Annotated in this window: 206 protein-coding genes, 1 tRNA gene, 4 pseudogenes and 1 riboswitch (2 of these 212 cut by a window edge); of the genes and pseudogenes, 125 read left to right on the forward strand and 86 right to left on the reverse strand. The window is 72.3% G+C overall.

Features of this window, described 5'->3' with window-relative positions:
- Both OG730_RS30510 and OG730_RS30515 read left to right on the forward strand, forming a co-directional pair.
- Nucleotides 1-372, forward strand: partial view of an alpha/beta hydrolase gene (locus OG730_RS30510; protein WP_327307239.1) — the 3' end only. It extends 531 nt beyond the left edge of the window; 372 of the gene's 903 nt are visible here — the last part of the coding sequence; the start codon falls outside the window, past its left edge; its stop codon occupies nt 370-372.
- 43 nt (nt 373-415) lie between these two features.
- Nucleotides 416-739: a hypothetical protein gene (locus OG730_RS30515; RefSeq protein WP_327307240.1), complete on the forward strand. Its 324-nt coding sequence runs from the start codon at nt 416-418 to the stop codon at nt 737-739.
- Nucleotides 740-929: 190 nt separating this feature from the next.
- On the opposite strand, the gene OG730_RS30520 is transcribed toward OG730_RS30515, so the two are convergent.
- The 4 genes from OG730_RS30520 to OG730_RS30535 are packed head-to-tail and all read right to left on the reverse strand — an operon-like array spanning nt 930 to nt 4,703.
- Nucleotides 930-2,087: an acetyl-CoA C-acetyltransferase gene (locus OG730_RS30520; protein WP_327307241.1), complete on the reverse strand. Its 1,158-nt coding sequence runs from the start codon at nt 2,085-2,087 to the stop codon at nt 930-932.
- A 15-nt stretch (nt 2,088-2,102) separates the two neighbouring features.
- The gene (locus tag OG730_RS30525; protein ID WP_327307242.1) at nt 2,103-2,738 is read right to left on the reverse strand and encodes a TetR/AcrR family transcriptional regulator; all 636 of its coding nucleotides are present in this window, start codon (nt 2,736-2,738) and stop codon (nt 2,103-2,105) included.
- Nucleotides 2,739-2,763: 25 nt separating this feature from the next.
- Nucleotides 2,764-3,549: an SDR family oxidoreductase gene (locus OG730_RS30530; RefSeq protein WP_327309488.1), complete on the reverse strand. Its 786-nt coding sequence runs from the start codon at nt 3,547-3,549 to the stop codon at nt 2,764-2,766.
- A gap of 5 nt (nt 3,550-3,554) precedes the next feature.
- A complete protein-coding gene (locus tag OG730_RS30535) occupies nt 3,555-4,703 on the reverse strand; it encodes an acyl-CoA dehydrogenase family protein (protein WP_327307243.1) in 1,149 nt (382 codons plus the stop codon).
- Between the two features lie 46 nt (nt 4,704-4,749).
- Here OG730_RS30535 and OG730_RS30540 point away from each other — a divergent pair, with 46 nt between their 5' ends.
- Genes OG730_RS30540 through OG730_RS30550 form a run of 3 tightly spaced genes read left to right on the forward strand, consistent with a single transcriptional unit; the run spans nt 4,750 to nt 7,756 of the window.
- Nucleotides 4,750-5,628 carry an enoyl-CoA hydratase gene (locus OG730_RS30540; protein ID WP_327307244.1) on the forward strand — a complete coding sequence of 293 codons (879 nt, stop codon included), beginning with the start codon at nt 4,750-4,752 and terminating at the stop codon, nt 5,626-5,628.
- Nucleotides 5,628-6,773, forward strand: a complete 1,146-nt coding sequence (locus OG730_RS30545; protein ID WP_327307245.1) for an acyl-CoA dehydrogenase family protein — start codon at nt 5,628-5,630, stop codon at nt 6,771-6,773. Before OG730_RS30540 ends, OG730_RS30545 begins: the two co-directional genes overlap by 1 nt.
- Entirely contained in the window at nt 6,773-7,756 is a 984-nt protein-coding gene (locus OG730_RS30550) for an acyl-CoA dehydrogenase family protein (RefSeq protein ID WP_327307246.1), read from the forward strand. The genes OG730_RS30545 and OG730_RS30550 overlap by 1 nt, the downstream gene beginning before the upstream one ends.
- Here OG730_RS30550 and OG730_RS30555 read toward each other — a convergent pair.
- Genes OG730_RS30555 through OG730_RS30565 form a run of 3 tightly spaced genes read right to left on the reverse strand, consistent with a single transcriptional unit; the run spans nt 7,738 to nt 9,677 of the window.
- Nucleotides 7,738-8,112, reverse strand: coding sequence for a YrdB family protein (locus OG730_RS30555; RefSeq protein ID WP_327307247.1), 375 nt, complete (start codon nt 8,110-8,112; stop codon nt 7,738-7,740). The genes OG730_RS30550 and OG730_RS30555 overlap by 19 nt on opposite strands.
- Before the next feature lie 54 nt (nt 8,113-8,166).
- Nucleotides 8,167-8,970 carry a class I SAM-dependent methyltransferase gene (locus OG730_RS30560; protein WP_327307248.1) on the reverse strand — a complete coding sequence of 268 codons (804 nt, stop codon included), beginning with the start codon at nt 8,968-8,970 and terminating at the stop codon, nt 8,167-8,169.
- 53 nt (nt 8,971-9,023) lie between these two features.
- A complete protein-coding gene (locus OG730_RS30565) occupies nt 9,024-9,677 on the reverse strand; it encodes a response regulator transcription factor (RefSeq protein ID WP_327307249.1) in 654 nt (217 codons plus the stop codon).
- A 228-nt stretch (nt 9,678-9,905) separates the two neighbouring features.
- Between OG730_RS30565 and OG730_RS30570 the strand changes: the two genes are divergently transcribed.
- The 4 genes from OG730_RS30570 (at nt 9,906) to OG730_RS30585 (ending at nt 14,561) form a co-directional block, all read left to right on the forward strand.
- Nucleotides 9,906-11,066 carry a peptidoglycan DD-metalloendopeptidase family protein gene (locus OG730_RS30570; RefSeq protein WP_327307250.1) on the forward strand — a complete coding sequence of 387 codons (1,161 nt, stop codon included), beginning with the start codon at nt 9,906-9,908 and terminating at the stop codon, nt 11,064-11,066.
- A gap of 146 nt (nt 11,067-11,212) precedes the next feature.
- Entirely contained in the window at nt 11,213-12,418 is a 1,206-nt protein-coding gene (locus tag OG730_RS30575) for a sensor histidine kinase (RefSeq protein WP_327307251.1), read from the forward strand.
- A 127-nt stretch (nt 12,419-12,545) separates the two neighbouring features.
- Nucleotides 12,546-12,749 carry a cold-shock protein gene (locus tag OG730_RS30580; RefSeq protein WP_112447913.1) on the forward strand — a complete coding sequence of 68 codons (204 nt, stop codon included), beginning with the start codon at nt 12,546-12,548 and terminating at the stop codon, nt 12,747-12,749.
- Nucleotides 12,750-12,869: 120 nt separating this feature from the next.
- The gene (locus tag OG730_RS30585) at nt 12,870-14,561 is read left to right on the forward strand and encodes a DEAD/DEAH box helicase (protein ID WP_327307252.1); all 1,692 of its coding nucleotides are present in this window, start codon (nt 12,870-12,872) and stop codon (nt 14,559-14,561) included.
- A gap of 85 nt (nt 14,562-14,646) precedes the next feature.
- Here the strand turns inward: OG730_RS30585 and OG730_RS30590 are convergent, their stop codons facing one another.
- From OG730_RS30590 to OG730_RS30610, 5 genes are read right to left on the reverse strand one after another with little or no spacing between them, the layout of a single operon-like run.
- Nucleotides 14,647-15,579, reverse strand: a complete 933-nt coding sequence (locus OG730_RS30590) for a tyrosine-protein phosphatase (RefSeq protein WP_327307253.1) — start codon at nt 15,577-15,579, stop codon at nt 14,647-14,649.
- A gap of 31 nt (nt 15,580-15,610) precedes the next feature.
- Nucleotides 15,611-16,717: an NAD(P)H-dependent flavin oxidoreductase gene (locus OG730_RS30595; protein WP_327307254.1), complete on the reverse strand. Its 1,107-nt coding sequence runs from the start codon at nt 16,715-16,717 to the stop codon at nt 15,611-15,613.
- A gap of 2 nt (nt 16,718-16,719) precedes the next feature.
- Nucleotides 16,720-17,457, reverse strand: a complete 738-nt coding sequence (locus OG730_RS30600; RefSeq protein WP_327307255.1) for a CoA-transferase subunit beta — start codon at nt 17,455-17,457, stop codon at nt 16,720-16,722.
- A complete protein-coding gene (locus OG730_RS30605; protein ID WP_327307256.1) occupies nt 17,454-18,305 on the reverse strand; it encodes a CoA transferase subunit A in 852 nt (283 codons plus the stop codon). The genes OG730_RS30600 and OG730_RS30605 overlap by 4 nt, the downstream gene beginning before the upstream one ends.
- Nucleotides 18,302-19,090: an enoyl-CoA hydratase family protein gene (locus OG730_RS30610; RefSeq protein ID WP_327307257.1), complete on the reverse strand. Its 789-nt coding sequence runs from the start codon at nt 19,088-19,090 to the stop codon at nt 18,302-18,304. The genes OG730_RS30605 and OG730_RS30610 overlap by 4 nt, the downstream gene beginning before the upstream one ends.
- A 56-nt stretch (nt 19,091-19,146) precedes the next feature.
- Here OG730_RS30610 and OG730_RS30615 point away from each other — a divergent pair, with 56 nt between their 5' ends.
- The 8 genes from OG730_RS30615 to OG730_RS30650 all read left to right on the forward strand — a co-directional run bounded on the left by OG730_RS30615 (nt 19,147) and on the right by OG730_RS30650 (nt 26,565).
- The gene (locus tag OG730_RS30615) at nt 19,147-19,932 is read left to right on the forward strand and encodes an SDR family oxidoreductase (protein WP_327307258.1); all 786 of its coding nucleotides are present in this window, start codon (nt 19,147-19,149) and stop codon (nt 19,930-19,932) included.
- A 32-nt stretch (nt 19,933-19,964) separates the two neighbouring features.
- Entirely contained in the window at nt 19,965-20,873 is a 909-nt protein-coding gene (locus OG730_RS30620) for an SDR family oxidoreductase (RefSeq protein WP_327307259.1), read from the forward strand.
- A gap of 325 nt (nt 20,874-21,198) precedes the next feature.
- Nucleotides 21,199-21,981 (forward strand): 2-keto-4-pentenoate hydratase, encoded by a 783-nt coding sequence (locus OG730_RS30625; protein ID WP_327307260.1) that lies wholly within the window; start codon nt 21,199-21,201, stop codon nt 21,979-21,981.
- Between the two features lie 6 nt (nt 21,982-21,987).
- The gene (locus OG730_RS30630) at nt 21,988-22,899 is read left to right on the forward strand and encodes an acetaldehyde dehydrogenase (acetylating) (RefSeq protein WP_327307261.1); all 912 of its coding nucleotides are present in this window, start codon (nt 21,988-21,990) and stop codon (nt 22,897-22,899) included.
- Nucleotides 22,896-23,933, forward strand: coding sequence for a 4-hydroxy-2-oxovalerate aldolase (gene dmpG / locus OG730_RS30635; protein WP_327307262.1), 1,038 nt, complete (start codon nt 22,896-22,898; stop codon nt 23,931-23,933). Before OG730_RS30630 ends, dmpG begins: the two co-directional genes overlap by 4 nt.
- 115 nt (nt 23,934-24,048) lie before the next feature.
- Entirely contained in the window at nt 24,049-25,188 is a 1,140-nt protein-coding gene (locus OG730_RS30640; RefSeq protein ID WP_327307263.1) for a 3-ketosteroid-9-alpha-monooxygenase, oxygenase component, read from the forward strand.
- Complete coding sequence (locus OG730_RS30645) at nt 25,188-25,418, forward strand: ferredoxin (protein ID WP_327307264.1); 231 nt, start codon at nt 25,188-25,190, stop codon at nt 25,416-25,418. The genes OG730_RS30640 and OG730_RS30645 overlap by 1 nt, the downstream gene beginning before the upstream one ends.
- A complete protein-coding gene (locus OG730_RS30650; protein ID WP_327307265.1) occupies nt 25,411-26,565 on the forward strand; it encodes a 2Fe-2S iron-sulfur cluster-binding protein in 1,155 nt (384 codons plus the stop codon). Before OG730_RS30645 ends, OG730_RS30650 begins: the two co-directional genes overlap by 8 nt.
- A gap of 115 nt (nt 26,566-26,680) precedes the next feature.
- Here the strand turns inward: OG730_RS30650 and OG730_RS30655 are convergent, their stop codons facing one another.
- Entirely contained in the window at nt 26,681-27,562 is an 882-nt protein-coding gene (locus OG730_RS30655) for an IclR family transcriptional regulator (RefSeq protein ID WP_327307266.1), read from the reverse strand.
- 223 nt (nt 27,563-27,785) lie between these two features.
- On the opposite strand from OG730_RS30655, the gene hsaA reads away from it, so the two are divergent.
- The 5 genes from hsaA to OG730_RS30680 all read left to right on the forward strand — a co-directional run bounded on the left by hsaA (nt 27,786) and on the right by OG730_RS30680 (nt 32,980).
- Nucleotides 27,786-28,955 carry a 3-hydroxy-9,10-secoandrosta-1,3,5(10)-triene-9,17-dione monooxygenase oxygenase subunit gene (gene hsaA / locus OG730_RS30660; protein WP_327307267.1) on the forward strand — a complete coding sequence of 390 codons (1,170 nt, stop codon included), beginning with the start codon at nt 27,786-27,788 and terminating at the stop codon, nt 28,953-28,955.
- Nucleotides 28,952-29,812 carry a 4,5:9,10-diseco-3-hydroxy-5,9,17-trioxoandrosta-1(10),2-diene-4-oate hydrolase gene (gene hsaD / locus OG730_RS30665; protein WP_327307268.1) on the forward strand — a complete coding sequence of 287 codons (861 nt, stop codon included), beginning with the start codon at nt 28,952-28,954 and terminating at the stop codon, nt 29,810-29,812. The genes hsaA and hsaD overlap by 4 nt, the downstream gene beginning before the upstream one ends.
- 74 nt (nt 29,813-29,886) lie before the next feature.
- Nucleotides 29,887-30,792, forward strand: coding sequence for a VOC family protein (locus OG730_RS30670; RefSeq protein ID WP_327307269.1), 906 nt, complete (start codon nt 29,887-29,889; stop codon nt 30,790-30,792).
- Nucleotides 30,780-31,316, forward strand: coding sequence for a flavin reductase family protein (locus tag OG730_RS30675; protein WP_327307270.1), 537 nt, complete (start codon nt 30,780-30,782; stop codon nt 31,314-31,316). Before OG730_RS30670 ends, OG730_RS30675 begins: the two co-directional genes overlap by 13 nt.
- Complete coding sequence (locus OG730_RS30680; RefSeq protein ID WP_327307271.1) at nt 31,313-32,980, forward strand: FAD-dependent oxidoreductase; 1,668 nt, start codon at nt 31,313-31,315, stop codon at nt 32,978-32,980. Before OG730_RS30675 ends, OG730_RS30680 begins: the two co-directional genes overlap by 4 nt.
- Nucleotides 32,981-33,020: 40 nt before the next feature.
- Here the strand turns inward: OG730_RS30680 and OG730_RS30685 are convergent, their stop codons facing one another.
- Together OG730_RS30685 and OG730_RS30690 are read right to left on the reverse strand one after the other, a co-directional pair.
- Nucleotides 33,021-33,701: an HAD family acid phosphatase gene (locus OG730_RS30685; protein WP_327307272.1), complete on the reverse strand. Its 681-nt coding sequence runs from the start codon at nt 33,699-33,701 to the stop codon at nt 33,021-33,023.
- Between the two features lie 169 nt (nt 33,702-33,870).
- On the reverse strand, nt 33,871-34,764 hold the full coding sequence (locus OG730_RS30690; protein ID WP_327307273.1) for a hypothetical protein: 894 nt from the start codon (nt 34,762-34,764) through the stop codon (nt 33,871-33,873).
- 143 nt (nt 34,765-34,907) lie between these two features.
- Between OG730_RS30690 and OG730_RS30695 the strand changes: the two genes are divergently transcribed.
- The 9 genes from OG730_RS30695 to OG730_RS30735 all read left to right on the forward strand — a co-directional run bounded on the left by OG730_RS30695 (nt 34,908) and on the right by OG730_RS30735 (nt 46,378).
- On the forward strand, nt 34,908-35,690 hold the full coding sequence (locus OG730_RS30695; protein ID WP_442815057.1) for a serine protease: 783 nt from the start codon (nt 34,908-34,910) through the stop codon (nt 35,688-35,690).
- Nucleotides 35,691-35,988: 298 nt separating this feature from the next.
- Nucleotides 35,989-36,648: a response regulator gene (locus tag OG730_RS30700; RefSeq protein ID WP_327307274.1), complete on the forward strand. Its 660-nt coding sequence runs from the start codon at nt 35,989-35,991 to the stop codon at nt 36,646-36,648.
- A 706-nt stretch (nt 36,649-37,354) separates the two neighbouring features.
- A complete protein-coding gene (locus tag OG730_RS30705; RefSeq protein WP_327307275.1) occupies nt 37,355-38,545 on the forward strand; it encodes a sensor histidine kinase in 1,191 nt (396 codons plus the stop codon).
- 97 nt (nt 38,546-38,642) lie between these two features.
- The gene (locus OG730_RS30710) at nt 38,643-39,227 is read left to right on the forward strand and encodes a DUF2975 domain-containing protein (RefSeq protein ID WP_327307276.1); all 585 of its coding nucleotides are present in this window, start codon (nt 38,643-38,645) and stop codon (nt 39,225-39,227) included.
- A gap of 11 nt (nt 39,228-39,238) precedes the next feature.
- Complete coding sequence (locus OG730_RS30715) at nt 39,239-39,469, forward strand: helix-turn-helix domain-containing protein (protein ID WP_327309490.1); 231 nt, start codon at nt 39,239-39,241, stop codon at nt 39,467-39,469.
- A 67-nt stretch (nt 39,470-39,536) separates the two neighbouring features.
- Nucleotides 39,537-39,896: a chorismate mutase gene (locus OG730_RS30720; protein WP_327307277.1), complete on the forward strand. Its 360-nt coding sequence runs from the start codon at nt 39,537-39,539 to the stop codon at nt 39,894-39,896.
- A 40-nt stretch (nt 39,897-39,936) separates the two neighbouring features.
- On the forward strand, nt 39,937-42,492 hold the full coding sequence (pepN, locus tag OG730_RS30725; RefSeq protein ID WP_327307278.1) for an aminopeptidase N: 2,556 nt from the start codon (nt 39,937-39,939) through the stop codon (nt 42,490-42,492).
- Between the two features lie 1,079 nt (nt 42,493-43,571).
- Nucleotides 43,572-44,972: a pyridoxal phosphate-dependent decarboxylase family protein gene (locus OG730_RS30730; protein WP_327307279.1), complete on the forward strand. Its 1,401-nt coding sequence runs from the start codon at nt 43,572-43,574 to the stop codon at nt 44,970-44,972.
- Nucleotides 44,969-46,378 carry a lysine N(6)-hydroxylase/L-ornithine N(5)-oxygenase family protein gene (locus OG730_RS30735; protein ID WP_327307280.1) on the forward strand — a complete coding sequence of 470 codons (1,410 nt, stop codon included), beginning with the start codon at nt 44,969-44,971 and terminating at the stop codon, nt 46,376-46,378. The genes OG730_RS30730 and OG730_RS30735 overlap by 4 nt, the downstream gene beginning before the upstream one ends.
- Nucleotides 46,379-46,403: 25 nt before the next feature.
- Here OG730_RS30735 and OG730_RS30740 read toward each other — a convergent pair whose 3' ends face one another.
- On the reverse strand, nt 46,404-48,215 hold the full coding sequence (locus OG730_RS30740; RefSeq protein WP_327307281.1) for a bifunctional metallophosphatase/5'-nucleotidase: 1,812 nt from the start codon (nt 48,213-48,215) through the stop codon (nt 46,404-46,406).
- Between the two features lie 140 nt (nt 48,216-48,355).
- Between OG730_RS30740 and OG730_RS30745 the strand changes: the two genes are divergently transcribed.
- Together OG730_RS30745 and pyk are read left to right on the forward strand one after the other, a co-directional pair.
- A complete protein-coding gene (locus OG730_RS30745; protein ID WP_327307282.1) occupies nt 48,356-49,057 on the forward strand; it encodes an SIMPL domain-containing protein in 702 nt (233 codons plus the stop codon).
- 146 nt (nt 49,058-49,203) lie between these two features.
- Nucleotides 49,204-50,631, forward strand: a complete 1,428-nt coding sequence (gene pyk / locus OG730_RS30750) for a pyruvate kinase (RefSeq protein ID WP_327307283.1) — start codon at nt 49,204-49,206, stop codon at nt 50,629-50,631.
- A gap of 25 nt (nt 50,632-50,656) precedes the next feature.
- Here pyk and OG730_RS30755 read toward each other — a convergent pair whose 3' ends face one another.
- On the reverse strand, nt 50,657-51,229 hold the full coding sequence (locus OG730_RS30755; RefSeq protein ID WP_327307284.1) for an RBBP9/YdeN family alpha/beta hydrolase: 573 nt from the start codon (nt 51,227-51,229) through the stop codon (nt 50,657-50,659).
- Between the two features lie 85 nt (nt 51,230-51,314).
- Here OG730_RS30755 and OG730_RS30760 point away from each other — a divergent pair, with 85 nt between their 5' ends.
- On the forward strand, nt 51,315-51,941 hold the full coding sequence (locus tag OG730_RS30760; RefSeq protein WP_327307285.1) for a TetR/AcrR family transcriptional regulator: 627 nt from the start codon (nt 51,315-51,317) through the stop codon (nt 51,939-51,941).
- 187 nt (nt 51,942-52,128) lie between these two features.
- Complete coding sequence (locus tag OG730_RS30765; RefSeq protein ID WP_327307286.1) at nt 52,129-52,437, forward strand: hypothetical protein; 309 nt, start codon at nt 52,129-52,131, stop codon at nt 52,435-52,437.
- Here OG730_RS30765 and OG730_RS30770 read toward each other — a convergent pair.
- Together OG730_RS30770 and OG730_RS30780 are read right to left on the reverse strand one after the other, a co-directional pair.
- A pseudogene (locus OG730_RS30770) lies at nt 52,434-52,997 on the reverse strand (transcriptional regulator). The gene OG730_RS30765 and the pseudogene OG730_RS30770 sit on opposite strands and share 4 nt — an antisense overlap.
- 111 nt (nt 52,998-53,108) lie before the next feature.
- A tRNA-Leu gene (locus OG730_RS30780) sits at nt 53,109-53,183 on the reverse strand.
- A 76-nt stretch (nt 53,184-53,259) separates the two neighbouring features.
- Between OG730_RS30780 and OG730_RS30785 the strand changes: the two genes are divergently transcribed.
- Nucleotides 53,260-53,943: an ANTAR domain-containing response regulator gene (locus OG730_RS30785; RefSeq protein ID WP_327307288.1), complete on the forward strand. Its 684-nt coding sequence runs from the start codon at nt 53,260-53,262 to the stop codon at nt 53,941-53,943.
- Nucleotides 53,944-54,025: 82 nt separating this feature from the next.
- Here OG730_RS30785 and OG730_RS30790 read toward each other — a convergent pair whose 3' ends face one another.
- The 9 genes from OG730_RS30790 to OG730_RS30830 form a co-directional block, all read right to left on the reverse strand.
- A complete protein-coding gene (locus tag OG730_RS30790; protein ID WP_327252185.1) occupies nt 54,026-54,742 on the reverse strand; it encodes an ABC transporter ATP-binding protein in 717 nt (238 codons plus the stop codon).
- Nucleotides 54,739-55,674 carry an ABC transporter ATP-binding protein gene (locus tag OG730_RS30795; RefSeq protein ID WP_327307289.1) on the reverse strand — a complete coding sequence of 312 codons (936 nt, stop codon included), beginning with the start codon at nt 55,672-55,674 and terminating at the stop codon, nt 54,739-54,741. The genes OG730_RS30790 and OG730_RS30795 overlap by 4 nt, the downstream gene beginning before the upstream one ends.
- Nucleotides 55,675-55,677: 3 nt before the next feature.
- The gene (locus tag OG730_RS30800) at nt 55,678-57,501 is read right to left on the reverse strand and encodes a branched-chain amino acid ABC transporter permease (RefSeq protein ID WP_442815058.1); all 1,824 of its coding nucleotides are present in this window, start codon (nt 57,499-57,501) and stop codon (nt 55,678-55,680) included.
- A gap of 5 nt (nt 57,502-57,506) precedes the next feature.
- Nucleotides 57,507-58,436, reverse strand: coding sequence for a branched-chain amino acid ABC transporter permease (locus OG730_RS30805; RefSeq protein WP_327307290.1), 930 nt, complete (start codon nt 58,434-58,436; stop codon nt 57,507-57,509).
- A 144-nt stretch (nt 58,437-58,580) separates the two neighbouring features.
- Nucleotides 58,581-59,810: a branched-chain amino acid ABC transporter substrate-binding protein gene (locus tag OG730_RS30810; protein ID WP_327307291.1), complete on the reverse strand. Its 1,230-nt coding sequence runs from the start codon at nt 59,808-59,810 to the stop codon at nt 58,581-58,583.
- A gap of 300 nt (nt 59,811-60,110) precedes the next feature.
- Nucleotides 60,111-60,875 carry a Tat pathway signal sequence domain protein gene (locus OG730_RS30815; protein WP_327307292.1) on the reverse strand — a complete coding sequence of 255 codons (765 nt, stop codon included), beginning with the start codon at nt 60,873-60,875 and terminating at the stop codon, nt 60,111-60,113.
- Nucleotides 60,872-61,273 carry a hypothetical protein gene (locus OG730_RS30820; protein ID WP_327307293.1) on the reverse strand — a complete coding sequence of 134 codons (402 nt, stop codon included), beginning with the start codon at nt 61,271-61,273 and terminating at the stop codon, nt 60,872-60,874. Before OG730_RS30820 ends, OG730_RS30815 begins: the two co-directional genes overlap by 4 nt.
- A 39-nt stretch (nt 61,274-61,312) precedes the next feature.
- Complete coding sequence (locus tag OG730_RS30825; protein ID WP_327307294.1) at nt 61,313-61,792, reverse strand: PaaI family thioesterase; 480 nt, start codon at nt 61,790-61,792, stop codon at nt 61,313-61,315.
- 54 nt (nt 61,793-61,846) lie between these two features.
- On the reverse strand, nt 61,847-64,150 hold the full coding sequence (locus OG730_RS30830) for an FdhF/YdeP family oxidoreductase (RefSeq protein ID WP_327307295.1): 2,304 nt from the start codon (nt 64,148-64,150) through the stop codon (nt 61,847-61,849).
- 424 nt (nt 64,151-64,574) lie between these two features.
- Here OG730_RS30830 and polA point away from each other — a divergent pair, with 424 nt between their 5' ends.
- Nucleotides 64,575-67,298, forward strand: a complete 2,724-nt coding sequence (gene polA / locus OG730_RS30835) for a DNA polymerase I (protein ID WP_327307296.1) — start codon at nt 64,575-64,577, stop codon at nt 67,296-67,298.
- Between the two features lie 57 nt (nt 67,299-67,355).
- Here polA and OG730_RS30840 read toward each other — a convergent pair whose 3' ends face one another.
- Entirely contained in the window at nt 67,356-68,231 is an 876-nt protein-coding gene (locus OG730_RS30840) for a DUF4184 family protein (RefSeq protein ID WP_327307297.1), read from the reverse strand.
- 198 nt (nt 68,232-68,429) lie between these two features.
- Between OG730_RS30840 and OG730_RS30845 the strand changes: the two genes are divergently transcribed.
- The 3 genes from OG730_RS30845 (at nt 68,430) to OG730_RS30855 (ending at nt 71,100) form a co-directional block, all read left to right on the forward strand.
- Complete coding sequence (locus tag OG730_RS30845) at nt 68,430-69,788, forward strand: lytic transglycosylase domain-containing protein (protein ID WP_327307298.1); 1,359 nt, start codon at nt 68,430-68,432, stop codon at nt 69,786-69,788.
- A 179-nt stretch (nt 69,789-69,967) separates the two neighbouring features.
- Nucleotides 69,968-70,108 (forward strand): SPW_0924 family protein, encoded by a 141-nt coding sequence (locus OG730_RS30850; protein WP_327307299.1) that lies wholly within the window; start codon nt 69,968-69,970, stop codon nt 70,106-70,108.
- Nucleotides 70,109-70,122: 14 nt separating this feature from the next.
- Nucleotides 70,123-71,100, forward strand: a complete 978-nt coding sequence (locus OG730_RS30855; protein ID WP_327307300.1) for a cell envelope lipid trafficking protein PgfA — start codon at nt 70,123-70,125, stop codon at nt 71,098-71,100.
- Here OG730_RS30855 and hrpB read toward each other — a convergent pair.
- Together hrpB and OG730_RS30865 are read right to left on the reverse strand one after the other, a co-directional pair.
- Entirely contained in the window at nt 71,090-73,624 is a 2,535-nt protein-coding gene (hrpB, locus tag OG730_RS30860; protein WP_327307301.1) for an ATP-dependent helicase HrpB, read from the reverse strand. The two genes, OG730_RS30855 and hrpB, sit on opposite strands and share 11 nt — an antisense overlap.
- A 4-nt stretch (nt 73,625-73,628) precedes the next feature.
- Nucleotides 73,629-74,477: a class I SAM-dependent methyltransferase gene (locus tag OG730_RS30865; RefSeq protein WP_327307302.1), complete on the reverse strand. Its 849-nt coding sequence runs from the start codon at nt 74,475-74,477 to the stop codon at nt 73,629-73,631.
- Nucleotides 74,478-74,835: 358 nt separating this feature from the next.
- Here OG730_RS30865 and rpsA point away from each other — a divergent pair, with 358 nt between their 5' ends.
- The 6 genes and pseudogenes from rpsA to OG730_RS30895 all read left to right on the forward strand — a co-directional run bounded on the left by rpsA (nt 74,836) and on the right by OG730_RS30895 (nt 80,990).
- Entirely contained in the window at nt 74,836-76,356 is a 1,521-nt protein-coding gene (gene rpsA, locus OG730_RS30870; RefSeq protein WP_327307303.1) for a 30S ribosomal protein S1, read from the forward strand.
- A 217-nt stretch (nt 76,357-76,573) separates the two neighbouring features.
- Nucleotides 76,574-77,512 carry a PAC2 family protein gene (locus tag OG730_RS30875; protein WP_327307304.1) on the forward strand — a complete coding sequence of 313 codons (939 nt, stop codon included), beginning with the start codon at nt 76,574-76,576 and terminating at the stop codon, nt 77,510-77,512.
- Nucleotides 77,513-77,579: 67 nt separating this feature from the next.
- A complete protein-coding gene (gene coaE / locus OG730_RS30880; protein WP_327307305.1) occupies nt 77,580-78,188 on the forward strand; it encodes a dephospho-CoA kinase in 609 nt (202 codons plus the stop codon).
- A 354-nt stretch (nt 78,189-78,542) separates the two neighbouring features.
- Nucleotides 78,543-79,280, forward strand: a pseudogene (locus OG730_RS30885) (alpha/beta hydrolase); the annotation flags it as partial.
- Between the two features lie 156 nt (nt 79,281-79,436).
- Entirely contained in the window at nt 79,437-79,832 is a 396-nt protein-coding gene (locus tag OG730_RS30890; protein ID WP_327309492.1) for a tetratricopeptide repeat protein, read from the forward strand.
- 66 nt (nt 79,833-79,898) lie between these two features.
- A complete protein-coding gene (locus OG730_RS30895) occupies nt 79,899-80,990 on the forward strand; it encodes an IS630 family transposase (RefSeq protein ID WP_327307306.1) in 1,092 nt (363 codons plus the stop codon).
- 109 nt (nt 80,991-81,099) lie between these two features.
- Here the strand turns inward: OG730_RS30895 and OG730_RS30900 are convergent, their stop codons facing one another.
- Together OG730_RS30900 and OG730_RS30905 are read right to left on the reverse strand one after the other, a co-directional pair.
- Nucleotides 81,100-81,357, reverse strand: coding sequence for a DUF6343 family protein (locus OG730_RS30900; protein ID WP_327309493.1), 258 nt, complete (start codon nt 81,355-81,357; stop codon nt 81,100-81,102).
- A gap of 71 nt (nt 81,358-81,428) precedes the next feature.
- On the reverse strand, nt 81,429-82,058 hold the full coding sequence (locus OG730_RS30905; protein ID WP_327307307.1) for a hypothetical protein: 630 nt from the start codon (nt 82,056-82,058) through the stop codon (nt 81,429-81,431).
- A gap of 141 nt (nt 82,059-82,199) precedes the next feature.
- On the opposite strand from OG730_RS30905, the gene OG730_RS30910 reads away from it, so the two are divergent.
- The 3 genes from OG730_RS30910 (at nt 82,200) to OG730_RS30920 (ending at nt 88,038) form a co-directional block, all read left to right on the forward strand.
- Nucleotides 82,200-83,543: a helix-turn-helix domain-containing protein gene (locus OG730_RS30910; RefSeq protein WP_327307308.1), complete on the forward strand. Its 1,344-nt coding sequence runs from the start codon at nt 82,200-82,202 to the stop codon at nt 83,541-83,543.
- Nucleotides 83,544-83,956: 413 nt separating this feature from the next.
- Nucleotides 83,957-86,833 carry an SCO1167/SCO6262 family helicase gene (locus OG730_RS30915; protein ID WP_327307309.1) on the forward strand — a complete coding sequence of 959 codons (2,877 nt, stop codon included), beginning with the start codon at nt 83,957-83,959 and terminating at the stop codon, nt 86,831-86,833.
- The gene (locus OG730_RS30920; protein WP_327307310.1) at nt 86,830-88,038 is read left to right on the forward strand and encodes an SWIM zinc finger family protein; all 1,209 of its coding nucleotides are present in this window, start codon (nt 86,830-86,832) and stop codon (nt 88,036-88,038) included. Before OG730_RS30915 ends, OG730_RS30920 begins: the two co-directional genes overlap by 4 nt.
- On the opposite strand, the gene OG730_RS30925 is transcribed toward OG730_RS30920, so the two are convergent.
- Nucleotides 88,019-88,564 (reverse strand): hypothetical protein, encoded by a 546-nt coding sequence (locus OG730_RS30925; protein ID WP_327307311.1) that lies wholly within the window; start codon nt 88,562-88,564, stop codon nt 88,019-88,021. The genes OG730_RS30920 and OG730_RS30925 overlap by 20 nt on opposite strands.
- Nucleotides 88,565-88,691: 127 nt before the next feature.
- Between OG730_RS30925 and OG730_RS30930 the strand changes: the two genes are divergently transcribed.
- A complete protein-coding gene (locus OG730_RS30930) occupies nt 88,692-89,441 on the forward strand; it encodes a chaplin family protein (protein ID WP_327307312.1) in 750 nt (249 codons plus the stop codon).
- Here OG730_RS30930 and OG730_RS30935 read toward each other — a convergent pair.
- On the reverse strand, nt 89,434-90,117 hold the full coding sequence (locus OG730_RS30935) for a DUF2293 domain-containing protein (protein WP_327307313.1): 684 nt from the start codon (nt 90,115-90,117) through the stop codon (nt 89,434-89,436). The genes OG730_RS30930 and OG730_RS30935 overlap by 8 nt on opposite strands.
- A gap of 142 nt (nt 90,118-90,259) precedes the next feature.
- Here OG730_RS30935 and OG730_RS30940 point away from each other — a divergent pair, with 142 nt between their 5' ends.
- The gene (locus tag OG730_RS30940) at nt 90,260-90,649 is read left to right on the forward strand and encodes a cupin domain-containing protein (protein ID WP_327307314.1); all 390 of its coding nucleotides are present in this window, start codon (nt 90,260-90,262) and stop codon (nt 90,647-90,649) included.
- Nucleotides 90,650-90,660: 11 nt separating this feature from the next.
- Here the strand turns inward: OG730_RS30940 and OG730_RS30945 are convergent, their stop codons facing one another.
- On the reverse strand, nt 90,661-92,106 hold the full coding sequence (locus OG730_RS30945; RefSeq protein ID WP_327307315.1) for a WGR domain-containing protein: 1,446 nt from the start codon (nt 92,104-92,106) through the stop codon (nt 90,661-90,663).
- 92 nt (nt 92,107-92,198) lie between these two features.
- Here OG730_RS30945 and OG730_RS30950 point away from each other — a divergent pair, with 92 nt between their 5' ends.
- Together OG730_RS30950 and OG730_RS30955 are read left to right on the forward strand one after the other, a co-directional pair.
- On the forward strand, nt 92,199-92,888 hold the full coding sequence (locus OG730_RS30950) for a nucleoside/nucleotide kinase family protein (RefSeq protein ID WP_327307316.1): 690 nt from the start codon (nt 92,199-92,201) through the stop codon (nt 92,886-92,888).
- A 236-nt stretch (nt 92,889-93,124) separates the two neighbouring features.
- Nucleotides 93,125-93,736: a hypothetical protein gene (locus tag OG730_RS30955; RefSeq protein ID WP_327307317.1), complete on the forward strand. Its 612-nt coding sequence runs from the start codon at nt 93,125-93,127 to the stop codon at nt 93,734-93,736.
- 36 nt (nt 93,737-93,772) lie between these two features.
- Here the strand turns inward: OG730_RS30955 and OG730_RS30960 are convergent, their stop codons facing one another.
- Together OG730_RS30960 and OG730_RS30965 are read right to left on the reverse strand one after the other, a co-directional pair.
- A complete protein-coding gene (locus OG730_RS30960; RefSeq protein ID WP_327307318.1) occupies nt 93,773-94,705 on the reverse strand; it encodes a carbohydrate kinase family protein in 933 nt (310 codons plus the stop codon).
- Nucleotides 94,702-95,664 (reverse strand): pseudouridine-5'-phosphate glycosidase, encoded by a 963-nt coding sequence (locus OG730_RS30965; RefSeq protein ID WP_327307319.1) that lies wholly within the window; start codon nt 95,662-95,664, stop codon nt 94,702-94,704. The genes OG730_RS30960 and OG730_RS30965 overlap by 4 nt, the downstream gene beginning before the upstream one ends.
- A 924-nt stretch (nt 95,665-96,588) precedes the next feature.
- Between OG730_RS30965 and OG730_RS30970 the strand changes: the two genes are divergently transcribed.
- Nucleotides 96,589-96,966: a cupin domain-containing protein gene (locus OG730_RS30970; protein WP_327307320.1), complete on the forward strand. Its 378-nt coding sequence runs from the start codon at nt 96,589-96,591 to the stop codon at nt 96,964-96,966.
- Here OG730_RS30970 and OG730_RS30975 read toward each other — a convergent pair.
- From OG730_RS30975 to OG730_RS30985, 3 genes are all read right to left on the reverse strand, one after another.
- On the reverse strand, nt 96,960-98,246 hold the full coding sequence (locus tag OG730_RS30975) for an MFS transporter (protein WP_442815224.1): 1,287 nt from the start codon (nt 98,244-98,246) through the stop codon (nt 96,960-96,962). The two genes, OG730_RS30970 and OG730_RS30975, sit on opposite strands and share 7 nt — an antisense overlap.
- 163 nt (nt 98,247-98,409) lie before the next feature.
- On the reverse strand, nt 98,410-98,979 hold the full coding sequence (locus OG730_RS30980) for a methylated-DNA--[protein]-cysteine S-methyltransferase (RefSeq protein WP_327307322.1): 570 nt from the start codon (nt 98,977-98,979) through the stop codon (nt 98,410-98,412).
- Between the two features lie 65 nt (nt 98,980-99,044).
- Entirely contained in the window at nt 99,045-99,929 is an 885-nt protein-coding gene (locus tag OG730_RS30985) for a glycerophosphodiester phosphodiesterase (protein ID WP_327307323.1), read from the reverse strand.
- Nucleotides 99,930-100,179: 250 nt separating this feature from the next.
- On the opposite strand from OG730_RS30985, the gene uvrB reads away from it, so the two are divergent.
- The 5 genes from uvrB (at nt 100,180) to OG730_RS31010 (ending at nt 107,678) form a co-directional block, all read left to right on the forward strand.
- Nucleotides 100,180-102,339: an excinuclease ABC subunit UvrB gene (gene uvrB, locus OG730_RS30990; RefSeq protein ID WP_327307324.1), complete on the forward strand. Its 2,160-nt coding sequence runs from the start codon at nt 100,180-100,182 to the stop codon at nt 102,337-102,339.
- Between the two features lie 86 nt (nt 102,340-102,425).
- The gene (locus OG730_RS30995) at nt 102,426-103,004 is read left to right on the forward strand and encodes a TerD family protein (RefSeq protein ID WP_254383773.1); all 579 of its coding nucleotides are present in this window, start codon (nt 102,426-102,428) and stop codon (nt 103,002-103,004) included.
- A 142-nt stretch (nt 103,005-103,146) separates the two neighbouring features.
- On the forward strand, nt 103,147-105,102 hold the full coding sequence (locus OG730_RS31000; RefSeq protein ID WP_327307325.1) for a TerD family protein: 1,956 nt from the start codon (nt 103,147-103,149) through the stop codon (nt 105,100-105,102).
- A 267-nt stretch (nt 105,103-105,369) separates the two neighbouring features.
- Nucleotides 105,370-106,365 carry a TerC family protein gene (locus tag OG730_RS31005; protein WP_327307326.1) on the forward strand — a complete coding sequence of 332 codons (996 nt, stop codon included), beginning with the start codon at nt 105,370-105,372 and terminating at the stop codon, nt 106,363-106,365.
- A gap of 95 nt (nt 106,366-106,460) precedes the next feature.
- Nucleotides 106,461-107,678 carry a serine hydrolase domain-containing protein gene (locus OG730_RS31010; protein ID WP_327307327.1) on the forward strand — a complete coding sequence of 406 codons (1,218 nt, stop codon included), beginning with the start codon at nt 106,461-106,463 and terminating at the stop codon, nt 107,676-107,678.
- Nucleotides 107,679-107,875: 197 nt separating this feature from the next.
- Here the strand turns inward: OG730_RS31010 and OG730_RS31015 are convergent, their stop codons facing one another.
- The 3 genes from OG730_RS31015 to OG730_RS31025 form a co-directional block, all read right to left on the reverse strand.
- Nucleotides 107,876-109,186: an MFS transporter gene (locus OG730_RS31015; RefSeq protein WP_327309494.1), complete on the reverse strand. Its 1,311-nt coding sequence runs from the start codon at nt 109,184-109,186 to the stop codon at nt 107,876-107,878.
- 179 nt (nt 109,187-109,365) lie between these two features.
- Nucleotides 109,366-110,022: an MBL fold metallo-hydrolase gene (locus OG730_RS31020; protein ID WP_327307328.1), complete on the reverse strand. Its 657-nt coding sequence runs from the start codon at nt 110,020-110,022 to the stop codon at nt 109,366-109,368.
- A 10-nt stretch (nt 110,023-110,032) separates the two neighbouring features.
- Entirely contained in the window at nt 110,033-110,722 is a 690-nt protein-coding gene (locus OG730_RS31025) for a maleylpyruvate isomerase family mycothiol-dependent enzyme (RefSeq protein ID WP_327307329.1), read from the reverse strand.
- Nucleotides 110,723-110,909: 187 nt separating this feature from the next.
- On the opposite strand from OG730_RS31025, the gene uvrA reads away from it, so the two are divergent.
- Nucleotides 110,910-113,915 (forward strand): excinuclease ABC subunit UvrA, encoded by a 3,006-nt coding sequence (gene uvrA / locus OG730_RS31030; protein ID WP_327307330.1) that lies wholly within the window; start codon nt 110,910-110,912, stop codon nt 113,913-113,915.
- A gap of 54 nt (nt 113,916-113,969) precedes the next feature.
- Here the strand turns inward: uvrA and OG730_RS31035 are convergent, their stop codons facing one another.
- Nucleotides 113,970-114,710, reverse strand: a complete 741-nt coding sequence (locus OG730_RS31035; RefSeq protein ID WP_327307331.1) for a hypothetical protein — start codon at nt 114,708-114,710, stop codon at nt 113,970-113,972.
- A 92-nt stretch (nt 114,711-114,802) separates the two neighbouring features.
- The gene (locus OG730_RS31040) at nt 114,803-115,453 is read right to left on the reverse strand and encodes an NAD(P)-dependent oxidoreductase (RefSeq protein ID WP_327307332.1); all 651 of its coding nucleotides are present in this window, start codon (nt 115,451-115,453) and stop codon (nt 114,803-114,805) included.
- Between the two features lie 112 nt (nt 115,454-115,565).
- Between OG730_RS31040 and OG730_RS31045 the strand changes: the two genes are divergently transcribed.
- Nucleotides 115,566-116,171 carry a TetR/AcrR family transcriptional regulator gene (locus tag OG730_RS31045; RefSeq protein WP_327307333.1) on the forward strand — a complete coding sequence of 202 codons (606 nt, stop codon included), beginning with the start codon at nt 115,566-115,568 and terminating at the stop codon, nt 116,169-116,171.
- On the opposite strand, the gene OG730_RS31050 is transcribed toward OG730_RS31045, so the two are convergent.
- Nucleotides 116,146-117,063, reverse strand: coding sequence for a carbohydrate kinase family protein (locus OG730_RS31050; RefSeq protein ID WP_327307334.1), 918 nt, complete (start codon nt 117,061-117,063; stop codon nt 116,146-116,148). The genes OG730_RS31045 and OG730_RS31050 overlap by 26 nt on opposite strands.
- Nucleotides 117,064-117,176: 113 nt before the next feature.
- Here OG730_RS31050 and OG730_RS31055 point away from each other — a divergent pair, with 113 nt between their 5' ends.
- Nucleotides 117,177-117,608 carry a Rieske (2Fe-2S) protein gene (locus OG730_RS31055; protein ID WP_327307335.1) on the forward strand — a complete coding sequence of 144 codons (432 nt, stop codon included), beginning with the start codon at nt 117,177-117,179 and terminating at the stop codon, nt 117,606-117,608.
- An 80-nt stretch (nt 117,609-117,688) separates the two neighbouring features.
- On the opposite strand, the gene OG730_RS31060 is transcribed toward OG730_RS31055, so the two are convergent.
- On the reverse strand, nt 117,689-118,687 hold the full coding sequence (locus OG730_RS31060) for a hypothetical protein (protein WP_327307336.1): 999 nt from the start codon (nt 118,685-118,687) through the stop codon (nt 117,689-117,691).
- A gap of 239 nt (nt 118,688-118,926) precedes the next feature.
- On the opposite strand from OG730_RS31060, the gene OG730_RS31065 reads away from it, so the two are divergent.
- The 13 genes from OG730_RS31065 to pgi all read left to right on the forward strand — a co-directional run bounded on the left by OG730_RS31065 (nt 118,927) and on the right by pgi (nt 134,850).
- Nucleotides 118,927-119,577, forward strand: coding sequence for a papain-like cysteine protease family protein (locus OG730_RS31065; RefSeq protein ID WP_327307337.1), 651 nt, complete (start codon nt 118,927-118,929; stop codon nt 119,575-119,577).
- A 4-nt stretch (nt 119,578-119,581) separates the two neighbouring features.
- The gene (locus OG730_RS31070) at nt 119,582-120,418 is read left to right on the forward strand and encodes a hypothetical protein (RefSeq protein WP_327307338.1); all 837 of its coding nucleotides are present in this window, start codon (nt 119,582-119,584) and stop codon (nt 120,416-120,418) included.
- A gap of 128 nt (nt 120,419-120,546) precedes the next feature.
- Complete coding sequence (gene uvrC / locus OG730_RS31075) at nt 120,547-122,607, forward strand: excinuclease ABC subunit UvrC (protein ID WP_327307339.1); 2,061 nt, start codon at nt 120,547-120,549, stop codon at nt 122,605-122,607.
- A complete protein-coding gene (gene rapZ / locus OG730_RS31080; RefSeq protein WP_327307340.1) occupies nt 122,604-123,608 on the forward strand; it encodes an RNase adapter RapZ in 1,005 nt (334 codons plus the stop codon). The genes uvrC and rapZ overlap by 4 nt, the downstream gene beginning before the upstream one ends.
- Nucleotides 123,605-124,678 (forward strand): gluconeogenesis factor YvcK family protein, encoded by a 1,074-nt coding sequence (locus tag OG730_RS31085; protein ID WP_327307341.1) that lies wholly within the window; start codon nt 123,605-123,607, stop codon nt 124,676-124,678. Before rapZ ends, OG730_RS31085 begins: the two co-directional genes overlap by 4 nt.
- Nucleotides 124,669-125,670 (forward strand): DNA-binding protein WhiA, encoded by a 1,002-nt coding sequence (whiA, locus tag OG730_RS31090; protein ID WP_112449750.1) that lies wholly within the window; start codon nt 124,669-124,671, stop codon nt 125,668-125,670. Before OG730_RS31085 ends, whiA begins: the two co-directional genes overlap by 10 nt.
- Nucleotides 125,671-125,828: 158 nt before the next feature.
- Nucleotides 125,829-128,786 carry a M14 family metallopeptidase gene (locus OG730_RS31095; protein WP_327307342.1) on the forward strand — a complete coding sequence of 986 codons (2,958 nt, stop codon included), beginning with the start codon at nt 125,829-125,831 and terminating at the stop codon, nt 128,784-128,786.
- Nucleotides 128,787-128,994: 208 nt separating this feature from the next.
- On the forward strand, nt 128,995-129,999 hold the full coding sequence (gene gap, locus OG730_RS31100) for a type I glyceraldehyde-3-phosphate dehydrogenase (RefSeq protein WP_243338363.1): 1,005 nt from the start codon (nt 128,995-128,997) through the stop codon (nt 129,997-129,999).
- 140 nt (nt 130,000-130,139) lie between these two features.
- A complete protein-coding gene (locus OG730_RS31105) occupies nt 130,140-131,351 on the forward strand; it encodes a phosphoglycerate kinase (protein ID WP_327307343.1) in 1,212 nt (403 codons plus the stop codon).
- A 6-nt stretch (nt 131,352-131,357) separates the two neighbouring features.
- Nucleotides 131,358-132,146 carry a triose-phosphate isomerase gene (gene tpiA / locus OG730_RS31110; protein WP_327307344.1) on the forward strand — a complete coding sequence of 263 codons (789 nt, stop codon included), beginning with the start codon at nt 131,358-131,360 and terminating at the stop codon, nt 132,144-132,146.
- 150 nt (nt 132,147-132,296) lie between these two features.
- Nucleotides 132,297-132,527, forward strand: a complete 231-nt coding sequence (secG, locus tag OG730_RS31115) for a preprotein translocase subunit SecG (protein ID WP_327309495.1) — start codon at nt 132,297-132,299, stop codon at nt 132,525-132,527.
- A gap of 178 nt (nt 132,528-132,705) precedes the next feature.
- Nucleotides 132,706-133,041 (forward strand): RNA polymerase-binding protein RbpA, encoded by a 336-nt coding sequence (locus tag OG730_RS31120; RefSeq protein WP_007263454.1) that lies wholly within the window; start codon nt 132,706-132,708, stop codon nt 133,039-133,041.
- Between the two features lie 156 nt (nt 133,042-133,197).
- Nucleotides 133,198-134,850 (forward strand): glucose-6-phosphate isomerase, encoded by a 1,653-nt coding sequence (gene pgi, locus OG730_RS31125; protein ID WP_327309496.1) that lies wholly within the window; start codon nt 133,198-133,200, stop codon nt 134,848-134,850.
- Between the two features lie 69 nt (nt 134,851-134,919).
- Here pgi and pgl read toward each other — a convergent pair whose 3' ends face one another.
- The 5 genes from pgl to tkt form a co-directional block, all read right to left on the reverse strand.
- Entirely contained in the window at nt 134,920-135,702 is a 783-nt protein-coding gene (pgl, locus tag OG730_RS31130) for a 6-phosphogluconolactonase (RefSeq protein ID WP_327307345.1), read from the reverse strand.
- Between the two features lie 114 nt (nt 135,703-135,816).
- Nucleotides 135,817-136,866: a glucose-6-phosphate dehydrogenase assembly protein OpcA gene (gene opcA / locus OG730_RS31135; RefSeq protein ID WP_327307346.1), complete on the reverse strand. Its 1,050-nt coding sequence runs from the start codon at nt 136,864-136,866 to the stop codon at nt 135,817-135,819.
- Complete coding sequence (gene zwf / locus OG730_RS31140; RefSeq protein WP_250742320.1) at nt 136,863-138,392, reverse strand: glucose-6-phosphate dehydrogenase; 1,530 nt, start codon at nt 138,390-138,392, stop codon at nt 136,863-136,865. The genes opcA and zwf overlap by 4 nt, the downstream gene beginning before the upstream one ends.
- 5 nt (nt 138,393-138,397) lie before the next feature.
- Complete coding sequence (tal, locus tag OG730_RS31145; RefSeq protein ID WP_327307347.1) at nt 138,398-139,516, reverse strand: transaldolase; 1,119 nt, start codon at nt 139,514-139,516, stop codon at nt 138,398-138,400.
- Nucleotides 139,517-139,551: 35 nt separating this feature from the next.
- The gene (tkt, locus tag OG730_RS31150) at nt 139,552-141,639 is read right to left on the reverse strand and encodes a transketolase (protein ID WP_327307348.1); all 2,088 of its coding nucleotides are present in this window, start codon (nt 141,637-141,639) and stop codon (nt 139,552-139,554) included.
- A gap of 279 nt (nt 141,640-141,918) precedes the next feature.
- Here tkt and OG730_RS31155 point away from each other — a divergent pair, with 279 nt between their 5' ends.
- From OG730_RS31155 to OG730_RS31165, 3 genes are all read left to right on the forward strand, one after another.
- On the forward strand, nt 141,919-142,866 hold the full coding sequence (locus tag OG730_RS31155) for a heme o synthase (RefSeq protein WP_327309497.1): 948 nt from the start codon (nt 141,919-141,921) through the stop codon (nt 142,864-142,866).
- Nucleotides 142,867-142,966: 100 nt separating this feature from the next.
- Nucleotides 142,967-143,317, forward strand: a complete 351-nt coding sequence (locus OG730_RS31160) for a hypothetical protein (protein WP_327307349.1) — start codon at nt 142,967-142,969, stop codon at nt 143,315-143,317.
- A 141-nt stretch (nt 143,318-143,458) separates the two neighbouring features.
- Complete coding sequence (locus OG730_RS31165) at nt 143,459-144,568, forward strand: amidohydrolase family protein (protein ID WP_327307350.1); 1,110 nt, start codon at nt 143,459-143,461, stop codon at nt 144,566-144,568.
- Between the two features lie 76 nt (nt 144,569-144,644).
- Here OG730_RS31165 and OG730_RS31170 read toward each other — a convergent pair whose 3' ends face one another.
- The 4 genes from OG730_RS31170 to OG730_RS31185 form a co-directional block, all read right to left on the reverse strand.
- On the reverse strand, nt 144,645-145,637 hold the full coding sequence (locus OG730_RS31170; RefSeq protein WP_327307351.1) for a COX15/CtaA family protein: 993 nt from the start codon (nt 145,635-145,637) through the stop codon (nt 144,645-144,647).
- Nucleotides 145,638-145,641: 4 nt separating this feature from the next.
- Nucleotides 145,642-146,778: a hypothetical protein gene (locus tag OG730_RS31175; protein ID WP_327307352.1), complete on the reverse strand. Its 1,137-nt coding sequence runs from the start codon at nt 146,776-146,778 to the stop codon at nt 145,642-145,644.
- Between the two features lie 225 nt (nt 146,779-147,003).
- A complete protein-coding gene (locus tag OG730_RS31180; protein WP_327307353.1) occupies nt 147,004-147,771 on the reverse strand; it encodes an ABC transporter permease in 768 nt (255 codons plus the stop codon).
- A complete protein-coding gene (locus tag OG730_RS31185) occupies nt 147,768-148,694 on the reverse strand; it encodes an ABC transporter ATP-binding protein (protein WP_327307354.1) in 927 nt (308 codons plus the stop codon). The genes OG730_RS31180 and OG730_RS31185 overlap by 4 nt, the downstream gene beginning before the upstream one ends.
- A gap of 133 nt (nt 148,695-148,827) precedes the next feature.
- Between OG730_RS31185 and OG730_RS31190 the strand changes: the two genes are divergently transcribed.
- The 11 genes from OG730_RS31190 (at nt 148,828) to OG730_RS31240 (ending at nt 159,333) form a co-directional block, all read left to right on the forward strand.
- Complete coding sequence (locus tag OG730_RS31190) at nt 148,828-149,619, forward strand: formate/nitrite transporter family protein (protein WP_327307355.1); 792 nt, start codon at nt 148,828-148,830, stop codon at nt 149,617-149,619.
- 101 nt (nt 149,620-149,720) lie between these two features.
- Complete coding sequence (locus OG730_RS31195) at nt 149,721-150,500, forward strand: helix-turn-helix transcriptional regulator (RefSeq protein WP_442815059.1); 780 nt, start codon at nt 149,721-149,723, stop codon at nt 150,498-150,500.
- Nucleotides 150,497-151,912: a Fe-S cluster assembly protein SufB gene (sufB, locus tag OG730_RS31200; RefSeq protein ID WP_327307357.1), complete on the forward strand. Its 1,416-nt coding sequence runs from the start codon at nt 150,497-150,499 to the stop codon at nt 151,910-151,912. The genes OG730_RS31195 and sufB overlap by 4 nt, the downstream gene beginning before the upstream one ends.
- Before the next feature lie 59 nt (nt 151,913-151,971).
- Nucleotides 151,972-153,150, forward strand: coding sequence for a Fe-S cluster assembly protein SufD (gene sufD, locus OG730_RS31205; protein ID WP_266909692.1), 1,179 nt, complete (start codon nt 151,972-151,974; stop codon nt 153,148-153,150).
- Nucleotides 153,150-153,467: a bifunctional 3-phenylpropionate/cinnamic acid dioxygenase ferredoxin subunit gene (locus tag OG730_RS31210; protein WP_327307358.1), complete on the forward strand. Its 318-nt coding sequence runs from the start codon at nt 153,150-153,152 to the stop codon at nt 153,465-153,467. The genes sufD and OG730_RS31210 overlap by 1 nt, the downstream gene beginning before the upstream one ends.
- Before the next feature lie 7 nt (nt 153,468-153,474).
- The gene (gene sufC / locus OG730_RS31215) at nt 153,475-154,242 is read left to right on the forward strand and encodes a Fe-S cluster assembly ATPase SufC (RefSeq protein ID WP_327307359.1); all 768 of its coding nucleotides are present in this window, start codon (nt 153,475-153,477) and stop codon (nt 154,240-154,242) included.
- Nucleotides 154,239-155,495 (forward strand): cysteine desulfurase, encoded by a 1,257-nt coding sequence (locus OG730_RS31220; RefSeq protein ID WP_266909694.1) that lies wholly within the window; start codon nt 154,239-154,241, stop codon nt 155,493-155,495. The genes sufC and OG730_RS31220 overlap by 4 nt, the downstream gene beginning before the upstream one ends.
- A 29-nt stretch (nt 155,496-155,524) precedes the next feature.
- Nucleotides 155,525-155,986, forward strand: coding sequence for a Fe-S cluster assembly sulfur transfer protein SufU (sufU, locus tag OG730_RS31225; RefSeq protein WP_327307360.1), 462 nt, complete (start codon nt 155,525-155,527; stop codon nt 155,984-155,986).
- Nucleotides 155,983-156,327: a metal-sulfur cluster assembly factor gene (locus OG730_RS31230; RefSeq protein ID WP_073913993.1), complete on the forward strand. Its 345-nt coding sequence runs from the start codon at nt 155,983-155,985 to the stop codon at nt 156,325-156,327. Before sufU ends, OG730_RS31230 begins: the two co-directional genes overlap by 4 nt.
- A 193-nt stretch (nt 156,328-156,520) precedes the next feature.
- Complete coding sequence (locus tag OG730_RS31235) at nt 156,521-157,945, forward strand: DUF3616 domain-containing protein (protein ID WP_442815060.1); 1,425 nt, start codon at nt 156,521-156,523, stop codon at nt 157,943-157,945.
- Complete coding sequence (locus OG730_RS31240; RefSeq protein ID WP_442815061.1) at nt 157,942-159,333, forward strand: DUF3616 domain-containing protein; 1,392 nt, start codon at nt 157,942-157,944, stop codon at nt 159,331-159,333. The genes OG730_RS31235 and OG730_RS31240 overlap by 4 nt, the downstream gene beginning before the upstream one ends.
- Here OG730_RS31240 and OG730_RS31245 read toward each other — a convergent pair.
- Nucleotides 159,320-160,234, reverse strand: coding sequence for a hypothetical protein (locus OG730_RS31245; protein ID WP_327307361.1), 915 nt, complete (start codon nt 160,232-160,234; stop codon nt 159,320-159,322). The two genes, OG730_RS31240 and OG730_RS31245, sit on opposite strands and share 14 nt — an antisense overlap.
- 130 nt (nt 160,235-160,364) lie before the next feature.
- Between OG730_RS31245 and OG730_RS31250 the strand changes: the two genes are divergently transcribed.
- Nucleotides 160,365-160,688, forward strand: a complete 324-nt coding sequence (locus tag OG730_RS31250; RefSeq protein ID WP_267821749.1) for a DMT family transporter — start codon at nt 160,365-160,367, stop codon at nt 160,686-160,688.
- Between the two features lie 174 nt (nt 160,689-160,862).
- Entirely contained in the window at nt 160,863-161,411 is a 549-nt protein-coding gene (locus OG730_RS31255) for a TetR/AcrR family transcriptional regulator (RefSeq protein WP_327307362.1), read from the forward strand.
- A gap of 133 nt (nt 161,412-161,544) precedes the next feature.
- Here OG730_RS31255 and OG730_RS31260 read toward each other — a convergent pair whose 3' ends face one another.
- On the reverse strand, nt 161,545-162,417 hold the full coding sequence (locus OG730_RS31260; protein ID WP_327307363.1) for a winged helix-turn-helix transcriptional regulator: 873 nt from the start codon (nt 162,415-162,417) through the stop codon (nt 161,545-161,547).
- 101 nt (nt 162,418-162,518) lie between these two features.
- Here OG730_RS31260 and OG730_RS31265 point away from each other — a divergent pair, with 101 nt between their 5' ends.
- Together OG730_RS31265 and dapD are read left to right on the forward strand one after the other, a co-directional pair.
- Nucleotides 162,519-163,814, forward strand: a complete 1,296-nt coding sequence (locus tag OG730_RS31265) for an MFS transporter (protein ID WP_442815062.1) — start codon at nt 162,519-162,521, stop codon at nt 163,812-163,814.
- Between the two features lie 9 nt (nt 163,815-163,823).
- Nucleotides 163,824-164,804, forward strand: a complete 981-nt coding sequence (gene dapD, locus OG730_RS31270; protein WP_327307364.1) for a 2,3,4,5-tetrahydropyridine-2,6-dicarboxylate N-succinyltransferase — start codon at nt 163,824-163,826, stop codon at nt 164,802-164,804.
- Nucleotides 164,805-164,950: 146 nt separating this feature from the next.
- On the opposite strand, the gene OG730_RS31275 is transcribed toward dapD, so the two are convergent.
- The 3 genes from OG730_RS31275 to OG730_RS31285 form a co-directional block, all read right to left on the reverse strand.
- Complete coding sequence (locus OG730_RS31275; RefSeq protein ID WP_327307365.1) at nt 164,951-165,205, reverse strand: hypothetical protein; 255 nt, start codon at nt 165,203-165,205, stop codon at nt 164,951-164,953.
- Between the two features lie 178 nt (nt 165,206-165,383).
- Nucleotides 165,384-165,857, reverse strand: coding sequence for a GNAT family N-acetyltransferase (locus tag OG730_RS31280; RefSeq protein WP_327307366.1), 474 nt, complete (start codon nt 165,855-165,857; stop codon nt 165,384-165,386).
- Between the two features lie 59 nt (nt 165,858-165,916).
- Entirely contained in the window at nt 165,917-167,758 is a 1,842-nt protein-coding gene (locus OG730_RS31285) for a DUF8508 domain-containing protein (RefSeq protein WP_327307367.1), read from the reverse strand.
- Between the two features lie 264 nt (nt 167,759-168,022).
- Between OG730_RS31285 and OG730_RS31290 the strand changes: the two genes are divergently transcribed.
- Nucleotides 168,023-169,561 carry a hypothetical protein gene (locus OG730_RS31290; RefSeq protein WP_327307368.1) on the forward strand — a complete coding sequence of 513 codons (1,539 nt, stop codon included), beginning with the start codon at nt 168,023-168,025 and terminating at the stop codon, nt 169,559-169,561.
- A 166-nt stretch (nt 169,562-169,727) separates the two neighbouring features.
- Nucleotides 169,728-171,194: an alkaline phosphatase PhoX gene (locus OG730_RS31295; RefSeq protein WP_327307369.1), complete on the forward strand. Its 1,467-nt coding sequence runs from the start codon at nt 169,728-169,730 to the stop codon at nt 171,192-171,194.
- Nucleotides 171,195-171,285: 91 nt separating this feature from the next.
- Here the strand turns inward: OG730_RS31295 and OG730_RS31300 are convergent, their stop codons facing one another.
- From OG730_RS31300 to OG730_RS31310, 3 genes are all read right to left on the reverse strand, one after another.
- Nucleotides 171,286-171,453: a hypothetical protein gene (locus OG730_RS31300; RefSeq protein ID WP_243338429.1), complete on the reverse strand. Its 168-nt coding sequence runs from the start codon at nt 171,451-171,453 to the stop codon at nt 171,286-171,288.
- A gap of 102 nt (nt 171,454-171,555) precedes the next feature.
- Nucleotides 171,556-172,827, reverse strand: a complete 1,272-nt coding sequence (locus OG730_RS31305) for a TerD family protein (protein ID WP_327307370.1) — start codon at nt 172,825-172,827, stop codon at nt 171,556-171,558.
- A 147-nt stretch (nt 172,828-172,974) separates the two neighbouring features.
- Nucleotides 172,975-173,202, reverse strand: coding sequence for a hypothetical protein (locus OG730_RS31310; RefSeq protein WP_327307371.1), 228 nt, complete (start codon nt 173,200-173,202; stop codon nt 172,975-172,977).
- A 157-nt stretch (nt 173,203-173,359) separates the two neighbouring features.
- Between OG730_RS31310 and OG730_RS31315 the strand changes: the two genes are divergently transcribed.
- Nucleotides 173,360-173,806, forward strand: coding sequence for a DUF6325 family protein (locus tag OG730_RS31315; protein ID WP_327307372.1), 447 nt, complete (start codon nt 173,360-173,362; stop codon nt 173,804-173,806).
- Between the two features lie 10 nt (nt 173,807-173,816).
- The gene (locus tag OG730_RS31320; protein ID WP_327307373.1) at nt 173,817-174,182 is read left to right on the forward strand and encodes an SHOCT domain-containing protein; all 366 of its coding nucleotides are present in this window, start codon (nt 173,817-173,819) and stop codon (nt 174,180-174,182) included.
- A 147-nt stretch (nt 174,183-174,329) separates the two neighbouring features.
- Here OG730_RS31320 and OG730_RS31325 read toward each other — a convergent pair whose 3' ends face one another.
- Nucleotides 174,330-175,853 (reverse strand): aldehyde dehydrogenase (NADP(+)), encoded by a 1,524-nt coding sequence (locus tag OG730_RS31325; RefSeq protein WP_327307374.1) that lies wholly within the window; start codon nt 175,851-175,853, stop codon nt 174,330-174,332.
- A 157-nt stretch (nt 175,854-176,010) separates the two neighbouring features.
- On the opposite strand from OG730_RS31325, the gene OG730_RS31330 reads away from it, so the two are divergent.
- From OG730_RS31330 to OG730_RS31365, 8 genes and pseudogenes are all read left to right on the forward strand, one after another.
- Complete coding sequence (locus OG730_RS31330; RefSeq protein WP_327307375.1) at nt 176,011-176,796, forward strand: IclR family transcriptional regulator; 786 nt, start codon at nt 176,011-176,013, stop codon at nt 176,794-176,796.
- A gap of 200 nt (nt 176,797-176,996) precedes the next feature.
- Entirely contained in the window at nt 176,997-178,004 is a 1,008-nt protein-coding gene (locus OG730_RS31335; RefSeq protein WP_327307376.1) for a hypothetical protein, read from the forward strand.
- A 40-nt stretch (nt 178,005-178,044) separates the two neighbouring features.
- Nucleotides 178,045-179,432 (forward strand): annotated as a pseudogene (locus OG730_RS31340) (histidine kinase).
- Between the two features lie 350 nt (nt 179,433-179,782).
- Nucleotides 179,783-180,436, forward strand: coding sequence for a response regulator transcription factor (locus OG730_RS31345; RefSeq protein ID WP_327309501.1), 654 nt, complete (start codon nt 179,783-179,785; stop codon nt 180,434-180,436).
- Between the two features lie 62 nt (nt 180,437-180,498).
- Entirely contained in the window at nt 180,499-181,953 is a 1,455-nt protein-coding gene (locus OG730_RS31350; protein ID WP_327307377.1) for a peptidoglycan D,D-transpeptidase FtsI family protein, read from the forward strand.
- 51 nt (nt 181,954-182,004) lie between these two features.
- On the forward strand, nt 182,005-182,571 hold the full coding sequence (locus tag OG730_RS31355; protein ID WP_327307378.1) for a GNAT family N-acetyltransferase: 567 nt from the start codon (nt 182,005-182,007) through the stop codon (nt 182,569-182,571).
- Nucleotides 182,572-182,629: 58 nt separating this feature from the next.
- Nucleotides 182,630-183,340, forward strand: coding sequence for a DsbA family oxidoreductase (locus OG730_RS31360; protein ID WP_327307379.1), 711 nt, complete (start codon nt 182,630-182,632; stop codon nt 183,338-183,340).
- Between the two features lie 83 nt (nt 183,341-183,423).
- Entirely contained in the window at nt 183,424-184,482 is a 1,059-nt protein-coding gene (locus OG730_RS31365) for an aminotransferase class V-fold PLP-dependent enzyme (RefSeq protein WP_327307380.1), read from the forward strand.
- A gap of 141 nt (nt 184,483-184,623) precedes the next feature.
- Here the strand turns inward: OG730_RS31365 and OG730_RS31370 are convergent, their stop codons facing one another.
- The gene (locus OG730_RS31370) at nt 184,624-185,712 is read right to left on the reverse strand and encodes a pyridoxal-phosphate-dependent aminotransferase family protein (protein WP_327307381.1); all 1,089 of its coding nucleotides are present in this window, start codon (nt 185,710-185,712) and stop codon (nt 184,624-184,626) included.
- A gap of 150 nt (nt 185,713-185,862) precedes the next feature.
- Here OG730_RS31370 and OG730_RS31375 point away from each other — a divergent pair, with 150 nt between their 5' ends.
- Both OG730_RS31375 and OG730_RS31380 read left to right on the forward strand, forming a co-directional pair.
- Nucleotides 185,863-186,978, forward strand: coding sequence for an amidohydrolase family protein (locus tag OG730_RS31375; RefSeq protein WP_327307382.1), 1,116 nt, complete (start codon nt 185,863-185,865; stop codon nt 186,976-186,978).
- 305 nt (nt 186,979-187,283) lie between these two features.
- Nucleotides 187,284-188,207 carry an SCO1860 family LAETG-anchored protein gene (locus OG730_RS31380; RefSeq protein WP_327307383.1) on the forward strand — a complete coding sequence of 308 codons (924 nt, stop codon included), beginning with the start codon at nt 187,284-187,286 and terminating at the stop codon, nt 188,205-188,207.
- 3 nt (nt 188,208-188,210) lie between these two features.
- Here the strand turns inward: OG730_RS31380 and OG730_RS31385 are convergent, their stop codons facing one another.
- From OG730_RS31385 to OG730_RS31395, 3 genes are all read right to left on the reverse strand, one after another.
- A complete protein-coding gene (locus OG730_RS31385; protein ID WP_327307384.1) occupies nt 188,211-189,431 on the reverse strand; it encodes a CapA family protein in 1,221 nt (406 codons plus the stop codon).
- A 149-nt stretch (nt 189,432-189,580) separates the two neighbouring features.
- The gene (gene cobC / locus OG730_RS31390; RefSeq protein WP_327307385.1) at nt 189,581-191,005 is read right to left on the reverse strand and encodes an Rv2231c family histidinol phosphate aminotransferase CobC; all 1,425 of its coding nucleotides are present in this window, start codon (nt 191,003-191,005) and stop codon (nt 189,581-189,583) included.
- On the reverse strand, nt 191,002-191,169 hold the full coding sequence (locus OG730_RS31395; RefSeq protein WP_327307386.1) for a hypothetical protein: 168 nt from the start codon (nt 191,167-191,169) through the stop codon (nt 191,002-191,004). Before OG730_RS31395 ends, cobC begins: the two co-directional genes overlap by 4 nt.
- On the opposite strand from OG730_RS31395, the gene OG730_RS31400 reads away from it, so the two are divergent.
- A complete protein-coding gene (locus OG730_RS31400) occupies nt 191,170-191,916 on the forward strand; it encodes a ZIP family metal transporter (RefSeq protein WP_327307387.1) in 747 nt (248 codons plus the stop codon).
- Nucleotides 191,917-191,945: 29 nt separating this feature from the next.
- On the opposite strand, the gene OG730_RS31405 is transcribed toward OG730_RS31400, so the two are convergent.
- The 7 genes and pseudogenes from OG730_RS31405 to OG730_RS31435 all read right to left on the reverse strand — a co-directional run bounded on the left by OG730_RS31405 (nt 191,946) and on the right by OG730_RS31435 (nt 200,804).
- Nucleotides 191,946-193,463: a cobyrinic acid a,c-diamide synthase CobB gene (locus OG730_RS31405; RefSeq protein WP_327307388.1), complete on the reverse strand. Its 1,518-nt coding sequence runs from the start codon at nt 193,461-193,463 to the stop codon at nt 191,946-191,948.
- Nucleotides 193,457-194,056, reverse strand: a complete 600-nt coding sequence (gene cobO / locus OG730_RS31410; RefSeq protein ID WP_327307389.1) for a cob(I)yrinic acid a,c-diamide adenosyltransferase — start codon at nt 194,054-194,056, stop codon at nt 193,457-193,459. The genes OG730_RS31405 and cobO overlap by 7 nt, the downstream gene beginning before the upstream one ends.
- Complete coding sequence (locus OG730_RS31415; RefSeq protein ID WP_327307390.1) at nt 194,056-196,176, reverse strand: putative cobaltochelatase; 2,121 nt, start codon at nt 196,174-196,176, stop codon at nt 194,056-194,058. Before OG730_RS31415 ends, cobO begins: the two co-directional genes overlap by 1 nt.
- 185 nt (nt 196,177-196,361) lie before the next feature.
- Nucleotides 196,362-197,980 (reverse strand): annotated as a pseudogene (locus tag OG730_RS31420) (cobyric acid synthase); the annotation flags it as partial.
- On the reverse strand, nt 197,977-198,969 hold the full coding sequence (locus tag OG730_RS31425; protein WP_327307392.1) for a cobalamin biosynthesis protein: 993 nt from the start codon (nt 198,967-198,969) through the stop codon (nt 197,977-197,979). The pseudogene OG730_RS31420 and the gene OG730_RS31425, both read right to left, overlap by 4 nt.
- A gap of 58 nt (nt 198,970-199,027) precedes the next feature.
- A riboswitch (cobalamin riboswitch) is annotated at nt 199,028-199,112 on the reverse strand.
- A gap of 161 nt (nt 199,113-199,273) precedes the next feature.
- Nucleotides 199,274-199,495, reverse strand: a complete 222-nt coding sequence (locus tag OG730_RS31430; RefSeq protein ID WP_243338472.1) for a hypothetical protein — start codon at nt 199,493-199,495, stop codon at nt 199,274-199,276.
- Between the two features lie 37 nt (nt 199,496-199,532).
- The gene (locus tag OG730_RS31435) at nt 199,533-200,804 is read right to left on the reverse strand and encodes an inorganic phosphate transporter (protein WP_327307393.1); all 1,272 of its coding nucleotides are present in this window, start codon (nt 200,802-200,804) and stop codon (nt 199,533-199,535) included.
- A 321-nt stretch (nt 200,805-201,125) separates the two neighbouring features.
- On the opposite strand from OG730_RS31435, the gene OG730_RS31440 reads away from it, so the two are divergent.
- Nucleotides 201,126-202,277, forward strand: coding sequence for an alpha/beta hydrolase family protein (locus OG730_RS31440; RefSeq protein ID WP_327307394.1), 1,152 nt, complete (start codon nt 201,126-201,128; stop codon nt 202,275-202,277).
- A 210-nt stretch (nt 202,278-202,487) separates the two neighbouring features.
- Nucleotides 202,488-203,972, forward strand: a complete 1,485-nt coding sequence (locus OG730_RS31445) for a hypothetical protein (protein WP_442815063.1) — start codon at nt 202,488-202,490, stop codon at nt 203,970-203,972.
- Between the two features lie 35 nt (nt 203,973-204,007).
- Here OG730_RS31445 and OG730_RS31450 read toward each other — a convergent pair whose 3' ends face one another.
- Both OG730_RS31450 and ypfJ read right to left on the reverse strand, forming a co-directional pair.
- Nucleotides 204,008-204,403 (reverse strand): VOC family protein, encoded by a 396-nt coding sequence (locus OG730_RS31450; RefSeq protein ID WP_327307395.1) that lies wholly within the window; start codon nt 204,401-204,403, stop codon nt 204,008-204,010.
- Between the two features lie 85 nt (nt 204,404-204,488).
- On the reverse strand, nt 204,489-205,379 hold the full coding sequence (gene ypfJ / locus OG730_RS31455) for a KPN_02809 family neutral zinc metallopeptidase (RefSeq protein WP_327307396.1): 891 nt from the start codon (nt 205,377-205,379) through the stop codon (nt 204,489-204,491).
- Nucleotides 205,380-205,664: 285 nt separating this feature from the next.
- On the opposite strand from ypfJ, the gene OG730_RS31460 reads away from it, so the two are divergent.
- From OG730_RS31460 to OG730_RS31495, 8 genes are all read left to right on the forward strand, one after another.
- Nucleotides 205,665-207,263 (forward strand): ABC-F family ATP-binding cassette domain-containing protein, encoded by a 1,599-nt coding sequence (locus tag OG730_RS31460; RefSeq protein ID WP_327307397.1) that lies wholly within the window; start codon nt 205,665-205,667, stop codon nt 207,261-207,263.
- A gap of 350 nt (nt 207,264-207,613) precedes the next feature.
- Nucleotides 207,614-207,835 carry a helix-turn-helix domain-containing protein gene (locus tag OG730_RS31465; protein WP_327307398.1) on the forward strand — a complete coding sequence of 74 codons (222 nt, stop codon included), beginning with the start codon at nt 207,614-207,616 and terminating at the stop codon, nt 207,833-207,835.
- Between the two features lie 171 nt (nt 207,836-208,006).
- A complete protein-coding gene (locus OG730_RS31470; RefSeq protein WP_327307399.1) occupies nt 208,007-208,786 on the forward strand; it encodes an enoyl-CoA hydratase/isomerase family protein in 780 nt (259 codons plus the stop codon).
- Between the two features lie 274 nt (nt 208,787-209,060).
- A complete protein-coding gene (locus tag OG730_RS31475) occupies nt 209,061-209,495 on the forward strand; it encodes an Asp23/Gls24 family envelope stress response protein (RefSeq protein WP_327307400.1) in 435 nt (144 codons plus the stop codon).
- A 10-nt stretch (nt 209,496-209,505) separates the two neighbouring features.
- Entirely contained in the window at nt 209,506-209,718 is a 213-nt protein-coding gene (locus tag OG730_RS31480; RefSeq protein ID WP_327307401.1) for a hypothetical protein, read from the forward strand.
- Nucleotides 209,715-210,083, forward strand: a complete 369-nt coding sequence (locus OG730_RS31485) for an Asp23/Gls24 family envelope stress response protein (protein WP_327307402.1) — start codon at nt 209,715-209,717, stop codon at nt 210,081-210,083. The genes OG730_RS31480 and OG730_RS31485 overlap by 4 nt, the downstream gene beginning before the upstream one ends.
- Entirely contained in the window at nt 210,080-210,610 is a 531-nt protein-coding gene (locus tag OG730_RS31490) for a DUF6286 domain-containing protein (protein ID WP_327307403.1), read from the forward strand. The genes OG730_RS31485 and OG730_RS31490 overlap by 4 nt, the downstream gene beginning before the upstream one ends.
- On the forward strand, nt 210,607-211,155 hold the full coding sequence (locus tag OG730_RS31495) for an alkaline shock response membrane anchor protein AmaP (protein ID WP_327307404.1): 549 nt from the start codon (nt 210,607-210,609) through the stop codon (nt 211,153-211,155). Before OG730_RS31490 ends, OG730_RS31495 begins: the two co-directional genes overlap by 4 nt.
- Before the next feature lie 24 nt (nt 211,156-211,179).
- Here the strand turns inward: OG730_RS31495 and OG730_RS31500 are convergent, their stop codons facing one another.
- The 6 genes from OG730_RS31500 to OG730_RS31525 all read right to left on the reverse strand — a co-directional run bounded on the left by OG730_RS31500 (nt 211,180) and on the right by OG730_RS31525 (nt 217,644).
- On the reverse strand, nt 211,180-211,935 hold the full coding sequence (locus OG730_RS31500; protein WP_327307405.1) for an SDR family oxidoreductase: 756 nt from the start codon (nt 211,933-211,935) through the stop codon (nt 211,180-211,182).
- A gap of 9 nt (nt 211,936-211,944) precedes the next feature.
- Nucleotides 211,945-212,754: an SURF1 family cytochrome oxidase biogenesis protein gene (locus OG730_RS31505; protein ID WP_327307406.1), complete on the reverse strand. Its 810-nt coding sequence runs from the start codon at nt 212,752-212,754 to the stop codon at nt 211,945-211,947.
- A gap of 101 nt (nt 212,755-212,855) precedes the next feature.
- The gene (locus OG730_RS31510) at nt 212,856-213,089 is read right to left on the reverse strand and encodes a metallothionein (RefSeq protein ID WP_112453882.1); all 234 of its coding nucleotides are present in this window, start codon (nt 213,087-213,089) and stop codon (nt 212,856-212,858) included.
- A 119-nt stretch (nt 213,090-213,208) separates the two neighbouring features.
- A complete protein-coding gene (locus OG730_RS31515; protein ID WP_327307407.1) occupies nt 213,209-214,183 on the reverse strand; it encodes a DEDDh family exonuclease in 975 nt (324 codons plus the stop codon).
- A gap of 49 nt (nt 214,184-214,232) precedes the next feature.
- Nucleotides 214,233-216,875, reverse strand: coding sequence for an MXAN_6230/SCO0854 family RING domain-containing protein (locus OG730_RS31520; protein ID WP_327307408.1), 2,643 nt, complete (start codon nt 216,873-216,875; stop codon nt 214,233-214,235).
- 142 nt (nt 216,876-217,017) lie between these two features.
- A complete protein-coding gene (locus tag OG730_RS31525; RefSeq protein ID WP_327307409.1) occupies nt 217,018-217,644 on the reverse strand; it encodes a TetR/AcrR family transcriptional regulator in 627 nt (208 codons plus the stop codon).
- Nucleotides 217,645-217,799: 155 nt separating this feature from the next.
- Here OG730_RS31525 and OG730_RS31530 point away from each other — a divergent pair, with 155 nt between their 5' ends.
- The 4 genes from OG730_RS31530 to OG730_RS31545 are packed head-to-tail and all read left to right on the forward strand — an operon-like array spanning nt 217,800 to nt 222,020.
- A complete protein-coding gene (locus OG730_RS31530) occupies nt 217,800-218,597 on the forward strand; it encodes an acetoacetate decarboxylase family protein (protein WP_327307410.1) in 798 nt (265 codons plus the stop codon).
- 1 nt (nt 218,598) lies between these two features.
- On the forward strand, nt 218,599-219,483 hold the full coding sequence (locus OG730_RS31535) for an SDR family NAD(P)-dependent oxidoreductase (protein WP_327307411.1): 885 nt from the start codon (nt 218,599-218,601) through the stop codon (nt 219,481-219,483).
- A gap of 12 nt (nt 219,484-219,495) precedes the next feature.
- Nucleotides 219,496-220,782, forward strand: coding sequence for an amidohydrolase family protein (locus OG730_RS31540; protein WP_327307412.1), 1,287 nt, complete (start codon nt 219,496-219,498; stop codon nt 220,780-220,782).
- The gene (locus tag OG730_RS31545) at nt 220,779-222,020 is read left to right on the forward strand and encodes an amidohydrolase family protein (protein WP_327307413.1); all 1,242 of its coding nucleotides are present in this window, start codon (nt 220,779-220,781) and stop codon (nt 222,018-222,020) included. Before OG730_RS31540 ends, OG730_RS31545 begins: the two co-directional genes overlap by 4 nt.
- 60 nt (nt 222,021-222,080) lie before the next feature.
- Here OG730_RS31545 and OG730_RS31550 read toward each other — a convergent pair whose 3' ends face one another.
- Complete coding sequence (locus tag OG730_RS31550) at nt 222,081-225,245, reverse strand: NACHT domain-containing protein (protein WP_327307414.1); 3,165 nt, start codon at nt 225,243-225,245, stop codon at nt 222,081-222,083.
- Nucleotides 225,246-225,374: 129 nt separating this feature from the next.
- On the opposite strand from OG730_RS31550, the gene OG730_RS31555 reads away from it, so the two are divergent.
- The 3 genes from OG730_RS31555 to OG730_RS31565 form a co-directional block, all read left to right on the forward strand.
- Nucleotides 225,375-226,280, forward strand: coding sequence for a sterol desaturase family protein (locus OG730_RS31555; protein ID WP_327307415.1), 906 nt, complete (start codon nt 225,375-225,377; stop codon nt 226,278-226,280).
- A gap of 62 nt (nt 226,281-226,342) precedes the next feature.
- Complete coding sequence (locus OG730_RS31560; protein ID WP_327309503.1) at nt 226,343-227,002, forward strand: lysoplasmalogenase; 660 nt, start codon at nt 226,343-226,345, stop codon at nt 227,000-227,002.
- 18 nt (nt 227,003-227,020) lie between these two features.
- On the forward strand, nt 227,021-227,442 hold the 5' end (the start) of the coding sequence (locus tag OG730_RS31565; protein ID WP_327307416.1) for a zinc-dependent alcohol dehydrogenase family protein. 622 nt of this gene lie beyond the right edge of the window; 422 of the gene's 1,044 nt are visible here — the first part of the coding sequence; it begins with the start codon at nt 227,021-227,023; the stop codon falls past the right edge of the window.

The following is a 227,442-nucleotide window of genomic DNA, read 5'->3' on the forward strand; positions in this document are numbered from 1 at the left end:
TTCTACCCGGCGCTGGACGCCTCGATGGAGCACCCGTCGGTGGCCGAGTTCGCGGAGGGGTACTTCCACACGGCCGCGCACATGGCCTGGTACTGGGACCAGTACGGCGGCGACCCGGACCACCCCCACGTCTCCCCGCTGCGCGCCCCCGACCTCTCGGGGCTGCCGCGCACGCTGCTGGTGCTGGCCGACTGCGACGTCCTGCGCGACGAGGGCCTGGCCTACGGGCGCCGGCTGGGCGAAGCCGGAGTGGACTGCGGGATCCAGCTGGTCCCCGGCGTCTTCCACGGCTTCCTCGGCCTGCCGCTGCCGGCGGCGGCCTCGGCGATCGGGGCGGCGGGGGCGTGGGTGGCGGCGACGGCCGCGCCGTAGGAAGGGGGGGTGCGCACGCGGGTATCCCCGGCATGATGTGCGCATGTCGATATCGGTCCCGGGGGCTCTGGCGCGCAACTCCCTCGCCCTCGCAGCGGAGTTCGCCGCGGTGCTGTTGATGCGGGGGTCCCAGCCGCACTGGTTGCCGGTCATGCTCGGGCTGGTCGCCCTCGTGTCCGGGCTGCCGCACGGCACCGACGCCGGTTTCGTCCACCGGACCGTGCTGGCGCTGGGCGCGGTGGCGATCGTTCTGTCCGGGGCCCGGGCCCTGGGCGAAGCCGACCCGCTGCACCTCTGGCAGGCCCTGACCGGAGTCCTGGTCCTGACCCAGACGGTCTCCCTGACCCGCCTCTCGCGGCGCGGGTAGCCGCCGCGCGGGGGGAAGTCCCCGCTGCCACCCGTTGCCGCTGCGCGGGCGAAGTCCCCTACCCGCCCTTCGCCCGTTCCCCGGGGCGGTGCCCCGGACCCCCTGGGGCTCCGCCCCAGACCCCGCGCCTCAAACGCCGGAGGGGCTGAAATGGCGCTCCGCGCCATCCAGCCCCGCCCCCCGCCGGAGGCTAGAGCCGCTCGATGATCGTGACGTTGGCCTGGCCGCCGCCCTCGCACATGGTTTGGAGGCCGAAGCGGCCGCCCGTGCGTTCCAGTTCGTGCAGGAGGGTGGTCATCAGCTTGACGCCCGTCGCGCCCAGGGGGTGTCCCAGGGCGATCGCGCCGCCGTTGACGTTGACCCGCTCCGGGTCCGCGCCCGTCTCCTTCAGCCAGGCCAGGGCCACCGGGGCGAAGGCCTCGTTGATCTCGACCAGGTCGATGTCGGAGAGGGACATGCCCGTCTTCTTCAGGGCGTACGCCGTCGCCGGGATCGGCGCCGACAGCATGCGGATCGGGTCCTCGCCGCGCACCGACAGGTGGTGGATGCGGGCCCGCGGGCGCAGCCCGTGTTCCCGTACCGCCCGCTCCGAGGCCAGCAGCATCGCCGCCGCGCCGTCCGAGACCTGGGAGGAGACCGCCGCGGTGATCGTGCCGCCCTCCATGACCGGCTTCAGCCCCGCCATCTTCTCGAGGGTGGTGTCGCGGCGCGGGCCCTCGTCCACCGACACCTCCCCGTACGGCACGATCTCCCGCTCGAAGCGGCCCTCGTCGATCGCGCGCAGCGCCCGCTGGTGGGAGCGCAGGGCGAACTCCTCCATGTCGAGGCGGGAGATGCCCCACTTCTCGGCGATCAGCTGGGCCCCGTAGAACTGGTTGACGGGGGAGTCCCCGTACCGGGCCCGCCACCCCGCCGAGCCCAGGTAGGGGCCCTCGGTGAAGCCGAGGGGCTCCGCCGCCTGCCGCGAGGCGAAGGCGATCGGGATCATCGACATGTTCTGGGTGCCGCCCGCGACCACCAGGTCCTGCGTCCCGGACATGACGCCCTGCGCCGCGAAGTGCACGGCCTGCTGCGAGGATCCGCACTGCCGGTCGATGGTGACGCCCGGGACCTCCTCGGGGAGTCCCGCCGCCAGCCAGGCCGTCCGGGCGATGTCGCCGGCCTGCGGCCCCACCGTGTCGAGGCAGCCGAAGACCACGTCCTCCACGGCCGACGGGTCGATCCCGGACCGTTCGACGAGCGCCTTGAGGACGTGCGCCCCCAGGTCGGCCGGGTGGACCTCGGACAGGCCCCCCTTGCGCCGCCCCACGGGGGTGCGTACCGCTTCGACTATGTAGGCCTCGGGCATCAGAACTCCTCAGGGTTACGTGCGTGTGGCGATGCCGTCCAGGACCATCGAGAGGTACTGGCGGGCGATCTCCTCGGGGCTGTGCTGGCCGCCCGGCCGGTACCAGGACGCCGCCACCCACACCGTGTCGCGCACGAAGCGGTAGGTGAGGCGGATGTCCAGGTCGGCGCGGAAGACCCCGTCCGCGACCCCGCGCTCCAGCGTCCCCAGCCACGCCTTCTCGAACTTGACCTGCGAGTCGGAGAGGTAGTGGAAGCGGGGCTGGACCGACAGGGTCCGGGCTTCCTTCTGGTAGATGGCGACCGCGGCGCGGTGCCGGTCGATCTCCCGGAACGATTCGGTGACGAGGGCCTCGATGGTCTGCCTGGGTCCGAGACCGGCGGCGAGGACGGTGTCGTACCCCTCCCACAGCTCGGTCAGGAAGGCGGAGAGGATCTCGTCGAGCATCGATTCCTTGGAATCGAAGTGGTAGTAGAGGCTGCCGGCGAGCATGCCGGCGGCGTCGGCGATCTTGCGGACGGTGGTGGCGTTGTAGCCCTGCGCGGCGAAGACCTCGGCGGCGGTGTCGAGGAGTTCGCGGCGGCGTTCCGGTGACGCCGTCACCTGGGGCTTCTTCTTGGCCGTCGATGCGATCGGCTTGTTCGTTGGCACCCGGCCATTCTCGTCATAGGTCGCCCTACGCGTGCTGACTGCTGACCGACACGGTCTCGCCCGTCATGTACGACGAGTAGCCGCTGGCCAGGAACACGATGACGTTGGCCACCTCCCAGGGCTCGGCGTAGCGGCCGAAGGCCTCGCGGGCGGTGAGCTGGGTGAGCAGCTCCTCGCTGGTCACCTTCACCAGGTGCGGGTGCATGGCCAGGCTCGGTGCGACCGCGTTGATCCGTACGCCGAACTCCGCCGCCTCCAGCGCCGCGCAGCGGGTCAGCGCCATCACCCCCGCCTTGGCGGCGGCGTAGTGGGCCTGCCCGGTCTGGGCGCGCCAGCCGATGACGGAGGCGTTGTTGACGATCACCCCGCCCGTTCCGGAGGCCCGCATCGAGCGCATCGCGGCGCGGGTGCAGCGGAAGGTGCCGTTCAGCGTGACGTCGAGGACGCGGGACCACTGGTCGTCGGTCATGTCCACGAGGTTCGCCGTGCCGCCGAGCCCGGCGTTGTTGACGACGAGGTCGAGGCGGCCGTGGAGCCGCTCGGCGAGCGCGAAGAAGGCGCCCACCTGCTCCTCGTCGGTGACGTCGCAGGGCAGCGAGGCGACCCGGTCCGCGCCGAACTCGGCGGCCAGCGCCTCCTCGCTCTCCTTGAGCCGGCGGGCGTGCGCGTCGCCGATGAGGACCCGGGCCCCCTCCTCCAGGAACCGGCGTGCTGTGGCCCCGCCGATGCCGGCCCCGGCGGCCGCGGTGATCACGGCGCTGCGGCCGGTGAGCAGTCCGTGCCCGGCCACGTACTCGGGTGCGTTGCCGATCGCGTTCACGCCCGTACCTCCTTGGGAAGGCCGAGGATGCGCTCGGCGACGATGGTGCGCTGGATCTCGTCGGAGCCCGCGTAGATGGTGTCGGAGCGGGAGAAGAGGAAGAGCCGCTGCCAGTCGTCGAGGTCGTACGGGTCCCCGTGCGCCCCCGCCGCCAGGAGCGAGTCGGCTCCGCGGACGTCCATGGCGAGCTCGCCGAGGTCCCGGTGCCAGCGGGCCCAGTACAGCTTGGCCGTGGACGGTGCGACCCCGGGCCGCAGCGCGGAGGCGCGCATGGTCTCCAGGCCGATCCAGGCCCGGACGAGCCGGTCGCGGATCAGCGGATCGGCCATCGCCCCGTTGTGCTTCGCCAGCGCGGCCAGGTCCTCCAGCTCGCGGCGGAAGCCGACCTGTTGGCCGAGGGTGGAGACGCCGCGTTCGAAGCCGAGGGTGGCCATGGCCACGGCCCAGCCCTCGCCGGGCGCGCCGACGACGTGGGCGGCGTCGGTCCGGGCCCCGTCGAAGAAGACCTCGTTGAACTCGGAGGTCCCGGTCAGCTGCACGATGGGCCGGACCTCCACCCCGGGCTGGTCCATCGGGACCAGGAGGTAGGAGAGCCCCGCGTGCCGGCGGGAGCCCGGCTCGGTGCGGGCGACGACGAAGCACCACTGCGAGGCGTGGGCCAGGGAGGTCCAGATCTTCTGGCCGTCCACCACCCACGCGCCGTCCACGAGGGAGGCCCGGGTGCGGATGTTCGCCAGGTCCGAGCCGGCGTCGGGCTCGCTGTAGCCCTGGCACCACAGCTCCTCCACGGCCCGGATGGGCGGCAGGAAGCGCCGCCGCTGCTCCTCGGTGCCGTGCGCGATGAGGGTGGGGCCGAGGAGCTGCTCCCCTATGTGGTTCACGCGCGCGGGCGCGTCGGCCAGCGCGTACTCCTCGTGGAAGGCGATCTGCTGCTCCGTGCTCGCGCCGCGGCCGCCGTACTCGACGGGCCAGCCCACGCAGGTCCAGCCGTGCGCCGCCATGTGCCGCTCCCAGGCGAGGCGTTCGGCGAAGGCCTCGTGCTCCCGGCCCGGTCCGCCGCGGCCCTTGAGGGCGGCGAACCCACCGGTGAGGTGGGTCCGTAGCCAACTCCGAACCTCGGTGCGGAACTCCTCGACGCTGCTCATGGCCGTACGTTAACCTACCAAACACTTGTTAGGGAAGGATCCTGGGATGCCGATGCCCGATGACACCCCCGTGCTCTATGAGCGCCGCGGACCGGTCGCGTACGTGACCATGAACCGCCCCCGGTACCGCAACGCCCAGAACAGCGCGATGACCTACGCCCTCGACGACGCCTTCTACCGGGCCGCGGACGATCCCGCCGTCAAGGTCCTCGTCCTGGCCGGGGCCGGCGAGCACTTCTCCGCCGGCCACGACATCGGCACCCCCGAGCGTGACGCGCACCTGCCCTTCGAACGCCGGGCCGGCCTGTGGTGGGACCACTCCCAGCGCTCCGGCGCCGAGTCCCGCTTCGCCCGCGAATCCGAGGTCTACCTCGGCATGTGCCGGCGCTGGCGCGAACTGCCCAAGCCCGTCATCGCCTCCGTCCACGGCGCCTGCGTGGCCGGCGGGCTGATGCTCGCCTGGGTCTGCGACCTGATCGTGGCCAGCGAGGACGCCTTCTTCGCCGACCCCGTCGTCCGCATGGGCATCCCGGGCGTGGAGTACTTCGCCCACCCGTGGGTCATGCCCCCGCGCATCGCCAAGGAGTTCCTCTACACCGGCGACCGGATGCCCGCCCGCCGGGCCCACGAGATCGGCATGGTCAACCGGGTCGTCGAGCGGGCCGAACTGGCGGAAGCCACCGACCGGCTCGCCCTGCGGATCGCCGAGATGCCCTCCTTCGGCCTCGCCCTCACCAAGCGGGCCGTCAACCAGGCCGAGGACCTCCAGGGCCTGCACACCGGCATGGACTCCGTCTTCGGCCTGCACCACCTCGCGCACGCCCACAACGCCGAAACGGCGGCGGACTCGCTCGGCGGCATGAATCTGTCCGCGATGAAGGACGCAGCGATGAAGGATGCCGAGACGAAGGAGGCGAACGGCTGATGGACCTGAACCACTCGGCGGACGTGGAGGCCTTCCGGGCCGAGGCGCGCGACTGGCTCGCCGCCCACGTGCCCGCCACCCCCCTGCCCTCCCTGGAGACCCGCGAGGGCTTCGCCGCCCACCGGGAATGGGAGGCGCTCCTGCACTCCGCCCGCTGGGCGGTGGTGTCCTGGCCCGAGGAGTACGGCGGCCGCGGCGTCGACATCGAGCACTGGCTGGTCTTCGAGGAGGAGTACTGGGCCGCCGGCGCGCCCGGCAGGGTCTCGCAGAACGGCATCAACCTGCTCGCCCCCACCCTCTTCGACCACGCCACCGGCGAACAGCGAGCCCGGGTCCTGCCCTCCATGGCCAGCGGGCGGACCATCTGGGCCCAGGCCTGGTCCGAGCCCGAATCCGGCTCCGACCTCGCCTCCCTCACCTCCCGGGCGGTGCGCACCGAGGGCGGCTGGCTGCTGTCCGGACAGAAGACCTGGTCCTCGCGGGCCGCCTTCGCCGACCGCGCCTTCGGCATCTTCCGCACCGACCCCGACGCCCCCAAACCCCACCAGGGCCTCACCTATCTGATGTTCGACCTCCGCGCCCCCGGGGTCACCGTGCGGCCCATCGGCCGCCTCGACGGCAAGCCCGCCTTCGCGGAACTCTTCCTCGACGAGGTCTTCGTCCCCGACGCGGACGTCATCGGCGAGCCCGGACAGGGCTGGCGGATCGCCATGTCCACCACCGGCAACGAACGCGGACTCACCCTGCGCGCCCCCGGCCGCTTCCTCGCCGCGGCCGACCGCCTCGTGGACCTCTGGCACAACCTCGGGAACCCCGCCGACACCGCCCTGCGCGACCGGGTCGCCGACGCGGTCGTCGGAGCCCGCGCCTACCAGCTGTTCACCTGGGCCAACGCCTCCCGCTTCGCCGCCGGAGAGACGATCGGCGCCGAGTCCAGCCTGAACAAGGTGTTCTGGTCCCGGTACGACATCGCCCTGCACGAGAGCGCCCTCGACCTGCTCGGCCCCGACGCCGAACTCGCCGACGGGGAATGGGCCGAGCCGTGGATCTTCTCCCTCGCCGGTCCCATCTACGCGGGAACCAACGAGATCCAGCGCGACATCATCGCCGAGCGGCTGCTCGGCCTCCCGAAGGGCCGCCGCTGATGCGCTTCCTGCCGTCCGAGGAACAGTCGGACTTCGCCCGCACCCTGCGCGGTCTGCTCGCCGCCTCGGACGTCCCGGCGGCGGTACGGGCCTGGGGCGCGGGCGACCACGCTCCCGGCAAGGAGCTGTGGGCGAGGTTCGCCGCCACCGGACTGTTCGCCCTCGCGGCCGACGAGGCCCACGAGGGCATGGGCCTGATGCCGCTGGAGCTGGCAGGAGGGTTCGTGGAACTGGGCCGCGCCGGGGTCCCCGGCCCGGTCGTGGAGACGGCCGCCGCCGCCGTACTCCTGACCCGGCTCGGCGACGAGGCACTGGCCAAGCGGTTCCTCCCCGGGCTGGCGGCGGGGGAGACACCGGCCACCCTCACCCTGCCCGGCGGGGGCCCCTACGCCCTGGACGCCGACGCGGCCACCCACCTCTTCACGGTGTCCCCGGCCGGGGAGCTCCGCCTGGCGCCGGGCGCCGGACCGCCGCGCACCTCCATCGACCCCGCCCGCCGCCTCGCCCTCCCGGACGGCGGCGGCGAACTCCTCGCCGCCGGCCCGGCCGTCACCGCGGCGGCCCGGGACGCCGCCGACTGGGCCCGGCTGCTCACCGCCGCCCAGTGCCTCGGCACCGGCGAGGCCCTCCTCGCGCGCACGGTGGAGTACGCGAAGCAGCGCACACAGTTCGGCACGGCGATCGGCGCCTTCCAGGCGGTCAAGCACCGGCTCGCCGACACCCTGATCGGCCTGGAGTTCGCCCGGCCGCTGCTCTGGGCGGCCGCGCTCTCCCTGGACCCCGGGGAGGTCGCGGCGGCGAAGCTGACCGCGGGCGAAGCGGCGTACGCGGCCGCCATGACCGCGCTCCAGCTGCACGGGGCCGTCGGCTACACCGAGGAGCTCGACCTCTCCCTGTGGCTGCGCAAGGCCCGCCCGCTGCGCGATGCCTGGGGGAGCCCCTCGCAGTGCCGGGCGGCGGTGCTTCAGGAGCGGCTGCGGTAGTACGTGGCGAGGGCGGTGTTCAGCACCACGACCACCGTGAACCAGAGGGACGGCAGCCGCTGCCCGAGCGCGAGCAGCGCCAGGGCGGCGGCGCCGAACACCACCGCCTTCACCCCGAGCCGAGCGGCGAGCGGAACGGCGTACCGGGCCTTCGGCGCGGCGAACATCCCCCAGAGCGCGGCGGCGGCCAGCGGCGCGGCCACCGCCAGGGCGACGGAGCCCGCCGGCCCGATGTCACGGCTCCAGCCCCACCAGGCCAGCAGACCCAGGGCCAGCAGCTCCAGCAGGAAGGCGAGGCCCTCGTTGGCGAGGAAGAACACCTTGACGGCGGGGGGCAAGGGAGAAGAGGAAGCCATGCCCGCCAGCCTCGTACCGCCGGGGCGGAGGGCGCTACTCCGCACCGGGCCGTCTCAGAGGACGGCCACGCTGACGCTCACCACGTAGGGCTCTTCCACCGTCCCGTCCGGAAAGAGCGGGTCCAGCCGCTCCCGCTCGGAGCCCAGGAACTCCCGCGTCCCCGCCTCGCCCAGCAGCAGGAACGCCGAATGGCTGGCCAGGTTCGCCAGGTGCGCCTCCAGCGGGATCCGCCGGGACCACGGGACGGTCCGCGTGGCGAAACCGGAGTCGAGGCCGCGCGGAAGCGTCCGGAACCCCAGGGCCTGGGCGCTCCCCCCGACCGCGCCGGCCCCGCCCGCGACCGCGCCGACCGGGCCGTCGGCCCCGAAGAAGGCATGGATCCGCTCGCCCTGCGCCGCGACCCAGCCGGCCGACTCGTCCAGGTCGTTCCACCAGATCGCGAGCGCCCCGCCGGGCTTCAGCACCCGGCGGGCCTCCGGCACGGACCGCGCCGGATCCGTCCAGTGCCAGGCCTGGGCGTACGTCAGGAAGTCGAAGGCGGCCCCGGCCAGCGGCAGCCGGTCCCCGTCCCCGCGCACGAGGGGGATCCCCGGCCGGCCGCGCCGGAACTCCGCCGCCATCCCGTCCCCGGGCTCCACCGCCACCACCTCGGCCCCCCGGGCGCGCATCGGCGCCGTCCCGATCCCGGTCCCCGCACCCACGTCGGCGACCCGGGCCCCGGCGAACCGGCGCCCGGCCAGCTCCTCGACGGTGTCGTACACGGCCTCGGGATAGCCGGGCCGGTGCTGCCCGTAGAGGGCGGCGGCGCTGTCGAAGGACCGGGCCCGGGAGCGGGCAGTCGTCCGAGCTGTCGTCATGGTTGCCATTGTTTTCGACCGGGCCCGCTCCGGCCAGCCCTTCCGGGCCGGGCTCACGCGGCGCGGACCAGCCCCGCCTCGTAGGCGAGGATCGCGGCCTGGGTCCGGTTCGAGAGGTCGAGCTGCGTCAGGATCCGCGAGACGTACGTCTTCACGCTCGCCGGGGACAGGTGCAGGGCCTCGGCTATCTGCAGGTTCGTCCGGCCCTCGCCGACCAGCGCGAGGACGTCGCGCTCGCCGGGGGACAGGGTGGAGAGCTGCTCCGCGTGGTCGGGGGCCTCGGTGCGGGTGTCCGCCCGTTCCAGCAGCACCCGCATCACCCCGGGCGCCAGGGCGCTGCCGCCCGCCGCGACCGTGCGGATCCCGGCGAAGAGCTCCTCGGGGCGCAGGTCCTTCAGCAGGAACCCGGCCGCTCCGGCCCGCAGCGCGTCCAGGACCAGATCGTCCGCCGTGTAGCCGGTGAGGACGAGCACGCGCGGCGGATCCGGCAGCCGCAGCAGCTGCAAGGTGGCCTCCATGCCGTCGACCTTCGGCATGACCAGGTCCATCAGCACGACGTCCGGCCGGTACGTGCGGGCCAGCGGTACGGCCTCGGCCCCGTCGGCGGCTTCCGCGACCACCTCGATGTCCGGGGCGTTCGCGAGCAGGGTCACCAGCCCCGACCGTATGAGGCTCTGGTCGTCGACCACCATCACGCGGATCGTCATGTGACCCACCTCCCCTGAATCCCCGTCTCATTGCGGACATTACCGCCATATAGGGACTTAAGTCCGCCCAACCCTCCCTCCCCAGTCCCCTTTTGCTGTCCCGCTTGTCCTCTTTCGGCGACTTCGGGCACCCCCCGTCTTCCCAGACGGTGGTTACCGAGGCAGAACGCACCGCCGCTTCACCCGGTGCACCGGCCTCCGCAATGTCCCCGAAGTCAGGAACTCCGCATGTCTTTCCCGTCTGCTCGTACCCTCGCCGGTCTCGTTGTCGCCGGTATCGCCGCACCCGCCGCCGTGGGTCTCGTGGCTCAGCCCGCGTCCGCCGCGTCGGTCGGCACGTGGGACAAGGTCGCCCAGTGCGAGTCCACCAACGACTGGAGCATCGACACCGGCAACGGCTACTACGGCGGCCTGCAGTTCTCCTCCAGCACGTGGGCGGAGTTCGGCGGCCGGCAGTACGCCCCCCAGGCCGACCAGGCCACCAAGGCACAGCAGATAGCCGTCGCCGAGAAGGTCCTGGCGGCCCAGGGCCCCGGCGCCTGGCCCGCCTGCGGCAAGCTCGCCGGCCTGCAGCGCGGCGGTCCGGCCCCCGAGGCGCCCGAAGCGCCCGCCCAGGGCGCCGGCACCTCGACCGCGGACGAGAGCGCCGAGGCCCCGGCCGCCCCGAAGGCCCAGGGCGCGAACAACTACACCGTGGTCAGCGGCGACACCCTCGGCACCATCGGTTCCGAACTCGGCGTCAGCTGGGAGTCCCTCTACTCCGAGAACCGCTCGGTGATCGGGTCCGACCCGGACATGATCTTCCCGGGCCAGCGCCTCGCGTACGGCTCCTCGGACTCCAGTGACAGCGCCCCGGCCGCCCCGAAGTCCTCCAGCTCGTCGAACTCGTCGGACTCCTCGGACTCCTCGGACTCCTCGGACTCCTCCGACTCCGCGGGCTCGTCCGATTCCTCGGACTCCTCCGACAGCGGCTCCAGCAGCAGCGCCGAGGGTGTTCTGCCCGTCTCGGGCGGCAGCATCTCCGCGCGTTACCACCAGGCGGGCGGCTGGGCCGCCGGCTACCACACCGGCATTGACTTCGCGGTGTCCACCGGCACCCCGGTCCGGGCGGCCGCCGCGGGTACCGTCGTCTCCTCCGGCTGGCAGGGCGCGTACGGCAACGCCGTCGTCATCAAGCACGACGACGGCCGCTACACCCTCTCCGCCCACCTCTCCTCGGCGACCGCCTCCGAAGGCGAGCGCGTCTCCGCCGGCGAGCGGATCGGCAGCTCCGGCAACACCGGCAACTCCACCGGCCCGCACCTCCACTTCGAGGTCCGCTCCAGCAACAGCTACGGCGCCGACGTCAACCCGGTCACCTGGCTGAACGGCCTCGGCGTCTCCGTGTAAGCAGCGCGAGCGATACCCCGGGCCATCAGGCGCCGGTCCCAGAACACGTCCCCCCGGGATGCCCCTTCGGCGGAAGAAGGGCAACCTGGGGGGACGTTTTGGCATGTTCTGCGCACATCTGTGCGCCGACGGGGGGTGGTGGAGTCATGCAGGCCGTGCCCGGTCGCGCCGGACAGCTGCTGGAACGGGGTCTGCGGACCCTGACCGGGGAGAGCGCCGGGGCGCCGGACCCGGTGCGCGCCCGCCGCACCGACATCTGGCTCGCCCTGGTCTGCGGGCTGCTCACCACCCTCAACCTCCACGACGTCCACCGCTTCGGCTTCGTCACGGACTACCCCACGAGCCTCGCCGTCGGCTGGCTCGCGGCGCTCGCCCTGCTCTGGCGCCGCTCCCACCCCTGGATACCGGCCCTCGCGGCCACCGCCGCCACCCTCGTCTCCGACGACCGCGGCCCCCTCGTCTTCGGCGCCTACGCCCTGGCCGCGTACGGCCGCGCCCACCGCTGGGGCGGGATCCTGCTGATGGCCGTCGTCTACGCCGCCACCCGCGACGTGATCCTGCCCCTCGGGTACGCGGGGCGCGACCCCGCCTCCTTCGTCCTCGGCTCCATCCTCGTGCCCGCCCTGTACGGGGAGACCGTGCGCCGCAACCGGCACGTCATGGCCGCGCTGCGCGAGCGGGCCCGCCAGGCCCACGCCGCCGTGGACCAGGCGGCCGACCTCGCGGTCGTCCAGGAACGCACCCGTTTGGCCCAGCGCACCCACGACGGGCTCGGCCACCGCCTCACCGCCCTCACGATGCAGGCCGCCGCCCTGCGCCTGGACGCCGGGGCCGACCCCCGGGTCCGGGAGGCCGCCGGAGCCGTGGAGGAATCGGCGCGGGCCGCGATGGCCGAGGTCAGGGAGGTGCTGGACATGCTGACCGACCCCGCGGGCAGCCGCGCGTACACCTCCCCCGTGGACGTGGGCCGCTTCCTCGGCTCCCTGGCCCGGAACATGCGGGCCACCGGCATGGAGATCACCCACCACACCCAGACCGGGCTGGGGTCCTTCCCGGCGGCCGACGGGCGCCTCCTGCTGCGGATCGCCCGCGAGGGGCTCACCAACGCGGCGAAGTACGCCCCCGGCTCCGCCGTTCGGATGAATCTCTACGCCGAGGACGGGGAGGTTCGCCTCGATGTGATCAACACCGCACCGGAGGGGGAACGGATCGTCCTCGACTCCGGTGGGATGGGCATTCCGGGGCTCCGGCACGCCCTCGCGGAGGTGGGCGGGAAGCTGCGGGCCGGACCCACTCAGGACGGAGGTCACATGCTCGCGGCGACACTCCCCGACCGACGTGTGCTAGCTTAGAGCTCGTTGCAGTTGTGGTACCCATGAACTTTATGTGCGCCTGACGGGAATGCTCCGACAGGCGCTTTTATTGTTTTGCCGGAATCTCCGGATGGGGCCCTTTGCCGCCTATTCAGGAGATTCAAAAATGGCACTTGGCACCGTGAAGTGGTTCAACTCGGAAAAGGGCTTCGGCTTCATCGAGCAGGACGGTGGCGGCCCGGACGTCTTCGCCCACTACTCGAACATCGCCACCCAGGGCTTCCGTGAGCTCAACGAGGGCCAGCGCGTGTCCTTCGACGTCACCCAGGGCCAGAAGGGCCCCCAGGCGGAGAACATCCTCCCCGCCTAAGGCAGTCAGCACGCCGGGGTCCGCACCGAGTAGGTGCGGGCCCCGGCTTGTCTGCTGTTTCGCACCATTTGTTTGCAGTGCTTTGTGCAGTACCTGCCGGTTTCAGGAGGGCTTTCTCGCATGACCAGCTCCAGCTCCGCACGACCCAGCCGCCGCCCCACCCGGGGTCGAGGTGCGGCTCAGGGACGTCCGAAGGCTGGCGCGGGACGGCAGAAGTCCGCCCCCGTGGCCAGGCCCCAAGAATTCACCATGCCCGAACCGCTGACCCCGGCCCTGCCGCCGGTGGACGCGTTCGAGGACATGGACATGCCCGAGGCGCTGCTGAAGACCCTCGCCGCCCAGGGCGTCACCCAGCCGTTCCCGATCCAGGCCGCGACCATCCCGAACTCGCTGGTCGGCCGTGACCTGCTCGGCCGCGGCCGCACCGGCTCCGGCAAGACGCTGGCCTTCGGCCTGGCCCTGCTGGCCCGCACCGCCGGCCGCCGCGCCCAGCCCAAGCAGCCGCTCGCGCTGGTCCTCGTACCGACCCGTGAGCTCGCGCAGCAGGTGACCGACGCCATGGCCCCGTACGCCACGGCCGTCAACCTGCGGATCACGACCGTCGTCGGCGGCATGTCGATCAACCGGCAGTCCGGCGCCCTGCGCCGCGGCGCCGAGGTGCTCGTCGCCACCCCCGGCCGTCTGAAGGACCTCATCGACCGCGGTGACGCCGACCTCTCCCAGGTCGCCATCACCGTCCTCGACGAGGCCGACCAGATGACCGACATGGGCTTCATGCCGCAGGTCACCTCGCTGCTCAAGCAGGTCCAGTCCGGCGGCCAGACCATGCTGTTCTCGGCGACCCTCGACAAGAACATCGACAAGCTCGTCAAGATGTTCCTCACCGACCCGGTCGCCTTCTCCGTCGACCCGTCCGCCGGTGCGGTCAGCACGATGGAGCACCACGTCCTGTACGTCATGGACGAGACCGACAAGAAGGCCGTGGCCACGCGCATAGCCGCTCGCGACGGCCGGGTGATCATGTTCGTCGACACCAAGCGCGGGGTCGACCGCATGGTCAAGAAGCTCCTCGCCGACGGCGTCCGCGCCTCCGGCCTGCACGGCGGCCGCTCGCAGCCGCAGCGCAACCGGACCCTCGACTGGTTCAAGACGGGCGAGGTCACCGCGCTGGTCGCCACCAACGTGGCCGCGCGAGGCATCCACATCGACGACCTCGACCTCGTCGTCAACGTGGACCCGCCGACCGACCACAAGGACTACCTGCACCGCGGCGGCCGTACCGCCCGTGCCGGCGAGTCCGGCAGCGTCGTCACCCTGGTCCTGCCCGACCAGAAGCGCGACATGACCCGTCTGATGTCGGACGCCGGGATCTCCCCGCACACCGCGCAGATCAAGTCCTCCGACGAGGAGCTCGCGCGCATCACCGGCGCCAAGGAGCCCTCGGGCATCCCGGTCGTCATGGAGGTGCCGCAGGCCACCCCGCCGCGTCAGCGTTCCGCCGGCCAGGCCGGCGGGGGCTCGGGCTCCGGCGCGCGCCGCCGCTCGGGCGGACCGCGTACGGGCGCCGGCACCGGCGCGGCTCCGGCCGCCGGGGGCGGCCGCGGCCGTCGCACCGGTGGCGGCGCCGCCGGTCAGGCTCCGGCCGCGGGCGGCGGCCAGGCCCGCCGCGGCCAGGGCGGACAGGGCGGCTCCACGGCCGGCTCCGGCGAGCGCGGCCGGCGTACCGGCGGTGCCCCCGCCGGCGGCGCGGCCGCGGCTTCGGCCCGCAGCCGGGTGGGTGGCGCCGGCCAGGGCCGCCGCCGCTCCGCCTGATCCAGCACTTCGTACGCACCCCTGCGCCGGGCGGCAGTCGCCGCCCGGCGCAGGGGTGTTTTCGGCTGCCCAGCGGACCAGCCGCCTAGCGGACCAGCTTCGTCTGGAGCTTCGCCAGGGTCCGCAGGTCCAGGCCGAGGCCGTCGGTGAGGTAGCCGTAGAGGCTGCCGTAGTCGGCCTCCATCTGCGCGGTCGCCGCGTCCAGGTAGCCCTGGCGGACCTCCTGGAGCGGGATCAGCAGATCGGGGTTCTGCATCCGGCCGGACGCCTTGAGGCCCGCCCGCACCTGGGCGTCGTACGCCGCGCGGAAGGTGTTCGAGGCCAGGTAGTCGCGCTCGGCCGCGTCCTTCGGGACGGCCAGCGCGCTCAGCAGGATGTAGCTCATCCAGCCCGTCCGGTCCTTGCCCGAGGTGCAGTGGTACAGCAGCGGGCCCTGGTTCCCGTCGGCGATCTCGCGGAGGGTGGTCGCGAACTGCGCCCGGTTCTCGGGGCTGGTCACGAAGGCGCGGTAGACGTCGCGCATGTACGCCTCGCCGCGTCCCGCGCCGAGCATCTGCTCCTGCTTCACGGGATCACCGCTGCCTATCGCGGACAGCAGCAGCCCGTACAGGCCGTTGTCGTTGACCGGGCGGGCGGTGGAGGCCAGACCGGCGGGCAGCTTGTCGGCGCCGTCGTACTGGACCTCCATGGGAATGCGGAAATCGAGGACCTTCGTGAGGCCCAGACCGCCGACGGCTGTGATGTCCGACGGGGTCAGCTTGCCGAGCGCATCGGCGCGGTAGACCAGTCCCTGACGAACCTGGCCTCCCGTCCAGGTGCGGTAGCCGCCGAGGTCGCGGACGTTGACCGCGCCCTGGAGGGGGATCTGGCGGATCGTTTCCGCCGCCTGTGTGTGCCAGTGGTGACGCGAGGCGGTGGAACCGCCCGCCGGCGCGGCGTACGCGGCGGCGGGCAGGGTCCCGATGGCGAGGGCGGAAGCGAGCACCGCGGTCGCCAGGCGGATTCGGGCACGGCTCATCTGGGGCAACTCCTGTAACGGAGAAGGGGAATCACCCTGGTGGTGGCAGGGTGCCGAGCGGATGCGGGGGGAGGGGGAGATGCTGTGGGGGAGCGAGGCCGTTCAGCCGTTCCAGCACGGCGTACGCCTCGGCCATGACGCGGGTGACGAGCTCCGCACAGGACGGCAGATCCTCGATCACGCCCGCGACCTGGCCCGATGCCATGACACCGAGGTCCGTACGGCCCTCGACCATGGACGCCTTGAGGAGCATGGGGGTGTTCGCGGCGAGCAGCACCTGGCTCCAGGACAGGTCCTTGCCGTGTTTCATCGCGAGGCCGTCCCGGACCATCTCCGCCCAGGACAGGCCCGACAGCTTCTTGAATCCGGCCGCGTGCCGCACCGCCTTGGCCAGCGCCTTCGCCCGCCCGGCCCGCTCCAGGGAAGCGACCAGCTCGCTGCGCAGCATCCGGTGCGGGAGCCCGTCCACGGCCGTGGTGACGGTGACGTCCTTCACGGTCGCCTTCAGGTACTCGGCCTTCACCGCGTCCGGGACCGTCGAGTCGGAGGTCAGCAGGAACCGGGTGCCCATCGCGATGCCCGCGGCCCCGTAGCCCAGCGCCGCCACCAGACCGCGGCCGTCGCTGAAACCGCCCGCCGCGATCACCGGTATGTCCACCGCGTCGACCACCTGCGGCAGCAGCACGGTCGTGGCCACGTCACCGGTGTGTCCGCCGCCCTCGCCGCCCTGCACGATCACCGCGTCGGCGCCCCACGCCGCGACCTTCTCGGCGTGCCGGCGGGCCCCGATGGAGGGGATCACGACCACGCCCGCGTCCTTGAGCCGCGCGATCAGCTCCCTGGACGGGGCGAGCGCGAAGGAGGCCACCCGGACGCCCTCGTCGATGATCAGCTGCGCCCGCTCGGCCGCGTCCCCGGCGTCCGCGCGCAGATTGACTCCGAACGGGGCGTCCGTACGGGACTTGACCTCGTGGACCGCGGCCCGCAGCTGCTCCATCGTCATGGTCGCCGAGGCCAGGATGCCGAGCGCGCCCGCGTTGGCCGCCCCCGACACCAGGCGCGGACCGGCCACCCAGCCCATGCCGGTCTGCACGATCGGATGCTCGACCCCGACCAGCTTGGTGAATGCCGTCTCCATCGTCAGAGCCGCACTTCGCGGTCGCGCAGGCCCTTGGGGTCGATGACCTCGCGGATCAGCCGCAGCTCCTCCGCCGTCGGCTCCCGCGTGTACGGGACCTCCCCGGGCAGGTCCAGCTCGAAGCCGGTCGCCGCCCGGACCTGCTCCACCGTGACCCCGGGATGCAGGGAGACCAGCCGCATGGCGTGGTCCGGGCCGCCGAAGTCGAAGACGCCGAGATCGCTGACCACCCGGGGGAGCCGGTGGAACCGGGCCACCCCGGCCGCCTCCGCGCGGTCGTAGCCCACGCCGCTCACCATGTCGACGCGCTCGACGAACACCCGGGTGGAGTGCTTGGGGATCCAGTAGCTCACCGGATTGTTCAGCGTGTTCACCGGGGCGCCGCGCACCCCGAGGAGCTGGCGGGCGGGCTGCTCCCAGTCCCCGATGCAGGAGATGTTCTGGTTGCCGAACCGGTCGATCTGGCTGGCGCCCATCATCACGTGCCGGCGCCCGCCGGTGACCATCGTCAGGTGACGGCGGTACGGGAGCCAGCCCTCGGCCGAGCCGTCCAGCCCGACCAGCATGGCCTCGCCGTCGGTCAGCAGCAGGTCGGGGGAGAAGGTCCGCTTCGCCAGCCGGGCCCCGAAGGAGGGCACCAGGCCCATCGGGCTGGCCAGCACCTCGCCGTTGTCCCGCCAGGCCTCGGCGCAGGCGATCACGCAGTACTCGGCGCGGGACACCGTGGTCGTCGTGCTCACTTCTGCTCCTCGTGCCAGGCCTGGACGGCGGACTGGTAGGCGTGCTCGCTGCCGCCGGAGAGGAAGCGCTCGGCGAACTCGGGCCAGGGGGTGGTCGCGTACAGCTTCTGGAAGGCCTCGTCGCGGTCGTAGTCGGGGGCGCAGGAGGTGAAGTGCGCGCCGTTCGGGGTCTCCACGACCCCGGTGACCGAGTGGCGGCTGACCAGGAGCGACTGCGGGGGGCCGGACTTGGCGAGCTCCGCGGTCTCGACGAGCTGCTCGCAGGAGACGTAGGCGGTGTCGGCGGCCTCGCAGAAGAGGTCGTCGAAGTACGGGTCGGGGCCCAGGTACTGGGCGTTGCCGAGCCGGTCGGCCCGGTTGAGGTGGACCAGGGCCGCGTCCATGCGCAGGGCGGGAACGGCGACGAACTCCTCCCCGTCGGCGTACGGGGAGGTGACGGTGCGCAGCTCGGGGTTGACGCGCATGACGTCGGAGCCGAGGCCGGCGCGGACGGGCAGGAAGGGCATCCGGTTGGCGGCCGCGTGCAGGCCCCACATGAACATGGCCTCGTCCAGCTCGGTGAGGGCGAAGGCCCGGCTCTCGCGGGCGGCCCGGTAGTGCGGCTCCAGCGGGATGGAGTCGAGGGTGACGAAGGGGGTGACCAGCGTGCGGATCCGGCCGGCGGCGGCCAGCAGGCCGACGTCGGGACCGCCGTACGAGATCACGGTGAGATCGGTGATCTCGGAGCGGAGCAGTGCCCGCACCAGGGCCATGGGCTTGCGGCGCGAACCCCAGCCGCCGATGCCGATGGTCATTCCGCTGCTGAGGCGGCCGACCGCCTCTTCGGGAGTCATGCTCTTGTCGGTCATGCCGATTCCGCCTTTGCTCCGCCGGTCTCTGTGGTTCCGGTGGGTCCGTCGCCGCCGAAGGTGTCGCGGACCCGGTCGGCCACGCCGCTGAGGTTGGCCTCGAAGGTGAAGCCCTGCTCGAAGCGGTAGCTGCGCCGCACGTCCACGGGGTCGATTCCGTTGATGGCCGCCTTGGCGAGCCGGATGAGGTAGCCGTCCTTCTTCGCGATCTCGGCGGCCAGCTCCAGGGCGGCCGCCCGCAGTTCGCCCCGGGGGACCACCTTCCACACCGAGCCGTGCGCGTGCAGTTCGGCGGCGGTGGCGGTGCGCGAGGTGTAGTAGAGGGTGCGCATCATGTGCTGCGGGACGAGCCGGGCCAGGTGGGTGGCGGCCCCGAGGGCGCCCCGGTCCAGTTCCGGCAGTCCGAAGGTCGCGTCCTCGGAGGCGACGATGGCGTCGGCGTTGCCGACCAGGCCGATCCCGCCGCCGAGGCAGAAGCCGTTCACGGCCGCCACGACCGGGACCTCGCACTCGTAGACGGCGGCGAAGGCCTCGTAGCAGCCACGGTTGGCGCCGATCAGCGAGGCGTGGCCGGTGTCGCGCTGCATCTCCTTGATGTCGACGCCGGCGTTGAAGCCGCGGCCCTCGGCGGCCAGCACCACGCACCGGACCTCCGGGTCGCGGCCGGCCGCGCGCAGGGCGTCGGCGAGGTCGTACCAGCCCCGCACGGGCAGTGCGTTGACGGGCGGGAAGTCGACTGTGACGAGTGCGATGCCCTTGTCGGGGCTTGAGGTGGAGACACCCATGAGCGGATCAGCTACCTTTCCACCAAACATTTGTTAGGTGAGGAAGGTAGCAGCCGATGGAGCTCAACGGGAGGGTTGTCGTCGTCACCGGCGGAACCCGGGGCGTCGGCGCCGGGATCGCGCGGTCGTTCCTCGCGGCGGGAGCCGAGGTCGTCGTCTGCGCGCGCCGGCCGCCGGAGGAACCGGTGGCGGTGGAGGGCCGCTCGGCGTCCTTCACCGCCGTCGACCTGCGCAATCCGGCGGCGGTACACGACTTCTTCGGATCGGTCGCCGCCCGCCACGGGCGCCTCGACTGCCTGGTGAACAACGCCGGCGGAACCCCGTACCGGCTGCTCGGGGAGGGCGAGGCCGAGCGTCACGCACGGGTCGTCGAGCTCAATCTGATCGCCCCGATGACCGCCTCGGTCGCCGCGTACCCCTGGCTCCGGGAGACCCGGGGCTCGATCGTCATGATCGGCAGCGTCAGCGGGACCCGGCCCTCGCCGGGCACGGCGGCCTACGGGGCGGCGAAGGCGGGCCTGGAGAACCTGGCCCGCTCCATGGCCGTGGAGTGGGCCCCCGAGGTGCGGGTCAACTCCCTGGTCCTGGGCATGGTGCGGACCGAGCTGTCGCACCTGCACTACGGCGACGAGAGCGGGATCGCCGCCGTCGGCGCGACCGTACCGCTGGGACGGCTGGCGGAGCCCTCGGACGTGGGCGAGGCGGCCGTCTTCCTGGCCTCCGGCCGGGCCGCGTACGTGAGCGGGGCGAGCCTGCTCGTGCACGGGGGCGGCGAACGGCCGGCCTTCCTGGACGCGGCAACCGCGAACAAGCCGAACGAGCCGAACGAGCCGAACAACTAACAACCCGAACGAGTTGAAGAAGGAGAGCTGACATGGGACTTGCCGAAGGCCGTGTGGTCATCGTGACGGGCGCCGGACGGGGGCTGGGCCGGGCCCACGCGCTGGCCTTCGCCGCGGAGGGGGCGCGGATCGTGGTCAACGACCTCGGCGTCGGCCTGGACGGGCTGCCGGGCCCGGAGAGCCCGGCGGCGCTGGTCGTCGCAGAGATCCGGGCCATGGGCGGGGAGGCCGTGGCGCACGGCGGTGACATCGCCACGGCACAAGGCGCGGCGTCGCTGGTCGAGACGGCCGTCTCGACTTTCGGGCGGCTGGACACCCTCGTCAACAACGCGGGGTTCCTGCGCGACCGGATGCTCGTGAACCTGGACGAGGACGACTGGGACGCCGTGATGCGGGTCCACCTGAAGGGGCACTTCCTGCCGCTGAAGCACGCGGCGGCGTACTGGCGGGCCGAGGCGAAGGAGGGCCGGCAGGTCGCCGCCCGGGTCGTGAACACCTCCTCGGGGGCCGGGCTGCTCGGGTCCGTGGGCCAGGGCAACTACAGCGCGGCCAAGGCGGGGATCCTGGGGCTGACCCTGGTGTCGGCCGCCGAAATGGGCCGCTACGGGGTCCAGGTCAACGCGATCGCCCCCGCGGCGCGGACCCGGATGACGGAGCAGACCTTCGCGGACACCATGGCCGCCCCGGAAGCCGGGGCCTTCGACGCGATGGCCGCGGAGAACGTGTCCCCGCTGGTGGTCTGGCTCGGCTCCGACGCCTCGGCGGGGGTCACGGGTCGCGTCTTCGAGGCGGAGGGCGGCCGCATCACGGTGATGGAGGGCTGGCGCCCCGGCCCCACGGCCGACCGCGGAGCGCGGTGGACTCCGTCGGAGGCGGGCGAGGCGACGACGAAGCTCCTGTCGGAGTCGGAGCCGCCGCAGCCGGTGTACGGGGCGCGATAGCGCGGGCCGCGCGGGGGCCGGAGCCGGCGCCGGGGTCGGCGCCGGGCCAGGGCCCCGCCCCGCGGCCGCGGGGCGGGCCGGTGCGGAGCGGGGGCGTTCCGTCAGCCGGTGGCGGGCTACGGCGCGGGCTCCGCGTCGGAGCGGGCGCCGGGCCGCAGGGCCCCGGCAGCGGTGGCGAACTCCGGCTCCCGAGGTTGCCCCGAGCAGCCGGGTCACTTCCCGTACGGGCCTTTCCCGGTGGCCGGGAAAACGGCCTCCCGGCGCCGGAGGCGGGCCGTCTAGCCTCGCCGCACCGAACCCGGCCCCCGTACGCAAGGACCCGCACATGCTCTCGGACCGCCACCGGCTCCACGTCGCACAGCAGCTGCGATCCGCCGAGCACGGGCGGACGCCCGTCGCACCGCTCGGCGCCCGTTTCCCCGGGATCGACACCGAGGACGCCTACGAGATCCAGCTCCTCAACATCCGCCACCGCCTCGCCGCCGGCGACCGCGTCACCGGGCACAAGGTCGGGCTTTCGTCCCCGGTCATGCAGGCCATGATGGGCGTCGACGAACCCGACTACGGGCACCTGCTGCACTCCATGGAGCTGTCCGAGGACACCCTGGTGCCCGCCGCCGCGTACTGCGCGCCGCGCGTCGAGGTCGAGGTCGGCTTCGTCCTAGGCGCCGACCTCCCCGGCGAGGGCTGCACCGTCGCCGACGTCCTGGCCGCCACCGAGCGGGTCGTCCCGGCCCTGGAGCTCATCGACAGCCGGATCGCCGACTGGCGGATCACCATCGCCGACACCATCGCCGACAACGCCTCCTCCGCCGGATACGTCATCGGCGAGGGGCGTGACCCGCGCGAACTGGACCTGAAGGCCGTCGACGCCACCCTGACCAGCGGATCCGACACCCTGGCGAGCGGCCGCAGTGACGCCGTGCTCGGCGATCCGGCCGCCTCCGTCGCCTGGCTGGCCCGCACCGTCGCCCGCTTCGGGGTCCAGCTCCGCAAGGGCCACCTCATCCTGCCCGGGTCCTGCACCCGCGCCGTGGACGTGGTCGCCGGGCGGACGTACACCGCCGAGTTCACCGGGCTCGGCCCGGTGTCCCTCTCCTTCATCTGAGGTGCCATGACGAACACGCTGCATTCGAAGAAGGCGACCGCCGCCATCGTCGGCTCCGGGAACATCGGGACCGACCTGCTCTACAAGCTCCTGCGCTCCCCGCACATAGAACCCCGCTGGATGATCGGCGTGGACCCCGCCAGCGAGGGCCTGGCCCGTGCCCGCCGCGCCGGACTCGACGCCTCCCACGAGGGCGTGGACTGGCTGCTGGCCCAAGACGAGCTGCCGGACCTGGTCTTCGAGGCCACCTCCGCCTCCGTGCACCGCGCCAACGCCCCGCGCTACGCCGAACTCGGCATCAAGGCCGTCGACCTGACCCCCGCCGCAGTCGGCCCCGCCGTCGTCCCGCCCGCGAACCTGACCGCCCACCTCGACCGGGCCAACGTCAACATGATCACCTGCGGCGGCCAGGCCACCATCCCCATGGTGTACGCCGTCTCCCGCGTGGTGCCCGTCGCCTACGCGGAGATCGTCGCCTCGGTGGCCTCCGTCTCGGCCGGCCCCGGCACCCGCGCCAACATCGACGAGTTCACCCGTACCACCTCCCGGGGCATCGAGGAGATCGGCGGCGCCGCCCGCGGCAAGGCCATCATCATCCTCAACCCCGCCGATCCACCGGTGATCATGCGCGACACCGTCTTCTGCGCGATCCCGGCCGACGCCGACCGCGAGGCCATCGCGGCCTCCGTCAAGCAGGTCGCCGAGGACGTGGCCGCGTACGTACCCGGCTACCGGCTGCGCACCGAGCCGCAGTTCGACGACCCCTCCCCGCTCAACGGGGGCACGGCCCGGGTCGCGATCTTCCTGGAGGTGGAGGGCGCAGGCGACTACCTGCCGCCCTACGCCGGAAACCTCGACATCATGACCGCCGCCGCCACCAAGGTCGGCGAGGAGTTCGCGAAGGGGCTGCAGAAGTGACCGGCTACTCGACCTACTCCGACACCCTCGACATCCGGATCACCGACTCCTCCCTGCGCGACGGCTCGCACGCCAAGCGCCACCAGTTCACGGGCGAGGACGTACGGTCGATCGTCTCCGCCCTCGACGGCGCGGGGGTCCCCGTCATCGAGGTCACGCACGGCGACGGACTCGGCGGATCCTCCTTCAACTACGGCTTCTCGAAGACCCCCGAACAGGAACTCATCAAGATCGCCGCCGATACGGCGCGCCACGCGAAGATCGCCTTCCTGATGCTCCCGGGGCTCGGCGTCATGGACGACATCCGCGCCGCCCACGGCAACGGCGGGCAGATCTGCCGGATCGCCACCCACTGCACCGAGGCCGACATCTCCGTCCAGCACTTCGGACTCGCCCGCGAGATGGGCCTGGAGACCGTCGGCTTCCTGATGATGGCCCACTCCACCACCCCCGAGAACCTGGCCCGTCAGGCCCGGATCATGGCCGACGCCGGCTGCCAGTGCGTGTACGTGGTCGACTCGGCCGGAGCCATGGTCATGGACGAGGTCACCGACCGGGTCGCGGCGCTCGTCGCCGAACTCGGCCCCGACGCCCAGGTCGGCTTCCACGGCCACGAGAACCTCGGCCTGGGCGTGGGCAATTCCGTCGCCGCCGTCCGCGCCGGCGCGCTCCAGATCGACGGTTCCACGCGGCGCCTCGGCGCGGGCGCGGGGAACACGCCCGTCGAGGCCTTCGCCGCCGTCTGCCGGAAGATGGGCATCCGTACCGGCATCGACGTCCTGAAGATCATCGACGCGGCCGAGGACGTGGTCCGCCCCGTCATGGACGACGAGTGCACCCTCGACCGCATGGCCCTGCTCATGGGCCACGCCGGGGTCTACTCCAGCTTCCTCAAGCACGCCTACCGGCAGGCCGAGCGCTACGGGGTCTCCGGCGCGCAGATCCTCCTGCGCGCGGGCGAGCGCCGCCTCGTCGGCGGCCAGGAGGACCAGCTCATCGACATCGCGGTCGAACTCGCCGCCGAAGCGCGCTGATCACACCAGCGCCCCACGCACCGTCACCCCCACGCACCGTCGTACCCCCCCGCACCGCCACCCCCGCACACCCACCGCACCGCAGCACGCCCACAACGAAGTGGAGGGCCACCCCGTGACCGCAATCGAAGAAGAGCCCCGCGTCATCGAAGCGGCCGCCGTGCCGACCCGGTTCGCCCGGGGCTGGCACTGCCTCGGCCTCGCCGCCGCCTTCAAGGACGGCGCCCCCCACGAGATCGAGGCCTTCGGCACGAAGCTCGTGGTCTTCCAGGGCGCCGAGAGCGGGGAGCTGAGCGTCCTGAACGCCCACTGCCCCCACATGGGCGGCAACCTCGCCCACGGCACCGTCAAGGGCGACACCGTCGCCTGCCCCTTCCACGACTGGCGCTGGTCCGGGGACGGCCGCTGCGCCGCCATCCCCTACGCCCGCCGCGTCCCGCCGCGCGCCAGGACCCGCGCCTGGACCAGCCTGGAGCAGAGCGGCCAGCTCTACGTCTGGCACGACCCGGAGGGCAACCCGCCGCCGCCCGAGGTCACGATCCCCGTCATCGAGGGCGTCGGCGACCCCGAGTGGAGCGACTGGAGCTGGAACTTCCTGCGCGTCGAGAACTCCAACTGCCGCGAGATCGTCGACAACGTCGTCGACATGGCGCACTTCTACTACGTGCACTACGCCTTCCCGCACTACTTCAAGAACGTCTTCGACGGTCACGTCGCCACCCAGTACATGGAGTCCACCCCGCGCGGCGACGTGGACCTCGGCACCCTCTCCACCGGCGGCGGCCTGCGCTCGGACGCCTCGTACCACGGCCCCTCCTACATGATCGACACGCTGTGGAGCGACATCGGCGGCGGGGTCGAACTCGAATCGGTCCTCATCAACTGCCATTACCCGATCGACGAGAACAGCTTCATGCTCATGTACGGGACCATCGTCAAGAAGCTCCCCGGCATGAGCGACGAACAGGCCGCCGAGGCCGCCCGCCTCACCTCCGAGGGCCTCGCCGTCGGCTTCGAGCAGGACGTCGAGATCTGGAAGAACAAGGCGCGCATCGACAACCCCCTCCTCACCGAGGAGGACGGCCCCGTCTACCAGCTCCGCCGCTGGTACGAGCAGTTCTACGTGGACGCCGCCGACGTCAAGGACGAGATGGTCCGCCGCTTCGAGTTCGAGATCGACACCGCCCGCGCCACCGCCGCCTGGAAGGCCGAGGTCGCCGAGAACCTCGCCCGCCGCGCGGCCGGGACCCCGTGATGACGCCCGTCGCCTGCGGGGAGTGCGGCGCGGTGGTGCTGTGCGAGAAGTTCAGCCCCGCCCACACCCAGGTCCAGTGGACCGAGGAGGCCGCCGCGGCCTGTCCGCGCATCGCCGCCGAGGTCGCGGCAGGGCTCCCCAGCGGCCGCGTCCGCTCCTGCGGGGCCCTGCGCGCGGGCATCGAGGCCGCCGTCCTGGCGGGCCGCCTGGAGGTGCCGGCCGATGTCTGACACCGACCGTCTTACGAGGTACCGCGCCGCGGAGGTACGGAGCCCGGGCCCGGCTGCCGCCCGGGGCGGAGCCACCAGCAGGCTGCTGGTCCGCGTCACGGACCGGATCCAGGAGACCCCCGAGGCGGTCTCCCTCGTACTCGACGCGGAACTCCCTTACCGCCCAGGCCAGTTCCTCACCGTCCGGGTTCCCTCGCCGAGCGGGGAGGACGGCGCGGCCCGCTGCTACTCCCTGGCCGGCTCCCCGCACGCCGGGGACCCGCTGCGCATCACCGTCAAACGGGTCCCCGGCGGCGTCGGCTCCGGCTGGCTGTGCCAGGACGTGCGCATCGGCGACGAGCTGGAGATCCTGCCCCCCGCCGGCACCTTCACCCCGCCCGACCTGGACCGGGACCTGCTGCTCGTGGCGGGCGGCAGCGGCATCACCCCGGTGCTCTCCGTCGCGAAGTCGGCGCTGGTGGCCGGCGCGGGCCACGTCGCGCTGGTGTACGCCAACCGCGACCCCGGCTCGGTGATCTTTCGCGACGAGCTGTGGGGGCTCGCCGAGGAACACCCCGGGCGGCTCACCGTCGTGCACTGGCTGGAGACCCTCCAGGGACTGCCGACCGCCGCGCAGCTGGGCCCGCTCGTGGCCCCGTACGCGGTCCGCGAGGCCTACCTGTGCGGGCCCGCTCCGCTGATGGACGCGGCGGAGACGGCGCTGCTGGCCTCGGGCGGCCGGAGCCGGGCGATCCACCGGGAGCGGTACTTCTCCCTGAACGGGGACGTCTTCGCCCCGGCGGTGGCGGCCCCGGGCGCCGGGAGCGCGGTCCTGCCGCCCGGAGTGGCGGGCGCCGGGCAGGACGCCGCCCCCGCCGGCGGCGCGACCGCGGAGGTGGAGGCGGAGGTGGAGTTCGAGGGGGTCGTGCACACCGTGGACTGGCCCGCCGGGACCCCGCTGCTCGACGTCCTGCTCGCCGCGGGCGTCCCCGCCCCGTACTCCTGCCGCGAAGGCGCCTGCAGTGCCTGCTGCTGCCGGGTGCTGGAGGGGGAGGTGGCGATGGTCCGCAACGAGGTCCTGGCCCCCGAGGACCTGGCCGACGGCTACGTCCTGGCCTGCCAGGCCCTGCCGCTCGGCGACCGCGTCCGCATCAGCTACGACGGCTGAGCGGATCCGCTGAGCGGAGCCGCTGGACGGCACCGCAGAACGGCCGCGGGCCCGGCCCCCTGGCGAGGGGTCGGGCCCGGACTCGTTCACTCGTACGTGGGGGTACCACTACCCACTACATCCACTCGCTGAACCGCAGCCATCCCATCATGTTGTCCATCGCCTGAGCGGAGACCGCCGGCTCCAGGTCCCGCGACGGCGCGGCCGCGGCCCGCCCCGCCCGGCCCGGCCCGTACAGCTCCCGCCACACCGACCGGGCGCAGGCCAGTACCGCCGGCGCCAGCCGGGCCGGGTCGCGCTCGCCGCGGCAGGAGGACACCGACACGGCGGCCACGGCCCGCCCGGCCCCCCGCAGCGGGGCGGCCACGCAGGAGATGCCCCGGAAGCTCTCCTCCCGGTCGTAGGCCACCCCGCGCTCGCGGACCGCCGCCAGCTCCGAACGCAGCGCGAGCGGCCGGGTCAGGGTGCGCGCGGTGCGCGGTCGGAGCCCCTGCGCGAGGACGTGCTCCACCGCGGCGGGATCACTGAAGGCGAGGATCGCCTTCCCGGCGGCCGTGCAGTACGCCGGCATCCGGCCACCGACCCGCGAGGGCACCGAGGTGGCCTCCGAGCCGCCGATCCGCTCCAGGTACACGACCTCGGCCCCGTCGAGCACCGACAGGTGCACCACCCGGCCCGTCTGCTCGTGCAGCGCGTGCAGCAGCGGCAGCGCGGCCCGGCGCAGCCGGTTGTGGTGGGAGGCGAGCGCGCCCAGTTCCAGCATGCGCATGCCCATGCGGTAGTCCCGGCCCTCGCGGTCCAGCCAGCGCAACTGCACCAGCTGGTCGAGGATCCGGTGGGCGGAAGAACGTGGGATTCCGGAGCGGCGCACGACCTCGGTGAGCGACAGCCGAGGCTGTGGCCCCTCGAAGGCGCCCAGCACCTTCGCGGCCTTCTCCAGCAGCGAAAGCGGCGCGAGCTCGGTCTCCGCGACCTGCTCCATGAACTGGTCGAGCACGAGAAAACCCCCTGCGTGAGGCGTTGGGGCGACCCTGCCACGCGGCCCCGGCCGGAGGGAAGCACCCGGAGGGTTCTATTTCATTCAGTAATACTTCAAGTAGTCGGTTCGAGGACCTTCCCGCTCAGCGGGAACAGCTCGTTCCGCGCCCGGAACACCCGGCGTACGTTCCTCGCCATCGATCCCGAACACCCGAAGATCCTTGATCCGAGAAGGGGACACCATGAGTGACGAAGAGGTCCTCGCAGCGGTCCGCGCCCTCGCCCCCGCCCTCCGCGAGCGCAGCGCCGAGGCCGAAAACCTGCGCAAGGTCCCCGAGGCGAGCATCAAGGAACTCGCCGCCACCGGCTTCTTCCGGCTGCTCCAGCCCAAGGCCCACGGCGGGTACGCCGCCGACCCCGCGCTCTTCTACACCGCCGTCAAGGACATAGCCAAGGCCTGCGGCTCCACCGGCTGGGTCGCCTCCGTCGTCGGCGTCCACCCCTGGCACGTCGCCCTCTACGACCCCCGCGCCCAGGAAGAGGTCTGGGGCGAGGACCAGGACACCCGCATCTGCTCCTCCTACGCCCCCACCGGCAAGGTCACCCCCGTCGACGGGGGCTTCACCCTCAGCGGCCGCTGGCACTTCTCCTCCGGCTGCGACCACGCCGACTGGGCCCTGCTCGGCGGACTGGTCACCGACGCCGAGGGCCGCCCCGTCGACATGCGGACCTTCCTGATCCCGCGCTCCCAGTACCGCATCGACGAGGTCTGGGACACCGTCGGCCTGCGCGGCTCCGGCTCCAACGACATCGTCGTCGAGGAGGTGTTCGTCCCCGAACACCGAGCCCTCAGCTTCGGCCCCGTCACCGCCCTCCAGGTACCCGGCCACCGCCTCAACCCCGAGCCGCTCTACCGGCTCCCGTACGCCTCCGTCTTCACCACCACCATCTCCACCCCCATCGTCGGCATCGCCGAAGGCGCCTACGAGGACTACGTCTCCGCCACCCGCGAACGCTTCCGCATCTCCTACGGCCAGCAGGTCGCCGAGGACCCCTTCGCCCAGGTCCGCATCGCCCGCGCCGCCAGCGACATCGACGCCTCCTGGCTCCAGCTCCGGCGCAACGTCTCCGAGCTCTACGCCCTCGCCGAACGCGGCGAGGAACTCCCCACGCCGCTGCGCACCCGGGCCCGCCGCGACCAGGTCCTCGCCACCGAGCGCTGCGTCGCCGCCGTCGACCTCCTCATGGAGAACGCGGGCGGCAGCGCCATGCGCACCGGCCCCAACCCCGTCCAGCGCGCCTGGCGCGACGTCCACACCGGCCGCGGCCACGCCGCCAACGACCCGGAGCGGGCCCTGGTCCTGTTCGGACAGGGCGCGCTCGGGCTCGACATCCAGGACACCATGCTGTGAGCGCGCGGGGATTCACGTACGAGAACACCTCCCGCACCGTCAAGGCGGGTGCCCTGAACCTGCACTTCCATGAGGCAGGCCCGCTCGACGCGCCCGTCGTGATCATGCTGCACGGCGGCGGCCCCGGTGCCTCCGGCTGGTCCAACTTCGGTGGCAACCTGCCCCACTTCGCCGAGCGGTTCCGCACCCTGCTCGTCGACCAGCCCTGCTACGGCCGCTCCGACAAACCGGAACCCGACCGCGACTACTTCGGCTTCAGCGCGAACGCCGTCCTCGCCCTCATGGACGAACTCGGCATCGAACGGGCGCACCTCATCGGCAACTCCCTCGGCGGAGGCACCGCCACCCGGCTCGTCCTGGACCACCCCGAACGCGTCGACAAGCTCCTGCTCATGGGCCCCGGCGGGATCTCCCTCAACCTGTTCTCCGCCGACCCCACCGAAGGCATCAAGCGGCTCTTCGAGTTCAGCCTCGACCCCGAGCCCACCCGCGAGCGGATGCGGACCTTCCTCACCACCCTCGCCCACGACCCGGCGATCGTCACCGACGCCCTCGTCGAGGAGCGCTACGCCCAGGCCACCGACCCCGAAGCCAGGCTCGGCAACGCCCGCATGGGCGCCTCCTTCGCCAAGTGGCCCGAGGCCGCCATGCTCTGGCGCGAAGCGCACCGCATCAGCCGCCCCGTCCTGCTGACCTGGGGCCGCGAGGACCGCGTCAACCCGGTCGACGGCGCCTTCCTCGCGCTGAAGACCATCCCCGACGCCCGGCTGCACGTCTTCCCGCACTGCGGGCACTGGGCGCAGACCGAGGCCGCCGACGAGTTCAACCGCCTCGCCACCGACTTCTTCCTCCACTGAGCTCCGCCCCGATCCCGGCCCCGATCCCGGCCCCGGCCCCGATCCCCGCACCGATCCCACCGAGGAGTTCCCGCATGGACATCCGCGCACTCGGCTACCTCCGCATCGAGACCGCCGACCTCGCCGCCTGGCGCACCTACGTCCTCGACATCCTCGGCATGGCCGAAGCCGCAGGCACCACGGACACCCGCCTCAACGTCCGCATCGACGACCGCACGCACCGCTTCCAGTTCGTCGCCGGAGCCCAGGACCGGCTGCTCGCCGCCGGCTTCGAGGTGGCCAACGCCCGCGCCCTCGAAGACGCCGCCGCCGAACTGGAGGCCGCCGGCCACCCCGTCAAGCAGGGCGACGCCGAGACCCTCGCCGACCGCCGCGTCCAGGGCCTCATCCACTGCGAGGACCCCAGCGGCAACCCCCTGGAGATCTACTGGGGCCAGGCCCAGGACCACACCCCCCTCCCGGCCCGGTACGGCAACCGGTTCGTCACCGGCGGCCGCGAGGGCGGTCTCGGCCTCGGCCACGTCGTCCTGCCCGCCGCCGACACCGAGGCCACCCTCGACTTCTACGAGAACCTCCTCGGCTTCCAGCTGCGCGACTCCATGCGGCTGCCCCCGGTCGCCGTCCCCACCGGCAAGCCCGGCCAGGACTCCTACTGGATGCACTTCCTCAGCCCCAACCGCCGCCACCACAGCCTCGGGCTCTACCCCGGCGCGCTGCCGCCCGGCATCGTGCACTTCATGGTCGAGCTGGAGACCCTCGACGACGTCGGCTACTGCCTGGACCGCATGAACGAGGCAGGCATCCCCATCGCCTCCACCCTCGGCCGGCACTCCAACGACCACATGGTCTCCTTCTACGCCCAGGCCCCCGGCGGCTTCCAGGTCGAGTACGGCTGGGACGGCCTGCTGGTCGACCCCGCCACCTGGACCGCGAAGGAGATCACCGCGGACAGCTTCTGGGGCCACCAGTGGAACGGCTGACCGGCCCCGCCGCCGGCGCGCCCGGCTCCGGAGCCCCGCTCGACGCGGTCGACCCGGCCCTGTTCCGCGAGGTCCTCGGCGCCTTCGCCTCCGGCATCACCGTCGTCGCGGCCCTCGCGGACGACGGCCGGCCGGCCGGGCTGGCCTGCCAGTCCTTCGCCTCCCTCTCCCTCGACCCGCCGCTGGTCCTGCTCTGCGTGGGCAAGGGCTCCTCCAGCTGGCCCAAGGTCCGGGCCGCCGGACGCTTCGGCGTCAGCATCCTCGCCGAGGAGCAGCGCGCCGTCTGCGAGGCGCTGGGCCGCCGCGGCGAGGACAAGTTCGCGAGCGTCGACTGGGAACTCTCCGCCCACGGCGCCGTCCGCGTGAGGGGCGCCCTCGCCACCGTCGACTGCGCCCTCGAAGAGGTCCACGAGGCGGGCGACCACCACCTCGTCACCGCCCGGGTCCTCGAACTGAGCGCCCGCGACGGCGGATCACCCCTCCTCTACTACCGCAGCGACTACGCCACCGGAGCCTTCGGATGACCGCCGAGCACCTCACCGAGCACGCCTACGACGTGGTGGTCGTCGGCTCCGGCGCCGCCGGATTCGCCGCCGCCGTCACCGCCCGACTGCGCGGCCTGAGCGTCCTGATCGTGGAGAAGACCGACACGTACGGCGGTTCCACCGCCCTGTCCGGCGGCGCGATCTGGGTCCCCGGCAACTTCCACCTCGACCGCGCCGGCCTCGCCGACACCCGGGAGAAGGCCCGCGCCTACCTCGACGCCACCGTCGGCGACCGGGTCCCCGCCGCCCGCAAGGACGCGTACCTCAGCCACGGGCCGCGCATGGTCCGGGAGTTCCACGACCGCACCGAGATCCGCTTCATGTACACCCCCGGCTACTCGGACTACTTCCCCGAGGCCCAGGGCGGCATGGCGCAGGGCCGCTCCATCGAACCGTGCATCGTCGACTTCAAACGGCTCGGCGCGCTCGGCGCCTCCATGCGCCGGGCCGGACTGCCCACGTACGGGCTGACCATGACCTCGTACGACTTCCGCTTCCTGAACATGGTCAGCCGGACCTGGGCGGGCCGCAGGACCTCCGTCAAGGTCGGCCTGCGCGCCGTCAAGGCGCTGGCCACCGGCCGCAAGCTGCTCTCCCTCGGCGAGGCGCTCATCGCCCGCATGCGGCTGTCCCTGGAGGCGCTCGGCGGCGAGCTCTGGCTGTCGGCGCCCCTGACCGGCCTGGTCACGGACCCGGCCGGGCGGGTGACGGGCGTACGGGTCCTGCGCGCCGGGCGCGAAGTGACCGTAGCGGCTCGGGGCGGGGTGGTGCTGGCCTCGGGCGGGTTCTCGCACGACCAGGCCCTGCGCGAGAAGCACCTGCCCGCGCCCACCTCCACGGCCTGGACGCACGCCTCGGAGGGCCAGACCGGAGACGCCCTGAAGCTCGGTGAGGAACTGGGGGCCGCCACCGACCTGCTGGACAAGGTCTGGGGCGCGCCGTCGGTGTGCCCGCCGGGGGAGAAGCCCTTCTTCCTCGTCGCCGACCGGGGCATCCCCGGCATGGTCATCGTCAACGAGGCGGGGGAGCGCTACGCCAACGAGGCCCTGCCGTACCACGCGTTCGTGGACCGGATGTACGCCGCCGACCGGCCCGGGGCCTCGACCGTGCCGTCCTGGCTGATCCTGGACGCCCGCTCCAAGGCCCGGTACATCTTCGCCGGCCTCTTCCCCGGGCAGCCCTTCCCCAAGAAGTGGCTGGAGAGCGGCTTCCTGAAGAAGGCCGACACCGTGGAGGAACTGGCCCGGCAGATCTCCGCCCCCGGCCTGCCCGCCGCGATCAGCCGCTTCAACACCTTCGCCGAGGTCGGCACCGACAAGGACCACGGGCGGGGCGAGAGCGTCTACGACCGCTACTACGGCGACCCCACCCTGCCCAACCCGAACCTGGCGCCGATCGAGAAGGGCCCCTTCTACGCGGTCCCCGTCCACCCCGGGGACATCGGCACCAAGGGCGGCCTCGTCACGGACACCGACGGCCGGGTGCTCCGCGAGGACTCCACGCCGATCCCGGGGCTCTACGCCTCCGGCAACTGCTCGGCGGCGGTGATGGGGGAGACCTACCCCGGGCCGGGCGCGACGATCGGCCCCGCGATGGCCTTCGGCTGGGCCGCCGTCAACGCGATCGCCGCCGGGCTGGAGTAGGCCGCCCCGAGCGTCTCGCCGGTCCCGTCCCGTCCGGCTCCTAGGAGAGCTTGCCGTCGTAGTCCGGCAGCTTGACGGTGCGCTCGGCGTGGCCGCCGGCCAGGTCGCTCTGGTTGTTGCCGATGTTGGCGATGATCGTGTAGCCGCGCGCCTCGATCTCGGCCCGCTTGGCCGTCTTGTAGGCGCTGACCTCGCCGAACAGGGCGGGCAGATCGCGGACGTAGAGGCCCGAGACCGGGTAGCCGACCGCCTTGAGGTTGCGCTCGGTCAGGGAGTACACGATCCCCGGGCGGGCGGTGACGAAGAAGATGGCGACCCCGCGGTCGCTCGCGTACCGGGTCAGGTCGCGGACCTGGGCGATCGCGGGGGTCGGGAAGGTCCAGAACCAGTGGAAGTCCGTCTCCAGCGACGAGTTGTCGATGTCGAGGACGATCGCCGGCTTCTCACCGGCCGGCGAGGCGGCGATGCGCTGCTCGATCCCGGGGCGGGCCGCGTCGATGACGGCGGAGACGTCGCGCTGCCAGGTGGCGTAGTCGATGCCGAGGAACACCGCGTTGCCGCCGGGGGCGGAGGCGGTGAGGGAAGCGGTGACGGCGGTCCCGGCCGTCGTGGCCGTCGTGGCGGGGGCCGCGTGGGCGGCGGTGGCCGGAAGCAGGGCCAGTACGGCGGCTGCGGCCGCGGCCACCGCGGCGGCCGTGGTGCGGGTGCGGGTGCTGCGCATGGGGGACGCTCCTCGATCACATGTTGGCATGTACGTGATCAGGCTGGAGATCGCGCGCCCGCATGTCTACTGGCCGGTAAGTAATTTTTCATGGCCGGTCGGTGAACCTCCGTCATGTCCCGTGATGGGTGCCGTCGCCCTGGGCGTCGTCGCCCAGGGTGCCGCGGTCCTAGGTGTCGCATTCCAGCACCGTGCGGCACAGCCCGCAGCGGGCCCGGACCGGCCCGCGGTGTGCGGGCAGCCGCAGTCGCTGCCCGCACACCGGGCACGGGAAGTCCACGCGCGGCCCGGCCGGGTGCTCCTCGAAGCCGTACGGGGCTCCGGGCGCGGCGACTCCGGTCAGGCGGGCCGCCGCGTACCGCAGCCGCTCCCGGCGGCCCGCCGCCGCGAGGGGGGCCCGGCGCAGGTCCCGGTCGGCCAGGGCGCGGCCGCGCACGTACGCCTCGTAGGCCTGCGGGCTGGTGAACCACGCCGAGAGGTCCTCGCCGCCGAGGAACCGGCCGCGCCGGGCCAGGACGTAGCCGAACTCCTCCGGGGTGAGGTAGCCGAGCTTCTGGTGGGTGAGCTCGTCCTCCCGGTAGGCGTCGAGCAGCAGCCAGCCGGCGCCGAGGTAGGCGGCGGCGGTGTCGGTGAGGATCTCGTTGGCGGCGGGGTTGAGGAAGCGCAGGTCCAGGCGGTGCAGCAGCACGTGCGTGACCTCGTGGGCGAGGGCGGCCGCCAGATCGCGGCGGTGCACGCGGAAGCGGTCGTTGACCTCCACGAAGTACTCGGGCCCGGCGGTCAGTTCCACGGTCGCCGCCTCCTCCATCGGCCGGAAGCCCACGATCAGGCGCGCGTCGGGCAGCCGCAGGGCGCGGACCATCGCGGAAGCCACCCGGTGGGCGCCCGGATACAGGTCCTCGGAGGCGGGGAAGGCCGCGTCGGCGGGGGCGAAGGAGGTGTCGTAGGCGCGGATCCCGTCGGCGGACAGCCGCCGGAACAGTGCGGTGAGGGCCGCGCGGACGGTCTCCAGATGAGGAAATCCGTGCTCGATCGGGCTGTCGCGCCGACCGTTGTGCGTCATGGGGTGCCTCCGGCCGGAAGTTGTCCGAAAACGCGTTCTTGATGGGCCCGGTGCGTGCGGTGTGTCATGTACCCGTCACCCACGCGGTCCATCCCACCCGTCACGAGGTGACGCGCACGGCCCAACCCCCCACGAAAGGCAGTGTGTCGACTGTGTCCAGCCTCGTCACCACCCTCAAGCGCGCCCTCGCCGTCGGAGCGGTGGCCCTCGCGGCCGTCAGCCTCCAGCCCGGCACCGCCACCGCCGGCACGGCGCCCGTCGTCGGCGGCACCCGCGCCGCCCAGGGAGAGTTCCCCTTCATGGTCCGCCTCTCCATGGGCTGCGGCGGCGCCCTCTACACCCAGCAGATCGTGCTCACCGCCGCCCACTGTGTGAGCGGCTCCGGCAACAACACCTCCATCACCGCCACCGCCGGAGTCGTCGACCTCAACAGCACCAGCGCCATCAAGGTCAAGTCCACCAAGGTGCTCCAGGCCCCCGGCTACAACGGCACCGGCAAGGACTGGGCCCTGATCAAGCTGGCCAAGCCCATCAACCTGCCCACCCTCCAGATCGCCGACACCAAGGCCTACGACAACGGCACCTTCACCGTCGCCGGCTGGGGCGCCACCCGGGAAGGCGGCGGCCAGCAGCGCTACCTGCAGAAGGCCACCGTCCCCTTCGTCTCCGACGCCTCCTGCCAGGCCTCCTACGACGGCTCGATCGTGCCCGCCGAGGAGATCTGCGCCGGATTCGCCGCGGGCGGCGTAGACACCTGCCAGGGAGACTCCGGCGGCCCGATGTTCCGCCGGGACAACGCCAACGCCTGGATCCAGGTCGGCATAGTCAGCTGGGGCGAGGGCTGCGCACGCCCCGACTACCCCGGCGTCTACACGGAGGTCTCCACCTTCGCGGCGGCGATCAAGAGCGCGGCCGCCACGCTCTGACCGGCCCCCGGGCCTCCCGCAAGGCCTCCCGCAGGGCCTCCCGCAGGTCTTCCGGCCCGTCCGCCCCGTCGGATGGTGGCCGAAAGAATGAGGCGTGATGCACCACATGTCCGTAACGTCGACCGAAGTCCCGTGAGGCCGGAACGATGCCGTTCCGGCCTTGCGGCGTGCTCCCGGCGCTCTGCCGTGCGGTTGCGGGCCGAGGCGCCCGCAGGTCCCATGGAGAGATCCCACCGCGTGGGAACGCCGGGGAAACCGGGACGGCACAGGCAACGGGCGACAGTGGGGCAGGCGGCGCATGACGATCAGAGTGATCATCGCGGACGACCAGGAGATGGTCAGGACCGGCTTCCGGATGATCCTCGAAAGCCAGCCCGACATCGAGGTGGTCGCCGACGTGGAAGACGGCGAAGCGGCCCTCGCGGCCGTCGCCGAACACCGGCCCGACGTCCTGCTCCTCGACATCCGCATGCCCAAACTCGACGGGCTCGAAGTCACCCGCCGGCTGTCGGGCCGCGACACCCCCCGCATCGTCATCGTCACCACCTTCGACCTCGACGAGTACGTCCACGCGGCGCTCCAGGGCGGAGCGTCCGGCTTCCTCCTCAAAGACGCGAGCCCGGCCATGCTGGTTGAAGCGGTACGGGCGGCAGCCGTCGGAGACTCCCTCGTCTCACCCGCCATCACCGTCCGGTTGCTGCGCGAAATGGCCCACCGCACCCCGGCGGCCGCCGCGGCCGCCCGCCGCCCGGCGGAACCCCTGACGGACCGGGAACGCGAGGTCGTACGCTGCCTCGCGCGCGGCCTGACCAACGCCGAGATCGCCGGGGAACTCTTCGTCTCCCTCTCTACGGTCAAGACCCACCTGGCCAACGTCCAGGCCAAACTGGACGCCCGCAACCGCGTGGAAATCGCCGCCTGGGCCTGGGAAAGCGGCCTGGCGGGCACCCCGGCGTGACCCACCCCCGCCCCGATCCCACCCGCGGCGCGCCCCCTACGGGACGGACCCCGCTACGCGGGCGGTGCTGCGCCGCGGGCCGGATCCCGCCGCGCGGGCGGTGCGGCGCCGCGGGAGGGACCTGGCCGTGCGGGCGGTCGGGCGCCGCGGGGCGGAAGCCGTCCTGTCGATGCACGGGTGCTCCGCGTCAGGGCCGGCCGCGTGACCGTTCGGCCGTTGGGGGGCAGAGCCGGCCGTGTCGCCGTTCGAGTTCCGCGGGGCGGGGTCGGCTGCGCCGTCCGGCACGGGCCGCCGGGCAGAATCCGCTGCGCCGTTCGGGCGCCGCTCTTGAGGACCGGCCCCGTCGGCGTTCGCACACCGACGGGCACAATCAGCCTCGCCGGCGTTTGAGGCACGGGGTCCGGGGCGGCGACCCGGGAAGCCGGCGCACGCCGTCTCCGACGCCCCCGACCCCCACGGGTGCGGGCAGCGCCCCGCCGAACCACGGCCCCCGCCTGCGCCGAAGCCCCCACGCCCCCGGCGAAGCCGCCCACCTGCTCGGCGGTGCCGCGCGTGCGGAGCCTCGTACGGCTGGTGGAGTCGCCTACCTCTCGGGTGGTGCCGCGCGCTCGGAGCCCCGTACCGCTGGTGGAGCGGCCTACCTCCCCTGCGGTGCCGCGCGTGCGGAGCCCCGTGCAACCGGCGGAGCCCTCCGCAGAGGCCCCGCGTGAGTCCCCTGGGGCCCTGGGCCCGTCGTCACCCCCATGCCGCGGACTGGATCCGGATCCTCCTCTCCGTCACTCTCCTCTCCCTGGTCACCTTCGAGGGCGTCGTCCTCGCCCGTCAGCCCAGCACCCCGCACGCCGCCGTCTGGGTGTCCGGCGTCCTCGTCTGCCTCAGCGCCGCGCCCTGGCCGCGCATCCCGCTCCTCACCCGCGCGTGGTTCGCTTCCGCCGTCACCTGGGCCGTCACCCTCTCCCTGCTCTTCAGCCACCACCCCCTCGTCGTCTGGGGCGGCGGCGAAGCCATCGCCCTGCTCGTCCTCCTCACCCAGGTCCTGCTCCGCGCCCCCGCCCGTACCGCCGCCGTCCTCGGCCCCCTCCTCGCCCTCGGCTCCATGGCCGCGCCCGTCCGCGACGCGGACCCGGGCCGCTTCACCCTGCTCTTCTCCGTGCTCGCCGTCGTCGTCACCGCGTACTCCCTCCTCCTGCGCCTGCAGTCCGTCCAGCGCGTGCGCGAGCTGCGCGCCGTACGCAGTGCCGAGCGCCTGGAGCTGGCCCGCGAGCTCCACGACCTCGTCGCCCACCACGTGACGGGGATCGTGGTCGAGGCGCGCGCCGCCCGTTACACCAAGGTCTCCGCCGAACGCGCCGCCGAGATCTTCGGCCGCATCGAGACCGCCGGGGACGAGGCGCTCGGCTCCATGCGCCGCCTGGTCAAGATCCTCCGCGAGGGCGCCGACGACTCCGCCCCGGAGGTCGGCAAGGGCGCCGGCCAGGCAGGCGGCTCCGCCGGTACCGCCCCCGTCGCAGGCCTCCGCGAGATCCGCGGCCTGACGGAACGGTTCGCCGCCACCGGCCCGCCCGTCGTCCTCTACGTGGAGGAGGGCCTGGAGGCCCGGCTCCCCGCCGACGTCGCCGCCACCGCCCACCGCATCGTCCTCGAAGCCCTCACCAACATCGGCAAGCACGCGGCCACCGCGACCGCCGTCCGGATCGGCCTGCGCACGGTCCCGGCGGGCCTGGAGGTCCGGATCGCCGACGACGGCGGCCGGCCCGCGAAACTCTCCGAGAACGCCCGCGGCGGCGGTTACGGCCTCGTCGGCATGGCCGAACGCGCCGAAGCCCTCGGCGGCTCCCTCACCGCCGGCCCCGCCCCCGAAGGCGGCTGGCTGGTCACGGCGCTGCTCCCGCTCTGAACCTCCCCGATCCGATCCAACCCGCCCGACCCACTTGTCGATTATCGATATGGTCGTCTAGTCTCAGGCATATCGAAAATCGATAGGGGGGAACGCGATGAACACGCGATTCACGAAGATCCTGGCCACCCTGACCTTCGGGCTGGCGATGCTCTGGGGGCTCACTTTCATCGGCACGGCCGTCTCGCACCTGACCGACGACGGGGCGGTCTGCGTACAAACCGGCTTCTGGGCCAACGCCACACTGGAGGGCGGCCTGCCGGTCGGCGAAGGGGTGGACGCCTCCAGCAGCGAAGCGCGGCTCTGCCAGAACGCCCCCTCGGCGGCCCAACGCGCCGCCGACCTCGGGGGAGGGCTGCCCTGGATGCTGTTCGCCTCCCTCGCGCTGCTGCTCTTCTCCCGCCTGCTGGACGCCGTCGTGTCGGAAGGGCCGTTCACCGACAAGACGGCGCGACGGCTCACCGTCCTCGGCTGGTTCGTCACCGTGGGCACACCGATCGCGGGCCTCGTCGTAGGGTGGTCGCAAGCCTGGCTCGCCGACAGCATGGTGTCCACGGAGATGTTCGGGCCGGAGATCTCAGGGCCGCAGGTGCTCATCCTCGCCGGCCTCGCCGCCGTCATCATGGGGAAGATCATGCGCGAGGGCGTGCGCATGCGAGAGGACCTCGAAGGGACCATTTGATGCCCGAATCGATGCCCGAAGAGGAACTCCACACGATCCGGATCCACCTCGATCGCATCCTCGCCGAACGCGGTATGACGCTCACCGAACTGTCCGCACAGGTGGGCATCACCGTCGTCAACCTGTCCGTGCTCAAGAACGGCCGGGCCAAGGCCATCCGGTTCTCCACCCTGTCCCGGATCTGCGACGTCCTGCAGTGCCAGCCGGGAGACCTGATCACCCACGACCCGGCCGAGTCGTAGGCCCGGCTCGTCTCAGTGGTCGATCGGCCGAGGAACCGGCGGCGCGCGCCACGTATTCTCGGTGACCATGAACACCAGGGACATCGACGAGAACGTCACCGCCGAGCTGGCCCGGCTCAGGGACAGCATCGACAACATCGACGCGGCCGTGGTCCACATGCTCGCCGAGCGGTTCAAGTGCACCCAGCAGGTCGGCCATCTCAAGGCCCGCCACCAGCTGCCCCCGGCCGACCCGGGCCGTGAGGCCCGCCAGATCGCCCGGCTGCGCCAACTCGCCGAGAACGCCAAACTCGACCCCGCCTTCGCCGAGAAGCTCCTCAACTTCATCATCGCTGAAGTAATTCGTCACCACGAGACGATCGCCGCCGGCGAGGGCGACGCCGACGCCGACGGCGAAAGCGACGGCGAAAGCGCGGGCGGAGCATAGGAACTGGGGCCCGGCGCCGCCATCCGGCAGCATGGGCCCCATGTCCGCACTTACGCGCAACGAAGCGCAGCTCCGAGCCCGGCTCATCGACGTCCAGCACTACGAGGTCGCCCTCGACCTCACCACCGGCGACGAGACCTTCGAGTCCCGCACCGTCATCAGGTTCGCCGCCCGAGCGGCCGGCGACACCTTCGTCGAGCTGAAGCCGGACGAACTGCGCTCCGCCGCCCTGGACGGACACCCCCTGGACCCGGCCGCCCTCAACGACGGCCGCCTCCCCCTCACCGGCCTCACCGAAGGCCCCCACGAACTCCGCATCGCCGCCCGCATGCGCTACTCCCGCACCGGCGAAGGCCTGCACCGCTTCACCGACCCCGCGGACGGGGAGACGTACGTCTACACCCAGATGTTCCTCGACGACGTCCAGCGCGTCTTCCCGGCCTTCGACCAGCCCGACCTCAAGGCCGTGTTCGAGTTCCACGTCACCGCCCCCGCGCACTGGACCGTGCTCGCCAACGGCGTCACCACCCGCATCGGCGAACGCCCCGGCGGCAGCGGCGACGGTTCCGGCGACGGCTTCGGGGATGGCTCCGGGGACGGCTCCGCCCCCGAAGCCGGCATCTGGACCTCCGCCCCCACCCCCGTCATCTCCACCTACCTCGCCGCCGTCGCCGCCGGCCCCTGGCACAGCGTCCGCACCGAACACGCCGGGCTCCCCTTCGGCATCCACTGCCGCCGCTCCCTCGCCCCCCACCTCGACGCCGACGCGCAGGAAATCCTCGGCCTCACCACCGCCTGCTACGACCGCTTCCACGAGAAGTTCAGCGAGCCCTACCCCTTCGACTCCTACGACCAGGCCTTCGTACCCGAGTTCAACGCCGGCGCCATGGAGAACCCGGGCCTGGTCACCTTCCGCGACGACTACGTCTTCCGCTCCGCCGTCACCGACTCCCAACGCCAGCGCCGCGCCGTCACCATCGCGCACGAGATGGCCCACATGTGGTTCGGCGACCTCGTCACCCTCAGCTGGTGGGACGACATCTGGCTGAACGAGTCCTTCGCCGAGTTCATGGGCTACCAGACCCTCATCGAAGCCACCCGCTTCACCGAGACCTGGACCGGCTTCGGCATGGAACGCAAGCCCTGGGGCTACGACGCCGACCAGCGCCCCTCCACCCACCCCGTCGCCCCCGACGCCGCCGCCGTCCCCGACACCGCCTCCGCCCTCCTCAACTTCGACGGCATCTCCTACGCCAAGGGCGCCTCCGCCCTGCGCCAACTCGTCGCCTGGCTCGGCGAGAAGGACTTCCTGGCCGGCATCAACACCCACTTCGCCCGCCACAAGTTCGCCAACGCCTCCCTCGCCGACTTCGTGGACTCCCTCGCCGCCCACACCGACCGCGACGTCCACACCTGGGCCGAGACCTGGCTGCGCACCACCGGAGTCGACACCCTCACCCCCCGGCTCGAAGAGAGCCACGGAGGCTGGACCCTCACCGTCGACCGCACCGGCAGCCGTCCCCACCACATCGCCGCCGGCCTCTACGACCGCGCCCCCGACGGGGTCCTCGAACCGCGCGAGGTCCTCGCCCTCGACGTCCCCTCCGACGAGATCCTCTCCGTCAGCGGCCCGCGCCCCGCCCTCCTCGTCCTCAACGACGGCGACCTCACCTACGCCAAGGTCCGCCTCGACGAAACCTCGCTGGAAACCGCCCTGCGCGGCATCTCCCGCATCCCCGACCCGCTCACCCGCGCCGTCGTCTGGAACTCCCTGCGCGACATGGTCCGAGACGGTGAACTCGCCGCCGCCGACTACCTGGCCACCGCCGAAGCCCACGTCCCGGAGGAAACCGACCTCGGGATCGTCCAAGGCGTCCTCTCCTTCACCCGCGCCCAGATCGCCGACCGCTACGTCACCCCGGACCGCCGCGCCGACGCCCTCGCCACCCTCACCTCCATCGCCCGCGACCTGCTGCGGCGCACCGAGGACGGCTCCGACCCCGGACTGCGGCTCGTCGCGGTCCGCACCCTCGTCGACAGCGCCACCCAGCCCGACACCATCGCCGGCTGGCTCGCCGACGGCACCGTCCCCGGCGGCCCCGAACTCGACCCCGAACTGCGCTGGCGCATCCTCGCCCGCCTCTCCGTCCTCGGCGCGGCCGGCGAAGCCGAGATCGACGAAGCCCTCGCCGCGGACCCCAGCGCCACCGGCCGGGAAGGCGCCGCCCACTGCCGGGCCGCCCTCCCGACGGCCGGGGCGAAGGCCGCCGCGTGGGAGCGCCTCTTCCGCGACGACTCCCTGTCCAACTACCTCTTCACCGCCACCGCCCAAGGCTTCTGGCAGCCCGAACAGGCCGATCTGGTACGGGACTACGTACCCCGCGCCTACTCCGAGGCCGTCACCCTCGCAGCCCGCCGCGGCCCCGCCATCGCCGACGCCGCCGGCCGCTGGGCCCTCCCGGGCCACGAGATCACCGAAGCCAACCTCCAGGCCGGCCAAGCCGCCCTGGCCGACCCCGACATCACCCCCGTCCTCCACCGCAAACTCGTGGACCACCTCGACGACCTCACCCGAGCCGCCCGAGCCCGCCACTAACCACAACCCCACCCACCCCCAACAGCCCCGGCCACCCGGCCCGACCCGTCACGGCCCTACTGAGCACCGGGCCCTACCGGCCGCGGGCCCATCCGGCCAGGCCTTACCCGGCACGACCGCTACCTGGCACCGGGCGTGGCCCTACCGGGCGCGGGCCTGTCCGGTCAGGCCTGGCGCCGGGCCTTACCCGGCACGGCCGCTACCTGTATCGGGCCCTGCCGGGCGGGGGCCTCCGGCCAGACCTGGCGCCGGGCCTTAGCCAGCACAGGCCTACCTGGCACCGGGGCGTACCCGGCACCGGCCTGCCCTGCCCGGCACCAGTGCTCCGCGCCGGCCTACCCGGCCGACAGGGGCTGGCGGCGGCCCCCGGGCCACCCGGCACCGGCCGAACCGGCCCTCACCCCGACAGCGGGTGAGGGCCGGTTCGGCCGGTCCACCCGGACGGGTCCGGGCTGGCTTGCCCCGCTTGGCCTCGGCCAGCCCAGCTCCGGCCCTGGCCCCGCCCGCCGGGGGTGGCGGGGGACTCCACCCCGAGCGGGCCACTCACACCGACCGGCGCTCGTCCGCCTGCCGGGAGGCCAGTCGGCGCCCCACCCGCACAAGCACCGACGAGCGGCGCAGCGTAGAAGCACCAGGTGCCCCGAGCCCAGCGATCCGAACGCCAGCGGATCCACCCCCTCCCCGACAGGAGGCGATGTCGGCTCCTCCCGGACCGTCCAAAAACACGTCCGTCACCACAAGGCCGAACGGTGCGACGAACAGCAGCGACCACACCCCGGCGCACCGCACGTGCGCGGTGTGGCTCACCACTCCATCCACACCAGCACCAGCACCAAGTGCATTACGGCCGAACACACTTCGAGCCGAGACCGGCCTCCTCGCTCCATAGCGCCCCCGTCACCCGGCCCCTCCGACGGCCAGTACCGGAACGACAGCGCCCGGCGACCGCGGACGGCTTGAAATCAACCACTCATAAACCCGGGCGGTTACCCCATTCGGGTCGGATCGTTGTACCCCCGGGTCCCCGACCCAGCGAGCGGCACCACCCGCCGCCGAACCGTTCCCGTGAGGACAACCGCATGACAGCGCCCCCCGGCACAGGCAGACGGCGCACCGCCCCGCTCGCCGGCGGACCCCACGGCCCCGACGCCCTGCAACCACTCCTCGCCACCGTCCTCGACGCCCTGCGCAGCGGAGCCCGCGCCCGCGGCGGACCGCTCCCGGCCGGCGGACCCGAGGCCGTCACCGCCCGCGTCACCGCCGCACTCGGCGAGATCCTCCCCGACCACGGACACGGCGACCACGAAGCCCTACGGACCCTCGTCCACACCCTCACCGCCGGCGCCGCCGACCCCGCCGAACCCCTGTGCGCAGCCCACCTGCACTGCCCGCCCCTCGCCGTCGCGGCCGCCGCCGACCTCGCCGCCAGCGCCCTCAACGCCTCCCTCGACTCCTGGGACCAGGCCCCCGCCGCCTCCGCCCTCGAATCCCTCCTCACCCGCACACTCGCCGCGGAGTTCCACGACACCCCCCACCCCGACGCCGTCCTCACCACCGGCGGCACCGAGGCCAACCACCTCGCGCTCCTCCTCGCCCGCGAACGCCACGGCCCCCGCCTCACCGTCCTGCACGGCGCCAACGCCCACCACTCCATCCCGCGCGCCGCCTGGCTCCTCGGCCTGCCCCCCGCCCGCAGCCTCCCCACCCCCACCGGCACCCTCACCCCCGCCACCCTCGCAGAGGCCCTCGCCACCACCACCGGCCCCGTCCTCGTGACCGCCACCGCCGGCACCACCGACGCCGGCCTGATCGACCCCCTCGACGCCCTCGCCGACCTCTGCGACCAGCACGGCGCCGACCTCCACATCGACGCCGCCTACGGCGGCCTCCTCCACCTCAGCCCCCGCCACCGCCCCAAACTCGCCGGCCTCCACCGTGCCCGCTCCATCACCCTCGACCTGCACAAACTCGGCTGGCAGCCCATCGCCGCCGGACTCCTCACCGTCCCCGACACCACCCTGCTCGCCCCCCTCGCCCACCAGGCCGACTACCTCAACGCCCCCGACGACACCCGAGCCGGGCTCCCCGACCTCCTCGGCCGCTCCCTGCGCACCACCCGCCGCGCAGACGCCCTCAAGATCGCCGCCACCCTGCGCTCCCTCGGACGAGACGGCCTCACCCACCTCATCGACCGCACCTGCGCCCGCGCCGACCAACTCGCCCGACTCCTCGAAGCACACCCCGCCTTCGAACTCCACGCGGCGCCCACCATCAGCACCGTCCTGTTCCGGCCCACCCACGCCGACGACACCGCACTGGCCACCCTGCGCCGCACCCTCCTCCAGGGCGGCACCGCCGTACTGGGCCGGGCCACCGCCGACGGCCGCCTCTGGCTCAAGGCCACCCTGCTCAACCCCCACACCACGGCGGGGGACCTGGACGCCCTCGTGAACCTCCTGGAAGGCAGCACCCACCGATGACCGCCCAGCTCGATGCACCCCACGACCTCGTCGGAATCGGCATCGGCCCCTTCAACCTCTCCCTCGCCGCCCTCGCCCACGGCCTGCCCCGACAAGGGGCCCCAGAACTCGCCACCGCCTTCTACGACCAGCGCCGCGACTTCCGCTGGCACCCCGGACTCCTCATCGACGGAGCCACCCTCCAAGTCCCCTTCCTCGCCGACCTCGTCACCCTCGCCGACCCCACCAGCCCCTGGTCGTTCCTCAGCTACCTGAAGCACAAGGAACGCCTCTTCCCCTTCTACTTCGCCGAGAGCTTCCACATCCAGCGCGCCGAATACGACGCCTACTGCCGCTGGGTCGCCGGACGCCTCCCCGGACTCCACTTCGGCCACCAGGTCGACGCCGTCCGCTGGAACCCCGAACGCGGCCTCTTCGAAGTCGACTTCACCCAAGTCGACGCCGAAGGAGAAGCCGAAGCCCTCGGCCGCACCTACACCCGCAACCTCGCCCTCGGCATCGGCACCGCCCCCTACATCCCCGAACCCCTGCGCCCCCTCGCCGAAGCCCCCACCGTCCCGGTGATCCACTCCTCCGAGTACCTCGACAACCGGCAGCGCATCCTCGGCGCCGAACACGTCACCGTCATCGGATCGGGCCAGTCCGGAGCCGAAGTCTTCCTCGACCTGCTCCGCTCCCGCCCCGCCGGCCGGGAACGCCTCACCTGGCTCGCCCGCACGCCCTCCTTCGCCCCCATGGAGTACTCCAAGCTCGGCCTGGAACACTTCACCCCCGACTACACCCGCTACTTCCACTCCCTCCCCGAACCGGTCCGCGACCGCCTCGTCCCCGCCCAATGGCAACTCCACAAGGGCATCGACGCCGCCACCATCGCCGCCATCCACGAGGAGCTCTACCGCCGCACCCTCGACGGAGGCTGGCCCGACGCCGTCCTCACCCCCGGAGTCAGCGTCCGCACCGCCGGCCGCGTCGCCACCACCAAGGTCGAACTCCACCTCGAACACGTGGACCAGGGCGCCCGCTCCCGCCTCACCACCGACGCCGTCGTCCTCGCGACCGGCTACCGCGAACGCCCCCTCGCCCGCCTCCTGGCCGGACTCGACCCCTACCTGCGCAAGGACTCCTCCGGCCGCCCCCGCATCGACGACCGCTACCGGATGATCACCGACCCGGCCGTCACCGGCAGCGTCTTCGTCCAGAACGGCGAACGCCACACCCACGGCGTCGGAGCCCCCGACCTCGGCCTCGCCGCCTGGCGCAGCGCCGCCATCCTGAACACCCTCACCGGCAAACAGCCCTACCCCCAGCCCGCCCGCACCGCCTTCACCACCTTCGGCCTCGAACAGCGGGAGCACACCCGCCCCCAACCCGCCGGCGAACTGCTCCCACTGGTCGAGCACCTGTAAGGAGAAACGTTTAGAGCACCATCGGCTAGAAGACAGGTGCCCCGGCTCGGGTCAGCCGCCAGTCCACGGACGCGAACTGCGCCGGGTCCACCGTCCCCTTCGCCTTCACCCACTGGATGATCGTGTTGCGTATTTCATCCGAGTTCGCCCACAGCTGCTTCGACTGCGGCACGTGCGGGAAGTTGCCACCACCCGAAGCCCGGTAGTTGTTCACCGCCAGCACGAACTGCGCCGCCGGATCCAACGGCTTCCCCTGGAACGACAGCCCCGAGATCCGCGAACCCACCGGCTCGGACACGTCGATGTCGTACGTCAGCCCGTACACCGCGTCGTAGTTGTAGTCCGGCGTACCCTCCGCGTTCGTCAGCTTCGCCGGATCCACCACCTCACCCGGAGCCGTCCGCACGTAGTACTTCGCCGAATACTCCAGATAGTCCTTGACCTGGGCGCCCGTCAGCAGCCGCGCCTCCAGCGTGTTCTCGAACGGATACAGACCCGCCGCGTCCTTGATCGTCACCTGCCCGGCCGGAATCGCCGCCGTCCGCGAGAAGCACGAAGCCTGCGACAGCACCGGCAGCGCACCCCACTCCGTACCCGCCAGCGCGCCCTTCACCGTCTCCGCCTGCACGTGGTTGATCAGATCGATGATCGCCACGTCCTTGACCGGACCGTCCGCCGAGGACATCGCCTGCGTCGACGTACCGATCACCTGGTTCACGTACGCCACGACCTTGCGGTGCTCGTCCGACAGCAGACCCACGATCTTCGGGTCCTCCGCCGCCGTATTCGAATTCAGCACCCGGGCCGCCACCTTCGACACCGACCAACAGCCCTTCGCCCACGTCAGCTCGAAGTCGAACAGCGTCAGCCGCTGCCCCCACTTCAACGGCTCGGACAACACCACGTCCTTGCCCGTCGCCTTGTTCCGCACCCGGTACTCCGGGATCTCCGTGTGCGCGTGCCCCACCAGGATCGCGTCGATCCCCGGCACCTGCTCCGCCACCAGACCCGCCGCGTTCTCGACGTACGGCAACTGGTCCCCGTAGCTCGACGTACCGCTCGAACCCGAATGCGCCGACACGATCACCACGTCCGCACCCAGCGACCGCAGCCGCGGCACGTACTTCGCCGCCTGCTCCTCAAGACCCGGGAACGTCATCTTCCCCTGCACGTTCGCCTTGTCCCAGATCGCGATCCCCGGATTCGTCAGACCCAGCACCGCCACCCTCACATCCCGCCCGCACGGCGTCCGCAGCCGGTGCATGCTGTACGGCGCGAACGCCGGCCGCAACGTCTTCGCATCCAGCGCGTTCGCCCCCAACAACGGGAAATCGCACTGCTCCTCGAACTTCCGCAGCACCGGAATTCCGTAATTGAACTCGTGGTTCCCCAGCGCCGCCGCGTCATAACCGATCGCGTTCATCGCCTGCGCCATCGGGTGCACCGGACCACGCCGCGCCGTGATCGGATCCACCTTCGCGTAGTAGTACGAAAGCTGCGTCCCCTGAATGGTGTCCCCGGCATCGATCAGCAGCGTGTTGCGCCGCCCCTTCTCCGCCCGCACCTGGTTCACCAACGTCGAGATCTTCGCCAGACCGATGTCGTTGTGCGCCTTGTCGTCGAACTCCTTGTCCGTGAAGTAGTCCCAGTTGAAAACGTTCCCGTGCAGGTCCGTCGTCCCCATCACCGTGAACGCGTACGTCCTCGCCCCCGCCGCCGAAGCGGCGCCGGCCACCGGTTCAGCCGCGGCCGCCGGGGAGCTCGTGGCCCCCGCCAACGCCACAGCCGCACCCGTCGCAGCCGAAGTGCCCAAAAATGTCCTACGGTCGAACGCCATGCCATCTCCCCTTGTGAGGTGCGTGTGCACAGACAGGCAACGCGCGTAGATTCTGACCCAGCAGTAACAAGCCGCAACACCCCCGGCAGGTTTCGATCCGATGACCACCCCCGTACGAGCAGCAGTGCGACAGTGAATCCATGACCCAGGACGCATCGCACCAGCCCTACGGAACCCCCGAAGTCCCCCGCGTCGCAGTCCGCGGCGAAGCCACCCTCGAAGTCGACCCCGAGATCGCCCGCATCGGCATCACCGTCAGCGCCCGCGGCACCGACCGGCGCACCGCCCTCGAAGACCTCACCCGCCGCAACAACGCCGTCCTCGACCTCGTCAAGAGCTACGGCGACCCCGTCGAAAAACTCGAAACCGGCGCCTTCTCCATCACCCCCGAACTCACCCGCCACGGCCGCGGCGAACGCATCCGCGCCTACCACGGACGCGTTCACCTCACCGCCGAACTCAACGACTTCACCACCCTCGGCGAACTCACCACCCGCCTCGCCGACCTCGAACTCACCCAAGTCGACGGACCCTGGTGGGCCCTACGCCCCACCTCACCCGCCCACGGGGAAGCCCGCCGCCAAGCCGTACTCGAAGCCGTCCAACGCGCCCGCGAATACGCCGCCGCCCTCGGAGCCCAACTCGCCGCCCTCGTCGAACTCGCCGACCTCGGAGCCGAGAACGCCCCCACCCCCTTCCAGGCCGCCGGCGGCGCCATGCGCACCATGGCCTTCAGCGCCGCCGAAGACGCGGGCGCCCCCGCCCTCGACCTCGAACCCCAGCGCCAGACCGTCTACGCGCAGGTGAACGCACGCTTCACGATGACCCCTCCCCAGCTCTGAAAAACCGAACATTCGGCGCCCCGGGGGTGCTCATCAGAGCACCCCCATGCACATTCAACAATTGTCAACAAGCTTTTGCTCAAAGGTTGTTGAGTGGACACCCGGAACCAATTTCCTACTCCCTGGTAGGGGCATACGCTCGCCTCATGCGCCGAGCGAAAATCGTATGTACCCTGGGCCCCGCCACCGACTCATACGACCAGATCAAAGCCCTGGTCGAAGCCGGAATGGACATCGCCCGCTTCAACCTCAGCCACGGCACCTACGCCGAACACGAGGACCGCTACCAGCGCGTCCGCAAGGCTGCCGACGAAACCGGCCGCAGCGTCGGCATCCTCGCGGACCTTCAAGGCCCGAAGATCCGCCTGGGCCGCTTCGCCGAAGGTCCCGTACTCCTTGAACGCGGCGACGAGTTCACCATCACCGTCGAAGACCACGAAGGCGACCGCCACACCTGCGGCACCACCTACAAGGGCCTCGCCGGAGACGTCACCACCGGCGAACGCATCCTCGTAGACGACGGCCGCGTCACCCTCGAAGTCACCGCCGTCGACGGACCCCGCGTCCACACCCGCGTCATCGAAGGCGGCATGGTCTCCGACAACAAGGGACTCAACCTCCCCGGCGTCGCAGTCTCCGTACCCGCCCTCTCCGAAAAGGACATCGACGACCTCCGCTGGGCCCTGCGCATCGGCGCGGACATCATCGCCCTCTCCTTCGTCCGCAGCGGCAGCGACATCGAAGACGTCCACCGCATCATGGACGAAGAAGGCCGACGCCTCCCCGTCATCGCCAAGGTCGAAAAGCCCCAGGCGGTCGAGAACATCGACGACATCGTCGCCGCCTTCGACGGCATCATGGTCGCCCGCGGAGACCTCGGCGTCGAAATGCCCCTGGAACAAGTCCCCATCGTCCAAAAGCGCGCCGTCAAGCTCGCCAAGCGCAACGCCAAGCCCGTCATCGTCGCCACCCAAATGCTCGACTCGATGATCGACAACTCCCGGCCCACCCGCGCCGAAGCCTCCGACGTCGCCAACGCCATCATCGACGGCACCGACGCCGTCATGCTCTCCGGCGAAACCAGCGTCGGCAAATACGCCATCGAGACCGTCCGCACCATGTCCCGCATCGTCGAAGCCGCCGAAGAAGACATCCTCGCCAAGGGCCTCCCCCCGCTCACCGACCGCAACAAGCCCCGCACCCAAGGCGGAGCGGTCGCCCGCGCCGCCGCCGAAATGGGCGACTTCCTCGGCGCCAAGTTCCTCGTCGCCTTCACCCAGAGCGGAGACACCGTCCGCCGGCTCTCCCGCTACCGCTCACCCATCCCCCTCCTCGCCTTCACCCCCGACCCCGCCACCCGCTCCCAGCTCAACCTCACCTGGGGCGTCGAAACCTTCCTCGGCCCCCACGTCGACTCCACCGACGCCATGGTCGCCCAGGTCGAAGAAGAGCTCCTGCGCATCGGCCGCTGCGTACCCGGCGACGTCGTCGTCATCACCGCCGGCTCACCCCCCGGCGTCAGCGGATCCACCAACCTGGTCCGCATCCACCACATCGGCGACGCAGTCCGCTGACGCCGCCCGCAGGCAACTGCAGCGACTACAGCACCTCACGTATAAGACGCACCGCGTCGGGCAACACCAAACGGCTCTCACCCGTACTCGGGAAGTGCCCGCCCGACGCGGTCACCCGCGCCTCCGCGCCCAGCTCCCGCACGAACCGCAGCACATGCTCACCCGTCGCCTCCCCGGTCACCGGGTCATCCGCCGCGTGCAGCACACGGAACTCCCGCGCAGCCCTACGGATCCGCTGCCAGTCGAACTCCGGCGAGAAGAACGGCGCCAACGCGCCATACCCCACCTCACCGGACATCGACGCCACGAACACCACCCCCGCGAACGCCCCCTCGGCCTCCGTGTCGTGCTCCTGCAGCAGCCGCAGCACATTCGCCCCGCCCAGACTGTGACCCACCAGCACCGTCTCACCGGCCGGCGCACACGCGGTCTCCTCGCGCAGCTCCTTCAGCCACACATCCGCCTCCGGAGCGAACGGCTCGGGGAAGTTCGGAATCCGCACCTCATGCCCCTCGGCGGCGAACTCCTCACCCGTCGCCGTGTACCAGTGCTCCCCGGCACTCATCCCGTACCCGTGCGCGATCACGATCGTGCCCATGGCTCCGCCCCTGTCTCGGTCGGTCGATCCATCAATCAAAACGCGACGCCGCGTTTCGATAAAACGCTAGGGCTATCGTGAAGCCGTGTCAATCACTCCTTCGAGCAACTCTTCGAGCGCCCCGCCCCGCACCGGCGGCCGCCTCCGCAACGAAGACGCCCACCACTCCGTCCTCGAAGCCACCGCCGCACTCCTCGTCGAGAACGGCTACGGCGCCCTCACCATCGAAGGCGTCGCCAAGCGCGCCAACGTCGCGAAGAGCACCGTCTACCGCTGGTGGAAGTCCAAGCCCGCCCTCGTCATGGACGCCTACGCCCACGAAACCGCCGCCCGCGTCCCCGAACGCGACACCGGCACCCTCGCCGGCGACCTCACCGCCTTCGTCGCCGACCTCTACCGCATCGGCCGCGACCCCGTCCGCGCCAAAGCCCTCACCGGCCTCATGGCCGAAGCCCAGCTCGACCCCGCCTTCGCCGAACCCTTCCGCGCCTGGGTCGCCACCCGCCGGGATGTCGTCGCCACCCTCCTGACCCGGGCGGTCGCCCGCGAGGAACTCCCCGCCGCCACCGACCTCGACCACGCCACCGACCTGGTCTTCGGCCCGTTCTGGTACCGCCTCCTCGTCGCCCACGCCCCCCTCGACCCGGCCGACGCGAAAGCCCACGTGGCGACGGTCCTCCACGGCCTCGGCGGGGGCACCAAGACCCCTTGACCTCAAGCTGACTTGAGGTCATAGCCTCCCGGCATAACGACGATCAAGGCGTACTCACAGGATCAGCTGGCAGTCCAGCCCATCGGCTACTGGGCCCGCGAGGCCGCCAACCTGGCGATAGGCGGCCTCCGCGCCGCCCCTCGCCGAGGAAAACCTCACCCAGCCCCACTGGTGGACCCTCAACCACGTGGCGACGGCCCCAGCTCACTGGAAGCGGGCGGCCCTGACGGAGAAGCTCACCGCGTACGACGACCAGGACACCGACTTCGACGCGGTCTACGACGACCTGGCGGCGCGGGGCTGGCTCACGGAGGCGTACGGGGTATTGACCCTTACGGAGCAGGGTCAGGCCGGCCGGGTCCGTGCGCACGACCGCAACGCGAAGGTGCACGCACGCATGCGGGAGGGTGTGGACGATGCCGCCTACGCGGCGACCATCGACGGCCTGCGCCGCATGGTCGCCAACCTTGGCGGCAGCGGCGACCTGCCGGGCTAGTACTTCGGCCCGATGTGGGCGTCCATCAGCGCGACGGATTCCTTGCGGGCGATGGACACGTTGAAGGGGTCGCAGCCCCGGGCCAGGATCGTCCACCGGACGCCGACCTTGGCGAGGGTGTCCGTGCAGAGCTTTCGGATGTCGTCGGACTTGTTCGTGAAGAAGTACCGGGGGTACTCGTAGCGCTTGCCGTTCCGGACGGTCCAGTTGGTGACCCGGCACCTGGTTGAACGGGAACACGCGCCGTATCGCCGCCTCCGCAGCGTCCATGAGGCCCGGCCACTTGTCGTCGCAGGTGATCCTCAGGCTCGGTACGCGGTGGCTCGTGGGCTGGCTTATGTGGCCGTCGCCGAGATAGAGGCCGAGCAGGTAGGCGTAGGAGGCCGTTTCGGTGAGGGGTGGGCAGGGGTTGATCTGATGTTGGCGGGCAGAGGATCCACCCGGACCCGCCAGGAGCGGATGGAGGCTCGGGAGACGCCGGTTTCCTTGCTGACCGAGCTCATGCTGCGGCCGTCGTCGAGCAGCTTCAGGGCGTGGAGGCGTGTAGCCATGTCGTACATGCGATCGACGCTGGCAGGGGCAATTTGCTCACCCTGCGCATTTTCGTCACGCTTCGCTGAAACGAGTGAAGGTCACGCGATTGCCGCGTGACCTTGGAAAAGAAGGAAAAGTGCCCCAGGTCGGACTCGAACCGACACTGTATGGGTTTTGAATCCATTGCCTGCTGCCAATTGGGCTACTGGGGCCCAGTGAATCGAAGGTTATCCCCGACCCGCTGCGTGTCCACCATACCGTAGCTAGGTAGGCTCGGGGGAGCTTGATATGCCCCGCAAAGAGGAGCCCTTCGTGACCGCCGAGCACGAGTCGACGCCCACGCCCGACGCCGACCAGTCGCACGTTCCGCCGCTGACGACGCGCGTCGTCATCGCCGAGGACGAGGCGCTCATCCGTCTCGACCTCAAGGAGATGCTTGAGGAAGAGGGCTACGCCGTCGTCGGTGAGGCCGGAGACGGTCAGACCGCCGTCGAGCTGGCCCGGGAGCACCGTCCCGACCTGGTCATTCTTGATGTGAAGATGCCCGTACTGGATGGCATCTCCGCCGCCGAGAAGATCGCGGAGGAGTCCATCGCCCCCGTGCTGATGCTCACCGCGTTCTCGCAGCGCGACCTCGTCGAGCGGGCGCGCGACGCCGGGGCGATGGCGTACCTCGTGAAGCCCTTCAGCAAGAGCGACGTCGTCCCCGCCATCGAGATGGCCGTGTCGCGCTTCGCCGAGCTCCGCGCGCTGGAGAAGGAGGTCGCCGACCTTTCTCTCCGCCTGGAGACGCGCAAGCTCGTGGACCGCGCCAAGAGCATCCTGCAGACGCAGTACGGGCTCTCCGAGCCGGCCGCCTTCCGGTGGATCCAGAAGACCTCCATGGACCGCCGGATGTCCATGCAGCAGGTCGCCGAGGCCGTCATCGAGGACGCCGAGGAGAAGAAGGCCGCCGCCGGCAAGGGCGAGTAGGACCCCAGAGCAGCAATGAGTGAGGCCCGCCTCCGGATCCTGGATCCGGAGGCGGGCCTCACTCGTACACGAAGGGGACTGCTCAGTCCTCGCCGAGGTACGCCTTGCGGACGTCCTCGTTGACCAGGAGCTCGCGGCCCGGGCCCGACAGGACGACCTTGCCGATCTCCATCACGTGGCCCTGGTCGGCCAGGGAGAGCGCCGCCTGGGCGTTCTGCTCGACCAGGAGGATGGTCGTGCCCTGGGACTTCAGCTCGGAGATGGTCGCCATGATCTTCTGCATCATGATCGGCGAGAGGCCCATGGAGGGCTCGTCGAGCATGAGCAGCTTCGGGCGGGACATGAGCGCGCGGCCCATTGCGAGCATCTGCTGCTCGCCGCCCGAGAGGGTGCCGGCGGCCTGCTTGCGGCGCTCTCCCAGGATCGGGAAGAGGTCGTAGGCGCGCTGGACGTCCTTCTGGATGCCGTCCTTGTCCTTGCGGAGGAAGGCGCCCAGGAGGAGGTTGTCCTCGATGGTCATGCGCGGGAAGATGTGCCGCCCCTCGGGGGAGTGGGCGAGTCCGAGCGCGACGATGTCGTGCGCGGGGATCTTCTTGAGGGACTTGCCCTGGAACTTGATCTGGCCGCCGCGCGGTTTGATCAGGCCCGAGAGGGTGCGCAGGGTCGTCGTCTTGCCGGCGCCGTTGGTGCCGATGAGGGTGACGATCTGGCCGGCGTCGACGCTGAACGAGATGCCCTTGACGGCTTCGATCTTGCCGTAGGCGACGCGGAGGTCCTCGACCTCGAGGAGTGCGGTCACCGGTCTTCTCCGTCCGTGCTGGTCGCGCTGGTCGTGCCGTCCGTCGCTTCGCCGTCCGTCGCTTCGCCGTGTGCCGCCTCGCTGTGGGCTTCGGCTGCTTCGACTTCGGCGAGTTCTTCGGCGCCGGGGGCGCCTTCGAAGGGTTCGCCGAGGTAGGCGGCGATGACGCGCTCGTCGCCCTGGACCTCGGCGGCGGTGCCCTCGATGAGCTTTTCGCCCTGGACGAGGCAGGCGACGCGGTCGCAGAGGTTGAAGATGAAGCGCATGTCGTGCTCGATGACGAGGACGGCGATGCCCTGGTCCCGGATGGCGAAGATGAGTTCTTCGGTGGTCCGGGTCTCCTGCGGGTTCATGCCGGCGGTGGGCTCGTCCAGGAGGATGAGGCCGGGGTCGCTGGCCAGCGCGCGGGCGATTTCGAGCTTGCGCTGTTCGCCGTAGGGGAGGTTGCGGGCGAGGTGTTCGGCCTTGTCCTGGAGGCCGATGAACTCGAGGAGTTCCATGGCCCGCTTGCGGCTCGCCGCTTCTTCCCGGCTGAAGTTGGGGAGGCGCAGGAGGGAGGACCAGAGGCCGACCTTGGTGCGGGTGTGGCGGCCGACGAGGACGTTTTCCAGGACCGTCATGTTGTTGAAGAGACGGATGTTCTGGAAGGTGCGGGCGATGCCGGCCGCGGTGACCTTGTACGACTTGGGGGGCAGGACCGTGCCCTTGTACCGGACTTCTCCCTCGGTGGGGATGTAGAGGCCGGTGAGGCAGTTGAAGAAGGTGGTCTTGCCGGCGCCGTTGGGGCCGATGAGGCCGACGATTTCGCCGCTGCGCACGGTGAGGTCGACGTTCTTGACGGCGGTGAGGCCGCCGAAGCGCATCGTGACGCCTCGTGCGTCGAGGACGGTCTCCGCCGTGGTGGCGGGGGTTTCGGTGGTGGTGGTCGTCATGGGTCAGACCCCTGCCTTGCCGAGGACCGTGGGCGCTTCCATGTCCTTGTGGAGTTCGAGCTGGTTGCGCTTGTTGGGGATGAGACCTTCGGGGCGCAGGCGCATCAGGATGATGAGGGCGACGCCGAAGGCGAGGAGCTGGTACTCGCCCAGGAACTGGAGCTTGTTGGGGAGCAGGAAGAGCAGTGATCCGCCGACGAGGGGGCCGGAGATGGTTCCCATGCCGCCGAGGACGACCGCGGCGAGCAGGAAGGCGGAGTTCGGGGGTACGGCGTTGGCGAAGACGTACTGGTCCGGGGTGACGGTGTAGTTCACGTGGGCCTGTACGGCGCCTGCGAGTCCGGCGAGGGTGGCGCCGAGGGCGAAGGCGATGAGCTTGACGCGGAAGCCGTTGATGCCCATGGCTTCGGCGGCGGTCTCGTCTTCGCGGATGGCGACCCAGGCGCGGCCGATGCGGGATTCGGAGCTTCGTCGGAAGACCATGACCACGATGAGGGTGATCAGGAGCATCAGGAAGAAGTAGTTGGCGAAGCGCCCGATGGTGAAGCCGGCGACGGTGTGGGTGGCGCCGAAGTCGAATCCGAAGAGGTCGACGTTGGGGATGTTGGCGATGCCGTTGGGCCCGTTGGTGATGTCGGGGCCGGAGACGCCGTCGAGGTTGTTCATGGAGATGCGGAAGATCTCACCGAAGCCGAGCGTCACGATGGCGAGGTAGTCGCCGCGCAGTCGCAGGGTGGGTGCGCCGATGAGGACGCCGAAGACCATGGAGGCGGCGGCGCCGATGAGGATGGCGGCCCAGAAGGGGAGCTGCACTCCGAAGGGGGAGTTGGGGGAGCCGGAGACCAGGGCCGCGGTGTAGGCGCCGACGCCGAGGAAGGCGACGTAGCCGAGGTCGAGGAGGCCGGTGAGGCCGACGACGATGTTCAGGCCGAGTGCGACGGTGGCGAAGATGAGGATGTTGACGCCGAGGGTCGCGTACTGGTCGTCGGACTGGGTGAAGGGGAAGGCTGCCGCGGCTGCGAAGGCGCCGACGAGGGCGACGTTGCGGTGGCGGGTGGTGAGGGTGGTGATGCGGGCCATGAGGCCGGCCTTGTTGAAGGCGGCGAACCCGAAGGCGGCGGTGATCAGGAAGCCGATGAAGAGTTCCTGGTACGGGGTGGTGATGCCGTACGTGAAGACGCCGAGGCCGACGGCGAGGACGCCGGCGATGATCAGGATCTCGGTCCAGGCGGGGAGCGCGCGGGCGGGCTTGGCCGGGCCGGAGGTGAAGGCGGCCTTGGCGGAGGTGACCTTGTTGCGCGCGTTGTGCTTGAACTGTTCCAAGCTGCTGTCGTCGGGGTCGGGTCCTTCGAGGACGGGGCGTTCGAAGGGGAGCGCGAGGGCGCCGACGAGGGCGAGCAGGGTGACGAAGGCGGCGACGCCGGCCCCGGGTTCGAGGTCGACGATGACGCCGTTGAGGTTGACGATCGAGAAGACCGTGTACCAGGTGGTGACGAACGCGGCGAGGGCCGAGAGCTTGATTGCGGCGTCGGCGCCCGCGGGGGTGAGCCAGCTCAGGCCCTTGATCCCGTAGGAGGAGAGGCCGAAGAGGGCGGTGAGGAGGCCGCCGACGAGGACGAGCCACTGGAGTCCGCCGGGGTATCCGACGACGGTGAGGTCGCCGGGGAAGTCGGTGGTCCAGGTCCAGGGGAGGAAGCAGGAGGCGACGGTGAGGGCGCCGCCCGCGGTCGCGAGGGCGCGGCCGGTCTTTTCCGGGAGGGGGATGAACCCCTTGGCCTTGGTGGGCTCTGCGTTCATGGTCGTGGTGTCCGTGGTGGTGGTCGTCATGGTCATCACGCCCTGTCCGCGACGCGCTCGCCCAGCAGGCCTTGTGGCCTGAAGAGGAGGACGAGGATGAGGAGGACGAACGCCCAGGTGTTGCCCCAGGTCTGTCCGCCGAGCTGTTCGAAGCCGGGGATGTCGGCGACGTAGGCGGTGGTGAGCGTCTCGGCGAGGCCGAGGACGAGGCCGCCGATCATGGCGCCGTAGATGTTGCCGATGCCGCCGAGGACTGCCGCGGTGAAGGCCTTGAGGCCGAGCAGGAAGCCCATCTTGAAGTTGACTTCGCCGTACTTGAGGCCGTAGGCGACGGCTCCGACCGCGGCGAAGGCGGCGCCGAGGGCGAACGCGACCGTGATGATGCGGTCGGTGTTGATGCCCATGAGCTTGGCGGTGTCGGGGTCCTGCGAGGTGGCCTGCATGCCGCGGCCGGTGCGGGTCTTCTTGACGAAGAAGCCGAGGATGGCCATGGAGATGGGTGCGGCGAGCAGGAGGAAGACGTCACCGGTCTGGATGGTGATGCTTCCGAGGTGGAAGGGGCCGCCGGGGATCTCGGGGAAGACGACCTTCGACTTGGCTCCCGGGTACCAGGCCCATACGGCCTGCTGGAGTGCCAGGGAGAGGCCGATGGCGGTGATGAGCGGGGCGAGGCGGGGAGCGCTGCGCAGGGGGCGGTAGGCGAATCGTTCGGCACCGACGGCGATGAGGGTGGCGACGATGATCGCGCCTATGAGCATGAGCGGCAGGGCGATCCACATCGTGGTGCCCCCGGGGAGCATGGTCCAGACGGTGAGGGCCCCGAATCCGCCGGTCATGAAGATCTCGCCATGCGCGAAGTTGATGAGCTGGACGATGCCATAGACCATCGTGTAGCCGATGGCGACGAGCCCGTACATGGATCCCAGTAGCAGGCCGTTGACCAGCTGTTGCGGCAGTTCGTGCACCGCAGGTCCTCCGAGTCTTTCGACGGATGTGACTCCGCGCGGGGCGCTTTTTGTGCGCGCCCCGCGCGGCAGGTTGGTGGTACTCCCGTGGCCGGCCGTTCGAGCGGACTACCGGCTACGGGTGGGGTGGGTGCCCGGTGAGGGTCAGCCGCCGAGGGTGCCCGACTCGACGGACTTCCACTCGGTGCCCTCGACCTTGTAGACGGTGAGCTGCTTGTTGGTGGCGTCACCGAACTCGTCGAAGGAGACCTTGCCGGTCACGCCGTCGAAGGACACGCCCTGGACTGCGGCGAGGACCTTGGCGCGGGCGTCGGCGGGGAGCTTGCCGTTGTTGCCGTCGACCGTGGCCTTGACGGCCTCGATGATCGCCCAGGCGGAGTCGTAGGAGTAGCCGCCGTACGCGGCGAAGGGCTCCTTGTATCCGGCCTTGGTGTAGTTGGCGACGAAGTCCTTGGCGGACGGCAGGCTCTCGACCGGGGCGCCGACCGAGGTGGCGAGGTCGCCCGCGGCGCCGGCGCCGGCGAGCTCGACGTACTTCTTGTCGTAGATGCCGTCACCGCCGACGAGCGGGATGTTGGCGCCGGAGGCCTTGATCTGCTTGGAGAGCGGGCCGGCCGCGGGGTACTCGCCGCCGTAGTAGACGACGTCGGCGCCGGAGCTCTTGACCTGGGTCACGATCGCGCCGAAGTCGGTGCTCTCCGGGTCGATGTGGCCTTCGCCGGCGATCTTGCCGCCGAGCTTGGTGAACTCGCCCTTGAAGGTGCCCGCGAGGCCGGCGCCGTACGTCTTCTTGTCATCGATGATGAAGACGTTCTTCTTGCCGGCCTTGTTGAAGAGGTACTGCGCCGCGAACGGGCCCTGGATGGCGTCCGTGGTGGCGGTGCGGAAGTAGCTCTTGTAGGTGCGGACCTTCTCGCCGGTCGCCCACTTCGGTCCCTGGGTGAGGGAGGGGCTGGTGTTGGCGGGGGAGATCTGGACGAGCTTGGCGTCGTCGAAGACCTTCTGCATGGACTCCGAGACGGAGGAGTTCAGGGGGCCGACGACGCCGAGGACGTCCTTGTCGGCGGTGAGCTTGGTGGCGTTCTGCTGGCCGGAGGAGGCCTGCGCCTGGTCGTCGAGGGCCTGGATCTTGAAGGTGACGCCCTTGACGTACTTCTTCTCGTTGGCCTGCTTGGCGGCGAGGTCCGCGGAGTTCTTGATGCCGAGGCCGAGGGCCGAGAGGTCACCGGTCAGCGGGGCGTCGACGCCGATGACGACCGTGACGTCGCCGCTGGCGGCGTCGTTGGCCTTGTCTCCGCGCGATCCACAGGCGGTGAGGGTGAGGGCGCCCGCGGCGAGCGCGGCGGTCACGGCAATGAGAGAACGCTGACGCACGATCAGTCCTTTCCTGGCACTGCGTCCCCCGTGGGACGCACCGTGTCGAACGCGGGGAACCGAACTGAAGGAAATCCGGTGGTCGCGGTGACTGGCCGTGACTCTAAGCGGGTCTTGGGACGTTATGGAGGGCTGAGGCCAATGATGTGACTCTCTTGTTATGCCACGGCGTAATACATAGCGGATCTCTGCGGGTGGAAAGGGGGAAATCCGGCCGGTTCGTCTTGTCCGTATGGTGAGACGGGTGAGGACCGTCAGGTGGTTTGAGTACTGTCGCGCCAGGACTCTGGGGCCTTTTGGTCATGACGGCGGAGGGGTGCTCCCGTCTCGATCTTCGGGACACGCCCTGGTCAGGGCGGTGGAGAGATCCCTCGCATAACGGTCACCGGGGATGTAGCTGTGATCCTCTTTCTCAAACCCATTACTTAGGGTTACTTCGAGGAAAGGGAGTCCGGAATTCCGTGCCACATGCACGCAGTCTGTGACGCGAATCCGTACGGCGAGGTCACGGGCCTCGCCCGGGTCGAGCGTGGCCGGAAGTGGTGGCCGGACCTCGATCGTCAGCGCCCGCGAGGACTGCGTCAGCCGCTCCAGGGTGACGGCCGGACCGGCCGAGGCGCGCACACGCACGGTGAACGCGAAGGCCGTGCCGGAGCGGTCCTGCGAGGGCTCCTGCGAAGGCCCCTGTGCGGGCTCCTGCGCGGGCTCCTCGTCGTCCGGGCCGAGGTAGACGAGGGAGAACAGCTGCGAGGGCGCCGGCGGCCTGTACGGGGCGAGGCGCGGCCGGTGCGCGTACAGCGCGGCCCCGCCGGCGATGACGGCGGACGCGCAGGTCACCGCCCCGAGGGCCAGGACGGCCCGCCGGTGGCCCTCGTAGGCCTCGCGGACCCGCCGGACGGCCGGGGGCGTACGAGGGCCGGGGCGCGGGCCCCGGGGGTCGCTGGGGTCGCCGTGTCCGCCCTGCTCGTCGGCGCCGTCGGCCCCGTCGGGCTCGTCGTGGCCGTCGGCGCCGTCGAGGGGCCGGGTGCCCTCTCCGGGCTCGATCGGGCCGATGCCGCCGCTCACTGCCAGGGTCCGCCCGTCGGGGTGCCCGAGCGGTAGCGGTCCGCGCAGCGGCGCTCCGCCTCCCGGGCGGTGAGCTCGCGCGCGGCGGCCGGGCCCCTGGCGTCCCGCTCGGCGCGGGCGTCGGCGAGGACGGCGCGCAGGATGTCGTTCTGGCCGCCGGACAGGCCCATGGACTGGTAGTCGAGGCGGACGGCGTCCTTGCCCTCGCCCGCGTCCAGGATCACGCCCGCCCAGTGCGTGATCAGGCGGGTGCAGACGTCCTGGGGCGCCGGTGGTGCGGAGGTGGCGGGGGGAGCGGCCGCGGGATCGCCGCCCGCGCAGCCGAGCGGTGCGGCGGCCAGCAGCGCCGTCGTCGCCACCGCGGCCAAGGCGCGCCGCGGCGCCGGTCCGGATCCCATGCGGGGAACGCTAGACCGGCGCCGCTACGAGGGCAACGGCTAGTTGTTGCCAGGCTGTTGCGGGTTCACGTCGCGCAGCAGGCAGGTCAGGCGGGCGGTGCAGACCCGGCGGTCCTGTTCGTCCGTGATGACCACCTCGTAGGTGGCGGTGGAGCGGCCGCGGTGCACGGGGGTCGCGACCCCGGTGACCAGGCCGGAGCGGGCGCCGCGGTGGTGGGTGCAGTTCAGGTCGACGCCGACGGCGACCTTGGTGATGCCGCCGTGCATCATCGCGCCGACCGAGCCGAGGGTCTCGGCGAGCACGGCGGAGGCCCCGCCGTGGAGGAGGCCGTAGGGCTGGGTGTTGCCCTCGACGGGCATGGTGGCGACGACGCGCTCGGCGGAGGCTTCGAGGATGCGGATGTCCATCCGCTTGCCGAGGTCGCCCGCCGAGAACAGCGCGGGCAGGTCGATGCCCAGGGCCGTGTACTCGTCGAGGACCTCCTGCGGGAACTTCACCGCGTGCTGCTGCTCGCCCATGGGACGACTCCGTTCGTCAACGCTCGTTAACCTGCTTGTCCTGAGGTCGTTCTATCAGGAGGGCTCGAAGCGCACGACGACGGACTTGCTCGCGGGGGTATTGCTGATGTCCGCGGTGGAGTCGAGGGGCACCAGCACGTTGGTCTCGGGGTAGTAGGCGGCGGCGCAGCCGCGGGCGGTCGGGTAGTGCACGACGCGGAAGCCGGGGGCGCGCCGCTCCACGCCGTCGCGCCACTCGCCGACGAGGTCGGTGTACGAGCCGTCGGCGAGGCCGAGCTCGGCGGCGTCCTCGGGGTTGACCATGACGACGCGGCGGCCGCCGGTGATCCCGCGGTAGCGGTCGTCGAGGCCGTAGATGGTGGTGTTGTACTGGTCGTGGCTGCGCAGGGTCTGCAGGAGCAGGCGTCCCGGCGGGAGGTGCGGGTACTCCACGGGCGCGGCGGTGAAGTTCGCCTTGCCGGTCTTGGTGGGGAAGCGGCGTTCGTCGCGCGGGGCGTGCGGGAGCTGGAAGCCGCCGGGGCGGGCGACGCGGGCGTTGAAGTCCTCGAAGCCGGGAACGACGCGGGAGATCCGGTCGCGGATGGCCGCGTAGTCCCGCTCGAACTCCTCCCACGGGGTCTTGGAGGCCGCCCCGAGGACGGCGCGGGCCATGCGGGCCACGATCGCGGGCTCGGAGAGCAGGTGCGGGGAGGCGGGGGCGAGGTTGCCGCGGGAGGAGTGGACCATGCCCATGGAGTCCTCGACGGTCACGAACTGCGCTGTGCCCTTCTTGCCGGGAGCGGAGGCCTGGACGTCCTTGTCGGTGCGGCCGAGGGTGGGCAGGATCAGGGCGCGCCGGCCGGTGACGGCGTGGGAGCGGTTGAGCTTGGTGGAGACGTGCACGGTCAGGGAGGCGCGGCGGATCGCGGCCTCGGTGACCTCGGTGTCGGGGGTGGCGCCGACGAAGTTGCCGCCCATGGCGAAGAGCACCTTGGCCTCGCCGTCGCGCAGGGCCTGGATGGAGCGGACCACGTCGAAGCCGTGCTCGCGGGGCGAGGTGATGCCGAATTCCTTGTCGAGGGCGTCGAGGAACGCCGGCGCGGGGCGCTCGAAGATCCCCATGGTGCGGTCGCCCTGGACGTTGGAGTGGCCGCGGACGGGGCAGACGCCGGCGCCGGGGCGGCCGATGTTGCCGCGCAGCAGCAGCAGGTTGACGACCTCGCGGATGGTGGCGACGGAGTGCTTGTGCTGGGTGAGGCCCATGGCCCAGCACACGATGGTGCGCTCCGAGGCCAGGATCATGGCCAGGGCGCGCTCGATGTCGGGGCGGGTCAGGCCGGTGGCGGTGAGGGTCTCGTCCCAGCCGGTGTCCTTGGCGGCGGCCGCGAACTCCTCGTAGCCGTGGGTGTGCTCGCTGATGAACCGCTCGTCGGTGGCGCCGCCCGCCTCGATGACCAGCTTGTTGAGCAGGCGGAAGAGGGCCTGGTCGCCGCCGATGCGGATCTGGAGGAACAGGTCGTTGAGGGCGGTGCCCTTGAGCATGCCCACGGGGGTCTGCGGGTTCTTGAAGCGCTCCATGCCGGCCTCGGGCAGCGGATTCACCGAGATGATCTTCGCGCCGGCGGACTTGGCCTTCTCCAGGGCGGAGAGCATGCGCGGGTGGTTGGTGCCCGGGTTCTGCCCCGCGACGATGATCAGGTCGGCCTGGTGGAGGTCTTCGAGGGAGACGCTGCCCTTGCCGATGCCGATCGTCTCGTTCAGCGCGGAGCCCGAGGACTCGTGGCACATGTTCGAGCAGTCGGGGAGGTTGTTGGTGCCGAACTCGCGGACGAACAGCTGGAAGAGGAACGCCGCTTCGTTGCTGGTGCGGCCCGAGGTGTAGAAGAGGGCCTCGTCGGGGGAGTCCAGGGCGCGCAGTTCCTCCGCGATGATCTCGAAGGCCCGCTCCCAGCTGACCGGCTCGTAGCGGTCGCCCCCCTCGGGGAGGGCCCCTCTTTCCAGAAGCATCGGCTGGGTGATCCGGCCCTGCTGGCCCAGCCAGTAGCCGGAGCGGCCGGCGAGGTCGGCCAGGGGGTGCTCGGCGAAGAACGCGGGGGTGACCCGGCGCAGGGTGGCCTCCTCCGCGACGGCCTTGGCGCCGTTCTCGCAGAACTCGGCGGCGTGCCGCTTGTCGCCTTCGGGCCAGGCGCAGCCGGGGCAGTCGAAGCCGTTCTTCTGGTTGACCTTGAGGAGGGTGCGGGCGCTACGGGCCAGGCCCATCTGCTCCTGGGCGACCCTCAGCGTGTGCCCGAGCGCGGGCAGGCCGGCGGCCGCGTGCTTGGGGGGCGTCACCTTGGGTGCGTCCTGTACGGGATCCCCTGCGGGCGGCTTGGTGGCCATGGCGCTCCCCTTCGAGCGTGCGTGCGAATGCAGCACATAGTGCCGCATCTCCGATCCTTGCACGGCCCCCGGGCGTACGGGAGGGCGGTACGGAGCGTCCGGAGTCCGGACGGGTGCGCCGGGGGCGGGTGCTGCGGCGGATGCGCCGGGGGAGGCGGGTGGGGAGGGATCGGGGAGGCGTCGGGGAGGGCTCGGCGAGCTGGATGGGGAGGGGCGGGGAAGGCTCGGCGAGCTGGATCGGGAGGGGCGGGGAGCCGGATGGGGAGGGGAGGGAGGCCGGGTGGGGAAGCCCGGGGCAGTCGGACGGGGAGCCCCGGGGGGAGGGGCCGGCCGGGCCCGTGCGGGGGCGGACCCGGGCGGCCGTCCACTGACCGGGTGACGGCCGGCGCCGGAATTGTCAGTCCGGCGGCCTAGGATCGGGGGCGTGGCAGATTCAGCATCGAAGAAGACCGACCAGCCGACCGCAGCGGACCGCCCCCGCCTGATGCTCATGGACGGGCACTCCCTGGCGTACAGGGCGTTCTTCGCGCTGCCCGCGGAGAACTTCACCACCGCGACGGGGCAGCCGACCAACGCCATCTACGGGTTCGCGTCGATGCTGGCGAACACGCTGCGCGACGAGGCGCCCACGCACTTCGCGGTGGCGTTCGACGTGTCCCGCAAGACGTGGCGCTCGGCGGAGTTCCCCGAGTACAAGGCGAACCGCTCCAAGACCCCCGACGAGTTCAAGGGGCAGGTGGAGCTGATCGGCGAGCTCCTCGACGCGATGAGCGTGCCGCGCTTCGCCGTCGACGGCTTCGAGGCCGACGACGTGATCGCGACGCTCGCCACGCAGGCCGAGGCCCTCGGCTTCGACGTGCTGATCGTCACCGGCGACCGGGACTCCTTCCAGCTCGTCTCCGAGCACACCACCGTGCTCTACCCGACCAAGGGCGTCTCCGAGCTGACCCGCTTCACCCCCGAGAAGGTCGAGGAGAAGTACGGGCTCACCCCCCAGCAGTACCCGGACTTCGCGGCGCTGCGCGGCGACCCGTCCGACAACCTCCCCGGCATCCCGGGCGTCGGCGAGAAGACCGCCGCCAAGTGGATCACCCAGTTCGGGTCCTTCGCGGAGCTCGTCGAGCGCGCCGAGGAGGTCAAGGGCAAGGCCGGGCAGAACTTCCGCGACCACCTGGACGCCGTGAAGCTCAACCGGATCCTGACCGAGATGGTCAAGGACGTCGCCCTGCCCAAGACCCCCGCCGACCTGGCCCGCGCCCCCTACGACCGGACGGCCGTCACCGGTGTCCTGGACGTACTGGAGATCCGCAACGCCTCCCTGCGCGAGCGGCTGCTCGCCGTCGACCCGGGCGCCGCCGAGCAGGAGGCCCCGGCCCCCGCCGCGGCCGCCGTGGAGCTGGACGGCTCCGTGCTCGGCGCCGGCGAGCTCGCGCCGTGGCTGGAGAGCCACGCGGGCACCCCGCTCGGCATCTCCACCGTCGACAGCTGGGCGCTCGGCACCGGAAACGTCTCCGAGATCGCGCTGGCCTCGGCCGGCGGCGCGGCCGCCTGGTTCGAGCCGTCCGCGCTGGACGAGGCCGACGAGCGGGCCTTCGCCGCCTGGGCCGCCGACGCCGCCAAGCCCAAGGTGGTGCACAACGCCAAGGGTCTGATGCGGGTCTTCCCCGAGCACGGCTGGACCCTGGCCGGGGTCGCCATGGACACCGCGCTCGCCGCCTACCTGGTCAAGCCGGGCCGCCGGTCCTTCGCGCTGGACGTGCTCTCCCAGGAGTACCTGCACCGGGAGCTGGCGCCCGCCGCCGCCGACGGGCAGCTCGCCTTCGGCGCCGACGACACCGCCGAGGCCGAAGCGCTGATGGCGCAGGCCCGCGCCGTCCTGGACCTCGGCGACGCCTTCGCGGTCAAGCTCCCCGAGGTGGGGGCCACCGAGCTGCTCCACGACATGGAGCTGCCGACCTCCGAGCTGCTGGCCCGCCTGGAGCGGGCCGGCATCGCCGTGGACCGGAGCCACCTGGAGGGCATGGAGCTGCAGTTCGCGGGCGCCGTGCAGCAGGCGGTGAAGGAGGCGCACGCGGCGGTGGGCCACGAGTTCAACCTCGGCTCGCCCAAGCAGCTCCAGGAGGTGTTCTTCGGCGAGCTGGACCTGCCGAAGACCAAGAAGACCAAGACCGGCTACACCACGGACGCCGACGCGCTCGCCTGGCTGGCCACCCAGACCGACCACGAACTGCCCGTGATCATGCTCCGCCACCGGGAGCAGGCCAAGCTGCGCGTCACCGTCGAGGGCCTGGTCAAGATGATCGCCGCCGACGGCCGGGTGCACACCAGCTTCAGCCAGACCGTCGCCGCCACCGGCCGGCTGTCCTCCACCGACCCCAACCTGCAGAACGTGCCGGTGCGCACCGACGAGGGCCGGGCCATCCGCCGCGGCTTCGTCGTCGGCGAGGGCTACGAATCCCTCATGACCGCCGACTACAGCCAGATCGAGCTGCGCGTCATGGCCCACCTCTCCGAGGACGAGGGCCTGCTCGAAGCCTTCCAGTCGGGCGAGGACCTGCACACCACCGTCGCCTCCCAGGTGTTCGGCGTCGAGCGCTCCGAGGTCGACGCCGAGATGCGGCGCAAGATCAAGGCCATGTCCTACGGTCTGGCGTACGGGCTCTCCGCCTTCGGTCTGGCCCAGCAGCTGAACATCGAGCCCGGTGAGGCCCGCGGCCTGATGGAGACCTTCTTCGAGCGCTTCGGCGGGGTCCGGGACTACCTGGGCCGCGTGGTCGAGGAGGCCCGCGCCACCGGCTACACGGCCACGATCCTCGGCCGCCGCCGCTACCTCCCGGACCTCAACAGCGACAACCGCCAGCGCCGCGAGGCCGCCGAGCGGATGGCGCTGAACGCCCCGATCCAGGGCACCGCCGCCGACATCGTCAAGGTCGCGATGCTGCGCGTGGACAAGGCGATCACCGGGGCGGGGCTGAAGTCGCGGATGCTGCTCCAGGTCCACGACGAAATCGTGCTGGAGATCGCGCCCGGAGAGCGGAAGCGGGTGGAGGAGCTGGTGCGCCGCGAGATGGCCGACGCCGTCGACCTGCGGGCCCCGCTGGACGTGTCCGTGGGCGTCGGCCCCGACTGGGAGTCCGCCGCGCACTGATCGCCCCGCGCCGATCACCCGGCACACGCGGTCGGTCCGGACAGCGCCCGTCCCCGCCTACGCGGTGGGGACGGGCGCTTTCGTGTCCGCGTCCGCGTCCGTGTCCGCTTCCGCGGAGGAGCGGTCGCGCGGTCGCCGGGGGCGCAGGCGCACGAGGACCCCGTACAGCAGCAGCCCCACGACGAGACCGCCGCCCGCGCCGAAACAGATGGTCGGGATGATGTCGAGCGGGGTGCGGATCCGGTCGAAGAAGGTGAAGAAGCGCAGCACGCGCAAGGTGATCCCGACCGCCACGCACACGAGGACCAGCGCGAGCGCGCCGACCACCTCGGCCCGGCCGAGCACCGGGACGGACGCGGGGGCCGGCGAGTCCGGCAGCCGGCGCAGCGCGGTCACCGTGAACCAGACCAGGAAGCAGGCCGAGAGCGCCGAAGTCCCGTACTGCAGGTACGAGTAGAGGGGCAGCCCGAAGGCGAGCGGCTCGCCCAGCTCCGGCAGGGTGCGCGTCCCGAAGCGGTCGACGTGCGTGAAGGCGTCCCACACCACGTGCGTCAGGGAACCGATGACCGCCGAGAGGTAGAACCACAGGGCCAGCGCGGGCAGTCGGCGACCGCGCCACTCCTCGCCGCGGACGAAGGAGTGCACCCTGCCCTGCCGGCCGCGGGGCAGGAGCGCGATCAGCGGCTCGCGCAGCAGCAGCCAGCACGCCGCGAGGACGGCGGTCAGTACCGCGTCGGCGGTCAGGACGCCGGGCAGGGAGTGCGTGAAGGTGCCGTACGGCCTGAGGCCCGAGACGACCGTGTCGGCGAAGTAGAAGCTGTCCGGGGCGAACGACCCGAGGATCAGGGCCGATCCGACGAGGGGGCCGCGCGCACGGCCGGAGCGGCGGACGGCCGGGAGTACGGCGGCCGCGTGGCTGAGGGTGAACGGCATGGCGAGTTGGTCTCCGGGGGCGACTCGTCGGCTGGCGCAGACCGGTGCGGTCCGGTGCGATCGGTGTGATCGGTACGTCCAGTATGGGCGGCCTGCGGAACTCATGAGGAAATCGTGAATTCCGGCCCGCGATGCGTGCCCCGCGCAGCGAGTTGACGTAGGGTCACGCGGACGTCGAGGGGGAGGGGGGTCCGGCTCATGACGGATCGGGCACGGATACGGGGACGCGGCTCCGCGGTGTGGGGGATATCGACGCGGTTCGGCCGGGTGGCGCGCAAGGGCGGGGCCGCCGTGCTCGTCTCCGCCGTCGTGGCCGCCGTACTGACCGCCTCGCAGGGGCCCGTCGCGGCCGGAGTCGTGGCGTCACCGGTCGCGGAGCCCGCGCCGGTGCCCGGCGGCTCCGCGGGGGACGGCTCCTATTTCACCGCCCTGCCACCGCTGGTGAGCCCCGTGCCGCCGGCCGTGCTGCTGCCCGAGGCCGGGGCCACCGCGACCCCGGCGCCGACCGGTCCGCCGGCCGCCGCGGATCCCGGTCCGCGCACCGAGCCCGCGGCCACGGGCGGGGCCGAGGGCGCCCAGGGGATACCGGCGAGCGTGCTCGCCGCGTACCGGGGCGCGGAGCGGGTGGTCGGCGCGAGCGACCCCGGGTGCGGGCTGCGCTGGCAGCTCCTCGCGGCGATCGGCAAGGTCGAGTCCGGTCAGGCGCGCGGCGGTCAGGTCGACAGCTCCGGCAAGACGCTGCGGCCGATCCTGGGCCCCGTGCTCGACGGCAACGGCTTCGCGAACATCTCGGACACCGACGGCGGGGCCTACGACGGGGACGCGCGCTACGACCGTGCGATCGGGCCGATGCAGTTCATCCCGTCCACCTGGGCCTCGTGGGGCCAGGACGCCAACGGCGACGGCCGCCGCGACCCCCACAACGTGCACGATGCCGCGCTCGCGGCGGGCCGCTACCTGTGCGCCGGTACGCGTGACCTGCGGATGGACGCGGATCTGGACCGGGCCGTGCTGTCGTACAACCAGTCCTCCGCTTACCTGCGGACGGTGCGGTCGTGGTTCACGTACTACCTGAAGGGCGTCCGCGAGGTCCCGGACGGCCGGGGCGGCGGCAGCGGTAGCGGTACCGGTGGCGGGGGCAAGCCGGTGGTCACGCCCCCGAAGCCGAGCCCGAGCCCGACGCCGAAGCCCACGCCTTCGCCGAAGCCGACCCCGAGTCCCACGCCTTCGCCGAAGCCGACTCCGACGCCGAGTCCGAGCCCGACGCCGAGCCCGAAGCCCACGCCGAGTCCGACGCCTTCGCCGAAGCCGACGCCCACGCCGACTCCGAGCCCGACGCCGAGCCCGAAGCCCACGCCGAGTCCGACGCCTTCGCCGACCCCGAGCCCGACGCCGACCCCGACTCCGAGCCCGAGTCCGACCCCGAGCCCGAAGCCCACGCCTTCGCCGACGCCGACTCCGAAGCCCACCTCCTCGGTCTCCCCGTCGCCCAAGCCGTCGCCGAAGCCCTCGCCGTCCGCCTCCGCCGGCACTCCGGCGCCCGCGAAGACCCCCTGACGCCCCCCCACGGCCCGCCCTCCGCTCGGGGGGCGGGCCGCGGCATGACCCCGTTCAGCGCGAAGCAGGGGACCCCGCGAGGTCCCCGCGCGAGCAGTGGCTCAAACGGTTCTCATCTGTCACCCGCATTGCTACGGTGCCACCGCCCTGACACCCCATCAGATTCCGGAGGCCCCGGCATGCGCGCAATCGTCGCCGCCGCCAGCGGTCTCGTCCTCGCGGCGCTCCTCGTCTTCGCCATCACGGCGACGGGGGCGCCGGAAGGCAAGACCTCACCGAAGCCCCTGCTCACCACCGCGCCCGCCGCGCCCGGAAAGTAGAGGAGGGCCCGGCCATGCGACGCAGAGCAAGCCTCGTCCTGCTAGCCGTAGCCGTGTTCTGTGCAGCCCTCGCACCGCTGCTGCGCTGGTACGCGTACCCCAAGCTCGCGAAGATCCCGCCGAACCAGTACCAGGAGATGGTGCTGGAGGCCAAGGACGCGACCCTAGTCGACTACTCCACCCTGCAGCCGAAGAAGGTCGACAAGGTCACCATCGTCCAGACCCTCAAGGGCAACGTCGAGGCGTCGAAGGAGATCGAGGCCAGCGCGGGCAAGGACGTCGTGGTCTGGGACACCTTGACCCACATCATGGGCCCGGACGGGAAGATGGTCTCCCAGATCCCCGAGCGCTATATCTTCGACGCCCACAGCCAGGACCCGGTGCACGCCACCGGCGAGGCCGTGGACGGGGATCCGGTCAAGCGCGAGGGCATCGAGTTCAAGTGGCCGTTCTTCACCGAGCCGCGCGACTACCTCTACTTCGACGCGCAGACCCGTACCTCCTCGCCGATCCACTACGTGGGTCCGCGCAAGTTCAAGGGCATGGACGTCTACTACTTCGAGCAGACCGTGCCGTGGACGAAGGTCGGGCTGCCGAAGAAGATGCCGATCGAGGCCATCGACCCGGCGACGTTCGAGCAGACCACCGGAACCAGCCTCTGGTACACGACCAAGGCGATGTTCTGGGTGGACCCGGTGACCGGAGCGCCCGTCAACGCCGAGCAGGAGATCCAGCAGGAGATGCGCGGCGGGAGCATCGCGGGCAACGCGCCCGACGGGAAGCTCACCGTGTTCGCCGGGCACGTGAAGATCCGCGAGGACTACAGCGACTACACCGTCGACCTGGTCAAATCGAACCGGACCATGGTCCTGGCGCTGCACACGTACGCGCCGATCGGGCTGGCGGCCGGCGGGCTCGCGCTCTTCGCCCTCGCGCTCTGGCTGGAGGCCCGCGGCCGGCGCCCCCGCGAGGGGGAGCCGTTCACCGCTTGAGCCGGGCGTTGGTGTGCCGGGTGGGCTCGGCGGTCGCCGGGTCCTCGGGCCACGGGTGCTTGGGGTAGCGGCCGCGCAGCTCGGCGCGGACGGCGCGGTAGCCGCCCTGCCAGAAGGACGCCAGATCGGCGGTGACCGCGGCGGGCCGGCCGGCGGGCGACAGGAGATGGACGAGTACGGGCACCCCTGCGACCCGCGGGGTCTGCGCCAGCCCGAACAGCTCCTGGAGCTTGACCGCGAGTACGGGCTGACCGTGCTCGGCGCCGTAGTCGACGCGGATCCTGGAGCCGCTGGGCACCTCGATCCGCTCCGGGGCCAGCTCGTCGAGCCGGGCGGCCTCCCCGGTGGCCCAGGGGAGCAGCCGGTTCAGGGCCTGCCCGGCCTCGATCCGTCCGAGGTCGGAGCGGCGGCGGGCCCGCGACAGCTCGGGCTCCAGCCAGTCGTCGGCCCGCTCCAGCAACTCCGCGTCGTCCGCCACGTCGGGCCAGGGCGGGCCGAGCGTGCGGTGCAGGAAGCCGAGCCGGGCCCGCAGCGCCTGTGAGTCCGGGGTCCAGCGCAGCAGGCCGAGCCCCTCGGTGCGGAGGCCCTCGATCAGCGCGGCCCTGACGAGGGCGCGGTCGGGGTTGCGCAGGGGGCGCTCGGCGAGCTCGATGGCACCGAGCCGTTCCACGGAGCGGGCGACGAGGTCGCCGTCCTCCCAGTGGACCTCTTCGCCCGCGCGGAAGAGATGGCCCGCGGCCTCTCGGGCGGTGTCCTCGTCGAGGAGGGCGGCCAGCCGGACGCGGGCGGACGCGGAGTGCGGGGGCCTGTCGGCGACTGCGACGGCCAGCCAGGGCGCGCTGCGCAACCCCGACCCCTCGCCGAGCTCGGCCCCCGTCCCGGAGGCCATGAGGAAGGCCCCCTGGCCCTTGGCCCTGGCCACCCGCTCCGGGTGGGCGAGGGCTGCGACGAGCCCGGCGGCGGCCTCGTCGGGAAGGGGCGGGGCGGGGGACTGCCCCGCAGGGCTGCTCTCCTTCGCCGCGCGCTCCAGGCGCCTGGCCTCCGCGCGCCAGCGCGAGGCGTACGGGTCGCCGCCCGCCAGGGCGCGCCGCCAGGCCGCGGCCAGGTCGTCCCCGTACTCCCGCGGCGGCTCCTCGCTGAGCAGGGCCACCAGTTCCGCGGCCCGTCGGGGCCCCAGCGCGGCGGCGCCGTCGAGGAGGGCGCGGGCGAGGCGCGGGTGCAGGCCGAGCCGGGCCATCCGCAGCCCCCTCGGGGTGGGCCGGCCTTCCGGGGACACGGCGCCCACCGCGAGCAGCACCTCGCGGGCCGCGGCCATGGCCCCGGCCGGCGGCGGATCCAGCAGGGCCAGGCCGGTCGCGTCCGGGTCGCCCCAGCAGGCGGCCTGGAGGGCGAACTGCGCGAGGTCCGCGATCCGGATCTCGGGGGAGGGGTACGCGGACAGCCGTCCGTCCTCCGCTTCGGCCCAGCAGCGGTACACCGTGCCCGGGGCCTCGCGCCCGGCCCGGCCCGCGCGCTGGCGGCCGGCCGCGCGGGAGGCCCGTACGGTGGCCAGCGCTCCCAGACCCCGGGCGTGGTCGACCCGGGGTTCGCGGGCCAGCCCCGAGTCCACGACGATCCGTACGCCGGGCACGGTCAGGCTGGACTCCGCGACGGCGGTGGACAGGATGACCCGGCGGTGCGGGGCGGGGGACAGCGCCGCGTCCTGGACGGAGGCCGGAGCGCGGCCGTGTATCTGGAGGACCTCCGCGTCGACGGAGCCCAGCTGCCCGGCGACCCGGGCGATCTCACCGACGCCGGGCAGGAAGCACAGGAGGTCGCCGGAACGTTCCGCCAGTGCCCGCCGCACCACCGAGGCCACGTGCGTCAGCTGCGCCGGATCCACCCGCATCCCGTGCGGCGGCCGCACCGGGCGGGCCGGCGGGGCCCACACGGTCTCCACGGGGTGGGAGATTCCGGCGGCCTCCACGACGGGGGCGTCTCCCAGGACGCGTGCCCAGCCCGCCGCGTCCGTGGTGGCCGACGCCGCGAGGAGCCGCAGCTCCGGGCGCAGGTTTTCCCGTACGTCCAGGAGGAAGGCGGCGACCGTGTCGGCGTCCAGGTGCCGCTCGTGGCACTCGTCCAGGATCACCAGGTCGGTCCCGGAGAGCTCCTGGTCCCGCTGGAGCCGCTGGAGCAGCACCCCGGTGGTGACCACCTCGATCACGGTGGACGGACCGACCACCCGCTCACCGCGCACCGTGAAGCCGACCGAGGCGCCGACCTGCTCGCCGAGCAGCCAGGCCATCCGCCGGGCCGCCGCGCGGGCGGCGATCCGGCGGGGCTCGGCGACCACGACCCGGCGGCGCGGCCCGCCGCCCACGAGCCCCGCGAGCACCAGGGGCACCAGCGTGGTCTTGCCGGTGCCCGGCGGGGCACAGAGCACGGCGGCCCCGTGGGCGTCCAGCGCCGAGACGAGCGCGGGCAGGGCTTCCCGTACGGGAAGGGAGTCGAGGTCGGCCGTGCGGATCGCGCGCTGTCCCGTCACCGGCTCAGTCCCGCTCGCACACGAAGATCGCCGTACCGGGGATGAGGTTGCCGCGCAGCGGGGACCAGCCGCCCCACTCCTGGCTGTTCCAGGCGGGCCACTCCGGCTCGACCAGGTCGAGGAGGCGGAAGCCGCCCGCGACCACGTCCCGTACCCGGTCGCCGATCGTGCGGTGGTGCTCCACATATACGGCGCGGCCCTGTTCGTCCTGCTCGACGTAGGGGGTGCGGTCGAAGTAGGAGGCGGCGACGGACAGGCCCTCGGGGCCCGGTTCGTCGGGGAAGGCCCAGCGGACGGGATGGGTGACGGAGAAGACCCAGCGGCCGCCGGGGCGCAGGACGCGGCGCACCTCGCGCATGACGTTCACGGGGTCGGCGACGAAGGGGACGGCGCCGTAGGCGGAGCAGGCCAGGTCGAAGGAGCCGTCGCGGAAGGGCAGGCGCCCCGCGTCGGCCTCGACCAGGGGGACGTCCTCGCCGATGCGCAGGGCGTGCTGGAGCTGGCGGTGGGAGAGGTCCAGGGCGACCGGGCGGGCGCCCTGGGCGGCCAGCCAGCGCGAGCACTGGGCGGCGCCGGCGCCGATCTCCAGGACGTCCTTGCCCTTGAGGGAGGCGACGGGGCCGAGCAGGGCGGCCTCCGCCTCGTCCAGGCCCTCGGGGCCCCAGACGAAGCGGTCGTCGCCGAGGAACGCTCCGTGCTCGCTCTGGTACTCGTCGGCGTTGCGGTCCCACCAGCCCCGGCTGGCCCGGCTGCTCTCCGCTTCCCCCGCGTCACGCCGCGTGGCCTCGGAGTCGTCCTCGGCGTCGGATCCGGCTTCGTACGCCTCTTCGGGGGCGCAGTCCTCTTGGTTCATGGGGCCCGTCGTCGTAGTCTGCGAATGTCTGCGGAAAGCGGGCCGGCAGGGCCATCGGCGCCTGCCCGCCCGTTAATTGTGCCGGTTGTGCGGTGATCCGCCCGGGGTGTGCGCCTTCGCGCATTGACCCTGTCCGGCTGCCCCCGTATGCTACAAGTTGCGCTGCGAGCCTGTGCTCCTCAGACCTAGCAGGCTGCGCTTGTATCTGTCGATGTCCCCTCGGTTTTCGAGGCCCCCACCCCGCATTTCGCGGAACTGGGGCTTCCTTGGCTGTCCGGCTTCTTCGGCAGATGCCGATAAGGGCTCCCGGCGTAGCAGTACCTACGACTTTCTGTCCGTAACCGGAGCCCTTACCCACATGACGAGCAGCACCGAGACCACCGCAACCACCCCGCAGGTTGCGGTCAACGACATCGGCGACGCGGACGCGTTCCTCGCGGCGATCGACGCGACGATCAAGTACTTCAACGATGGCGACATCGTCGACGGCGTTATCGTCAAGGTTGACCGGGACGAGGTTCTCCTCGACATCGGTTACAAGACCGAAGGCGTCATCCCGAGCCGCGAGCTCTCGATCAAGCACGACGTCGACCCGAACGAGGTCGTCAAGGTCGGCGACGAGATCGAGGCCCTGGTTCTCCAGAAGGAGGACAAGGAAGGCCGCCTGATCCTCTCGAAGAAGCGCGCTCAGTACGAGCGTGCCTGGGGCACCATCGAGAAGATCAAGGAAGAAGACGGCATCGTCACCGGTACCGTCATCGAGGTCGTCAAGGGTGGTCTCATCCTGGACATCGGCCTCCGCGGCTTCCTGCCGGCCTCTCTCGTCGAGATGCGTCGCGTCCGCGACCTCCAGCCCTACGTGGGCAAGGAGCTCGAGGCGAAGATCATCGAGCTGGACAAGAACCGCAACAACGTGGTCCTGTCCCGCCGCGCCTGGCTCGAGCAGACCCAGTCCGAGGTTCGCCAGACGTTCCTCACCACCCTGCAGAAGGGTCAGGTCCGCTCCGGCGTCGTTTCCTCGATCGTCAACTTCGGTGCCTTCGTGGACCTGGGTGGCGTCGACGGTCTCGTCCACGTCTCCGAGCTGTCCTGGAAGCACATCGACCACCCGTCCGAGGTTGTCGAGGTCGGCCAGGAAGTCACCGTCGAGGTTCTCGACGTCGACATGGACCGCGAGCGCGTCTCCCTGTCGCTGAAGGCGACGCAGGAAGACCCGTGGCAGCAGTTCGCCCGGACGCACCAGATCGGTCAGGTCGTCCCGGGTAAGGTCACCAAGCTGGTTCCGTTCGGTGCGTTCGTCCGCGTGGACGAGGGCATCGAGGGTCTGGTCCACATCTCCGAGCTGGCCGAGCGCCACGTGGAGATCCCGGAGCAGGTCGTCCAGGTCAACGACGAGATCTTCGTCAAGGTCATCGACATCGACCTCGAGCGTCGCCGGATCTCGCTGTCCCTGAAGCAGGCCAACGAGTCCTTCGGTGCCGACCCGGCCTCGGTCGAGTTCGACCCGACCCTCTACGGTATGGCTGCCTCGTACGACGACGCGGGCAACTACATCTACCCCGAGGGCTTCGACCCCGAGACCAACGACTGGCTCGAGGGCTTCGACAAGCAGCGCGAAGCCTGGGAGGGCCAGTACGCCGAGGCGCAGACGCGCTTCGAGCAGCACCAGGCCCAGGTCATCAAGAGCCGCGAGGCCGACGAGGCCGCCGCTGCCGAGGGTGCGGCCGCTCCGGCCGCGGGCAGCAGCAGCAGCAGCGCCGGTGCGGGCATCTCGGGTGGTTCGTACTCCTCCGAGGGTGCCGACGAGACCTCTGGCGCCCTGGCGTCCGACGAGGCCCTCGCCGCGCTCCGCGAGAAGCTGGCCGGCGGCCAGAGCTGATCGCAGCAGCACGGCGCGAGCCGAGCTGATCTTCACCGGTAAGGCCCGTCCCCTCTGGGGGGCGGGCCTTACCGCCTTGTGGGGCACCGTGTTGTGGCGTGGAGCCGCATGTGCCGTCTTCCGGTGAACACCGCCTGGTGAATACCGTCAACTGGGGAATGGTCGCGGGTCCTTGGACGTTCTTGCCAGAGAACGCGGCGGAGGAGGAGTGGTGGCGGTGCTTGATCCACAGGGTTTGTACGAATGGGACGCCAAGGGCCTGGCGGTGGCCGACCTGGCGCTCGCCCAGGACTCGGCCGGGCTGGTCATGCTCTACCACTTCGAGGGGTACATAGACGCGGGCGAGACCGGCGAGCAGATCGTCGAGCGGCTGCTCGACTCGCTGCCCCACCAGGTCGTGGCCCGGTTCGACGCGGACCGCCTGGTGGACTACCGGGCACGCCGTCCGCTGCTGACCTTCCAGCGCGACCACTGGACGGAGTTCGAGGAGCCCCTGCTGGAAGTGCGCCTCGTCCAGGACGCCACGGGCGCGCCCTTCCTGCTGCTGTCCGGCCCCGAGCCGGACGTGGAGTGGGAGCGCTTCGCCGTCGCCGTCCGGCAGATCGTCGAGCGCCTGGGCGTGCGGCTCTCCGTCAACTTCCACGGCATCCCCATGGGCGTCCCGCACACCCGGCCCGTCGGGATCACCCCGCACGGCAACCGGACCGACCTCATGCCGGGCCACCGCAGCCCCTTCGACGAGGCGCAGGTCCCCGGCAGCGCCGAGTCTCTGGTCGAGTTCCGCCTCGGTCAGGCCGGGCACGACGTGCTGGGCGTCGCCGCCCACGTACCGCACTACGTGGCGCGCTCCGCGTATCCCGACGCCGCGCTGACCGCCCTGGAGGCGATCACCGCCGCCACGGGGCTGGTCCTGCCGTCGGTCGCGCACGCGCTGCGCACCGAGGCGCACCGCACGCAGACGGAGATCGACCGGCAGATCCGGGAGGGCGACGAGGAGCTGGTCAGCCTGGTGCAGGGGCTGGAGCACCAGTACGACGCGGCGGCCGGCGCCGAGACCCGGGGCAACATGATCGCGGAGCCCGCGGAGATTCCGTCGGCGGACGAGATCGGCCTCGAATTCGAGCGGTTCCTGGCGGAGCGCGAGGGCGAGGGCTGAGGGACGGCGGGGGCGGAACGCCGGGGGCCCGTACGGGGCCCAGGGCGCGGGGGTTAGTCTGCCGGGCATGTTGAAAGTTGGCCTGACAGGCGGAATCGGCGCCGGCAAGAGCGAGGTCTCGCGGCTGCTGGCGGGGTACGGGGCGGTCGTCGTGGACGCCGACCGGATCGCGCGGGAGGTCGTGGAGCCGGGTACGCCCGGGCTCGCGGCGGTGGTGGCAGCCTTCGGGGAGTCCGTACTGAATCCGCAGGGCGGGCTGGACCGGCCGAAGCTGGGGTCGATCGTGTTCGCGGACCCCGAGAAGCTGCGCACCCTCAACGCGATCGTGCACCCGCTGGTCGGGGCCCGGTCGGCCGAGCTGGAGGCCGCCGCGGGGCCCCACGCGATCGTGGTGCACGACGTACCGCTGCTCGCGGAGAACGGGCTCGCGCCGCTGTACGACCTGGTCGTCGTCGTGGACGCGGCGCCCGCCACGCAGCTGTCCCGGCTCACGGGGCCGCGGGGCATGGAGGAGTCGGAGGCCCGGGCCCGGATGGCCGCGCAGGCGACGCGGGAACAGCGGCTGGCCGTGGCCACGCTCGTGATCGACAACGACGGGCCGCTGGCGGCGCTGGAGCCGCAGGTGCGCAAGGTGTGGGAGGAACTCACGGCGCGGGCGGCGGGCGCCGGGGCGTGACGGGCGCTGTGTGACGGGCTCTGTGTGACGGGTTATGGGTGACGGGCTATGGGTGATGGCTGACCGGTGACGGGCGGCAGGAGCCGTTTCCCACCGGCGCCGCCCTCCCGCGAGGGCAGCGGGCCAAGCTCGGCGGCGGGCTTCCGGTGGCGGCACCCGCGGCGTGACCGGACGATGCGAGACGCGGAGCCCAACCGCCGCCCCGCGAGCGTTCTGGGCGCGTCCCGCCGGAGAAAGGTGCCGCGCATGCCCGTCGCCCCGTCCATCGCCGCCCTGCTCGACCAGGTCAACGCCCACCCCGCCCCCCGGATCATCGACACCGACCCCGAGGCGGTGCGCGAGGAGAACCGTCGGATGGGGGCGGGCCTCGCGCTGTCGGAGCCGATCGAGGTCGGCTCGGTGCAGGACACAGCTGTCCCCGGACCCGCCGGGCCGATCCCCGTACGCGTCTACCGGCCCGACCGGGACGGACCCGTTCCCACGGTGGTCTTCTTCCACGGCGGCGGCTGGCTCACCGGCGACCTCGACACCCATGACGACGTCACCCGGCGGATGTGCCGCGACGTGCACGCCGTGGTCGTCGCCGTCGCCTACCGCCTGGCCCCCGAGCACCCCTTCCCCGCCGCCCATGACGACTGCCTCGCCGCCGCCCACTACGTCGCCGACCACATCGACGACTACGGCGGCCGCCGCGACCGCCTCGCCGTGGCCGGTGACAGCGCCGGAGCAAACCTGGCCGCCGCCGTCGCCCTCGCCTTCCGCGACGAAGGACGGCCCCTCGCCGCGCAACTCCTGGTCTCCCCCGTCACCGACTTCGTCGGCGACCACCCCTCGCGCACCGAGAACGCCACCGGCTACGTCCTGCGCACCCAGGACGTCCTGGACCTCCAGCACCTCTACGCGGGCGACGACCCCGCCGTCCGCGGCTCCTTCCGGGTCTCCCCGCTGCGCGCCGAGAAGTTCACCGGCCTCGCCCCCGCGGTCATCGGGACCGCCCAGTACGACCCCCTGCGCGACGAGGGCAACGCCTACGCCGAGGCCCTCACCGACGCGGGCGTGGACGTCTTCGCCCGTACCTACGGCGGGCTGATCCACACCTTCCTCAACCTCTTCCCCGTCTCCCCGTCTCCCCGGCCGCCGACGCCGCCGTCACCGAGCTGTACGCCCAACTCGGGGAGCGACTCGGCTGACGGAATAGCGGGTGGTGCGCGGGGCGTTGAACGCGCCTGTAGAGGGAAGGAACAGACCGTGTCCGACACCACGCCGCAGCTCCCGCCGCCCCCTCGGTCCTCGTCGCCCGAGACGCACGTCATCGACTACCGGGCCGCGGAGCAGCTCCTCGCAGCGCGCGACCCGCGCGGTGCGGTGAAGCTGCTCGACTCGGTCATAGCCGCCCACCCGGAGAACACGGCGGCCCGGCTGCTGCGCGCCCGGGCCTTCTTCGCCGCCGCCCAATTGCGGCCGGCGGAGCTGGAGTTCGAGATCGTGCTGGAGCGGGAGCCGGACAACGCGTTCGCCCACTTCGCGCTGGCCCGCACCCACCAGCGCGCCGGCCGGCCGGACCAGGCCCGCAAGCACTTCCGCCTCGCGGCCGCCCTGGACCCCCAGCCGGACTACCTGGCGGCGGCCCGCTTCGAGAAGTAGCCGGCCCGGCAAGATCCGAAGGAGACGGTCTAGTGACCTGAGTCTGAGGTTTGTCGTTAGTTCGGCATGAGTCGTCCCGGTCCGAAGATTCCGCCGTTGTCGGTGACTGATGCCCAGCGTGCTGTGCTGGAGGGCTGGTTACGTCGTCGTTCGACAGCTCAGGCTCTGGCTCAGCGGTCGCGGATCGTGCTGGAGTGCGCGGGCGGGCATTCGGTGATGGAAGTTTCGCGGCGGCTTGGGATCGCGCCGGACACGGTCCGCACCTGGCGGCGGCGGTTTCTGGAGCACGGCCTGGACGGGCTGGGCGACGAGCCGCGGCCGGGTGTCCCGCGGAAGATCACCGACGCTGATGTCGAGCGGGTGATCGTCAAAACACTGGAAGAGACGCCGAAGAACGCGACGCACTGGTCGACGAGGTCGATGGCCGCGGCCACGGGAATGTCGCAGTCGACGGTCTCAAGGATCTGGCGGGCGTTCGCGCTGGCTCCGCATCGTTCGCAGACGTTCAAGCTGTCGACGGACCCGCTGTTCATCGACAAGGTCCGCGACGTGGTCGGCCTCTACCTGGACCCGCCGGAGAAGGCTCTGGTCCTCTGCGTGGATGAGAAGTCGCAGATCCAGGCCCTGGACCGGTCCCAGCCGGTCCTGCCGATGATGCCTGGCGTTCCAGAGCGCCGCAGTCACGACTACATCCGCGCCGGCACAACCACCCTCTTCGCGGCCCTGGAGGTCGCCACCGGCAAGGTCATCGGGTCTCTCCACCGCCGCCACCGGGACGCCGAGTTCAAGAAGTTCCTGGCCAAGATCGACAAAGAAGTGCCGGCGGATCTTCAGATCCATCTGATCCTCGACAACTATGCGACCCACAAGACGCCGGACATCAAGAAATGGCTGCTGGCACACCCGCGGTTCCACCTGCACTTCACACCGACGAGTGCGTCGTGGCTGAACCTGGTGGAGCGGTGGTTCGCCGAGCTCACCCAGAAGAAGCTCAAGCGTGGAGTCCACCGCTCCGTCCAGGCTCTCGAGCGCGACATCCGTTCATGGCTGGCCGACTGGAACGACCAGCCCAAGCCCTTCGTCTGGACGAAGACAGCCGACGAGATCCTCGACAAAGTCGCCGCCTACTGCCACCGAATCTCTGACTCAGGTCACTAGGGCCTTTCGTCAAACTCCCGTCGTCGCCCGAAGGGCGGCCGCGCGGCGTCCGGTGCGGCGAGAGCGCGTGCCGGGCGTCGCGCGGCAGGCGGGAGTTTGACGACAGGCCCTAGCGGCCGGGGGGCTCGTACGGCGGGACCTCGCGGCCCGGCTGGTAGTGCGGGCCCTGGTGGATGTGGCGGAGCACCACGGCCAGGTCCACGGCCGCGAGCAGGGCGACGGCGGCGCAGGCCGCGGCCCATCCGGGCCGGGCGGCGAGCGAGAACGCCGCCGCCCCGGCGCCGGACCAGATCAGCCCCCACAGGCTCAGCCAGAACCGCAGCCGCAGCGCGCTGCGGGCGGTCACCGGCTCGTTTCCGGTGCGCATGGCCATCGCCGCCTCTACGCCCTCGCCCCCGCTCTCGGTCCCTTCCATGGTCCCACCGGGGGCGCGACGCGTCAGGGGTTGAGCTTGTTCACGGCCTTCACGGTCGTCTTCTTGAAGGCCGTGACGGGGGCGTGGCTCAGGTCGCCCATCTGCCCCCACTTCACTACGGTCACGGTGGAGCCGTCGCGCCCGATGCCGTACAGGTGCACGCCGGGCTCGGACTCCGGGATGGAGGTGTGCACCCCGTAGACGTGGGCGCCCTCCTCGACGCTGAGCTTCCCGTAGTCCTGCCAGGAGGCCGTTCCGCCCGGGGTCTCGCGCAGCCAGTCGGCGGCGCAGGCCGCCACCTTGCGCTCCAGGGCCGCCTTGAGCTTGATGGCCGCGGTGCTGGAGGACGTACGCACGGACACCTGTACCGCGCCCGTGTCGAACTCGGTGGAGAAGTCGCGGTACCAGCTCCCGGTGGCGGGCAGCACGCCGTCCAAGCAGAACGGAGCGAACTCGGGCAGCCCCTTGGTGACCTTCCCGGCGTACCAGGCGGAGCCGGGGTGCGGGGGCAGGTCGGCGCCGGCCAGGAACCCGGGCGCGGTGACCGCGGCCGAGGAGGTGGTGGAGGCGGTGAGGACGAGGGCGGTGGCGGCGGCCGCGGTGGCCGCGAGTGCGGCGGCGGTGCGGGTGGCCCGGGCGGTGCGTCGGAACATGGTCGGTTCTCCCCGTGAGGCTCGTCATGGTGTGCGTCTGGAGAAGGCTGTACCCCGGCCCGGGCCCGGGGCGACGGTTCGGGACGAACTCGGGACAATGGAACGGCCGTACGCACCCCCAGCTGCGGGAACATCCTTGGCATGGAACGGAACTCCGGGACGGGGAGATCGGCCGAGGCGCAGGCGTTCGCGCGGTCGATGAGGGAACTGAAGGAGCGGAGCGGGCAGAGCTACGGAGCTCTCGCCCGCGCCCTCCACACGAGCACGTCGACCCTGCACCGGTACTGCAGCGGTGAGGCGCTGCCCGCCGAGTTCGTGGCGGTCGACCGCTTCGCGCGGGCCTGCGCGGCGACGCCGGCGGAGGCGGTGGAACTGCACCGGGCCTGGCTGCTGGCGGACGCGCGGCGGCGGGCGGTCACGGTGACGGAGGCGGAGGCGGAGGCGGAGGCGGAGCCCGCGGATGAGGCGGACCGGGCGGAGCCGGAGTCGGAGACGGCAGCTCCGGTGCCGGTGCCTTTGCCGGTGCCTTTGCCGGCGACTGCGCCGCGCCGGTCCGGGCGCCGCCCGCTGCTGCTGGCCGGGGTGGCGGCGGCCGCGGTCGTGGCCCTGGCCGTGGGCGTCGGATGGCTTCCGCCCGCGGGTGCGGACCGCCGGGCACCGCAGGCCGGACCGACGGTGGCCGCTCCGGGTACGGGTCCGGGTCCGGCGGGGGCCACGGCGACCGGCCCAGCGTCGGAGGCGGTGCCGACGGAGTCGGGAGCGACCGGGCCCGCGGCGACCCCGACGGCGACCGGGACCGGCCCGGCGGCGGGCGCGTCGACGGGAGCGCCGACCGGGCGGCCCACGCCGACGGGCGCTCCCTCGCCCGCGGCCGCGCCCCTGCGGGCAGCCGTACGGTCGCACGTGTGGGCGGCGGGCTGCGACCACGCGTACCTCTCGGAGCAGGCACCCTCGGCGGTGCCCCCGCCACCGGTGGAGGCGGACGCGGCCGCGTGGGCGGCCGGGCGCGGGGCCGTCCACGCGGGGACCCAGATCGTGGAGGTGACCCTGCTGGGCACGGGTCCGGACCCGGTGGTCCTGGAGGACCTGGAGGTACGGGTGGCCGCGCGACGGGGGCCCCTGCCGTGGAACGTCTACCAGATGTCGCAGGGCTGCGGGGGCGGGCTCACCCCGGCCGGATTCACCGTCAACCTGGACGCGCCACGCCCGCTGGCCCGGCCGGTGGCCGGGAACGACGAGGGGGAGAAGATCGAGGCCCCCGCCTTCCCGTTCAGGGTCTCGGCCGCGGAACCGGCCGTCCTGCGGGTGGTGGCGAGCAGCACCGGATGCGATTGCGACTGGTACCTGGACCTCCGCTGGAGCGGGCCCAAGGGCTCAGGCACCCTCCGCCTCGACGAGTCCGGCCGCCCGTGGCGCGTCTCCGCCGTCTCCTCGAACCGCCCGGTCTACGGCTACGCCCACGAGCGCGGCCGCTGGGGCCGCTGAACGGCTCCGCGGCCGGTCGGCTGCGCCGGGCGCCCTCTTGACGCGTCGCTCGCCCCGCCGCGCGGGACTCCGTCCGGCGGGGGCCGGTGGGTGGTCGGGTGGTCGGCCCTGCGGGGCGGAGTCCCCTACCCGCCCTTCGCCCGTTCCCCGGGGCGGAGCCCCAGGGGGTCCGGGCGCAGCCCGGGGAACGGGCGAAGGGCGGGTCGGGGACGGCCCCGCAGGGCACAGCACCCGCACCCGCCCACCGCGCCGCCAGCCCACCGCGCCGCCCGCCCACCGCGCCGCCCGCCCACCGCGCCGCCGGGCCAGCGCGCCGCGGGAGCTCGCTCCCGAGTCCCGGGAAACGTGCAGCTCAGCGGGATTGTCAGTGGGCCCGCCTAGACTCGGGGCAGGAGAGGGGGAACACGATGGACATGCCGACGACGTCGCGCGCGCCGGGGAAATCGGCGGGCGCCGGGTCCGTGCTGTCTCGGCACGCCGCCGTGTTCCTGCCCGCCGCCGTGCCCCGCGAGAGCCGCATCGCGTTCTGGGCGCCCGACGGGGACCCGCTGCCCGCCGAAGGCGTCGCGGACACGCTTCAGGTGGTGCGGCCCCACGGCGAGGGGGTGCGTACCCGCACGGTGCCCGCCGTCACGCTGACCGTCACCGCCGCCCTGCCCGTACTGGTGCGCGCGGCCCGCGGGGCCTTCGCGCATCCCGCGACCCGTGCCTGGGGGACCGCCGCGGTCCAGGCGCTGTCCCTCGCCGCGCGGGGCCGGCTGCTGCCCGGGCTGACCCCCGACGGGGTCGACGCCTGGCGGGCCGGGCCCCTGGACGCCGAGGACATCGCGCATCTGCGCGCGGTCGCCGCCGCCCTGCCCCACGAGGGGTACGCCACGCCGCTCGCCGGCCGCCGTCCGCTCCAGCTGCCCGAACCGGAGGCACTGGTCCGGGCGTTCCTCGACGCCGTCGCCGACAGCCTGCCCCGGACCCCCGCCGCGGCCTTCGCCGCGGGCCGCCCCTTCGCGGCCCGCGAACCGCAGCAGGTCCCGGGGATACGGGACTGGGCCGCGCAGGTCGCCTCGGGCGCGGACACCGGAGTCGGGATCTCGCTGCGCCTCGACCTGTCCTCCTTCCGCCTCTTCGACGAGGCGGAGAGCGGGGCGGAGCCGGGGCAGGACGTGCGCCGTGCCGGGGCCGCCGTCGTCCAGGTGCACAGCCTCGCCGACCCGACCCTGGTCACGGACGCCGCGATGCTCTGGGCGGGCGCCGCCGCGGCCGGCTTCGGGCCCCGTGCCCGGATCGACGCGGTGCTCGCGCTGCGCCGGGCGGCCCGGGTCTGGCCGCCGCTGCTGCGGCTGCTGGACCAGCCGGTCCCCGATGTGCTGGCCCTCTCGGACCCCGAGCTGGAAGACCTGCTGGGCCGCGCCGCGACGCGGCTCGCGGAGGCCGGAGTCCCGGTCCACTGGCCGCGCGAGCTGGCTCGTACGCTGTCCGCGACCGCGGTCGTACGGTCCACCGCCCCCGGTTCCGCCACCGACGGCACCGCGTTCTTCGACGCCGAGCACCTCTTCGCCTTCTCCTGGGAGCTGGCGCTCGGCGGGGACCGGCTCACCCCGGGCGAGATGGACGCGCTCGCGCAGGCCCACCGGCCCGTGGTGCGGCTGCGCGACCAGTGGGTTCGGGTCGATCCGGAGCTGGTGCGCAAGGCGCGCAAGCGGGAGCTGGGTCTGCTGGACCCGGTGGAAGCGCTGGCGGCCGTACTGACGGGGACGGCCGAGGTCGAGTTCGAGGGGGAGCCGGTGGCCGCGGTGCCCGTGGGGGCGCTGGCCGCCCTGCGGGACCGGCTGACCGGGGAGCTGGCCCCGCTGCCCCAGCCGGCCGGGCTCAAGGCCACTTTGCGCGACTACCAGGCCCGCGGGCTGGCCTGGCTGGACCTGATGACCTCGCTCGGACTCGGCGGCTGCCTCGCCGACGACATGGGCCTGGGCAAGACCGTCACCCTGATCGCGCTCCACCTGCACCGCGACCGCCCCGAGCCGACGCTGGTGGTCTGCCCGGCCTCGCTGCTGGGGAACTGGCAGCGGGAGATCGAGAGGTTCGCCCCCGGTACGCCGGTGCGCCGGTTCCACGGAGCCGGCCGCAGCCTCGAAGGGCTGACCGGCCAGGGCACCGGGGGATTCGTCCTCACCACCTACGGAACCATGCGCGCGGGAGCGGCCCGGCTGGCCGAACAGCCCTGGGGCATGGTCGTCGCGGACGAGGCCCAGCACGTCAAGAACCCGCACTCGGCGACCGCGAAGGCGCTGCGCACGATCCCGGCGCCCGCCCGGGTGGCGCTGACCGGCACCCCGGTGGAGAACAACCTCTCCGAGTTGTGGGCGCTCCTCGACTGGACCACGCCCGGACTGCTCGGCCCGCTCACCGCGTTCCGGGCCCGGCACGCCCGGCCCGTGGAGCACCAGACGGAGGAGGACGGGGGCAACGAGGCCGCGGTCGCCCGACTGGCCGCGCTGGTCCGGCCGTTCCTGCTGCGGCGCAAGAAGTCCGATCCCGGGATCGCGCCCGAACTGCCGCCGAAGATGGAGACCGACCACCCCGTGTCCCTCACCCGCGAGCAGGCCTCCCTCTACCAGGCGGCGGTGGACGAGGCGATGGCGGTGATCGGGGCGAGCGAGGGCATCGAGCGGCGCGGCATGATCATGAAGCTGCTGGCCTCGCTCAAGCAGATCTGCAACCACCCCGCCCAGTATTTGAAAGAGGCCGAGCCCCGGATCGCGCACCGTTCCGGGAAGCTGGCCCTGCTCGACGAGCTGCTCGACACGATCCTGGCCGAGGGCGGCTCGGTGCTGGTCTTCACGCAGTACGTGACGATGGCCCGCATCATCGAGCGCCATCTGACCGCGCGCGGGATCTCCCACCAACTCCTGCACGGGGGCACGCCCGTGCCGCGTCGCGAGGAGCTCGTGGACCGCTTCCAGGCGGGCGAGGTGCCCGTGTTCCTGCTCTCCCTCAAGGCGGCCGGCACCGGCCTCAACCTGACCCGGGCCGGGCACGTCATCCACTACGACCGCTGGTGGAACCCGGCCGTCGAGGAACAGGCCACCGACCGCGCCTACCGCATCGGCCAGACCCAGCCCGTCCAGGTCCACCGGATCATCGCCGAAGGCACCGTCGAGGACCGCATCGCCGAGATGCTGGAGGCGAAGCGGGCCCTGGCCGACGCCGTCCTCGGCTCCGGCGAGACGGCGCTGACCGAGCTCACCGACCGCGAACTGGCCGACCTCGTCTCCCTGCGCAGGCCCGGATGATCACCGCACGCGACGACCGCCGCCGCACCTTCGAGACCGTGCCGCCGGGCGTCGAGGCCGTCAGCTGGTGGGGCCGGGCCTGGGTCTGCGCCCTGGAGGCGGTGGCCCGCGACGACGCCCGTCTGATCCGGGGCAGGACGTACGCCGCCGAGGGGCACGTCGACGCCGTCACCATCACCCCGGGCCGGATCGTGGCCTACGTACGGGGCAGCCGGCCGCGGCCGTACCGCACCGAACTGTCCCTGCCCGCCTTCTCGGACGCCGAGTGGCGCGAGCTGCTGGAATCGGTCGTGGCCGACCCGACGGCGCTCGCCGCGCTGCTGGAGCGCGAGGTCCCCGAGTCCCTCTCCGAGTCGGTCCTGCCCGGCGCCGGGGAGCTGGTGCCGCGCTGTTCCTGCCCGGACGTGGGCCGTCCGCCCTGCAAGCACGCCGCGGCCCTGTGCTACCGCGCGGCCCGGCTCCTGGACGCCGACCCGTTCGTGCTGCTCCTGCTGCGCGGGCGCGGTGAGCGGGAGCTGCTGGAGGAGCTCACCCGCCGCAACGCCGCCCACGCCGCCCGCGAACAGCCCGACGGGGCACCGGACTTCCCCGGCGTCGCGGCCCGTGCCGCGCTCGTCCGCACCGTCCTGCCCCCGCTGCCCGCTCCGCTGCCGGTCCCGTCCGCCGTGGGAATGCCGCCCGCGTACCCGTCCGACCCGGCGGCACCGGACCCGCTGGCCCTGGACCAGCTCGCCGCGGACGCGGCCGCCCGCGCCCTGGCGCTCCTGCGCACCGGTGAGGATCCGATGGCCGGGCTGAGCCGCTGGCAGGACGCCGTCCGGCTGGCCTCGGCCCATCCCACGGCCGGGCTGACCGGCGCCACCCGCGCCCTCTACCGCGAGCTGGCCCGCGCCACGGGACGCGGCACCACCGACCTGGCCCGGGGGGCCGCCGCCTGGCGTCAGGGCGGTCTGCCCGCCCTGCTCACCCTCGAAGAGCCCTGGGACCCGCCCGCCGGCCCCTTCGACCGGGCCCGCCCGGCCCTCCTCGCCGCCGCCCAGGGCTCGTTCCGCCCCGACCGGAACCGGCTCACGGGCTCCTACCAGCAGCTCCGGCTCGGCCGGGACGCCCTCTGGTACTCCTACGAGAACCGCCTGGGCGACGACGACTGGTGGCCCACGGGCCGCCCGGCCTCCCCGGATCCGGTCACGGCCCTGCTGGGCTGAGCCCGGCCGCCCAGCGGTCCAGGGTGGCGAAGTCCTGCGGGCGCAGGCCGTGGCGGGGGTGGATGCGCAGGAGCAGGGCGGGGGCCGGGTGGTGGGCGGCGACCCAGGCGCGGTCCCGGGGTGTGATCAGGTCGTCGACCCAGGCGAAGGGGCGGCCGGCCGCCCATTCCAGGAGGGGGCGCGTCTTCCAGAAGAGGCCGTCGGGGTCGCGGCCGAAGGGTTCCGGCCATTCGATGACAGGAAGATCAGCCGGTAGTCCGATGTGCGGGGAGATCAGGGTGTTGGCCTCGTGCGTCCAGGCGGTGGCCCAGGCGAGGTCGTAGGGCAGGGCCAGCAACCGGGCGCCGTGGGTGGGATGCAGGCGCACCCGCACGCCGCGCCGGGCACTGCGGGATTCCGGTGCGCGGTAGGACAGCCAGATGCTCGGACGCATCCGGTGGCTGGTGTATCCGCGGAGCCCGGCGAGGCGGGACCGGAAGGGGTTGAGAGGGCCGTCCACGTCGAGGAGGAGCAACGGGCGAGTCATGAAGTAGGGATTACCCAGTACACGATGGAGTGAAATGCCTACCGGCGCTATAACCCGAATGGGGTTACGGCGTTGTTTCCGGTACGGGTGCAACGCCCGTGGACCCTTCCGGAAGGCAGGAAATCTGATGCGTCACAGTCGTCGGAATGGCTTGATCGCGGCGGTGGTTGCGGGGGGTGGACTCGCGGTCGCGGGTGCGGGTGGCTTCGCCTTCGCCGACGCGGAGGCGGGCGGGCAGGCCGTGGGCTCGCCGGGGGTGCTGTCGGGGAATCTGCTGCAACTGCCGGTGCAGGCCCCGGTGAACGTGTGCGGGAACACCGTGAACGTGGTCGGCCTCCTCAATCCGGCCGCCGGGAACCGGTGCGCCAACGCCTCCCGGGGCGGCGGGAATCCGGGGCAGCCGGGCCATCCCGGGCCGAACCCCTCCCACCCTTCGAAACCCGGCGCCGGAAACGGTGCGGGGAACGGCGGCCCGAGCGGGCACGGCGGCGACGGCGGGCATGGCGGGCCCGGACGCGGTGCGGTGGCCGATGGGCGCGGAAAGGATTCTCCGGGGCTACTGTCCGGCAACGGTCTCCAGCTCCCCGTCGAGGTGCCGCTCAACATCAGCGGCAACTCGGTGGGCGTCGTCGGCGTCGGCAACCCCTCCGTGGGCAACACCTCCGTCAACGGTTCGACCCCGGTCGTAGGCAAGCCCGTCCAGCCGCCGGTCCGGCCGCCCGTCGCCGTGCGGCCGGTCACCCCGCCGGCCCCGCCGCGCGACCACCCCTCGGCGCTCGCCCACACCGGGTCCGAGGACGTCGGCTACCTGCTGTCCGGCGGCGGTGCCATGCTGCTCGGCGGAATGCTCCTCTACCGCCGGTTCCGGCTCAACTAGCCCGCGCGGAACGGCCGGGAGCGGCGGAGGGTGCCCGCCAGCCGTCCAGGATCGCGTCGATCCCGGGCCCCAGCCGGGCCCGGGCCGCGAACCGCGGTACGCCCGCCATCAGCAGGGCGTCGTACTCGGTGTCGAGGTGCCGTACGGCCGCCCGCACCGCCGCGTACACGGCGGGCGGGTCGAGGGCCCGGCCGGCCGCGCTACGGCCGACCCGGCCGCTGCCGCGCACCGAGGCGTGCGCGGCGATGGCCCGGGCCCGGTCGGCGGGGCAGCCGGGGAACAGACGCAGGATCTCGGCGGCGAAGGCCGCCGTGAACCGGGTGTCCTCGGCCGCCCGGCGCAGCCGGTCGCGCTCCCGGCGGCGGGCCCGCGCCTCGGCGTCCGCGAGGCAGGCGCGCTCGGCGCGGTCGAGGGCGGCGTCCTCGACGAGGATTCCGAGGCGCTCGTAGCGGCGGCGGCGCCGGTGGAAGCGAACCACGACGGCCGACAGCGAACTGGCCTCGTGGGCCCGTCGGGTGAGGGCCGTGTCGCCGCGCGGCAGGTAGACGAGGTGTCCGAGGTCGGCGCAGTCCAGGCAGCGGGGCACTCCGGTCTCGCGGACGAGACGGCGCAGTGGTCCCTGGCGGCACTCCGCGCAGTGGATCTGCTTCGTCGACTCGAAAACGACCAGGCTCATGTCGGAGTGATACCGCCATTCAGGCCGTATATCACCTTGTAGGAATGGATACTTGCGGTTTCACAGAGTCTTCCCTGACCTCATGGTGTCCTCCTACCTTGAGTCGAGTGGGCCGCCGCCGGTCCATGGAGGAGGGGGAAACATGGCTGGACGGCAGGCGACGGCCGGGCGCCCGAGGACTGCGGGCCGGCGTTCGAAAGCGGAGGTGGTCTCCGACCTCCTGGTGAGAGAGGTCGCGATAGAGCCCGGTGGCTGCACCGGCTGGCACTACCACCGCGTCCCGCTGATAGCGGTCGTCAAGTCCGGCACCCTGACCCGGATCCTGAGCGACGGCACGGTCGAGGTGCACCGCACCGGCACCAGCTTCGTCGAGCCGGCCGGCCGCCGCCACGTCCACCTCGGCCGCAATCTCGGCAGCGAGCGGGTCGTGCTCTGCGTGACCGCGGCCCTCGCCGAGGGGGACCCCTTCGCGCTGCCCGCCGAAGCCCCGCCCGGGGCCATGCCGTGCGCGTGCCCCACGCGGACGCGGTGAGGGTGGTGTGGTCAGACGAGTCGGCGGATCTCCCCGCGCACGCGGTAGAAGCCTCCGGCCGCCGGGTGCAGGCCGTCCACCACGTACCGGGCGCCGGGTTCCCGTATCCCGCGCGGGAACTGCACGTTCCATGAGGGCTCGAACCCGCCCGACACCACCTGTACGCGCATCCGCTGCCCCTGCTGCACGCACTCCACGACCACACCGCCCGCGGGCACCGAGGCCACCGACACCGTCGCCACCGCGGCGGGGGAGGCGGCGGGGGTGAACACCGGCAGGGCGGCCGCCGACTTCACGTCCACGGCCGTCGGGACCGACCCCTCCCGGGCGGCCGCGATCGCGGCCTCGCTCGCGTCGACGCACACCAGCGAACCGTCCGTGGTCACCAGGTACAGCCGCTCGTCCAGATACTGCATCGACAGCGCGGCCCCGCTGCCGGTGCCCAGCTTCCACAGCCGCCGCCCGTCGGCGTCGAAGCAGTACACGGACGACGCGAGGTCACCGGCGAAGACGTGCCGGCCGTCCGGCGACGTCGCGCACGAGTAGACCGCCGCGTCGCACCGGTACGAGGCCTCCAGCGCGCCCGTGGCCTTCGACAGCCGCTGCACGGTGTTGCGGCCGGTCCCCGCGTACACCGCGTGGTCCTCCTGCCAGCCGAACAGCACCGCCCCGTCGGTCTGCGTGTGCCACAACTCCCGCCCGCCGTCAGGGGCGTAGGCCGTGACCCCCTTGCCGTGGCCGTGGTAGACCGCCCGCTCGTCCGCGCGCACCATCCACGCGTTCGTACCGGCCGAGCGGCGCGACCACTGGAACTCGTCCTCGTGGTCGATGACCGTCAGCCCGCCGTCGCGGTCGGCCACGTTCAGCACGCCCTCGCGGATGTCCAGCCAGAAGATGTCCACGTCGGCCGCGATGTCGTACGCGCCGAACGGCACCTTCGAGGACAGGTCGTACACCGTGCCGTCGTCACAGCCGGCATAGATCCAGAACTCGTCCGCCACCAGGCACTTCACCCCGTCCGGCAGCGAGTACCGGGCGAGCACCTCGCCGTCGTGGCTGACCGTGTAGACGTCTCCGGCCTGGTTGCCGACCCAGCAGCGGTCCTCGTCCACGTGGATCCCGAAGGCGGAGGACCCCGTACGCAGCCGCCACAGCACCGGGGCCACCGCGCGTGCGGTGGACGGGGTCGAGGTCACCTGGCGGCGCGTCACCGACCGGGCCGCGCGGACTCCCGCCACCGCCGGGGCGTAGCCCTTGCGGACCTTTTCCCCGACCTTCTTGGCGGCGGCCGCCCGTGCCTTCTCGATGGTCGGGAAGGAGGAGCTCTGCAGCTGGCCGTCCGCGCCGATGCGCCCGTACCGCACCGAGACGGAGGTGCCGTCGACGGTGACCTCGTAGAACTTGTGGGCGCCGCCGTCCTCTTGGGACAGCTCCAGATATGTCGTCTCCCGAGCCATGACAGACCCCTCCCCAAGGCCGGGCCGCCGGCCCCCTGTGTGCCGGTGATCCCTCTCGAAAAACGTTAGGGGCCACCACTGACAATGGGCTGGTGCAGCTGGAAGCGATCACATGGCAGCGGATGGCCGAGCGGCTCGCCGGTCACCTCGACACCGACACCGATACCGGTGCCGATACCGGTATCGGCACCGGCACCGGCACCGGCACGGACACCTGGCGGCGGGTGGGCATCGACGGGGCGCCCGCCGCCCGCACCGGCGTGCTCGCGGCGGAACTCGCCGACGCGCTGCGCCCGCGCGGGCGTCCGGTCCTGGTCGTGGCGGCCGAGGGCTTCCTGCGCCCGGCCTCCCTCCGCTTCGAGTTCGGCCGCGAGGACGTGGACTCCTACCTCGACGGCTGGTACGACACCGGGGCGCTCTGGCGGGAGGTGTTCGGCCCGACGGACCCCGGCGGCACCGGCCGGGTGCTGCCCGACCTCTGGGACCCGGACACCGACCGGGCCACCCGCAGCCCCTACGCCGAACTCCCGCCCGGCGGCGTGCTGATCGTGCACGGCCCGCTGCTGCTGGGCCACTGGTTCCCCTTCGACCTCACCGTCCACATCGGCCTGTCCCCGGGCGCGCTCGCCCGGCGTACCGAGGAGTCCGCCCGCTGGACCCTCCCCGCCTTCGCGCGCTATGAGGCCGAGACCGGCCCGGCGGACCGGGCCGACGCCTTGGTCCGGGCCGACGATCCGCGCCACCCGGCCTGGACGGGGGTGCGCGCGGAGCGCACCGGCTGACTCCGCGGGCCGCCGGGCGCGGCTCCGCGTACCCCCGCCCGGTCACGGAGGTCCGGGAAGCGCAACAGGGGGATTCCGGCACGGTGACGATCGGTTCCGGCCATCGCTCCGGCCGGAACCGCGCGCTACGTTGACGGCACGCTTCGACGGCGGCCACCCCGGTGGCGCCTTGGCAGAGGGAGAAGGCGATGCAGTCAATGCACGGACACGGCACGGTGGTTCGGAACGAGAGACGGATGCGCACGCAGGCGGCGCTCGCCGCGCTGGCCCTGTGCGGGACGCTGGTCCTGACGGCGTGCAACGGCGACGACGAGGCCGGTGCGCCGGGAAGCCCCGCGAGCCCCACCGTCAGCGCGCCGGCCACGGCCACCGCCTCCGCGTCGGCCTCCGCGTCGGCCGCGGCGCCGCCGTCCTCGGCCCCGTCCAAGAAGCCCGCTCCGACCACGACTTCGTCCGCCACCCCGGCGGGTACCAAGAAGCCCCCGGCGCCCGGTTCCACCTGCGACCACAAGATGCCGATCTCGCCCGACGAGGTGGCCGTCTACCGCTACACCCCCGAGGGCGGGGTCCACAGCCTGATCATCAAGCACGGCAACTGGGGCTGCGCCGCCCCCGGCATGGACGCCGCCCCCTTCGAGACCGTGGGCAAGGAGACCTTCCTCAACATCGCCGAGGATGCCAAGATCACGGCCGTCACCCCCATCGTCGCCAGCCCGTTGAGCCAGCCGATCACGCTCCAGCAGCTCATCGATTGGCTGATCGCCCACCCGAACCAGGGCCGCGTCTTCCGTTACCACCTGGACTCCGCGGGCGTGATCGACTGGATGGACCAGCAGTACACGTCGTAACACCCCAGGCGCGGCCGTACGGTCTCCCCGTTCCCCCTACGGCCGCCCGCCCAGCCGGGTCACCGCCAGCGCGGCCGCCCGGCAGCCGGCCCCCGCGGCCCACGCCGGGCCCGCTCCCGCCAGCCGGGCGGCGAGGAAGGCGCCGGTGAAGGCGTCCCCGGCGCCCGTGGAATCCACCGCCTCGGCGCTCTCCGCCGCGACCTCGGCCGTGACCCGGCCGTCCTCGGCGACGAGCGCTCCGGCCCCGCCCCGGGTGACCACCACCAACGGCACCCGCCGGCTCAGCTCCGCCGCCGCCCGCGCGACGGCCGCCACCCCGGCCGGACGCCCGTGCGACCCCGCCAGCAGCAGCGCCTCGTCCTCGTTCGGCAGCAGTACGCCGACCCCCGCCGCGGCGGCCAGGAAGCGCTCCGGCCCCAGCGCGGCCAGGAACCCCGCCGACGCCGGATCCACGCTCACCGGTACGTTCCGGGCGCGGGCGTCCCGTAGCGCCACCAGGGCCAGTTCGCGGCTCGCGTCGGCGAAGAACAGGTAGCCCGACAGGTGGAGATGGGCGACCCCGTCCAGGAGCGCGGGTTCCCAGTCGGCGGGGGAGAGCCGCAGCGAGGCCCCGCTGTCGGTCAGGAAGGTCCGCTCCGCGTCCGCGCCGACCAGCGCGACCACCGTTCCGGTCGGCGCGGCGGGATCGATCACCAGGCTCGGCCGTACCCCCGCGTCGAGCAGCGCCCGCTCGTGCCACGGGGCCGAGTCGGCGCCGACCCGCGCGAGGAGGCGCACCTCCGGGGCGCCCGCGTGGGCGGCCCAGCAGGCCGCGTTGGCCCCGGCTCCGCCCGGCAGGGTCCGGATGCGGGCCGCGGTGTCGGTGCCCGGAGCCAGTGGCTCCGTATGCACCGCCACGACGTCCGTCACCACGTCCCCGACGACCAGCAGCGCCCCAGGCCCGGCGGGAGCGGCCGCCGCGACGGTCACGGCCGCGCCGCCCGGGCCCGCGCGATCCGGGCACCGAGACGGACGTTGCCGCGTACCGCCGCGAGATTGGCTTCGAGGGAGGCGCCGCCCGTCGCGCGCACCAGGAACCCCAGCAGGAACGGTGTCACCGCCTGTCCCGTGATGCCCCGCTCCCGGCACTCCGACAGCGCCTCGGCCAGGACCCGGTCGTGCAGTTCCGGATCGAGCTGCCGTTCCCGGTCCACCGGGTTGGCCACGAGGAGCGCCGACTCCGCGCCGCCGAGCAGGTCCTGGGCGGCCATCACGGCCGCCACCTCCTCGGGCCGGTGGACCGTCCAGTCCACCGGCTCCCCGGAATCGGCCAGGTAGAACCCGGGGAAACGATCCGTCCCGTACCCGAGGACCGTCACCCCGAGCGTCTCCAGCCGCTGGAGCGTCGCGGGCACGTCCAGGATCGACTTCACCCCCGCGCACACCACGGTGATCCGGGTCCGCGCCAGCAGCGCGAGGTCCGCCGACTCGTCCTGCGACCGGGTCCAGTCCCGGTGTACGCCGCCCAGCCCGCCGGTGGCGAAGACCCGCAGCCCCGCCCGCGCGGCGAGGAAGGCCGTGGCCGAGACCGTGGTCGCGCCCGTCGCCCCCGTGGCGAGGGCGGGGGCCAGATCCCGGTGGCCGAGCTTGCGCACGCCCTCGCCGCCCGCGATCCGCTCCAGTTTGGCCTTGTCCAGTCCGGCGTACGCCACTCCGTCGACGACCGCGACGGTCGCCGGAACGGCCCCCTCCGACCGGACCAGCTCCTCCAGTTCCAGACCCACCGCCAGATTGCGGGGGCGGGGCAGGCCGTGGGCGAGGATCGTGGACTCCAGCGCCACGACGGGCCGTCCGCGGTCGAGTGCCTCGCGCACCTCCTCCGACAGGACCGGGATCGCGGCCGGGACGGTGGCCGACGCCGTGTGCTCAGATGCTGTGTGCTGTGACATGTCCCCATCCCTGGCACGCGATCCGGCACCCCAAACGCCCCGACGCCGCACCGGCGCGAACCCGCCCCGCCCCGGCACGGTGCCCTGCCTCTGCTTCTGCCTCTGCCCCTGCCCCGGCCCCTGTCCCTGCCCGTGCCTCTGCCCCGGCCCCGGCCCCGGCCCCTGTCCCTGCCCTGCCCTTGTCCTTGCCTCTGCCTCTGCCTCGGCCCCTGCCCCGGCACCGTGCCCGGCTCCGGACCGCGCCGCGTCCTCGACCGGGCCCGGGCCCGCGTCACCGACACGGACCTGAGCCCCGGCTCCGACGGCCGGGCGGCCCGCGAGGCGGGGCGCGGGGGTGGCCGCGTCGGCGACGCCGATGCGCCGCTGCGCGGGGCGGAGGTCCCCTACCCGCCCTTCCACCGTTCCCAGGGCTCCGCCCTGACCCGTCGGACCCCGGGCTGCGCCCGAGCCCCTGGGGCTCCGCCCCAGACCCCGCTCCTCAAACGCCGGAGGGGCTGGATGTGGTCGGCGTGGGCTCGAATTGCCCTACGGGCGCTCCAGCCCCGACCAGGCGGAATCCAGCCCCTCCGGCGTTTGAGGAGCAGGAGTCCGGGGGCTGGCCACCGGCAACGGCGCCACACGCGGCAGGGGTCCGGGCGGAGCCCGGGGAACGGTGGAAGGGCGGGTAGGGGACCTTGCCCCGCAGGGCGCACCACCTGCACCCGCCCACCGGCCCCGCGCCGGGACGGCCGTAGCGGCAGCTCCGCCCGGCCACCGCCGGACGGAGTCCGGCGCAGCGGCGCGAAGCCCGCGCAGCGGTGCGAGCGACGCGTCGAAAAGGTGCGCGGCGCGTCGAGAAGGGGCGACAGGGTGACCGGTGTGGCGGGTGTGCGCTGGACGCTCTGGTCACCCCGGCGCGCGGGGGGCTCCGATTAGGCTCGGAGCATGAGCACGAATGATCACCGCGACGCCCCCGCCTCCTTCGCCGTGTCCCTCCCGGACGTCCCCGACTCCGAGCTGGAGCCGGACGAGCTCGACCCCGCGCAGATCGTCTCGGGGAATCCGGTCGTGACCGGCAAGGTGCTGTGGGAGGCGCCGGACGGCTCGCAGGTGCGCGGCATCTGGCAGATCACCCCGGGCGTCGTCACCGACACCGAGGCGAACGAGCTGTTCGTGGTGGTCAGCGGCCGCGCCACCATCGAGGTGGAGGGCGGCGGAACCCTGGAGGTCGGCCCCGGCTCCGCGTGCGTCCTGCGGGAGGGGGACCGGACCACCTGGACCGTCCACGAGACGCTCCGCAAGGCGTACCACATCAGCTACTGACCGGTATCGGCGGCTTTCACGGGACGGCGGCGCGAGGTGAACAGCGCGAGCGCCGCCATCGGCAGCAGCAGGGCGGCGGCGGCCGCGTTGAGCCAGCCGTAGCCCGCCTGGGACATGACGAGCCCGGCGGCGGCGCCGCCGACCCCGGCGGCCGTGTTCATGGTGAGGTCGCCCAGCCCCTGTACGGCGGCCCGCGCGGGCGCCGGCACCGAGTCGGTCAGCAGCGCCGAGCCGGACACCATGCCGGCGGACCAGCCCAGGCCGAGCAGGAAGAGTCCGGCGGCGCTCTGGGCGTGGTTCCCGTCGGCCGTGCCGGCGAGCAGTGCGGCGACGGACAGCAGGCCTGCCGCGAGCCCGATCACGGACAGCCGGCCGATCCGGTCCGCGAGCCAGCCCATCACCGGCGAGAAGCCGAACATGCCGGCGATGTGCCCGCTGATGACCAGCCCGATGAGCTGGAGCCCGGCTCCGTGGTGCCCCAGGTCGACCGGGGTCATCACCATGATCGAGACCATGGCGGTGTGGGACACCGCGATGGTGAGCAGGGCGAGCCGGGCCCGGGGTGAGGCCTTGACGGCCGCGAACCCGGCACGCAGCGAACGCCCGGCGCGGGTCTGGTCCTCGGAGGGAGCGAGCGCGCGGGCCGTCAGCAGCGGGTCGGGTCGCAGGAGTACGCCGATCAGCGTGGCGGTGAGCAGGAAGACGGCGCCGGCCCAGATGAAAGGCCCCGCCGTCGGGGGTATGGAGGTGCCGGTGAAGCTGCGGCTGGCCGGGGCGGAGAGGTTCGGGCCGAGCACGGCGCCGATGGTGGAGGCCCAGACGACCACGGAGATCGCTCGTGCCCGGTGGTCGGGCTCGGCGAGGTCGGCGGCGGCGAAGCGGGCCTGGAGGTTGGCCGAGGAGGCGGCTCCGAAGGCGGCCATGCCGAGCATCAGCAGCGGGAAGTTCTTGATCGAGGCGGCGAGGACGACGAGGGCGGCCCCGGCCGCGCCGATCACGTAGGCGAGGACCAGCCCGGGCCGGCGGCCGCGCGCGGTCATCAGCGCGGCGAGCGGCAGGGAGACGGCGGCTGTGCCGATCACGGAGGCCGTCGAGGCGAAGCCGGAGAGCGACTCCGTGCCGCTGACCTCGGTGGCCAGGACCGGGGCCAGGGCGATGCTGATGGGCACGCCGATCCCGCCCAGCACCTGGCCGGCGATCAGCACCGTGGAGGTGCGGCGCCGCAGCCGTGGCAGGTCGGCGGCGGTGAAGGTGACGGCGGGCCGGTCGGTGCCGGGCACGGTGCTCACGCGGTCCACCTCCGACACGGATGCGGAGGGGCTGCGGGCGCGGCGCATGGAGTGGTCACCGCCGCAGTTTCGCACCCCGCGCGGGGCGGGCGGAACAGGGTTTCCCGCAGCACGGGGAGCACGGGAAGCACGGGGGCCACGGCCGGACCGCCCCCTAGAACAGCGGCTCGGGGAGGACGCCCTCCAGGGCCAGGAGGCGGCGCTTGGTCTCCACGCCGCCGCCGAAGCCGCCGATGCCCCCGTCGTTCTCCACGACCCGGTGGCAGGCCACCACCAGGGGCAGCGGGTTCGAGCCCATGGCGTTGCCGACGGCCTGGGCCGCGCCCGGGGCGCCGGCCCGGGCGGCCAGCTCGCCGTACCCCACGACCGCCCCGTAGGGCACGGTGCGGTCCAGCTCCAGCAGGACCTGCCGGTTGAAGCCGGAGCTGAGCCGCCAGTCCAGCGGCAGGTCGAAGCGGCGCAGCGTACCGGCGAAGTAGGCCTTCAGCTGGCGGATCGGCTCGGCCAGCAGGACCTCCTCGCCCGGCGGCGGGCGCCGGGCGTCGGCGCCGAGCCGGGAGACCAGCGCGCCGATCATCTTCGCGGCGCGGTCCGGTCCGGCATGGAACTCGACCTTGACCAGGCCCTCGGGGGTGGCGGCGAGGAGCAGCGGCCCGATACCGGTGTCGCCGCTGTCGACGACGGTCCATTCGAGGTGCGGCCCGCGGGGCTCAGGAGTGTCCACCCCTTCACGGTACGGCGCTCCGCTGACAGCGCTGACAGCACCGGCAGCGCCGGCAGTGCCGCCCGTCAGTAGCCGCCGACCGCTTCCCGTACGACGTCGGGCTTGTCGGTGATGATCCCGTCCACGCCCATGTCCTGGACCTTCAGGGCGGTCGCGGCGTCGTCCACGATCCAGGTGTCCACTTCCAGCGCCTTGCCGTGGGCGCCGGGCAGCTTGTGCACCGCGGCGACCCAGTCGCTGTTGATCGTGGTGTACCAGGGGTTGATCCGGTCGGTGAACTCGGCGTACCGCGGCAGGTCGGCCAGGGGCGGGGTGCCCAGGAAGGCCGTGAACAGGTCGGGGCGCAGTTCGTGCACGGTGCGGACCGAGGCGGCGCTGAAGCTCTGGACCACCAGCCGGCGGGCCACGTGGTTCTCTTCGAGCCAGCCGGTCTCGCCCAGCACGTCCAGGGTCTGCCGTTCGATCCCCGGGTAGAGCTCCGGCTTCTTGATCTCCAGGAGCAGCCGCTGCTGGTTGCGCTGGACGCGGTTCATGTACTGCCGCAGGGTCGGTACGCGGGCGCCCGTGAACTCCTGACCGAACCAGCTGCCCGCGTCCAGCCGGGCGATCTCCGCCGCGGTGAAGTCCTTCACCCGCCAGGGCTTGCGATCGGGGAAGACCTGCTCGACGTCGGTCGTCCGGGCCAGCGTGTCGTCGTGGACGACCACGAGCTCGCCGTCCTTGGTGCGCTGGACGTCGTTCTCCACCCAGTCGAAGCCCATCTCCATGGCGAGGTCGATCGACTCCAGGGTGTTCTCCGGGGCGTAGGCCGAAGCCCCCCGGTGGGCGTACACGATCGGGTTGGACAGCCAGTCCGGACCGGGTGCGGCCGAGGCGGAGCCCGCACCGCACACGGTCAGGGTGAGCCCCAGCAAGGCGGCGGTGGCCGCGGCGGCGGATCGGACGTACATGCGCGTTCTCCTCGGGTCATGGGCCCTGCTCCTGCCGTCAAACGGGCGCGGAGCGGCATTCGTTGCGGCGAGGCACTGGCGGCGGTGCGTTTCCGACGCACTTTCAGGAGAGCCGCGTACGGCGATCATGGGGTTGACGATCACCGGGCCGCCACCGAACTACGACAAACGGACCAGACCCGCACGGCTCCGCCCGAGGCGGACGGGGCGGACGGCCCCGAGTGTCAGTGGGTGGTCGTACGGTTGACCCATGCGGCCCGTATCGAAGATCGAACGCACGGTGGCGCCTTTCGAGGTCGTCAGCTCCTACACGCCCAGCGGCGACCAGCCGGCGGCCATCGCCGAGCTGGAGAAGCGCATCCGTGCAGGTGAGAAGGATGTCGTGCTGCTCGGCGCGACCGGAACCGGCAAGTCGGCGACGACCGCCTGGATGATCGAGAAGCTCCAGCGGCCCACCCTGGTGATGGCGCCGAACAAGACGCTCGCCGCCCAGCTGGCGAACGAGTTCCGCGAGCTCCTGCCGAACAACGCGGTCGAGTACTTCGTCTCGTACTACGACTACTACCAGCCCGAGGCGTACGTACCGCAGTCGGACACCTACATCGAGAAGGACTCCTCGATCAACGAGGAGGTGGAGCGGCTGCGCCACTCCGCGACCAATTCCCTCCTCACCCGGCGCGACGTCATCGTCGTCGCCTCCGTGTCCTGCATCTACGGTCTCGGCACCCCGCAGGAGTACGTCGACCGGATGGTCCCCCTCAAGGTCGGCGAGGAGATGGACCGGGACGGGCTCCTGCGCCGCTTCGTCGACATCCAGTACACGCGCAACGACGTGGCCTTCACCCGGGGCACCTTCCGGGTGCGCGGCGACACCATCGAGATCTTCCCGGTCTACGAGGAACTGGCCGTCCGCATCGAGATGTTCGGCGACGAGATCGAGGCCCTGTCCACCCTGCACCCGCTGACCGGCGAGGTGATCAGCGAGGACCGCGAGCTCTACGTCTTCCCCGCCAGCCACTACGTCGCCGGCCCCGAGCGGATGGAGAAGGCGGTCCGCGGCATCGAGGCCGAGCTCGCCGAGCGCCTCGCCGAGCTGGAGAAGCAGGGCAAGATGCTGGAGGCCCAGCGCCTGCGCATGCGCACCACCTACGACCTGGAGATGATGCGCCAGATCGGGTCCTGCTCCGGCATCGAGAACTACTCGCTGCACATGGACGACCGCGAGCGCGGCTCCGCCCCGAACACGCTCATCGACTACTTCCCCGAGGACTTCCTCCTCGTCATCGACGAATCGCACGTCACCGTGCCCCAGATCGGCGCGATGTACGAGGGCGACGCCTCCCGCAAGCGGACCCTGGTCGACCACGGCTTCCGGCTCCCGTCGGCCCTCGACAACCGGCCGCTGAAGTGGGAGGAGTTCCAGGAGCGGATCGGCCAGACCGTCTACCTGTCGGCGACCCCGGGGAAGTACGAGCTCTCGCGCGGCGACGGCTTCGTCGAGCAGATCATCCGCCCGACCGGTCTCATCGACCCGGAGGTCGTGGTCAAGCCCACCGAGGGCCAGATCGACGACCTGGTGCACGAGATCCGCGCGCGCGTGGAGAAGGACGAGCGGGTCCTGGTCACCACCCTCACCAAGAAGATGGCCGAGGACCTCACCGACTACTTCCTGGAGCTCGGCATCCAGGTCCGCTACCTGCACAGCGACGTGGACACCCTGCGCCGCATCGAGCTGCTGCGCGAGCTGCGGGCCGGCGAGTACGACGTCCTGGTCGGCATCAACCTGCTCCGCGAGGGCCTCGACCTGCCGGAGGTCTCGCTGGTGGCCATCCTCGACGCCGACAAGCAGGGCTTCCTGCGGTCGGGGACCTCGCTGATCCAGACCATCGGCCGCGCGGCGCGCAACGTCTCCGGCCAGGTCCACATGTACGCGGACGTCATCACCCCGGCGATGGCCCAGGCGATCGACGAGACGAACCGGCGCCGCGAGAAGCAGGTCGCCTACAACACGGCCCACGGGATCGATCCGCAGCCGCTGCGCAAGAAGATCAACGACATCGTGGCCACGATCGCCCGCGAGGAGCTCGACACCGAGGAACTCCTCGGTACCGGCTACCGGCAGACGAAGGACGGCAAGGCCCTCAAGGCGCCCGTCCCGGCGCTCGGCGGCAAGGCGGCGCAGGCCGCGGCGGCCGGCAAGGCCGGGGCGAAGGGCGCCAAGGGTGCCAAGGGCCCCGTGGTGGCCACCGACCGTCCCGCGGCCGAACTGGCCGCGCTCATCGAGCAGATGACCGAGCGGATGCGGGGCGCGGCCGCGGAGCTGCAGTTCGAGGTCGCGGCCCGGATCCGGGACGAGGTCGGCGAGCTGAAGAAGGAGCTGCGACAGATGAAGGAAGCGGGCCTCGCCTGACCCGGAGGCGGTCAGTAGGGTTGGCACAGCCGCAGGTACATGCTGCGCACCCCCATCGGGGGAGGGCTATGGAGAGGGGACAGCGCGTGACGGTCAACATGACCAAGGGTCAGGCCATCAGTCTGCAGAAGGCGGACGGAGGCACGCTGACCGCGGTCCGGATGGGCCTCGGCTGGCAGGCTGCCAAGCGCCGGGGGCTGTTCGGCTCGCGGACCCGGGAGATCGACCTCGACGCGTCGGCGGTGCTCTTCGCCGACAAGCAGCCCGTGGACGTCGTCTTCTTCCGGCACCTGCAGAGCGACGACGGCTCGGTCAAGCACACCGGTGACAACCTCGTCGGCGGCGTGGGCCAGGGCGGGGACGACGAGTCGATCCTCGTCGACCTGCAGCGCGTGCCGGTGCACATCGACCAGATCGTCTTCACGGTGAACTCCTTCACCGGTCAGACGTTCCAGGAGGTGGAGAACGCCTTCTGCCGCATCGTCGACGAGACCAACGGCCAGGAGCTGGCCCGCTACACGCTGGACGGTGGCGGCCAGTACACCGCTCAGATCATGGCGAAGGTGTCGCGCGTCGGCGCCGGCTGGCAGATGACGGCCCTCGGAAACCCGGCCAACGGCCGTACCTTCCAGGACCTGATGCCGGCGATCCTGCCGCACCTGTAAACACCTGTAAGCACCTCTGAGCAGGACCGGCGGCTCTGCCGGACACGGCACGGCACAGCACTACACAGCACAGCACAGCACAGCAGGACCGGGCACGATCGAAGGCCCGGCGGAACACCGGGTACGGGGGAGGGGCTGCACGATGACGGCCGAACTGGTCCGGGGGCAGAACCACCCCCTGTCCCGGAGCCGGGTGGAGATCAGGGTCTCGGCGGGCACACCCGTGCTCGCCCTGGCCCACCTCGGCGACGACTCGGGCCGGCTCGCCGGCCCCGGGGCGCTCGCCCACCCCGGCGCCCGCACCCTTCCCGGGCTGGAAGTGCCCGGAGCGGCATCCGGGCAGCACCGCATAGCGGTCGACCTCGACGCGGTCGCACCGGCCGTCCACCGGGTCGGCCTCGTCCTGGTCCTGCCGCCCGGCGGGCCGGTGCACTTCGGCGCGGTCCCCGCCTCCTACGTGTCCGTGGCCGATCCGGAGGGCGCGGAGCTCGCCGGGTACACGCTGACCGGACTGGAGTCGGAGACCGCCGTCGTGGCCCTGGAGCTGTACCGGCGCCAGGGCGCCTGGAAGGTGCGCGCCGTCGGCCAGGGGTACGCCGCCGGTCTCGGCGCGCTCCTGACCGACGCGGGGCTGCCCGCCCCGGCCGCGGTCGAACTGGCCGCCGCCGCCCTGGGCACGGCTCCGGCCGGAGACATCACCCTGGCCGTCATGCCCGGCGGCCCGGCCCCGACCGTTCCGCGCGGGCTCCGGGCCCCGGCCACGGCCGAGCCCCCGGCCCCGGCGCCGGCGCCGGCGCCGGCGCCGCAGGAGGTTCCGGCCGCCCCCACGCCGCCGCCGATGCCCCCGGACCCGGGCGCCGCCGGCGGTCCGCCCACCATCAGCTACGCGCACCCGCGCCGCCGCACCAGCACCGAGCCGCCCGAGCCCGCGCCGCGCCCGGCCGAGCCGCCGCGACCCGGCGAGGCGCCCCGGCCCATCGCCGGGGACGCGAGCGGCTGGTCCATGGAGGAGCGGCTCTACAACCAGGTCTGGGGCATGTTCGAGGACCTGGCCCGCGCCGTCGCCGCCTACCGCGGAGCCGTCGAGTTCGCCGACTCCCGGATGGACCGCGAGCTCGACGAGGCCCTGTCCGACCCGCGCCACCGCCTCGGCGGCTCCGGCAACGCCGCCCGGGACACCGCCCGGGCCCGCCGCGAGGAACTGGTCGCGCGGGCGCAGGAGGTCCTCGACCGGGACCTGGTCCAGCTCACCGCCGAGTCCGAGGTGGTCGAGCCCGCGCTGCCCGCCGCGTACGCGCGCTGGGACAACCCCGTCTGGCAGGCGCACACCGTGCCCGCCGAAGCCCCCCTCGCCCTGCGCCTGGGCGACCTCCACCTGCCCGAGCGGCCCGACCTGCGCATCCCCATGCTGGTCCGGGTCCCGCCGGAGCGCGGTCTGTGGATCGACAACGGCCGCACCGGCTCCGAGGCGGCCATGGCGATGGACACCGACCGGCTGCGCCGCGCCGCCATGGACATGGCCGTCGCGCACGCGGCGCGGATGCTGGCCGCCCACCCCGCGGACCGGTTCGCCGTCCACGTCATCGACGCGGCCGGCGCCGGAGCCGCCTCGCTGGCCCCGCTGGTGCGCGCCGGAGTGCTGGCCGGGGCGCCGGCGGCCGGGGCCGCGGGGGTCACCGAGACCCTGGAGCGGCTGACCCGCCGGGTGGACCTCGTACAGATGGCGGTGCGGGCCGGGGCTCCCGAGGACCTGCCGCCCGATGTGGACACCTCCGACCAGCTGCTGATCGTGCACGACTTCCCGCACGGCTTCGACGACCGCGCCGTCACCCGTTTGCGCTATCTCGCCGACGAGGGCCCGGCGGTCGGCGTGCACCTCCTGATGGTCGCGGACCGTGACGAGGCCTCGGCCTACGGGCCGCTGCTGGATCCGCTGTGGCGCTCGCTGATGCGGCTGTCGCCCGTCCCGGACAACCACCTCGCGGACCCCTGGGTCCACCACGCCTGGACCTTCGAGCCGGATCTGCCCCCGCAGGGCAGCCGGGTCCTGGACCAGGCGCTGGAGCGGGTCGCGGCGGCCCGGGGACGCGCGCGGTAGCGGTGGCCGGGCGGTCCGCCGCCCGGCCTCGATGACCGGCCGCTGACCAGTTCTTGGGTTCCCCTTTACCTTTCGCGCCCACCGCGGGTACTCTGGTGAACGCGGAGGGGAGTATTCCTGCTTTCCTGCTACGGCGTGCCCGTCAATACGGACTGCAATCGGTCCCGGGGCGCCGGCCCGTGGCCTCCTGGCCGTCCGGGTGGAAGAGACCTCCGGCAGCGATGACGCTGACAAAGTTCTGAGCCATCTGCCGGAGGCGTGTTCATAGTGGACGTTTCGTTGACTCTCTGGGTGCTGACCATTCTCGGTCTGGGCATCCTCATCGGCGCCGATTTCTTCATCGGCCGCAAGCCGCACGACGTCTCCATGAAGGAGGCGGGCATCTGGACGGTCGTCTGGATCGTCCTCGCGGTGCTCTTCGGTCTCGGCCTGCTGGTGTTCGGGCACGGCCAGGCCTCGCAGGAGTTCTTCGCCGGTTTCATCACCGAGAAGTCCCTCAGCGTGGACAACCTCTTCGTCTTCGTCCTGATCATGGCGAAGTTCGCGGTGCCCTCGCAGCTCCAGCAGCGCGTGCTGCTGATCGGCGTGCTGATCGCCCTGGTCCTGCGCGCCATCTTCATCGCCGCCGGCGCCGCGATCATCACCAACTTCTCGTGGGTCTTCTACATCTTCGGCGCGTTCCTCATCTACACCGCGTGGAAGCTGATCCAGGAAGCCCGCAAGGACGAGGAGGAAGAGGAGTTCGAGGAGAACCGCCTCCTGAAGTCCATCGAGAAGAAGTTCGGAGTCTCCGACCGCTACCACGGCACGAAGCTCTTCATCCAGAACAACGGCAAGCGCATCATGACCCCGCTGATGGTCGTCATGCTCGCCATCGGCACCACCGACGTGCTGTTCGCCCTGGACTCGATCCCCGCGATCTTCGGCCTCACCCAGGACCCGTACATCGTCTTCACCGCGAACGCCTTCGCGCTGATGGGTCTGCGCCAGCTGTACTTCCTCATCGGCGGCCTGCTCAAGAAGCTGGTCCACCTCAGCTACGGCCTCTCCGTCATCCTCGGCTTCATCGGCATCAAGCTCGTGCTGCACGCCCTGCACGAGTCGGGCCTGCACGTCCCGCAGATCTCCATCCCGGTCTCCCTCGGCGTCATCTGCGGCGTCCTGGTGATCACCACGATCACCAGCCTGATCGCCTCGAAGAAGCAGGCGGAGGCCGAAGCGGCCGAGGCCGCCGCGGCCGGCCCGGAGCGCATCGAGGCCTGATCCGGTGCCACCCCGGCCGCCGCGCGACCGGGGTGGCGCGGGCCTAGGCTGGTGGGACGTTTCTCCCTCGTCGTCGTACGACAGGAGGCCGACCCATGAGGCCGACCCGCATCAGGATGCGCAGGGCCTGTGTGGCGGTTGCCGCCGCAGGCCTGCTCATCACCCCGGCCGTCGCGGGCTCCGCGTACGGGGCGACCGCCCCGTCCGTGTCCGCGGCCCCGTCACCGTCCGGCGATACGGAGTTCCCGCAGCTCACCCCGGCCGTCGCGGCCCGACTGGACGCGGCGATCCGCCAGGTCATGGACCTGACGAAGGTGCCGGGCGTGACCGTGGGGCTGTGGGCCCCCGGCAAGGGCAGCTACGTGAAGTCCTTCGGCGTGGCCGACAAGGCGACCGGCGCACCCATGACGCCCGATCTCGGGGTGCGCATCGGCAGCGAGACCAAGACCTTCACGGTCACGGCCCTCCTCCAGCTCGTCGACCAGGGCAAGCTCGCCCTCGACGACCCGATCGGCAAGTACATCAGCGGCGTCCCCAACGGGGACCGCATCACCCTGCGCGAACTGGCGGGCATGCGCAGCGGGCTCTTCAACTACAGCGAGGACCCGGGCTTCGACAAGGAGCTCAACGGCACCTCCGTCTTCACCCCTCAGCAACTGCTCGACATCTCCTTCAAGCACCCGGTGAACTTCGAGCCGGGCGCGAAGTTCGAGTACTCCAACACCAATCTGATCCTGCTCGGCCTGCTGGTGGAGAAGATCACCGGCCGGCCGCTCCAAGAGGTCATCGCGCAGGACGTCGTCAAGCCCGCGGGGCTGGGCGGGCGGACCCTCCTTGCGACGGGGACGACGTTCCCCGAGCCGCACGCGCACGGCTACACGAACGATCTGCCCGGCGGCAAGATCGTGGACGCGACGAACTTCGACCCGTCCTGGGCCTGGGCCGCCGGAGCGATGGCCTCCGACCTCCAGGACCTGCGCAGCTGGGCCAAGACCCTGGCCACCGGCACGCTGCTGACCCCCGCGACCCAGGCCGAGCGCCTGAAGACCCAGCCGATCGGCATCATCCCCGGCGACGGCTACGGGCTCGGCATCTTCAACGTCCAGGGCTGGCTCGGCCACAACGGCTCGCTCCCCGGATACGAGACGCTCACCGTCTACCTGCCGGAGGAGCAGGCGACCATGGTCATCCTGCTCACCACCGACGACCTGTACAAGGGCCAGGAGCCCAGCACCCTCTTCGGCGAGGCGGTCACCAATATCGTCACCCCCGGTCACCTGTACCCGGGCCACAAGCCGGTGGAGACCAAGTAGCGGCCGGAGGGCGGGGCTAGGCCGTCTCTTTCGGATCTTGCCGGGCCCGCGACGCCTGGCACCGCGCCTGGCCGCACTGCCGAGGCGGCCACGTACGCCCAGTACGCGAGCGCCCCGACAGCACGCCCAGGCACGGCACCAGACGCCGTGGACTCGGCCGACAAGATCCGAAAGAGACGACCTACACGGCTCTACGGCTATGCGGGGGCGGTCGCTTCGGCCGCCCCCTTCTGCGCCTCCGCACCCGTCCGCTGCCGGACGACCGCCGGGTTGGTCTCCGGCAGCCGCGCGAAGCAGGCCAGCGAGACCAGGGCGATCGCCGTCAGGTAGACGGCGACGGCCCACGGCGGGCCGGAGCCGTCCGCCAGCGCCGTCGCCACGATCGGGGTCAGCGCACCGCCCAGCACCCCGCCGAGGTTGTAGCCGACGGCCGCCCCCGTGCAGCGGATGCGCGGGGCGTACAGCTCGGGCAGGTAGGCGCCCACCACCGCGAACATCGTCACCATCCCGAGCAGGGCGCCGAAGAGGCCCACGGTCATCAGGAGCGGGTCCGCGGTGCGCAGCAGCGCCACGAACGGGAACATCCACAGCGCGGACGCCGCGCAGCCCGCCAGGCACAGCGGGCGCCGGCCGTAGCGGTCGCCGAGCACCGCGATCACCGGAGTGGCCGCCCCCTTGAGGGCGACGGCCACCATGATGCAGGCCAGCATCACCGAGCGGTGCACGCCGAGGTGCTCGGTGGCGTAGGCGAGGGACCAGGTGGTGACCGCGTAGAAGACGGCGTAGCCCACGGCCAGTGCCCCGCCGGTCAGCAGGAGCAGCCGCCAGTGGCCCCGTAGGACCTCCGTCAGCGGGGCCTCGGCCCGGCGGCCGGTCTCGGTCAGCGCACGGAACTGCGGGGTCTCCTCCACCGAGCGGCGCAGCCACAGCCCGGTCAGGGCCAGCAGCCCCGCCACCCAGAACGGCACCCGCCAGCCCCAGGCGGCGAACTGCCCGTCGGACAGCGTGCTCGACAGGATCAGCATCAGGCCGTTGGCCAGCAGGAACCCGACCGCCGGGCCCATCTGCGGGAAGCTCGACCAGAGCCCGCGACGCCCCTCGGGGGCGTGCTCGGAGGTCAGCAGGACCGCGCCGCCCCACTCCCCGCCGAGGCCGAGGCCCTGGAGGAAGCGCAGCAGGACCAGCAGGATCGGCGCGGCCATCCCGATGGAGGCGTACGAGGGCACGCAGCCCACCGCCACCGTGGCGAGACCGGTGAGCAGCAGGGAGGCGAGCAGCACCGGGCGGCGGCCGTACCGGTCGCCGATGTGGCCGAAGACGGCGGAGCCGAGGGGCCGGGCGAGGAAGCCGACGCCGAAAGTGCCGAAGGCGGCGAGGGTACCGGCGAGCGGGGAGAAGGAGGGGAAGAAGAGCGGGCCGAGCACCAGGGCGGCGGCGGTGCCGTAGACGAAGAAGTCGTAGAACTCGATGGCGGTGCCGACGAGGGAGGCCGCGGCGAGCCGGAGCATCGAGGGGGCGGCCGGGGCGGCTTCGGCCGGGGCGTCTTCGGCCTTGGAGGGGGGAGCGGGGGAGGGGTCGTGTTGCATGGTGCAGCAATTACCCCGCCCCGCACCCTCAGGACGTGCGTTCGGTCATCAATGACCGGAAGGGAGTGCGGTCCGGCGCGAGGTTGACGCGCCGGAGCGGTTCACCAGCCGCGCTCGCGCCATTCGGCGAGGTGGGGACGCTCGGCGCCGAGCGTGGTGTCGTTGCCGTGGCCTGGATAGACCCAGGTCTCGTCGGACAGTTCGCCGAACAGCTTGGTCTCCACGTCGTCGAGCAGGCTGGTGAAGGCCTTCTGGTCGCCCGAGGTGTTGCCGACGCCGCCCGGGAACAGGCAGTCACCGGTGAACACGTGCGCGTGGCCGTGCGGGTCGTCGTAGACCAGCGCGATCGAGCCGGGGGTGTGACCGACCAGGTGGCGGGCGGTCAGCGTGACCCGGCCGACCGTGATCGTGTCCCCGTCCTCGACGGGCACGTCGGTGGCGACCGGGATGCCCTCCGCGTCGAAGCGGCCCGCGTACGTCCGCGCGCCGGTCGCCTCGACCACCTCCGCCAGTGCGCCCCAGTGGTCGCCGTGCTGGTGGGTGGTGACCACCGAGGCGATGCCGCCGTCGCCGATCAGGCTCAGCAGGGTCGCCGGCTCCGCGGCCGCGTCGATGAGCAGCTGCTCGTCGGTGGCCCGGCAGCGCAGCAGGTAGGCGTTGTTGTTCATGCCGCCCACCGCGACTTTGGAAATCATCAGGTCCGAGAGTTCGTGCACGTCGGCCGGACCGCCGACCTTGACCGCTCCGCTGTACGTCATGGACTGAATCCTAGAGCGGAGGGAGGGCCGGCAGGGGGCCGCCCTCGGTGGTCAGGGAGGCGCCCTTGTCCCCGCGGCCGGCCAGCCAGCCCAGGAGCGCGGCGGCGGCGCCGGTGACGGTGACGGCCGGGTCGCCGGCGGAGCCGGTCCGCCAGTGGCGCCCGTCGGTGGCGGACAGGGCGGTGGGCGGCACGTCCGGGCGTCCGGACCAGCGCTCGGCGAGGAACTCGATCTCCCGGCCGGTGAACTCCCCGGGGAGGTCGGAGAGCTCGTAGCCGATGTCCAGGTCGACGTGGTGCAGCTCGACCTCGATGAGGCGGCGGAAGGGGACGCGGGCCGCCGAGTCGGTGACGCCGTTGCGCAGTTCGACGGTGCGGGTCCAGTCCTGCGGCGCCGCGGCCACGGCCTGCCAGCGGTCCGCGGAATTCCGTACGTCCTCCAGCTGTTCCAGCAGAGGACGCCCCGCATCACGCTCGATGTCGGACTCCCGGGAGGTGGCGCTCTCGTACATCGGGCGGCCCTCGAAGACCTCGACCAGGGCGTCCGCGTTCCGGGCTAGGTGGGCCAGGACGTGTCCGCGGCTCCAGCCGGGGAGACGTGACTCTTCGGCCAGCTTCGCGTTGTCCAGCTTCGCGACCGCGGTCAGCAGCCGATCGGTGGCCTCATGAACGGATCGCAGGTCGTGCGCATGATCAATCATGCGGCCGAGCCTAGTGGCCGAGGGGTCCTCGCCACACGATCGGGTGAAGAGGGCTGCGGAGTGCCGGAAATCGAATGCACGTGCTATACGCTCGGAGTCCAGTCTCCCACTCCACCGCAGAGGCGCCCCCCAATACCCTGGGACGGGGGCCAGTGCCCCCGCTCTCTCAAGAAAGGTGCGGACCGGCGTGACCGACCGTCTCATCGTTCGTGGCGCTCGCGAGCACAACCTCAAGAACGTCTCTCTTGACCTGCCGCGCGACTCGCTCATCGTCTTCACCGGACTCTCCGGGTCGGGCAAGTCCTCCCTGGCCTTCGACACGATCTTCGCCGAGGGCCAGCGCCGCTACGTCGAGTCGCTCTCCTCGTACGCCCGCCAGTTCCTCGGGCAGATGGACAAGCCCGACGTCGACTTCATCGAGGGCCTCTCCCCGGCCGTCTCCATCGACCAGAAGTCCACCTCGCGCAACCCCCGCTCCACCGTCGGCACCATCACCGAGGTCTACGACTACCTCCGCCTGCTCTTCGCGCGCATCGGCAAGCCCCACTGCCCCGAGTGCCGCCGGCCGATCTCGCGGCAGTCGCCGCAGGCGATCGTCGACAAGGTGCTCGCGCTGCCCGAGGGCAGCCGCTTCCAGGTGCTCTCGCCGCTGGTGCGCGAGCGCAAGGGCGAGTTCGTCGACCTCTTCGCCGACCTCCAGACCAAGGGCTACAGCCGTGCCCGGGTGGACGGGGAGACGATCCAGCTCTCCGAGCCGCCCACGCTGAAGAAGCAGGAGAAGCACACCATCGAGGTGGTCATCGACCGCCTCACCGTCAAGGACAGCGCCAAGCGCCGGCTGACGGACTCCGTGGAGACCGCCCTCGGGCTGTCGGGCGGCATGGTGATCCTGGACTTCGTCGACCTCGCCGAGGACGACCCCGAGCGTGAGCGGATGTACTCCGAGCACCTCTACTGCCCGTACGACGACCTCTCCTTCGAGGAGCTGGAGCCGCGCTCCTTCTCCTTCAACTCGCCCTTCGGCGCCTGCCCCGAGTGCACCGGCATCGGTACGCGCATGGAGGTGGACCCGGAGCTGATCGTCCCGGACGAGGACAAGTCCCTGGACGAGGGCGCGGTCTCCCCGTGGGCGCTCGGCCACACCAAGGACTACTTCCAGCGGCTGATCGGCGCGCTCGCCGGGGAACTCGGCTTCCGCACGGACATCGCGTGGGCCGGCCTGCCGCTGCGGGCCAAGAAGGCCCTGCTCTACGGCCACAAGACCCAGATCGAGGTGCGCTACCGCAACCGGTACGGGCGCGAGCGGGCCTACACCACGGCCTTCGAGGGCGCGGTGCCGTTCGTCAAGCGGCGCCACTCGGAGTCCGAGAGCGACGCCAGCCGCGAGCGCTTCGAGGGCTACATGCGCGAGGTGCCCTGTCCCACCTGCCAGGGCACCCGGCTCAAGCCGATCGTGCTCGCGGTGACGGTCATGGACCGCTCGATCGCGGATGTCGCCGCGATGTCGATCAGCGAGTGCGCGGACTTCCTCGGGCGCCTCAAGCTCGACGCCCGCGACAAGAAGATCGCCGAGCGGGTCCTCAAGGAGGTCAACGAGCGGCTCCGCTTCCTCGTCGACGTCGGCCTGGACTACCTCTCGCTCAACCGCGCCGCCGGCACCCTCTCGGGCGGCGAGGCCCAGCGCATCCGCCTCGCCACCCAGATCGGCTCCGGCCTGGTGGGCGTGCTGTACGTGCTGGACGAGCCCTCCATCGGCCTGCACCAGCGGGACAACCACCGCCTGATCGAGACCCTCGTCCGGCTCCGGGACATGGGCAACACGCTCATCGTCGTCGAGCACGACGAGGACACCATCAAGGTGGCCGACTGGGTCGTCGACATCGGTCCCGGCGCCGGCGAGCACGGTGGCAAGGTCGTGCACAGTGGCTCCCTGAAGGAGCTGCTGAAGAACCCCGAGTCGATCACCGGTCAGTACCTGTCCGGCAAGCGGTCCATCCCGCTCCCGGACGTACGCCGACCCGTGGACCCGTCGCGCAAGCTCACGGTCCACGGCGCCAAGGAGAACAACCTCCAGGACATCGACGTGTCCTTCCCGCTGGGCGTGCTCACGGCGGTGACGGGCGTATCGGGCTCCGGCAAGTCGACGCTGGTCAACGACATCCTGTACACGCACCTCGCCCGCGAGCTCAACGGCGCGCGTTCGGTGCCGGGGCGGCACACGCGGGTGGACGGCGACGACCTCGTCGACAAGGTCGTGCACGTCGACCAGTCGCCGATCGGCCGGACCCCCCGGTCCAACCCGGCCACGTACACCGGTGTCTTCGACCACGTCCGCAAGCTCTTCGCGGAGACGATGGAGGCGAAGGTGCGCGGCTACCTGCCGGGCCGCTTCTCCTTCAACGTGAAGGGCGGCCGGTGCGAGAACTGCTCCGGCGACGGCACGATCAAGATCGAGATGAACTTCCTGCCGGACGTGTACGTCCCGTGCGAGGTCTGCCACGGCGACCGGTACAACCGGGAGACGCTGGAGGTCCACTACAAGGGCAAGTCCATCGCCGAGGTCCTGAACATGCCGATCGAGGAGGCCGCCGGCTTCTTCGAGGCCGTTCCGACGATCTCGCGGCACCTGAAGACGCTGAACGAGGTGGGGCTCGGGTACGTCCGCCTCGGCCAGTCGGCACCGACCCTGTCGGGCGGCGAGGCGCAGCGCGTGAAGCTGGCCTCGGAGCTCCAGAAGCGCTCGACGGGCCGGACGGTCTACGTCCTGGACGAGCCGACGACGGGTCTGCACTTCGAGGACATCTCGAAGCTGATCAAGGTGCTGTCGGGGCTGGTCGACAAGGGCAACACGGTGATCGTCATCGAGCACAACCTCGATGTCGTCAAGACCGCGGACTGGGTCGTGGACATGGGCCCCGAGGGTGGTTACGGAGGCGGCCTCGTCGTCGCCGAGGGCACGCCGGAGCAGGTCGCCTCGGTGGGCGCGAGCCACACGGGCAAGTTCCTGCGGGACATCCTGGGCGCGGACCGGGTGCTGGACGGTGCGGGGGCGGCCGCTCCCGTGAAGAAGGCGGCCGCGCGCAAGAAGGCGGCTCCCGCCGCCGCGAAGAAGGCCGTGGCGAAGAAAGCCGTGGCGAAGGAGGCGGCCGCCGCCGCGCCCGCTAAGAAGGCCACGCGGGCGCGCAAGGCGTAGTCCTCAGGAGGCGGCGCCGGTCCCGTTGGGGGAGCGGCGCCGCCTTCCGGGCTCCTACGGGCTGGGGGCGCCGCCGATGAGGTAGTCCACCCGGCGCCGCAGTCCGTTCCAGCGCCGGTCGTGGTGATAGGCCCTTCTCATCGCCCGGGCCCGGGCTGTGGCCCGGCCGCGGTAGAGGCGCCGGGCCCACGGGGACGTCGGGCGTGCCAGCCGTACGGCGGCGACCATCGCGATGAGCGGAACGACCGCGCCGAGAACGGCCATCCGGGGTTTCCCCTTGAACAGGGCCACGACCGCGAACAGCAGGTTCACCACCACCGTGGCGACCGCCGTCAGCCGGTTGCGCTCCTCGACGGGCGTCAGCCCGTCCACCCCCAGCGGAAGGAACCCGCAGAGCAGCAGCGACGCGAGCGCCGCGGTCATGATCACGACCTCGATGCTGATCGTGCCCTGCTTGGTCCAGTAGACGTCGCTCAGGTGCAGGATCAGCGCGAACTCGTCCAGGACCAGCCCCGTGCCCATCCCGAACAGCACCGCCGCCACCGAGGCCCCCCACCCCGACCGGCCGGCCGAGGCGATGCCCGTGAAACCGCCGACGGTCATCAGGATCACTCCCGGAACGGCGTGGTGGACGTGCAGCCCGCCCGGAGTGACGTTGCGGAACGGTCCCTTGCCCGCGCGGATCATCCGGGTGATGACCCGGGTCACGGCGAAGGCGAGCACGAACGCCGACAGTGCGAGGAGCAGCGGCAGCTTCCCGGGCTCCAGGACATTGCGGTACCACCAGTGGCCCATGCCGTCACCCTCCCGGCCGGGGGCGCACCCCGCACGACGGGAACCGCCGTTAGGGGGCCCGGCCGGAGCGGCGCGAGCGCCGCACGGGGCCGTCAGGCGGCGACGCCGATGGCGTGGCCCGACGTCGAGGGGTCGGACAGGGTGGTCAGGAGGGCGTCCGCGACGTCCGCGCGGGCGATCACCTTGCCGCCCGGCACGTTGGCGTCGACCGCCCGCCGGTAGGTCCCCGTGTACGGCCGGTCCAGCAGCCGCGGCGGCCGGATCACCGTCCACCGCGTACGGCTGGCGGAGATGGCCGCCTCCATGACCGTGAGGTCCGCGTACACGTCCCGCAGCGCCCTGCGCAGCAGCGGGTAGACCAGCACCCGGGTGAGCGCGCCGTCCTCCGGGGATTCGGGGCCCAGCGGCGCCGCGCTGACCGCCGACAGGCGGCTCACCCCGGCCCGGTCCATCGCGGAGACGATCGACCGCCGGGCCGGGCCGGCGATGGGGGTGAGCCTGGCCTGCTTGTTGCTCGCCGGGCCGAGCGCGGAGACCACCGCCTCCTGCCCCTCCAGCACCCGCACGACCGCGTCCTCGTCGGTGAGGTCCCGTACGACCGCCACCCGCAGCCGGTCGTGCGCCGGTACGTCCAGCCGGGCCGGGTCGCGGACGACCGCCGTCACCTCGTGACCCGCTTCGAGCGCCTGCCGGACCACTTCGTGGCCGATCCCGCCCGTGGCTCCGAACACCGTGAGTTTCATTCCGACTCCCACATTTCGCGTGACGCATGACGTGTGGCGCATGACGTGTGGCGCATGACGGAGAGGGGTGGGTGAGTATTCACTCACCCCTCACTACCGCTATGGTGAGTGAATGCTCACCCCGAAGTCAAGCCGCTCCACCCCGGAGCGCCTGCTCGATGCCGCCGAAACCCTGATGCGCACCACGGGGCTGGCCAACGCCACCACGAAGGCCATCGCCCGGGAGGCGGGCTGCTCGGAGGCCGCGCTCTACAAGTACTTCGCGAACAAGGAAGAGCTGTTCGTCCGCGTGCTGATGGAGCGGCGCCCCAACGCCGGCGCGATGATGGCGGCGCTGACCAGCGACCCGGGGGACCAGTCGGCCGAGGAGCGGCTCACCGAGATCGCCCGGTACGCCTCGCTCTTCTACGCCGAGGCCATGCCCATGGCAGGCTCGCTCTTCGCCGATCCCGTCCTGCTCGCCCGCCACAGGGAGGGCGTACGGAGCATCGGCGCGGGTCCGCACGTGGTGCTGGAGGCCCTCACCGGCCATCTGTTCCGCGAGCTCGAACGCGGCAGGCTGCGCCCCGACGCCGACCCGGCGGCCGCGGCCGCGCTGCTGCTCGGCGCCTGCTTCCAGCGGGCCTTCTTCCTGCACTTCTCCGGGCCCGACACCGTCGGCCCCGTCGAGGAGTTCGCCCCCGCCGTCGCCGCTACGGTGTGGGCCGCCCTGCGCTGAGGTCGGCGGCGTACGGAGGCTCCGCGCCGGCCCGGGTGCAGGTCAGCGCGGCCGCCGCGGCGGCGTAGGACAGCACCCCGGGCCAGTCCACCGGGCCCGGGAGCCCCGCGCCGCCCGCGCCGACCGCTTCGCCCGCGAGCCGGTGGAGCAGGGCCGCGTTCACGGTGTCGCCCGCGCCGATGGTGTCCACCACCGCGACCCGGCGGGCCGGTACCGAGTGCTCCGCGCCCTCCCGCGTCCACACCGTCAGGCCGCCCGCGCCCCGGGTGAGCACCACCGCCGACGGGCCCGCCGCCAGCCAGTCGCCGGCCCGGCCGCCCAGCCACGCCGCGTCCTCCTCCGACAGCTTCAGCACGCCGACGTGCGGCAGCCAGGACAGGAAGCGGGCCCGGTAGGCCGCCGGGTCGGCGATCAGCGCCGGGCGGATGTTGGGGTCGAGCAGGGTCAGCAGCCCGCGCCCGGATTCCCGGCGCAGCAGGGTCTCGTAGGCGCTCGCCCCGGGCTCCAGGACCAGCGAACAGGTGCCGAGCGCGAGGGCCCGTACGCCCTCGGGGAGCGCGGGCGGCAGCCGGAACAGCCGGTCGGCCGTGCCCTCGACGTAGAACCCGTACGCCGCCGAGCCGTCCGGTGCCAGCGAGGGCACCGCCAGCGTGGTCGGCTCCGGTCCGCGCTGGACCAGCGAGAGGTCCACCCCGGCCGCGCGCAGCCCGTCGAGCAGCGAGGCGCCGAAGCCGTCCGTGGAGATCCGGGAGCAGAAGGCGACCGGTGCGCCGAGCCGGCCCAGGGCGAGCGCGGTGTTGTACGGTCCGCCGCCCGGCCGCGGCAGCAGGGCGCCCGACGGTCCTTCGACGGGCACCAGGTCGATCAGGGCTTCTCCACCGACGACGATCACGCGGGGGAAGCTACCCCATCGGGCGCGGGTATCGTCGGGTGGGCCCGCCGGGCCCGGCCGTGCCGATTCCGGCCCCGCCGTATCCGCACGCCGCCTCGTTCCGGGAGAACCGCATGTCCGCCTCGCAGTCCGCCGCCCGCCGTACCGTCCTCAAGGGCGCCGCCGCGATCGTCGGAGCCGTCGGCGGCGGCGCTGCGCTCACCGCCTGCTCGACCGCGACCAACAGCGGCTCCGGTTCCCCGGCGGTCCCCGCCCAGCCCGTCGAGCTGGGGGCGGCGGCCGAGGTCCCGGTCGGCGGCGCGAAGCTGTTCCGGGAGAAGAAGCTCGTGGTCAGCTGCGCGGAGGCGGGCCAGTACAAGGCCTTCAGCGCCCAGTGCACCCACTCGGGCTGCGTCCTGGACAAGATTGTCGAAGGTGAGGGCAACTGCCCGTGCCACGGCAGCCGCTTCGACGTGACCACGGGCCAGGTGCTGCGCGGCCCGGCCACCGAGCCGCTGCCCGAGGTCCCGGTGAAGGTCGAGGGCGGCAACCTCGTCGCGGGCTGACGGGCTGACGGGCTGACGGGCTGACGGGCTGACGGGCTGACGAGTTGGCGGGCTGACCGGCTGGAGCGCCGGGCCGGCGCTCACTCCCAGTCCCACCCGATCCCCAGGATCCCGCGCCGCACCCCCTGCTCCACCAGGTGCACGGCCCGGTACGGTCCGCTCGGGTTCAGGTCCACGAGCCGCCCGCGCGGCGCGTCCGCCCCGCTGCGCGTGAAGCGGCGGCAGCGCACCGGCAGCGCGGCCTCGTCGAAGCGGACCTGGAGCACGTACTGCCCGCCCGTGTAGCTGAAGCCGCGCACGTACTCGCTGCTGCGGCCGGCGGTGCCGTCCTCGAAGCCGTAGCCGAAGACGTAGGTGTCCCCGGCGCGCAGCCGGGTGTCGAAGAGCAGTTCGGCGACGACCAGCTCGGCTTCGGGGTGGCGGCGGACGCGCCCGGTCCGGCAGTTCTCGTCGGCCCGCACCCGGATCCGCCGGGGATCGCAGCCCGGGTCGCCGTGGTGCACCGCGACGTACCGGTCGACCCCGTCGCGGTGGGCCCGTACGACGTGCTGCGATTCGCGGCCGAGGAGTTCCCCGGCGGGCCCGATCCACACCCGCTCGTGATGGCCGACGGTGTGCAGGCCGCCGTCCGCGGGCAGTTCCATGCCGGCCAGCAGCCCCTCCACGGTCGCGCCCACGCTGAACAGCGCCCGGTACGAACGCGCGGGCGGCCGGGCCGTCCCGGGCGCGGCGGGATCCGGCGCGGCCAGCAGCCGCAGCAGGGCCCCCTCGGGCAGTTCCAGGATCTGCTCCAGGGCCCGTACGGCCTTCAGCGACTCGGGGCGGCCCGGCCGCCGGGCGCCCTGCTGCCAGTAACTGAGGCTCGTCACCCCGAGCTTGACGCCGCGGGCGGCGAGCCGGTGCTGCACCCGGTGCAGGGGCAGGCCGAGGGCGGCGAGGGCGGCGCGGAGCGCCAGGTGGAAGGGGCCGTCGCGCAGCAGGCGCGGCAGCTCCAGCGCGGCGTCCGCGCGGGCGCCGTCCGAAGCGGCGGTGTTCGCGGGGGCGCTGTCCGGGAAGGTGCCGTTCGCGCTCGACCGCATGGCGGCTCCTCCTGTGAACGTTCACGCGACGGGGTGCGGGTGCTCCGGCGGGTGACGCCCGCGGTCCCGGTGGGTCCAGGTGGGGTGACGGCGGACGTTCACACTCCGGCCCCACCGTTCACACCGTGATGTCACGCCGTATTGAAGCGTGTTGACCTGTTCCCGACAACACCCCGATGCTCCTCCACAGCGTCCGGACGCGCTCCTCCATCCCCGCTCCCCACAACGGGAGGAACGCGATGCGCCACCGCAACCGGCGGCTTTCCCTCGCCGCCTTCGTCACCGCCCTGCTCACCGCCTTGCTCGCCTTGCCCACCGCTGCCGCCACCGCCGCCGATGTCGCCGCCGGTACGGGCACCACGACCGCCATCTCATCCGTGGCCGCCGTACCCGCCGAGACCTCGGCGCTGGCGTCCAAGCGGCTGAACATCACCATGCAGGCCCAGCAGAAGACCAACTGGTGCTGGGCCGCCTCGGGCAACACCATCGCCACCTGGTTCGGCCGCACCTACAGCCAGAACCAGTTCTGCAACGCGGCGTTCAACCGCCAGCAGGGCTACGACTGCCCCAACAACCAGGCCAACCTGGCCAACGTGCAGACCGCCCTGCGCTGGGCCGGCATCAACTCCGGCTCCTACGTGACCGGCTGGCTCCAGTACTCCACCGTGCAGACCGAGATCAACGCCAACCGCCCGGTCGAGACCCGCATCCAGTGGTCCAACGGCGGCGGCCACATGCACGTGATCTACGGCTACGACACCGCGAACAGCTGGGTGTACTGGGGAGACCCATGGCCCTCCAGCGACCGCTACAACTGGGCCTCGCACGCCTGGTACGTGGACAACAGCACCTTCTCCTGGACCCACTCGCTCTACCGGATCGGGGCGTGACCCCATGAATCCCCGTGACCTCATGAAGGCCCGTCTCGCCGCCGCGGCCGTCGCCGCGACCGCCGTACTGGCCCTGGCCCCCGCCCAGGCGTCCGCGGCGCCCGTACCGCAGCCCCAGGCCGCCACCGCCGAGAACCTGGCCGCCGCCGGGCGGACGGCGGCGGCCCCCGACACCCTCGCCACCCTGTCGCGCTTCTTCGCCCGCGAGGGCAAGGTCTCGCTCGCCGCCGCGCGGCCCCGCATCGAGGGCGAGAGCGTTCCCGTGCACTACCTCTCCCCGGAGTTCGTCGCCGGGAAGGCGGGCGCGAGCGTGGCCCGGCTGGAGTTCCTCGCCAGCCAGGCCGTCTCCTCGGACGGACAGCAGGCCGCCCTGTGGACCGCGCAGACCGAAGCGGGCTGGCAGGTGGTGAACATCGCCACCGGCGACGACGAGTTCCGCTATGCGCGGCTCGGCGCGGCGAAACTCCCCGGCGGGACCGTGTTCCGCGAACCGCAGATCGACGCCTGGTACGTGGCCGGCGGCGACCGGGTCCTGCCCCTGGACGAGGACGCGGCCACCGCCGTCGGCGGGCAGGGCACGAGCCTGGCCGCCTACCGGACGCGGGTCGTGAAGGCCTACGGGGACAAGCTGCCGGGATCCGCCTACGGCAAGGCCGGCAAGGCCGGTGGCTTCGCCCCCACGGAAGCCACGCAAGCCACGCAAGCCACGGCGGCCTCCGCCACCACCGGGCCCGCCTCCGCCGGGCTCCCGATGACCGCCGGAGCCCTGGCTCTGGCGCTGGGCGCGGCCGGCGCGGTGGCCGCGCGGCGCGCCCGGCGGCAGCGGGTGGTGCGGGCGTAGCCACCCGGAGGGTCCGGCCGTCCGGCCGCCTGCCGGGCGGCCGGACCCTGCCCCGCGACCGGGAGGCCTCGGCCCGCGACCGGGAGGCCTCGGCCCGCTTGTCGGCGGGCGACAGTAGGGTGGTTGGCATGGCCGACCCTTCCAGCTACCGCCCCCAGCCGGGACAGGTCCCCGACTCCCCGGGGGTCTACAAATTCCGCGACGAGCACCGCCGGGTGATCTACGTCGGGAAGGCCAAGAGCCTGCGCCAGCGGCTGGCCAGCTACTTCCAGGACCTCGCCGGGCTGCACCCGCGCACCGCCACCATGGTGACCACGGCCGCCTCCGTCGAGTGGACCGTGGTCTCCACCGAGGTCGAGGCGCTCCAGCTCGAATACTCCTGGATCAAGGAGTTCGACCCCCGGTTCAACGTCAAGTACCGGGACGACAAGAGCTACCCCTCCCTCGCCGTCACCATGAACGAGGACTACCCGCGGGTCCAGGTCATGCGCGGACCCAAGAAGAAGGGCGTGCGCTACTTCGGCCCGTACGGGCACGCCTGGGCCATCCGCGAGACCGTCGACCTGATGCTCCGGGTCTTCCCCGTCCGCACCTGCTCCGCCGGTGTGTTCAAGCGGTCCGCCCAGATCGGCCGCCCGTGCCTGCTCGGGTACATCGGCAAGTGCGCCGCGCCCTGCGTCGGCCGGGTCACCCCCGAGGAGCACCGCGAACTCGCCGAGGACTTCTGCGACTTCATGGCCGGCCGCACCGGCACCTACCTCACCCGCCTCGAACAGCAGATGCACGAGGCCGCGGAGGAGATGGAGTACGAGAAGGCCGCCCGGCTGCGCGACGACATAGGGGCCCTGCGCCGGGCCATGGAGAAGAACGCGGTCGTGCTCGCCGACGCCACCGACGCCGACCTGTTCGCGGTGGCCGAGGACGAGCTCGAAGCGGCCGTGCAGATCTTCCACGTCCGCGGCGGCCGGGTCCGCGGCCAGCGCGGCTGGGTCACCGACAAGGTCGAGGCCGTGGACACCGCCGGACTCGTCGAGCACGCCCTGCAGCAGCTGTACGGGGAGGAGAAGGGCGAGTCCGTCCCCAAGGAGGTGCTGGTTCCGGCGCTCCCCGAGGACACCCCGGCCCTGAGCCAGTGGCTCGCCGAGCGGCGCGGTTCGCAGGTCAGCCTGCGCATCCCGCAGCGCGGGGACAAGAAGGCGCTGATGGAGACCGTCCACCGCAACGCCCAGCAGTCCCTCGCCCTGCACAAGACCAAGCGCGCCGCCGACCTCACCACCCGCTCGCGGGCCCTGGAGGAGATCGCCGAGGCCCTGGACCTGGACGGCGCGCCGCTGCGCATCGAGTGCTTCGACATCTCCCACCTCCAGGGCGACGACGTCGTGGCCTCGATGGTCGTCTTCGAGGACGGGCTCGCGCGCAAGGGCGAGTACCGGCGCTTCCAGATCAAGTCCTTCGAGGGCCAGGACGACGTCCGCTCCATGCACGAGGTCGTCTCCCGGCGCTTCCGCCGCTACCTCCAGGAGAAGCTGAAGACGGGGGAGTGGTCCCCCGAGTCCCCCGAGTCCTCCGAGTCCTCCGAGTCCCCCGGGGCCGCCGCCGGCGGGGAAGTCGACCGGGACACGCCCGAGGACGACGGACGCCCCAAGCGCTTCGCGTACCCGCCGCAGCTCGTCGTGGTCGACGGCGGGCAGCCCCAGGTGGCCGCCGCCAAGCGCGCCCTGGAAGAGCTGGGGATCGACGACGTCGCCGTGTGCGGCCTCGCCAAGCGGCTGGAGGAGGTCTGGCTGCCCGGGGAGGACGATCCGGTGGTGCTGCCCCGCAGCAGCGAGGGCCTGTACCTGCTCCAGCGGGTGCGTGACGAAGCCCACCGGTTCGCCATCCAGTACCAGCGCAACAAGCGGGGCAAGCGCCTGAAGGCCGGCCCCCTCGACGAGGTCCCCGGGCTCGGCGAGAGCCGCAAACTGGCCCTGATCAAGCACTTCGGTTCGGTGAAAAAGCTGAGACAGGCGACAATCGACCAGATCTGCGAGGTCCCGGGCATAGGCCGCAAGACGGCCGAGACCGTGGCCGTGGCCCTCGCCCAGGCGGTTCCCGCCGGTCCCGCCGTCAATACGGCGACCGGGGAGATCATTGAGGATGAGACACCCGCGTCCGCGGGAGCAGCATCCGATCGGGGGACCGAGCAATGACCGAGCGCGAAACCCGCCACGACCGAGGATCCGAGCAGGATTCCGGAACCGGCACCGCAGACATCGCATCCGAGTACGACCGAGACGGAGCACAGGTGAGTACGGGCACGACAGTGGAGCCCGGAGATACCGCCGAGGCGGCCATCCCCGAGCTGGTGATCATCTCCGGTATGTCCGGGGCCGGCCGCAGTACGGCGGCCAAGTGCCTGGAGGACCTCGGCTGGTTCGTCGTCGACAACCTCCCGCCCGCGCTGATCACCACCATGGTGGAACTCGGCGCCCGCTCGCAGGGCAACGTGGCGCGCATCGCCGTCGTCGTCGACGTCCGCGGCCGACAGTTCTTCGACGCGCTGCGCGAATCCCTCGCCGACCTGGAGACCCGCGGGGTCACCCGGCGGATCGTCTTCCTGGAGTCCTCGGACGACGCCCTCGTGCGCCGCTTCGAGTCGGTCCGCCGCCCGCACCCGCTCCAGGGCGACGGCCGCATCGTCGACGGCATCGCCGCCGAGCGCGACCTGCTGCGCGAGCTGCGCGGCGACGCCGACCTCGTCATCGACACCTCCAGCCTGAACGTGCACGAGCTGCGCGCCAAGATGGACGCCCAGTTCGCCGGCGACGAGGAGCCCGAGCTGCGGGCCACCGTCATGTCCTTCGGCTACAAGTACGGGCTCCCCGTCGACGCCGACCTCGTCGTCGACTGCCGCTTCATCCCCAACCCGCACTGGGTCCCGGAGCTGCGCCCCTTCACCGGCCTGAACGAGGAGGTGTCGGGCTACGTCTTCAGCCAGCCCGGCGCCAAGGAGTTCCTCGACCGCTACACCGAGCTGCTCCAGCTCATCGCCACCGGCTACCGCCGCGAGGGCAAGCGGTACGTGACCATCGCGGTCGGCTGCACCGGCGGCAAGCACCGCAGCGTCGCCATGTCGGAGAAGCTCGCCGCCCGCCTCGCCTCCGAAGGAGTCGAGACCGTCGTCGTCCACAGGGACATGGGGCGCGAGTGACCGGACGTACCATGCGGCTCCGCCGCCTGCGCCGCCTCACCACCGGCAAGGGGGAGGACGGCGCGGGCCGTACGGGCCTGCGCCGGGGCGAGGCGGCCTCCGAGGTGGCCGCGCCCAAGGTCGTGGCGCTGGGCGGCGGCATGGGCCTCTCGGCCTCGCTGACCGCCCTGCGCCGGATCACGGGTGAGCTGACCGCCGTCGTCACCGTCGCCGACGACGGCGGCTCCAGCGGCCGGCTGCGCGAGGAGCTCGGCGTCCTGCCGCCCGGGGACCTGCGCAAGGCGCTGGCCGCGCTGTGCGGTGACGACGACTGGGGGCAGACCTGGGCGCGGGTCATCCAGCACCGCTTCCAGTCCCAGGGCGACCTGCACGAGCACGCGGTCGGCAATCTGCTGATCGTCGCGCTGTGGGAACAGCTCGGCGACCCCGTCCAGGCCCTGGACCTCGTCGGCAAGCTGCTCGGCGCCCAGGGCCGGGTGCTGCCCATGTCGGCGGTTCCGCTGGAGCTCCAGGCCCTGGTCAAGGGCCACGATCCGGCCCGCCCCGAGGACGTGGACACCGTACGGGGGCAGGCCACCGTGGCGCTGACCCCCGGCGAGGTGCTCTCCGTACAGGTGGTGCCGAGCGACCCGCCGGCGGTGCCCGAAGCGGTCGCGGCGGTGCTCGACGCGGACTGGGTCGTGCTCGGTCCGGGGTCCTGGTTCTCCTCGGTGATCCCGCACCTGCTGGTGCCCGAACTGCTCGACGCGCTGGTCGAGACGAAGGCCCGCAGGGTGCTCTCGCTGAACCTCGCACCACAACCCGGCGAAACAGAGGGCTTCTCTCCGCAGCGTCATTTGGAGGTTTTGGCCCGACACGCCCCTAAACTCGCCCTGGACGTGGTGCTGGCCGATCAGGCCGCCGTGCCCGATCGCGAGTCCCTCGCCGATGCCGCAAAACGGTTCGGTGCCGCGGTCGAGCTGGCGCCGGTTGCCCGGCTGGACGGCTCTCCGAAGCATGATCCGGAGCTGCTGGCCGCCGCGTACGACCGTATTTTTCGGATGCATGGAAGGATCGGCCCATGGCGATGACGCCCGCGGTGAAGGATGAGATCGCCCGCCTGCCTGTCACCCGCACCTGCTGCAGGAAGGCGGAGGTCTCGGCGATCCTTCGGTTCGCGGGCGGGTTGCACCTGGTGAGCGGCCGGATCGTCATCGAGGCGGAACTGGACGCGGGGATCGCGGCCCGCCGCCTGCGCAAGGACATTCTGGAGATCTTCGGGCACTCCTCGGATCTCGTGATCATGGCTCCCGGCGGCCTGCGCCGGGGCAACCGGTACGTGGTCCGCGTGGTCGCCGGCGGCGACCAGCTGGCCCGCCAGACCGGCCTCGTGGACGGCCGCGGCCGTCCGATCCGGGGTCTCCCCCCACAGGTGGTCTCCGGGGCCACCTGCGACGCCGAGGCGGCCTGGCGCGGGGCCTTCCTGGCCCACGGCTCGCTGACCGAGCCGGGGCGCTCCTCCTCCCTGGAGGTCACCTGCCCCGGTCCGGAGGCCGCCCTGGCCCTGGTCGGCGCCGCCCGCCGGCTCTCCATCGCCGCGAAGGCCCGTGAGGTCCGCGGCGTGGACCGGGTCGTCGTACGGGACGGGGACGCCATCGGCGCCCTGCTGACCCGGCTCGGCGCCCACGACTCCGTGCTGGCCTGGGAGGAGCGGCGGATGCGGCGCGAGGTGCGCGCCACCGCCAACCGCCTGGCCAACTTCGACGACGCCAACCTGCGCCGCTCGGCGCGGGCCGCGGTGGCCGCCGGAGCGCGGGTCCAGCGGGCCCTGGAGATCCTCGCCGAGGAGGTCCCCGAGCACCTCGCCGCCGCCGGCCGGCTGCGCATGGAGCACAAGCAGGCCTCCCTGGAGGAGCTGGGCGCGCTCGCCGACCCGCCGCTGACCAAGGACGCGGTCGCCGGCCGGATCCGCCGCCTGCTGGCGATGGCCGACAAGCGGGCCCAGGACCTCGGGATCCCGGGCACCGAGTCGAACCTCGACCTCAGCGACAGCGAGGAGCTGGCCGACAACATGGCCGGCTGAGCGGAGAAAACACCTCCGAAAGGGGCTCGCACGATCACTCGTGCGGGCCCCTTTCCGGTATGCCCCATTGACATGAGCATGTGCGGGTCGTGAGCCTGTCGTCCGAAGCCTTCGTGGCAGACGGAGACTTTCGTGGCAGACGACGCCCAGGGGGGCACATGAGGCACCGCGCGAGATCGATCCTCGCCGCAAGCGCATTCGTCTTCGGCACCACACTGGCCGCACTACCCGCTGCGGCCCAGGCCCAGCCCGGCGCGGCGGACCGGTCCGCCGCCGACGAGGTACGGGTCTACGACGCCGACATCACCAAGGAGCAGGTCCCGCTGGTCCTGGCGGCCGGCCAGGACGCGCACGAGCTCTCCGAACGCGCCCCGCAGAGCGGGACCGCCAAGGTCGAGCTCTTCCTCACCGGCGGTCAGGCCAAGGACCTGGAAGCCCAGGGGATCAAGCTCGCCGAACGCAAGGTCGCGGCCAAGGCCGCGGCGCGCACGCTGGCGGCCGGCGACGGGGTCTTCCGCCCGTACAGCGGCAAGGGCGGGCTCCAGGAGGAGATCCTGCGCACCGCCCAGGAGAACCCCGGCCTCACCAAGGTCGTCTCCATCGGCAAGACCGTCCAGGGCAAGGACATCCTCGCCCTGAAGGTGACCAAGAACGCCAAGAAGACCAGGGACGGCGCCAAGCCCTCCACGCTCTTCATGTCGAACCAGCACGCCCGTGAGTGGATCACCCCCGAGATGACCCGGCGGCTGATGCACCACACCCTCGACGGCTACGGCAAGGACCCGCGGATCACCAAGCTGGTGGACTCCACCGAGCTGTGGTTCCTGCTGTCCGCCAACCCCGACGGCTACGACTACACCTTCGCCCCCGACGGCCAGCGGCTGTGGCGCAAGAACCTGCGCGACAACAACGCCGACGGCAAGATCACCGCGGGCGACGGCGTGGACCTCAACCGCAACTTCGCCTACAAGTGGGGCTACGACAACGAGGGCTCCTCGCCCAACCAGTCGAGCGAGACCTACCGCGGCGCCAAGGCGGCCTCCGAGCCCGAGACCGTCGCCCTGGATACGTTCCAGAAGCGCATCGGCTTCGACTACGCCGTCAACTACCACTCCGCCGCCGAACTGATCCTCTACGGCGTGGGCTGGCAGGTGGCCACCCCCACCCCCGACGACATCGCCTACAAGGCGCTCGCCGGCACCCCCGAGAACCCGGCCGTCCCCGGCTACTACCCCCAGGTCTCCTCCGAGCTCTACACCACCAACGGCGAAGCGGACAGCCAGGCCGCCAACGCCAACGGCATCATGATGTTCACGCCGGAGATGACCACCTGCCAGACGGCCTCCGCGATCGACCCGGCCGACCAGTGGAAGCCCGAGGACTGCGCCTCCGGCTTCAACTTCCCGGACGACGAGAAGCTCATCCAGGCCGAGTTCGCCAAGAACATCCCCTTCGCGCTCTCCGTGGCCGAGAGCGCCGAGCACCCGGACCAGCCGAAGTCCTCCCTGGGCCTGACCGCCGCGGACTTCACCCTGGACCCCTTCACCACCTCCTACGCGGCCCGCGGCGAGGACCAGAAGGTCGCCGTCACCGCCCGCAAGGCGCTGAAGGACAAGGAACTCAACTACCGGATCAACGGGGGCCGCACCCACGACGAGGACCTCGAAGCCTGGAAAGGCGGCGAGACCTACGGCGGCGACGACAACAACTGGTTCGACGAGTACCGCGCCGAGGTCGAGGGCGCCCGGCCCGGCGACAAGGTCGAGGTCTGGTTCACCGGCCGCGACCGGGGCAAGCAGGTCTCCAGCGGGCACTTCACGTACACGGTGGCCGAGCGGCCCCGCGCCGACGTGCTGGTGATCGCCGAGGAGGGCGCCCCGGCGCAGCACGCGCAGGAGTACGTGGACGCCCTGAAGGCCAACGGCAAGAGCGCGGCGGTCTGGGACGTGGCCGTCCAGGGCGCCCCGCACCACCTCGGAGCCCTCTCCCACTTCCGTACGGCCGTCCACTACACCGGGGCCAAGTCCCCGGGCGGCGACACCCAGCTGGCCGTGCGCGACTTCCTCAACGAGGGCGGCAAGCTGATCGAGGCCGGCGAGCTGGCGGGCGGCAACGCCCAGGTCGGCCGCGCCGTGACCAACGACTTCAGCCAGTACTTCCTCGGCGCCTACGGCCGCGCGGGAGTCACCGGCCCCACCGGCTTCACCGGCGCCGGCTCCCTGACCGGAGCCAAGGGCGCCCTCGGTGACGCCACGGGCAACCCGCTCGACCGCCCGGGCTCCTACACGGTCACCTCCGACACCCTGCCCGCGGCGCAGTTCCCGCAGTTCAAGAGCGCGCAGGCGGGCCAGTACGCCGGAGTCGTGAACCCGTACGCCCCGTACGCGGGCGCCTCGATGGCCTCGGCCACGCACGACGACGACGACTGGAAGCGCCTCACCCGCACCATCGACCTCACCGGTGTCACCGCGGCCGACCAGCCGAAGCTCAAGACGGCGCTCAACTGGAACACCGAGGAGGGCTACGACCACGCGGTCCTGGAGTCCCGTACCGCGGGCGGCGACGACTGGACCACGCTGCCCGATCTGGGCGGCCTGACCACCACCACCGTTCCTGAGGAGTGCGGGGCCGGGTTCTTCGTCAACGACCACCCGTTCCTGCGCCGCTACCTCACCCTCGACGCCGGCGGCTGCGCCCCGCAGGGCACCAGCGGTGCCTGGAACTCCTTCACCGGTTCCTCCGGCGGCTGGAAGCAGGTCTCCTTCGACCTGAGCGCCTACGCGGGCAAGACCGTCGAGGTCTCCCTCGCCTACATCACCGACCCGGGCTCCGGCGGCCGCGGGGTCTTCGCGGACGAGGCCCGCGTCTCGATCGGCGGCACGGACCAGGCGGCCGAGGGATTCGAGTCCTCGTTCGGTGTCTGGACCGCCCAGGGCGCACCTGCCGGAAGCCCCGATGTTCCGGGCGATTGGTCCCGGTCGGGCGAGCTGTTCAAGTCCTACGCCTCCGTCACTACGCGTGACACCGTGCTCCTGGGCTTCGGCCTCGAACACGTGCCGGCCGCGGCCGACCGCGCCGTACTGGTCGGTAAGGCCCTCAGGTCGCTGAACCACTGATCAGAGGCCCTGCCCGCGCTCACCGTGCGTGACCGGGCACAAAGTCCCCGAGGTCCCGTACTCGTCCTGGAGTGCGGGGCCTCGGGGCGTGTCACAGGATGGTCGATGTCACTCCGAAGCTCACGGAGAGGTAGTGTCGTAAGCGGTCGGGGACATCCCATACAGCTCGCTGGCGGACAGGCCGGCGCACCAACGAGGAGATCGGTTCGTGACGATCCGCGTAGGCATCAATGGTTTTGGCCGAATTGGCCGCAACTACTTCCGGGCGCTCCTGGAGCAGGGAGCGGACATCGAGATCGTCGGTGTCAACGACCTGACTGACAACGCAACCCTGGTTCACCTCCTCAAGTACGACACGATCCTGGGCCGCCTCAAGGCCGAGGTCAGCCACACCGACGACACCATCACCGTCGGCGGCAACACCTTCAAGACCTTCGCCGAGCGCGACCCCGCGAACCTCCCCTGGGGCGAGCTGGGCGCCGACATCGTCATCGAGTCGACCGGCATCTTCACCAAGAAGGCCGACGCCGCCAAGCACATCGCGGCCGGCGCGAAGAAGGTCCTCATCTCGGCTCCGGCCAAGGACGAGGACATCACGATCGTGATGGGCGTCAACCAGGAGAAGTACGACGCGGCCAACCACCACGTCATCTCCAACGCCTCCTGCACCACCAACTGCGTGGCGCCGATGGCCAAGGTCCTCCTGGAGAACTTCGGCATCGTCAAGGGCATGATGACGACGGTCCACGCGTACACGAACGACCAGCGCATCCTGGACTTCCCGCACTCGGACCTGCGCCGGGCGCGCGCGGCCGCCGAGAACATCATCCCGACCACCACCGGTGCCGCCAAGGCCACCGCGCTGGTCATCCCGGAGCTGGCGGGCAAGCTCGACGGCATCGCGATGCGCGTCCCGGTCCCCACCGGTTCCGTGACCGACCTGGTCATCGAGCTGGAGCGCGAAGTCACCAAGGACGAGGTCAACTCGGCCTTCCAGAAGGCCTCTCAGGGCCAGCTGAAGGGCATCCTGGACTACACCGAGGACGCGATCGTCTCTTCCGACATCGTGAACTGGCCGTACTCCTGCACCTTCGACTCCTCCCTGACCATGGTCCAGGGCAAGAGCGTCAAGGTCATCGGCTGGTACGACAACGAGTGGGGCTACTCCAACCGCCTCGTCGACCTGACCGTGTTCGTCGGCGGTCAGCTCTAAGCACCAAGGCAGGCACCACGATGTGAGCACCGGGGCTCGGGCAGCGCGATGAAGCGCTGTACGGGCCCTGTTGCTTGCCTCGTACCCCTCTCACCCCGCACGGGTAAAGTCCTGGGCTGGGAAAAGGAGTAGAAAACAGCATGAAGACGATCGACGAACTTCTCGCCGAGGGCGTTTCCGGCAAGCGTGTCTTCGTACGCGCCGACCTCAACGTGCCCCTCTCGAACGGTGAGATCACCGACGACGGCCGCATCCGCGCCGTGCAGCCGACCATCGCGAAGCTCGCCGAGGCCGGCGCCCGCGTGGTCGTGGCCTCGCACCTGGGCCGCCCCAAGGGCGCCCCGGACCCGGCCTTCTCGCTGGCGCCCGCCGCCGCCCGCCTCGGCGAGCTGCTCGGTACGGACGTCGCGTTCGCCACCGACACCGTCGGCGCCTCCGCCAAGGAGACCGTCGCGGCCCTCGCCGACGGCCAGGTCGCCGTCATCGAGAACCTGCGCTTCAACGCCGGTGAGACCGCCAAGGACGACGCCGAGCGCGGCGCCTTCGCGGACCAGCTCGCCGAGCTGGCCGACATCTACGTCGGCGACGGCTTCGGCGCTGTCCACCGCAAGCACGCCTCGGTCTTCGACCTCCCCGCGCGCCTCCCGCACGCGGCCGGCTACCTCATCGCCACCGAGGTCGGCGTCCTGAAGAAGCTGACCGACGAGGTCAAGCGCCCGTACGTGGTCATCCTCGGCGGCGCCAAGGTCTCCGACAAGCTGGCCGTCATCGACCAGCTGCTCGGCAAGGCCGACCGCATCCTCATCGGCGGCGGCATGGCGTACACCTTCCTCTACGCCAAGGGCTACGAGGTCGGCATCTCCCTGCTCCAGAAGGACCAGGTGGACGTCGTCAAGGAGTACATGGAGCGCGCCGCGAAGAACGGTGTCGAACTGGTCCTCCCGGTCGACATCCTCGCCTCCAAGGACTTCCCGGACCTGAAGACCAAGGCCCCGGCCGACTTCATCACCGTCGACGCGGACAAGATCCCCGCCGACCAGGAGGGTCTGGACATCGGTCCCAAGACCCGCGAGCTGTACGCCTCGAAGATCGCCGACGCCGAGACCGTCTTCTGGAACGGTCCCGTGGGCGTCTTCGAGCACCCCGACTACGCCGGCGGCACCAGCGCCATCGCGCAGGCCCTCGTCGACAGCAGCGCCTTCACCGTCGTCGGCGGTGGCGACTCGGCCGCCGCGGTGCGCACGCTCGGCTTCGACGAGAACGCTTTCGGCCACATTTCGACCGGTGGCGGCGCCTCCCTCGAATACCTCGAGGGCAAGACGCTCCCCGGCCTCGCCGCTCTGGAGGTCTGAACCCTGATGACTGAGAACACCGCCGGCCGTACCCCGCTGATGGCGGGCAACTGGAAGATGAACCTCAACCACCTCGAGGCCATCGCCCACGTCCAGAAGCTCGCCTTCGCCCTGGCCGACAAGGACTACGACTTCGTCGAGGTCGCGGTGCTGCCGCCCTTCGTCGACCTCCGTTCGGTCCAGACCCTGGTCGACGGCGACAAGCTGAAGATCAAGTACGGCGCCCAGGACATCTCGGCGCACGACTCCGGTGCCTACACCGGCGAGATCTCCGGCCCGATGCTCTCGAAGCTGAAGTGCACGTTCGTGGCCGTCGGCCACAGCGAGCGCCGCCAGTACCACGGCGAGAGCGACGAGATCTGCAACGCCAAGGTCAAGGCCGCCTACAAGCACGGGATCACCCCGATCCTGTGCGTCGGCGAGGGCCTGGACATCCGCAAGGCCGGCCAGCAGGTCGAGTACACGCTGAAGCAGCTCGACGGCGGCCTCAAGGACCTCCCGGCCGAGCAGGCCGAGTCCATCGTGATCGCGTACGAGCCCGTCTGGGCGATCGGGACCGGCGAGGTCGCCACCCCCGACGACGCGCAGGAGGTCTGCGGTGCCATCCGCGTGCGCCTCGCGGAGCTGTACTCGCAGGAGCTGGCCGACAAGGTCCGCATCCAGTACGGCGGCTCGGTCAAGTCCGGCAACATCGCCGCGATCATGGCCCAGCCCGACGTCGACGGCGCCCTGATCGGCGGCGCGGCGCTGGACGCGGACGAGTTCGTGAAGATCGTCCGGTTCCGCGACCAGTGACGTTCATCGTGAGTATGCGGTAGGGCGGATCCGTCGTACCCTTGCGGGGGCCGAGCAGGCTGAACCAGCTGCCGGCCCCCGTGCTCGTAATCGGCACTGCGGGAACGCCGGAAAGCCAGTAAGCCAGGAAAGTAGGAATCAGCCGTGATTATGGGGTTCGAGATCGCCTTGGTCGTCTTCAGCGCCCTGCTGATGCTGCTCGTGCTGATGCACAAGGGCAAGGGCGGCGGTCTTTCCGACATGTTCGGCGGCGGTATGCAGTCGTCGGTCGGCGGCTCCTCGGTCGCGGAGCGCAACCTCGACCGCATCACCGTGGTGATCGGTCTGCTCTGGTTCGCGTGCATCGTCGCGCTCGGTCTGCTCATGAAGACGAGCAGCTGAACCGTTCTGGCCATTCCGGCAGTCCGGTCGGCTCCCCCCGGCCTATCATGAGGTCCGGCGTCCTTGTCTGGAATGGGTAACTCCATTCCTGGACGGGTGCCCCGCCTTACGTAGACTTGGGCGCCCGCGACGGAATCCACTCACGCTTCGCGGCACCATCACGCAGGGAGTTACGACCGTGGCAAGTGGCAACGCGATCCGTGGTAGTCGGGTCGGAGCGGGGCCGATGGGTGAGGCCGAGCGCGGCGAGTCCGCGCCCCGCCTGCGCATCTCCTTCTGGTGCTCGAACGGGCACGAGACGCAGCCGAGCTTCGCCAGCGACGCGCAGGTGCCGGACACCTGGGACTGCCCGCGCTGCGGGTTCCCGGCCGGCCAGGACCGGGACAACCCGCCCGCGCCGCCGCGCACCGAGCCGTACAAGACGCACCTGGCGTACGTACGGGAGCGGCGCACCGACGCCGACGGCGAGGCGATCCTCGCCGAGGCGCTCGCCAAACTGCGCGGCGAGATCTGACGCGTTCCCGCCGAACGACCGACGTGCCATCCGGCCCGGCCCGCAGGAGACTTGTCTCCTGCGGGCCGGGCCGCTTTGTGTCGGTTGTGCCCCTTCCCATCCCTTAGGTTGGAACCGGCGGGGCACGACAGGACAGGAAGTGGGTTGATGTCCGAGATGAACGCAGACAGCCGGACGAGGCTTAACCGGACACCCGAGTGGGCCGCACTCGGCAAGCACCGGGACGAGCTGGGGCAGACGCATCTGCGGGAGCTGTTCGAGGCGGATCCGGGCCGGGGCACCGGCTACACCCTGCGGGTCGGGGACCTGCACATCGACTACTCGAAGCACCTCGTGAACGACGAGACGCTGGGACTGCTGCGCGAACTGGCCGCGGCGACCGGCGTGGCCGAGCTGCGCGAGGCCATGTTCCGCGGCGAGAAGATCAACACGACCGAGGACCGGGCGGTCCTGCACACCGCGCTGCGCGCACCGGCCGACGCGGTCGTCGAGGTGGACGGGGAGAACGTCGTCCCCGCGGTCCACGCGGTCCTCGACAAGATGGCGGCCTTCGCCGACCGGGTCCGGTCGGGGGAGTGGACCGGCTTCACCGGCAAGCCCATCAAGAACGTCGTCAACGTCGGCATCGGCGGCTCCGACCTCGGTCCGGCGATGGCGTACGAGGCGCTGCGCGCCTTCTCCGACCGGGGCCTGACGGTCCGTTTCGTGTCCAACGTGGACGGCGCCGACCTGCACGAGGCCCTACGCGACCTCGATCCGGCCGAGACGCTGTTCGTCATCGCGTCGAAGACCTTCACGACGATCGAGACCATCACCAACGCCACCTCGGCGCGGGAGTGGCTGCTCGCGGGCGTCGGCGGCGACGAGGCGGCCGTGGCACGGCACTTCGTGGCGCTCTCCACCAACGAGGAGAAGGTCTCCGCGTTCGGCATCGACACGGCCAACATGTTCGAGTTCTGGGACTGGGTCGGCGGACGCTACTCCTTCGACTCGGCCATCGGGCTCTCCCTGATGATCGCGATCGGCCCGGACGCCTTCCGGGAACTGCTCGGCGGATTCCACGCCATGGACGAGCACTTCCGCACGGCGCCCGCCGAGGAGAACGCCCCGCTGCTGCTGGGCCTGCTGGGGATCTGGTACGGCGCCTTCTTCGACGCCCAGTCGCACGCGGTGCTCCCGTACAGCCACTACCTCTCCCGGTTCACCGCGTACTTGCAGCAGCTGGACATGGAGTCCAACGGCAAGTCGGTGGACCGCGAGGGCAACCCGGTGGACTGGCAGACCGGGCCGGTGGTGTGGGGCACGCCCGGCACCAACGGCCAGCACGCCTACTACCAGTTGATCCACCAGGGCACCAAGGTGATCCCGGCGGACTTCATCGGCTTCGCGCGGCCGGTCGGCGAACTGCCGCCCGCGCTGGCGGCCCAGCACGACCTGCTGATGGCGAACTTCTTCGCCCAGACGCAGGCGCTGGCCTTCGGCAAGACGGCGGACGAGGTCCGGGCGGAGGGCGTCGCCGAACCGCTGGTCCCGCACAAGACCTTCGCGGGCAACCACCCGACGACGACGATCCTGGCGGCCGAGCTCACTCCGGCGGTCCTGGGCCAGCTGATCGCGCTCTACGAGCACAAGGTGTTCGTCCAGGGCGCGGTGTGGAACATCGACTCCTTCGACCAGTGGGGCGTGGAGCTCGGGAAGGTACTGGCCAAGCGGGTCGAGCCGGCGCTGACCGACGGCACGGAGGTACCGGGCCTGGACGCGTCCACGCGGGCCCTGGTGGCCACCTACCGCTCGCTGCGGGGCCGCTGACGATCGAATGGCGACAGGGCCCGCTCTCCCCGGGGAGAGCGGGCCCTGTCTGCGTTCTGCGTCTACGGGTCAGGCGGAGGCCGGCGGGTACATGTCCGTGGGGAGCTTCGCCGCCGCCGCGCGGTCGAGGAGCCACAGGGTGCGCGAGCTGCCGCGTGCCTCGGCCGCCGGTGCCTGGATCCCGCCCGCGCCGCCCAGCGCGATCGCCACCGCTCCGGCCTTGTCCTCGCCGGCCGCCAGCAGCCAGACCTCGCGGGCGGCTCGGATCGCCGGGAGGGTGAGCGAGATCCGGGTCGGCGGCGGCTTGGGCGCGCCGTGCACGCCGACGACGGTGCGCTCGCTCTCGCGGGACGCCGGGTGCTCGGGGAAGAGCGAGGCCACGTGCGTGTCCGGGCCGACGCCCAGCATCAGGACGTCGAAGCGGGGGACCGGGCCGTGGTCCTCGGGGCCGGAGGCCTCGCGCAGCTCCGCCGCGTAGGAGGCGGCCGCCGCGTCCACGTCGGCCCCGTACGGGCCGTCGGAGGCGGGCATGACGTGGACCCGGGCGGGGTCGACCGGAACGGAGTCCAGCAGGGCCTCACGGGCCTGTACGTGGTTGCGCTCGGGGTCGTCGGCGGGCACGTAGCGCTCGTCGCCCCACCACAGGTCGATCCGCGACCAGTCGATGGCGTCCCGGGCCGGGGCCGCGGCCAGTGCGGCGAGCAGGCCGTTGCCGTTGCGGCCGCCCGTGAGGACCACCGACGCGGTGCCGCGGGCCGCCTGCGCGTCCACGATCTTCGTGATCAGCCGGGCGGCCGCGGCCTGGGCCATCAGCTCCTTGTCCCGGTGGACGACGACCTGGGGAGTCGTCATACCCATGTGCTGCCGCCTTGTCGGTAGTTCGGGGTCGTGCGGGTGCGGACGCCGCCGCGCGGAGCTGCTCCCGGGTGGGGGGGACAGCTCCGCGCGGCGGGGCCGTTGCCTCGCCTACTTGGCCGCGGCCTTCTTGGCCGGCTTCGCCGGAGCGGGCTTCGCCGCCGGGGCCTCCGCATCGGCCGGGGCCTGCGCCTTGGCCTCCGCCTTGGCGGGTGCCGGCTTCGCCGACCCGGACGTGGCTGCCAGGCGGGCCACGCCGAACTTCAGCGAGGCCTCGTAGGTGTTGTCCGGGTCCAGGCGGCGGAGTTCCTCCGCCAGCAGCTCGGCCGTGTCGCGGCGCTTCAGCGCCACCGCACGGTCGGGCTGCCCCGGCATGCACAGCGTGGCCAGCGCCCCGTCCGCCCGGTCCAGGACGATCCCGCCGCCCTTGGTCTCCAGACGGACCGCGGTGAGCCCGGGGCCCGCCGAGGAGGTGCGCTTGACGGGGACCTGGAGCCGGTCCGAGAGCCACATCGCCAGCAGCTCGCAGCTCGGGTTGTCGTCCTCGCCCTCGACCGTGGCCGAGGACACCGAGTGGACCTGCTGGTCGAGCGCCGCCGCCAGCATGGAGCGCCACGGGGTGATCCGGGTCCAGGACAGGTCCGTGTCCCCGGGCGCGTACGCCGTCGCCCGGCTGCCGAGCGCCTCGATCGGGTCCTCGGCGGAGTAGGTGTCCGTGATCCGGCGCTGGCCGAGTGACCCCAGGGGGTCGCCCGCCAGGTCCTGGGGAGCACCCTCCGGCCACCAGACGACGACGGGCGCGTCCGGGAGCAGGAGCGGGAGAACCACCGACTGGGCGTGGTCGACCAGTTCGCCGTGCAGGCGCAGGACAACCGTTTCACCGGTGCCCGAGTCCGTCCCGACGCGGACTTCCGCGTCGAGACGGGCATCGCGGCGGCTGCGCGGCGAGCGGCTGACCCGCTTGATGACGACGATGATCCGCGAGGGGTGTTCGCGGGACGCGTCGTTCGCCGACTTGAGCGCGTCGTACGCGTTCTCCTCGTCGGTCACGATCACCAGCGTGAGCACCATCCCGATGGCAGGCGTGCCGATGTCCCGGCGCGCCTGCACCAACGAGGCGTTGATCTTGCTGGAGTTGGTCTCCGTGAGGTCGATCTTCATGGCCGGCGCCAGCTCCGTCCGTCTCGTGCGAGCATCTCGTCCGCCTCGACCGGTCCCCAGGTGCCCGACGGGTACTGGGCGGGCTTGCCGTGCGTGTCCCAGTACCGCTCGATCGGGTCGAGGATGTTCCAGGACAGCTCGACCTCCTGGTGGCGCGGGAACAGGTTCGCGTCACCCAGCAGCACGTCGAGGATCAGCCGCTCGTAGGCCTCGGGGCTCGACTCCGTGAAGGACTCGCCGTAGGCGAAGTCCATCGTCACGTCCCGGACCTCCATGGAGGTGCCCGGAACCTTGGAACCGAAGCGCACCGTCACGCCCTCGTCCGGCTGGACCCGGATGACCAGGGCGTTCTGCCCCAGCTCCTCGGTCGCGCCCGATTCGAACGGCAGGTACGGGGCCCGCTTGAAGACGACCGCGATCTCGGTCACCCGGCGGCCCAGGCGCTTGCCCGTCCGCAGGTAGAACGGGACGCCCGCCCAGCGGCGGTTGTTGATCTCCAGGCGGATGGCCGCGTAGGTGTCGGTCTTCGACTTGGGGTCGATGCCGTCCTCTTCGAGGTACCCGACGACCTTCTCGCCGCCCTGCCACGCCGCCGAGTACTGGCCGCGCACGGTGTGCTTGCCCAGGTCCTCGGGCAGCTCCACGGCGGTGAGCACCTTGAGCTTCTCGGCCACCAGCGCCTTGGGGTGGAAGGAGCCGGGCTCCTCCATCGCCGTCAGCGCCAGCAGCTGGAGCAGGTGGTTCTGGATGACGTCGCGGGCCGCGCCGATGCCGTCGTAGTAGCCGGCCCGGCCGCCGATGCCGATGTCCTCGGCCATGGTGATCTGTACGTGGTCGACGTACGACCGGTTCCAGATCGGCTCGAACATCGTGTTGGCGAAGCGGAGCGCCAGGATGTTCTGGACGGTCTCCTTGCCCAGGTAGTGGTCGATCCGGAAGACCTCGTTGGGCGGGAAGACGTCGTGCACGAGCTGGTTGAGCTCCTGCGCACTGGTCAGGTCGTGCCCGAACGGCTTCTCGATGACCGCGCGACGCCAGGAGCCCTCCTTCTGGTCCGCCAGCCCGTGCTTCTTGAGCTGGGCGACGACCTTGGGGAAGAACTTCGGCGGGACGGACAGGTAGAAGGCGAAGTTGCCGCCGGTGCCCTGCGCCTTGTCCAGCTCCTCGATCGTCGACTTCAGCGTCTCGAACGCCTGGTCGTCGTCGAAGTCGCCCTGGACGAAGCGGCAGCCCTGCACCAGCTGCTGCCACACCTCTTCGCGGAAGGGCGTGCGCGCGTGCTGCTTGACCGCGTCGTGAACCTCCTGCGCGAAGTCCTCGTCCTGCCACTCGCGTCGGGCGAACCCGATCAGGGAGAAGCCCGGCGGGAGCAGGCCGCGGTTGGCGAGGTCGTAGACGGCAGGCATCAGCTTCTTGCGCGACAGGTCACCCGTAACGCCGAAAATGACCAGGCCGGACGGCCCCGCGATGCGCGGGAGCCGCCGGTCCTGTGCGTCACGAAGCGGGTTCGCTCCGTTTACAGACAAAGTGTTCAGGCCTCCGTGGGGGCGAGGCGCTCAAGCTCCGCCTCGGTCGACTTCAGCAGGTCGTTCCAGGACACCGCGAACTTCTCGACGCCCTCTTCCTCGAGCAGCTGCACCACATCGTCGTACGAAATGCCCAGCTTCGCGACCGCTGCGAGCTCGGCGCGGGACTGCTCGTACGTGCCGCGGATGGTGTCGCCCGCGACCTCGCCGTGGTCGGCGGTGGCCTCGAGGGTGCCCTCGGGCATGGTGTTCACGGTGCCGGGGGCGACCAGGTCCACCACGTACAGGGTGTCCTTGTACGCCGGGTCCTTGACGCCGGTCGAGGCCCAGAGCGGACGCTGCTTGTTGGCGTGCGCCTTGTCCAGGGCGGCCCAGCGCTCGCTGGAGAACACCTCTTCGTAGGCCTCGTAGGCCAGACGGGCGTTCGCGAGCGCCGCCTTGCCCTTGAGGGCCTTGGCCTCGTCGGTGCCCAGGGCGTCCAGACGCTTGTCGATCTCGGAGTCCACGCGGGACACGAAGAAGGAGGCGACCGAGTGGATCTTGGAGAGGTCCAGGCCCGCGGCCTTCGCCTTCTCCAGACCCGCCAGGTACGCGTCCATGACCTCGCGGTAGCGCTCCAGCGAGAAGATCAGCGTGACGTTGACGCTGATGCCCTTGCCGATGACCTCGGTGATCGCCGGCAGGCCGGCCTTGGTCGCCGGGATCTTGATGAGCGTGTTCGGGCGGTCCACCAGCCACGCGAGCTGCTTGGCCTCGGCGATGGTCGCCGTGGTGTTGTGGGCCAGGCGCGGGTCGACCTCGATCGAGACCCGGCCGTCCTGGCCCTCGGTGGAGTCGTACACCGGGCGCAGGATGTCGGCGGCGTCGCGGACGTCCGCCGTGGTGATCATGCGGATGGCCTCTTCGACGGTGACCTTGCGGGCGGCCAGGTCGGCGAGCTGCTGCTCGTACCCCTCGCCGCCGCTGATCGCCTTCTGGAAGATCGCCGGGTTGGTGGTGACACCCACCACGTGCTGCTGGTCGATGAGCTCGGCCAGGTTGCCGGACGTGATCCGCTTGCGGGACAGGTCGTCCAGCCAGATCGCGACGCCCTCGTCGGAAAGGCGCTTCAGTGCGTCTGTCATGGGAATTGCATCTCCTACTGGTCTGGGTGCGGGAGTCAGCGCGCGGCGGCGGCGAGCGACTCGCGTGCGGCGGCGGTCACGGCTTCGGCGGTGAGGCCGAACTCGCGGTAGAGCACGGCGCCGTCGGCCGAGGCACCGAAGTGCTCCAGCGAGACGATCCGGCCCGCGTCGCCGACGTAGCGGTGCCAGGTCAGGCCGATGCCGGCCTCGACCGCGACACGCGCCTTGACCGAGGGCGGCAGGACGCTGTCCTTGTACTCCTGGGACTGCTCCTCGAACCACTCGACGGACGGCATCGAGACGACCCGGGCCGGGACGCCCTCGGCCTGCAGCGCCTCGCGCGCGGCGACGGCGAGCTGGACCTCGGAACCGGTGCCGATGAGCACGACCTGAGCCGGGCCGCCCTCGGCCTCGAAGAGCACGTACCCGCCCTTGGCGGCGTCCTCGTTGCGCTCGTAGGTCGGCACGCCCTGGCGGGTCAGCGCCAGACCGTGCGGGGCGCCCTTGCCGAAGACCTTGGTGTGGCGCTTGAGGATCTCGCGCCAGGCGACGGCCGTCTCGTTCGCGTCGGCCGGGCGGACCACGTTCAGGCCCGGGATGGCGCGCAGCGCGGCGACGTGCTCCACCGGCTGGTGGGTCGGGCCGTCCTCGCCGAGGCCGATGGAGTCGTGCGTCCACACGTAGGTGACGGGCACGTGCATCAGCGCGGAGAGGCGGACGGCGTTGCGCATGTAGTCGGAGAACACCAGGAAGGTGCCGCCGTAGACGCGGGTGTGGCCGTGCAGGGCGATGCCGTTCATGGCCGCGGCCATGGCGTGCTCGCGGATGCCGAAGTGGATGGTGCGGCCGTACGGGTCGGCCTCCGGCAGCGGGTTGCCCACCGGCAGGAACGAGGAGTTCTTGTCGATGGTGGTGTTGTTGGAGCCGGCCAGGTCGGCCGAGCCGCCCCACAGCTCCGGGATGACCGCGCCGAGCGCCTCGAGCACCTTGCCGGAGGCGGCGCGGGTGGCGACGCCCTTTCCGGTCTCGAAGACGGGGAGCTTGTCCTCCCAGCCCGCGGGCAGCTCGCCCGCGTTGATGCGGTCGAACTCGGCCGCGCGCTCCGGGTTGGCGGTGCGCCAGGCGGAGAACTCCTTCTCCCACGCGGCCTTGGCCTCGCGGCCGCGGTCGCCCAGCGCGCGGGTGTGCGCGATGACCTCGTCGGAGACCTCGAACGTCTGCTCCGGGTCGAAGCCGAGCACGCGCTTGGTGGCGGCGACCTCGTCGTTGCCGAGGGCCGAGCCGTGCGAGGCCTCGGTGCCCTGGGCGTGCGGGGCCGGCCAGGCGATGATCGAGCGGGCCGCGATGAAGGAGGGGCGCTCCGTCTCGGCCTTGGCGGCCTGCAGCGCGGCGAACAGCGCCTTCGGGTCGAGGTCGCCGTTCTCCTGCTGCGCGACGCGCTGGACGTGCCAGCCGTACGCCTCGTAGCGCTTCAGGGTGTCCTCGGAGACGGCCGTCTCCGTGTCGCCCTCGATGGAGATGTGGTTGTCGTCCCACAGCAGCACGAGGTTGCCGAGCTTCTGGTGGCCGGCCAGCGCGGACGCCTCGTGGGAGATGCCCTCCTGGAGGCAGCCGTCGCCCGCGATCGCGTAGATCATGTGGTCGAACGGGGAGGCGCCCGCGGGGGCCTCGGGGTCGAACAGGCCGCGCTCGTAGCGGGCGGCCATGGCCATGCCCACCGCGTTGGCGATGCCCTGGCCCAGCGGGCCGGTGGTGGTCTCGACGCCCGCGGTGTGGCCGTACTCCGGGTGGCCCGGGGTCTTGGAACCCCAGGTGCGGAAGGCCTTCAGGTCGTCGAGTTCCAGGCCGAACCCGCCGAGGTACAGCTGGGTGTAGAGGGTCAGCGAGGAGTGACCCGCGGAGAGCACGAAACGGTCGCGGCCGACCCACTCCGGGTCCGCCGGGTCGTGCCGCATCACCTTCTGGAAGAGGGTGTACGCGGCGGGGGCCAGGCTCATCGCCGTACCGGGGTGGCCGTTACCGACCTTCTGGACCGCGTCGGCGGCCAGGATCCGGGCGGTGTCGACAGCACGCTGGTCCAGTTCGGTCCAGTCGAGCTCTGTGGTCGTCGGCTTGGTGCTCACCGTGGGTCAGGGCTCCTCTCCACATGTCTGGTTCCCGGTGACGAACGGTGCACCGGCGCGATTCCGAGCCTACCCCCGCCACAGCGTGCAGCTATTCGAGTACCCGCGGTCCGCGCGTGACGTCTGAGCGCCGATCGGACCAACACGGGGCGACCGGGGGCGACCCCCGCGCGGGACGAGCCAATGGCTACGTCTAGAGTGGCGTGGTACGCGCAAGCATTTACGCGACCTTCATGTTTAAAAGGTTCACGTCGGAGCTTGCTGGATTCTCTGTCAGGGGTGTGCGTGACGGCCGTCGAATCCCGTCCAGCGGGGGTGCTCGGGACGAGCCCCGGTCACCGGCCGTTCGGGGCCCGGGCCATGGCTTTCGTGGCACTGACCAAGCCGCGGATCATCGAGCTTCTGCTCATCACGACCGTGCCGGTGATGTTCCTCGCCGAGCAGGACGTGCCTTCGCTGTGGCTGGTCCTCGCCACCTGCTTCGGCGGTTATCTGTCGGCGGGCGGCGCCAACGCGCTGAACATGTACATCGACCGCGACATCGACGCGCTGATGGACCGGACCTCGGGACGCCCGCTGGTGACCGGCATGGTCAGCCCGCGCGAATGCCTGGTCTTCGGCATCACGCTCGGCGTCGCGTCCACCCTGTTCTTCGGGCTGCTGATCAACTGGCTGTCGGCCGCGCTCGCGCTCGGCGCGCTCCTCTTCTACGTCGTCGTCTACACGATGCTGTTGAAGCGGCGCACCTCGCAGAACATCGTGTGGGGCGGCATCGCGGGCTGCATGCCGGTGCTCATCGGCTGGTCGGCCGTGAAGAACGAGGTCTCCTGGGCCGCCGTCATCCTCTTCCTCGTCATCTTCTTCTGGACGCCGCCGCACTACTGGCCGCTGTCGATGAAGGTGAAGGACGACTACGCGCGGGTCGGCGTGCCGATGCTGCCGGTCGTCGCGGGCAACAAGGCCGTGGCCAAGCAGATCGTCCTCTACAGCTGGGTGATGGTGGCGGTCTCGCTGCTGCTGACCCCGCTGGGGTACACCGGCTGGTTCTACACCTCGGTCGCCCTGGTCGCCGGCGGCTGGTGGCTCTGGGAGGCGCACGGGCTCAACGCGCGCGCCAAGTCGGGCGTGACGGGCGCGAAGCTCAAGGAGATGCGGCTGTTCCACTGGTCGATCACCTACGTGTCGCTGCTCTTCGTCGCCGTGGCCGTGGACCCCTTCCTCCGCTGATCCTTCGCCGGGTCCTTCTCTGATCCTCTCCGGATCCTTCGGTGGATCCTGCGGCGGCCGGTCCTTCCTCCGCCCGTTACCGGCCGGTAGCATGCCCTCCATGGCAGACACCGAGGAGACCGCCGCCACGGCGGACAAGAAGCAGGACCGTACGGCCGCGAAGCTGGCCAAGCAGATCGGCGCGTTCGCCAAGCTGCACGGCGGAGCCGAGGGCCACCTCGCGCACATCGGCCAGGCGGGCACCCGGATCGTCCTCGTCGGTACCGACGGCGAGTGGGGCGACCTGGTCGCCCCGGCCTACGACACCGCGCGGCTCGCGGCCGGGAAGGCCGGGCTGACCCTCCACGAGGAGTTCGACGGCGAGTTCGCCGCGCGGGTGCGGACAGGGCCGTACGAGTGGTCCCGGATGGCCGGAATGCAGCTGGGCGGAACCGCCAATCCCGCGGCCTGACCCGGTTGATCTTGGCTTGATCATTGGCCTGATCGTTACCGCGTCATCCGCTCGGTCAACAGCGCGAGCAACACCTCACACCCCGCTCACCCGTTAGGACGTGTGGAAGCCCCTTCCTCACGTCCGCAACGGGATGCCCGGATGATCGAAACGCCGCCCCTGGTGGACCAGTACTGCCAGGGAGTGCTCCGCACGGAGCTGGGCCTCGCCACCTTCGAGGCCCAGCTGATCCCCCCGGCCGGCCCGCCCGCCGCCGGCACCACCTTCTTCGACACCCAGGCCGGCTTCGCCGTGCGCCGCTGGTGCCCGCCGCTGCTCGGGCTCGAACCGCACTGCGCCCCCGCCCGCTACCTCGCCCGGCGGCGCGAACTGGGCGCCGCCGAGACGGCCCGCCGACTGCTGCGCGGCTGCGGGGTCGGGGCCCGGCTCCTCGACACCGCAGGGCCCGGGGACCTCACCGGGCCCAAGGAACTGGCCCTGGCGGGCGCGGCGGAGGCCTTCGAGCTGGTGCGGCCGGAGCTGTTGGCCCGGCAGACGGCGGACACCTCCGGGACCGTCGCCGCCTTCCTGGCCAACCTCGCCGGGGCGGTCCACCAGGCCGCCGCCGGGGCCGTGGCCTTCAGCTGCGGTGCCGGGGAGGAGGGCCGCGCCTGGGCGGCGGCCCTGGAGGCCGAGCCCGAGCCGCCCGGTCCGGGCGAGGTGCGGGGCGCGGCCGGGCGCTGGCTGGCGGGGCGGACCAGGGGCGGGGCGGTACGGGATCCCGTACTCCTGCGGCACCTGGCGTGGAGCGCGGTGTCCTCGGGGCTCCCGCTCCAGCTGCACACGGGCGGGGAGTCGGGGGAGCCGGAGCGGCTGACCGGGTTCCTGCGGGCGACCGGGGGTCTGGGAGCCCGGCTGGTCCTGCTCGGCGGGTACCCGCACCACCGGCAAGCGGCGGGGCTGGCCGCGGCCTTCCCGCACGTCCACGCCGACCTCGGGGCGGCGCTGGGGTCCACGGGGGCGCGGGCGGCCGCGGTACTGGCCGAGTGCCTGGAGACCGCGCCGTTCGGGAAGCTGATGTTCTCCGGCGGCGGACGGCAACTGCCCGAACTGCACGCGGTGGGCGCGCTGGGCTTCCGGGAGGCGCTCGGCCGGGTGCTCGGCGGCTGGGTCGCCGACGGCTCCTGGTCCTGGCGGGACGCGGAGCGGGTGGCGGCGATGGTCGCCGCGGGCAATGCCCGCCGCGTCTACCGGCTGGACGAACGGGGCTGACGAACGGGGCTGAAGGGCTGGGCTGAAGGGCTGGGCTGACGGACGGGACCCGCGCGCGGGTCCCGCCTCCGGAGGGTCAGACCGCCGCGAGCCGGGCGTCGTCGCCCTGCGCCGGGATGCCGGCCTGCTCGGACGGACGCTCGCGCAGGCTCAGCACCACGCGGACCACCGAGATCCACACCAGGCAGGAGCCGAGCATGTGGGCGGCGACCAGGGCCTCGGGCACCTCGGTGAAGTACTGGACGTAGCCGATGGCGCCCTGGGAGAGCAGCACGATCAGCAGGTCGCGGGCGCGCGCCCGGGTGTCGACGGGGGCGTCGACCACGCGCAGCACCAGCCACATGGCGACGGCGAGCGCGCAGACCACCCAGGCCGAGATCGCGTGCACGTGGGCGGTGGCCGACCAGTCGAACGGCATCCGCTTGATCTCGCTGCTGTCACCGGCGTGCGGGCCGGAACCGGTGACCACCGTGCCGGCCGCGATCAGGACGACGGTGGCCGCGACCAGCGCCCACGCGAGCTTGCGCACCGGGGCGGGCACGCGCGGCCGGGCCGGGCCGTCACCCTCGCGGGTGCGCTGCCAGGTGATCGTCGTCACGGTGATCAGCGAGGTGGCGAGCATGAAGTGCCCGGCCACGCTGTAGGGGTTGAGGCCCGTCAGGACGGTGATGCCGCCGAGGACCGCGTTGCCCATCACGATGGCGAACTGGATCCATCCGAGCCGGGTCAGCGAGGTGCGCCACGGCTTGGCGCAGCGGGCGGCGGTGATCGCCCAGCCAACGGCCGCGCAGAGCACGTACGTCAGCATGCGGTTGCCGAACTCGATGGCGCCGTGGAAGCCCTGCTCCTGGGTCACGATCAGGCTGTCGCTCGTGCACTTGGGCCAGGTGTCGCAGCCGAGTCCGGATCCGGTCAGCCGCACCGCGCCGCCGGTGACGACGATGACGATGCTCATGAGCACGGCCGCCAACGCGGCCCGCTGGACGGTCCGGGGTGAGGGAGTCCAGCGGCTGGCGAGGTATGCGAGGGGGGTCAACACGGCACTTATCGTACGCGGACACTTGTGCAAAGTTTCACGAGGGGGTGGCGATCGTTCCGTCAGGGCCGATGACCAGCCGGAACAGGGCCCCGGCCGGGTCGCCTTCGGTGTGCCACCACACGCGGATCCGCCAATGCGCGCTCCCGCCCGGGTAGTCGGCCGAGGCCGCGAAGCCATGTACCAATTCGGCCCCTACGTCCTCGGCTGTCCTGTTTCGCACTTCCGCCCCGCTGTGCCAGGGATGCGACTGTACGTTCCACAGCCCGTCGGGGCCGCGGACCTCGACGCGCCACACCGCGACCCACGGGGTCACCTCCAGCATCGTGTGGACCTGGTCGGGGTCCAGGCCCAGCCCGGCGGCGATCTCCTCCTCGGGGGCGCCCCGGACGCGGGCGCCCACCACGGCCTGGGGCAGTAGCCGTTCGGGCAGCAGCCCGCGCGTGCGCAGACCCACCAGGGAGGCGAAGGGCAGGAAGCGAAGCCGCAGTTCGAGCTGGCGGCCGATGTGGTCCAGGGCCTCTTCGGCCTCCTGGGACTCGTCGGAGCCCGGATCGGCGAGCAGGAGCCGCCGGAAGGAGCCCTCCGCGTCGACCGCCCAGGCCACGGACTCCTCGGCCAGGCCCAGCTCCGCGAGCCGGTCGCCGAGGAACACCTTCGCCTGCGCGAGGCCCCGCTGATTGACCGGATCCTCCTGGTCCAGGGCAGCCCAGACCTCCACCGCGCCGTGGGTCAGGTCTCTGGCCCGCTCGCCCGCTGCCTGCTCCATGGGGCTCGGGCCGCTCTCGGAGCCGGGGCCCAGCGGGTGCTTCGGCAGCCGCTCCCCGTCGCTGAGCGGCCAGGACAGCCAGACCCCCTGGTTGATCAGGCCCCGGGCGTACCAGCGGGCGTACTCGGCCGCGTGCCCGGCCGCCTGCTGCGAGAAGCGCAGCCCCTCCTCGATGGCGGCCAGCGCCCCGGCCCGGTCCCCGTCGGCGAACCGGCGGGCCGCCAGATCGCCGAGGCGCAGACCCAGCCGGGCCGCGCACTCGGCGTCCGCGCGGGCCGGCTCGCGCAAGGCCGCGATCAGCTCGGCGAGCAGGGCGTCGGCCTCCGCGGGCTCCGCGTGCGCCGCGCCCGACCGGATCCGTGCCCACTGTTCGTCCAGCCGCAGAACGGCCTCCCGCTGCGCCATGTCAGCCCCCCGGCTCCACGCGTGAACGTGCCCATCCTCCCAGGGAACGCCAGGCCGGGGGGAAGTGTTCCGATCAATCCCCGCGGCTATTCGAGTGATGGTACGGTTGCACTGCGTAACCGGGCGGGTCTCAACCCGGGTGGCATCGATCGCGTAAGACTTGTCCGTCCGCTGGGCGGCGAGCAGCGTGAGCCAGGAAGTTCCCTCGCCTGCGGGGGAGCGGGGTCAATCCCAGCGGAACCAGCGTGCAGCAGCGCCGAGTCCGAGTACGGCCCAGCAGGTAAGCACGGCCGCGTCGCCCCAGGGCAGCGCGGCCCCGTGCTGGAGCACCTCGCGCAGCCCGTCGGAGAGCGCGGAGATCGGGAGCAGGCCGAGGGCGGACTGGACCGCGCCGGGGAACTTGTCCATCGGCACGATGACCCCGCCGCCGACCAGGAGCAGCAGGAAGACCAGGTTGGCCGCGGCCAGGGTGGCCTCCGCCCGCAGGGTGCCCGCCATCAGCAGGCCGAGCCCGGAGAAGGCGGCGGTCCCGAGCAGGATCAGCGCGGCGACGGACAGCGGGTTCCCGTGCGGGGACCAGCCCAGGGCGAAGGCGATCACCGTCAGCAGCGCGATCTGCAGCACCTCGGTGACCAGCACCGACAGGGTCTTGGCGGCCATCAGGGCCCAGCGCGGCAGCGGGGAGGCCCCGAGCCGCTTGAGGACCCCGTAGCGACGGTCGAAGCCGGTGGCGATGGCCTGGCCGGTGAAGGCGGTGGACATCACGGCCAGCGCCAGGATGCCGGGGGCGAGGAAGTCCACGGACTTGCCGTCACCCGTGTCGACGATGTCGACGGCGGAGAAGAGGGTCAGCAGCAGCGCCGGGATGATCACGGTCAGCAGGAGCTGCTCCCCGTTGCGCAGCAGCATCCGGGTCTCCAGCGCGGTCTGCGCGAGGATCATGCGGGACACGGGCGCGGCCCCCGGGCGGGGGGTGAACGTACCGGCGCTCATGCGCGCAGCTCCTTACCGGTGAGCTCCAGAAAAACGTCTTCGAGGGTGTGCCGCTCCACCGAGAGGCTGTCGGGCATCACCCCGTGCTGCGCGCACCAGGAGGCGACGGTGGCCAGCAGCTGGGGATCGACGTCGCCGGTGACCCGGTAGACGCCGGGCAGGAGCTCGGCGGCCTGGGTGCCGTCGGGCAGGGCCTTCAGCAGGGAGCCGACGTCGAGGGAGGGGCGGCCGGTGAAGCGCAGGGTGTTCTCGGCGCCGCCGCGGCACAGGGCGTCGGGGGTGCCGTGGGCGATGACCTGGCCGGCGTCGACGATGGCGACCTCGTCCGCGAGCTGCTCGGCCTCGTCCATGTGGTGGGTGGTGAGGACGACCGAGACCCCGTCGGCGCGCAGTTCCCGTACGAGTTCCCAGGTCGCGCGCCGGGCCTGCGGGTCGAGGCCGGCGGTCGGTTCGTCCAGGAAGACCAGCTCGGGGCGGCCGACGACGGCCATGGCGAGGGCCAGGCGCTGCTGCTGGCCGCCGGAGAGCCGGCGGTAGGCGGTGCGGCCGCAGCCGCCGAGGCCGAGGCGGTCCACCAGGGTGGGGACGTCCAGGGGGTCGGCGTAGAGCTTGGCCATGTGGCGCAGCATCTCGACGGCCCGGGCGCCGGAGTAGACGCCGCCGGACTGGAGCATCACGCCGATGCGCGGGCGCAGGGACTCGGCCTGGGTCACGGGGTCGAGGCCGAGGACGCGGACGGATCCGGCGTCGGGGCGGCGGTAGCCCTCGCAGGTTTCCACAGTGGTCGTCTTGCCCGCGCCGTTGGGACCAAGGACTGCGGTGACCGAGGCCCTCCGGACGGTGAGGTCCAGGCCGTCCACCGCGGTTTTGGGGCCGTACCGCTTCACCAGTCCGCGGATTTCCACGGCGGGGTCGTTGCTCATGGGAAGTGAGTCTACGGAGCCGTGGGAGGTGACCGGGGTGGGGCCGTAGGTCCTGCCCCCGAAGGGTCACGGACCTGCGCATTCGTGACTTTATCGTCCGTCCGGGAGTGGGGTCGGGGCCTAACGTCGAATGGTGAACAGCATCGCTCAGAACGTCGAAGCCACCTCGGGGCAGGCCGAGCACAAGGCCCATGACCTCGGGCATCCGCCGCGCTACTTCGTGTCGGCGATGCTCGCGGGCGCCTACATCGCCATCGGCGAGGTGCTGCTCCTGGTCGCGATCTCGCCGTTCGTGGCCAAGGGCTCGCCGGCCGTGAAGCTGCTGGAGGGGGCGGTCTTCCCGATCGCCCTGACCATCGTGATGTTCGCCGGCGCCCAGCTCTTCACGAGCAATGTGATGGTCATGCTGGTCGGCGCCCTGTCGGGGCGGACCGGCCCCCGGGACCTGATCCTCTCCTGGACGCTCTCGCTGGCCGGGAACCTGGTGGGAGCCTTCGCCTTCGGGGCCATGGTGCACGCCTCGGGCGTGGCCTCCTCGCCTTCGGCGCGGTCGATGCTCACCGAGATGGTGCACGGGAAGATGGCGCTGAGCGGCGGACAGCTGTTCTGGCGCGCGGTGCTCTGCAACATGCTCGTCTGCCTGGCCATCTGGATGTTCACCCGGGCCCGCGGCGATGCCGCCAAGATTTTCGTCCTGTGGCTGCCGGTGGCCGTCTTTGTCGCCGTCGGATTCGAACACTGTGTAGCGAACATGGCTGTTTTCAGCCTCGCGATCCTGGATGGCTCAGCCGGGTTCGGTGATCTTTTCCGCAATCTGATGTTCACCGTGCCGGGGAACATCGTGGGCGGGGGATTGCTGGTGGGAGCCGTTTATTGGTTCACCGGCGGGGCCCTGCGCGAGGGCGGAGCGTCGACTTCGGAGTAACGCTCCGTGGATAAATAAGGTAACCCTTAGTGATGGAGGCCACCAGAGGTGGCCTCCATCACGGCTTGTCGGGGCCCGACTAATTACGCAACAATGGCGTTGTGAAATACGGCGAACGGATGAGCGAGGCCCCCCAGGGCGAACTCGCGACCGGGGAGCGGTCAACCCGCAACCGGGTCGCGCGGTCGATCCTGGACCACGGTCCCTCCACCGTCGCCGACCTCGCCCAGCGCCTCGGCCTCACCCAGGCCGCCGTCCGCCGCCACCTCGACACGCTCGTCGCGGACGACGTGGTCGAACCCCGTGAGCAGCGCGTGTACGGCGCGCGGACCCGAGGGCGGCCCGCCAAGGTCTTCGCGCTGACCGACTGCGGCCGTGACGCCTTCGACCAGTCCTACGATTCGCTCGCCGCCGACGCCATGCGCTGGATCGCGCAGGCCGCCGGGGGCGGGGAGCAGGGCGAGGCGGCCGTGGCCGCCTTCGCGAAGGCCAGGCTGACGGCGCAGGCGGAGACCTACCGCGAAGCCGTCGAAGCGGCCGGCCCCGCGGGGCGCACCGAGGCCCTTGCCAAGGCGTTGACCGGAGACGGGTACGCTGCTACGGCGAAGAGCGCTCCCGGTCCGCACAGCGGTGAACAGCTCTGCCAGCACCACTGCCCGGTCGCACACGTCGCCGAGCAGTTCCCGCAGCTCTGCGAGGCGGAGACCGAGGTCTTCTCCCGCCTGCTCGGGACGCACGTGCAGCGTCTCGCCACGATCGCCCACGGCGACGGGGTGTGCACGACGTTCATTCCACGCAGTGGGAACGGCGTCCGTGCCGCAGGCGCCACACAGACCGACATTTCAGTATCTGCAAGTACGGCCGGGAGGAACCCCGCATGACCACGGAGACTGCTCACCCTGAGCTCGATGGCCTGGGCACCTACGAATACGGATGGGTCGACTCCGACGCGGCCGGCGCGGTCGCCAAGCGAGGCCTGTCCGAGGAGGTCGTCCGCGACATCTCGGCGAAGAAGTCCGAGCCGGAGTGGATGCTGAACCTCCGTCTCAAGGGCCTCAAGCTGTTCGGCAAGAAGCCCATGCCCAACTGGGGTTCCGACCTCTCGGGCATCGACTTCGACAACATCAAGTACTTCGTGCGTTCCACCGAGAAGCAGGCCGCTTCGTGGGAGGATCTGCCGGAGGACATCAAGAACACGTACGACCGGCTCGGCATCCCGGAGGCGGAGAAGCAGCGCCTCGTCGCCGGTGTCGCCGCCCAGTACGAGTCCGAGGTCGTCTACCACCAGATCCGTGAGGACCTGGAGGAGCAGGGCGTCATCTTCCTCGACACGGACACCGCGCTCAAGGAGCACCCGGAGCTCTTCCAGGAGTACTTCGGCACGGTCATCCCGGTCGGCGACAACAAGTTCGCCTCGCTGAACACCGCCGTGTGGTCGGGCGGCTCGTTCATCTACGTCCCCAAGGGCGTCAAGGTCGACATCCCGCTCCAGGCCTACTTCCGTATCAACACGGAGAACATGGGCCAGTTCGAGCGGACGCTGATCATCGTGGACGAGGACGCCTACGTCCACTACGTCGAGGGCTGCACCGCCCCGATCTACTCCTCGGACTCGCTGCACAGCGCCGTGGTCGAGATCATCGTGAAGAAGGGCGGCCGCTGCCGCTACACGACGATCCAGAACTGGTCGAACAACGTCTACAACCTGGTCACCAAGCGCGCCGTGGCGTACGAGGGCGCGACCATGGAGTGGATCGACGGCAACATCGGTTCCAAGGTCACCATGAAGTACCCGGCCGTCTACCTGATGGGCGAGCACGCCAAGGGCGAGACCCTCTCCATCGCCTTCGCGGGCGAGGGCCAGCACCAGGACGCCGGCTCCAAGATGGTCCACATGGCGCCGAACACCTCCTCCAACATCGTCTCGAAGTCGGTGGCCCGAGGCGGCGGCCGCACCTCGTACCGCGGTCTGGTCGAGATCGGCGAAGGCGCCAAGGGCTCCAAGTCCAACGTGCTGTGCGACGCGCTCCTGGTCGACACCATCTCCCGCTCGGACACGTACCCCTACGTGGACGTCCGCGAGGACGACGTGTCCATGGGCCACGAGGCGACCGTCTCCAAGGTCTCCGACGACCAGCTCTTCTACCTGATGAGCCGCGGTCTGACGGAGTTCGAGGCCATGGCGATGATCGTGCGCGGCTTCGTCGAGCCGATCGCCCGTGAGCTGCCGATGGAGTACGCGCTGGAGCTGAACCGGCTGATCGAGCTGCAGATGGAAGGCTCGGTCGGTTAGTCCCGGCCCGCCCGACGTCCCGCAGCAGATTCTTTAAGGAAGAGAGCAACACGACAGCCATGGCTGAGGCTCAGAACATTCCGGCGGGTTCCACCACCGCCGGCGCGATCGCGGTGGCCGCCGAGTCGACCGTCGCCACCCGGATGAGTGCCCCCCCGTCCTTCGACGTGGCGGACTTCCCCGTGCCCACCGGCCGCGAGGAGGAGTGGCGCTTCACGCCGCTCGCCCGCCTCAAGGGTCTGCACGACGGCACCGCGGTCGCCAACGGCACCATGAAGGCTCAGATCGACGCGCCCGACGTGGTCACGATCGAGTCCGTTGAGCGCGGCGACGCGCGCATCGGCAAGGCCGGCACTCCGGTGGACCGGATCGCCGCCCAGGCGTTCTCGTCCTTCGCCAAGGCCACGGTCGTGACCGTGCCCAAGGAAGCGGTCCTCACCGAGCCCGTGCGCGTCACGCTGCACGGCGAGGGCGGCACCACCTTCGGCCACACCGTCTTCGACGTGAAGGCCTTCGCCGAAGCCGTCGTCGTCATCGACCACACCGGTGACGGCGTCCGCGCCGCCAACGTGGACTTCCTCGTCGGCGACGGCGCCAAGCTCACCGTGGTCTCCGTGCAGGACTGGGACGACACCGCCGTCCACGTGTCCCAGCACAACGCGCTGATCGGACGCGACGCGACCTTCAAGTCGATCGTGGTCACCTTCGGCGGAGACCTCGTACGCCTCCACCCGCGCGTGAACTACGCGGGCCCCGGCGGCGAGGCCGAGCTCTTCGGCCTGTACTTCACGGACGCCGGTCAGCACCAGGAGCACCGCCTCCTGGTCGACCACAAGGCCCCGCACTGCAAGTCGAACGTGGTCTACAAGGGCGCGCTCCAGGGCCAGGACGCCCACGCCGTCTGGATCGGTGACGTGCTCATCGAGAAGACCGCCGAGGGCACCGACACCTACGAGATGAACCGCAACCTCGTCCTCACGGACGGCGCGCGGGTCGACTCGGTGCCGAACCTGGAGATCGAGACCGGCGAGATCGTCGGCGCCGGCCACGCCTCCGCGACCGGCCGCTTCGACGACGAGCAGCTCTTCTACCTGCAGTCGCGCGGCATCCCGGCCGACGAGGCCCGCCGCCTGGTCGTGCGCGGCTTCTTCGCCGAGCTCGTCCAGCAGATCGGTGTCGACGACATCGAGGAGCGCCTGCTCGCCAAGATCGAGACCGAGCTCCAGGGTTCCGTCTGATGACTTACGTCAAGGCCTGCGCGCTGAGCGAGCTCGAGGAGAACGCCCCCAAGCGGGTCGAACTCGACGGCACGCCGGTGTCCATCGTGCGCGCCGGGGGGGAGGTGTTCGCGATCAACGACATCTGCTCGCACGCGAACGTCTCCCTCTCGGAGGGCGAGGTCGAAGACTGCATGATCGAATGCTGGCTGCACGGCTCGGCCTTCGACCTGCGCACGGGCAAGCCGTCCGGCCTGCCCGCGACGCGCCCCGTCCCCGTATACCCCGTAAAGATCGAAGGGGACGACGTGCTCGTCTCCCTCACCCAGGAGTCCTGAGGTATCCATGGCAACGCTTGAAATCCACGACCTGCACGTCTCCGTCGAGGCCGAGAACGGCGCCCGCGAGATCCTCAAGGGCGTCGAGCTCACCATCAAGCAGGGTGAGACGCACGCCATCATGGGTCCGAACGGCTCCGGCAAGTCCACCCTCGCGTACGCGCTGGCCGGTCACCCGAAGTACACCATCACCAAGGGCACCGTGACCCTGGACGGCGAAGACGTCCTGGAGATGTCCGTCGACGAGCGCGCCCGCGCCGGCATGTTCCTCGCGATGCAGTACCCGGTCGAGATCCCCGGCGTCTCGGTCTCCAACTTCCTGCGCACCTCGGCCACCGCCATCCGCGGCGAGGCGCCGAAGCTGCGCACCTGGGTGAAGGAGGTCAAGTCCGCGATGGAGCAGCTCCAGATGGACACGGCCTTCGCCGAGCGCAACGTCAACGAGGGCTTCTCCGGCGGTGAGAAGAAGCGCCACGAGATCCTGCAGCTGGAGCTCCTGAAGCCGAAGATCGCGATCCTCGACGAGACCGACTCCGGCCTCGACGTCGACGCCCTGCGCCAGGTCTCCGAGGGCGTCAACCGCGTCCACTCGACCGGCGACACCGGCACCCTGCTGATCACGCACTACACGCGGATCCTCCGTTACATCAAGCCCGACTTCGTCCACGTCTTCTCCGAGGGCCGCATCGTCGAGTCCGGCGGCGCCGAGCTCGCCGACAAGCTGGAGGCAGAGGGCTACGAGTCCTACAGCACGAAGGGTGGCGCGACCGCGTGACACAGCTGCCTGGCCTCCTCGACATCGAGGCGATCCGCAAGGACTTCCCCCTTCTGGATCGTGTGGTCCACGACGGGAAGAAGATCGTTTACCTGGACAACGCTGCGACCTCGCAGAAGCCGCGCCAGGTGCTCGACGCGCTGAACGAGTACTACGAGCAGCACAACGCCAACGTCCACCGCGGCGTGCACGTGCTCGCCGAGGAGGCCACGGCGCTGTACGAGGGCGCCCGCGACAAGGTCGCCGCCTTCATCAACGCTCCGAGCCGCAACGAGGTGATCTTCACCAAGAACGCCTCGGAGTCGCTCAACCTGGTCGCGAACATGCTCGGCTGGGCGGACGAGCCCTACCGGGTCGACCGCGAGACCGAGATCGCCATCACGGAGATGGAGCACCACTCCAACATCGTCCCGTGGCAGCTGCTCTCGCAGCGCACGGGCGCGAAGCTGAAGTGGTTCGGCCTCACCGACGACGGCCGGCTCGACCTGTCCAACATCGAAGAGGTCATCACGGAGAAGACGAAGATCGTCTCCTTCACGCTGGTCTCCAACATCATGGGCACGGTCAACCCGACCGAGGCGATCGTCCGGCGCGCGCAGGAGGTCGGCGCGCTGGTGCTGATCGACGCCTCGCAGGCCGCGCCGCACATGCCGCTCGACGTGCAGGCGCTCGGCGCCGACTTCGTGGCCTTCACCGGCCACAAGATGTGCGGCCCGACCGGCATCGGCGTCCTCTGGGGCCGCCAGGAGCTGCTCGAGGACCTGCCGCCCTTCCTGGGCGGCGGCGAGATGATCGAAACCGTCTCGATGCACTCCTCGACCTACGCCCCGGCGCCCCACAAGTTCGAGGCCGGTACGCCCCCGATCGCCCAGGCCGTCGGCCTCGGCGCGGCCGTGGACTACCTGACCGCGATCGGCATGGACAAGATCGCCGCGCACGAGCACGCGATCACCGAGTACGCGATCAAGCGCCTCGCGGAGGTCCCCGACCTGCGCATCATCGGCCCCACCACGGCCGAGGACCGCGGCGCCGCGATCTCCTTCGTGCTCGGTGACATCCACCCGCACGACGTCGGCCAGGTACTGGACGAGCAGGGCATCGCGGTCCGCGTGGGACACCACTGCGCCCGCCCGGTCTGTCTCCGGTACGGAATTCCGGCGACGACGCGAGCGTCTTTCTATCTGTACTCCTCTCCGGCCGAGGTCGACGCACTGGTCGCCGGGCTGGAGCACGTACGGAACTTCTTCGGATAAGACGAAGCGACGAAGGCGACGAGGGCGCAGTGAAGCTGGAATCCCTGTACCAGGAACTGATCCTGGACCACTACAAGCACCCGCGCGGGCGAGGCCTGCGCGACGGCGACGCCGAGGTGCACCACGTCAACCCGACGTGCGGTGACGAGATCACCCTGCGCGTGAAGTACGACGGCGAGACCCTCACGGACATCTCGTACGAGGGCCAGGGCTGCTCCATCAGCCAGGCCGGCGCGTCGATACTGAACGAGCTGCTCGTCGGCAAGGAGCTGGGCGAGGCGCGGAAGATCCAGGAAGTCTTCCTGGAGCTGATGCAGTCCAAGGGCAAGATGGAGCCCGACGAGGCCATGGAGGAGGTGCTGGAGGACGCGGTCGCGTTCGCCGGCGTCTCCAAGTACCCGGCCCGGGTGAAGTGCGCCCTGCTGAGCTGGATGGCGTGGAAGGACGCGACCGCCCAGGCACTGGGCGACGCCGAGAGGAAGACGGCATGACCGAGAACGCGACGCCCGAGGCGTCCATCAAGCCGGCCACCGAGGAAGAGGTCCGCGAGGCCCTCTACGACGTGGTCGACCCCGAGCTGGGCATCGACGTCGTCAACCTGGGCCTGATCTACGGCATCCACGTCGACGACGCGAACATCGCCACCCTCGACATGACCCTCACCTCGGCGGCCTGCCCGCTGACGGACGTCATCGAGGACCAGGCGAAGTCGGCCACGGACGGCATCGTCAGCGAACTGCGCATCAACTGGGTGTGGATGCCGCCGTGGGGCCCGGACAAGATCACGGACGACGGCCGCGAGCAGCTGCGCGCGCTCGGGTTCAACGTCTGATCGACGCCCGCCCCATGTAAGACCCGCACGACGGCCGCCTGACGGCCGAGTGAACGGACGACCCCCGGCACCGGTGTGCCGGGGGTCGTCTGTTTTCCCGTCGGACCGCCCGCGTGCACCGGGAGTTGGCCATGGTGGCCGAATCTTCTCGACGGCCCGTCACAACGTGACGGCGCAGACGAGAGGACCTCCGTTGACCGTTCGCCTTTCACCGGCACGCCGCCTCGGTGCCGTGGGAGCCGCCGGGGCCGCTGCCCTGCTCGCCGCCGGACTGGCCGCGCCCGCCCACGCCGCCCAGGAAGCCGTCGCCGAACCGACCATCGCGCTCTCCGCCGGGCACCTGTCGGGGGCCGTCGGCGCGATCGGCGACCCGGCCGTCACCGTGGACATCGCGCAGGAGGGGATACCCGCCGCCTTCCTCAAGGTCGAGGTCCTCTCCTCCAGCAACCCGGCGGTCGCCGGGCCCGGCGACGTACGCATCGTGCGGACCTGGCAGGGCGACCGCGAACTGACCGTCCACCCGCGGGCCCAGGGCTATACCGACCTGACGCTCCGGGTGACCGGCCGCGGCGGCGGGACGGCCACGGCCACCCTCTCCTACGCCGCTTCGGCGCGGGTGGGCACGGGCGCCCTCACCACCCGCTACCTCACGGGCTCCGCCGACTCCTCGGCCGCCGTGGACGTCGGCGGCGGCTACGCGCTGGTGGCCGACGACGAGACCAACGTGCTGCGCCTGTACGACCGGCTGCGCTCGGGCGCCCCCGTGAAGACCTGGGACCTCGGCCCCGCGCTCGGCATCAAGAAGGAAGCCGACATCGAGGCCGCCGCCCGGGTCGGCGACACCGTCTACTGGACGGGCTCGCTCGGCAACAACAAGGACGGCAAGTACAAGGCCGAGCGCAACACCGTCTTCACCACCCGGATCACCGGATCGGGCGCCGACACCGAGATCGTCTTCGGCTCCGCCTACAAGGGCCTGCGCGAGGACCTGATCGCCTGGGACACGGCCAACGGGAACCGCTTCGGCTTCGCGGCGGGCACGGCGGCCGGCAAGATCCCCAAGAGCATCGACGGGTTCAACGTCGAGGGCCTGGAGTTCGCCCCCGGTTCCACCACCACCGCCTACCTGGGCTTCCGTGCCCCGCTGGCCCCCGCCGTACCCGGCGGCAAGGCACTGGTCGTGCCCGTCACCAACATCGACCAGGTCGTGGCCGGCGCGGCCAAGCCGGTATTCGGCGAGCCCGTCGAGATGGACCTGGGCGGGCTCGCGATCCGCGACATCCGCAAGAACGCGGCGGACCAGTTCCTGATCCTGGCGGGCTCCTGGGCGGCGGACGACAACTCCGACCCCTACGCCCTCTACCAGTGGGACGGCGTCCCGGCCCACGCCCCGGTCAAGCGGGCCGACCTGCCGACCACCGACCCCGGCGGCTGGGAAGCCGTGGTCTCCGTACCCGACCTGCGGGTGCCCGGAGCCCCCGTCCAGCTGATCACCGACAGCGGCTCCGCCGACCTGTACGGCGACGGCACCGAGGCCAAGGACCTCGACCACCCGGAGTGGAAGAAGTCCCGGTCCGGATGGTTCGCGCTCAGCCCGATTCGCGGAGGTCACCGATGAACACGCAGCATGGGAAGACGATGAAGAAGACGTACCTCGGGGCCGCCGGCATCGCCGCGCTGCTGCTCGCCGCCACGACGATGCCCGCGCAGGCGGTGACGTACGGTACGCCCACCATCTCGCTGTCCGCCTCCTACCTGTCCGGTGCCGTAGGCGCGACGGGTGACCCGACGGTGGACGTGACCGTGGCGCAGAGCGGCGCGGACGTCTCCGCGCTCACCGTGAGCGCCTCGGCCTCCAGCAAGGCCACGGTCGCCGGGACCGGCGACGTGAGCGTCACCGGGACCGGCGCGGTCCGCAAGCTGGCGGTCGCCGCGCGCGGCCGCGGCTACACCAACCTCACCGTCAAGGTGACCGGGCTGGGCGGCAAGACCGCCACCAAGACCCTGTACTTCGCGGCCTCCGCGGCGGTGCAGAACCCGGCCGAGGCGCGCTACTTCACCGGCGCCTCCGACTCCTCGGCCGCCGTGGACGTCGGCGGCGGCTATACGGTCGTCGCCGACGACGAGAGCAACGTGCTGCGCCTGTACGACCGCGCGGGCTCGGCCGCGCCGGTGCGGACCTGGGACTTCAGCTCGCAGCTCGGTGTCACCAAGGAGGTGGACATCGAGGGCGCGACCCTGATCGGCGGCACCATCTACTGGACGGGCTCGCTCGGCAACAACAAGGACGGCGAGTACAAGGCGCCCCGCAACACGGTGTTCACCACCACGCTGAGCGGCTCGGGCTCCACCGCGCAGCTCGCGTACGGGCGTTCGTACAAGAAGCTCCGTGACGACCTGGTCGCCTGGGACACGGCGAACGGCAACCGCTACGGCTTCGCCGCCGGTACGGCCGCCGGTGAGGCGCCGAAGCAGATCGACGGGTTCAACGTGGAGGGCCTGGAGTTCGCTCCCGGTTCCACCACCACCGCCTACCTGGGCTTCCGTGCCCCGCTGGCCCCGGCGGTGATCGGCGGCAAGGCGCTGGTCGTGCCGGTGACCAACTTCGACAAGGTGATCTCCAGCGGGACCAAGGCCACCTTCGGCGCGGGCATCGAGCTCGACCTGGGCGGGCTCGCGATCCGCGACATCCGCAAGAACGCCGCCGACCAGTACCTGATCCTGGCGGGCTCCTGGGCGGCGGACGACAACTCCGACCCCTACGCCCTCTACCAGTGGGACGGCGTCCCGGCCCACGCCCCGGTCAAGCGGGCCGACCTGCCGACCACCGACCCCGGCGGCTGGGAAGCCATCGTGGCGGTTCCCGACCTGTCGGTCGCGGGCGCGCGGGTGCAGCTGATCACCGACAGCGGCTCCGCCGACCTGTACGGCGACGGCATCGAGGCGAAGGACCTCACCCACCCGGAGTGGAAGAAGTCCCGCGCGGCCTGGTTCACGCTGAACTGACCCCCCCTGATGGCGCCGACTGCCTGGTGAGCTCCTCGGCCAGGCCCTCGCGGCGGATCCGCCGGTCTGCGTAGAGCAGGCCGGCGGTGAGCTGCGGGAAGCAGAGCAGCAGGGTCTGCGCGAGCATCCCGCCGAGTGCGGTGAGGACCGCGTGCACGAAACCGCCGTCCACAGCCGGGATCAGACTGAGCGCCCCGGCGAAGGCGAAGGGCAGCTGGACGGCGTACGCCGCCGCGAGCGCGAGCGCGGCGGCGAGTGCGGTGAGGCCGAGCGTGCGCCACCAGGCCCCGCGCACCAGACGGGCCGAGCGGCGCAGGGCGCCGAGCGGGCCGAGCCCCTCGCAGGCCGCGACCGTGGGCGCGAGCGCGAACAGGACCCCGCATCCGAGTGCGGCCGGCAGGGTGGCCGCCGCCAGGAGCGGGGACAGCCCGGCGGCCAGGACGGCTGCGCCCGGTCCGGCCACGGCTCCGAGTACCAGGAGTTGGGTGCCGAGGACGGCCGCGCAGCGGGGGCCGGCGGCGCGCAGCAGCGTACGGGCGGTCGCGGGGCGGCCCAGTACCGCCGGGCGGAGCGCGGCTCCCGTCAGGGCGGCGGCCAGGGCGCAGGTCAGCAGGGTGGCCAGGGCCGCGGCCGGAAGCAGGGCGTCGACGGGCCGGGCGTGCAGCGCGAGCGCGGTCAGGACGGTGGCGGCGACCAGCAGCAGCGCGCCGAGCTGGCCGAGGAGCATGGCTGCGGCGAGGCGGACCCCGTAGCGGGCGAGGGCGGCGCAGGCGCCGCCGAGTATCTCGCCGGGGGTGAGCGGCCGCAGGGCGATGACCCCGGGCCGGGGAGCCTGCGGGGGCAGCCAGCCGCCGCCCCAGGGCGTCCACAGCGACCCCTCCCTCGCTCCGTCCTGGGTCATGCGGATCTCCCGTCCCCCGGTGCGAGCGCCCCGGTGCCGCCGCGCCGACACCGTAGCGGCAGGGGCCGGGGAAGTCCCGGGGACACGCGGATATGTACGACCGTCCATAACGATGTGTACTGTCGTACGCATGCCCTACATACTGCTCGCCGCCGCCATCGCCGCGGAGGTCGCCGGCACCACCGCCATGAAGTTCAGCGAGGGCTTCACGAAGCTGTGGCCCTCGCTGATCACGCTGGTGGGCTACGTCATCGCCTTCACCCTGCTCGCGCAGACGCTGAAGTCGATGTCGGTGGGGACGGCGTACGCGATCTGGGCCGGCGTGGGCACGGCCGCGATCGCCGCGATCGGCATGGTCTTCATGGGGGAGGCCGCGACGGCCGCGAAGATCGGCGGCATCGTGCTGGTGATCGCCGGGGTCGTGCTGCTGAACCTCGGGGGGACCACGCACTGATGGGGACCACGCACTGATGCCCCGCCGGAGTTCCGGCAGGGCATCGACGGGTGCCGGGGGATCCGGCCGGACCGCGCCGCGATGTGGCCGGCGGTGCGCGGGTGCCCGCGTGTGTACTGTCGTACGCATGCCTCGTCTGTCGCCCGCCGCCGCCCTTACGGGCGCCGTCCGCTGATGGCCGGCTCCGTGCGCCGCTACGACCCGGACCGGCGGGACCGGATCATCGCCGCGGCCATCCGGGTGGTCGGCGCCCGGGGCATCGCCGGGCTCAGTCACCGCAGCGTGGCCGCGGAGGCCGACGTGCCGCTCGGCTCCACGACGTACCACTTCAAGACCCTGGACGACCTCCTGGTCGCGGCGCTGCGACAGGCCAACGAGGGCTTCGCCCGGGCGGTGGCGGACTCCGCGGCGCTGGCCGATCCGGCCGCGGACCTGGCGGGAGCCCTGGCCGGCCTGCTCGGCGAGTTCCTGGGGGCGGACCGGGCGCGGGCGGAGCTGGAGTACGAGCTCTACCTGGAGGCCCTGCGCCGTCCCGCGCTGCGGCCCGTGGCGGCCGCATGGTGCGAGGCCGTCTCCACGGCCCTGTCCGCGCGGACGGACCCGGCCACGGCGCGGGCGCTGGTGGCGGTCATGGACGGGATCAGCCTGCAGGTGCTGCTGACGGGGGCGGAGTACGACCGGGCGTACGCCTGCGAGGTCCTGCGGCGGGTGCTGCGGGCCTGACGCCGGGCGGGGCGGCGGCGCGGCGGCGCGGTGGCGTCCCGGGCGGTGGCGCGCGTGGTGGCCCGGCGGTGGTGCGGGTGGCGTCCCGGGCGGCGGCCGAAGCGTGGCCCGGGCGGCGCCCGACCGGCCCCGGCTACGCGCCGCGGACCGCCTCCAGGGCGGCGGCCACGCTCGCCTCGATGTCCTGGACCGGGTAGAAGACCTCGCGGACGGTCCGGTCGCGGTCCACCACCAGCGTCAGGCGCTTCAGCCGGCTGATGCCCCCCGCCCGGAACGTCGGCAGCCGCAGCGCCGTCACCAGGGTCAGCTCCGCGTCGGAGAGGAGGGGGAAGCGGAGCCCCTCGGCCTCCGCGAACTCCCGCTGCTCGTCCGGCCGCTGGGTCGACACCCCGTGCACCGTCGCGCCCGCTGCCGTGAACTCCCCGAGCTGGTCCCGGTAGGTGCACGATTCCAGGATGCACCCCCGCGCCCCGGGGATCCCGGCCCACCCCGGCGGGTAGGACTCGGACCGGGCGAACGCGCCCGGGAAGCCGTACAGGACGGTGAAGGGAGTGTCCGCCACCGGGTCGCGGAGCTCGCCGAACCGGTCCGGCAGCGAGAGCTCCGGCAGCCGGGTGCCGCGCAGCGCGTGGACCCGGACCGCCTCGCGCGAAGCCTCTTCGGTCGTCGCCGTCATCTCTCCCTCTCCCAGGATCCATCGGTCCCCCCAGTCCTGGAGGGCGACGAGCACCGGCAGCAGGCCGCGTCCGCGCGGGGTCAGTCGGTACGCGTGGCGCACCGGCCGCTCCTGGTACGGCTCGCGGGTCAGGACGCCCGCCTCGACGAGCAGTTTCAGCCGCTCCGTCAGGACCTTGCGGGACATGCCCAGTTCGCGCTGGAACTCGTCGAATCGGTCCACCCCGCGTGCGGCGTCGCGGACGATCAGCAGCGTCCACCAGTCGCCCACGACGTCGAGCGCCTGGGCGATGGAGCAGTCCGCGTCGTCGAGGTGCGTGCGCTGGGCCATGGCACTCCTTTGTCCGTTGACCCGAGGTTGCCATGCTGGCACAGTTAGTTCCCAAAGGGAACTAACTCGGGGGTCGGCTGGTGCTGCAAGGATTCAAGGACGTGCCGAGAGCGGTGTGGCTGCTCTTGCCGGGTGTCTTCGTCAATGCCGTGTCCAGCTTCACCTTCGTCTTCGTCTTCGTGTACCTGACCGGTCCGCGCGGCCTCTCCGTCTCCGAGGCCGGCCTGATCACCGGAATCGGCGGCATCGGCCTGGTCGCGGGCAACTTCACGGGCGGCGGGTTCGGGGACCGCTTCGGCCACCGCCGCGTCCTGCTCGTCGCGTCCGCGCTCGCGGGCGGCGCCCTCGTCCTGCTGCCCGCACTGCCCACCGCCGTGCTCTACGCCGCACTGCCGCCGGCCCAGTACGCCATCGGCTCGATCCGCTCCGCCAACGCCGCGCTCGTCGCGGTGATCGTCCCGGAGGGGGTGCGCCGGCAGGCCTTCGCCGTCGTGCGCTGCGTCTCCAACGGCGGCTTCACCCTCGGCGCGCCGCTGGGCGCCCTGATCGCGACGGGCCTCTCCTACGACTGGCTCTTCGTCTGCGACGGCGCGGGCATCCTGGTCTTCGCCCTGTGGACCGCCCGCGTCGTACCGGCGCGCGGCGCCGCGAACACCCCCACCGCGGCCCCGGACGGGGGTCGGGGCCGCGGTGTGTGGGGGGAGCTCCGTACCAGGCCGGCCGTCCTCGTCATGCTGGTCGCGGTCCTGGTCGTCGACGTGATCTACCGCCAGCAGTACACGACCTTCCCCGTGTACCTCGCCGCCCACGGGTTCTCCACCGCCGCCTACGGGCTGATCATCGCGCTCAACGGAGCCGTCATCCTCGTCCTGGAACTCCCGGCCGCCGTCGCCCTGCGCACCCGGCCGCCCCTGCGCGTCATCGGCGTCGGGCTGCTGCTCGTCGGCGCCGGGTACGGAGCCCTGCTGCTCGGGCCCGGGATCGCGGCGGCCGTCGCGATGATGCTGCTGCTGAGCCTCGGGGAGATCCTCTACAAGACGACGGCCACCGCCTACGTCGCCGACCAGGCGCCCGCACACGCCATCGGGCTGTTCCAGAGCCTGTACGCCGGGGTCTCGGCCAGTGGCGTCGTCCTCGGCGGGCCGCTCGGCGGGGCCCTGTACTCCGCGGCGCCCGGGCTGCTGTGGCCGCTGTGCGCGGCGCTGGCGGCGGGGGCGGGCGGGGCGGTGCTGTGGATGTCGGTACGGGTGGCGCGGGAGCCGCGACCTGCGGGGGAGGCGCTCGCGGCGCGGGAGCCCGAGCCGGGGCTCGTACCGGGGCCCGCGGAGGCCCCGGCGCGACACGACCCGCGCCCGGCACATGAGACCGGTTCGCGACCGCGGGCCGTCGCCGGTTAGGTTTCGGGCATGACTGCTACGCGTACCACCGGCGCCGTCGCCGCCGGACTTGCCACCATCACCGCCGACGGCACCGTCCTCGACACCTGGTTCCCCGCCCCCCAGCTGGTCGCCGAGCCCGGCCCGGCCGGGACCGAGCGCCTCACCGCCGAGCAGGCCGTGGAGCTGCTGGGGGCCACCGCGCCCAAGGCGATCCGCCAGGACGCGGTCCGCGGCGTCGAGGTCGTAGCCGTCCGCACCGTGATCGCCTCCCTGGAGGACAAGCCGCTGGACGCGCACGACGCGTACCTGCGCCTGCACCTGCTCAGCCACCGCCTGGTCAAGCCGCACGGCCAGAACCTGGACGGCGTCTTCGGCCTGCTGGCCAACGTCGCCTGGACCTCGCTGGGCCCGGTCGCGATCGACCAGGTCGAGACGGTCCGCCTGAACGCCCGCGCCGAGGGCCTGCACCTCCAGGTCACCTCGATCGACAAGTTCCCGCGGATGACGGACTACGTCGCCCCCAAGGGCGTGCGCATCGCCGACGCGGACCGGGTCCGCCTGGGCGCGCACCTCGCCGAGGGCACCACCGTCATGCACGAGGGCTTCGTCAACTTCAACGCCGGCACCCTGGGCACCTCCATGGTCGAGGGCCGGATCTCCGCGGGCGTCGTGGTCGGCGACGGCTCCGACATCGGCGGCGGCGCGTCCACGATGGGCACCCTGTCGGGCGGCGGCAAGCAGATCATCTCGATCGGCGAGCGCACCCTGATCGGCGCCGAGGCGGGCATCGGCATCGCGCTGGGCAACGAGTGCGTCGTCGAGGCGGGCCTCTACGTCACCGCCGGCACCCGCGTCACCCTGCCGGACGGCCAGGTCGTCAAGGCCCTGGAGCTCTCCGGCGCCGACAACATCCTCTTCCGCCGCAACTCGGTCACCGGCGCCGTCGAGGCCCGCCCGTACAAGGCGGCTTGGGGCGGCCTGAACGAGGTCCTGCACAGCCACAACTGACCGACCCCGGTCCGGTCACGCACGACGCCCTCCCACCCCGACGGGGGTGGGAGGGCGTCGTGCGTGGTGAGAGCCCTCCCGCCCCGAGCGGGGGAGGGACTTCGCGCACGCGGGGGCCGCGCGGGCCGGGGATCCGGCCGGCGGCGTCAGTGCAGGGGGATCGTGCGGACCAGGCCGGCGAAGGCCTGCTGCTCCGCTTCGGTCAGTTCCACCGACTCCATCGGGTGGACGGAGGCGCCGCGCTGGGCGGGGATGATCGAGAGACCTTCGAAGGCGCCTGGTTCCGGGTGGTGGAAGCGGCTGTCCCACAGCATGTGGCCGAGGCCGATCAGCCAGACGGCGGCGGCCACGAGCAGGACGGCGATGCCGATTTCCTGAGCGAGGGAAATGGAGGGGAACACGCGGTCCTCCAAAGGAGTGCTGGAGTGCGGTACAAGATCGGGCGTGGGGACACTCAACACCAGAACCGCCCGAATGGGTAGGGATGTGCTGAGCGTCACGCCAGGGCCAAAGGTCCCGTCCTGGGGTCCCGTCCTGGGGTTCCGACCGTCCGGACTCCGGTCCCGGCCGCCCTCCCCGCTAGGCCAGCGGCAGCTTGAAGCCCTCGTGGCTCCGGGCGTAGCCCAGCCGCTCGTAGAAGCGGTGCGCGGCGGTGCGCCGCTTGTTGCTGGTGAGCTGGATCAGGCCGCAGCCGCGCTCGCGGGCCCGGTCCGCCGCCAGCTCCATCAGCCGGGCCCCGAGCCCCCCGCCCCGCCGGTCCGCGCGGATCCGTACCGCCTCGACGAGGGCCCGCTCCCGCCCGCCCCGGCCGAGACCCGGGATGTACGTCAGCTGCAGGCAGCCCACGAGGTCCCCGTCCTCCTCCAGGACCAGCATCTCGTTGCGCGGGTCCGCCGTGATCGCGGCGAAGGCCCGCTCGTGGGCCTCGGAGACCGGCTCCGGGGCCGGAGTCCCGGTGCCGGCCGCGGACCCCGCCGGCTCCGGGTCTTCGTCCTGGGCCAGCAGGGCGAGTACGGCGGGCAGGTCCTGGCGCGTCGCGGTGCGGAAGATCATGCGGGGATCATGCCAAAGGGGCCGGGCGGCGGTGCGGCCCGGCCCCTTCGACGCCGCCGCTACGGGCGGAAGCGCACGACCTGCGGGTCGTGGTCGCTGTTCTGGTCGGAGAACTCCGCGTTGATGTGCACGCTGTCGTAGCTGAACTGCTTGACGCCCGGGCTCGTCAGGATCTGGTCCAGGACCTGGGCGTTGCCCTGGTAGACGTACGAGTAACGTTCCGGCTTCGGGAGCGACTTGACCGCCGCGTACAGCGCGCCGCCGTCCTCCAGCGCCTTCGTCGTGTCCGAGAACTCGAAGTCGTTGATGTCGCCGACCACGAGGACCGCGGCCTTCTTCTCCACCGCCAGGATGTCCTTCACGAACCCGTTCACGGCCTGCGCCTGCAGCAGCCGCTTGGCCTCGGACGAGCGGACCGGGGGCTGGGTCGAGGAGGTCAGGCCCTGGTCGCCGCCCTTGGAACCGAAGTGGTTGGCGATCACGAAGACCGTCTTGCCGCGGAAGACGAACTCGCCGGCCAGCGGCTTGCGGCTGTCCACCCAGGCCGGGTTCGCCGGGTCGATCCGGCCGGGGGAGTGGGTCAGGGCGGCCTTGCCCTGCTCCGTCACCACACCGGTCGCCGTCACCGCGTCGCCCGGGGCGCGCTCGGTGAAGGAGACCCGCTCCGGGTTGAAGAGGAACACCTGGCGGATGTTGCCGCCGGGCTCGCCGCCGTCCTTCTTGTCCTCCGGGTTGACGCTCCGCCACTGGTAGGCCGGGCCGCCCGCGGCCGCGATGGCCTGGGTGAACTTCGTCAGGGTGGCCTCGGCCGACACCGTGCCGTCGTTCTTGGCGCCGTTGTCGTCCTGGATCTCCTCCAGGGCGAGGATGTCGGGGGAGGCGAGGTTCTCGACGACGGCCTTCGCCAGGTTGTCGAACTTCTCCTGCGGGTCGGACGGGTCGAGGTTCTCCACGTTGTACGTGGCCACCGCGAGTTCCTTCTCGGCCTGCGGCTTGGTCTTCTCGGCGGCGAGGGTGCCCGCCTTGACCGTGCCGAGGGTGCGCGCCACCAGGGTGTAGCCGCCGAACTGGTTGAAGTCCAGCGGGCCTTCGGTGGGGCCGGTCAGCTTGTCGCCGACGTTGGCCACCGGGAACGGCTGCTGCGCGAGGGGCGCGAGCTGCTGGATCTGGAGGCGGCCGGTGTTCTGGGAGTCGTACGAACCGTAGAGCGTGCCGCCGCGCTTGGTGTTGTTCTCCCAGCCCTTCACGGTCACCCACAGCTCGGCGTACGGGTCGGTGGCGCCGACCACGCGCGCGTTGCCGATCGCGATGTTCATGCCCTCGAGGGACTCGTAGTAGTCCAGGGCGTAGCGCGAGGGCTCCAGGGCCAGGCCGTTGATGCTGCCGGCGGCCGCCGCGTCGCCGTCCGGGGCGTACGCGCAGGGGACCGAGTACTCGTTGACGGAGGTGGCCGCGGGCACCGCGTTGCCGGAGGAGACCACGGTCACGACGGGCTTGGAGATCTGCGTGACCGACTGGTTGCCGGAGGCGACGCCGCCGGGGATGTACTCGCCGACCAGGCCGGAAACGGTGACCGCGTCGCCGACCGCGACGGTCGGGACCGAGCTGGTGAAGACGAACACGCCCTCGCTGGTGGCGTCGTCGTCGTCGGTGTCCGGGTCCTGGATCCAGAAGCCGCGCGAACCGTACGTACGGACGCCCGTGACGATGCCCGCCACGTCGGCGACCTGCTTGCCGACCAGCGGGGATATCCGGGTCGTGCCCTGGATGTCGTGGATGCGTATCGGATCGGCGGACACGGCGCCTTCGGCCGCGTCGGCGGTGCCCGCGAGCAGGCCGGTGGCCAGCGCGGTGGCGACGAGGGCCGCGACGGCGGCGGAACGGGGATGCGAGGAGCGCATGGGCGGGAACTCCGGTGTGTGGAGGGGGAAGCAGATATCTACGCGCGTCAATTTCCTTCGTGCCCGGCAAAGTTGTCAAGCCCTACAGGGAAGACGGGGGTTGACTGTGGGATGAACCAAAGGGGAGTGGCCGCCGGGACCGCCCGAAATGCGTCTACTCTGGGGCGCCGTACGACCCGTACCCGAAGCACCCGAACCACCCGTACGCGAACCACCCGAACCACCCGTACGCGAACCGCCCGTGCCCGCGAGGAGAACCGCCCCATGTCCGCAGACTCGCACCCCACGCTGCCGCCGGTACGGCTGCTCCCCGACGCGGAACTGGCCCGCGACGCCCTGGCCGCCCCGCTGTTCGCCCGTGCCGTGCGCCTCGCCCGCTGGGCCGGACCGGACACCCGGGTGGACACCGGTGGCGAGCTCGTCCCCGGGCAGCTGCCCGAGGCCGTGGCCCTGCTGGGCCTCGACCCCGCCGACGAGGATTCCGCCGCGCACGCGAGTCAGGCCTGGCGGGTGGCCGTCGACACCGGCCTCGTCGAGGTCACCGAGCCGGAGGAGGACGTGGCCGACCCGGGGGAAGCGGACGGGGACGACCGGGAGTTCGGCACCGCCGAGCCCGGCGAGGATCTGGCGCTGGTGACCGGTGGAACCCCGGGCGACGTGCTCGACCTGTGGCTGGCGGCCCTGGACACCGTCCTCGCGGACGCGGCGGTGCCCGCCCTGGACGACCTCGTCGACGCCCTCGACGCGGGTGGCGAGATCGACTTCGACCAGCTCGACTGGAACCCGCGCCGCGAGGCCGACTTCCTCGACGGGGTCCTCGCCAACCTCTACCTGCTCGCCGTGGCCGAAGGCGGCACGGCCGACGGGCCGGTGCCGCTCCCGGTGCTCGCCGCCTCGATGGTGGTGCCGGACGACATGGGAGATCCCACCGACGCCGTCCTGGAGCAGGTCTCGGACGCGATGATGCGCCTCGACGACCAGTTCCGGCAGCTGGAGCCGATCGGCCTCGTCGAGTTCCGCCCCGTCGACGAGGAGCTGATGGCGGAGGCCGAGGACGAGGACTTCCTCACGGCCGGCGCGGGCTCCGGGTCCGCCCCCGACGAGGAGGACGTCTCCCGGTACGGGCTGGTGCGCCTGACCCCGCTCGGGCTGTACGGCATCCGGGCGCGCATGCTGGAGGCGGGCGTCGAGGCCCCGGCCGTCGGCGAACTCGCCGGCAAGGGCGCGGACGTCCTGCTCGACGTGGTCTCCCACTACTCCGAGGCCGCCGCCGAGGCCGAGATCGAACAGTGGCTGGCCGGCCGCCCCGTACCCGAAGCCGCGGCGGAGCTGCTCGCCGCCGCGCGCGGGGCCGACGCGGGCGGCCCGCTGCGCCGGCTGCGCTGCCAGCAGGCCCTCGCCCCGGCCGGAGCGGAGGCCGAGCCGGCCGTCCGCGCGGTACTGGACGACGCGGAGCTCGGCGGGCTCGCCCGGGTCTGGCTGGCCGAGCGCGGGGTGGCCGACGTACCGGCGCCGGACGAGGAGATGGTGTTCTGGCTGACGGTCGACACGATCGCGGCGCAGCTCGCGACGGGCGGTGCGGACGGCGGGGGAGCCGGGGCCGGGGAGGGCGCCGAGGCGGAGCTGCCGCTCCTGATCCAGTCGCTGACCGCCCATCACGCCGGGTTCTTCGAGCAGGCCTGGCGGGTGGAGCACCCGGCGACGGCCCACGTGCTGGAGGCGATGGGGCGGCTGCACCCCGACAAGAAGGCCGCCAAGGAGGCCCGCAAGGCCGCGTTCAAGGCGCGTTCCCGGGGCGTATGAGGCGCTGGTAACCGGCCGTTCCCGAAAGGGAGTCGGCCAACGGTGGCACCGGTCAAGGGGTCGATTCGTTTTCGCGGGTAGTTCAGTCGGCGTTCACGTGCGGGCGACAGCGTGTGCGCCGACGACCGCACGACAGGCGCAGCACCTCCCCACCCCTGGAGACCCGATGCCGCTCAGCCGCAGAGATTTCACCACCCGCACCGCACTGGCGGGTGCGGGAGTCACGCTCACCGGAACGGTCGGCGCACTCGCCACGGCCCCCGGCGCCCTCGCCGCGGACGACGGCGCGCGGCAGGACACCGACCTGGAACAGGGCCAGGACCAGGGTCGGGGCCACGGTCACGGGCCCGGCTACGGTCCGCTCGTCGCCGACCCGGCCGGCATCCTGGCCCTCCCCGCCGGATTCACGTACCGCGTGATCACCCACAGCGGTGTCACCGCACTCGACTCGGGCGAGAGCACCCCCTCCAACCACGACGGCACCGCCGCCTTCGAGGGCCACCGGGGCGTCACCCTCCTCGTCAACAACCACGAGCTGAAGGGCCCCCGCACGAGCTGGAAGCACCCCGTCCCGCTGACCGAGGGCCTCGTCTACGACCCGGGCGCGGCCGGCGGCTGCACGGTCGTCGAGGTCCGGCGCGGCGGCGAGGTCGCCGAGTGGGTGGGCATCGCCGGTACGTCGACCAACTGCGCGGGCGGCTCCACCCCCTGGGACACCTGGCTGACCTGCGAGGAGAACGAGGACCTCGCCGGCAAGAACGGGATGACCAAGGACCACGGCTACGTCTTCGAGGTGGACCCGCACGACCGCCGGGCCAACCTCGACCCGAAGCCGATCAGGGCCTTCGGCCGGTACGCCCACGAGGCCGTGGTCATCGACCCGCGGCAGGGCCACGCCTACCTCACGGAGGACGCCTCCGGCCCCAACGGGCTGCTCTACCGCTGGACCCCGCCGAGCGGCTTCCGCCACGGGCGCGGCAAGCTCCGTACCCTCGCCGACGACGCCGGTGTGCTGGCGGCCGCCAAGTGCTTCGACAGCGCGGGACTGTTCGTCGACGACCTCTCGCGGGCGACGAGGATCGGGACCACCTACGGGGTGGACTGGATTCCGGTCCCGGACCGCGACGCGCGCACCGCGGCCGTGCGCAAGCAGTTCGGAGAGGCGGCGGTGACCCGCGCGCGCAAGCTGGAAGGCATGTGGTGGGCCGACGGCGGGGCGTACTTCGTCTCCTCCTACGCCCGCGAGGAGAGCCCGGGCGCGGCCCACGACGGCCAGGTGTGGTTCTACGACCCCAAGCGGCGCACGGTGCGGCTGCAGGTCCTGCTCGGCGTGAACGCCGACCCGTCGGTGGAGGGCGGGTACGACGGCCCGGACAACATCACGGTCTCCCCGTACGGCGGCCTGGTCATCGCCGAGGACGGCTCGGGGCTGCAGCACCTCTTCGGCGCGACCGAGTCGGGGCGCACGTACCCGCTGGCCCGCAACGAGATGAACATGGGGACGGCCGAGGAGCCGGAGTACTCGGAGTTCACGGGCGTCTGCTTCTCCCCGGACGGGCGGACGCTGTTCGTCAACATCCAGGACCCGGGCATCATGCTGGCCGTCACGGGACCGTGGCGGCGCGGGCGCTGATCCGGGAGCGGTGACATGAGAAGAGCCGCCGGGGCCTCGGGCCCGGCGGCTCTTCTCGTCGTCTCACATGTTCGTCTGTTCGTCTGTTCGGTTACTGAGCTTCGGCGCGGCTGGCCGCGGCCCACTCTTCGAGGAGGAACTCGTACGCCTCGGAGGGCCACTCGCCGTCCACCCGGCTCTCGACGAGCTGCCGGATCGCCTCGTTCGCCTCGGCGGCGGACGGGCGCGCGGGGCCCGCGGGCTGGAGTGTCTGGTGCATGGTTCCAAGGCTACGGGCGGGCACTGACAGCCACCTCCGTATTAGAGGTGGAACAGATCACCCGGGAAGGGCCTCCGTCGCTCCATGTGCCCGCCCACCTGCTCAGAGTGCCTGTGCGGCCGGTTTGACCATGCCCCGCACTGTGCGCGACTTCACAAACTCGCCCATGGCCGTCATCTCCCATTCGCCCGAGAACTGCTTGATCAGCTTGGCCATCATCACGCCGGTCTGCGGTTCGGCGCTGGTGAGGTCGAAGCGGACCAGTTCCTCGTTGGTCGCGGCGTCGATGAGGCGGCAATAGGCCTTCGCCACCTCGGTGAACTTCTGGCCGGAGAAGGAGTTGACCGTGAAGACGAGGCCCGTCGCCTCCGCGGGCAGCCGGCCGAGGTCCACGACGATCACCTCGTCGTCGCCGGCGCCCTCGCCGGTCAGGTTGTCGCCGGAGTGCTTGACGGAGCCGCCCAGGATGGAGAGCTTGCCGAAGTAGCAGCTGTCGATGTGATTGCGCTGCGGGCCGTAGGCGATGACCGAGGCGTCCAGGTCGATGTCCCGGCCGCGGAACGCGGGCTCCCAGCCGAGGCCCATCTTGACCTGGGAGAGCAGCGGGCGGCCGCCCTTGACCAGGGAGACGGTCTGGTTCTTCTGGAGGCTGACCCGGCCCTTGTCGAGGTTGATCTTCCCGGCACCGGGTGCGGGGGAGGCGGCGGGAGCGGCGACCGGCGCGGGGGCGACCGGGGCGGGTGCCGGGGTGACGCCGGGCGCGCCGCTGGTGAGCCAGGGTGAGGCCGCGTACGTGGGCGGCGCCGGGGGAGCCGGCGGCACGGGCGGGGCTACGGGGGCCGGGGCGACGGGTGCGGGGGCGGCGGCCGCCGGAGCCGGCTCGTCCTCCACCGAGACCCCGAAGTCGGTCGCGATGCCGGCGAGGCCGTTCGCGTACCCCTGGCCGACCGCGCGGACCTTCCACACGCCGCCGCGCTGGTAGACCTCGACGACCACCAGGGCGGTCTCCGTGCCGAGCCGCGGCGGGGTGAAGGAGGAGATCACCGCTCCGCCGCCGGCGTCCCGCACGGTGGCGGTGGGCTCGATGCCCTGGAAGGTCTGGCCCGCGGCGTCCGGGCTGGCGGTGATGACGATCCGCTCGATGCCGGGCGGGACCGCACCGGTGTCCACGGTGATCGAGTCCGGTGCCGTGCCGCCGCCCGAGCGGTAGGTGACGCCGGGGCCGGACGGCTGGTTGAAGAAGATGAAATCGGCGTCGGAACGCACCTTGCCGTCGGCGGCGAGGAGCAGCGCGGACACGTCGAGCCGCACCGGGGCAGCCACGTCCACCGTCACGCGGACGGCATTGAGCGGCAGGTTGGAACCAGGGGTCATAGCGGTCATGCCGGGAGAACGACCGAGGTGGCTTTGCCGTTCCCTTACTTTCACCCGGTTTCCCGGTTCTTCACTCGCGTCCCACTCGCGTCCCACTCGCGGCCCGGTCACGTGGCATCCGCGTCCCCCTCGTGTGCCGCCCGTGCCTCAGACGCGGCCGCGGTTGCGGGGGTGGTTCCTGGCCGTCCGTTCGTTGCCGAACTTGTAGGAGCCGGTCCAGCGCGCCATCACGAGCTGGGCGTCGCCGCCTTCGACCTCGGCCAGGAACGCGGCGGCCCGCCCGCCGCGCAGGGTGGCCGCGGACCGGCCCTGGTGGGTGATGACGACGCTCTGGTCGCCCCGCTGTTCGTACGAGAATCCATGGGGTTTCGGCATGGGGCCGAGGGTGCCGTCCCCGGTCGGCGGGCCGCAACGCAATTTGCCCCGGGCGGGCTCCGGTCCGGCCCCCGAGCCGCCTCGCGATGCGGTGTCAGCTCCGCCGAGTAAGATCCCTTTTGCGGTGATTTCTTGCGCTATGGAAGGGGTTTTGCTCATGCCTGCTGGTGCAGCTCTTACGGCCGAATCGATCGGCCCGGTGGACGTCGCCGTGGTCGCCTTCGACGGCAATCGGTTCAACGGCGATGTCGCCCCGGCCCTGCGCGAGCTCCAGGAGAGCGGAGTGGTGCGCATCCTCGACCTCACGTTCGTCCGCAAGGAGCGGGACGGCGCGGTCTCCGTGGTGGAGCTCGCCGACTCCGAGGTGGCCGATCAGTTCGAGCGGGTGCTCGGCGAGGAGTTCGACCTGCTGAGCGACGAGGACCTGGAGACCGTGGCGCAGGGCCTCGCTCCGGAGTCCTCCGCCCTCGTGGTGGTGTGGGAGAACGCCTGGGCCACGCGCCTGGCCTCGGCGGTGCGGGAGTCCAACGGGCAGGTGCTCTTCATGGAACGCGTTCCACGGGACGGCGTCGAACGAGCCGTCGCCGCCCTGACCGAGAAGTAGGAGGAGAGTCATGCGTCGACGCATGGGGCGCCCGGGTCTGCTGGGCGCGATGGCCCGCACCGCGGTCGTGGCGGGCACGGCCACCGCCGTCTCGGGCCGGATGCAGCGCGGCCAGGCCGAACGCAGCGCGCAGGCGCAGGCCGCGGCGGACGCCGAGCAGCAGGCCCTCGTCAACCAGGCCGCCGCCCAGGCGGCCGCGCAGCAGCAGGCCTGGCAGGCGCAGCAGACCCAGCAGCAGCCCCCGCAGGCCGCCGCCGCGCCGGTGGCCGCGGTCGACAGGGTCGGGCAGCTCACCGCACTGGCCGAACTGAAGGCCCAGGGCCTGCTCACCGACGAGGAGTTCGCCACGGAGAAGGCCCGGGTCCTGAACGGCTGACAGGGTCCGCCGGGCCTCGTCCGCGTCCGCGTCGGCAGCTGGATCGGGATCCGGATCCAGCTGCCGATCCAGCTGCTGATCCTGATCCCGATCCCGATCCCGATGCGGATTCGCATCCGCATGAGCATCCGCATCCGAACGGCAGCCCTAGCCTCCCGTGACCCGTCGCGGGAGGTTCAGCGGGTTGGCCTCGCGGAGTTCCGCCGGGAGCAGGGCGTCCGGCACCGACTGGTAGGCCACCGGGCGCAGCCAGCGCTCGATCGCCGTGCCGCCGACGGAGGTGGAGTGGGAGGTCGCCGCCGGGTAGGGGCCCCCGTGGTGCTGGGCCGGGGCCACCGCGACACCGGTCGGCCAGCCGTTGACCACGACCCGGCCCGCCAGCGTCGTGACCTGGGAGATCAGCTCCGCCGCCGGACCCGGGCCGCCGTCCGCCTCGGCGGCCGACAGCTGGAGGGTCGCGGTGAGGTTCCCGGGGAGCCGCCCGAGCACGGCGGCGGCCTCGTCCTGGTCGGCGTACCGGACCAGCACCGTGACGGGGCCGAAGCACTCCTCCAGGAGCGCCTCGTACGGCCCGCCCTCCAGGAGGGTCCGCGCCGGCACGCTCAGGTAGCCCGCGCCGACGGTGTGCTCGCCGCCCGCGCCGGGGGTGACGGGCGCGTCGACCCCGGGCAGGGCGGCGCGTTCGCGGACTCCGGCGACGAAGTTCTCCCGCATCCGGTGGTCGAGGAGCACCCCGGGCTCCGTCTCGCCGAGCGCCTTGGTCAGCGCCCCGGCGAGACGGTCCCCGCCCGCGCCCTCCGGTACGAGGACCAGGCCCGGCTTGACGCAGAACTGGCCGACGCCGAGCGTGACCGAGCCGGCCAGACCGCCGCCGATCTCCTCGGCGCGCTCGGCGGCGGCCGCCGGGGTGACCACGACGGGGTTCAGGGAGCCGAGCTCCCCGTGGAAGGGGATCGGTACGGGCCGCGCGGCGGCGGCGTCGAACAGGGCCCGCCCGCCCCGGATGGAACCGGTGAACCCGGCGGCGGTGACCAGCGGGTGCCGGATCAGCTCCAGGCCCGCGTCGAACCCGTGGACCACGGCGACGACCTCGGCCGGCAGCCCCGCGGAGACCGCGGCCCGGCGCAGCAGTGAGGCGCACAGCTCTGAGGTGGCCGGGTGGTCGGGGTGCGCCTTGACCACGACCGGGCAGCCCGCGGCCAGCGCGCTGGCGGTGTCGCCGCCGGGCACGGAGAAGGCGAGGGGGAAGTTGGAGGCGGCGTAGACCGCGACCACGCCCAGCGGCACCTTGTAGCGGCGCAGTTCCGGGCGGGGCGGGGCGGTGGTGGGATCGGCCCGGTCGATGCGGACGTCGAGGTAGGAGCCCTCGTCCACGGCGTCGGCGAAGGCGCGGAACTGGCCCGTGGTGCGGGCGAGCTCGCCGGTGAGCCGGCCGGGGCCGAGCGCCGTCTCGGCGTCGGCGGCCTCGATGACGTGGGAGGCTGCCTCGTCGAGCAGATCGGCGGCGGCGCGCAGGAAGGCGGCGCGCCTCCCCGCGTCGGCCAGCGAGCCGCGGGCGGCGTGGGCCGCGCGCACGGCTTCGTCCAGCTCCCGGGGTGTGGCCTCCACCGCAACCTGCTCGCGGTGCTTCCCGGTGCGGGGGTCCACACTCCAGACTGGTGTTGCTGCCATGGCGAAACTGCCTCCTGGATCTACGCTGACCCGCGCGGATGCGTTCAGTATGGTGAACGCTGTTCCGTTGGATGAATGATCACATCCACCGTGGACTCTATTTCCGTGTCTTCCGGGTTGACAAGAGACAGCAAGAGACAGAGGGGCGCGAAGGCGGATGACCACCACAGCTGAGTCGGGGGGCTCGGGAACGTCGGCGGCCGTCAAATCGGCGGTACGCACGGTCCTGTTGCTGGAGCACTTCGCCTCCCGACCGGGGCTGCACAGCCTCGCAGACATCCAGAACGACCTCTCCCTGCCCAAATCCAGCCTCTACATGCTGCTGCGCACCCTGGTGAACCTGGGCTGGGTGGAGACGGACGCGACGGGCACGCGGTACGGCATCGGCGTACGGGCCCTGCTCGTCGGCAGCTCGTACATCGACGGGGACGAGGTGGTGGCGGCGGCCCGGCCCACGCTGGACCGGCTCTCCGACGACACGACCGAGACGATCCACCTGGCCCGCCTGGACGGCACGAGCGTGGTCTACCTGGCCACCCGGCAGTCCCAGCACTACCTGCGCCCCTTCACCCGCGTCGGGCGGCGGCTGCCGGTCCACTCGACGGCGCTGGGCAAGGCGCTGCTGGCCACGCACACGGACGAAGAGGTACGCGCACTGCTGCCGCGCCGGCTCGAAGCGGTCACCGAGCACACCATCACCGACCGGGAGCGGCTCATCGAGGACCTGGCCCTGGTGCGGGAGCAGGGGTACGCGGTGGACCGGGAGGAGAACACGCTCGGACTGCGCTGCTTCGGGGTGGCGGTGCCGTACCGGACGCCGGCGCGGGACGCGGTGAGCTGCTCGGTACCGGTGGCGCGGCTGACGCCGGGGCACGAACGGGGCATCAAGGCGGCGCTGTTCGCGGCGCGCGACCAGTTGTCGGTGGTGACGCGGCGGATGTAGCGGTGGGGTTGCCCCGGGTGGTGCGGGTGGTGCGGGTGGTGCGGGTGGTGCGGGTGGTGCGGGCGACGCGGGTGGTGCGCGTGGTCTGGGCGGCGCGGGCGGGTCGGCCCGGCGGAGGGCCTGGTTCCTCCCCCGGGCGGGGGAGGCGGTTCCCCTTCAAGGGGGAGGTGGCGGGGGCGCGGACGCGGGACCGTTGAGCCATGACCACACGAGCCGTTCAGACGTCGCGACCGACCGGCGGAGCGCAGCCGCCGGCCACCCGGCCGGGGGCCGGGCACCGTTTCCTGCGGGCGGCGGCCATCGTCGCCACCGTGCCCTATCTGACGCTGAAGACCGCCTGGCTGGCCGGGAGCCACCTCGGGATACCGGACGGCAGCGTGCTCCTGGAGCCGGGCAGCGCGTTCTTCACCGTGCTCAACGCCCTGTCGCTGGTCATGGACTCCAGCGTGGTGCTGCTCGTCCTGCTGCTCACCCGGCCCTGGGGGATGCGCGTGCCGTCCTGGCTGCTGCTCTCCCCCGTCTTCATCGCGACCGGACTGCTGACACCGATCGTCCTGGGCTTCCCCGGCCAGCTCCTCCTGCGGGCGGTGGGACTGGGGCCGGACGAGGTCGAGCGGGAGGCCCAGCCGCCCTTCCTCGATCCATGGGTCTTCAACGTGGTCTACCCGGGCTTCATCATCCAGGCCATAGCCCTGGCCGGGCTGTTCGTGCCCTATGCGCGAGAGCGCTGGGGCCGGCGCTGGCAGGGCCTCCTCGGGCCGCGGCTCCCGTCACCCACGGGGGTGGTGGCGGGAGCCGCGGCGGCGGTGGCCGCGGTGGTGGCGGCGGTGGTGGCGGCGGTCCACCTGTACTGGGCCTTCGGCGGGACGGCCGGGCACAACGCGGACCAGATCGCGCAGTACTCCTCCGATGCGGGCGCGGTCTCCTTCGTCCACGCGATATGCGCGCTGACCGCCGCGGTGGGGGCGGTCCTGCTCGCCAAGGGCGGTGACCGGCGGGCGTGGTGGCCGCTGGTCATAGCGTGGACCGGGTCGGCGGCGACCCTGTGCTGGGGCATGTGGATGATGACCGCGGTGCTGGGCGGGGACCCCGGCCCGGGCGAAGGGACGACCGCCGCGACCTACTTGACCTACGCTGGCCAGATGATCGTCGGACTCCTCGCGGTCAGTGTCATGGCGCGGTTCCTCGCCACGCGCAAGGCTGCCTGAAGGAGACGGCGTGCAGCGGCTGTTGGGGGCGCGGGCCAGGATGCGCTGGCTCCACCTGGTCCTCGGTGGGGCCCTGTTGATGCCGTACTTCCTCCTCACGGAGGTGGTGGTCGGTGTCCTCGCGGGCGGGAGCAACGCACGCGAGTCCCTCCCGCTCAGCCTCGCCGCCTACGGAGCCGCCCTGCCGCTCATCGCCGCGACCGGGCTGTCCGGACTGGTCCGGCCGATGTCGGTGGCCGCCGCGCGCGCCCTGTGCGGGGTGCCGGGGGAGCGGTTCGCCGAGGGGAGAGCCCGGAGCTGGGCGGCCCGGGTGCGGTCCTCGGCCTGGTGGACCCTGCACTTGGGGGTCGGAGCCCTGGTCAGCGGGCTGAGTCTGGCGGTACCGCCCATGGCGGGGGTGCTGCTCGCCCTGCCGTTCGTGAGCGCGCTGCGGGAATTCCCGGTCAGGCTCGGCTGGTTCGACGCGCGGGCCCAGCCGTACGTGGCCCCCCTGCTCGGGATCGGGCTGCTGGCCGGGCTCGTCCTGTGCGCCGCCGGGGCGGGGGCGCTGCTGGCACGGCTGGCGCCGGTCCTGCTCGGGCCGACGGCGGCGGACCGGCTGGCGGCCGCCGAGGAGCGCGCCGCCGACCTGGCGGTCCGCAACCGGCTGGCCCGGAGCTGCACGACGCCGTCGGACACGCCCTGAGCGCGGTCACCCTCCAGGCGAGCGCCGCCCGGCGGGTGCTCGACAGCGACCCCGGCTTCGTCCGGGAGGCGCTGGCCGCGATCGAGGACACCACCCGGCGCACGGTGGGGGAGCTTGACGCGGTCCTCGGCCTGCTGCGCGAGGGCGACGCGGCGGGCGCCGGGGTCGGCGCGCTGCCCGCCGCCCCGACCCTCGCCGCCGACCTCGACGGGCTGCTGTCCCGCAGCCGGGCCTCCGGGACCCCGATCACCGCCCGCCAGGACCCGGGACCCTCCGGGGACTGGGGGAGCCTTCCGGCGATCGCCTCCCGGGAGGCGTACCGGATCGTGCAGGAGGGACTGAGCAACGCACTGCGGCACGGGACGGGCCCGGTCGATCTGCGGATCCTCGTACGGGTGAGGGGGGAGGAAGGCGGACCGGGCGACCAGGGCGACCAGAGGGAGCCCGGTGGGCAGGGGGCGCCCGGCGGGCGCCGGAAACCGGGTCGGCGCGCGGAGCCCGGTGGGCACGGGGAACCGGGTCGGCGTGGGGAACGCGGTGGATACGAGGAACTGGAGATCACCATGACGAACGATCCGGCGGTGGCGGCCGAGGCCAGTCCGCGGGCCCGCACCACCGGGGGCCGGGGGCTGCAAGGTGCCGCCGAGCGGGCCGCGCTGCTAGGCGGACGGGTCGAGGCCGGTCCGCACGAGGGCCGATGGCGGCTGCGGGCCGTCCTCCCGCTCGGCGAGGGCCCCCGATGAGGCCGCCCGAGCCACAGACACCGCCCACGGACCCGCCGACGGCTGAGCCACCGACCGCGACTCCGGAGGTGGCCGTACCCACGCCCGCGGCGGCGGCCCCGCAGTCGACCGCGCGGACAGCCCCGCCGGCAGCTGAGCCGCCGGCCCCGAATGCCGAGGTGGCCGCACCCGGGACCCGGGAGGCGACTCCGCCCACGTCCGCGACTCCGCCTCCGCCCGTTGCCCCCGCTCCGGCCCCGGCCTCGGCCCCGGCCCCCGCTCCGGCCCCGGCCTCGGTCCCGGTTCTGCCCGTGGCTCCGGCTGTGGCTTCGGCCGGCGTAGTGGTCGCGGCCGGGTCGGCTCGGGCGGTGTTGCGGGTGGTCGTGGCCGATGACGAGCGGATGGTTCGTACCGCTCTGCGGGTCATCCTCGACGCCGAGCCCGATCTGGAGGTCGTCGGGGAGGCGGCCACCGGGGCCGAGGCCGTGGCCGTGGTCCGGGCGCTCGCCCCGGACGTGGTGCTGATGGACGTGCGGATGCCGGAGATCGACGGGATCCGGGCCACCGAGCGGATCCTCGCCACCATGGCCGAGCCGCCCCGGGTCGTGGTGGTCACCACCTTCGAGAACGACGCCTACGTGTACGACGCGCTGCGCGCGGGGGCCTGCGGGTTCCTCCTCAAGAGGGCCGACCCCGACGAGCTGACCGCCGCGGTCCGGCTCGTGGCGCGCGGGGACTCGCTGCTCTTCCCCGCCGCCGTCCGTTCCCTGGCCGCCGCCCACACCCCGCCGGGGGCCGGGCCGGCCGCCGCACCCTGGGTCGCCCGGCTCACGGACCGGGAGGCCGACGTGCTGCGCCTGATGGCCGCCGGGCTCTCCAACCACGAGGTGAGCGAGCGGCTCGGAGTCGGCCCGCAGACGGTCAAGACGCACGTGGCCGCGGTGCTGGCCAAGACCGGCTCCCGGGACCGGACCCAGGCGGTCATCGCGGCGTACGAGGGAGGCTTCCTCATGAAGAAAGGCTGAGAACTCCGCCACAATCGGGGCAGAGCGGAACGCCCGGGACGGCTGGGGCGTCCTTCTGGGGGATGAACAAGACGATCAGGCGTGCGTCGGTCTTCTGTCTGCTTCTGGTGCTGGCCCTTTTGGTGCGGGTCACCTGGGTGCAGGCGTACCAAGGCCGGGCCCTCGCAGACGACAAGAACAACCGGCGCAACCTCATCGGGCAGTACGAGAACCCGTTGGGGAACATCATCGTGGGCGGGGAGGCGATCACCGGCTCCAAGGACACGGGCGGCAAGGACTTCAGGTACAAGCGGACCTACACCGACGGACCGCTGTACGCGCCGATCACCGGCTACAGCTCCCAGGCCTTCGGGTCGAGCATGCTGGAGGGCGTCTACAAGGACATCCTCAACGGGTCCGACAACCGGCTCAAGACGATCATGGACACGCTCACCGGCAAGCGGGCGGCCCCGGGCAACGTACTGACCACGATCGACAAGGACGTCCAGAAGGCGGGCTGGGACGCGCTCCAGGGCAAGCAGGGCTCGGCCGTGGCCCTCGACCCGGCGACGGGCGAGATCCTGGCCGTCGTGAACAACCCCTCCTTCGACCCGGGCAGCATCGCCGGCGCCGGCGCCGCGGAGCAGAAGGCGTGGGAGGCGCTCGGAGCCGACCAGGGCAAGGCCATGGAGAACACGGCCCTGCGCAAGCCGCAGGCGCCCGGATCCACCTTCAAGCTGGTCACCCTGGCGGCGGCCATCGAGAACGGCCTGATCACGAGCATCGACACACCGACCTCGGTTCCCGGCGACTACACGATCCCCGGGACGAGGACCAAGCTGCGCAGCGAGGTGGACGACTCGCTCTGCAACAACGCGACCCCCCGCAACGCGCTGAAGCTCTCCTGCAACAACGTCTTCGCCGACCTCGCCCACAAGCTCGGCCAGGACAAGATGCGTGCCATGGCGGAGAAGCTCGGCTTCAACGTGGTGCAGAAGCTCCCGGTCTGGACCGACCCGAGCAGCAAGTACCCGAAGAAGAAGATGTCGGTCGACCAGGTCGCGCAGACCGGTATCGGCCAGTTCGACGTCCAGGCCACCCCGCTCCAGATGGCGATGGTGACGGCCGCGATCGAGAACGGCGGCAAGCTGGTCTCCCCGCACGAGGTCTCCGAGGTCACCGACTCCAACGGCAACGTGCTGGAGAGCTTCAAGAACCCGAAGTCCACGCAGGTCATGAGCGAGAAGACCGCGTCGATGGTCCGGGACGCCATGAAGACGGTCGCCACCGAGGGTGGCGGCAAGAACGTCCAGATCCCGGGCGTCGAGTCGGGAGCCAAGACCGGTACCGCCCAGCGCGGCGTGAACAACAGCCTGCCGCCGCTCGCCTGGTACACCACGTACGGAAAGGCGAACGGCAAGCAGATCGCGGTCGCCGTCGTGGTCGAGAACTCGGACACGGACCGCTCCGAGATCGGCGGCGGCAAGCTCGCCGCGCCCATCGCGCAGAAGATGATGAAGGCCTGGCTGAAGAAGTAGCCCGTAGGACGCGCCGGGAACCGACGGGATTCCCGGCGCGTTCTCCTTCCCATGATCCGGACCGCGCAGCCCGAAGACCTCGACGCCATCGCCGCCCTCCACACCCGGGCCCGCGCCACCTACTACCGGGGCCGGATACCCGAGGAGGCCTACGGCGGCGCCGCCGAACTGGCGCGCACCCGGGAGGGCTGGTCCCGGGCGGTGGCCCGGGCCGCGGCCGACGGCGGGGTGCTCTGCGCCGAGAGCGGCGGCAAGCTCACCGGGGTGGCGGCCTTCCGCACCGCCGAATGCGAGACCACCCTCACGCAGCTCCACGTGGACCCCGTCCACTGGCGCCGCGGCACCGGGGCGGCCCTGCACGCCGCCTGCCTCGACGCCTGGCGCCGGGCCGGCGTGCGCAGGGTCCGCCTGGAGGTCTTCGAGCACAACCTCCGCGCCCAGGCCTTCTACGCCGCCCACGGCTGGCTCCCGGATCCCGCCGGAGCCCGTGTCGCCGGTTCCCACCGCATCCTGTGGCTCACGGTGCGGCACGGTCTCGCCGGGGAGGACCGGCTCACGGCGCAGGACCGGCTCACGGCGCAGGACCGGCTCACGGTGGCCGAGCCGTCCTGGGAATGAGACGCGGGGCCGGATGGTTTAACACGGAACAGTTGATTCCGTGGAGGGAAGAAGGAACATGCGCGTCGAGATCTGGAGCGACATCGCCTGCCCGTGGTGCTACATCGGCAAGGCCCGGTTCGCCGAGGGGCTGGCCGGCTTCGCACACCGCGAGGAGGTCGAGGTGGTCTACCGCTCCTTCGAGCTCGACCCGAACGGCCCCAAGGGCGAGGTGGCTCCCGTCGTGGAGATGCTGGCCAAGAAGTACGGCCGCACCCTGGACGAGGCCCGCGGCATGGAGGAGCACGTCGCCGCGAGCGCCCGCGCCGAGGGGCTGACGTACCGCACCGAGGGCCGTGACCACGGCAACACCTTCGACATCCACCGCCTGCTCCACCTGGCCGCCGCCCGCGGCCGCCAGGAGGAACTGCTCGACCTCGCCTACCGCGCCAACTTCGGCGAGGAGCGCTCCGTCTTCGACCCCGAGGTTTTGCTGGCGCTCGCGGTTGAGGCCGGACTGGACGGGGCCGAGGCCCGCGCGGTGCTGGCCGACGAGTCCGCGTACGCCGCCGAGGTGCGGGCCGACGAGCGCGAGGCGGCCGAACTGGGCGCCAACGCCGTGCCGTTCTTCGTGATCGACCGCCGCTTCGGGATCTCCGGGGGACAGCCCGCCGAGGTGTTCGCGCGGGCGCTGGAGCAGGCCTGGGCCGGTCGCGAGGTCCTCGTGACCGCCGCCCCCGAGGGTGAGGTGTGCGAGCCCGACGGAGCGTGCGCGGTGCCGCGCCCGTAAGGCCTTGCCATAAGTAGTCCTTTGGTGTGGTGCGGGAAACCAGGCAATGGACTTTGGGTTGGTCCTGGCGCAGAGTGAAGGTCATGGACCTCTTTGCGCCCGGGACCGTCCGCGACGAGTTCGCGCACTCCCTCACCTATCTCAACACCGCCAACTACGGGACCCTCCCGCGGGCCGCCGTCGCCGAGGTGCGGCGGCTCGCGGAGGCGGCGGGGGCCGGACTCCCTGAGGGCTTCGGGGACTTCGGCCGTGTGGAACGGGTCCGGGAGGCGTTCGCCCGCCTCGTCGGGGTCCCCGCGGACCGCGTGGCGCTCGGCTCGGCCGTCTCCACCCATGTCGGCCTGGTCTCCGCCTCCGTCCCGTCCGGATCCGAAGTCCTCTGTCCGGAGGGCGAGTTCGCCTCCGTCATCAACCCCTTCGTGGTGCGCGACGACCTCAAGGTCCGCTTCGCCCCGCTGGAGTCCCTCGCCGAAGCCGTCGGCCCGGACACCGCACTGGTCGCGCTGAGCGCCGTACAGTCCGCCGACGGGCGCGTCGCGGACCTCGCGGCCGTCCGCGCGGCGACCACCGCGCACGGGGCGCGGATGCTGGTCGACGCCTCACAGGCGGCGGGCTGGCTGCCCTTCGACGCGAGCCCCTACGACTACACGGTCACCGCCGGGTACAAGTGGCTGCTCGCCTCGCGCGGGGTCTCCTACCTCACGGTCTCGCAGGAGGCCCAGGACGCCGTGACCCCGGTGCACGCGGGCTGGGTGGCGCTCGCCGACATGTGGGACGCCATCTACGGCCCGCTGCGGGAACTGGCCCACGGAGCCCGGCGCTTCGACGAGTCCCCGGCCTTCCTGGCCTACCACGCCGCCGAGCCCTCGCTGGCCCTGCTGGAGCGGATCGGGATCGACGCCGTCCACGCCCACGACACCGCCCTGGCCGCCCGCTACCGCGCCGGCCTCGCCCGCCTGGGCCACGAGCCCGTCCCGGGCGGGTCCCCGATCGTCTCGGTGCCGGGGCTGGCCGACCGTCAGGGCGCCCTGCTCGCCGCGGGCGTCTCCACGTCAGCTCGCGCGGGAACCTTGCGGGCCTCCTTCCACCTCTACAACACCGAGGCGGACGTGGACCGGCTGCTGAACCTCCTGGAGGGCTGATTCGGAAGGGCTGGCTCAGGAGGGCTGACTGAGGAGGACCGATCCCGGGCTGCCTGCCCGCCTGCCCGCCTGCCCGCCTGCCCGCCTGCCCGCCTGCCCGCCTGCCCGCCTGTCCGCCTGCCCGCCTGTCCGCCTGCCCGCTCAGGCGGAGGGCAGGGGCGCCGACCACGCCGAGCCCGCCGCCGCGAGCGCCCCGGCCGGATCCACCGACAGGGCCCCGGCCAGAGCCGTCAGGCAGGCCCCGACGGTGTCCGGCGAGGCCGCCGCACCGTAGTGGTTGACCCGGACCATCTCCCGGGCCAGCGCGCCGCCGCCCGCCGCGAGGGGAGCCGCCGGATCCACCGCGAGGGCCTTCGCCACCACCAGCGAGGCCTCCGGGACACGGAGGGTGGTGGCCACCGGGGCCGCGGCCTCGTCCCGGCCGACGTACGGGGCGAGGCCCAGCGCCACGGCGCCCGCGCGGGTCGCCGCCGCCGCGGCCGCGTGGCGGGCCGTCACCGAGGCCAGGCCCTCGGCCGCGATCCGGTCGAGGCAGGCCTCCAGCGCCAGCATCTCCAGCTGCGCCGGCGCGTGCGGCAGCGCCGTGCGCCCGCCGTCGATCCAGCGCTCCTTCCAGTCCAGCAGGGAGAGGTACGAGCGGCGGGGCGCCGAGGCGTTCTCCGCGAAGCGGGCCCACGCCCGCTCGGAGACCGACACCGCCGAGACGCCGGCCGGTCCGCCCATCGCCTTCTGCGCGCCGATCACGCACAGGTCCACGCCCCAGGCGTCCGGCAACAGCGGCTCCGCGCCCACCGAGGCCACCGCGTCCAGCATGAACAGCGCCCCGTGGGCCCGTACGGCCTCGCCGATCTCCGCCACCGGGTTGGTGTTGCCGGTGGCCGCTTCCGCGTGGACCAGGGAGACGAAGTCGATCTCCGGGTGCTCCGACAGGGCCCGGTCCACCTGGGCGGCGGACACCGCGGTGTCGAAGGGGACCTCCAGGTCCACGACGCGCGCCCCGCAGTCGCGCAGCCAGTTGCCGAAGGTGGTTCCGTAGGGGCCGGTCACCACGTTCAGCGCGGTCGAGCCGGGCCGGGCGCCCGACCGGATGCACCCCTCCAGCGGCAGCAGCGCCTCGCCCTGGGTGATCACCACGTCGGCCCGGGTCCCGAGCAGCTCCGCGACCCCCCGCTCGATCGACGCGAAGCGCGCGGCGGTCAGGGGCGGAAGGTCCAGGAGGGGGTGGGTCACGGCGCCGCTCTCTTCGTTCTCTCGGGTCGGGTGGTTCATCCGGACAAGTCCGAACCGGTCTGGCCGGTCTGGCCGGTCTGGCCGGTCTGGCCGGTCTGGCCGGTCTGGCCGGTCTGGAGAGCCTACCGAGCCCCCACATAGAGTGCCGCCATGAGCGACGAGGTCAACGCAGACAGCGCACGGTCGGGTCCGCTGCACGTGAAGGGGCGGGTGCTGGTCGGGCCCGAGGAGGTCCGCGACGAGCTCTGGGTCGTCGGCGGCCGGATCTCCTACGAGCGCCCGCGCGGCGCCCGGGAGGTCACCGAGGTCACCGGGTGGGTGCTGCCCGGTCTGGTGGACGCGCACTGCCACGTGGGGCTCGACGCCCACGGGCCGGTGGACGCCGACACCGCCGAACGGCAGGCCCTGACCGACCGGGACGCGGGCACCCTCCTCATCCGCGATGCCGGGTCCCCGTCCGACACCCGCTGGATCGACGGCCGCGAGGACCTGCCGAAGATCATCCGGGCCGGCCGGCACATCGCCCGCACCCGCCGCTACATCCGCAACTTCGCCCACGAGATCGAGCCCGCCGACCTCGTCGAGTACGTGGGCCGCGAGGCGCGGCGCGGCGACGGCTGGGTCAAGCTGGTGGGGGACTGGATCGACCGCGAGGCCGGGGACCTGACCGCCTGCTGGCCGCGCGCCGAGGTGGAGGCGGCCATCGCCGAGGCCCACCGCCTCGGGGCGCGGGTCACCGCGCACTGCTTCGCCGAGGACTCCCTGCGGGACCTGGTCGAGGCGGGCATCGACTGCGTCGAGCACGCCACGGGGCTCACCGAGGACACCATCCCGCTGTTCGCGGAGCGCGGGGTGGCCATCGTCCCGACCCTCGTGAACATCGCGACCTTCCCGAAGATGGCGGCGGGCGGCGAGGCCAAGTTCCCGCGGTGGTCCGCGCACATGCGCAGGCTGCACGAGCGGCGCTACGACACCGTCCGCGCCGCCTACGACGCGGGCATCGGGGTCTACGTCGGCACGGACGCGGGGGGTTCCCTCCCGCACGGCCTGGTCGCGGCCGAGGTGGGAGAGCTCGTCAAGGCCGGGATCCCGCCGCTGCGGGCCCTCTCGGCGACGGCCTGGGGCGCGCGCGAGTGGCTCGGCAGGCCCGGCCTGACCGAGGGCGCACCGGCCGACCTCGTGGTCTACGAGGCCGATCCGCGGGCCGACGTGCGGGCGCTGGCGCAGCCGCTGCGGGTGGTGGTGAACGGGACGGTGGTGGCCTGAGGGCGCGGGCGTACTGGAGTTGACGGGGCGTTACGTCGGCGGCGGCGCGGTCGTTGTGTACGCCCGACACGGGTCCGGCACGGGTCCGGGCGGCCGGGATTCCCGGGATGGGAGGGAACTCCCGTTCCGGGTGGGGCGCATGTAATCGAACCTATGCCTGGAAACCACCCTTTGGGGTGAACTCACGCCGGGTTCACCCCCGTTCACTCTCAGTGCGTAAAGATTCCGGGGTCGAGGCCGTCGGCGCGCGCAATGTCCCCCATTGGCGCCGCGACGGCTCCCATCTCCCTGGGGGTTCCACCACCTTGAACAGCAACACCTTCCGCATGCCCGTGGCCGCGCTCGTCGCCACGGGAGCGGTCGCCCTGCTCGCCGCACCGCCCGCCTTCGCCACCGGCTCCGCCCCTTCCACCGGATCCCACCCGGCCGGGGGCAAGGCCAGCGCCGTCGTCCTGCGCACCACGCTGGACGTGGGCCTGCTCAACAAGACCGTGCACATCCCGCTGAACGCGACCCTCAACGAGGTCAGCGCCCCGGCGGACGCCGCGAAGACGGCGCTGACCGTCACCCTCGACGGGGTCGATGGCGGAGCGCCGGTCAGCGTCCTGCGCGCCGACGTCGCCACCTCCAAGGCCACCGTCGACGCCCGCCGCGCCGCGGCGGAGGCGAACCTCGCCAAGGCCCGGATCCACGTACCGGGTCTGCCCCTGCTGTCCGTGATCGAGCTGGAGAAGGTCACCTCCAAGGCCGTCTGCGCGGCGGGCGAGAAGCCGGTCGCGAACTCCAACGTGCTGGGCGCCGTGACCGTCCTGGGCAAGAAGGTCACCCTCTCGGCGGGCGGCCCCACCAAGGTGGAGGTCCCCGGCGTCGGCCTGGTGGCCCTGGAGCTCTCCACGGCCAGGACCACCTCCACCACGGCCGCCGCGACCGCGCTGCGCCTCAAGGTGTCGGTGAACCCGCTCAAGCTGAACGTCGCCGAGGTCGAGGGCGAGATCGTGCTCGCCGAGGCCCGCTGTGAGTCCCCGGCCGCCCCCGCCCCCAGCCCCAGTCCGTCGAAGCTGCCCGACGTCAAGCCCCAGACGGCCACCACGGGCGGCACCGGGACCCAGGCCGACCTCGCCGAGACCGGAGGCGGCTCGCTCACCCCGTACGTGACCGGCGGTGCGCTGCTCCTGCTCGGCTTCGGCGCCGCCGCGCTGGTCGTGACCCGGCGCGGCAGGGCCTCGTAGGCCCTACTTCGTCGCGCGCGTCAGCCCCTGCGCCGCGGCGCCCCGTGACATGACGGCCTTCGTCACCTCGCGGTCGGCCGCGGCGTACGCGCTGTCGGCGGAGGTGGTGGCGGCCTCGCAGGAGGTGCAGACGACGCGGAACGGCGGCCGCATGTCCGAGAACTGCGTGAGGTACTCGGCCTTCACCACCTCCCAGCGGCCCGGTCGGCCGGCCGCCGGGGCGAAGGTGAAGCGGGGGACCGAGGACATGTTGCCGCGGGCCTTGTCGGCCTCGTAGAAGCTCGCCACCTGGTCGCCCATGCCGTACACCACCCAGGTGCCGTTGACCTTCTCGTACGGCTGCGGCACGTGGTTGTGGGTGCCGAGGATCAGGTCGATGTCGGGGAGGCCGTCCGCCGCGCGCGAGGCGGTCAGCGTCCGGGCCAGCTCCAACTGCTGCTTGTCCGGGGCCGTCTGCCACTCGGAGCCCCAGTGGACGCTGAGGACGACGACGTTCGCGCCGGCCGCGCGCGCGGCGCGGGCGTCGGCGATGATCCGCGCCGGGTCGATCAGGTTCACGGCCCAGGGCTTGTCCGCGGGGAGCGGGATGTCGTTCGTCCCGTACGTGTAGTCCAGTTGCGCGACCTTGGCGCCGCCGGCCTCGAGCAGGGCCGGGGCCTTGGCCTCCGCGGGCCCGCGGGCCGAGCCGACGTGACGGATGCCGACGCGGTCGAGGTGGTCCAGAACGCGGACGAGGCCTTCGTACCCGTCGTCCAGGGTGTGGTTCGAGGCGGTCGAGCAACTGTCGTAGCCGGTGTCCTTGAGGGCGTCGGCCAGTTGGTGCGGTGCCTTGAACAGGGGGTATCCGGTGTAGGGGCCGCCGGGCCGGCCGTACGGTATCTCGTGGTGGCATATCGCCAGGTCGGCGGCGGAGACGATGGGCTTGACCCCGGCGAGTATCTTCCGGAAGTCGTGGCCGCCCTTCGCCGCGGAGTCGTCGGCGGCCCGCTGGATGATCGACGGGTACGGGATGATGTCGCCGGTGCCGACGAGGGTGAACGCCTTCCCGGCGGGCGGGGCCGGGGCCGTGGCTCCGGACGCGGCGCCCCGGCCGGGACTCGCGGTCGCCCCCGGCTTCGCCCCCAGCCGCTGCTTCGCCGCCGCGCCGCCGTCCTCGCCGGTCAGTTGGGTCACGCCGTAGACGGCGCCCCCCACCACGGCCAGCCCGGCCACGGCCGCACCCATCCTGCCGACTGTCTTCATCCCCGTACCCCCGTATCGCATGATCACCGCTTACGGAGATGGTCGCGCACCCGTGCGGGCCGTGCCACGCACGGTCGGCGCAAACGCGCCATTGGGGTGAGGTCCGCGCACGCCGGGCCCCACCCCCGTGGTCAGCGCGCCGCGAGGGCCACGTCGAGGGCCTGGAGGAGGCGGCCCGTCGTCGCACGGTCGCGGACCGCCAGCCGGAGCCAGGAGCGGTCCAGGCCGGGGAAGGTGTCGCCGCGGCGCACGGCGAAGCCCAGCGCGCGCAGCCGGGTGCGGATCCCCGCCGCGCCCTCGACCCGGATCAGCACGAACGGCCCCGCCGCCGCACCCGCCACCGAGATCTCCTCGAACTCCGCGAGCCCCGCGAGCAGATGCTCCCGGTCCACCTCGATCTGCCGGGCCGCGGCCTCCGCCTCGGCCAGCGCCGCGGGAGCCACGCAGGCCTCGGCCGCCACGAGCGCGGGCGTGGAGACCGGCCACAGCGGCTGCGCCGCCGCCAGCTTCGCGATCACCCCGGGCTCGGCCAGTACGTAGCCGATGCGCAGCCCCGCCAGCCCCCAGGTCTTGGTCAGGCTCCGCAGCACCACCAGGCCCGGTATGTCCGTACGCCCGGCCAGCGCCTCGCGTTCGCCGGGGACCGCGTCCATGAAGGCCTCGTCGACCACCAGGATCCGCCCGGGCCGGGCCAGCGCGGCCAGGGTCGCCGCCGGGTGCAGCACCGAGGTCGGGTTGGTCGGGTTCCCGACCACCACCAGGTCGGCCTCCTCCGGCACCGCCGCCGGGTCCAGCCGGAAACCGTCCGCGGCCCGCAGCACCACCCGCTCCACCCGGTGGCCCGCGTCGCGCAGGGCCGCCTCCGGCTCGGTGAACTGCGGATGCACCACCACGGGCCGTACGGCGCCCAGCGCCCGCGCGATCAGTACGAACGCCTCCGCGGCGCCCGCGGTCAGCAGCACCCGCTCGACCGGCAGCCCGTGGCGCAGGGCCACGGCCGCCCGGGCGGCGCGGCCGTCGGGGTACGCGGACAGGAGGTCGAGCGAAGCCGCGATCCGCTCCTTCAGCCACCGCGGCGGCGTGTGGGAGCGTACGTTCACCGCGAGATCGACCAGGTCCGCGCCGCCGTCCGCGACCTCCGCGTCCCCGTGGTGGCGCAGATCGTGCGTGTGGGCCGTGGCTACGGCGCAGGTCGCCGCCACCGACCGCCGTTTGGGTACGAGGAGTTCCCCGCCCCCGGCGAGCGCGGCGGCCTCCGCCACCGACGCGGTGCCTGCGGCCTCGCGGGCGGTGTCCGAGGGGTGCGGCACCGGGATAGCGGCCAGGCGCTCGGCGGGGTAGCTCAGCAGGGGCACGCCGAAACGTTCCGCCGCACCCGCGATCCCCGCCTCCAGGACCTTGCCCTCCACCGTGGCCAGGGCCGTCACCGAACCCGACGCCAGCCCGGCGCCGCGCAGGGTCTCCTCCACCAGCGCGCACACCTCCGCCACGGACACGCCCGCGCGGCCTCCGACCCCGACGACCAGTTGCGTCGCGTACTCGCCCAACAGGTTCACCCGTTCTCCGTCGTGGTGTGCGTGGTGCTGCTCATGGTGCCGCTCATGGTGCCGCTCGCCGTGCCGTTCGCCGACCCCGCGCACGGCGGCCGCGTCAACCCTCCGTGGTCCGCCACCCGGGCGCGGAAGTGCGCGCGCGGCGCGGAGTCGGTATGCAAGGTCACATGGCCGTGATCGTGGCGTTGGGTGCGTTCCTGATGACCCTGGCAGGCGGATGGACGGCGCAACGCGTCACCGACCGCCGCCACCTCGTGCTGGGCCTGGCCGGCGGGCTGATGCTCGGCGTCGTGGGCCTCGACCTGCTCCCGGAGGCCATGCACGCCGCCGGCGACGAACTCTTCGGGGTCCCGCTCGCCCTGCTGCTCTTCGTCGGCGGGTTCCTCGCCGCGCACTGCGTGGAACGCCTCCTGGCCGTCCGTCAGGCCTCCCACGGGGCCACGAACGGCGACGGGCACTCCGAGCACGGGCAGCGGGTCCCCCAGGTCGGCCTGACGGCGGCCGCCGCCATGGTCGGCCACAGCCTCGCCGACGGGGTGGCCCTCGGCGCCGCGTTCCAGGTCGGCGGGGGCATGGGCGTGGCCGTGGCGCTGGCCGTCATCACCCACGACTTCGCCGACGGGTTCAACACGTACACGCTCACCCGGCTGTACGGGAACGCCCGCCGCAAGGCCCTGCTCATGCTCTTCGCGGACGCGGCGGCCCCCGTCGTGGGCGCCGCGTCCACTCTGCTGTTCACCCTTCCGGAGGAACCGCTCGGGGCCTACCTCGGCTTCTTCGGCGGCGTCCTGCTGTACCTGGCCGCCGCCGAGATCCTGCCCGAGGCCCACCACAAGCACCCCGCGCTGTCCACCCTGATGTGCACCGTGGGCGGGGTGGCGGGGATCTGGCTGGTCGTGGGCCTGGCGGAGTGACGCGGCGGCCGGCCCCGGGCGTCCCGGGTTCACCGATGCGCTGCCGCGGCCTCGGCGAACCGCAGGGCCACGGAAGGCTCCGCCGCCCAGTGCGTGTGCAGGTAGCTGGCGTGCACCCCGTCGGCCACGAAGCCCTCGACCCGGCGTTCCGGATGCGTGAACCCCCACGCCGGTGCGCTGCCGGCGCCCGGCTCGATCACCGTCCGGTGGAACTCGTGCCCGCGCAGCCGGGTCCCGGCCGGTGCGAGGACGCTGTCGGAGACGGCCACCGCCTCGCGGTAGCCGAGCGTGAGCCGCTCCGACATCCGCGCGTCGGCGTCGAGCACCCCGCACATGGGCTTGCCGTCCAGCGAGCGGGCCAGGTACAGCAGCCCGGCGCACTCCGCGGCCACCGGGCCCCCGGCGGCGGCGAACGCGGCGACGGCCTCGCGGAGCGGCTCGTTGGCGGACAGCTCCGGGGCGTACACCTCGGGGAACCCGCCGCCGATCACCAGGCCGGTGGTGCGGGGCGGGAGCGCTTCGTCCCGCAGCGGGTCGAAGGTGACGACTTCCGCGCCCGCTGCGCGCAGCAGCTCCGAGTGCTCGGCGTACGAGAACGTGAAGGCGGCCCCTCCGGCGACGGCGATGACAGGTCCCCCACCCCGCCCCTTCCCGCTGTGCCGAATCGCGGCTTCGCCGCGGGCGGGCTCTGCCCGGACCCGGTCCTCAAACGCCGGACGGGCTGAAAGGTCCAGCCTCGCCGGCGTTTGAGGCGCGGGGTCTGGGGCGGAGCCCCAGTTTCGGGAAGGGGCGGGGTGGGGGAGAAGAGCTTCGTCCGGAGCCCAGGCTTCGCAGGCCAGCGGCGGGGCCGTGCGGGCCAAGGCCATCAGGGCCTCCAGGTCGCAGCCCTGGCGGACCTGCTCCGCCAGCGCGGCCACCGACGAGACCGCGTCAGCGCGCCGCTCGGCGACCGGTACCAGCCCCAGGTGCCGCGAGGGCGCGGCGACCTGCGGAGCCCGCCGCAGGACGCCGAGCACGGGCATCCCCGTCTCCTCCAGCGCCTCCCGCAGCATCACCTCGTGCCGGTCGGAGCCGACCTTGTTCAGGATCACGCCGCCGAGCCGCACCTGCGGGTCGAAGGAGGCGAAACCGTGCACCAGGGCCGCCACCGACCGCGACTGCGAGGACGCGTCGACGACCAGCACCACCGGCGCCCGGAGCAGCTTCGCGACCTGCGCCGTCGACGCCAGTTCGCCCCGCCCCGCGGCCCCGTCGTAGAGCCCCATCACGCCCTCGATGACGGCCAGATCGCATCCGGCCGCCCCGTGCGCGAACAGCGGGGCCACCAGTTCCGGCCCGCACATGAAGGCGTCGAGGTTCCGTCCCGGACGGCCCGTGGCCAGCGCGTGGTAGCCCGGGTCGATGTAGTCGGGACCGGCCTTGTGCGGGGACACGGCGAGGCCGCGCTCCGAGAAGGCCGCCATCAGGCCCGTCGCGACGGTGGTCTTGCCGCTGCCTGAGGAGGGCGCGGCGATGACCAGTCTCGGTATGTTGAGCGAGGTCACCACTCGATGCCCTTCTGGCCCTTCTGGCCGGCGTCCATCGGGTGCTTGACCTTGGTCATCTCGGTGACGAGGTCCGCGTACTCCACCAGCTTCTCCGGCGCGTTGCGCCCGGTGATCACCACGTGCTGGGTGCCGGGACGGGTCCGCAGCACCTCGATGACCTCGTCGACGTCGATCCAGCCCCAGTGCATCGGGTACGCGAACTCGTCCAGCACGTACAGCTTGTGCGTCTCGGCGGCCAGGTCGCGCTTGACCTGCTCCCAGCCCTCCTTGGCCGCCTGCTCGTTGTCGAGCTGCGCGTCGCGCTGGACCCAGGACCAGCCCTCGCCCATCTTGTGCCAGACGACGGAGCCGCCCTCGCCGGAGGCGCCGAGGACCTTCAGCGCGTTCTCCTCGCCGACCTTCCACTTCGCCGACTTGACGAACTGGAACACCCCGATCGGCCAGCCCTGGTTCCAGGCGCGCAGCGCCAGACCGAAGGCCGCCGTCGACTTGCCCTTGCCCGGCCCGGTGTGGACGAAGACGAGCGGGCGGTTGCGGCGCTGACGCGTCGTGAGTCCGTCGTCCGGAACGACGGACGGCTGTCCCTGCGGCATTACGCGGCCCTCCTGAGGGTCGGGGATGGGGTACGGACGCTTTTGCTGAGGCCGGCCTTCACGAGCCCGGCCAGGGAATCGGCCCGCAGCCCGTCGAGGGTGACGGCCGGGCCGCCCAGATCGGCGGCCAGTACGCCGGCCAGCCCCAGCCGGACCGGACCCGACTCGCAGTCCACGACCACGGAGGCGACCCCGCCGGCCGCCAGCAGCCGGGCGCTGCGCGCCGAGAGTTCGCGGGGGTCGCCGCCCACGGCGCCGGCCGAGGTGGCCCGCCCGTCGGTGACGACGACGAGCAGCGGGCGCCGGCTCGGGTCCCGCAGCCGTTCGATCCGCAGCACCTCGTGGGCCTTGAGCAGCCCGGCGCCGAGCGGGGTGCGCCCGCCGGTCGGCAGCTTCTCCAGCCGGGCCGCGGCGGCGTCGACGGAGGAGGTGGGAGGCAGGGCGAGCTCGGCCGAGGAGCCCCGGAAGGTGATCAGGCCGACCTTGTCCCGGCGCTGGTAGGCGTCGAGCAGCAGGGACAGCACCGCTCCCTTGACGGCGCTCATGCGCTGCCGGGCCGCCATGGAGCCGGAGGCGTCGACGAGGAACAGCACGAGGTTGCCCTCGCGGCCCTCCCTCGTCGCCTGCCGGAGGTCGTCCTTGCGGACGATCAGGCCGCGCCCGGTGCGCCCGCGCGCCTTCTGGTGCGGGGCGGCGGCGTGGACGGTCGCGGCCAGGTGCAGTTTGGTCAGCTGGCCCCGGGGACGCTGGGCGCCGGTGGTGCGGCCGTGCGCGGTGCGGGCGCGCGAACGGCGGCCCGACGCACCCTCGCCGAGGCCCGGCACGCTGAGCATCTTGGTGCGGAAGGGCTCGGCGGCCCGTACGGCCGCCTGCTCGGCGGGTCCGGAAGCCGGCTCGTTCTCGGGGGCGGAGGGCTGCGTCTCGGGCTCGGCCGGGGCCTGCGCCTCCGGCTCCGCCGCGGGCGCGTCGTCCGGTCCGGAGCCCTGCGGGGGTACGCCGCCCCCGCCGTCGGGGCCGTCGGAGCCGCCGCCGTCCGGGCCGCCGTCCTGCGGACCCTCGCCAGGCCCCTCCGGCTCCGGCTCCGGCTCCGGCTCGGGCTCCGGCTCGTCGTCCGGGAATCCGTCGAGGATCCGGTCCAGCTTCTCCTCGTCGAGACCCGGCGCGTCGAAGGGGTTGCGGCGGCGGCGGTGGGGGAGCGCCAGCAGGGCGGCCTGGCGCACGTCCTCCTTGCGCACCTCGGTCCGCCCGGCCCAGGCGGCGAGCGCGGTCGCGGTGCGGGCCATCACGATGTCGGCGCGCATGCCGTCGACCTCGAAACCGGCGCAGGTGGCGGCGATCTGAAGCAGCGAGGTGTCACCGAGGCGCACCTGCGGGAGCAGTGCCCGCGCGGCCACCACCCGGGCGCGGACCTCCGCCTCGTCCCCGGACCAGCGGCCCGCGAACCCCGCGGGGTCGTCCTCGTAGGCGAGCCTGCGGCGGACCACCTCCACCCGCTGGAGGGGCTCCCGGGAAGCGGCGACCTCGACGGTCAGCCCGAACCGGTCGAGCAGCTGCGGGCGGAGCTCGCCCTCCTCGGGGTTCATCGTGCCGACGAGGAGGAAGCGGGCGGCGTGCCGTACGGAGACGCCCTCGCGCTCCACGTAGGAGGCGCCCATCGCGGCGGCGTCGAGGAGCAGGTCGATGAGGTGGTCGTGGAGCAGGTTGACCTCGTCGACGTACAGGATCCCGCGGTGCGCGTCGGCCAGCAGGCCGGGCTCGAAGGCCTTCACGCCCTCGGAGAGGGCGCGTTCGATGTCGAGGGCGCCGACGAGCCGGTCCTCGGAGGCCCCGACGGGCAGCTCCACCATGCGGGCGGGCCGCGCGGCGGCCGGTCCCGCCTCGTGGGGGCCGTCGGGGCAGGCGGGGTCCGGGGCGGTGGGCGCGCAGCTGAACCGGCAGCCGGGCACCACGTCCACCTGCGGCAGCAGGGTGGACAGCGCGCGGACGGCCGTGGACTTGGCGGTCCCCTTCTCACCGCGCACGAGAACACCGCCGACCGCGGGGCTCACGGCGTTGAGCAGCAGCGCGAGGCGCAGGTCGCTCTGGCCGACCAGTGCGGTGAACGGGTAGGGCGTGCTCATGCGGTGGCCCCTTCTTGTATGTGGGTGCGTGTGCGTGTGCGCGTGTGGACGGCGGGGCCGGGCTGCGGGTGAGCCGCTGCGCGGGGCGGAGCTCCCCTACCCGGCCTTCGCCCGTTCCCTGGGGCTCCGCCCCAGACCCCGCGCCTCAAACGCCGGCGGGGCTGATGTGTGCCGCGCAGGGGCACATCCAGCCCGTCCGGCGCTTGAGGACCTGGTCCGGGCAGAGTCCGGGGAACGGTGGAAGGGCGGGTAGGGGACGGCCCCCGCAGGGCTGCGCCGGTCATGGCGCGCCCGGGGGGAGGAAGGGGAGGCCCGCAGGGGCTCCGGTCTCGATCAGGCGGAGCAGGGCGTCCGTGTCCGCGTGCTCCTCGATCAGGTCCCCGAGCAGATCGAGCTGCTCCTCCCGCAGGGAGGCGAACGAGGTGTCCGGGGCCGGGACGAAGCGGCGGCCCGCCGCCGAGGCGACCTCGCGGAGGAAGGCCCGGCGGAAGCCGTCCGACTCCAGCGAGCCGTGCCAGTGCGTGCCCCACACCGCCCCGACCCGGCATCCGTCCAGGAAGGAGGTCCCGCCCAGGACTTCGGCCACGCCGTGGTGGATCTCGTACCCCTCCACCGGCTCGCCCAGCGCCGAACCCACGGGCCGCGCCAGGGTCTTCTCCCGCTCGAAGCGGACCCGTACGGGAAGCAGCCCGAGCCCCGGCACGGAGCCGGCCTTCGACTCGACCTCGTCCTCGATGTGTTCGCCCAGGAGCTGGAACCCGCCGCAGATGCCCAGGACCGGCCGGCCCTCGGCGGCCCGCCGGGCCAGCGCGTCCGCCAGACCCCGCTCGCGCAGCCAGGCCAGGGCCTTGACCGTGCCGCGGGTGCCGGGGACCACGACCAGGTCCGCGTCGGCCAGTTCCTCGGCCCGGTCCACGAACCGCACGACCACGCCCGGCTCCGCCGCCAGCGCGTCCACGTCCGTGAAGTTGGACATCAGCGGCACCGCGCAGACCGCGACCCGCAGCACGTCCTCGCCGACGGGCGGAGCGACCACGGATTCGCGTACCGCGCCCCGCAGGGAGACCCGCAGGCCGTCCTCCTCGTCGATGCCCAGCCCGTGCTGGAAGGGGAGCACCCCGTACGTCGCCCGCCCGGTCAGGCCGCGCAGCATCTCCATGCCTGGCTCCAGCAGGGTGACGTCGCCGCGGAACTTGTTCACCAGGTAGCCCGCGATCAGCGACTGGTCCTCGGGGGAGAGCAGCGCCGTCGTACCGAAGAAGGACGCGAAGACCCCGCCCCGGTCGATGTCGCCGACGACGACCACCGGGAAGCGCGCGGCCCGCGCGATGCCCATGTTCACGATGTCGGTCCGGCGCAGGTTGATCTCGGCCGGGCTGCCCGCCCCCTCGCAGATCACGGCGTCATACGTGCCCCGCAACTGCTCCAGGCAGTCCGTGACGATGCCGAGCAACTGCTCCTGCCGCCCGCCGTGGTAGCCCCGTGCGCTCATCTCGCCCACCGGCTTGCCCAGCAGCACCACCTGGCTGCTCCGGTCGCTGCCGGGCTTGAGCAGCACCGGGTTCATCAGCGCGGTGGGCTCCACGCGGGCCGCCTGGGCCTGCATGGCCTGGGCGCGGCCGATCTCGGCGCCCTCCCGCGTCACGAAGGAGTTCAGCGACATGTTCTGCGCCTTGAACGGGGCCACCTTCACGCCCTGCCGGGCGAGCCAGCGGCAGATGCCCGCCGTGACCACGCTCTTGCCCGCGTCCGAGGTCGTACCGGCGACGAGGAGCCCCCCGCCGCGCTTCGCGCCGCCGCTCATGCGCGCCGCCCCTTCTTCGTAGTACGGGAGACCAGAGCCCGGGAGACCAGCGTCCGGGAGACCAGCGTCCGGGCGGCCACACAGGCCCCCAGCGCCACCCAGGTCACCTGGCGCGACAGCCGCACCGCCCGTTCGATGTCGGGGACCTCCACGGGCCGTCCGGCCGCTCCGTTGAGCACGGCCCGGTGTTCGACCCGGCCCGCGTACGCCAGGGTCCCGCCCAGCCGTACGCCGAGCGCCCCGGCGAAGGAGGACTCCACGGGCCCCGCGTTGGGGCTCGGATGCTTGGCGGCGTCCGCGCGCCAGGCCCGTACGGCCCCCCGCCGGTCGGGGCCGGCCAGTACGGCTGCCAGGGCCGTCAGCCGGGCGCCCGGCCAGCCGGCGACGTCGTCGAGCCGGGCCGAGGCCCAGCCGTAGCGCAGGTGGCGGGGGGACTTGTGGCCGACCATCGCGTCCAGGGTGTTCACGGCGCGGAAGGCCAGCAGCCCGGGGACGCCCGCGACGGCGCCCCACACGAGGGCGCCGACCACGGCGTCGGAGGTGTTCTCGGCGACCGATTCGACGACCGCGCGGGCCATCTGCTGCTCGTCCAGCGCCTGCGGGTCGCGCCCGCACAGGTGGGGCAGCCGTTCGCGGGCCACCTCGGCGTCCCCGGCGGCGAGGGCGCCGCCGATGGCGCGGGCCTCCCGGCCCAGCGAGGTGCCGCCCACGACGGCCCAGGTGGCGGCGGCGGTGAGGGCGATGCGGGCGGCCGCGGGCCGGGAGCGCACGGCGCGGGCGCCCAGCGCGCCGACGGCGGCGGCGCCTCCGGCGCACAGCAGGGTGTGCAGGACGCCCCGCGCGCGGTCGTCGCGCCACAGGGCACGTTCGACGGCGGCGGCGGCTCGTCCGAAGGCGGCCACGGGGTGCCCTCGGCGCGGATCCCCGAGGATCCGGTCGCCGATCAGGCCCGCCGTGACGCCGTACGCGAAGACGCGATCGGCACGCATGGTGGCAGGTATGTCCTCACTCAGGGTCCGCGCCCTGGTTCGACGTGTCCGGCGGCGAGAGTTCCTGGCTCCCGGCCGCACGCGGGGTCCGCGTGCGCCGGTGACAGTGGCGGGACCGCGCCGGATTCGCACCGGACTTCCTCTCCATGCCGCCGTAATGGCTCGGGCAGTCCACCACGCAGCGCGAAGGCCCGTCAACTCGCGGTTGACCTGCGGTGGGGTGGCGGTGAATGCGCCCCCGGGCACGCGAAAGCTCCCTCCGGGACGAACCCGGAGGGAGCCTTCGTACGTGCCGTCCCGCGCCTCAGGCGACGATCAGGTAGATCCCGTAGGCCACGGCCGCCGCGCAGAGCGCGAAGCAGGCGTACGCACCGCTGCGGGCCAGGGTGGCGGCGCCGCCCTGTTCGGTGGCGGCCTCGTGCTTGGAGAGCCCCATCAGCCCCAGGGTGAACAGGGTCACCAGGACGACGGTGGCGGAGAGGCTGACCCCGAAGACGGAGCCGAGTGCTTCCCAGTCGATCTTCATACCGCTGAATCCTCTGTCGTTCTCGGGGTCGGGCCGGTCAAACCGCCGCGGCCGGGGCCGCGGGGGTCGTCGTCGCGGAGGCCGGGATGGTGGCCCTGAGCTCGTCGTCCGTCACCGCGGCGGTGCTGCCCGCGGCGGCGGTCGGCGGAACGGCGACGGCCGCCATGGCCGTGGTGACGGCACCGGCCGGCTCCTCGGCGTCGGCCGCGGCGACCTCGTTGACGTTGGTGTGGTCGACGACCTGACGGCGGGAGATCACCCAGATGGCGACGCAGGAGCCGACCAGGAAGACCGTGACGGCGGCGACGCCGACGTCCCCGACGCGCATGACCAGCTCGGCGCCGGCGGCGACCAGGGCCGCGGCCGGGAGGGTCAGGCCCCAGGCGATGAACATGCGGGAGGCGGTGGACCAGCGGACCACGCCGCCCTTGCGTCCCAGACCCGAACCCATGACGGCGCCGGAGCACGCGTGGGTGGTGGAGAGGGAGAAGCCGAGGGAGGAGGAGGCCAGGATGACGCTGGCGGCCGAGGTCTGGGCGGCGAAGCCCTGCTGCGGCTGCAGGTCGGTCAGGCCACTGCCCATGGTGCGGATGATGCGCCAGCCGCCCAGGTAGGTGCCCATCGCGATGGCCAGGCCGGCGGAGACGATGACCCAGACCGGCGGGTTGGAGCCGGGAGCGATGGCGCCGCCGGCGACGAGCGCCAGGGTGATGATGCCCATCGTCTTCTGCGCGTCGTTGGTGCCGTGCGCCAGCGAGACGAGGCTCGCGGAAGCGATCTGGCCCGCGCGGTAGCCCTTGGCCGAGGTCTTCTTGCCCATGCCGTTCCCGACCTTGTACGTGACCTTCGTGGCCAGGTACGCGGCGAAACCGGCGACCAGCGGCGCCGCGATCGCGGGGATCAGGACCTTGGTGACGACCACGCTGCCGTTGACGGCGCCCATGCCGGCGGAGGCCACGGCCGCACCGATCAGGCCGCCCATCAGGGCGTGCGAGGAGCTCGAGGGCAGGCCGACCAGCCAGGTGACGAGGTTCCAGAGGATCGCGCCGACCAAGGCGGCGAAGATGACCTCCGGCTGGATGCCTTCCTCGTTGACCAGTCCCTTGGAGATCGTCTTGGCGACCTCCACGGACATGAAGGCGCCGACGAGGTTGAGCACGGCGGACATGGCCACCGCGGTCTTGGGCTTGAGGGCGCCGGTCGAGATGGTGGTGGCCATCGCGTTGGCCGTGTCGTGAAAACCGTTCGTGAAATCGAACACGAGAGCGGTGATGATCACGATCCCGAGGAGAAGCGTTATGTGCTCCATTTACCCAGGCTTCTGTTTGACGTCAGTGGTTCGTGGACCGTAGGCAACCTGGATGAACGGAAGGTGAACTACCAGGGGTCATGCGGTGTATCGATACGGCACCCGATCGGGACCTTCGTCCCGGGAAGCGCGTTGATATGTCGATTAACGCATGTCACGGCAGGGTGTCCGGATGTTTCGGAGGCGGGACTTCCGGTAGGTGCTCCGGTCCGCCCGGGACCCCGAAGAGAGCTAGATCACCCCCCGCGCCCCCCTTCGCGGTGCCGGCCGGAGTGAAGTCCTCCGGTGGCCCGCCGACCGGTCCGCCTCGACACTGGAGCGGTGCGTACCGCTACAGCGACGGCAGCGGCCGTCACCACGACCCTGCTCGGCGCCGGCGCGGCCGCCGTCACCGCCGTCACCGCCGCCGCGCTCGCCGGCCGGTACGCCGCCGACGCGGCCCTGCGGACCGAGCCCGGCCGCCCGCTGCCCGGCAGCCCACGGCTCACCGTCCACGCCATCGCGGCCGGCCGGGTCGAGCTGACGCGCTCGATCGCCTCCCTGAGGCCCGGCACCTACGGGCTCACCGCCCCCGGGGTGCACGCCGTGGTCGGGCCCGTCCTCCCCGACGCCCCGCACGGCCCCGACACCGTCGTGCGCCGGCTCCTCGCCGTCACCCACGGCAGCCTCGACCCCGGAACCCGCGTCACCCTCACCCCCCAGGTCCACCTGGGGAACCCGGGCACCGCCCTCGGGCTGGACCACGCCGACGTGGACGTCCCCGGCGAGCTCGGCGCGCTGCCCGCCTGGTTCGTGCCCGGCGCCCGCGACACCTGGGTGATCACCGTCCACGGGCTCGGGGCCACCCGCGAGCACCCGATGGTGGTCATGCCCTTCCTCCACCGCAACAAGTTCCCCGTCCTGGACCTCGGGTACCGGGGCGACCTCGGCGCCCCCGAGTCGCCGGACGGCCTCGGCCACCTCGGCGAGTCCGAATGGCGCGATCTCGACGCCGCCATCCGCTACGCCCTGCGCTACGGCGCCCGCCGCGTGGTCCTGCACGGCTGGTCGACCGGCGCCACCATGGCCCTGCACGCCGCCGAGCGCTCGGCGCTGGCCGACCGGATCTCCGGGCTCGTCCTCGACTCGCCCGTCCTGGACTGGCACGCCACCCTGCGCGCCCTCGCCGCCGCGCGCCGCACCCCGGCCCCCCTGCTCCCGTTCGCCGTCAGGGCCGCCGAAGGCCGTGCGGGCCTGCGCGCCGACCGGCGGGCTCCGGGGTCGGATCCGGCCGCGCTGAAGGTTCCCGCACTGATCTTCCACGGCCCCGACGACACCCTCGCCTCCTGGGAGCCCTCGCGGCGGCTGGCGGCGGCCCGCCCCGACCTCGCCACCCTGCACTCCGTTTCCGGAGCCACCCACGGGGCGATGTGGAACGCCGATCCGGCCGCCTACGAAGAGGCGCTGCGCCGCTTCCTGACCCCTCTTATGTGAGGGGCCGGGCGGCGGCCGGGTGACGGCAGGGTGACGGACCGGGTGACGGCCGGGTGGCGGACCGGGTGACGGACCGTCGGACGAGTTGTCCGAAGACCGTGGGGCGGGCGGGACGAGGAGGGCGAGTTGTCCCTTTCTGTCCCCTCGGGCTCTTGTGGCAATGGCTGGTTCCGTTTGGGCTTTCGGCCAGTGACGGGCGAGACTGCTCACGTGACGTCCCGAAAGCCTGATGAGCAGTTGGCTCGCGACTCCAGACTCCGACTCGTCGCCCCGCGGTCCGTGGCCACGGCACGCAAGGCGGTGACCGACCGGCGCACCCGGACCGCCCAGCGGCCTCCGGCGGGCACGCCCGCCACGGCCGACCTCGCGAACAGGGCACGCGCCTCCCTCGCCGACGCGGTGCGGCTCGCCCGCTGGGCCGAGCTCCACCTCGGCACGGCCGACGGCTCCGGGCCCGCCCCGGCGGGCGCGCTGCCCGTCGCCGAGGCCGAACGCGCCGCCGACCGGCTGAGCCTGACGCCGGGCCAGATCCGGGTCGGCTGGGACCGCGCCCGGCTCGCCGGACTGATCGAGATGCACGGGGGGCACGCCCGGCCGGGCTGGCGCCTGCGCGCCTGGGACCGGGACGACACCGCCGTCCTGCGCGGCTGGGTCGCCCTCTTCGACGCCTGGTCGCTGGTCCACCCGGCCCCCGCCGACATCGCCCCCGCGGCCGTCGCCGAGGTGGTCGAGGCCATGCCCCAGCTGCTCTCCCTGCTCCAGCTCTCCGCCGGCCCCGTGACCGTCCCCGATCTGCTGGACCTGCTCCGGCAGCGCGTCGAGGAACTGCGCGACGAGCGGTGCGAGGTCCCCTACGAGTCCACGGCGCAGCCCGGGATCCCGTCCGCGGCCTCCGTGCCGTCCGGTGCGGAGCCCTCCGGCGCCGTGCCCTACGGTCCGGCGCCGTCCGGTGCCGAGGCGGCCGCGCCCCCCGTCCCGCTCGCCCGGCTGCTGCGCTGGGCGCTCGGCGGGCTCGCCGCCGTGGACGCCGTCACCCTCGGCCCCGCCCGGGCCGCCCTCACCCCGCTCGGCAGCTGGGCCGTCTGGGTCAAGCTCGAACAGATCTGCGTCGCGGCGCAGAGCCCGGCGGGGAACATCGAGCAGTCCGCCGCCGCCATGCTCCACGGCTGCGCGCGGCTCACCCCCGGTCCGGCCCGCGCCGAATACCTGGCCTGGCTGGCCGCCCGGCCCGTCGGCCACGCGGTCTCCGAGCTGCTCCACGCGGCCCGCGGCGAGGACGCCCTGCTGCGCGGGCTCGCCTTCGAAGCCCTGCGCGTCGTCGGAGCCCCCGCCGAGCCCGAGGTGCGCAAGGCGTCCCGCGAGGCCGCGCTGCGCCCGTACGCCCTGCTCTGGCTGGCCGAGCACGACGGGGTAGACCCCGACGAGGCGCAGGACGTGCTCACCGCCGAGGAGCAGACCTGGCTCTGGGTGGACACCGCGGCCGCCATCGCCGACCACGGCGAGGCCGAGCTGCTCGCCCGCCACCTCGACTCGGCGGTGCGGACCACCGTTCCGAGGCTGCTGGACGAGGTCCGCGCGGTCGGGCACCCCCGCACCGTGCAGGTGCTGGTTGCCCTGGCCGCCGCCCATCCCGATCCCGCCCTGGCCAAGGCGGTGCGCCGGGCCGCCTTCCAGGTGCACACCGGCGGCGCGTAGCCCCGTACGGGAACCGTGTACGCGCCGCCGGTCCCTCAGACCTGCGGCGCGTACGTCCCGAAGCTCCAGACGTTGCCCTCGGCGTCGCGGGCCATGTAGTCCCGCGAGCCGTAGTCCTGGTCGGTCGGCTCCATCACGATCTCCACGCCGTGCTCCACGGCCCGGCGGTGGTGGGCGTCCACGTCGTCGACGAGCACGTAGACCCCGGCCGGGCCGGCCTTCTCCATCGCCTTGTCGAAGAGGCCGCCGGTGCCCTTGCTGCCGAGCATCACCATGCCGTTCCCGTAGGACAGCTCGGCGTGCGCCACCGTGCCGTCCTCACCCTCGTACGCCGCGACCTGGGTGAAGCCGAAGGCCTCGGTGAGCAGCTGGATGGCGGCCTTGGCGTCGGTGTACAGCAAGGTCGGACAGATGGACGGAACGCCTGCCATGACGATCACTCCCTCTCGTGCCGCGGGTGGCCGGTCCTCGGGTGGACGGTGAGCCGGGTCACAGCATGGCAGGCGCCGCGGGAAGTCAGCGGAAGGTGTTGCACTGGGCCATGTCGCCCGTGCGGTAGCCCTGGTAGAACCACTGCTGGCGCTGTTCGGCCGAGCCGTGCGTCCAGGACTCGGGGGTGACCCGGCCCTGGAACTTCTCCTGGATCCGGTCGTCGCCGACCGCGGCCGCCGCGTCCAGGCCGTCCTTGATGTCCTGGTCGGTGAGGCTCGTGATCAGCGGCTTGCCCGTGGACTCGTCCGGGGTCTTCGTCGCGTTGTGGGCCCAGACCCCGGCGTAGCAGTCGGCCTGCAGCTCGACCCGTACCGCGTTGCTGTTCGCGCCCTGCCGGCCGTCCTGGGCCTTCTGCAGGGTGCCGGTCAGGTTCTGGATGTGGTGGCCGTACTCGTGGGCCACCACGTACGCCTGGGCGAAGGGGCCGCCGCTCGCGCCGAACTTGGTGCGGAGCTCGTTGAAGAAGCCCAGGTCCAGATAGACCTGCCGGTCGCCGGGGCAGTAGAACGGGCCGACGGCCGAGGTGGCCGCCCCGCAGGCGGTGCCCACCTTGCCGGTGAAGAACACGGTCTGGGCCGGGGTGTACTTGGCGCCGCGCCTGGCGAACTCCTGCTTCCAGAAGTCCTGGGTGCTGTTGATCACCGCCACCAGCCGGCAGTCCTCCTTGGCGTTCGCGTCCGCGCCGGTCTTGCAGCTCTGCTGCACCTGGGCGGCGGAGGAGGAGGTCGACGCGGGCTCCGGACTTCCGTCGGACAGGCCCAGCTGCTCCGGGCCCACCCCGAAGAGCAGCCCCATGATCAGCGCGATGAAACCGATGATGCCGCCGCCGATCGTGGCCTTCCCGCCCGGGATGCGGCTGCCGCGTACGTCCTTGACCTCGGAAGTGTCCAGATTGGCGTTGTCGTCGAACTGCATCCCGCACCGCCCTCCATTCCTGACCGGGGGTACGTGTCAGCCCCTGCGGCGAGTATCAACCCGTTCATCCTCATACGCCCCTCGGCCCACAGGCGTGTTCCCTGGGCCGAACGGGGGACGCGGGGCACGGGCCGGGGCCGGTCCCGCGCGGGGCGGCCGGGCCCGAAAGTAGTTGCGGGCCACCGGTAGAATGACTTCCATGGCAAATCTCCTCGCGGATTAGCGGCGTAGAAGCATCGCGTCCTGCCCCCCTTCCGCCGTCCCGACCCGCCCTGGAGTATTTCCGTGATCACCGCCACCGGCATCGAGCTGCGCGCCGGCGCCCGCATCCTCATCGAGAACGCCTCCTTCCGCGTCGCCAAGGGCGACCGCATCGGCCTCGTCGGCCGCAACGGAGCAGGCAAGACCACCCTCACCAAGTGCCTCGCGGGCGAGGGAACCCCGGCCGGCGGCTCCATCGCCCGCTCGGGCGAGGTCGGCTACCTCCCGCAGGACCCGCGCACCGGCGACCTCGACGTGCTGGCCAGCGACCGGATCCTGTCCGCGCGCGGCTTGGACGTGCTGCTCAAGAAGATGCGGATGAACGAGGAGCGGATCTCGTCGGGCTCCGGCGCCACCCGCGAGAAGGCGATGCGCCAGTACGAGCGCCAGGAGACCGAGTTCCTCACCAAGGGCGGGTACGCCGCCGAGTCCGAGGCCGCGACCATCTCCGCCGCCCTCGGCCTGCCCGACCGGGTGCTCGGCCAGCCGCTGCACACCCTCTCCGGTGGTCAGCGCCGCCGCGTCGAGCTCGCCCGGATCCTCTTCTCGGATGCCGACACCCTGCTCCTCGACGAGCCGACCAACCACCTCGACGCCGACTCGATCGTGTGGCTGCGCGACTACCTGAAGACCTACCGCGGCGGCTTCATCGTGATCTCCCACGACGTGGACCTGGTCGAGACGGTCGTCAACAAGGTGTTCTACCTGGACGCCAACCGCGCCCAGATCGACGTCTACAACATGGGCTGGAAGCTCTACCAGCAGCAGCGCGAGGCCGACGAGAAGCGCCGCAAGCGCGAGCGCCAGAACGCCGAGAAGAAGGCCGCGGCGCTGAACTCGCAGGCCGACAAGATGCGCGCGAAGGCCACCAAGACCGTGGCCGCCCAGAACATGGCCAAGCGCGCCGACCGGCTGCTGGCGGGCCTGGACGCCGTCCGCGTCTCCGACAAGGTCGCCAAGCTGCGCTTCCCGGACCCGGCGCCCTGCGGCAAGACCCCGCTGACCGCCGAGGGCCTGTCGAAGTCCTACGGCTCGCTGGAGATCTTCACCGACGTCGACCTGGCCATCGACAAGGGCTCCCGCGTGGTCATCCTCGGCCTCAACGGCGCCGGCAAGACCACGCTGCTGCGCCTGCTGTCGGGCACCGAGAAGCCCGACACCGGCTCGGTCGTCCCCGGCCACGGGCTCAAGCTCGGGTACTACGCCCAGGAGCACGAGACCCTGGACCCGGAGCGCTCGGTCCTGGAGAACATGCGCTCCTCGGCGCCGGACCTGGACCTGGTCTCCGTACGCAAGACGCTGGGCTCGTTCCTCTTCTCCGGCGACGACGTGGACAAGCCCGCGGGCGTCCTGTCCGGTGGAGAGAAGACCCGCCTCGCCCTGGCGACGCTGGTCGTCTCCTCGGCCAACGTGCTGCTGCTCGACGAGCCCACGAACAACCTCGACCCGGCCAGCCGCGAGGAGATCCTGGGCGCCCTGCGCACCTACAAGGGCGCCGTCATCCTCGTCACCCACGACGAGGGCGCGGTCGAGGCGCTGGAGCCGGAGCGGATCATTCTGCTCCCGGACGGCGTCGAGGACCTGTGGGGTCCGGACTACCGGGACCTCGTCGCGCTCGCCTGACGCCCTTCCGCTTCCGTGATCCTTTGCTTATGGATCATTCGGCTCAGACGTGATCCATCATCTGAGTGAGACGGTCTCATACCGATCCGTGCGCGACGAAGGCCCCGGCCGCATCTTCCAGGATGCGCGGCCGGGGCCTTCCGTTTGCGCGCTCCGGCCCCTGACCTGGCGATTCATACCGGCCGAGCGGAAATGTGACGGAGGTCATGCAGCGGAAGAGAAGATTCCGTTCTGCTCGTGTGTCCACGGTTGAAGAAATGTCGCCCTACCACCTTGCTGAATGGGTGGCCAGGAAGCCGGGGAGGGGTGATCATGAGAAGTCAGAGCGCACTTCCCATGAGGAGGCACGGGTGGCCGAAACTCTGAAGAAGGGCAGCCGGGTAACCGGCGTCGCGCGCGACAAGCTCGCGGCAGACCTGAAGAAGCAGTACGACTCCGGTGCGAGTATCCGGGCGCTGGCCGAATCGACCGGCCGGTCCTACGGATTCGTCCATCGGATGCTCAGCGAGTCCGGAGTCACGCTGCGTGGTCGCGGTGGCGCGACGCGCGGCAAGAAGGCGGCTACGGCCTGACCATTTGGTTCCCTTTGGTTCCAACGGTTTTCCGTAATCAGCTTCACGGTTCCAGTTCCACCGTCCTTCGGTGACCCCCCGGTCGGTTCCATGGCCGGCCGGGTGGTTACTGTGCAGTCACTTAGGCCGAGAATGCGGCCCAGCGACGGCACGACCACCGGAGGCACACAGATGGCTCTGCTCGACAAGGACGGCGTACGGCTCACCGTCGACGACACGGTCGCCACGGTGACACTGACCAATCCGGCCAAACGAAACGCTCAATCCCCCGCGCTCTGGCGGGCGTTGACGGAGGCTGGAAGGTCACTGCCGGGCACCGTCCGGGTCGTCGTGCTGCGCGGCGAAGGGCAGTCCTTCTCCGCAGGGCTCGACCGGCAGGCATTCACCCCCGAAGGCTTCGAGGGCGAGCCGTCGTTCCTTGACCTGGCGCGCGGTTCGGAGGAACTGCTCGACTCCACCATCGCCGAGTACCAGGAGGCATTCACCTGGTGGCGGCGCAACGACATCATCTCCGTGGCCGCCGTTCAGGGGCACGCGATCGGTGCCGGTTTCCAGCTTGCCCTCGCGTGCGATCTGCGCGTCGTCGCGGACGACGTGCAGTTCGCCATGCGCGAGACCGGTCTGGGCCTGGTGCCCGACCTCGGCGGCACCCAGCCGCTGACCTCGGCCGTCGGCTATGCCCGCGCGCTCGAAATCTGCGCGACGGGCCGCTTCGTCCACGCCGAGGAGGCGGAACGGATCGGCCTCGCGAACCTGGTCGTCCCCGCGGGCGAGCTCGACGCGGCGGTCCAGGACCTCGCCACCGCGCTGCTGGCTCCGCCGCGGGACGCGGTGACCGAGACGAAGGCGCTCTTGCGCGGTGCGGTGTCGCGCCCTTACGACGACCAGCGTGCGGCCGAGCGCGCCGCCCAGGCCCGCCGCCTCCGCGACCTGGCCGGCCTCTCCGACTAGCCGCGGCGCCGTCGGCCTGCACGTGTGCCCCGGAGGGGCTGGTTTGCCGCGCGGCGGCAATTCCAGCCCCTCCGGCGTTTGAGGAGCGGGGTCTGGGGCGGAGCCCCAGGGGGAACGGGCGAAGGGCGGGGAGGGGACCTTGCCCCGCGCAGCGGCAAGGGACGCTGCGGGGACTTCGCCCCGCAGGGCCGACACCCGCAGTCGCGTCGGGACGGGCGGTCGGGCCGGTCCCGACTTACCGTGGTCGGGAGCCCACCGTGCGAAGGGATCCGCCATGACCGAATCCGCCGCCACAGGCAGCACCGCCAAGCCCCCTGCCGACCGTGGGAGGACGAGCATCGCCGACGGCGTCGTCGAGAAGATCGCCGGCCTGGCGGCCCGCGAGGTGGTCGGCGTCCACGCCATGGGCAGCGGCAGCGGTCTCTCCCGTACCTTCGGCGCCGTCCGCGACCGCGTCCCCGGCGGGGCCAAGTCCACCGTCAGCCGGGGCGTGAAGGCGGAGGTCGGCGAGGTGCAGACCGCCCTCGACCTGGAGATCGTCGTGGATTACGGCGTGTCGATCCGGGACGTGGCCCGGGCCGTCCGTGCGAACGTCGTCTCGGCGGTGGAGCGGATGACCGGCCTGGAGGTCGTCGAGGTCAACATCGCGGTCAGCGACGTCAAACTGCCGGACGAGGACGACGAGGAGCCGGAGTCCCGACTGCAGTAGAGGAGCCCGCATGAGCATGTCGGTCGTCGGCCTCGTGGCCGGCATGGCACTGGGGTTCGCCGGGTACTTCGGCGGCTTCGGGGCCTTCCTGCTGGTGGCCGCGCTCGGCGCCATCGGCTTCGTCGTGGGCCGGTTCCTCGACGGCGACCTGGAACCCGGGGACTTCTTCCGCCCCCGGGGCCGCCCCGGGGACCGCGACCGCGACCGGGATCGCGACCGGTGAGCACCCCCCGGCCCACCCCGCCCCGGGTGCCCGCCGCCGAGCGGGGAGCCACCCGGATCGCCGACCGCGTCGTCGCGAAGATCGCCGCCCGGGCCGCCCGGGAGGCGCTGACCCGGCCCGCTCCGGACGCCGCCCCGCCGCACGCCACCGTCACCGTGCACCACGACATCGCCCGCGTACGGGTGGCCCTGGAGCTGGCCTACCCCTCCGACCTCGCCGCCCAGTGCGCGGCCGTGCGCCGCCAGGTCGCCCTGCGCGTCGAGGAGTGCGCGCAGATGGCCGTACCCGAGGTGGACGTGGACATCGAGCACCTGCGCCCCGCGCGCGGCAGGCCCGTCGCCGGGCCGGACCGGCGGGTCCGGTGAGCGCCCGCTTCCGGTCGGCCCGGCGGTTCCCGGCCGCCGTGGGGGCGTGCGCCGTCCTCGGGGTGGCGGGGCTGTTCCTGTACGACCTGGCGGCGGTACGGGCCCACCGCCCGGGCATGCGCTGGCGCGACGAGCTCTCCCGCGCCCTGGAACGGCACACCCCGGCCGACCCCGGCGTGCTGATCGGTGGCGCGGTCCTGGCCGTCGCCGGGGCCGCGCTGCTGCTGTACGCCCTGACTCCGGGCCTGCGCGGGATCCTCCCGATGGCCTCCGGGCACCCGGAGGTACGGGGCGGGCTGGAACGCAAGGCCGCCGCGCAGGTGCTGAGGGACCGGGTCATGGAGGTGTCCGGGGTGCGGTCGGCGCGGGTCAGGGTGGGCCGGTCCGCCATCGGGGTCCGGGCCGTGTCCCACTTCCGCGAACTGGACGACGTACGGGCCGATCTGGACGCGGTGCTGGCCGTCGGCGTCGACGAGCTGGGGCTGGCCCACGCGCCGCGGCCGAGGGTACGGGTGAACCGCCGGTGACCCTCGGGACGGTGAACCGGGTCCTGCTCGCGCTGCTGGGGCTGGTCCTGCTGGCGGCGGGGACCTCGGTGCTGGCCGCGACCGGGCCGTTCGAGGGCCGCCACGAACCGCTGCTGGCGCCGCACGGGCCTGGCTGGCCCGCGCCCTGGTGGGTGGTGCTCGCCGCACTCGGGGTGTGCGTGGTGCTCGCCCTGTGGTGGCTGCTGTCCCAGCTGCGCCGGGCCCGGCTCGCGGCGCTGCTCGTGGACACCGGGGACGGGGCGTTCGCCGTACTGCGCGGGCGGGCCCTGGAGGAGGCAGTCGAGGCCGATGTCCAGGAGGCCGTGGAGGGCGTGGCACGCTGCCGGGTCACCCTGCGCGGGCGCCGCGGGGCCCCGGCCCTGCGGGTGGCCCTGGAGCTGGAGCCGCACGCGGTGCCGGCCGACGTACTGGCGGCCCTCGCCGGCCCGGTGCTGGGCCGGGCCCGCGCCTCGGCGGCGCTCCCGGCCCTCCCGGCGGAGGCCCGCCTCCACGTCACCCCCCGCCGGGCGCGGCGGGTGACGTGAGGCGGAGCCGGTGCGGGCGGCGCGTCAGAAGCCGTGCCGGGAGCCGCCGTCCACCGGGAGCATGACGCCGGTCAGGTAGGAAGCCGCCGGGGACAGCAGGAACGCCGCCGAGCGGCCGAACTCCTCCGGGGTGCCGTACCGGCGCAGCGGGATGCCCGCCTCGTTGCGGGCGCGGGCGGCGTCCGCGTCCCCGGACAGGGAGTCGAGCTCGCGGACCCGGTCGGTGTCGATGCGGGCGGGCAGCAGGCCGACCACCCGGATGCCGCGCGGGCCCAGCTCCACGGAGAGGGACTTCGCGAAGCCGGCCAGGCCGGGGCGCAGGCCGTTGGAGATGGTGAGGCCGGGGATCGGTTCGTGCACGGAGCCCGACAGGACGAAGCCGATGACCCCGCCGTCGGAGAGCTCGGCGGCCGCCGCCCGCGCGAGGCGGACCGCGCCGAGGAAGACCGACTCGAAGGCCGCCGCCCACTGCGCGTCGGTGTTGTCGGCCGCCGAACCGGGCGCCGGGCCGCCGACGCTGATGAGGATGCCGTCGAGGCGGCCGAAGTGTTCCCGGGCGGCGGCGACGAGCCGGGAGGCGGCTTCGGGGTCGGAGTTGTCGGCGGCCACACCGACCGCGTTCGGGCCCAGCGCCTTGGCCGCGGCCTCGGCGCGCCCCGCGTCCCGGCCGGTCAGCACCACCTTGGCGCCGTCGGCGGTCAGTTCGCGGGCGGACGCGTAGCCGAGGCCCCTGGTGGCGCCGGTGACGACGTAGACACGGTCCTTCAGTCCAAGATCCATGCCGACACGCTACGCGGTCGCCGCGGGCTCCCGCTCGGAAGCGGCGGTCCCGGCCGCGGTCCCCACCGCGGCGGCCGCCTCGCGGTCGCGCTTCTCCCGCCGTACGAGCACGATCCAGCCCACCGGTACCGCGAAGGTGAACAGCCACCACTGGATGGCGTAGGCCATGTGCGGCCCGATGGAGTCGTGGTCGGGCTCGGCGACCACCTCGGGCTTGCCGTCGGCCGGGACCGGGGCGGTGAGTTCCAGGTAGCCGCCGAGGACGGGCTTGCCCAGGTACGCGGCCTGCCGCTCGCTGTTGATCAGCATCACCTGGCGGTCCGGCAGGCCCTTGCGGTCCTTGATGCCGCTGCCGCCGCTGGTCTCGTCGGCCTTCAGCCGGCCGGTGACCGTGACCTCGCCCTTGGGTGCGGCCGGCACCGGCGGGTAGGCGCGCGGGTCGTCGCCGCCCGCGACCCAGCCGCGGTTGACGAGCACGACCCGGCCGTCGGCCAGGACCAGCGGGGTGAGGACGTGGAAGCCGACCTTGTCGTCGTTGTCGGTGCGCATGCGCACGACGACCTCGTGCGCGGAGTCGTACGTACCGGTGGCGGTCACGGCACGCCAGTAGTCGGCGCGCGGGACCACGTGGCCGGGGGAGGTGACCTCGGTCATGGGGACCGGCTTCGCCCGCAGGTTCGCGTCGATCAGCTGGTTCTGCGCGACCCGGTGCTCATGACGGTGGAACTGCCAGAACCCCAGCTTGATCATCGCGGGGATCAGGGCGAGGCCGATGAGGGTGAGGCACACCCACTGCCGGGTCAGCACAAAGCGGTACACGCCCACGACGGTACCCCCAGCGGCGAGGACCCCGGCGGCCGGGTGGCCGTCCGGGGTCGTGGCGGAGGGGGAGGGCGAGGCGTTGGGGGACGGTACGGGGATCAGACGCGGTCGGTGATGCCCACCTTCCCCTCCGCGCGGGCGCAGTGCCCTCCGCAGAACCACTGTCCCTCGACCTCGACGCCCTGCCCGATGATCTGGACCCGGCAGTGCTCGCAGATGGGCGCCATGCGGTGAATGGCGCAGGAGAAGCAGTCGAAGACGTGCACAGCACCCTGTGCGTGGACTTCGAAGGACATGCCGTAATCGTTCCCGCAGACTTCGCAACGTGCCATGCGCGGCATGCTGCGCAGGCCGGACCGCCGGAACAAGATCCACCGGGGTGAGTCGCCGAGCGTGCACCCGGCCGGCCCAACGAGCGGGGCGGTGGGAGGCCCCGCACCTCCCCCCGCGCTCAGTCCTGCGCCGGAGCCACGTCCCGCAGCAGCTGGGTGAAGGCCGCCTCGTCGACGACGGGGGTCCCGAAGGACTTCGCCTTCACCGTCTTGGAGGTCGAGGAGTCCGGGTCGTTGGTCACGAGCAGGCTCGTGAGCCGGGACAGGCTCGTCGCGACGTGCAGGCCGGCCTCGACGGCGCGGTCCTCCAGCAGCTCCCGGTCCACGGAGGTGTCGCCGGAGAACGCGATCCGCATGCCCTGCTTGAGCGGGGTGCCGTCCGCCCACCGCCCCGGGTTCGGGTACGGGCACGCCGGCCGCTTGCGCGAGGGCCGCCAGCTCGAGCTCGCTCCGTACGAGGCCTGGTACCCGACGCGCGGGGCGGCGGGGGTGTCCGACCACTCCGTCAGCGGCCGGCATTCCAGCAGGGGCAGCCGTACGTTGTCCCGCGCGGCCGCGTGCAGGGACGGACGGAACGCCTCCGCGAGGACCCGGGCGTCGTCGAGCGCGTGGTGGGCGCGCTGCTGGACCACGCCGAAGTGCGCGGCGAGCGACTCCAGCTTGTGGTTGGGCAGCGGGAGGTTCAGTTCCTTCGACAGGGCGATGGTGCACAGCCGCTGACGCACCGGAGCGGTGGCCTCGGCCCGCGCGTACTCGCGGGCGATCATCTGCCAGTCGAAGATCGCGTTGTGCGCGACCAGCACCCGGTCGGCGAGCCGGCCCGCGAACTCCTCGGCGATGTCCTTGAAGAGCGGCGCGTCCTGGAGCATGTCACTGGTCAGACCGTGGATCCACACGGGGCCGGGGTCCCGGAGCGGGTTGACCAGCGTGTACCAGTGGTCCTCGACGTTGCCCTGAGCGTCGAGCCGGTAGACGGCGGCGGAGATGATCCGGTCGTCGCGAGCGAGCCCGGTGGTCTCCACGTCGACGACCGCGTACCCCTGTGGGTACGCGGTCGGCCACATCGTCTCTGCGGTCGTACGGTCGGCGAGCATGGTCACAGAGGATATCGGGCCGCGCCGACACTCGAAGCCCTACGGACTTTCAGCTCGGCCCGGCATCGGCTCGGCTCAGCTCCGCCACGAGGTCCCCGGCCGTCACCCGGGCGAAGGACCCGGGTACTTCGGCGGGCCCGGGGAAGAGCCGGTAGACCGTCCCCGAACCCCTTTCGGGGGCCACGCTCGCGCTGGTCAGCGCCAGGAACGCACGCTTCCCGGCGGCCAGTTCGGAGGCCTCCGCGTCGGCGTCCACCGGGGCCCGGCGCTCCTCGGGCGGCGCCAGGGCGGCGATCCGCGCGGCGAAGGCCGGCGGTTCCTCGCCGGCGGCGGCCCGGTAGAGCCACACCTCGTCGGTGGCCGAACTCTCAGACGCCCGCCGGATCACCGCCACCTCCCGGGTGCGGGCCGCGGCCCGCCACACGGCGAGGTCCCACAGGGTGGTGCGGGTGCCGGAGGCGAAGTGCGTCCACAGTGAGGACGCGGTGGACGGCAGCCTGCCGCGGTGGGAGCCGACGCTCTCGAAGTCGCCCGACGGCGGCAGGTGCACGTCCGTCCACACCGCCTGCCGGGCGCGGAGGTCCAGGAGCATCGGCAGGCAGGCGCCCGAGGCGCCGCTCAGGTCGAAGCGCTGGCGGACTGTGCGCGGATCGTAGGCGGAGTCGCGCGGGCCGTCCGCGGGCAGGGTCATGAACCCGGCGAAGGCGTCCTCCAGCTCTTCGAAGGGCACGTTGGTGAAACTGAACACCAGGACCACCGCGTACGCGTCCCCGGCGCCGGCGAGTGCGGCCAGGTCCAGGTCGACGTATTCGGTGGCCCCGTCCGGTGCGGGTGCCTCGGTGAGGTCGCCCGAGTGCACGGCGGCCCCCTCCGGCCCGTGCACCAGGCTCGTGTAGTCGCACAAGCCGGTGAACTTCCAGTCGGCGTCGAAGAAGGCCACCGACAGGTCGAGGTCGGTGACCAGGTCCTCGGGCTCCGTCCAGTGCAGGAACAGCCGCAGCACCTCGCCCCCGGGCAGGGTGAGCCGGCTGCCCCGGGGCACCGCGACCAGGGAGCGCGCGGCCGCCCGTTCCGCGAAGGGCACGGGCAGCTCCGCGAGCCCGGAGTCCAGGACGGCCAGCTCGTAGGGTGCGCCCGCGGCCCGGCCGAACCGGCGCAGCACCTCCGCCTCCAGCAGATCCACGGCCGCCCGGGCGAGCGGAGCGGGCAGCGGTGGGCGGGCCTCCGGCACGGACCGGGCCCGGAGGGCCTGGCCCTTGGGGAAGAACACGCGGGGCGAGCCGGTCCGGTCCGTGGTGCGCACGCGCAGGGCCCCGAGCGCCGCCAGCAGCGGGCCCGCGCCCGCGGCGGGGAGTCCGCGCTCCAGTGCCCGCGCCAGCTCGGGGAGCAGCCGGTCGCCGGCGTGGAGGCGCAGCAGGTGGTCCAGGCGGCGTACGAGTTCCCCCGGGCGCGCTCCCGCCAGCGCGGCGGCGTTCGCGGCGTCCCCGTCGGCCAGGGCCCGCTCCAGTCGCGCGGCCCAGGTCACCGGCAGGATCCGGTCCCGGTCCACGCGGACGGCGTCGGGGTGCGCGGCGGCGGTCTCCCGCATGGCCGCGCCCAGGGCGCCGCGGAGCGGGGTGCCGCGCAGGGCGGCGAAGGCGAGGGCCGCGCGCGGATGCCGGGCGTGGTGCTCGAAGGGGTGAAGGGTCTCGGCGGCCCGTTTCCAGGCTGTGGGGTGCCGCAGCAGGTCCTCCACCAGGTACGGGACCGGCAACGCGTCCAGAACGCGCAGCAGTTCGCGCCGCAGCGGCCGTCCGAGCGAGGTGAAGCGGGGCGGCGGCGGGAGGAGCCCGGGATCCCCGCCGGACCGTACGGCGAGCAGCCGCAGCACATCGGTGGCGGTGGTCAGCCGTCCGGCGAACAGGGGGAGCGCGGAGTCCCGCCTCGCCGGATCGGCCAGGAGCAGCGCGAGGACCACCGCTTTGGTCTCCCGTACGGGGATCTCCCCGGGCAGCCAGTCGAGCCCGGCCGGGGCGAGCCGGACCAGCGGCAGCAGGTCCTCGCACTCCTCGGGCGACAGCGGGGTCCGCCGGGCCAGCAGCGAGGACAGCAGCTGGGCGCAGTCGTCTCCCGGGTCGGTGCCGAGCCGTAGCAGCCGCAGCGGGGCGCACGGGCCCGGGGAGTCCGCGGCGCCGGGTGCGCGTTCCTCCGTACGCGGGAAGGGGTCCGCCGGGTCGGCGGGGCGCCGGCAGACCGGGCAGGCGGTGCGGTCGGCGGTGTCCCGGCAGGGGAGGCAGACCAGATGGGCGCACGGGGAGATCGGCCGCACCGGCCCGGCTTCGGCGCAGAGCGCGCAGGGCTGGGCGGGCTGCCGGTCCAGCGCGGAGCGCACGCGGTCGACGTACCAGCGCTCGGTGTCGTCGGGGATGGAGAAGGGGAAGCGGCGGAAGAGGGGCTTGTGGACCCGGTCAGACCCCATGAGCCCGTCGACCAGGGCCAGCAGCCGCAGCCGTTCCTCGGCGAGGTCGGTCGGGGCGAGGACGGCCAGGGCGGCGTACAGCTCCCGGCTCATGGTGTGGCCGCGTTCCAGGAGTTCGCCCTCCAGCGGACGGACCCCCTCGGTGCCCGGCGAGGCGGCGGCCGGGGGCTGGTCGACGTAGACGCGCTGGAGCCGGCGCAGCAGGAGCGAGTCGACGGGTCCGATGGCAGGCACGACTGTGGTTCCCCTCCGCAAATGGAAAACGGGGGCGGGGAGTGGGCGCGCGGATTCTTTGGGTTAAGAGAAGGATGCACGCCGGGGAGCCGCCCCCGTTGGATCAGATCCCATCACGGGCGGCCGTGCGGCGGCAAGCCGGTTACCCGGCCGGCGGCGCCAGCAGGGCCCGCACCAGGGCCCTCAGGGTCAGCTGGAACAGCCGCTCCGGATCCACCGGCCGGGCCAGCGCGCGGGCCAGCGGCGGGTCGTGCGGGGCGTCGGCCGGGTCCCAGAGTTCGCTCTCGGCGGGGGACTGCGCGGGGGAGCGTTCGCGATTGCGCTCGACCAGGACGAAGCCGATGATCTGGAACTGGATCGCCCGCACCGCGTCCGCGGCCCGGGCTCCGCGCAGGCCCGCCGCGTGCACCTCGTGGACCAGCGCCTGCTGGGCGGGCATGAACATCCGGTCGGTGAGGCCGCGCTCGTGGACCATGGCGATCAGGTGCGGGCGCTCGCGCAGCTCGCGGCGCAGGATCCGGGCGACCGAGACGATGCGGTCGCCGGGGTTGCGGCCGACCGGCCGGATGGCGCCCACCTCCTCCACGGTCCGCTCCACGAGGGCGTCGAGCAGTGATTCGCGGTTGCCGACGTGCCAGTAGATGGAGGTCACCGCGGTGCCCAGCTCGGCGGCGAGCTTGCGCATGGTGAGGGCGGCCGGGCCGTGCTGTTTGACCAGGGACGCGGCGGCGTCCAGTACCTCCGCGCGGGTCAGCGTGGTTCTGGTCATCTGTCCGTCCCAACTTTCTGTCGATCCGTCAGATCGGTTACGTGCACGGGTCTTTACCCTTCATCGGTCGCGGTGTAACTGTGTTACAGAACCAGCTGCGTCAGAACCGACTGCGTCAGAACCGACTGAGTCCTGGACGAAGGATGGTGCGAGAGATGGCACGCGTACGGTACGGAGCGCGCACCGAGGCCGAGATCGCCGCTTCGCGCGAGAAGAGTTCGAAGCTCCCCGACATCTGGTCCACCGGTGTGGTGGCCGTCTGGGAGACCGACCCGGACGTGGTGGCGGCGGTCCTCCCGCCGCCGCTGAAGCCCACGGAACGGCCCCTGGTGCGGGCCAACATCAGCAAGGTGGACCTGCCCGGCTACCCGCTCGGCGCCGGTTCGGTGGCCGTCGCGGCCCAGCACGACGGGGTCGAGGGCTGGTACCCGCTGGTCATGCCGATGAGCATGGAGCGCGCCCTGATCGGAGGCCGCGAGGTCTTCGGCGAGCCGAAGAAGCTCGGCGAGATCACCGTCGAGCGCGACGGCTTGGTGGTCAAGGCCTCGCTCGCCCGGCACGGGATCGCCTTCGTGGAGGTGCGCGGGGCGGTGGACCGCGAGCTGCCGCTGCCCGAGCCCACCGTGAAGACCGACTTCTACTTCAAGTTCCTCCCCGCGGTGGACGGTTCGGGCTTCGACGCCGATCCGGTGCTGGTGCACTGCACCCGCAACGAGAAGGTCCGCAAGCTGGAGCACATCACCGGCGACGTGGTGCTCCGCGAGTCGATGTTCGACCCCATCGCCGACCTCCCCGTACGCCGCCTCGTCGAGCTCACCATCGGCGAGAAGACCACCGACCAGCGGGGCAAGGTCGTCGAGCGGGTCAGCGCCCAGGCCCTGCTCCCGTACATCCACCAGCGCTACGACGACCCGATGCAGATCCTCGACGGACCGCCCGAGGGGAGTGTGTGACATGCGACTCGAACCCGGACAGGTGGCAGTGGTCACCGGAGCCGCCAGTGGCATCGGCCTCGCGATGGCCCGCCGCTTCGCCGCCGAGGGGCTGAAGGTGGTCCTCGCCGACGTGGAGGAGGGCGCCCTGCGCAAGGCCGCCGACGAACTCGCCGCCGACGGCGCCGAGGTGCTCGCCAAGATCGTCGACGTCAGCGACCGGGACTCCGTGATCTCGCTGGCCGACGCGGCGTACGAGACCTTCGGCGCCGTGCACGTCCTCTGCAACAACGCGGGCGTCGGCTCCGGAGCCGAGGGCCGCATGTGGGAGCACGAGCCCAACGACTGGAAATGGGCCTTCTCCGTCAACGTCTGGGGCGTCTTCCACGGCATCCAGGCCTTCGTCCCCCGCATGATCGCCGCCGGCGGCCCCGGCCACATCGTCAACACCTCCTCCGGCGACGGCGGCATCGCCCCGCTGCCCACCGCCTCGGTCTACGCCGTCACCAAGGCGGCCGTGGTCACCATGACCGAGTCGCTCTACGCCCACCTCAAGGCGGAGGGCGCGGCCATCGGCGCCTCCGTGCTCTTCCCCGGACCGCACATGCTGCGCACCGGCCTGTGGGAGTCGCACCGCAACCGGCCCGACCGGTACGCCAAGGAACGCCCGCGCAAGTCCCCGTACCGCAGCCTCGACCAGTACGAGGCGGCCATGAAGAACGCCGGCCACGAGGTGAACTTCACCCCGGTCGAGGACGTCGCGGACCACGTCGTGGACGGCATCCGCGCCGACCGCTTCTGGATGCTGCCCGACAGCGAGCACAGCGACCGCCAGATCCGCGCCCGGTCGCAGTCGATGCTCGACCGCGCCAACCCCGCCTACCTGGAAAGCTTCATCCTCGACTGAGGAGTCTCCATCGTGAGTGCGTACGAAGACCCGTACCTGATCATCTCCTCCGACTGCCACGCGGGACTGCCCACCGAGCAGTACCGCCCCTATCTGGACAGCGCCTTCCACCCGCAGTTCGACGAGTTCCTCGGCGAGCGCGACGCCCGCCGCGCCGAGGCCACCAAGCTGGGCGTGCGCAACGAGGCCTTCGCCGAGAAGTGGTTCCACGACCACGAGGAGGGCCTCAAGGGCGGCTGGGACGTCACGCAGCGGCTGAAGGAGCTCGACGGCGACGGCGTGGCCGCCGAAGTCGTCTTCCCCGACGCCGACGCCGTGGACAGCCAGACCGCCGCCCCCTTCGGGGTGGGCCTCGGCCTCTCCGGCGACCAGGACCCCGAGCTCGGCATGGCCGGCGCCCAGGCGCACAACCGCTGGCTCGCCGAGTTCGTGTCCGAGAACCCCGAGCGGCACTGCGGGGTCGCCCTGCTGCCCATCACCGGCGACCCGGACAAGGTCGTCGCCGAGATATACCGGGCCAAGGCATCCGGGCTGGGCGCCCTGATGATCCCGGCCATGTGGGTGGACAAGGCCCCGTACCACGACCGCCGTTACGACCCGGTGTGGGCGGCGGCGGCCGAGACGCGGATGCCGATCGTCACGCACTCCGGCTCCTCGCCGCGCCACGAGTACGGGGACCACCTGGGCATCTTCGTCTCCGAGGTCACCTGGTGGCCGGCCCGCCCGCTGTGGTTCCTGCTCTGGTCCGGGGTCTTCGAGCGGCACCCGGGCCTGAAGTTCGGCGTCGCCGAGTCGGGCTGCTGGTGGCTGCCCAACCAGCTCTGGTTCATGGACCGGCTCTACCTCGGCGCGCACGGCGGCAAGAAGCTCTCGCCGTTCGAGGAACTGAAGCGGCCGCCGAGCGAGTACCTGGACCGGCAGGTGTTCGTCTGCGCGACCAACACCAAGCGGCGCGAACTGGCCCAGCGCTACGAGATCGGCGTGGACAACATCCTGTGGGGCTCGGACTTCCCGCACCCCGAAGGGACCTGGCCCAACACCCGCAACTGGCTGAAGAACACCTTCCACGACATCCCCGTCGAGGAGACCCGCCGGATGCTGGGCCTGGCCGCCGCCGAGGTCTTCGGCTTCGACACCGACAAGCTGGCGCCGATCGCCCGCCGCATCGGCCCCACCCCCGCCGAGCTCGGGCAGAGCGCGGACCAGGCGGCCGTCGAAGCCTCCTGGGCGCGCTCGCGCGACGTGGGCCGGCACTGGCTGACGGACAACGACTTCCCGGTGCTGGGGGTGAACCCGTGAGTTCCGAGACCCCGGCCTCCGGGGAGGACCGCTACACGGTCATCTCCGCCGACTGCCACGCGGGCGCCGACCTGCTGGACTACAAGCCGTACCTGGAGAAGCGCCACCACGCCGAGTTCGACGCCTGGGCCGCGACCTACGTCAACCCGTACGAGGACCTCCTCGCGGACACGGCCGACCGCAACTGGAACTCCCAGCGGCGCCTGACCGAGCTCGAAGCAGACGGGATCGTCGCGGAGGTGCTCTTCCCGAACACCATCCCGCCGTTCTTCCCCAAGGCCTCGCTGATGGCCCAGCCCCCGACGGCGGCCGAGTACGAGATGCGCTGGGCCGGGCTCCAGGCCCACAACCGGTGGCTGGCGGACTTCTGCGCGGACGCGCCGGGCCGCCGGGCGGGCGTGGTCCAGATCCTGCTGAACGACGTGGACGCGGCGGTCCGGGAGATCCGCCGCACCCGCACCGCGGGCCTGACCGGCGGCATCCTGCTGCCCGGCGTCCCGCCCGGCTCCACCGTTCCCGAGCTCTACTCGGAGGTCTACGACCCGATCTGGGCCGTCTGCGACGAGCTGGACGTGCCGGTCAACCACCACGGCGGCTCCGCCTCGCCGCCCCTGGGCGACGAGCCCGCGGCGCGGGCCGTCTTCATGGTGGAGACCACCTGGTTCTCCCACCGGGCCCTGTGGCACCTCATCTTCGGCGGTGCCTTCCGCCGCAACCCCGGGCTGAAACTGGTCCTGACGGAGCAGGGCTCCGGCTGGATCCCCGGCGTGATCGAGATGCTGGACTACTACCACGGCCGCCTGGTCGCGGCCTCGGCCACCGCCGAGGCCAAGTTCGGCGCCGGGCTGGCCGAGTCCATGGGCAAGGGGCCGAGCCAGGTCTGGCGGGACAACTGCTTCGTGGGAGCGAGCTTCATGCGCCCCCACGAGGTCCCGCTGCGGGACCGGATCGGCCTCGACAAGATCATGTGGGGCAGCGACTACCCCCACGACGAGGGCACCACGCCCTACTCCCGCGAGGGCCTGCGCATCGCCTACGCGGGCCTGCCCCGCGAGGAGGTCGCCGCCATGGTCGGCGGCAACGCCGCCCGGGTGTACGGCTTCGACCTCGCCCTCCTCGACGCGGTGGCCGCCAAGCACGGACCCCTCGTCTCGGAGGTCGCGCAGCCCCTGACGGAGGTCCCGGCGGCCGCCACCAGCCCGGCCTTCGCCCGAGGGGGCTCGGTCCGGGTCTGGTAGCGCCCCGCGCCCCGCGCCCGCGCTCCCGCGCCACCGGCCCCGGGCGCCCGCCGGAGCGGCTCAGTCCCTGCGGACGAGCCGCTCCGGCGGGATCAGCTCCGTACCCCTCACGTGCGTGCCCCGGCGCAGCTCGATCACCAGCTGCTCCACGGGCGCGAGCGGAGACAGGTCCAGGGTCCCCAGACATTCGCTCAGCACGAGCCGGCGCAGCTCCGGGAACTCGCGCAGTGCCTCCAGCGACCCCTCCAGCGCGCACCGGATCAGCACGAGCCGGCCGAGACGTTCGTACGGCAGGAGCGCCCCGGCCGACACGGGCGCCGCGTGCCGGATCTGCAGGGCGGTCAGTCCCCTGAGCGGCAGCGAGCGCACCAGCTGCCGGTACTGGCCGCTGCCGGCGACCGTCAGCTTCTCCACCCGCGGCCACCGCTCGATCCCGTCGAGCGTCATCCGGCGGGCCCCCTGCCACAGGTGCAGCGCGGTCAGCGAGTCCGCGGCGGGCACGTCCCCGATCCGCCGCTGCTCCGGCTCGAAACCGATGATCAGCGAGCGCAGGTCCGCGGCCCCCGCCAGGGGAGCGAGCGAGAGGTCGTCCCGGAGGTAGCCGAAGGCGAGGCTGTCCGCCCGCAGTTCGGACACCACCTCGATCCCGGTGACCTGCGGGCAGTCCAGGACGCCCAGGTGCCGCAGCGAGGACTGCCCGGCCAGCGGGGACAGATCGGCCAGCCCCGGATTGCGGTGCAGGGTCAGCGACTCCAGGTCCCGCCGCCCCGCGATCTCCGGTGGAACGGGGCCGTCCCAGGTGACGTGGAGCCGGCGGACGTGCCGGAGCCGCTCCAGGGCCCGCAACTGTCCGGGCGTCCGCACGTGCAGGTGGGCCGTGGTCATGGGGGCGTCCGCGAGCACCGCGTCCGCGTACGCCTCCACGGGGAACCTCCCCCAGGCGTCGGAGAGTTCGCGGGCGGCCTCGTAGCGGTCGTCCGTCCGGAAGCCCGCGATCACCTGGAGTGCCCGGTCGCCGCCGACGAGCGCCGCCGTACGGATCGTCGCGGCGGCCTCGGCCTCGACGAGCCCGGCCGGCTCCGGCAGCAGCTCCAGTACGAGTTCTCCCGCCTTGGCCAGTTCCTCGGCCTGGCCCGGGGAGCGCGGGGGCAGCAGGAGCGCGGTCCGGGCCGTCACCTCGCGCCGGACCTCCGGATCCAGCTCGGGCGCGTGTTCCAGACAGGCGGCCGCGAGCAGCACGAGCCGGCTGCGGTCGGGTTCCGACCGGTCGGCCCGCTCCAGCAACTGCCGCAGCAGATAGGAGCGTTCATCGGGCCGGGCGTGTCCCACGGCCATCCGGACCACGTTGTCCCAGGTGTACTCGTGCGCATGGCGCACCAGGACGCCGAAGTCCCGCGCCTCCACGGCCGCCTTGGCGCCGAGGTAGTCCTGGAAGGTCTGGTGGACGAACAGGACCGAGCCCGGTACCGGTTCCCGGAGCAGCCCGCTGCGGATCAGCAGGTGCTGGAACACCGCCTGCGCGTCGGCCTGGGCCTTGACCTGCGGCATGGAGTCGAGCGATTCGGTGATCATCCCGATCGCCTCCTCGGCGGAGGCCTCCACCTGCCCGTTGCGGATCAGCCAGTACGCGAGGCGCTGGAGCAGCAGGGTCTGCTCGTCCCGGCTGAGGTAGACCCCCTCGACCCCGGAGATGTCCCGCTCGCTGTCGCGGCGGATCAGCAGCATGTCCAGAGCCGTGTCGTAGAGCTCCTTGCGGGCCCGGGGCAGATGCATCCGGCGGTCCCGGTTCAGCGCGCACAGCAGGGCGCACATGAGCGGGTTCGTCGCCAGCCTGCCCAGGTCCCGGCGCGATCCCACGGCCTCCAGGAGCGCCGTCTCGTACCGGTCGAGCAGTTCCCGCTCCGGCCCCTCGTCCTCGCCGTCCGCCTCGCCCCGGGCGGAGGCGTGCCAGTGCGTGATGAAGGCGCCGACGTCGTCGCGGTCCATCGGCAGCAGGGCGAGGGAGGTGAAACCCTGGGCGGTCAGCCAGTCCTCGGGTACGGCAGAGTGCCGGGTGGTGACCACGAAGCGGGCCGCCGGGTACGCGGTGAGCAGGTCCCGCAGCCAGGACTCGGTCCGGTCGCGCAGCCGCGGAGGCATCTCGTCCACTCCGTCGATCAGCACCAGCGCCCGCCCGGTGGCCAGGAGCCCGGTGATCCAGCCTTCCGGCGGCACCAGCGGGACGCCCGTCGCGCCGAGCCAGTCCTGCGGCCGGGGCAGTCCGGCGGGGGAGTTGAAGGAGCGCAGCGGCAGGACGAAGGGGACCAGGCCGTTCCAGTCCGGCAACTGGGCCGTGAAGCTGCTGCGGGCCGCGTTGAGGGCCAGCCATTTCACCAGGGTGCTCTTGCCCGAGCCGGCCGGGCCGCGCAGCAGGACCCGCTCGGTGGCGCTCAGCGCCACCTCGGCCTTCACCGAGCTCTGCAGGCCGGGTTCTTCGAGGAACTCCCCGCCGCTGACGGCGAGGCTGATGTAGGCGCGGTCCAGGGACCAGTCCTGGCGGTCCTGGCTGAGCGTCAGCCCGTACAGCTGGACCCGCCCCTGGGCCCCGGCGACGTACTGGGCGTACCGCTCCTCGAAGGCCGAGAAGACCTCGGCCGCCTCGGTGACCCCTTCCGCGGACTCGGTGATCTCCGCGGACCCGGTGGCCCGGTCGGGCTCGGCGGCCCCGGCGGGCCGGGCGGCTCCCGCGGCCCCGGCGCCGCCTGCGGCCGGCGGACCGGAGGGGTCCCCCTCGTCGAAGGCGGCGGCCGCCGCCTCCGCCGTGGTCGGGGGGCCGCCCCGCGGGGAGGAGCCCCGCTCCGCAGCCGCCCGGCCATCGAGGCACAGGACGAACAGTTCCCGGTAGGCGGCCGCCGCCGCGGGGCCCAGCTCCGCGGGCGGCGGGGGCACGGGCACGGCCGAGGGGCCGGCGGCGGCCTGGAGGAGGGCCCCGGTCTCCTTCGGGCTGAGCGCGGCGAACGCCCCGCGGACCGCGTCCACCGCGTTCTGGCGGTCGGCTCCGTCGAGTCCCGCGCTCGCTTCCCTCAGCAGGCCGACCAGCCTGTGCGCGCGGCGCAGCCGTTCGCGGACGTCCTCCCGCACCGGCCTGAACCGGGGCGCCCCCGGCGGCCGGGCCCGCATCACCGTCCGCGCCGCCGCGTCCGCCGCCTCTAAGAGGATCTCTTCAAAACCCGCTTCGTGCCCCATCTCCCACGCCCTCCCCTTGGCCCGGACACCCTCACCCGGAAGCATCTCGTGAACCGTCGGTAACACCGATGGATACCGATCGGTAACAACCCCTAGCCGAGCCCCCGAACCCGCCTCTATGGTGCGGACATGCCGAACCTGCCCGATGTCGTGCTGTGGTCCATACCCGCCTTCGTCCTGCTCACCGTGATAGAGCTCGTGAGCTACCGCCTCCATCCCGACGAGGACGCCGCCGGGTACGAGACCAAGGACGCCGTCACCAGCCTCGGCATGGGGATCGGCAGCCTCGGCTTCGACTTCCTCTGGAAGATCCCGATCGTCGCGATCTACACCGCGGTCTACGAGCTCACCCCGCTGCGCGTCCCCGTCCTGTGGTGGACCGTTCCGCTGATGCTGCTCGCGCAGGACTTCCTCTACTACTGGCAGCACCGCGGCCACCACGTCATCCGGATCCTGTGGGCCTGCCACGTCGTCCACCACAGCAGCCGCAAGTTCAACCTCACCACCGCCCTGCGCCAGCCCTGGACCAGCGCCACCTCCTGGCCGTTCTACCTCCCGATGATCGCGCTGGGCGTGCACCCGGCGGCCATCGCGTTCTGCTACTCGGTCAACCTCGTCTACCAGTTCTGGATCCACACCGAGCGCATCGACAAGCTGCCCCGGCCGATCGAGTTCGTCTTCAACTCCCCCTCCCACCACCGCGTCCACCACGCCTCCCAGGGCGGCTACCTGGACCGGAACTTCGGCGGCATCCTGATCGTCTGGGACCGGATGTTCGGCTCCTGGGTGGGGGAGACCGACAAGCCCGTCTTCGGCCTCACCAAGAACATCGGCACCTACAACCCGCTGCGCGTCGCCACCCACGAGTACGCCTCCATCGCCCGGGACGTGCGCGGGGCCACCACCTGGCGCGAGCGCGCCGGACGCGTGTTCCGCGGCCCGGGCTGGCAGCCCGCGCAGGCCGCGCAGGCCACTCCGACCGAGACGGCCACGGCCACAGCCCCGCCCGCGCCCGCCCCGGAGCACGCCGCGTGAGCGCCGCCGGACCCGCCGAGCGCGCGCAGTCCCGTACGCCTTCCTGGGCGCGCCCCGCCGTCCTGCCGGGCTCCGGCTCCGCCGGCCGGGCGCTGCTCGCCGCCTTCGCCGTCGCCACCGCCCTGGACCTCGGATCCCTGCTGGCGGACTGGCACCCCGGGCACCTCGTCGCCAAGCCGCTGCTGATGCCGCTGCTCGTCGCCTACGTCATCACCCGCCGCGCCCCCCGCCTGTTGATCGCGGCCCTGCTGTTCGGCTGGGGCGGCGACCTGGCCCTGCTCTTCGACGCCGATCCCGCCTTCCTGATCGGCATGGGCTCCTTCGCCGCCGGGCACGTCTGCTACCTCGTGCTGTTCGGCCGCCGCCGGACGGGCCCCCTGCTCGGGGCCGCGTACGCCGCCGCGCTGCTGTCCACCGTCACGCTGCTCTGGGGCGACCTGCCCGCGGACCTGCGGATCCCGGTCGCCGGGTACAGCCTGCTGCTCACCGCCATGGCCTACCGCTCCAGCGCCCTGGGACTGCGGGCCGGGCTCGGCGGGGCGCTGTTCCTGCTCTCCGACACGCTCATCGCCACCGGGGTCGCCGAGTGGCCCCAGCTGCCCCGCGCCGACTTCTGGGTCATGGCCACCTACGTGGCGGCCCAGTACCTGCTGGCCACGGGAGCACTCGCGCCGGAGCGGGCGTACGGTAGGGAGGCCCTACAGGGCTCAACCATTTCCTAGCCGGAGGACTGCACCACCATGCGCGCCACCGTCATCCACGCCCCGCACGACATCCGCGTGGAGGAGGTGCCCGACGCTGCGATCCAGCGCCCCGAGGACGCCGTCGTCCGCGTCCTGCGCGCCTGCATCTGCGGCAGCGACCTCTGGGCCTACCGCGGCGAGGCCAAGCGCCAGCCGGGCCAGCGGATCGGGCACGAGTTCCTCGGCATCGTCGAGGAGACCGGCTCCGCAGTCTCGGGCCTGAGCGCCGGAGACCTCGTCGTCGCCCCCTTCATGTGGTCCGACGGCACCTGCGCCTACTGCGTCGAGGGCCTCTACACCTCCTGTGAGCACGGCGGCTTCTGGGGCTCGGTCGGCCACGACGGCGGCCAGGGCGAGGCCGTCCGGGTCCCGCACGCCGACGGCACGCTGGTGAAGCTGCCCGCCGACGCCGCCTCCGA

The sequence above is a fragment of the Streptomyces sp. NBC_01298 genome (assembly GCF_035978755.1).
Taxonomy (GTDB): domain Bacteria; phylum Actinomycetota; class Actinomycetes; order Streptomycetales; family Streptomycetaceae; genus Streptomyces.

Excerpts from the sequence above, each read along its gene's own strand:
- OG730_RS31355 (WP_327307378.1), top strand. The coding sequence starts at position 182,005 with ATGATCCGGACCGCGCAGCCCGAAGACCTCGACGCCATCGCCGCCCTC.
- uvrC (WP_327307339.1), top strand. The coding sequence starts at position 120,547 with ATGGCCGACCCTTCCAGCTACCGCCCCCAGCCGGGACAGGTCCCCGAC.
- OG730_RS30970 (WP_327307320.1), top strand. The coding sequence starts at position 96,589 with ATGAGCACGAATGATCACCGCGACGCCCCCGCCTCCTTCGCCGTGTCC.
- coaE (WP_327307305.1), top strand. The coding sequence starts at position 77,580 with ATGTTGAAAGTTGGCCTGACAGGCGGAATCGGCGCCGGCAAGAGCGAG.
- OG730_RS31095 (WP_327307342.1), top strand. The coding sequence starts at position 125,829 with ATGAGGCACCGCGCGAGATCGATCCTCGCCGCAAGCGCATTCGTCTTC.
- OG730_RS30715 (WP_327309490.1), top strand. The coding sequence starts at position 39,239 with ATGCCCGAAGAGGAACTCCACACGATCCGGATCCACCTCGATCGCATC.
- OG730_RS30820 (WP_327307293.1), bottom strand. The coding sequence starts at position 61,273 with ATGGGATCCGGACCGGCGCCGCGGCGCGCCTTGGCCGCGGTGGCGACG.
- OG730_RS31475 (WP_327307400.1), top strand. The coding sequence starts at position 209,061 with ATGACCGAATCCGCCGCCACAGGCAGCACCGCCAAGCCCCCTGCCGAC.
- OG730_RS31295 (WP_327307369.1), top strand. The coding sequence starts at position 169,728 with ATGCCGCTCAGCCGCAGAGATTTCACCACCCGCACCGCACTGGCGGGT.
- OG730_RS30650 (WP_327307265.1), top strand. The coding sequence starts at position 25,411 with ATGTCTGACACCGACCGTCTTACGAGGTACCGCGCCGCGGAGGTACGG.
- OG730_RS30855 (WP_327307300.1), top strand. The coding sequence starts at position 70,123 with ATGCGACGCAGAGCAAGCCTCGTCCTGCTAGCCGTAGCCGTGTTCTGT.
- OG730_RS30965 (WP_327307319.1), bottom strand. The coding sequence starts at position 95,664 with ATGTCACAGCACACAGCATCTGAGCACACGGCGTCGGCCACCGTCCCG.
- OG730_RS30535 (WP_327307243.1), bottom strand. The coding sequence starts at position 4,703 with ATGAGCAGCGTCGAGGAGTTCCGCACCGAGGTTCGGAGTTGGCTACGG.
- OG730_RS31055 (WP_327307335.1), top strand. The coding sequence starts at position 117,177 with ATGTCCGCCTCGCAGTCCGCCGCCCGCCGTACCGTCCTCAAGGGCGCC.
- OG730_RS30830 (WP_327307295.1), bottom strand. The coding sequence starts at position 64,150 with ATGGCCACCAAGCCGCCCGCAGGGGATCCCGTACAGGACGCACCCAAG.
- whiA (WP_112449750.1), top strand. The coding sequence starts at position 124,669 with ATGGCGATGACGCCCGCGGTGAAGGATGAGATCGCCCGCCTGCCTGTC.
- ypfJ (WP_327307396.1), bottom strand. The coding sequence starts at position 205,379 with ATGCAGTTCGACGACAACGCCAATCTGGACACTTCCGAGGTCAAGGAC.
- OG730_RS31065 (WP_327307337.1), top strand. The coding sequence starts at position 118,927 with ATGCGCCACCGCAACCGGCGGCTTTCCCTCGCCGCCTTCGTCACCGCC.
- tpiA (WP_327307344.1), top strand. The coding sequence starts at position 131,358 with ATGACTGAGAACACCGCCGGCCGTACCCCGCTGATGGCGGGCAACTGG.
- pgl (WP_327307345.1), bottom strand. The coding sequence starts at position 135,702 with ATGACGACTCCCCAGGTCGTCGTCCACCGGGACAAGGAGCTGATGGCC.
- OG730_RS30700 (WP_327307274.1), top strand. The coding sequence starts at position 35,989 with ATGACGATCAGAGTGATCATCGCGGACGACCAGGAGATGGTCAGGACC.
- OG730_RS30735 (WP_327307280.1), top strand. The coding sequence starts at position 44,969 with ATGACCGCCCAGCTCGATGCACCCCACGACCTCGTCGGAATCGGCATC.
- OG730_RS31210 (WP_327307358.1), top strand. The coding sequence starts at position 153,150 with ATGACTTACGTCAAGGCCTGCGCGCTGAGCGAGCTCGAGGAGAACGCC.
- OG730_RS30520 (WP_327307241.1), bottom strand. The coding sequence starts at position 2,087 with ATGCCCGAGGCCTACATAGTCGAAGCGGTACGCACCCCCGTGGGGCGG.
- rpsA (WP_327307303.1), top strand. The coding sequence starts at position 74,836 with ATGACGAGCAGCACCGAGACCACCGCAACCACCCCGCAGGTTGCGGTC.
- OG730_RS30900 (WP_327309493.1), bottom strand. The coding sequence starts at position 81,357 with ATGCGCACCGGAAACGAGCCGGTGACCGCCCGCAGCGCGCTGCGGCTG.
- OG730_RS31480 (WP_327307401.1), top strand. The coding sequence starts at position 209,506 with ATGAGCATGTCGGTCGTCGGCCTCGTGGCCGGCATGGCACTGGGGTTC.
- OG730_RS31320 (WP_327307373.1), top strand. The coding sequence starts at position 173,817 with ATGCGTCGACGCATGGGGCGCCCGGGTCTGCTGGGCGCGATGGCCCGC.
- OG730_RS30670 (WP_327307269.1), top strand. The coding sequence starts at position 29,887 with ATGGACATCCGCGCACTCGGCTACCTCCGCATCGAGACCGCCGACCTC.
- OG730_RS30925 (WP_327307311.1), bottom strand. The coding sequence starts at position 88,564 with ATGACTCGCCCGTTGCTCCTCCTCGACGTGGACGGCCCTCTCAACCCC.
- cobO (WP_327307389.1), bottom strand. The coding sequence starts at position 194,056 with ATGCCGCAGGGACAGCCGTCCGTCGTTCCGGACGACGGACTCACGACG.
- OG730_RS30540 (WP_327307244.1), top strand. The coding sequence starts at position 4,750 with ATGCCGATGCCCGATGACACCCCCGTGCTCTATGAGCGCCGCGGACCG.
- OG730_RS31305 (WP_327307370.1), bottom strand. The coding sequence starts at position 172,827 with ATGACCCCTGGTTCCAACCTGCCGCTCAATGCCGTCCGCGTGACGGTG.
- OG730_RS31330 (WP_327307375.1), top strand. The coding sequence starts at position 176,011 with ATGACCACCACAGCTGAGTCGGGGGGCTCGGGAACGTCGGCGGCCGTC.
- OG730_RS30730 (WP_327307279.1), top strand. The coding sequence starts at position 43,572 with ATGACAGCGCCCCCCGGCACAGGCAGACGGCGCACCGCCCCGCTCGCC.
- OG730_RS31255 (WP_327307362.1), top strand. The coding sequence starts at position 160,863 with ATGGCCGGCTCCGTGCGCCGCTACGACCCGGACCGGCGGGACCGGATC.
- OG730_RS31240 (WP_442815061.1), top strand. The coding sequence starts at position 157,942 with ATGAACACGCAGCATGGGAAGACGATGAAGAAGACGTACCTCGGGGCC.
- OG730_RS30720 (WP_327307277.1), top strand. The coding sequence starts at position 39,537 with ATGAACACCAGGGACATCGACGAGAACGTCACCGCCGAGCTGGCCCGG.
- OG730_RS30685 (WP_327307272.1), bottom strand. The coding sequence starts at position 33,701 with ATGCGCAGCACCCGCACCCGCACCACGGCCGCCGCGGTGGCCGCGGCC.
- OG730_RS30575 (WP_327307251.1), top strand. The coding sequence starts at position 11,213 with ATGCAGGCCGTGCCCGGTCGCGCCGGACAGCTGCTGGAACGGGGTCTG.
- OG730_RS31245 (WP_327307361.1), bottom strand. The coding sequence starts at position 160,234 with ATGACCCAGGACGGAGCGAGGGAGGGGTCGCTGTGGACGCCCTGGGGC.
- OG730_RS31300 (WP_243338429.1), bottom strand. The coding sequence starts at position 171,453 with ATGCACCAGACACTCCAGCCCGCGGGCCCCGCGCGCCCGTCCGCCGCC.
- OG730_RS30865 (WP_327307302.1), bottom strand. The coding sequence starts at position 74,477 with ATGAACCAAGAGGACTGCGCCCCCGAAGAGGCGTACGAAGCCGGATCC.
- OG730_RS30625 (WP_327307260.1), top strand. The coding sequence starts at position 21,199 with ATGCTCTCGGACCGCCACCGGCTCCACGTCGCACAGCAGCTGCGATCC.
- OG730_RS30920 (WP_327307310.1), top strand. The coding sequence starts at position 86,830 with ATGATCACCGCACGCGACGACCGCCGCCGCACCTTCGAGACCGTGCCG.
- secG (WP_327309495.1), top strand. The coding sequence starts at position 132,297 with ATGGGGTTCGAGATCGCCTTGGTCGTCTTCAGCGCCCTGCTGATGCTG.
- OG730_RS30800 (WP_442815058.1), bottom strand. The coding sequence starts at position 57,501 with ATGACGACCACCACCACGGACACCACGACCATGAACGCAGAGCCCACC.
- OG730_RS31555 (WP_327307415.1), top strand. The coding sequence starts at position 225,375 with ATGCCGAACCTGCCCGATGTCGTGCTGTGGTCCATACCCGCCTTCGTC.
- OG730_RS31000 (WP_327307325.1), top strand. The coding sequence starts at position 103,147 with ATGACGGCCGAACTGGTCCGGGGGCAGAACCACCCCCTGTCCCGGAGC.
- rapZ (WP_327307340.1), top strand. The coding sequence starts at position 122,604 with ATGACCGAGCGCGAAACCCGCCACGACCGAGGATCCGAGCAGGATTCC.
- OG730_RS30905 (WP_327307307.1), bottom strand. The coding sequence starts at position 82,058 with ATGTTCCGACGCACCGCCCGGGCCACCCGCACCGCCGCCGCACTCGCG.
- OG730_RS31430 (WP_243338472.1), bottom strand. The coding sequence starts at position 199,495 with ATGAAGATCGACTGGGAAGCACTCGGCTCCGTCTTCGGGGTCAGCCTC.
- OG730_RS30930 (WP_327307312.1), top strand. The coding sequence starts at position 88,692 with ATGCGTCACAGTCGTCGGAATGGCTTGATCGCGGCGGTGGTTGCGGGG.
- OG730_RS31500 (WP_327307405.1), bottom strand. The coding sequence starts at position 211,935 with ATGGATCTTGGACTGAAGGACCGTGTCTACGTCGTCACCGGCGCCACC.
- sufD (WP_266909692.1), top strand. The coding sequence starts at position 151,972 with ATGGCTGAGGCTCAGAACATTCCGGCGGGTTCCACCACCGCCGGCGCG.
- OG730_RS31530 (WP_327307410.1), top strand. The coding sequence starts at position 217,800 with ATGGCACGCGTACGGTACGGAGCGCGCACCGAGGCCGAGATCGCCGCT.
- OG730_RS31550 (WP_327307414.1), bottom strand. The coding sequence starts at position 225,245 with ATGGGGCACGAAGCGGGTTTTGAAGAGATCCTCTTAGAGGCGGCGGAC.
- OG730_RS30935 (WP_327307313.1), bottom strand. The coding sequence starts at position 90,117 with ATGAGCCTGGTCGTTTTCGAGTCGACGAAGCAGATCCACTGCGCGGAG.
- OG730_RS31020 (WP_327307328.1), bottom strand. The coding sequence starts at position 110,022 with ATGACGTACAGCGGAGCGGTCAAGGTCGGCGGTCCGGCCGACGTGCAC.
- OG730_RS31435 (WP_327307393.1), bottom strand. The coding sequence starts at position 200,804 with ATGGAGCACATAACGCTTCTCCTCGGGATCGTGATCATCACCGCTCTC.
- OG730_RS30850 (WP_327307299.1), top strand. The coding sequence starts at position 69,968 with ATGCGCGCAATCGTCGCCGCCGCCAGCGGTCTCGTCCTCGCGGCGCTC.
- OG730_RS31470 (WP_327307399.1), top strand. The coding sequence starts at position 208,007 with ATGGCTCTGCTCGACAAGGACGGCGTACGGCTCACCGTCGACGACACG.
- OG730_RS30565 (WP_327307249.1), bottom strand. The coding sequence starts at position 9,677 with ATGACGATCCGCGTGATGGTGGTCGACGACCAGAGCCTCATACGGTCG.
- OG730_RS31310 (WP_327307371.1), bottom strand. The coding sequence starts at position 173,202 with ATGCCGAAACCCCATGGATTCTCGTACGAACAGCGGGGCGACCAGAGC.
- OG730_RS30825 (WP_327307294.1), bottom strand. The coding sequence starts at position 61,792 with ATGGGCGAGCAGCAGCACGCGGTGAAGTTCCCGCAGGAGGTCCTCGAC.
- OG730_RS31335 (WP_327307376.1), top strand. The coding sequence starts at position 176,997 with ATGACCACACGAGCCGTTCAGACGTCGCGACCGACCGGCGGAGCGCAG.
- OG730_RS30985 (WP_327307323.1), bottom strand. The coding sequence starts at position 99,929 with ATGTACGTCCGATCCGCCGCCGCGGCCACCGCCGCCTTGCTGGGGCTC.
- OG730_RS31525 (WP_327307409.1), bottom strand. The coding sequence starts at position 217,644 with ATGACCAGAACCACGCTGACCCGCGCGGAGGTACTGGACGCCGCCGCG.
- OG730_RS30580 (WP_112447913.1), top strand. The coding sequence starts at position 12,546 with ATGGCACTTGGCACCGTGAAGTGGTTCAACTCGGAAAAGGGCTTCGGC.
- OG730_RS31035 (WP_327307331.1), bottom strand. The coding sequence starts at position 114,710 with ATGGGCCACTGGTGGTACCGCAATGTCCTGGAGCCCGGGAAGCTGCCG.
- OG730_RS30615 (WP_327307258.1), top strand. The coding sequence starts at position 19,147 with ATGGAGCTCAACGGGAGGGTTGTCGTCGTCACCGGCGGAACCCGGGGC.
- OG730_RS30895 (WP_327307306.1), top strand. The coding sequence starts at position 79,899 with ATGAGTCGTCCCGGTCCGAAGATTCCGCCGTTGTCGGTGACTGATGCC.
- dapD (WP_327307364.1), top strand. The coding sequence starts at position 163,824 with ATGACTGCTACGCGTACCACCGGCGCCGTCGCCGCCGGACTTGCCACC.
- OG730_RS30845 (WP_327307298.1), top strand. The coding sequence starts at position 68,430 with ATGACGGATCGGGCACGGATACGGGGACGCGGCTCCGCGGTGTGGGGG.
- OG730_RS31350 (WP_327307377.1), top strand. The coding sequence starts at position 180,499 with ATGAACAAGACGATCAGGCGTGCGTCGGTCTTCTGTCTGCTTCTGGTG.
- tal (WP_327307347.1), bottom strand. The coding sequence starts at position 139,516 with ATGACAGACGCACTGAAGCGCCTTTCCGACGAGGGCGTCGCGATCTGG.
- OG730_RS30840 (WP_327307297.1), bottom strand. The coding sequence starts at position 68,231 with ATGCCGTTCACCCTCAGCCACGCGGCCGCCGTACTCCCGGCCGTCCGC.
- OG730_RS30605 (WP_327307256.1), bottom strand. The coding sequence starts at position 18,305 with ATGACCGACAAGAGCATGACTCCCGAAGAGGCGGTCGGCCGCCTCAGC.
- OG730_RS31040 (WP_327307332.1), bottom strand. The coding sequence starts at position 115,453 with ATGAAACTCACGGTGTTCGGAGCCACGGGCGGGATCGGCCACGAAGTG.
- OG730_RS30550 (WP_327307246.1), top strand. The coding sequence starts at position 6,773 with ATGCGCTTCCTGCCGTCCGAGGAACAGTCGGACTTCGCCCGCACCCTG.
- OG730_RS30745 (WP_327307282.1), top strand. The coding sequence starts at position 48,356 with ATGACCCAGGACGCATCGCACCAGCCCTACGGAACCCCCGAAGTCCCC.
- pepN (WP_327307278.1), top strand. The coding sequence starts at position 39,937 with ATGTCCGCACTTACGCGCAACGAAGCGCAGCTCCGAGCCCGGCTCATC.
- OG730_RS31180 (WP_327307353.1), bottom strand. The coding sequence starts at position 147,771 with ATGAGCGCCGGTACGTTCACCCCCCGCCCGGGGGCCGCGCCCGTGTCC.
- OG730_RS31510 (WP_112453882.1), bottom strand. The coding sequence starts at position 213,089 with ATGGCACGTTGCGAAGTCTGCGGGAACGATTACGGCATGTCCTTCGAA.
- OG730_RS30585 (WP_327307252.1), top strand. The coding sequence starts at position 12,870 with ATGACCAGCTCCAGCTCCGCACGACCCAGCCGCCGCCCCACCCGGGGT.
- OG730_RS31185 (WP_327307354.1), bottom strand. The coding sequence starts at position 148,694 with ATGAGCAACGACCCCGCCGTGGAAATCCGCGGACTGGTGAAGCGGTAC.
- OG730_RS31250 (WP_267821749.1), top strand. The coding sequence starts at position 160,365 with ATGCCCTACATACTGCTCGCCGCCGCCATCGCCGCGGAGGTCGCCGGC.
- OG730_RS31360 (WP_327307379.1), top strand. The coding sequence starts at position 182,630 with ATGCGCGTCGAGATCTGGAGCGACATCGCCTGCCCGTGGTGCTACATC.
- OG730_RS30630 (WP_327307261.1), top strand. The coding sequence starts at position 21,988 with ATGACGAACACGCTGCATTCGAAGAAGGCGACCGCCGCCATCGTCGGC.
- OG730_RS30740 (WP_327307281.1), bottom strand. The coding sequence starts at position 48,215 with ATGGCGTTCGACCGTAGGACATTTTTGGGCACTTCGGCTGCGACGGGT.
- OG730_RS30955 (WP_327307317.1), top strand. The coding sequence starts at position 93,125 with ATGCGCACGCAGGCGGCGCTCGCCGCGCTGGCCCTGTGCGGGACGCTG.
- OG730_RS31015 (WP_327309494.1), bottom strand. The coding sequence starts at position 109,186 with ATGCTCCGGCTCGCCGCGGCCTCCCTCGTCGGCACCGCCATCGAGTTC.
- OG730_RS30590 (WP_327307253.1), bottom strand. The coding sequence starts at position 15,579 with ATGAGCCGTGCCCGAATCCGCCTGGCGACCGCGGTGCTCGCTTCCGCC.
- OG730_RS30555 (WP_327307247.1), bottom strand. The coding sequence starts at position 8,112 with ATGGCTTCCTCTTCTCCCTTGCCCCCCGCCGTCAAGGTGTTCTTCCTC.
- OG730_RS31175 (WP_327307352.1), bottom strand. The coding sequence starts at position 146,778 with ATGGCGCAGCGGGAGGCCGTTCTGCGGCTGGACGAACAGTGGGCACGG.
- OG730_RS31385 (WP_327307384.1), bottom strand. The coding sequence starts at position 189,431 with ATGGGTGCGGCCGTGGCCGGGCTGGCCGTGGTGGGGGGCGCCGTCTAC.
- OG730_RS31400 (WP_327307387.1), top strand. The coding sequence starts at position 191,170 with ATGGCCGTGATCGTGGCGTTGGGTGCGTTCCTGATGACCCTGGCAGGC.
- OG730_RS30690 (WP_327307273.1), bottom strand. The coding sequence starts at position 34,764 with ATGACGCACAACGGTCGGCGCGACAGCCCGATCGAGCACGGATTTCCT.
- OG730_RS30595 (WP_327307254.1), bottom strand. The coding sequence starts at position 16,717 with ATGGAGACGGCATTCACCAAGCTGGTCGGGGTCGAGCATCCGATCGTG.
- sufB (WP_327307357.1), top strand. The coding sequence starts at position 150,497 with ATGACCACGGAGACTGCTCACCCTGAGCTCGATGGCCTGGGCACCTAC.
- OG730_RS31515 (WP_327307407.1), bottom strand. The coding sequence starts at position 214,183 with ATGCTCGCCGACCGTACGACCGCAGAGACGATGTGGCCGACCGCGTAC.
- OG730_RS30620 (WP_327307259.1), top strand. The coding sequence starts at position 19,965 with ATGGGACTTGCCGAAGGCCGTGTGGTCATCGTGACGGGCGCCGGACGG.
- OG730_RS30945 (WP_327307315.1), bottom strand. The coding sequence starts at position 92,106 with ATGGCTCGGGAGACGACATATCTGGAGCTGTCCCAAGAGGACGGCGGC.
- OG730_RS31230 (WP_073913993.1), top strand. The coding sequence starts at position 155,983 with ATGACCGAGAACGCGACGCCCGAGGCGTCCATCAAGCCGGCCACCGAG.
- hsaA (WP_327307267.1), top strand. The coding sequence starts at position 27,786 with ATGAGTGACGAAGAGGTCCTCGCAGCGGTCCGCGCCCTCGCCCCCGCC.
- OG730_RS30515 (WP_327307240.1), top strand. The coding sequence starts at position 416 with ATGTCGATATCGGTCCCGGGGGCTCTGGCGCGCAACTCCCTCGCCCTC.
- sufC (WP_327307359.1), top strand. The coding sequence starts at position 153,475 with ATGGCAACGCTTGAAATCCACGACCTGCACGTCTCCGTCGAGGCCGAG.
- OG730_RS30915 (WP_327307309.1), top strand. The coding sequence starts at position 83,957 with ATGCCGACGACGTCGCGCGCGCCGGGGAAATCGGCGGGCGCCGGGTCC.
- OG730_RS30680 (WP_327307271.1), top strand. The coding sequence starts at position 31,313 with ATGACCGCCGAGCACCTCACCGAGCACGCCTACGACGTGGTGGTCGTC.
- uvrB (WP_327307324.1), top strand. The coding sequence starts at position 100,180 with ATGCGGCCCGTATCGAAGATCGAACGCACGGTGGCGCCTTTCGAGGTC.
- OG730_RS31045 (WP_327307333.1), top strand. The coding sequence starts at position 115,566 with ATGCTCACCCCGAAGTCAAGCCGCTCCACCCCGGAGCGCCTGCTCGAT.
- OG730_RS30610 (WP_327307257.1), bottom strand. The coding sequence starts at position 19,090 with ATGGGTGTCTCCACCTCAAGCCCCGACAAGGGCATCGCACTCGTCACA.
- OG730_RS31535 (WP_327307411.1), top strand. The coding sequence starts at position 218,599 with ATGCGACTCGAACCCGGACAGGTGGCAGTGGTCACCGGAGCCGCCAGT.
- OG730_RS30795 (WP_327307289.1), bottom strand. The coding sequence starts at position 55,674 with ATGACGACCACCACCACCGAAACCCCCGCCACCACGGCGGAGACCGTC.
- OG730_RS31285 (WP_327307367.1), bottom strand. The coding sequence starts at position 167,758 with ATGCGCTCCTCGCATCCCCGTTCCGCCGCCGTCGCGGCCCTCGTCGCC.
- OG730_RS31025 (WP_327307329.1), bottom strand. The coding sequence starts at position 110,722 with ATGATTGATCATGCGCACGACCTGCGATCCGTTCATGAGGCCACCGAT.
- OG730_RS31315 (WP_327307372.1), top strand. The coding sequence starts at position 173,360 with ATGCCTGCTGGTGCAGCTCTTACGGCCGAATCGATCGGCCCGGTGGAC.
- OG730_RS31450 (WP_327307395.1), bottom strand. The coding sequence starts at position 204,403 with ATGGCAGGCGTTCCGTCCATCTGTCCGACCTTGCTGTACACCGACGCC.
- OG730_RS31060 (WP_327307336.1), bottom strand. The coding sequence starts at position 118,687 with ATGCGGTCGAGCGCGAACGGCACCTTCCCGGACAGCGCCCCCGCGAAC.
- OG730_RS30645 (WP_327307264.1), top strand. The coding sequence starts at position 25,188 with ATGACGCCCGTCGCCTGCGGGGAGTGCGGCGCGGTGGTGCTGTGCGAG.
- OG730_RS30710 (WP_327307276.1), top strand. The coding sequence starts at position 38,643 with ATGAACACGCGATTCACGAAGATCCTGGCCACCCTGACCTTCGGGCTG.
- opcA (WP_327307346.1), bottom strand. The coding sequence starts at position 136,866 with ATGAAGATCGACCTCACGGAGACCAACTCCAGCAAGATCAACGCCTCG.
- OG730_RS31280 (WP_327307366.1), bottom strand. The coding sequence starts at position 165,857 with ATGATCTTCCGCACCGCGACGCGCCAGGACCTGCCCGCCGTACTCGCC.
- OG730_RS31365 (WP_327307380.1), top strand. The coding sequence starts at position 183,424 with ATGGACCTCTTTGCGCCCGGGACCGTCCGCGACGAGTTCGCGCACTCC.
- OG730_RS30545 (WP_327307245.1), top strand. The coding sequence starts at position 5,628 with ATGGACCTGAACCACTCGGCGGACGTGGAGGCCTTCCGGGCCGAGGCG.
- OG730_RS31375 (WP_327307382.1), top strand. The coding sequence starts at position 185,863 with ATGAGCGACGAGGTCAACGCAGACAGCGCACGGTCGGGTCCGCTGCAC.
- OG730_RS30755 (WP_327307284.1), bottom strand. The coding sequence starts at position 51,229 with ATGGGCACGATCGTGATCGCGCACGGGTACGGGATGAGTGCCGGGGAG.
- OG730_RS31160 (WP_327307349.1), top strand. The coding sequence starts at position 142,967 with ATGGCAGACACCGAGGAGACCGCCGCCACGGCGGACAAGAAGCAGGAC.
- pyk (WP_327307283.1), top strand. The coding sequence starts at position 49,204 with ATGCGCCGAGCGAAAATCGTATGTACCCTGGGCCCCGCCACCGACTCA.
- OG730_RS31415 (WP_327307390.1), bottom strand. The coding sequence starts at position 196,176 with ATGAGCACGCCCTACCCGTTCACCGCACTGGTCGGCCAGAGCGACCTG.
- OG730_RS30560 (WP_327307248.1), bottom strand. The coding sequence starts at position 8,970 with ATGACGACAGCTCGGACGACTGCCCGCTCCCGGGCCCGGTCCTTCGAC.
- OG730_RS30785 (WP_327307288.1), top strand. The coding sequence starts at position 53,260 with ATGCCCCGCAAAGAGGAGCCCTTCGTGACCGCCGAGCACGAGTCGACG.
- OG730_RS31165 (WP_327307350.1), top strand. The coding sequence starts at position 143,459 with ATGATCGAAACGCCGCCCCTGGTGGACCAGTACTGCCAGGGAGTGCTC.
- OG730_RS31325 (WP_327307374.1), bottom strand. The coding sequence starts at position 175,853 with ATGGCAGCAACACCAGTCTGGAGTGTGGACCCCCGCACCGGGAAGCAC.
- OG730_RS31290 (WP_327307368.1), top strand. The coding sequence starts at position 168,023 with ATGTCCGCAGACTCGCACCCCACGCTGCCGCCGGTACGGCTGCTCCCC.
- pgi (WP_327309496.1), top strand. The coding sequence starts at position 133,198 with ATGAACGCAGACAGCCGGACGAGGCTTAACCGGACACCCGAGTGGGCC.
- OG730_RS31425 (WP_327307392.1), bottom strand. The coding sequence starts at position 198,969 with ATGCGTGCCGATCGCGTCTTCGCGTACGGCGTCACGGCGGGCCTGATC.
- OG730_RS30940 (WP_327307314.1), top strand. The coding sequence starts at position 90,260 with ATGGCTGGACGGCAGGCGACGGCCGGGCGCCCGAGGACTGCGGGCCGG.
- OG730_RS30570 (WP_327307250.1), top strand. The coding sequence starts at position 9,906 with ATGTCTTTCCCGTCTGCTCGTACCCTCGCCGGTCTCGTTGTCGCCGGT.
- OG730_RS31105 (WP_327307343.1), top strand. The coding sequence starts at position 130,140 with ATGAAGACGATCGACGAACTTCTCGCCGAGGGCGTTTCCGGCAAGCGT.
- OG730_RS31070 (WP_327307338.1), top strand. The coding sequence starts at position 119,582 with ATGAATCCCCGTGACCTCATGAAGGCCCGTCTCGCCGCCGCGGCCGTC.
- OG730_RS31010 (WP_327307327.1), top strand. The coding sequence starts at position 106,461 with ATGAGGCCGACCCGCATCAGGATGCGCAGGGCCTGTGTGGCGGTTGCC.
- OG730_RS31260 (WP_327307363.1), bottom strand. The coding sequence starts at position 162,417 with ATGGCCCAGCGCACGCACCTCGACGACGCGGACTGCTCCATCGCCCAG.
- OG730_RS30910 (WP_327307308.1), top strand. The coding sequence starts at position 82,200 with ATGGAACGGAACTCCGGGACGGGGAGATCGGCCGAGGCGCAGGCGTTC.